Source organism: Streptomyces griseochromogenes, from assembly GCF_001542625.1.
Classification (GTDB): domain Bacteria; phylum Actinomycetota; class Actinomycetes; order Streptomycetales; family Streptomycetaceae; genus Streptomyces; species Streptomyces griseochromogenes.
Genome location: NZ_CP016279.1, coordinates 5598920 through 5828970 on the forward strand (window position 1 = coordinate 5598920; position 230051 = coordinate 5828970).

At 68.6% G+C, this 230051-nt stretch carries 200 protein-coding genes, 26 pseudogenes and 1 riboswitch (2 of these 227 running past the window's edge); of the genes and pseudogenes, 104 read left to right on the plus strand and 122 right to left on the minus strand.

Translation table 11 applies throughout. The annotated features are described in order from the left end of the window. On the minus strand, nucleotides 1–241 hold the 5' portion of the coding sequence (locus tag AVL59_RS23900) for a hypothetical protein (RefSeq protein WP_067307890.1). The gene continues 170 nt to the left of window position 1, outside the view; the window shows 241 of its 411 coding nt (coding positions 1–241); the start codon lies at nucleotides 239–241; its stop codon lies beyond the left edge, outside the window. Nucleotides 242–532: 291 nt separating this feature from the next. Beyond that, nucleotides 533–1429, minus strand: coding sequence for an aminoglycoside phosphotransferase family protein (locus AVL59_RS23905; RefSeq protein WP_067307893.1), 897 nt, complete (start codon nucleotides 1427–1429; stop codon nucleotides 533–535). Nucleotides 1430–1846: 417 nt separating this feature from the next. On the opposite strand from AVL59_RS23905, the gene AVL59_RS52455 reads away from it, so the two are divergent. Further along, nucleotides 1847–2428: a hypothetical protein gene (locus AVL59_RS52455; RefSeq protein WP_067307896.1), complete on the plus strand. Its 582-nt coding sequence runs from the start codon at nucleotides 1847–1849 to the stop codon at nucleotides 2426–2428. A gap of 50 nt (nucleotides 2429–2478) precedes the next feature. Beyond that, nucleotides 2479–2607 (plus strand): TerD family protein, encoded by a 129-nt coding sequence (locus tag AVL59_RS54810; RefSeq protein WP_269466071.1) that lies wholly within the window; start codon nucleotides 2479–2481, stop codon nucleotides 2605–2607. A gap of 95 nt (nucleotides 2608–2702) precedes the next feature. Here AVL59_RS54810 and AVL59_RS23915 read toward each other — a convergent pair. Next, nucleotides 2703–3373 (minus strand): annotated as a pseudogene (locus tag AVL59_RS23915) (SDR family NAD(P)-dependent oxidoreductase). 11 nt (nucleotides 3374–3384) lie between these two features. Then, nucleotides 3385–4611, minus strand: coding sequence for a thiamine pyrophosphate-dependent enzyme (locus AVL59_RS23920; RefSeq protein ID WP_208870437.1), 1227 nt, complete (start codon nucleotides 4609–4611; stop codon nucleotides 3385–3387). A gap of 219 nt (nucleotides 4612–4830) precedes the next feature. On the opposite strand from AVL59_RS23920, the gene AVL59_RS23925 reads away from it, so the two are divergent. Beyond that, nucleotides 4831–5199 carry a VOC family protein gene (locus AVL59_RS23925; protein WP_067307899.1) on the plus strand — a complete coding sequence of 123 codons (369 nt, stop codon included), beginning with the start codon at nucleotides 4831–4833 and terminating at the stop codon, nucleotides 5197–5199. A gap of 46 nt (nucleotides 5200–5245) precedes the next feature. Here the strand turns inward: AVL59_RS23925 and AVL59_RS55695 are convergent, their stop codons facing one another. Next, nucleotides 5246–5368: a hypothetical protein gene (locus AVL59_RS55695; RefSeq protein WP_257785104.1), complete on the minus strand. Its 123-nt coding sequence runs from the start codon at nucleotides 5366–5368 to the stop codon at nucleotides 5246–5248. 937 nt (nucleotides 5369–6305) lie between these two features. Beyond that, nucleotides 6306–6539: a hypothetical protein gene (locus AVL59_RS23930; protein ID WP_067307901.1), complete on the minus strand. Its 234-nt coding sequence runs from the start codon at nucleotides 6537–6539 to the stop codon at nucleotides 6306–6308. Nucleotides 6540–6891: 352 nt separating this feature from the next. On the opposite strand from AVL59_RS23930, the gene AVL59_RS23935 reads away from it, so the two are divergent. Beyond that, nucleotides 6892–9285 (plus strand): discoidin domain-containing protein, encoded by a 2394-nt coding sequence (locus AVL59_RS23935; protein WP_237281643.1) that lies wholly within the window; start codon nucleotides 6892–6894, stop codon nucleotides 9283–9285. Nucleotides 9286–9955: 670 nt separating this feature from the next. Further along, nucleotides 9956–10327 (plus strand): beta/alpha barrel domain-containing protein, encoded by a 372-nt coding sequence (locus AVL59_RS52465; RefSeq protein WP_237281914.1) that lies wholly within the window; start codon nucleotides 9956–9958, stop codon nucleotides 10325–10327. 1070 nt (nucleotides 10328–11397) lie between these two features. On the opposite strand, the gene AVL59_RS23945 is transcribed toward AVL59_RS52465, so the two are convergent. Beyond that, nucleotides 11398–12831 (minus strand): MFS transporter, encoded by a 1434-nt coding sequence (locus AVL59_RS23945; RefSeq protein ID WP_079146931.1) that lies wholly within the window; start codon nucleotides 12829–12831, stop codon nucleotides 11398–11400. A 29-nt stretch (nucleotides 12832–12860) separates the two neighbouring features. On the opposite strand from AVL59_RS23945, the gene AVL59_RS23950 reads away from it, so the two are divergent. Beyond that, complete coding sequence (locus tag AVL59_RS23950; RefSeq protein WP_079146932.1) at nucleotides 12861–13523, plus strand: hypothetical protein; 663 nt, start codon at nucleotides 12861–12863, stop codon at nucleotides 13521–13523. A 78-nt stretch (nucleotides 13524–13601) separates the two neighbouring features. Continuing rightward, nucleotides 13602–13952, plus strand: a complete 351-nt coding sequence (locus tag AVL59_RS23955; RefSeq protein ID WP_237281644.1) for a hypothetical protein — start codon at nucleotides 13602–13604, stop codon at nucleotides 13950–13952. Between the two features lie 21 nt (nucleotides 13953–13973). On the opposite strand, the pseudogene AVL59_RS50790 reads toward AVL59_RS23955, so the two are convergent. Further along, nucleotides 13974–14120 (minus strand): annotated as a pseudogene (locus tag AVL59_RS50790) (ATP-binding protein); the annotation flags it as partial. A 145-nt stretch (nucleotides 14121–14265) separates the two neighbouring features. Here AVL59_RS50790 and AVL59_RS23960 point away from each other — a divergent pair. From AVL59_RS23960 to AVL59_RS23975, 4 genes are all read left to right on the plus strand, one after another. Further along, a complete protein-coding gene (locus tag AVL59_RS23960) occupies nucleotides 14266–15327 on the plus strand; it encodes a tyrosine-type recombinase/integrase (protein WP_067317680.1) in 1062 nt (353 codons plus the stop codon). Further along, nucleotides 15324–15638 carry a helix-turn-helix domain-containing protein gene (locus tag AVL59_RS23965; protein ID WP_067307911.1) on the plus strand — a complete coding sequence of 105 codons (315 nt, stop codon included), beginning with the start codon at nucleotides 15324–15326 and terminating at the stop codon, nucleotides 15636–15638. Before AVL59_RS23960 ends, AVL59_RS23965 begins: the two co-directional genes overlap by 4 nt. 824 nt (nucleotides 15639–16462) lie before the next feature. After that, a complete protein-coding gene (locus AVL59_RS53675) occupies nucleotides 16463–17026 on the plus strand; it encodes a site-specific integrase (protein ID WP_208870438.1) in 564 nt (187 codons plus the stop codon). 33 nt (nucleotides 17027–17059) lie between these two features. After that, entirely contained in the window at nucleotides 17060–17518 is a 459-nt protein-coding gene (locus AVL59_RS23975) for a DUF6228 family protein (protein ID WP_067307914.1), read from the plus strand. Nucleotides 17519–17569: 51 nt separating this feature from the next. Here AVL59_RS23975 and AVL59_RS56130 read toward each other — a convergent pair. After that, nucleotides 17570–17946 (minus strand): annotated as a pseudogene (locus AVL59_RS56130) (ATP-binding protein); the annotation flags it as partial. Nucleotides 17947–18340: 394 nt separating this feature from the next. On the opposite strand from AVL59_RS56130, the gene AVL59_RS23980 reads away from it, so the two are divergent. Together AVL59_RS23980 and AVL59_RS23985 are read left to right on the plus strand one after the other, a co-directional pair. After that, on the plus strand, nucleotides 18341–19111 hold the full coding sequence (locus AVL59_RS23980; RefSeq protein ID WP_208870439.1) for an SDR family oxidoreductase: 771 nt from the start codon (nucleotides 18341–18343) through the stop codon (nucleotides 19109–19111). 62 nt (nucleotides 19112–19173) lie between these two features. Next, nucleotides 19174–20970 carry an acyl-CoA dehydrogenase gene (locus AVL59_RS23985; protein WP_067307917.1) on the plus strand — a complete coding sequence of 599 codons (1797 nt, stop codon included), beginning with the start codon at nucleotides 19174–19176 and terminating at the stop codon, nucleotides 20968–20970. 283 nt (nucleotides 20971–21253) lie between these two features. On the opposite strand, the gene AVL59_RS52470 is transcribed toward AVL59_RS23985, so the two are convergent. The 4 genes from AVL59_RS52470 to AVL59_RS24000 all read right to left on the minus strand — a co-directional run bounded on the left by AVL59_RS52470 (nucleotide 21254) and on the right by AVL59_RS24000 (nucleotide 25102). Next, nucleotides 21254–21403, minus strand: a complete 150-nt coding sequence (locus tag AVL59_RS52470; protein ID WP_159400041.1) for a hypothetical protein — start codon at nucleotides 21401–21403, stop codon at nucleotides 21254–21256. Nucleotides 21404–21551: 148 nt separating this feature from the next. Then, nucleotides 21552–22499, minus strand: coding sequence for a hypothetical protein (locus AVL59_RS23990; protein ID WP_067307920.1), 948 nt, complete (start codon nucleotides 22497–22499; stop codon nucleotides 21552–21554). A gap of 927 nt (nucleotides 22500–23426) precedes the next feature. Continuing rightward, nucleotides 23427–24404: a recombinase family protein gene (locus AVL59_RS23995; protein ID WP_067307922.1), complete on the minus strand. Its 978-nt coding sequence runs from the start codon at nucleotides 24402–24404 to the stop codon at nucleotides 23427–23429. Between the two features lie 209 nt (nucleotides 24405–24613). Continuing rightward, the gene (locus AVL59_RS24000; protein WP_237281915.1) at nucleotides 24614–25102 is read right to left on the minus strand and encodes a MarR family winged helix-turn-helix transcriptional regulator; all 489 of its coding nucleotides are present in this window, start codon (nucleotides 25100–25102) and stop codon (nucleotides 24614–24616) included. A gap of 115 nt (nucleotides 25103–25217) precedes the next feature. On the opposite strand from AVL59_RS24000, the gene AVL59_RS24005 reads away from it, so the two are divergent. From AVL59_RS24005 to AVL59_RS49125, 4 genes and pseudogenes are all read left to right on the plus strand, one after another. Continuing rightward, a complete protein-coding gene (locus tag AVL59_RS24005; RefSeq protein WP_067307928.1) occupies nucleotides 25218–26846 on the plus strand; it encodes a DHA2 family efflux MFS transporter permease subunit in 1629 nt (542 codons plus the stop codon). 196 nt (nucleotides 26847–27042) lie between these two features. Further along, nucleotides 27043–27246, plus strand: coding sequence for a hypothetical protein (locus AVL59_RS52475; RefSeq protein ID WP_067307931.1), 204 nt, complete (start codon nucleotides 27043–27045; stop codon nucleotides 27244–27246). A 447-nt stretch (nucleotides 27247–27693) separates the two neighbouring features. Next, nucleotides 27694–27774: pseudogene (locus tag AVL59_RS55465) on the plus strand (MmyB family transcriptional regulator); the annotation flags it as partial. A 115-nt stretch (nucleotides 27775–27889) separates the two neighbouring features. Continuing rightward, nucleotides 27890–28333 (plus strand): MmyB family transcriptional regulator, encoded by a 444-nt coding sequence (locus tag AVL59_RS49125; RefSeq protein ID WP_067307934.1) that lies wholly within the window; start codon nucleotides 27890–27892, stop codon nucleotides 28331–28333. 141 nt (nucleotides 28334–28474) lie between these two features. Here the strand turns inward: AVL59_RS49125 and AVL59_RS24020 are convergent, their stop codons facing one another. From AVL59_RS24020 to AVL59_RS24040, 4 genes are all read right to left on the minus strand, one after another. Continuing rightward, complete coding sequence (locus AVL59_RS24020) at nucleotides 28475–28849, minus strand: VOC family protein (RefSeq protein ID WP_067307936.1); 375 nt, start codon at nucleotides 28847–28849, stop codon at nucleotides 28475–28477. 87 nt (nucleotides 28850–28936) lie between these two features. Then, nucleotides 28937–29736, minus strand: a protein-coding gene (locus tag AVL59_RS49130; protein ID WP_237281881.1) for an IS5 family transposase whose coding sequence is annotated in 2 segments (ribosomal slippage) — nucleotides 28937–29398 and nucleotides 29401–29736 — 798 coding nt in all. Because the reading frame shifts where the segments join, the coding sequence is not laid out codon by codon here. Between the two features lie 154 nt (nucleotides 29737–29890). Then, a complete protein-coding gene (locus AVL59_RS24035; protein ID WP_067317686.1) occupies nucleotides 29891–30250 on the minus strand; it encodes a winged helix-turn-helix transcriptional regulator in 360 nt (119 codons plus the stop codon). A gap of 330 nt (nucleotides 30251–30580) precedes the next feature. Further along, nucleotides 30581–31441, minus strand: a complete 861-nt coding sequence (locus AVL59_RS24040; RefSeq protein ID WP_067307939.1) for an alpha/beta fold hydrolase — start codon at nucleotides 31439–31441, stop codon at nucleotides 30581–30583. Nucleotides 31442–31542: 101 nt separating this feature from the next. On the opposite strand from AVL59_RS24040, the gene AVL59_RS24045 reads away from it, so the two are divergent. Then, complete coding sequence (locus tag AVL59_RS24045) at nucleotides 31543–31965, plus strand: winged helix-turn-helix transcriptional regulator (RefSeq protein WP_067307942.1); 423 nt, start codon at nucleotides 31543–31545, stop codon at nucleotides 31963–31965. 81 nt (nucleotides 31966–32046) lie between these two features. Here AVL59_RS24045 and AVL59_RS24050 read toward each other — a convergent pair whose 3' ends face one another. Next, nucleotides 32047–32394 (minus strand): MMPL family transporter, encoded by a 348-nt coding sequence (locus AVL59_RS24050; protein WP_067307945.1) that lies wholly within the window; start codon nucleotides 32392–32394, stop codon nucleotides 32047–32049. A gap of 498 nt (nucleotides 32395–32892) precedes the next feature. After that, nucleotides 32893–33489 carry a TetR/AcrR family transcriptional regulator gene (locus AVL59_RS24055; protein ID WP_067317688.1) on the minus strand — a complete coding sequence of 199 codons (597 nt, stop codon included), beginning with the start codon at nucleotides 33487–33489 and terminating at the stop codon, nucleotides 32893–32895. 152 nt (nucleotides 33490–33641) lie between these two features. Here AVL59_RS24055 and AVL59_RS24060 point away from each other — a divergent pair, with 152 nt between their 5' ends. Continuing rightward, nucleotides 33642–35093, plus strand: a complete 1452-nt coding sequence (locus tag AVL59_RS24060) for an amidase (RefSeq protein WP_067307948.1) — start codon at nucleotides 33642–33644, stop codon at nucleotides 35091–35093. 152 nt (nucleotides 35094–35245) lie between these two features. Next, nucleotides 35246–35662 (plus strand): annotated as a pseudogene (locus AVL59_RS56600) (ricin-type beta-trefoil lectin domain protein); the annotation flags it as partial. Between the two features lie 237 nt (nucleotides 35663–35899). On the opposite strand, the gene AVL59_RS24065 reads toward AVL59_RS56600, so the two are convergent. After that, nucleotides 35900–36778, minus strand: a complete 879-nt coding sequence (locus AVL59_RS24065; RefSeq protein WP_067307950.1) for a helix-turn-helix domain-containing protein — start codon at nucleotides 36776–36778, stop codon at nucleotides 35900–35902. A 98-nt stretch (nucleotides 36779–36876) separates the two neighbouring features. Here AVL59_RS24065 and AVL59_RS24070 point away from each other — a divergent pair, with 98 nt between their 5' ends. Then, nucleotides 36877–38319: an amidase gene (locus tag AVL59_RS24070; protein ID WP_067307953.1), complete on the plus strand. Its 1443-nt coding sequence runs from the start codon at nucleotides 36877–36879 to the stop codon at nucleotides 38317–38319. Nucleotides 38320–38351: 32 nt separating this feature from the next. On the opposite strand, the gene AVL59_RS24075 is transcribed toward AVL59_RS24070, so the two are convergent. Continuing rightward, nucleotides 38352–39014, minus strand: a complete 663-nt coding sequence (locus tag AVL59_RS24075) for a TetR/AcrR family transcriptional regulator (protein WP_067317690.1) — start codon at nucleotides 39012–39014, stop codon at nucleotides 38352–38354. A 666-nt stretch (nucleotides 39015–39680) separates the two neighbouring features. Between AVL59_RS24075 and AVL59_RS24080 the strand changes: the two genes are divergently transcribed. Next, entirely contained in the window at nucleotides 39681–40823 is a 1143-nt protein-coding gene (locus tag AVL59_RS24080; RefSeq protein ID WP_208870442.1) for a GH12 family glycosyl hydrolase domain-containing protein, read from the plus strand. A gap of 190 nt (nucleotides 40824–41013) precedes the next feature. On the opposite strand, the gene AVL59_RS24085 is transcribed toward AVL59_RS24080, so the two are convergent. Beyond that, a complete protein-coding gene (locus AVL59_RS24085; RefSeq protein ID WP_079147429.1) occupies nucleotides 41014–42300 on the minus strand; it encodes a Gfo/Idh/MocA family oxidoreductase in 1287 nt (428 codons plus the stop codon). Nucleotides 42301–42688: 388 nt separating this feature from the next. Between AVL59_RS24085 and AVL59_RS49140 the strand changes: the two are divergent. After that, a pseudogene (locus tag AVL59_RS49140) lies at nucleotides 42689–43667 on the plus strand (transposase). Here AVL59_RS49140 and AVL59_RS24095 read toward each other — a convergent pair. After that, entirely contained in the window at nucleotides 43651–44193 is a 543-nt protein-coding gene (locus AVL59_RS24095; protein ID WP_079146934.1) for a GNAT family N-acetyltransferase, read from the minus strand. The pseudogene AVL59_RS49140 and the gene AVL59_RS24095 sit on opposite strands and share 17 nt — an antisense overlap. 258 nt (nucleotides 44194–44451) lie before the next feature. Between AVL59_RS24095 and AVL59_RS24100 the strand changes: the two are divergent. Further along, a pseudogene (locus AVL59_RS24100) lies at nucleotides 44452–45573 on the plus strand (IS1380 family transposase); the annotation flags it as partial. A 670-nt stretch (nucleotides 45574–46243) separates the two neighbouring features. Here AVL59_RS24100 and AVL59_RS24105 read toward each other — a convergent pair. The 6 genes from AVL59_RS24105 to AVL59_RS24130 form a co-directional block, all read right to left on the minus strand. After that, on the minus strand, nucleotides 46244–46636 hold the full coding sequence (locus AVL59_RS24105) for an ArsR/SmtB family transcription factor (RefSeq protein ID WP_067307967.1): 393 nt from the start codon (nucleotides 46634–46636) through the stop codon (nucleotides 46244–46246). A gap of 195 nt (nucleotides 46637–46831) precedes the next feature. Then, nucleotides 46832–47206, minus strand: a complete 375-nt coding sequence (locus AVL59_RS24110) for a hypothetical protein (protein ID WP_067307970.1) — start codon at nucleotides 47204–47206, stop codon at nucleotides 46832–46834. Nucleotides 47207–47627: 421 nt separating this feature from the next. After that, nucleotides 47628–49934 (minus strand): NB-ARC domain-containing protein, encoded by a 2307-nt coding sequence (locus AVL59_RS24115; RefSeq protein WP_067307973.1) that lies wholly within the window; start codon nucleotides 49932–49934, stop codon nucleotides 47628–47630. 47 nt (nucleotides 49935–49981) lie between these two features. After that, complete coding sequence (locus AVL59_RS24120) at nucleotides 49982–50302, minus strand: hypothetical protein (RefSeq protein ID WP_237281645.1); 321 nt, start codon at nucleotides 50300–50302, stop codon at nucleotides 49982–49984. Nucleotides 50303–50960: 658 nt separating this feature from the next. Next, on the minus strand, nucleotides 50961–51245 hold the full coding sequence (locus AVL59_RS24125) for a hypothetical protein (RefSeq protein ID WP_067307977.1): 285 nt from the start codon (nucleotides 51243–51245) through the stop codon (nucleotides 50961–50963). 1316 nt (nucleotides 51246–52561) lie between these two features. Continuing rightward, the gene (locus AVL59_RS24130; protein WP_067307978.1) at nucleotides 52562–52801 is read right to left on the minus strand and encodes a hypothetical protein; all 240 of its coding nucleotides are present in this window, start codon (nucleotides 52799–52801) and stop codon (nucleotides 52562–52564) included. Between the two features lie 581 nt (nucleotides 52802–53382). On the opposite strand from AVL59_RS24130, the gene AVL59_RS54835 reads away from it, so the two are divergent. The 3 genes from AVL59_RS54835 to AVL59_RS24145 all read left to right on the plus strand — a co-directional run bounded on the left by AVL59_RS54835 (nucleotide 53383) and on the right by AVL59_RS24145 (nucleotide 55484). Then, nucleotides 53383–54093: an ISL3 family transposase gene (locus tag AVL59_RS54835; protein WP_237281916.1), complete on the plus strand. Its 711-nt coding sequence runs from the start codon at nucleotides 53383–53385 to the stop codon at nucleotides 54091–54093. Nucleotides 54094–54323: 230 nt separating this feature from the next. Then, nucleotides 54324–54908: a transposase gene (locus AVL59_RS54840; protein WP_067307981.1), complete on the plus strand. Its 585-nt coding sequence runs from the start codon at nucleotides 54324–54326 to the stop codon at nucleotides 54906–54908. 63 nt (nucleotides 54909–54971) lie between these two features. After that, on the plus strand, nucleotides 54972–55484 hold the full coding sequence (locus tag AVL59_RS24145; RefSeq protein ID WP_067307983.1) for a hypothetical protein: 513 nt from the start codon (nucleotides 54972–54974) through the stop codon (nucleotides 55482–55484). Between the two features lie 271 nt (nucleotides 55485–55755). On the opposite strand, the gene AVL59_RS24150 is transcribed toward AVL59_RS24145, so the two are convergent. After that, the gene (locus AVL59_RS24150; protein ID WP_067307986.1) at nucleotides 55756–56346 is read right to left on the minus strand and encodes a snapalysin family zinc-dependent metalloprotease; all 591 of its coding nucleotides are present in this window, start codon (nucleotides 56344–56346) and stop codon (nucleotides 55756–55758) included. Nucleotides 56347–56611: 265 nt separating this feature from the next. Between AVL59_RS24150 and AVL59_RS52480 the strand changes: the two genes are divergently transcribed. After that, a complete protein-coding gene (locus tag AVL59_RS52480) occupies nucleotides 56612–56761 on the plus strand; it encodes a hypothetical protein (protein WP_159400042.1) in 150 nt (49 codons plus the stop codon). A 165-nt stretch (nucleotides 56762–56926) separates the two neighbouring features. Continuing rightward, complete coding sequence (gene argF, locus AVL59_RS24155) at nucleotides 56927–57892, plus strand: ornithine carbamoyltransferase (RefSeq protein WP_067307988.1); 966 nt, start codon at nucleotides 56927–56929, stop codon at nucleotides 57890–57892. A 493-nt stretch (nucleotides 57893–58385) separates the two neighbouring features. On the opposite strand, the pseudogene AVL59_RS49170 reads toward argF, so the two are convergent. The 5 genes and pseudogenes from AVL59_RS49170 to AVL59_RS24180 all read right to left on the minus strand — a co-directional run bounded on the left by AVL59_RS49170 (nucleotide 58386) and on the right by AVL59_RS24180 (nucleotide 63542). Continuing rightward, nucleotides 58386–59203, minus strand: a pseudogene (locus AVL59_RS49170) (IS5 family transposase). 1342 nt (nucleotides 59204–60545) lie between these two features. Continuing rightward, nucleotides 60546–61991 carry a protein kinase domain-containing protein gene (locus AVL59_RS24170; protein WP_159400043.1) on the minus strand — a complete coding sequence of 482 codons (1446 nt, stop codon included), beginning with the start codon at nucleotides 61989–61991 and terminating at the stop codon, nucleotides 60546–60548. Between the two features lie 166 nt (nucleotides 61992–62157). Then, the gene (locus AVL59_RS24175; RefSeq protein WP_067307999.1) at nucleotides 62158–62412 is read right to left on the minus strand and encodes a hypothetical protein; all 255 of its coding nucleotides are present in this window, start codon (nucleotides 62410–62412) and stop codon (nucleotides 62158–62160) included. 377 nt (nucleotides 62413–62789) lie between these two features. Further along, a complete protein-coding gene (locus tag AVL59_RS52485) occupies nucleotides 62790–62939 on the minus strand; it encodes a hypothetical protein (RefSeq protein ID WP_159400044.1) in 150 nt (49 codons plus the stop codon). 132 nt (nucleotides 62940–63071) lie between these two features. Next, on the minus strand, nucleotides 63072–63542 hold the full coding sequence (locus AVL59_RS24180) for a hypothetical protein (protein ID WP_067317691.1): 471 nt from the start codon (nucleotides 63540–63542) through the stop codon (nucleotides 63072–63074). Between the two features lie 335 nt (nucleotides 63543–63877). Here AVL59_RS24180 and AVL59_RS24185 point away from each other — a divergent pair, with 335 nt between their 5' ends. Together AVL59_RS24185 and AVL59_RS24190 are read left to right on the plus strand one after the other, a co-directional pair. Beyond that, nucleotides 63878–64234, plus strand: coding sequence for a hypothetical protein (locus AVL59_RS24185; protein ID WP_067308002.1), 357 nt, complete (start codon nucleotides 63878–63880; stop codon nucleotides 64232–64234). Nucleotides 64235–64543: 309 nt separating this feature from the next. Continuing rightward, nucleotides 64544–65044, plus strand: a complete 501-nt coding sequence (locus AVL59_RS24190; RefSeq protein ID WP_159400045.1) for a hypothetical protein — start codon at nucleotides 64544–64546, stop codon at nucleotides 65042–65044. A gap of 29 nt (nucleotides 65045–65073) precedes the next feature. Here the strand turns inward: AVL59_RS24190 and AVL59_RS24195 are convergent, their stop codons facing one another. Together AVL59_RS24195 and AVL59_RS24200 are read right to left on the minus strand one after the other, a co-directional pair. Beyond that, entirely contained in the window at nucleotides 65074–65937 is an 864-nt protein-coding gene (locus AVL59_RS24195; RefSeq protein WP_067308007.1) for an LLM class flavin-dependent oxidoreductase, read from the minus strand. Between the two features lie 357 nt (nucleotides 65938–66294). Next, a complete protein-coding gene (locus tag AVL59_RS24200; protein WP_067308010.1) occupies nucleotides 66295–67659 on the minus strand; it encodes a hypothetical protein in 1365 nt (454 codons plus the stop codon). Between the two features lie 579 nt (nucleotides 67660–68238). Between AVL59_RS24200 and AVL59_RS24205 the strand changes: the two genes are divergently transcribed. Together AVL59_RS24205 and AVL59_RS24210 are read left to right on the plus strand one after the other, a co-directional pair. Beyond that, nucleotides 68239–68853, plus strand: coding sequence for a helix-turn-helix domain-containing protein (locus AVL59_RS24205; RefSeq protein WP_159400046.1), 615 nt, complete (start codon nucleotides 68239–68241; stop codon nucleotides 68851–68853). A 716-nt stretch (nucleotides 68854–69569) separates the two neighbouring features. Further along, nucleotides 69570–71456: an AMP-dependent synthetase/ligase gene (locus tag AVL59_RS24210; protein ID WP_159400047.1), complete on the plus strand. Its 1887-nt coding sequence runs from the start codon at nucleotides 69570–69572 to the stop codon at nucleotides 71454–71456. A gap of 681 nt (nucleotides 71457–72137) precedes the next feature. Here AVL59_RS24210 and AVL59_RS24215 read toward each other — a convergent pair. Further along, on the minus strand, nucleotides 72138–72479 hold the full coding sequence (locus AVL59_RS24215; RefSeq protein ID WP_067308014.1) for a hypothetical protein: 342 nt from the start codon (nucleotides 72477–72479) through the stop codon (nucleotides 72138–72140). 217 nt (nucleotides 72480–72696) lie between these two features. Further along, nucleotides 72697–73029 carry a hypothetical protein gene (locus tag AVL59_RS24220; RefSeq protein WP_067308016.1) on the minus strand — a complete coding sequence of 111 codons (333 nt, stop codon included), beginning with the start codon at nucleotides 73027–73029 and terminating at the stop codon, nucleotides 72697–72699. A 359-nt stretch (nucleotides 73030–73388) separates the two neighbouring features. Here AVL59_RS24220 and AVL59_RS52490 point away from each other — a divergent pair, with 359 nt between their 5' ends. Both AVL59_RS52490 and AVL59_RS24225 read left to right on the plus strand, forming a co-directional pair. Further along, nucleotides 73389–73721 (plus strand): hypothetical protein, encoded by a 333-nt coding sequence (locus AVL59_RS52490; RefSeq protein WP_159400048.1) that lies wholly within the window; start codon nucleotides 73389–73391, stop codon nucleotides 73719–73721. Further along, the gene (locus AVL59_RS24225) at nucleotides 73718–74122 is read left to right on the plus strand and encodes a hypothetical protein (protein ID WP_159400049.1); all 405 of its coding nucleotides are present in this window, start codon (nucleotides 73718–73720) and stop codon (nucleotides 74120–74122) included. Before AVL59_RS52490 ends, AVL59_RS24225 begins: the two co-directional genes overlap by 4 nt. Before the next feature lie 19 nt (nucleotides 74123–74141). On the opposite strand, the pseudogene AVL59_RS24230 reads toward AVL59_RS24225, so the two are convergent. Then, nucleotides 74142–74387: pseudogene (locus AVL59_RS24230) on the minus strand (transposase); the annotation flags it as partial. Here AVL59_RS24230 and AVL59_RS24235 point away from each other — a divergent pair. Then, a pseudogene (locus tag AVL59_RS24235) lies at nucleotides 74387–75419 on the plus strand (restriction endonuclease); the annotation flags it as partial. The pseudogenes AVL59_RS24230 and AVL59_RS24235 sit on opposite strands and share 1 nt — an antisense overlap. A 215-nt stretch (nucleotides 75420–75634) precedes the next feature. Here the strand turns inward: AVL59_RS24235 and AVL59_RS56605 are convergent. Then, nucleotides 75635–75859: a hypothetical protein gene (locus tag AVL59_RS56605; RefSeq protein ID WP_159400050.1), complete on the minus strand. Its 225-nt coding sequence runs from the start codon at nucleotides 75857–75859 to the stop codon at nucleotides 75635–75637. A 1155-nt stretch (nucleotides 75860–77014) separates the two neighbouring features. On the opposite strand from AVL59_RS56605, the gene AVL59_RS24245 reads away from it, so the two are divergent. Further along, nucleotides 77015–77971: a hypothetical protein gene (locus AVL59_RS24245; RefSeq protein ID WP_067308024.1), complete on the plus strand. Its 957-nt coding sequence runs from the start codon at nucleotides 77015–77017 to the stop codon at nucleotides 77969–77971. Nucleotides 77972–78578: 607 nt separating this feature from the next. On the opposite strand, the gene asnB is transcribed toward AVL59_RS24245, so the two are convergent. The 7 genes from asnB to AVL59_RS24280 form a co-directional block, all read right to left on the minus strand. Then, the gene (asnB, locus tag AVL59_RS24250; RefSeq protein WP_067308026.1) at nucleotides 78579–80423 is read right to left on the minus strand and encodes an asparagine synthase (glutamine-hydrolyzing); all 1845 of its coding nucleotides are present in this window, start codon (nucleotides 80421–80423) and stop codon (nucleotides 78579–78581) included. A gap of 226 nt (nucleotides 80424–80649) precedes the next feature. Next, entirely contained in the window at nucleotides 80650–81072 is a 423-nt protein-coding gene (gene panD, locus AVL59_RS24255) for an aspartate 1-decarboxylase (RefSeq protein ID WP_067308029.1), read from the minus strand. 77 nt (nucleotides 81073–81149) lie between these two features. Continuing rightward, nucleotides 81150–82568, minus strand: coding sequence for an aldehyde dehydrogenase family protein (locus tag AVL59_RS24260; RefSeq protein WP_099053120.1), 1419 nt, complete (start codon nucleotides 82566–82568; stop codon nucleotides 81150–81152). A 37-nt stretch (nucleotides 82569–82605) separates the two neighbouring features. Beyond that, nucleotides 82606–83541: an alpha/beta hydrolase gene (locus tag AVL59_RS24265; RefSeq protein ID WP_067308032.1), complete on the minus strand. Its 936-nt coding sequence runs from the start codon at nucleotides 83539–83541 to the stop codon at nucleotides 82606–82608. Between the two features lie 34 nt (nucleotides 83542–83575). Then, a complete protein-coding gene (locus AVL59_RS24270; RefSeq protein ID WP_067308033.1) occupies nucleotides 83576–85081 on the minus strand; it encodes a flavin-containing monooxygenase in 1506 nt (501 codons plus the stop codon). After that, on the minus strand, nucleotides 85078–86478 hold the full coding sequence (locus AVL59_RS24275) for an FAD-binding oxidoreductase (protein WP_067308036.1): 1401 nt from the start codon (nucleotides 86476–86478) through the stop codon (nucleotides 85078–85080). Before AVL59_RS24275 ends, AVL59_RS24270 begins: the two co-directional genes overlap by 4 nt. Nucleotides 86479–86518: 40 nt before the next feature. Further along, on the minus strand, nucleotides 86519–87004 hold the full coding sequence (locus AVL59_RS24280) for an acyl-CoA thioesterase (protein ID WP_159400051.1): 486 nt from the start codon (nucleotides 87002–87004) through the stop codon (nucleotides 86519–86521). Nucleotides 87005–87379: 375 nt separating this feature from the next. Between AVL59_RS24280 and AVL59_RS24285 the strand changes: the two genes are divergently transcribed. From AVL59_RS24285 to AVL59_RS24340, 13 genes are all read left to right on the plus strand, one after another. Beyond that, nucleotides 87380–87829, plus strand: a complete 450-nt coding sequence (locus tag AVL59_RS24285; RefSeq protein WP_079146941.1) for a 4'-phosphopantetheinyl transferase superfamily protein — start codon at nucleotides 87380–87382, stop codon at nucleotides 87827–87829. Next, nucleotides 87826–88821 carry an ACP S-malonyltransferase gene (locus AVL59_RS24290; RefSeq protein ID WP_067308045.1) on the plus strand — a complete coding sequence of 332 codons (996 nt, stop codon included), beginning with the start codon at nucleotides 87826–87828 and terminating at the stop codon, nucleotides 88819–88821. Before AVL59_RS24285 ends, AVL59_RS24290 begins: the two co-directional genes overlap by 4 nt. Next, on the plus strand, nucleotides 88818–89564 hold the full coding sequence (locus tag AVL59_RS24295; RefSeq protein ID WP_067308048.1) for an SDR family NAD(P)-dependent oxidoreductase: 747 nt from the start codon (nucleotides 88818–88820) through the stop codon (nucleotides 89562–89564). The genes AVL59_RS24290 and AVL59_RS24295 overlap by 4 nt, the downstream gene beginning before the upstream one ends. A gap of 65 nt (nucleotides 89565–89629) precedes the next feature. Then, complete coding sequence (locus tag AVL59_RS24300; protein WP_079146942.1) at nucleotides 89630–89917, plus strand: acyl carrier protein; 288 nt, start codon at nucleotides 89630–89632, stop codon at nucleotides 89915–89917. Next, a complete protein-coding gene (gene fabZ / locus AVL59_RS24305; RefSeq protein ID WP_067308051.1) occupies nucleotides 89914–90411 on the plus strand; it encodes a 3-hydroxyacyl-ACP dehydratase FabZ in 498 nt (165 codons plus the stop codon). Before AVL59_RS24300 ends, fabZ begins: the two co-directional genes overlap by 4 nt. A gap of 90 nt (nucleotides 90412–90501) precedes the next feature. Then, complete coding sequence (locus tag AVL59_RS24310; RefSeq protein ID WP_067308055.1) at nucleotides 90502–91524, plus strand: glycine cleavage T C-terminal barrel domain-containing protein; 1023 nt, start codon at nucleotides 90502–90504, stop codon at nucleotides 91522–91524. A gap of 65 nt (nucleotides 91525–91589) precedes the next feature. Next, on the plus strand, nucleotides 91590–94064 hold the full coding sequence (locus tag AVL59_RS24315) for a beta-ketoacyl-[acyl-carrier-protein] synthase family protein (RefSeq protein ID WP_067308058.1): 2475 nt from the start codon (nucleotides 91590–91592) through the stop codon (nucleotides 94062–94064). Beyond that, on the plus strand, nucleotides 94064–94228 hold the full coding sequence (locus AVL59_RS52495; protein ID WP_159400053.1) for a hypothetical protein: 165 nt from the start codon (nucleotides 94064–94066) through the stop codon (nucleotides 94226–94228). Before AVL59_RS24315 ends, AVL59_RS52495 begins: the two co-directional genes overlap by 1 nt. Further along, nucleotides 94228–94608: a holo-ACP synthase gene (locus tag AVL59_RS24320; RefSeq protein ID WP_067308061.1), complete on the plus strand. Its 381-nt coding sequence runs from the start codon at nucleotides 94228–94230 to the stop codon at nucleotides 94606–94608. Before AVL59_RS52495 ends, AVL59_RS24320 begins: the two co-directional genes overlap by 1 nt. Then, nucleotides 94605–95357, plus strand: coding sequence for an SDR family NAD(P)-dependent oxidoreductase (locus tag AVL59_RS24325; protein WP_067308065.1), 753 nt, complete (start codon nucleotides 94605–94607; stop codon nucleotides 95355–95357). The genes AVL59_RS24320 and AVL59_RS24325 overlap by 4 nt, the downstream gene beginning before the upstream one ends. A 39-nt stretch (nucleotides 95358–95396) precedes the next feature. Beyond that, the gene (locus AVL59_RS24330; protein WP_067308068.1) at nucleotides 95397–97052 is read left to right on the plus strand and encodes an MFS transporter; all 1656 of its coding nucleotides are present in this window, start codon (nucleotides 95397–95399) and stop codon (nucleotides 97050–97052) included. 62 nt (nucleotides 97053–97114) lie between these two features. Further along, complete coding sequence (locus tag AVL59_RS24335; RefSeq protein ID WP_067308071.1) at nucleotides 97115–97615, plus strand: ATP-binding protein; 501 nt, start codon at nucleotides 97115–97117, stop codon at nucleotides 97613–97615. Between the two features lie 99 nt (nucleotides 97616–97714). Further along, complete coding sequence (locus AVL59_RS24340; protein WP_067308073.1) at nucleotides 97715–99892, plus strand: MMPL family transporter; 2178 nt, start codon at nucleotides 97715–97717, stop codon at nucleotides 99890–99892. A gap of 767 nt (nucleotides 99893–100659) precedes the next feature. Here the strand turns inward: AVL59_RS24340 and AVL59_RS24350 are convergent. From AVL59_RS24350 to AVL59_RS24360, 3 genes are all read right to left on the minus strand, one after another. Next, nucleotides 100660–101079: a ribonuclease domain-containing protein gene (locus AVL59_RS24350; RefSeq protein WP_079146943.1), complete on the minus strand. Its 420-nt coding sequence runs from the start codon at nucleotides 101077–101079 to the stop codon at nucleotides 100660–100662. A gap of 1298 nt (nucleotides 101080–102377) precedes the next feature. Then, entirely contained in the window at nucleotides 102378–102986 is a 609-nt protein-coding gene (locus AVL59_RS24355) for an ester cyclase (RefSeq protein ID WP_067308079.1), read from the minus strand. Nucleotides 102987–103033: 47 nt separating this feature from the next. Next, nucleotides 103034–103408: a DoxX family protein gene (locus AVL59_RS24360; RefSeq protein ID WP_067308082.1), complete on the minus strand. Its 375-nt coding sequence runs from the start codon at nucleotides 103406–103408 to the stop codon at nucleotides 103034–103036. 116 nt (nucleotides 103409–103524) lie between these two features. Between AVL59_RS24360 and AVL59_RS24365 the strand changes: the two genes are divergently transcribed. Further along, nucleotides 103525–104007 carry a MarR family winged helix-turn-helix transcriptional regulator gene (locus AVL59_RS24365; RefSeq protein WP_067308084.1) on the plus strand — a complete coding sequence of 161 codons (483 nt, stop codon included), beginning with the start codon at nucleotides 103525–103527 and terminating at the stop codon, nucleotides 104005–104007. Nucleotides 104008–104054: 47 nt separating this feature from the next. Then, a complete protein-coding gene (locus tag AVL59_RS24370) occupies nucleotides 104055–104936 on the plus strand; it encodes a dioxygenase family protein (protein WP_067308087.1) in 882 nt (293 codons plus the stop codon). A 214-nt stretch (nucleotides 104937–105150) separates the two neighbouring features. On the opposite strand, the gene AVL59_RS24375 is transcribed toward AVL59_RS24370, so the two are convergent. The 6 genes and pseudogenes from AVL59_RS24375 to AVL59_RS24405 form a co-directional block, all read right to left on the minus strand. Continuing rightward, nucleotides 105151–105405 (minus strand): PLD nuclease N-terminal domain-containing protein, encoded by a 255-nt coding sequence (locus AVL59_RS24375; protein WP_067308090.1) that lies wholly within the window; start codon nucleotides 105403–105405, stop codon nucleotides 105151–105153. A 114-nt stretch (nucleotides 105406–105519) separates the two neighbouring features. After that, a complete protein-coding gene (locus AVL59_RS24380; RefSeq protein ID WP_067308092.1) occupies nucleotides 105520–106083 on the minus strand; it encodes an HAAS signaling domain-containing protein in 564 nt (187 codons plus the stop codon). 12 nt (nucleotides 106084–106095) lie between these two features. Beyond that, the gene (locus tag AVL59_RS24385) at nucleotides 106096–106449 is read right to left on the minus strand and encodes a PadR family transcriptional regulator (protein ID WP_067308095.1); all 354 of its coding nucleotides are present in this window, start codon (nucleotides 106447–106449) and stop codon (nucleotides 106096–106098) included. Nucleotides 106450–106900: 451 nt separating this feature from the next. Next, on the minus strand, nucleotides 106901–107944 hold the full coding sequence (locus tag AVL59_RS24390; protein WP_159400054.1) for a hypothetical protein: 1044 nt from the start codon (nucleotides 107942–107944) through the stop codon (nucleotides 106901–106903). Between the two features lie 363 nt (nucleotides 107945–108307). After that, nucleotides 108308–108963 (minus strand): annotated as a pseudogene (locus tag AVL59_RS56905) (helix-turn-helix domain-containing protein); the annotation flags it as partial. A gap of 1128 nt (nucleotides 108964–110091) precedes the next feature. Next, complete coding sequence (locus AVL59_RS24405; RefSeq protein WP_067308101.1) at nucleotides 110092–111231, minus strand: hypothetical protein; 1140 nt, start codon at nucleotides 111229–111231, stop codon at nucleotides 110092–110094. Between the two features lie 298 nt (nucleotides 111232–111529). Here AVL59_RS24405 and AVL59_RS50810 point away from each other — a divergent pair. From AVL59_RS50810 to AVL59_RS24415, 3 genes and pseudogenes are all read left to right on the plus strand, one after another. Beyond that, nucleotides 111530–111787, plus strand: a pseudogene (locus tag AVL59_RS50810) (IS1380 family transposase); the annotation flags it as partial. Nucleotides 111788–111841: 54 nt separating this feature from the next. Then, nucleotides 111842–112279: a VOC family protein gene (locus AVL59_RS24410; RefSeq protein ID WP_067317700.1), complete on the plus strand. Its 438-nt coding sequence runs from the start codon at nucleotides 111842–111844 to the stop codon at nucleotides 112277–112279. A gap of 198 nt (nucleotides 112280–112477) precedes the next feature. Then, nucleotides 112478–113772, plus strand: a pseudogene (locus tag AVL59_RS24415) (IS1380 family transposase). Nucleotides 113773–113895: 123 nt separating this feature from the next. On the opposite strand, the gene AVL59_RS54855 reads toward AVL59_RS24415, so the two are convergent. The 4 genes and pseudogenes from AVL59_RS54855 to AVL59_RS24430 all read right to left on the minus strand — a co-directional run bounded on the left by AVL59_RS54855 (nucleotide 113896) and on the right by AVL59_RS24430 (nucleotide 117319). Then, nucleotides 113896–114036, minus strand: coding sequence for a hypothetical protein (locus AVL59_RS54855; protein WP_237281975.1), 141 nt, complete (start codon nucleotides 114034–114036; stop codon nucleotides 113896–113898). Between the two features lie 115 nt (nucleotides 114037–114151). Continuing rightward, nucleotides 114152–114999 (minus strand): annotated as a pseudogene (locus AVL59_RS56610) (LLM class flavin-dependent oxidoreductase); the annotation flags it as partial. 102 nt (nucleotides 115000–115101) lie between these two features. Further along, on the minus strand, nucleotides 115102–116028 hold the full coding sequence (locus AVL59_RS24425; protein ID WP_159400055.1) for an ABC transporter permease: 927 nt from the start codon (nucleotides 116026–116028) through the stop codon (nucleotides 115102–115104). Nucleotides 116029–116542: 514 nt separating this feature from the next. Then, nucleotides 116543–117319, minus strand: a complete 777-nt coding sequence (locus tag AVL59_RS24430) for an SDR family NAD(P)-dependent oxidoreductase (RefSeq protein ID WP_067308106.1) — start codon at nucleotides 117317–117319, stop codon at nucleotides 116543–116545. A gap of 238 nt (nucleotides 117320–117557) precedes the next feature. Here AVL59_RS24430 and AVL59_RS24435 point away from each other — a divergent pair, with 238 nt between their 5' ends. Further along, nucleotides 117558–118253 (plus strand): TetR/AcrR family transcriptional regulator, encoded by a 696-nt coding sequence (locus tag AVL59_RS24435; RefSeq protein ID WP_159400056.1) that lies wholly within the window; start codon nucleotides 117558–117560, stop codon nucleotides 118251–118253. 842 nt (nucleotides 118254–119095) lie between these two features. Here AVL59_RS24435 and AVL59_RS24440 read toward each other — a convergent pair. From AVL59_RS24440 to AVL59_RS24450, 3 genes are read right to left on the minus strand one after another with little or no spacing between them, the layout of a single operon-like run. Further along, nucleotides 119096–120211, minus strand: a complete 1116-nt coding sequence (locus AVL59_RS24440; protein ID WP_067308112.1) for an FAD-dependent oxidoreductase — start codon at nucleotides 120209–120211, stop codon at nucleotides 119096–119098. Further along, nucleotides 120208–120747 carry a hypothetical protein gene (locus AVL59_RS52500; RefSeq protein ID WP_159400057.1) on the minus strand — a complete coding sequence of 180 codons (540 nt, stop codon included), beginning with the start codon at nucleotides 120745–120747 and terminating at the stop codon, nucleotides 120208–120210. Before AVL59_RS52500 ends, AVL59_RS24440 begins: the two co-directional genes overlap by 4 nt. Then, nucleotides 120744–121715 (minus strand): Clp protease N-terminal domain-containing protein, encoded by a 972-nt coding sequence (locus AVL59_RS24450; RefSeq protein WP_067308116.1) that lies wholly within the window; start codon nucleotides 121713–121715, stop codon nucleotides 120744–120746. Before AVL59_RS24450 ends, AVL59_RS52500 begins: the two co-directional genes overlap by 4 nt. Nucleotides 121716–121783: 68 nt before the next feature. On the opposite strand from AVL59_RS24450, the gene AVL59_RS24455 reads away from it, so the two are divergent. Next, entirely contained in the window at nucleotides 121784–122143 is a 360-nt protein-coding gene (locus AVL59_RS24455) for an excisionase (protein WP_067308118.1), read from the plus strand. A gap of 204 nt (nucleotides 122144–122347) precedes the next feature. Here AVL59_RS24455 and AVL59_RS55700 read toward each other — a convergent pair whose 3' ends face one another. Continuing rightward, complete coding sequence (locus AVL59_RS55700; RefSeq protein ID WP_257785105.1) at nucleotides 122348–122476, minus strand: hypothetical protein; 129 nt, start codon at nucleotides 122474–122476, stop codon at nucleotides 122348–122350. 202 nt (nucleotides 122477–122678) lie between these two features. Next, entirely contained in the window at nucleotides 122679–122858 is a 180-nt protein-coding gene (locus tag AVL59_RS49195) for a transposase (RefSeq protein ID WP_257785132.1), read from the minus strand. Between the two features lie 152 nt (nucleotides 122859–123010). Here AVL59_RS49195 and AVL59_RS24460 point away from each other — a divergent pair. Further along, nucleotides 123011–123268 (plus strand): annotated as a pseudogene (locus tag AVL59_RS24460) (transposase family protein); the annotation flags it as partial. Nucleotides 123269–123412: 144 nt separating this feature from the next. Here AVL59_RS24460 and AVL59_RS24465 read toward each other — a convergent pair. From AVL59_RS24465 to AVL59_RS24480, 3 genes and pseudogenes are all read right to left on the minus strand, one after another. After that, on the minus strand, nucleotides 123413–123637 hold the full coding sequence (locus tag AVL59_RS24465) for an antibiotic biosynthesis monooxygenase (protein ID WP_237281648.1): 225 nt from the start codon (nucleotides 123635–123637) through the stop codon (nucleotides 123413–123415). Nucleotides 123638–124636: 999 nt separating this feature from the next. Then, nucleotides 124637–125653, minus strand: coding sequence for a DNA-directed RNA polymerase subunit alpha (locus AVL59_RS24475; protein WP_067308125.1), 1017 nt, complete (start codon nucleotides 125651–125653; stop codon nucleotides 124637–124639). 549 nt (nucleotides 125654–126202) lie between these two features. Beyond that, nucleotides 126203–127114: pseudogene (locus tag AVL59_RS24480) on the minus strand (IS256 family transposase); the annotation flags it as partial. Between the two features lie 337 nt (nucleotides 127115–127451). On the opposite strand from AVL59_RS24480, the gene AVL59_RS24485 reads away from it, so the two are divergent. Then, nucleotides 127452–127673: a CarD family transcriptional regulator gene (locus AVL59_RS24485; RefSeq protein WP_067308128.1), complete on the plus strand. Its 222-nt coding sequence runs from the start codon at nucleotides 127452–127454 to the stop codon at nucleotides 127671–127673. 213 nt (nucleotides 127674–127886) lie between these two features. On the opposite strand, the gene AVL59_RS55705 is transcribed toward AVL59_RS24485, so the two are convergent. Together AVL59_RS55705 and AVL59_RS24490 are read right to left on the minus strand one after the other, a co-directional pair. Beyond that, complete coding sequence (locus tag AVL59_RS55705; protein WP_257785106.1) at nucleotides 127887–128021, minus strand: hypothetical protein; 135 nt, start codon at nucleotides 128019–128021, stop codon at nucleotides 127887–127889. A gap of 56 nt (nucleotides 128022–128077) precedes the next feature. Beyond that, complete coding sequence (locus AVL59_RS24490; RefSeq protein ID WP_067308131.1) at nucleotides 128078–129157, minus strand: hypothetical protein; 1080 nt, start codon at nucleotides 129155–129157, stop codon at nucleotides 128078–128080. Between the two features lie 413 nt (nucleotides 129158–129570). Between AVL59_RS24490 and AVL59_RS52505 the strand changes: the two genes are divergently transcribed. The 4 genes from AVL59_RS52505 (at nucleotide 129571) to AVL59_RS24505 (ending at nucleotide 133668) form a co-directional block, all read left to right on the plus strand. Then, nucleotides 129571–129846, plus strand: a complete 276-nt coding sequence (locus AVL59_RS52505; protein WP_159400058.1) for a hypothetical protein — start codon at nucleotides 129571–129573, stop codon at nucleotides 129844–129846. A 110-nt stretch (nucleotides 129847–129956) separates the two neighbouring features. Then, complete coding sequence (locus AVL59_RS24495) at nucleotides 129957–130631, plus strand: class I SAM-dependent methyltransferase (RefSeq protein WP_067317701.1); 675 nt, start codon at nucleotides 129957–129959, stop codon at nucleotides 130629–130631. Between the two features lie 492 nt (nucleotides 130632–131123). Next, on the plus strand, nucleotides 131124–131678 hold the full coding sequence (locus AVL59_RS24500; RefSeq protein WP_067308134.1) for a hypothetical protein: 555 nt from the start codon (nucleotides 131124–131126) through the stop codon (nucleotides 131676–131678). A gap of 811 nt (nucleotides 131679–132489) precedes the next feature. Next, complete coding sequence (locus AVL59_RS24505) at nucleotides 132490–133668, plus strand: CapA family protein (protein ID WP_079146945.1); 1179 nt, start codon at nucleotides 132490–132492, stop codon at nucleotides 133666–133668. Nucleotides 133669–134384: 716 nt separating this feature from the next. Here AVL59_RS24505 and AVL59_RS24510 read toward each other — a convergent pair. From AVL59_RS24510 to AVL59_RS24520, 3 genes and pseudogenes are all read right to left on the minus strand, one after another. Further along, nucleotides 134385–134753: a nuclear transport factor 2 family protein gene (locus AVL59_RS24510; protein ID WP_067308137.1), complete on the minus strand. Its 369-nt coding sequence runs from the start codon at nucleotides 134751–134753 to the stop codon at nucleotides 134385–134387. 292 nt (nucleotides 134754–135045) lie between these two features. Beyond that, nucleotides 135046–135964: pseudogene (locus tag AVL59_RS53290) on the minus strand (transposase); the annotation flags it as partial. Nucleotides 135965–136584: 620 nt separating this feature from the next. Further along, nucleotides 136585–137310, minus strand: coding sequence for a TetR/AcrR family transcriptional regulator (locus AVL59_RS24520; protein ID WP_067317703.1), 726 nt, complete (start codon nucleotides 137308–137310; stop codon nucleotides 136585–136587). 95 nt (nucleotides 137311–137405) lie between these two features. On the opposite strand from AVL59_RS24520, the gene AVL59_RS24525 reads away from it, so the two are divergent. Beyond that, entirely contained in the window at nucleotides 137406–138530 is a 1125-nt protein-coding gene (locus tag AVL59_RS24525; RefSeq protein WP_067308142.1) for an FAD-dependent oxidoreductase, read from the plus strand. Between the two features lie 31 nt (nucleotides 138531–138561). Here AVL59_RS24525 and AVL59_RS49205 read toward each other — a convergent pair. After that, nucleotides 138562–138917 (minus strand): annotated as a pseudogene (locus AVL59_RS49205) (transposase); the annotation flags it as partial. Nucleotides 138918–139204: 287 nt separating this feature from the next. On the opposite strand from AVL59_RS49205, the gene AVL59_RS24535 reads away from it, so the two are divergent. From AVL59_RS24535 to AVL59_RS49210, 3 genes and pseudogenes are all read left to right on the plus strand, one after another. After that, nucleotides 139205–139510: a hypothetical protein gene (locus AVL59_RS24535; RefSeq protein WP_159400059.1), complete on the plus strand. Its 306-nt coding sequence runs from the start codon at nucleotides 139205–139207 to the stop codon at nucleotides 139508–139510. A gap of 391 nt (nucleotides 139511–139901) precedes the next feature. Next, a complete protein-coding gene (locus tag AVL59_RS24540; RefSeq protein WP_067308148.1) occupies nucleotides 139902–140534 on the plus strand; it encodes a DUF1707 SHOCT-like domain-containing protein in 633 nt (210 codons plus the stop codon). 194 nt (nucleotides 140535–140728) lie between these two features. Next, nucleotides 140729–141732: pseudogene (locus AVL59_RS49210) on the plus strand (IS5 family transposase). An 18-nt stretch (nucleotides 141733–141750) separates the two neighbouring features. Here the strand turns inward: AVL59_RS49210 and AVL59_RS24555 are convergent. Beyond that, on the minus strand, nucleotides 141751–142161 hold the full coding sequence (locus AVL59_RS24555) for a VOC family protein (protein WP_067308153.1): 411 nt from the start codon (nucleotides 142159–142161) through the stop codon (nucleotides 141751–141753). A gap of 289 nt (nucleotides 142162–142450) precedes the next feature. Between AVL59_RS24555 and AVL59_RS54870 the strand changes: the two genes are divergently transcribed. The 4 genes from AVL59_RS54870 to AVL59_RS56615 all read left to right on the plus strand — a co-directional run bounded on the left by AVL59_RS54870 (nucleotide 142451) and on the right by AVL59_RS56615 (nucleotide 145209). Next, on the plus strand, nucleotides 142451–142831 hold the full coding sequence (locus tag AVL59_RS54870; protein WP_237281649.1) for a hypothetical protein: 381 nt from the start codon (nucleotides 142451–142453) through the stop codon (nucleotides 142829–142831). A gap of 257 nt (nucleotides 142832–143088) precedes the next feature. Next, nucleotides 143089–143592 carry an ATP-binding protein gene (locus AVL59_RS56140; RefSeq protein WP_335743753.1) on the plus strand — a complete coding sequence of 168 codons (504 nt, stop codon included), beginning with the start codon at nucleotides 143089–143091 and terminating at the stop codon, nucleotides 143590–143592. A 100-nt stretch (nucleotides 143593–143692) separates the two neighbouring features. Beyond that, nucleotides 143693–144492 (plus strand): IS5 family transposase gene (locus tag AVL59_RS49215; RefSeq protein WP_237281881.1). Its coding sequence is split into 2 segments (ribosomal slippage): nucleotides 143693–144028 and nucleotides 144031–144492, totalling 798 coding nucleotides; the frame shifts between segments, so codons are not numbered across the junction. Nucleotides 144493–145062: 570 nt separating this feature from the next. After that, the gene (locus AVL59_RS56615) at nucleotides 145063–145209 is read left to right on the plus strand and encodes a hypothetical protein (protein WP_418361221.1); all 147 of its coding nucleotides are present in this window, start codon (nucleotides 145063–145065) and stop codon (nucleotides 145207–145209) included. Between the two features lie 72 nt (nucleotides 145210–145281). On the opposite strand, the pseudogene AVL59_RS54875 reads toward AVL59_RS56615, so the two are convergent. From AVL59_RS54875 to AVL59_RS54890, 4 genes and pseudogenes are all read right to left on the minus strand, one after another. Next, nucleotides 145282–145482 (minus strand): annotated as a pseudogene (locus AVL59_RS54875) (family 1 glycosylhydrolase); the annotation flags it as partial. A gap of 70 nt (nucleotides 145483–145552) precedes the next feature. Further along, on the minus strand, nucleotides 145553–145783 hold the full coding sequence (locus AVL59_RS54880) for a carbohydrate-binding protein (protein WP_067308156.1): 231 nt from the start codon (nucleotides 145781–145783) through the stop codon (nucleotides 145553–145555). 13 nt (nucleotides 145784–145796) lie between these two features. After that, entirely contained in the window at nucleotides 145797–146189 is a 393-nt protein-coding gene (locus AVL59_RS54885) for a fibronectin type III-like domain-contianing protein (protein WP_237281650.1), read from the minus strand. Further along, on the minus strand, nucleotides 146156–146833 hold the full coding sequence (locus AVL59_RS54890; protein WP_261340675.1) for a glycoside hydrolase family 3 C-terminal domain-containing protein: 678 nt from the start codon (nucleotides 146831–146833) through the stop codon (nucleotides 146156–146158). Before AVL59_RS54890 ends, AVL59_RS54885 begins: the two co-directional genes overlap by 34 nt. Here AVL59_RS54890 and AVL59_RS53055 point away from each other — a divergent pair. The 5 genes from AVL59_RS53055 to AVL59_RS24615 all read left to right on the plus strand — a co-directional run bounded on the left by AVL59_RS53055 (nucleotide 146728) and on the right by AVL59_RS24615 (nucleotide 151040). After that, nucleotides 146728–146955, plus strand: a complete 228-nt coding sequence (locus AVL59_RS53055) for a hypothetical protein (protein ID WP_067308165.1) — start codon at nucleotides 146728–146730, stop codon at nucleotides 146953–146955. The genes AVL59_RS54890 and AVL59_RS53055 overlap by 106 nt on opposite strands. A gap of 315 nt (nucleotides 146956–147270) precedes the next feature. Then, on the plus strand, nucleotides 147271–148209 hold the full coding sequence (locus tag AVL59_RS24600) for an ABC transporter ATP-binding protein (RefSeq protein ID WP_067308169.1): 939 nt from the start codon (nucleotides 147271–147273) through the stop codon (nucleotides 148207–148209). After that, nucleotides 148206–149057: an ABC transporter permease gene (locus AVL59_RS24605; protein ID WP_067308172.1), complete on the plus strand. Its 852-nt coding sequence runs from the start codon at nucleotides 148206–148208 to the stop codon at nucleotides 149055–149057. The genes AVL59_RS24600 and AVL59_RS24605 overlap by 4 nt, the downstream gene beginning before the upstream one ends. A gap of 34 nt (nucleotides 149058–149091) precedes the next feature. Next, nucleotides 149092–150375 (plus strand): sensor histidine kinase, encoded by a 1284-nt coding sequence (locus tag AVL59_RS24610; protein ID WP_067308175.1) that lies wholly within the window; start codon nucleotides 149092–149094, stop codon nucleotides 150373–150375. Then, nucleotides 150372–151040 carry a response regulator gene (locus tag AVL59_RS24615; RefSeq protein ID WP_067308178.1) on the plus strand — a complete coding sequence of 223 codons (669 nt, stop codon included), beginning with the start codon at nucleotides 150372–150374 and terminating at the stop codon, nucleotides 151038–151040. Before AVL59_RS24610 ends, AVL59_RS24615 begins: the two co-directional genes overlap by 4 nt. Nucleotides 151041–151213: 173 nt before the next feature. On the opposite strand, the gene AVL59_RS24620 is transcribed toward AVL59_RS24615, so the two are convergent. The 4 genes from AVL59_RS24620 to AVL59_RS24635 all read right to left on the minus strand — a co-directional run bounded on the left by AVL59_RS24620 (nucleotide 151214) and on the right by AVL59_RS24635 (nucleotide 156679). Beyond that, entirely contained in the window at nucleotides 151214–152083 is an 870-nt protein-coding gene (locus AVL59_RS24620) for an ABC transporter permease (protein ID WP_079146950.1), read from the minus strand. A 389-nt stretch (nucleotides 152084–152472) separates the two neighbouring features. Further along, nucleotides 152473–153678, minus strand: coding sequence for a COG4705 family protein (locus tag AVL59_RS24625; protein WP_067308181.1), 1206 nt, complete (start codon nucleotides 153676–153678; stop codon nucleotides 152473–152475). 647 nt (nucleotides 153679–154325) lie between these two features. Continuing rightward, complete coding sequence (locus AVL59_RS24630; RefSeq protein WP_067308184.1) at nucleotides 154326–155795, minus strand: aldehyde dehydrogenase family protein; 1470 nt, start codon at nucleotides 155793–155795, stop codon at nucleotides 154326–154328. Between the two features lie 143 nt (nucleotides 155796–155938). Beyond that, nucleotides 155939–156679 (minus strand): MIP/aquaporin family protein, encoded by a 741-nt coding sequence (locus AVL59_RS24635; protein ID WP_079146951.1) that lies wholly within the window; start codon nucleotides 156677–156679, stop codon nucleotides 155939–155941. A gap of 192 nt (nucleotides 156680–156871) precedes the next feature. Between AVL59_RS24635 and AVL59_RS24640 the strand changes: the two genes are divergently transcribed. Then, nucleotides 156872–158551, plus strand: a complete 1680-nt coding sequence (locus AVL59_RS24640) for an IclR family transcriptional regulator domain-containing protein (protein ID WP_067308190.1) — start codon at nucleotides 156872–156874, stop codon at nucleotides 158549–158551. A 423-nt stretch (nucleotides 158552–158974) separates the two neighbouring features. On the opposite strand, the gene AVL59_RS24645 is transcribed toward AVL59_RS24640, so the two are convergent. Beyond that, complete coding sequence (locus AVL59_RS24645; RefSeq protein ID WP_067308193.1) at nucleotides 158975–160021, minus strand: S1 family peptidase; 1047 nt, start codon at nucleotides 160019–160021, stop codon at nucleotides 158975–158977. Nucleotides 160022–160436: 415 nt separating this feature from the next. On the opposite strand from AVL59_RS24645, the pseudogene AVL59_RS49240 reads away from it, so the two are divergent. Next, nucleotides 160437–160901: pseudogene (locus tag AVL59_RS49240) on the plus strand (sigma factor-like helix-turn-helix DNA-binding protein); the annotation flags it as partial. 154 nt (nucleotides 160902–161055) lie between these two features. Here the strand turns inward: AVL59_RS49240 and AVL59_RS52510 are convergent. Continuing rightward, a complete protein-coding gene (locus AVL59_RS52510; protein ID WP_159400060.1) occupies nucleotides 161056–161970 on the minus strand; it encodes a hypothetical protein in 915 nt (304 codons plus the stop codon). Nucleotides 161971–162476: 506 nt separating this feature from the next. Between AVL59_RS52510 and AVL59_RS24655 the strand changes: the two genes are divergently transcribed. After that, nucleotides 162477–165332: an AfsR/SARP family transcriptional regulator gene (locus AVL59_RS24655; RefSeq protein ID WP_159400061.1), complete on the plus strand. Its 2856-nt coding sequence runs from the start codon at nucleotides 162477–162479 to the stop codon at nucleotides 165330–165332. Nucleotides 165333–165354: 22 nt separating this feature from the next. Here the strand turns inward: AVL59_RS24655 and AVL59_RS24660 are convergent. From AVL59_RS24660 to AVL59_RS24690, 7 genes and pseudogenes are all read right to left on the minus strand, one after another. Next, nucleotides 165355–165909: pseudogene (locus tag AVL59_RS24660) on the minus strand (NAD-dependent epimerase/dehydratase family protein); the annotation flags it as partial. Further along, nucleotides 165903–166223: a hypothetical protein gene (locus tag AVL59_RS24665; protein WP_237281651.1), complete on the minus strand. Its 321-nt coding sequence runs from the start codon at nucleotides 166221–166223 to the stop codon at nucleotides 165903–165905. The pseudogene AVL59_RS24660 and the gene AVL59_RS24665, both read right to left, overlap by 7 nt. Before the next feature lie 76 nt (nucleotides 166224–166299). Then, nucleotides 166300–166713: a hypothetical protein gene (locus AVL59_RS24670; RefSeq protein WP_067308202.1), complete on the minus strand. Its 414-nt coding sequence runs from the start codon at nucleotides 166711–166713 to the stop codon at nucleotides 166300–166302. Beyond that, nucleotides 166710–167846 carry a molybdopterin-dependent oxidoreductase gene (locus AVL59_RS24675; protein WP_099053311.1) on the minus strand — a complete coding sequence of 379 codons (1137 nt, stop codon included), beginning with the start codon at nucleotides 167844–167846 and terminating at the stop codon, nucleotides 166710–166712. Before AVL59_RS24675 ends, AVL59_RS24670 begins: the two co-directional genes overlap by 4 nt. A gap of 463 nt (nucleotides 167847–168309) precedes the next feature. After that, a pseudogene (locus AVL59_RS24680) lies at nucleotides 168310–168776 on the minus strand (MarR family winged helix-turn-helix transcriptional regulator). A gap of 72 nt (nucleotides 168777–168848) precedes the next feature. Then, nucleotides 168849–169352 (minus strand): hypothetical protein, encoded by a 504-nt coding sequence (locus tag AVL59_RS24685; protein WP_067308208.1) that lies wholly within the window; start codon nucleotides 169350–169352, stop codon nucleotides 168849–168851. Between the two features lie 2 nt (nucleotides 169353–169354). Beyond that, complete coding sequence (locus tag AVL59_RS24690) at nucleotides 169355–170629, minus strand: molybdopterin-dependent oxidoreductase (protein WP_067308211.1); 1275 nt, start codon at nucleotides 170627–170629, stop codon at nucleotides 169355–169357. 508 nt (nucleotides 170630–171137) lie between these two features. Between AVL59_RS24690 and AVL59_RS54895 the strand changes: the two are divergent. Next, nucleotides 171138–171227 (plus strand): annotated as a pseudogene (locus AVL59_RS54895) (AhpC/TSA family protein); the annotation flags it as partial. Nucleotides 171228–171599: 372 nt separating this feature from the next. Here the strand turns inward: AVL59_RS54895 and AVL59_RS24700 are convergent. After that, nucleotides 171600–172337, minus strand: coding sequence for a flavodoxin family protein (locus AVL59_RS24700; RefSeq protein ID WP_067317706.1), 738 nt, complete (start codon nucleotides 172335–172337; stop codon nucleotides 171600–171602). Between the two features lie 203 nt (nucleotides 172338–172540). Here AVL59_RS24700 and AVL59_RS56145 point away from each other — a divergent pair. Beyond that, nucleotides 172541–172879, plus strand: a pseudogene (locus tag AVL59_RS56145) (thiamine pyrophosphate-binding protein); the annotation flags it as partial. A gap of 1518 nt (nucleotides 172880–174397) precedes the next feature. On the opposite strand, the gene AVL59_RS24710 reads toward AVL59_RS56145, so the two are convergent. Next, nucleotides 174398–174997, minus strand: a complete 600-nt coding sequence (locus tag AVL59_RS24710) for a TetR/AcrR family transcriptional regulator (RefSeq protein ID WP_067308219.1) — start codon at nucleotides 174995–174997, stop codon at nucleotides 174398–174400. A gap of 188 nt (nucleotides 174998–175185) precedes the next feature. On the opposite strand from AVL59_RS24710, the gene AVL59_RS24715 reads away from it, so the two are divergent. Continuing rightward, nucleotides 175186–175746 (plus strand): ATP-binding protein, encoded by a 561-nt coding sequence (locus tag AVL59_RS24715; protein WP_079146956.1) that lies wholly within the window; start codon nucleotides 175186–175188, stop codon nucleotides 175744–175746. Nucleotides 175747–176270: 524 nt separating this feature from the next. Here AVL59_RS24715 and AVL59_RS24720 read toward each other — a convergent pair. Further along, on the minus strand, nucleotides 176271–176654 hold the full coding sequence (locus AVL59_RS24720; RefSeq protein ID WP_067308222.1) for a winged helix-turn-helix transcriptional regulator: 384 nt from the start codon (nucleotides 176652–176654) through the stop codon (nucleotides 176271–176273). 195 nt (nucleotides 176655–176849) lie between these two features. Here AVL59_RS24720 and AVL59_RS24725 point away from each other — a divergent pair, with 195 nt between their 5' ends. The 3 genes from AVL59_RS24725 to AVL59_RS24735 all read left to right on the plus strand — a co-directional run bounded on the left by AVL59_RS24725 (nucleotide 176850) and on the right by AVL59_RS24735 (nucleotide 178651). Then, nucleotides 176850–177338: a luciferase domain-containing protein gene (locus AVL59_RS24725; protein WP_067308225.1), complete on the plus strand. Its 489-nt coding sequence runs from the start codon at nucleotides 176850–176852 to the stop codon at nucleotides 177336–177338. A gap of 199 nt (nucleotides 177339–177537) precedes the next feature. Next, the gene (locus AVL59_RS24730) at nucleotides 177538–178176 is read left to right on the plus strand and encodes an FMN-dependent NADH-azoreductase (RefSeq protein ID WP_067308228.1); all 639 of its coding nucleotides are present in this window, start codon (nucleotides 177538–177540) and stop codon (nucleotides 178174–178176) included. Between the two features lie 61 nt (nucleotides 178177–178237). Next, nucleotides 178238–178651: a DUF6640 family protein gene (locus AVL59_RS24735; RefSeq protein ID WP_067308231.1), complete on the plus strand. Its 414-nt coding sequence runs from the start codon at nucleotides 178238–178240 to the stop codon at nucleotides 178649–178651. 15 nt (nucleotides 178652–178666) lie between these two features. Here AVL59_RS24735 and AVL59_RS50830 read toward each other — a convergent pair. Continuing rightward, nucleotides 178667–179595, minus strand: a pseudogene (locus AVL59_RS50830) (IS5 family transposase). Nucleotides 179596–179825: 230 nt separating this feature from the next. On the opposite strand from AVL59_RS50830, the gene AVL59_RS24740 reads away from it, so the two are divergent. Further along, nucleotides 179826–181475: a purine-cytosine permease family protein gene (locus AVL59_RS24740; protein ID WP_067308234.1), complete on the plus strand. Its 1650-nt coding sequence runs from the start codon at nucleotides 179826–179828 to the stop codon at nucleotides 181473–181475. Between the two features lie 68 nt (nucleotides 181476–181543). Here the strand turns inward: AVL59_RS24740 and AVL59_RS24745 are convergent, their stop codons facing one another. The 3 genes from AVL59_RS24745 to AVL59_RS24755 form a co-directional block, all read right to left on the minus strand. After that, complete coding sequence (locus tag AVL59_RS24745) at nucleotides 181544–182560, minus strand: cytochrome c oxidase assembly protein (RefSeq protein WP_067308237.1); 1017 nt, start codon at nucleotides 182558–182560, stop codon at nucleotides 181544–181546. Nucleotides 182561–182678: 118 nt separating this feature from the next. Next, a complete protein-coding gene (locus AVL59_RS24750) occupies nucleotides 182679–183974 on the minus strand; it encodes an NRAMP family divalent metal transporter (protein WP_237281652.1) in 1296 nt (431 codons plus the stop codon). After that, the gene (locus AVL59_RS24755) at nucleotides 183971–185338 is read right to left on the minus strand and encodes a magnesium transporter MgtE N-terminal domain-containing protein (protein ID WP_067308240.1); all 1368 of its coding nucleotides are present in this window, start codon (nucleotides 185336–185338) and stop codon (nucleotides 183971–183973) included. Before AVL59_RS24755 ends, AVL59_RS24750 begins: the two co-directional genes overlap by 4 nt. A 312-nt stretch (nucleotides 185339–185650) precedes the next feature. Continuing rightward, nucleotides 185651–185825, minus strand: a riboswitch (M-box (ykoK) riboswitch). An 825-nt stretch (nucleotides 185826–186650) separates the two neighbouring features. On the opposite strand from AVL59_RS24755, the gene AVL59_RS24760 reads away from it, so the two are divergent. Both AVL59_RS24760 and AVL59_RS24765 read left to right on the plus strand, forming a co-directional pair. Further along, nucleotides 186651–187373 (plus strand): alpha/beta hydrolase, encoded by a 723-nt coding sequence (locus AVL59_RS24760; RefSeq protein WP_067308243.1) that lies wholly within the window; start codon nucleotides 186651–186653, stop codon nucleotides 187371–187373. 520 nt (nucleotides 187374–187893) lie between these two features. Continuing rightward, a complete protein-coding gene (locus AVL59_RS24765) occupies nucleotides 187894–189135 on the plus strand; it encodes an MFS transporter (RefSeq protein WP_208870615.1) in 1242 nt (413 codons plus the stop codon). A gap of 503 nt (nucleotides 189136–189638) precedes the next feature. Here the strand turns inward: AVL59_RS24765 and AVL59_RS55910 are convergent. From AVL59_RS55910 to AVL59_RS24780, 3 genes are all read right to left on the minus strand, one after another. Next, nucleotides 189639–190277: a LysM peptidoglycan-binding domain-containing protein gene (locus tag AVL59_RS55910; protein WP_067308249.1), complete on the minus strand. Its 639-nt coding sequence runs from the start codon at nucleotides 190275–190277 to the stop codon at nucleotides 189639–189641. 1350 nt (nucleotides 190278–191627) lie between these two features. Continuing rightward, on the minus strand, nucleotides 191628–192752 hold the full coding sequence (locus AVL59_RS24775) for a S8 family peptidase (RefSeq protein ID WP_237281653.1): 1125 nt from the start codon (nucleotides 192750–192752) through the stop codon (nucleotides 191628–191630). A 530-nt stretch (nucleotides 192753–193282) separates the two neighbouring features. After that, the gene (locus AVL59_RS24780) at nucleotides 193283–194059 is read right to left on the minus strand and encodes a hypothetical protein (RefSeq protein ID WP_067308253.1); all 777 of its coding nucleotides are present in this window, start codon (nucleotides 194057–194059) and stop codon (nucleotides 193283–193285) included. Between the two features lie 403 nt (nucleotides 194060–194462). Between AVL59_RS24780 and AVL59_RS24785 the strand changes: the two genes are divergently transcribed. Beyond that, nucleotides 194463–195521: a hypothetical protein gene (locus AVL59_RS24785; protein WP_067308256.1), complete on the plus strand. Its 1059-nt coding sequence runs from the start codon at nucleotides 194463–194465 to the stop codon at nucleotides 195519–195521. Between the two features lie 328 nt (nucleotides 195522–195849). Further along, the gene (locus tag AVL59_RS24790; RefSeq protein WP_067317713.1) at nucleotides 195850–196494 is read left to right on the plus strand and encodes a class I SAM-dependent DNA methyltransferase; all 645 of its coding nucleotides are present in this window, start codon (nucleotides 195850–195852) and stop codon (nucleotides 196492–196494) included. A 607-nt stretch (nucleotides 196495–197101) separates the two neighbouring features. On the opposite strand, the gene AVL59_RS24795 is transcribed toward AVL59_RS24790, so the two are convergent. The 7 genes from AVL59_RS24795 to AVL59_RS24825 form a co-directional block, all read right to left on the minus strand. Further along, nucleotides 197102–197689 (minus strand): DinB family protein, encoded by a 588-nt coding sequence (locus tag AVL59_RS24795; protein WP_067308259.1) that lies wholly within the window; start codon nucleotides 197687–197689, stop codon nucleotides 197102–197104. Beyond that, nucleotides 197686–197877 (minus strand): hypothetical protein, encoded by a 192-nt coding sequence (locus AVL59_RS24800; protein WP_067308262.1) that lies wholly within the window; start codon nucleotides 197875–197877, stop codon nucleotides 197686–197688. Before AVL59_RS24800 ends, AVL59_RS24795 begins: the two co-directional genes overlap by 4 nt. Next, nucleotides 197874–198071 (minus strand): hypothetical protein, encoded by a 198-nt coding sequence (locus AVL59_RS24805; RefSeq protein WP_067308264.1) that lies wholly within the window; start codon nucleotides 198069–198071, stop codon nucleotides 197874–197876. Before AVL59_RS24805 ends, AVL59_RS24800 begins: the two co-directional genes overlap by 4 nt. A gap of 181 nt (nucleotides 198072–198252) precedes the next feature. Continuing rightward, nucleotides 198253–199257 carry a 3,4-dihydroxyphenylacetate 2,3-dioxygenase gene (gene hpaD, locus AVL59_RS24810; protein ID WP_067308266.1) on the minus strand — a complete coding sequence of 335 codons (1005 nt, stop codon included), beginning with the start codon at nucleotides 199255–199257 and terminating at the stop codon, nucleotides 198253–198255. Then, nucleotides 199254–200738 (minus strand): 5-carboxymethyl-2-hydroxymuconate semialdehyde dehydrogenase, encoded by a 1485-nt coding sequence (gene hpaE, locus AVL59_RS24815; protein WP_067308269.1) that lies wholly within the window; start codon nucleotides 200736–200738, stop codon nucleotides 199254–199256. The genes hpaD and hpaE overlap by 4 nt, the downstream gene beginning before the upstream one ends. Before the next feature lie 27 nt (nucleotides 200739–200765). After that, the gene (locus tag AVL59_RS24820; RefSeq protein ID WP_067308272.1) at nucleotides 200766–201440 is read right to left on the minus strand and encodes a VOC family protein; all 675 of its coding nucleotides are present in this window, start codon (nucleotides 201438–201440) and stop codon (nucleotides 200766–200768) included. 214 nt (nucleotides 201441–201654) lie between these two features. Beyond that, the gene (locus AVL59_RS24825; RefSeq protein WP_237281654.1) at nucleotides 201655–203124 is read right to left on the minus strand and encodes an ArnT family glycosyltransferase; all 1470 of its coding nucleotides are present in this window, start codon (nucleotides 203122–203124) and stop codon (nucleotides 201655–201657) included. Nucleotides 203125–203330: 206 nt separating this feature from the next. On the opposite strand from AVL59_RS24825, the gene AVL59_RS56625 reads away from it, so the two are divergent. Further along, a complete protein-coding gene (locus AVL59_RS56625) occupies nucleotides 203331–203834 on the plus strand; it encodes a Tn3 family transposase (RefSeq protein WP_159400065.1) in 504 nt (167 codons plus the stop codon). Nucleotides 203835–204004: 170 nt separating this feature from the next. Continuing rightward, on the plus strand, nucleotides 204005–205801 hold the full coding sequence (locus AVL59_RS24830; RefSeq protein ID WP_159400066.1) for an endonuclease/exonuclease/phosphatase family protein: 1797 nt from the start codon (nucleotides 204005–204007) through the stop codon (nucleotides 205799–205801). A 252-nt stretch (nucleotides 205802–206053) separates the two neighbouring features. Here AVL59_RS24830 and AVL59_RS52520 read toward each other — a convergent pair whose 3' ends face one another. Further along, a complete protein-coding gene (locus tag AVL59_RS52520) occupies nucleotides 206054–206278 on the minus strand; it encodes a LysR substrate-binding domain-containing protein (protein ID WP_159400067.1) in 225 nt (74 codons plus the stop codon). A gap of 440 nt (nucleotides 206279–206718) precedes the next feature. After that, nucleotides 206719–207309: a TetR/AcrR family transcriptional regulator gene (locus AVL59_RS24835; RefSeq protein ID WP_067308281.1), complete on the minus strand. Its 591-nt coding sequence runs from the start codon at nucleotides 207307–207309 to the stop codon at nucleotides 206719–206721. Nucleotides 207310–207454: 145 nt separating this feature from the next. Here AVL59_RS24835 and AVL59_RS24840 point away from each other — a divergent pair, with 145 nt between their 5' ends. The 4 genes from AVL59_RS24840 (at nucleotide 207455) to AVL59_RS24850 (ending at nucleotide 210808) form a co-directional block, all read left to right on the plus strand. Next, nucleotides 207455–208981: an FAD-dependent monooxygenase gene (locus AVL59_RS24840; RefSeq protein WP_067308284.1), complete on the plus strand. Its 1527-nt coding sequence runs from the start codon at nucleotides 207455–207457 to the stop codon at nucleotides 208979–208981. Between the two features lie 138 nt (nucleotides 208982–209119). Further along, nucleotides 209120–209767 carry a CatB-related O-acetyltransferase gene (locus AVL59_RS24845; RefSeq protein WP_079146959.1) on the plus strand — a complete coding sequence of 216 codons (648 nt, stop codon included), beginning with the start codon at nucleotides 209120–209122 and terminating at the stop codon, nucleotides 209765–209767. Next, nucleotides 209764–210006 (plus strand): DUF3224 domain-containing protein, encoded by a 243-nt coding sequence (locus AVL59_RS56630; protein WP_208870443.1) that lies wholly within the window; start codon nucleotides 209764–209766, stop codon nucleotides 210004–210006. Before AVL59_RS24845 ends, AVL59_RS56630 begins: the two co-directional genes overlap by 4 nt. 376 nt (nucleotides 210007–210382) lie before the next feature. Beyond that, nucleotides 210383–210808 carry an SRPBCC family protein gene (locus tag AVL59_RS24850; protein ID WP_067308287.1) on the plus strand — a complete coding sequence of 142 codons (426 nt, stop codon included), beginning with the start codon at nucleotides 210383–210385 and terminating at the stop codon, nucleotides 210806–210808. A 49-nt stretch (nucleotides 210809–210857) separates the two neighbouring features. On the opposite strand, the gene AVL59_RS24855 is transcribed toward AVL59_RS24850, so the two are convergent. Beyond that, on the minus strand, nucleotides 210858–211136 hold the full coding sequence (locus AVL59_RS24855) for a hypothetical protein (protein ID WP_067308289.1): 279 nt from the start codon (nucleotides 211134–211136) through the stop codon (nucleotides 210858–210860). Between the two features lie 1082 nt (nucleotides 211137–212218). Here AVL59_RS24855 and AVL59_RS24860 point away from each other — a divergent pair. Further along, the gene (locus AVL59_RS24860; protein WP_067308292.1) at nucleotides 212219–213928 is read left to right on the plus strand and encodes a S8 family serine peptidase; all 1710 of its coding nucleotides are present in this window, start codon (nucleotides 212219–212221) and stop codon (nucleotides 213926–213928) included. A gap of 228 nt (nucleotides 213929–214156) precedes the next feature. Here AVL59_RS24860 and AVL59_RS49295 read toward each other — a convergent pair whose 3' ends face one another. Together AVL59_RS49295 and AVL59_RS24865 are read right to left on the minus strand one after the other, a co-directional pair. Further along, a complete protein-coding gene (locus AVL59_RS49295) occupies nucleotides 214157–214591 on the minus strand; it encodes a helix-turn-helix domain-containing protein (RefSeq protein WP_079146961.1) in 435 nt (144 codons plus the stop codon). 300 nt (nucleotides 214592–214891) lie between these two features. After that, a complete protein-coding gene (locus AVL59_RS24865; RefSeq protein ID WP_067308295.1) occupies nucleotides 214892–215383 on the minus strand; it encodes a hypothetical protein in 492 nt (163 codons plus the stop codon). A gap of 124 nt (nucleotides 215384–215507) precedes the next feature. Between AVL59_RS24865 and AVL59_RS53680 the strand changes: the two genes are divergently transcribed. Continuing rightward, a complete protein-coding gene (locus AVL59_RS53680; RefSeq protein WP_067308298.1) occupies nucleotides 215508–215780 on the plus strand; it encodes a hypothetical protein in 273 nt (90 codons plus the stop codon). 58 nt (nucleotides 215781–215838) lie between these two features. On the opposite strand, the gene AVL59_RS49300 is transcribed toward AVL59_RS53680, so the two are convergent. Next, nucleotides 215839–216975, minus strand: coding sequence for an LUD domain-containing protein (locus AVL59_RS49300; RefSeq protein ID WP_079146962.1), 1137 nt, complete (start codon nucleotides 216973–216975; stop codon nucleotides 215839–215841). 152 nt (nucleotides 216976–217127) lie between these two features. On the opposite strand from AVL59_RS49300, the gene sigJ reads away from it, so the two are divergent. Beyond that, nucleotides 217128–218081 carry an RNA polymerase sigma factor SigJ gene (gene sigJ / locus AVL59_RS24885; protein WP_067308300.1) on the plus strand — a complete coding sequence of 318 codons (954 nt, stop codon included), beginning with the start codon at nucleotides 217128–217130 and terminating at the stop codon, nucleotides 218079–218081. A gap of 383 nt (nucleotides 218082–218464) precedes the next feature. On the opposite strand, the gene AVL59_RS52525 is transcribed toward sigJ, so the two are convergent. Continuing rightward, a complete protein-coding gene (locus AVL59_RS52525; RefSeq protein ID WP_159400068.1) occupies nucleotides 218465–218611 on the minus strand; it encodes a hypothetical protein in 147 nt (48 codons plus the stop codon). A gap of 163 nt (nucleotides 218612–218774) precedes the next feature. Here AVL59_RS52525 and AVL59_RS24890 point away from each other — a divergent pair, with 163 nt between their 5' ends. The 4 genes from AVL59_RS24890 (at nucleotide 218775) to AVL59_RS24905 (ending at nucleotide 222383) form a co-directional block, all read left to right on the plus strand. Beyond that, entirely contained in the window at nucleotides 218775–219431 is a 657-nt protein-coding gene (locus AVL59_RS24890; protein WP_099053125.1) for an ABC transporter ATP-binding protein, read from the plus strand. Next, a complete protein-coding gene (locus tag AVL59_RS24895; protein WP_067308303.1) occupies nucleotides 219428–220240 on the plus strand; it encodes a hypothetical protein in 813 nt (270 codons plus the stop codon). The genes AVL59_RS24890 and AVL59_RS24895 overlap by 4 nt, the downstream gene beginning before the upstream one ends. A gap of 236 nt (nucleotides 220241–220476) precedes the next feature. Continuing rightward, nucleotides 220477–220995: a hypothetical protein gene (locus AVL59_RS24900; RefSeq protein ID WP_237281656.1), complete on the plus strand. Its 519-nt coding sequence runs from the start codon at nucleotides 220477–220479 to the stop codon at nucleotides 220993–220995. 5 nt (nucleotides 220996–221000) lie between these two features. Continuing rightward, nucleotides 221001–222383 (plus strand): wax ester/triacylglycerol synthase domain-containing protein, encoded by a 1383-nt coding sequence (locus AVL59_RS24905; RefSeq protein WP_067308309.1) that lies wholly within the window; start codon nucleotides 221001–221003, stop codon nucleotides 222381–222383. On the opposite strand, the gene AVL59_RS24910 is transcribed toward AVL59_RS24905, so the two are convergent. Further along, a complete protein-coding gene (locus tag AVL59_RS24910) occupies nucleotides 222334–223404 on the minus strand; it encodes a polyprenyl synthetase family protein (RefSeq protein WP_067308311.1) in 1071 nt (356 codons plus the stop codon). The genes AVL59_RS24905 and AVL59_RS24910 overlap by 50 nt on opposite strands. A gap of 84 nt (nucleotides 223405–223488) precedes the next feature. Then, nucleotides 223489–224565: a polyprenyl synthetase family protein gene (locus AVL59_RS24915; protein WP_067308314.1), complete on the minus strand. Its 1077-nt coding sequence runs from the start codon at nucleotides 224563–224565 to the stop codon at nucleotides 223489–223491. A 982-nt stretch (nucleotides 224566–225547) separates the two neighbouring features. Here AVL59_RS24915 and AVL59_RS49305 point away from each other — a divergent pair. Then, nucleotides 225548–226365, plus strand: a protein-coding gene (locus AVL59_RS49305; protein WP_162494777.1) for an IS5 family transposase whose coding sequence is annotated in 2 segments (ribosomal slippage) — nucleotides 225548–225899 and nucleotides 225899–226365 — 819 coding nt in all. Because the reading frame shifts where the segments join, the coding sequence is not laid out codon by codon here. An 18-nt stretch (nucleotides 226366–226383) separates the two neighbouring features. Here the strand turns inward: AVL59_RS49305 and AVL59_RS49310 are convergent. From AVL59_RS49310 to AVL59_RS24945, 3 genes are all read right to left on the minus strand, one after another. Continuing rightward, nucleotides 226384–227183 (minus strand): IS5 family transposase gene (locus tag AVL59_RS49310; RefSeq protein WP_237281881.1). Its coding sequence is split into 2 segments (ribosomal slippage): nucleotides 226384–226845 and nucleotides 226848–227183, totalling 798 coding nucleotides; the frame shifts between segments, so codons are not numbered across the junction. Nucleotides 227184–227992: 809 nt separating this feature from the next. Next, nucleotides 227993–228553, minus strand: coding sequence for a lactococcin 972 family bacteriocin (locus tag AVL59_RS24940; RefSeq protein ID WP_067308322.1), 561 nt, complete (start codon nucleotides 228551–228553; stop codon nucleotides 227993–227995). A gap of 537 nt (nucleotides 228554–229090) precedes the next feature. Next, nucleotides 229091–230051, minus strand: partial view of an AraC-like ligand-binding domain-containing protein gene (locus tag AVL59_RS24945; RefSeq protein WP_099053126.1) — the 3' portion only. 14 nt of this gene lie beyond the right edge of the window; only the last 961 of its 975 coding nucleotides appear in the window; its start codon lies off the right edge, out of view; its stop codon occupies nucleotides 229091–229093.

A 230051-nucleotide genomic window follows, 5' to 3' on the forward strand; every position in this document is an offset into this window, starting at 1 on the left:
ATTTCACGCCGTCGCGCCCGCCGGGCACCCAGGGCGGAGGACCGTTCGAGAACCGGAGATAGTTGTGACTGGTGGACGGGTACCACTGGCTCAACGCGCTTGCCCGGGCGGCCAGCACCAACTCCTCCTCAACAGGAGGCACCCACGAGTCCGTGCCACGCAGCAACGCATCATGGGCCCGTGCGCATTGCATCTGCCAATCCCAGTCATCGTCCAGCGACCATTGGGCGTCCTCTCCCATGCGCTGAGTCTGACCAAACTCCTGAGCGTAGGTAACCCCCAACGAGCTCGGGCTTGGCACCCTCCACCGCTCTCGCCGCTTGACAAACCGCATTAGGAATCGCTGCGACAGAACATGGGCGCGCCCAGGATGAGGCAGGGAGGTCGGTTGTCCCGTCTCCAGAGATCTGGTCCCTGTCTCTGGTGATCTGGCCCGATTTGCTTGCGGTCTCAGGCGACCTGGGTGTCTCTTGGCAACGAACCTCGGGCGGGGCCTCGGAGAGCTGAGCAACGTGAAAGGTCTGCCAGCCTCCTAGATTGATGCCAGAACACGGTCAAGCGCCGCCCGGCCTGCGGGTCCCCATGTCGGCTTGCCGCCTGGCAGGCCCCGCTCCCCGGCCCGGCCCATGAGGATGAGGAAAAGGCTCTTCGCGGCAGCCAACCCTCGTGCGCGCCGGATCATCGCCTCGTCCGCGTCTGCGTACGCGTCGAAGAACCGTGAAGCCGCCCCCGCGGGAAGAAGCACCCAGGCAGCCGCGAGATCGACCGCCGGATCACCGGCGCACATGTCACCAAAGTCGATCACGCCCGAGAGTGTCCCGTCCGAGACGACGACATTCGCTGGATGAAGGTCGCCGTGCAGCCATACAGGCGGGCCCTCCCAATCGGGAGCCGCAATGGCCTCGTCCCAGACGTCCCGGAAATTCCGGAGGTCAGCGACATCGCTTCCGGAGGCGACTTCCTCGAGTCCCTTTTCGAAACCGTCCGAGAGCGTTTTGAGGGGAACGCCGCGATCCTGACTGACCGGTGCATCCGCGGGCGCCTTCACATGCAGTGCCTTGAGGAAGCCCGCCAAAGTGTCGGCCGCGCCGTCGTGGCTGATTGGGGAGCGGTCGGCTGGTTCGCCCGGAACCCATGTCGCGATGGTCCATGGCCGCGGGAAGCGTGCGGACGGTTTACCGATCCGCATGGGAGTCGGGACCGGTAGTGGAAGGCGCGGGGCCAGGGCGGGCAGCCACTGGTGCTCTTTGCGCAGGAGGGAGGGCGCTCGCTCCGTGCGTGGCATGCGCACGGCGAACTCGTCCCCGAGGCGCCACAGTTGGTTGTCCCAACCGCCGGCCACCTCACGCAGTTCCAAGCCCGCAAGGTCCGGATGCTGCTCTCGCACCAGAGAGCGCACCAAGTTCTCATCGATCTCGAAGCTGTCCATGATCTCACTCAACCATCAGTCGTGGCTGACGACCCAGGCGTGGTGCCAGTTCGAAACAGGGCCGGACCTGATCAGCTGAGACAGCATTCGGGATTCATCCAGCCAGGACCACATCACCCGAGATTCCCGGCATCCCCACGTCTCAAGTGAACTGGTCGCCGCAAGTCAGCGGCCCGACGCCGAACCAGACCCAGGTGCCGGAGATCCGAAACGCGCCTCACCTGGGTTTGCCCTGGGCGCTCGCCGAGGCCCGCGCCTTTCACTTGCACGGTGTCGGAAGACTGGCTCGCGCGGAGCGGTCTGCCGGCAAACAACGAGCGGAACAGGACGCGCTCTTCTACCTGGCTGCGGAAACCGCCCGCCTCCAGGCAGTGCGAGAGCAGTTGGCCGCCGGGTATCACCGCCATCGACCTCGTTGTGCTGACACGTCTGCCCGACACCCAACGCCTCGGCTTCGTGACCTACGGCCGCTGGACCCGCGCGGCGATCGAGTCCACGCTCTGGCGGGAACCCGAGGACGCCCTGCGTTTCATGAACGTCGGCCAGGATGTGGCCTGCTCTGTCACCACCACGGCCTCCGGGAACCTCTCCAGCACCATCAAGCCGCTGGACACCACACACCTGCCCGCATTGCATCACCTGCTGGACCACGCGCAGGACGAATCCGACTCCGGCGAGACAACCCTCGCCGACCTGGACATCAGCCTCGGTGCAAATACCGCGCCCGGTGACGGTGTCCTGGTCACCGATCCTTACCGGATCAAGGCGTTCGCCGAGTGGAAGCAGGAAGCACCGGCAGGCACGCCTCCCATGCCATCCGCACCTCCAGCCGTCCCCACCGCCCTGATCCCCGGACACGCCCTCGTCCTGCCCGAGGAAGCCTGGCAGGGCCTGCACGTGGCCTTCGGCTTCGCAGGCGCGGAGCCGTCAACATGGACGTCGACACCGGACTCACCCGCGGTGCCCTGTCCCACGCCGCCCTGCACATGGACTGCGTGACCGGAGCGGCCCGGACATTCCAGCCGCCAACTGACCTCGACATCCGAGCCATGGTCGTCGCTGAGCTGTATCGGCACACCGTGGAAGGCCGACCCGTCTGGAAACTGCGGGCCATCGGTCAAGGTTGGGCAGAAGGCTTTGACGGTCTCGCCCGTGCCTATGGTGTCGACGTCGAGTGAACTGCTGCGGCCGTGCCTGCCCGGCGCCGGGTTTTTTGAGTGCCCTGGAAACTGGTCCGGGTTCCGCCGTCGATCGTCACCATGGCGCCGGTGACCTAGGACGCGGCGGGCGACAGCAGGAACGCAGCGGTGCGGTCGGCGTCGCCGGTGATCGACTGGAGTTCGAGGGTCCGGTCGGTCCCGATGTGCGCGGGCACCAGGCCGTCCACGCGCACGCCCCTGGGGCCGAGTTCACCGGCGAGGGTGTTCGCGTAACCGGACAGGGCCGGGCGCGGGGCGTTGGAGATGGCGAAGCAGGCGATCGGTTCGTACACCGAGGTGGTCAGGACGAAACCGATCACCCCACCCTCGTCCAGCTGCGCGGCGACAACCCGTGACAACCGCACCGCGCCCAGGAAGCCCGACTCGAAGGAGGCGCGCCACTGGTCGTCGTCGACGGCGTCCGTCGTGCCCGTCGGCGGGCCGCCGACGCTGATGAGCGCGCTGTCCAGCCCCTTGAAGGGCCCGCGCGCCGATGCGATCAGCCGGTCCGACGTCCCGGGGGCGGCGTTGTCGGCGTTGTCGGCATTGTCGGCATTGTCGGCGACAACCCCTACCGCCTGCCCGGGGCCGCCGAGCTCCGCCTCCGCCGCGGCCAGCGAGTGCGTGCTGCAGCCGCTGACCACCACCTTCGCACCGCCGGAGGTCAGCCAGCGGGCAGCGGCCGGACCGAGACCGCGGTGCCGCCGGTGACGATGTAGACACGGTCCTTCAGTCCGAGATCCATCACTGCTCCTGTTACAGCATCGCCTTCTGGGGCTGGGTGGCCACCACGATGACGGTGGTGGTGTCGGCGGTCAGGGCCGCCTTGAACTCGCGCTGCAGGTCCTCGGTCGTGTCGACGTCGACCGCGCGGCAGCCGAAGCCGCGGGCCACGCCGGCAATGTCGAGCCCGGGCAGGTCGAGGCCGGGGACGCCCGGAGCCTCCTCCAACACCGCGAACGACTTGAGGATGGAGTACTCCTGGTTGCGCATGACGACGGGCAGTCGGTGCTGTGCCGCCGTCCAGATCGCCTGCACGGAGTACTGGAAGGAACCGTCGCCGATCAGCCCGACGACCGGCCGGGGGGCACCTCGCTCCCGGTCGGCCAGGGCGACCCCGACGGCCGCCGGCGCACCCCAGCCGATGCCGCCGCTGGCCGTGGCGAAGAAGGAGCCAGTCTTGGTGGTGGGCAGCCACTCAATCTGCTGGGCCATGGTGGAGGTCGACTCGTTGACGATGACAGCGTCGGCCGGCTTGACGCTGCTCAGGGCCGCGTAGACCTCCGGGGGCGTCAGCGGGCTGTTCGGCGACTCCGGAAGCACCCTGGGGCGCGCCATCGGCTCCGGTGGGGTCCGCGAGGTTCCCTCCGCGACTGTCGCCAGAACCTGCTCGATCGCCGTCTTGGGGTCACCGAGCAGGCTGTCGCCCACCCGCGCCGCGGCGGCGACGTCGGGATTGCCGGTGATCTGGAGAAGCTCCGTGCCGTCGGGCAGGTAGGAGCCCGGGACGTAGGGGTAGTACCGGAACACCTCGGCGCCGATCACGACGACCAGGTCGTGCCCGGTCAGCCGGTCGCTGATCGTCTTCACCGACATGCCGAGCGGGCCGCGGAACAGGGGGTGGTCCTCGGGGAAGGACGCACGGTCGAGCAGCGGGGAGCCGTACACGGCCGCGCGCAGCTTCTCCGCGAGGGCAACCGCCGCGTCCCAGCCGCCGGCACGGTCGACCTCCGGCCCGAAGACCAGCGCGGGACTGCGGCTTGCGGAGATACGGTCCGCGAAGCTCCGTAGCCGGTCTGGGTCGGGCAGGACCCGGTCGCTGAAGGTCCGCGTGCGAGTGAAGGCGGACAGGGGCCGCTTCCAGTCGTCCATTGGCACGGAAAGGTAGACGGGACCGGCCGGAGGCTGCAGGGCCATCGCGTACGCCCGCAGGAACGCCTCCGGGACATCCTCGGCGCGCGCGGGCTCGTACGACCACTTCACCCACGGCTTGGGAAGCGTGGTGGCCTCCCCCGGGTTCCTGAGGCTGCGCCATCTTGAAGTGGCTGGTCAGCAGGGGTGGTGTGACCCGGTTTCGGGCTGCTCGTACTGGTCGCGGGCGGCAGTCTGGGATGGAGATCGTCTGGCAGGGCGGTTTTACCGATGAGTTCACCGTCCTCGAACGGTCTACCCAGCGACACGACCGTTCTCGACAGGAGTGCCATGTCCACCATCCAGCCAGTGATCATCACTGCCGACCAGGACGTCCTGCTCGGCTTCTATACGAAATTGTTCGGCGCCGAGGAGATCTTCCGGATACCGGCGGAGGGCCCGGCCTTCTACCTCGGCTTGCGCATCGGCGACACCGACCTCGGGCTGGTGGCCAAGGCGAACCCGGGGACCGGGGCGGCACCGCGGATCCTGCTCAGCATCGGTGTCGACGACGTCGACGAGACGCTCGGCCGGGTGGAGGCGCTGGGCGGCTCGGTCCGCGGCGCCCCCAACGACATGCCGTGGGGACAGCGCGTCGCCCACATCCAGGACCCCGACGGCAACCCGCTGAACCTCACTCAGCCGATCCCGGCCCGGTGACGCTGTTCCGGGGGTATGTGCTGATCGTGGGCTCCTGCGGTAGAGATCAATTGTCGGTAGTGGCCTCGATGTTCGTTACTTCCGACAGCTGGTGGACCAGCTGCTCTTCGAGTCCGTCCAGCTCCGCACGCCGCGCGGCGATCCGCTCCAGCACCTCGGGATCCATCATGGGCCGGAGCGTAGGAGCGGCACTCGCGACGACAGACGGGAATCCGCAAACCCGCCTCTACCCAATGATCAACACCCCAGACTGCCGCCCACGACCAGCACAAGCACCCCGAAACGGCGTCACACCAGCACCCTGACCAGCCACTTCAAGATGGCGCAGAGCGTTCCTGAAAGCCACAAACAACCACTCCTGGAGATGGCCTACGCAGCCAGTGGGTCGACGACGCCGTCACCGCACCCTCCGGCTGATCTCCTTCGGGCTTGGACACCTCGAAGATCAGCCGGTGGCCGTTCGTCTGTGCGGGCCTCACCCCGACGCCGGAACAAACCCCGCATCAGGTCGAACTCGTACACCAATTCCTAGGACGCAACTCCATCGGAAGCCGGAGCAGCCACCCGGCGGGTTCATCATCCTGATGATCACGAGGCGCCCAGGTAGGTTCCGTGGACCAGAGACAAGAGTGGTAATGCGCGGCACTCTCGCGATCATTACGTATCCGTATCTCAGCGGCTCCTGATTGTCCTAGTGATTGGTGGTGGACAAGCTCGTCACGTTGACTCGCACGGCCCGTCAGCGGCACTCCCGTATGCCTCCACCGGAAGGACACCGCCCTATGAGCATCAGGCGCACAGGTGCTGTCGCACTCACCGCCAGCGGGTTGCGTAATCGCCACGAGCGCCGGCCCGACCCTGGCCGACTCCGGCTCAACCCAGGTGCGCCATCACCGATCCGAGGATCCATTCAGGCGGCGCGGACCGGAACCCTGAGCGCAGCATGGCATGCGCCACGGCATCGTGCACAGCCGCGGACCTGGCGACCAGAACGGCGCGGACGACAGCTGCGCCAACGCGAGGTGTCTGCCGCGGAGGCGGGCCACCCCACCAACACGAGTACGGCCAGCTGACATCCATATAGGGCCACGAAAGCCGACACGCGGTCAGCTGTTGAGCTGTCTCCTCCCCCTCGACGCCGAGCCTGCGGCTGCGGCGCCGTTCAACCCAGCGTTCTGCGCCAGAATTTCGTAGACGGCGATGTCAAAGCTGAGGTCGTCGCAGTTGAGGTTGGCGACCGGCACGGACTGGGTGACGCTGAGGTCGACGTGCAGGGCCATGAGTGTGTCGCGGTCGCGGTTCCACCAGGTGGACCGCGAGGCCCGGCAGGTGCCGGACACACTGGACGCCTCCGCTTCGGCCCTCCCAGGGCAAGTGCGGCCGCCGTCCCGGGATGGCCCGTGCCACGCCCAACTCGCCTACCTCCCTTCATTGGCTCAGAACCGTCTGTACGCCCTGCACCACACAGCTGTTGACGGTCATCATCTGGCTGCGCCGAAAGGCTCCTTCTCACCTCCGGAGAACATCACCGTGCCGATACCGCGTGTTCGCAGACCCGGCTCGTCGCGCAAACCGCGGCGTTCCCTGACAAGTTCCCGCACTCTCATCCTGATCGCCGTGCTGGCCGTGGCCACCGCTTTGCTCCCCCTGGCGAGCCTCGGCCAGGGAGACGCAAAGGCGGACAGTTCAGAGGTGCCCGGCCCTACCGGTGCGGGGTTCGCCCCGCACCACGGGGTGGCGCCCGCATCCGCGATGGAACCCGCTGCACCGGTGCTGCCACGGGACGGCTGGACGGTGACCGCCAGCGACCAGGAGAACGCCGCGGAGGACGGACGCGCCGCCAACGTAATGGACGGGGATACCGCCACCATCTGGCACAGCAAGTGGTCGGGGACCCCCACTGCGCTGCCGCACAGCATCACCATCGACATGCATCGCACCGCCGTGGTGTCGGCGATCGTCTACTGGCCGCGGGCCGTCAGCCCCAACGGCCGTATCGGCACGTACGAGATCCGGCTGAGCAACGACGGCCGGACCTGGAGCGAGCCGGTGGCCTCCGGCACTCTCGCGGACGACGCCACGGTCAAGACGCTGTCCTTCGCCGCGCAGGGCACACGGTATGTGCGGCTGACGGCGCTGACCGAAGCGGGCGGACGGGGGCCATGGGCGTCCGCGGCGGAACTCGACCTGCTCGGCGATCCCGGCTCCACCGCCGGTGTCGTCGCCCTGTCGCGCGAGGGATGGACCGCCACCGCAAGCGACGAAGAGAGCTCGGCGGAGGACGGACGCGCCGCCAACGTACTGGACGGGGATGCCGACACCATCTGGCACAGCAAGTGGTCGAGTTCCACTGCTGCGCTGCCGCACAGCATCACCATCGACATGAAGAGGCCCCGCACGGTCTCCGAACTCACCTACCAGCCGCGTCAGGACTCCACGAACGGCCGGATCGGCGCCTTCACCGTCACCACCAGCTCGGACGGCACGTCCTTCGGTGCGCCGGTCGCCTCCGGCACCTGGGCCGACGACGACACGATCAAGGGCGCCTCGTTCATCCGGCCTGTGACGGCCCGGTATGTACGTCTGACCGCCACCACCGAGGCGGGCGGCCGCGGCCCCTGGTCCTCGGCGGCCGAAATCCGGCTGGCCGGGCCCGCGGATCCCGCCCAAGCGGGTGCGTGGGGTCCGGTGAAGGGCTTCCCTCTGGTCCCGGTGACCACGGCCGTCCTGCCGAACAACAAACTGCTCGCCTGGTCGGCGTACGGCGTCGACCGGTTCGGCGGCAGCAATGGCTACACCCAGACCGCAATCATGGACATGACGACTGGTCAGGTCACGCAGCGGCGCATCGACAACACGGGGCACGACATGTTCTGCCCGGGGATCGCCATCCTGTCCGACGGGCGCGTCCTGGTCACCGGCGGCAGCAACGCGGAACGTGCCAGCATCTACGACCCGGCGACGGACGCCTGGACCTCGACCGCGGACATGCACATACCCCGCGGCTACCAGGCGATGACCCTGCTGTCCAACGGCGAGGCCTTCGTCCTGGGCGGTTCCTGGAGCGGCGGCGTGGGCGGAAAGGACGCCGAGGTGTGGTCGCCTGCCACGGGAACCTGGCGCACCCTGCCCGGCGTTCCCGTCGCCCCGACCATGACTGCGGACCCGGCGGGTCCCTACCGGGCGGACAACCATGAGTGGCTGCACGCCACTTCGGACGGCCGGGTACTGCAGCTCGGCCCGAGCAAGCAGATGAACTGGATCACCACGACGGGCGCCGGGACCATCGCGTCGGCCGGGACCCGTGCCGACAGCCAGGACGCGATGAACGGCAACGCGGTCGCGTACGACATCGACAAGTTGCTGACCCTCGGCGGCGCGACCGCTTACGAGAAGGCCAAGGCCACGAACCGTGCCTATACCGTCGACGCGAGCGGCAGTGGACAGCCGGTGAGCACCCGAACCGGGGACATGCGCTTCGCTCGCGCGTTCAGCAACAGCGTGGTCATGCCGGACGGGAAGGTCGCGGTGTTCGGCGGACAGTCGTACCCGGTACCTTTCAGCGACGCGACGTCCGTCATGACCCCGGAGATCTGGGATCCGGCCACCGGGAAGTTCACGTCCGCGGCATCCATGGCCGTGCCGCGCAACTACCACAGCGTCGCCAATCTGCTGCCGGACGGCCGGATCTTCTCCGGCGGCGGAGGCCTGTGCGGGGACTGCGCCACGAACCACCTGGACGGCGCGATCTTCACCCCGCCGTATCTGCTCAACGCGGACGGCAGCGAAAGGCCCCGTCCGGCCATCACCGGTCAGGTGCCCGCCCGGGCAGAAAACGGCACGCAGTTGTCGGTAACCACCGACAAGGCGGTCACCTCCTTCGCCCTCGTACGCGCCAGTGCGGCGACCCACACCACCGACAACGACCAGCGCCGCGTGCCACTGCGGTTCCGTGCCACGGCCGGCACCTCGTACCAGGTCGACATCCCGGCCGACCCGGGCGTCGCCCTGCCAGGGACGTACATGCTGTTCGCGCTCGACGCTCAGGGGGCGCCGAGCAACGCCCGGATGCTCACGATCAGCTGAGGCCGAGGACCCGGCGCGCTTGGCGAGCGTGCACGGGCGCGGCCCGAGGTGCGGCTGCTACGGGGGCTGCATGCGGTGTGCCCGCCTGTCCCGCAGACGCAGGCCCGCCCGTGACCGCTGCCACTCATGAGGTGTTCGACCGCTGCCACGCCTGCTGGGAGGCCCGCGCCCCCCACGCACGCCTGGCCGCCGGGTTCGGCATCGTCATTGCGACCGGAACCAGCAACCGCGCCACCATCACCACAGGACTGCCGCACGCTGCTCGGCCTGCTCCGCGCCCACGAGATCCACGCGGTCGCGCACGCCCCTTGAGCGCGCGTGACCGGGAGTGCGTCGGGGCTTCTCAGGTGTAGGTGGTCCCGGGTGTGCCTCTTACCGCATACCACGGAGTCGGCCAGAGTGATCGGGCACCGAGACATCGATCCGTACAGCCGCGTCTGGGGCTTACAGCCCGGAACCACTGTCTGCCGGTCCGGGCGCGGACCTGTGCCGACGGCGCCGTACCGGCCCGCGCCACCGTCCGTGCCAGGTGGCACTGTCGGTCTGTCACCGCGACCCGCTCCGCCGCCCGCCGACCCACGCACCCACGCACCCACGCACCCACCGAGAAGACCACCATGTTGCCGCCCGACCAGGTACGGCAGACAGCCGCCGTCAGGCACAGCGCGTGGTGTCGCCGCCGCACATCGACGATCCAATTGCGGCCGAGGCCACAGCCCTCGGCCTCGGGACACTGTCCGGGATGTTCAACCCGACCGAGGCTGTGCCTGCCTGGCAGGTCGGCGTGACTGCGGCCATGCTGTTCCCGGCCTCGCTGCTTGGCCCGGACTTCGCCACGGTGATGCATGGCCCGTTGCCCGAGCGGCCATTCGTGGCCACAGGAGGCATAAACCTGGCGGGTGTCGAAGGTTGGCTGGCCGATGGGGCACCCGCAGTCGCCGTGGGCTCGGCTCTGATCGGGGACGCGCTGGACGACGAGGATCACACGGCGCCGTGGCCGCCGGCCCGAAGAGAGTCCGCCAGGTCGCGGCCGATACCGTGACCGAGACCGACCCAGTGGGCGCGGGAGCCTCCTTTTGTGGCCGGCTATCTGAGCGCCGTAATCGACGGAGTCGGCGCCAGAGCCCGGTTGGAGAGAGCCGCCCGCGTGGCAGCCTTCTCCGTCTCCGCCGAAGGCGACTGCGTACTTTCTCTGTGCGGATGTTCGTGGTTCGGATCCCGCCGTAGGTTGCTGTCACGCCCGATCCGCTCGGCATGCGTCGCAGGCGGCTGGTGCAGTGTGGAAGTCTGCCCGTGCTTTCACATCAACTCGCAGGATCCGGTGTGCCTTGAACCGAAGTTACTGACCTCGGTTCCGGGGAGCCAACCCAGAAAGGCAATACGATGAGCGGAACAGGATCTGGTGCAGATGATGCACGATGGCCAGGAGAACGCCCCCTTTGAAGCCCAGCACGGTCACGAGTTGCGTAATGGCGTGCGTGCCCGTCCGCAAACTCGTGCGGTCTGGATGGCTTCGGACTTGACGCTGTCCATTGCCGGCTTTGGGGCGGAGATCGTAGGCCTACCGAGCGCTTTCCCTCAGGGAGGGCACGTCCGTTCTCGGCAGGACCCCGGTTCAACGATCGCGTCGGTGCCAGCTACGCCGACGCCAATCCCTATGGTGCCCCGTTTACCCCCGCCAGGGCCGGCGCAGCACCCGACGATGCCGAGCACGTCCACGCCCAAGTAGCGTGCGCCACTTGTAACTTTGCGGGCTCCTTGCGTGGAAGGACACACTTCCTCCTTACGATCGGGACGTTCCCAGCTCAGACAGTCCCTACCGGAGAGCTACACCCAGCGGACATTACCGATGGGCGTTCACAAGGTTGCGGTTCTGACCCGACGCGCCGCGCCCGATTGCGGTCGTTTCGACCAGCGCGCCGAGCCGTTCGGTGAGAACTGTGGCCTTGTAGCGGCGCACCTATGACTGCCTGAGCAGGTGAAGCGGCCCCACCCGGCGGGGCAATCCGGATGGGGCCGCCTGTCGTGCCGGGCCTCGGGTGGTCGCCCGCCTTCGACTGTTCCGGGAGGCTCCCCGCGCCCAGGGGCATGGGCGCGGGGCCGGCCGCTTTGTCAGGCGCCGGTCTTGGCCCGCACCGGGCTGGCGCCGAGGTCCGCCGTGACCTCGTCAGCGGCGGCCATGGCAGCGGCGCGCGCAGTGTTGGTGGCGGGCTTGACGGTGCGGATCAGGAACGGGACAGCGGCGGCGATCGCGCAGATGACGGTGGTGGTCCAGAAGGCGTGCTTGTAGGCGTCCAGGGTGGGCAGCGCGATGGGGATCGGGAGCTTCATGGTGTCGCCGGTCAGGATGGCGGCCATGACGGCCGTGCCGATGGCGCCGCCGACGGTGCGGAGCACGGCGTTCATGCCGTTGGCGATGCCGGACTGCTCGACCGGGACGGCGCCGTTGATGTAGGCGGGCATGGCGGAGAACGCGAGGCCGATACCCAGGCCGAAGATGGCGGAGGCGGTGTAGATGTCGGCCTCGTGGCTGTGGCGCAGGGCGAGGTAGCCCATCGCGGCGGCGCCGAGCACGCCGCCGAGGACCAGCGGCAGGCGCGGGCCGCGGCGGGCGATCAACAGGGCGCCGAGCGGGGCGGCGATCATCGAGCCGATGGCGGAGGGCAGCAGCATGATGCCGGCGTGCAGGACGGTCGCGGTGAAGCCGTAGTGGGCGAGCTTGGCGGGGGTCTGGGCGAAGTTGCTGATGACCATGAACGAGCCGTACATGCCGAAGCCGATCAGCAGGCCGGCGAGGTTGGTGAAGGCGACGGCGGGGCGGGACATCATGGTGAGGTCGACCAGCGGGTGCTGCACCTTGGCCTCGATGATGATCCAGACGAGGCAGACGACGGCGGCGACGGCGAACAGGCCGAGGGTGCGGTTGGAGGTCCAGCCCCAGTTGTTGCCCTGGCTGACGGCGACGAGGAGGGCGGAGAGCCAGCCGGCGAGGGTGAGAGCGCCCAGCGGGTCGGCGCCGCCGTCCTTGTCGGTGACCGGGTCGGTGGGCACGCGCAGGGCGACCAGGGCGAGGGCGAGCAGGCCGAAGACCAGGCCCATCCAGAAGATCGACTTGTAGCTCCAGTGTTCCAGGAGCAGGCCGGTGGCGACCAGGCCGAGACCGGAGCCGACACCCATGGAGGCACTGATGGCGGCCACGCCGCCGGTCACCTTGTGTGTGGGCAGCTCGTCGCGGACGATGCTGATCGCCAACGGCAGCACGCCACCGCCGGCGCCCTGCAGGATGCGGGCGACGACCAGCCAGGTGAAGGAGTGGGTGCCGACCGCCAGCGCCGAACCGGCGACGAGGCCCGCCAGCGAGATCAGCAGCATCGGCTTGCGGCCCCGAAGGTCGCCGAAGCGGCCCAGCAGGGGGGTCAGCACGGCGGCGGAGAGCAGGTTCGCCGTCATCAGCCACGTGATATCCGAGCCGGAGACGTCCAGCTCCTTGGCCAGCGAGGGCAGGATCGGGACGACCGCGGTCTGCACCACGCTGAACGACAGCATCGCCAGGATGAGGGCCGGCAGGACACCGCTTGCTGGAGACACACTGGACGATCAGTGCCGTCGCCCGCCGTCTGAACCTCGACCGCAAGACCGTGCGCCGCTTCCGCGACACCGATCTCGACGAGTTGCTCGCCTCCGCCCGCGAGCGCCGCCCCAACGGCGTCCTGGAGCCGTTCAAGGCATACCTCAACGCCCGCTTCACCGAAGTCCAAGGCCAGGTAAGCAGCACCCAGCTCTTCTTGGAGATCCACACCCGCGGCTACCATGGCAGCCGCCAGGTGGTCCGCAAACACCTCGCCGCCCTCCGGCCGGGCACCGCCGAACCGGTCCGGGCCGACATCCCGAGCCCCCGCAAGACCACCCCGTGGATCATGCGGCCCCGCCAGACGCTCACCGAAAGTCAGGACGAGCGACTCCTTCAAGTCCGGCTCGCCTGCCCGGACATCACCCGGGCCCGCGACCTCGCTCGGGCCTTCGCCGCTCTGGTCCGTCACCAGCGCGGATACCTGTTGCTGGAGTGGATCCGACAGGCCGAGCAGGACGCACCGAAACCCATGAAGGGCTTCGCCGGCTTCCTCCGCCAGGACCTCGACGCAGTGACTGCCGGCTTGACCCTGCCCTGGAGCTCCGGAGTGTCGGCGTACACGAGAATGTGCTCAATGGAGTACGGACGAACGTGCTCAGCTGGATGACAGGCTGTCCTCTCGGCTCAAGCGGAGTCGTGGCACGATGTCCTTGTGGAGAGTTCTGCTTCTTCAGCCCGTCGTCGCATGCTGATCGAGGCGGTGGTCGTGGTCGCGGCAGATGCCTCGGCTCAGGTGACTTGGCTGGGCAAGTACGACGTGCCGCCGGACGAGATCGCCTTGAGCTTCGATGACGCCTTCCGCCTCGCTGAGCGACTGGTCGAGGACGGTCAGCTCAGACGTGGTGTGCTGCCCTCGCTGCGGATGATCGATGAAGTCTTCAGCGAGATGACCCAGGACACGGACGTGGGTCGGTGGACAAGGGAGGCATTGTCCACCGACCCAGGGTGGGGACGTGCCCGGCAGCTGGCGCGAGAAGTCCTCACCGCAGAAGGTGAGGAGACCTCTCCGCTGCCAGGCCTCCGCATCATTCGATGAGTCCCCAGCCCGGCTCGCAGCCTAGGCTGCGGGCTCGCGCTCGATGGCGGCGAGCCGGTTCTTCAGCCGGTAGCTGGGACCGTTGATGGAGACGACGTCGCAGTGGTGCAGGAGCCGATCGAGAATGGCCGTGGCGAGAACTTCGTCGCCGAAAACCTGTCCCCATTCATCTGGGGCTGGCACTTGTTCCCTCACAAGAGTTGCTGCTGCCACCTGGCCGTATCCCGGTCTGGCGGTCCTCGCTGAATCTCGCGGTGGCACCCCGGTTCTCCAGGTGCTGCCTTGACCGTTCAGGTGCGAGGAAGGTGTGCCGGTGGCCGAGGTGAGACTCCAGGTCATCGCGGGCGGGGCCGTCCCGCAGGAGCCGCTGACGACGGATCCGTGGCGGTTCCATGCAGCGTGTGTGGACGCGTTCGTCGTGTCCTGGAGGGCTCGCGGGTTCAGCCCGGTGACCATCGACAACGACATCGGCCTGCTGGAGCGGACCCTCACCGCTCTGGGGCGGCCCGCGTGGGAGACGCCCCAGGACATCGATCGCGTGATCGGCGACCTTACGATCCAGGGCCGCAAGACGTCGACCCGGCGCGAGTATGTGCAGATCTTCAAGTGCTTCCACCGGTTCTTGCAGGCCCGCAAGGCGGCCGAGATCGAGGCCGCGTTCAGCGTCCGCCTGGTCTGCCCGATCGACGAGTTCAACGCCTCCCGGCATGTCGGCGACGACTCGCCGGCCGTGCTGCCGCCTCCGACGCCAGAGCAGGTGGGCGAGTTCTTCGACTTCATGAAGCAGCGGATCGCGACCGCGCGGAAGTACGGACCCGCGGCCCGAGACCATGCGATGTTCCGGACGCTGTATCACGCCGGACTCCGCTCCGAGGAAGCGTCCCTGCTGGACAAGCCGGGCCTGCACCTCTCCCGTGGGCCATTCGGCAAGCTGCATGTCCGGTTCGGCGAGGGAGCCCATACCTCCGGACCGCGGCCGAGGTGGGTGCCCATGCTCGACGGCCTCGATCTTGTGCTGCGGTGGTTCCTGGAGGACGTGCGACCCAAATTCCCCGACTCGCCCGTGCTGTTCGCCGACGAGTCCGGCGGCAGCCGCCACCGCGGCACCATCCGCAACCGCCTGCGCTATCTGATGGAACTCGAAGGCCGCCCGACGGCCGACCGGTTCAGCCCCCATGCCCTGCGACGAGCCTGCGCGACCCAAAACTACGAACGCGGCGGCGACCTCGTGGCGATCCAACAGTTGCTCGGTCACTGGACCGTCAGCTCGACCATGCGCTATGTCCGCCCCTCCGCGACCTTCATCGAGGACGCCTATCAACGGGCGGTCGCCAGCACTCTGGCCGAGCTGAGTGGGAAGGACACCACGGCATGAAGATCCAATGGCGGCTGCGGATGGCCGCGGGCCAGCGCGAGGTGTGGACCGGGACCGAGCTGCGACGGCTGCTGGCCGAGAAGGCAGGTCTTCAGCTGTCCTCGGCCTCGGTGTCCGCGTTGTTCACCAAGGAGCCCTCGCAGGTGAAGATGACCACGCTGGCCGCGTTGTGCACCGCGCTGGAATGCACCCCCAACGACCTGATCGAGGTCGACACCACCCCCGTCGAACGGCCGATCGCACCCCCTCGCCCGGTCGCCGATCTCCCGCAGGCTGCCTCCGCCCGGGGCCGTTCGATGCCGCCCCTGTGACGGCAGGCCACGATAGGCAAGAAGCAACGGGAATGCGTCACCTGCGGCGGACAGGTCGGATATCTCGACCGCCAGCACTGCTGCCTGTGCTGGCGCCACATGAAGGAGCAGGCCTCCAAGGCCCCTTGCTCTTCCTGCGGTCTCGACCGCGTGCTGCAGGACGACACCGGCCGGTGCATCACCTGCTCACGCGTGTGTACGGAGTGCGGTCATCTGGTCCGCTCACCACAGAACCAGCTGTGCTGGGACTGCCAGCGCCGGGCAGGCCGGCTGGCCGGACAGCGGACATGTCCACGCTGCCAAAAGCCCGGTTATCTGCGCGAGACGACCGGCTGGTGCGGTCATTGCTCACGACCCCGGCGGGGGAAGAACCCGCCGAGGATCTGCCGCGAGTGCGGGCAGCTGCGGCGACATGCCGGGCTGGGACTGTGTTCCGCCTGCTGGCAAAAACACGCCGGTCGCCCTTTCATCCGTGGTGAATACCTCCAGGAACGACTCACCGAACCACCCGTGTGACTCGCCGACTTCGTCGCCCAGATCGCCGCCCGCCACTGCGTCGCCAGAGCCTGCGGCTTCATCACCGACCTGGGACGGCTCCTCAAGGACGAGCACTCCAACTCACCTCAGGCCCTGCTGGAGCGATCCCGCAGGCCCGGACGGTCAATGGGCTCCTTCGCCCGTGCACTCGAGGACTTCTTCACCCTCCGCGGTCAGGCTCTGCCAACCGACCAGGACGAACGACTCGCAACTTGCCGACGCCGTTGCCGAGTTGAAGCCGTTCCGAACCCCTGCGACCGGCAGTCGCCGCATTCGACACCTCCCAGATGCGAGCCCAGGACCGGGCCCGCCGAGCCGGCACCCGCCCCCGCAGCAACCACACCCTGGAAACCGCCCTGGCCACCATGCGGGACCTGGCCGTCTTCCTGATCAACGCGCGGGGCAAGACCGACTGGTCCCTCGTCGACGTGCACGACATCGAATCCTTCCTGGCCGTCCTGCCCAGGGCTCGCAAGCGGCGACTGACCGTGCTGCGGCAGTTCTTCCGCTTCGCGCGGGCCCAGAAGCTGGTGCTGGTCGACCCGACCCGCGGCCTGATCGCCAAGGAGGCGAACGGCTTCCACGTCAGAACCCTCACCCTCGACCAGCAGCGCGACCTGTTCCGGCGCTGGACCACCGACGAGCATGTCCACCCCCATGAGACCCTCCACGTCCATGACGACTGCGGATTCCCATCCCGGATGATCCGCAGCACCCGCCTCATCGACCTGGTGAACGCCATGGACGCCAAACTCGTCGCCGCAGCCTTCGGCATGGACCCGCAGGCCACCCTGATCTATCTCGCCGACCGCGTGGACCCGGGCCGACTGCCACCGCAGGAATCGCGGTGACGGCGAACAGGGAGGACAGCTACCGTTCGGCGCGTGAACTCCCAAGATGCCGCCCCCGACGAGCCACAGACGGTGAGTATCCGCTGCAGCATCAACCGGGCTGTGTGCGTGCGACTGTCCGACCCCGTACGCGATGACCCCGACTGCTTGCACTACACGGTCGAGGCCGACGCACTGGGGCTGAAGGCCCGCGTCGACGGGGTGACCGCCTGGATCTGGGATGCCGACCTCGCGCCGTTCCTTGCTCAACTGGCCGCGGACTTCCGCGGCTGGGACGGCGAGCGCGTCTGGCAGACCAACGACCGCGACCTCACGGTCACGGCAGCCTTCAGGTCGGGCGGCCATGTCGCGTTGACCTGGACGCTCCGTCCTTGGCGGGGACCGACGAACAGCTGGGAAGCCTCGATCACCACGTGGCTTGAGGCCGGTGAGCAGATGGCGGCTCTCGCCTCGGAGGTTCACCGGCTTCTCCGCCCCGAGCATCCGGGCTGAACTTGTTGAATCTCGGCGGTACCTGGCACAGGTTCGCCGGAACATGTGCGCTTTGCTGAAGGTCTTGTTCGACGTGAGGATGATCGAGCCCTTCTCGTAGCGCTTCGAGATCACCTGGAACACCAGGTTCGCCTCGGCCCGTTCCAGCGGCTGGTAGCCGACCTCGTCGACGACGAGAACACCGGGGCGCAGGTAGGTGCGGAGCTTGCTGTTGAGACGTCCGGCTGCCTCGGCGGCCTTGAGCAGGCGGACCATGTCATCGAGCGTGGTGAAGTAGACGGAGAAACCCCTACCCGGCAGGCGGCGACCGAGAGCGCGACGGCGATGTGGGTCTTGCCGGCCCCGGGCGGTCCCAGCAGGGCCGCGTTGGCCTTGGCCTCGACGAAGGCGAGGGTGGCCAGGTCTTTGATCTTGCGGGGGTCGAGGTCAGAGATGACCCGGCCCATGCTGCCGCCAGCGATTACGGTGCCGACGTCCGCCTCTCCGTTGCCAGGGGCGGGCGGGATACGGTGCACCGGCAGCCCGGGGCCACTGTGGGCGGCCCCGGTTGGTGAACGGCGTCGGCACCCGTCGGCTTCGCGTGGGGTGCCGACGCCACCCTCACCCTCGCTCGGCGCATCGGCCGGCCGGTCGCCTCGGGCGTCGGTGAGGCCGACGCCCCTGAGGGATCCGCCGCCGGTCCACTCCCCCACCGTCGAGGCGCGGAGGCACGGACGGGGTTCCATGGACGCAAGGCTTGGACAGCGGCTAAGCGACTGCTTAGTATCTACCCTGGGGCGGGAGCAGCCTGCCCGTGCCGCCCCTCCCCCTCAGGAGTCCACCGTGACCTCACTGTTCTCCCTCACCGGCAAAACCGCCCTCGTGACCGGCGGTTCCCGCGGCATCGGCCTGATGATCGCCCGGGGCCTGATCGAAGCGGGAGCCAAGGTCTACGTCAGCTCCCGCAAGGCGGAAGCCTGCGAGGAGGCCGTGCGCGGGCTTTCCGGTCCCGGCCAGGCGGTCGCGCTGCCCGCCGACCTGTCGCGCGAGGAGGAGTGCCACCGACTCGCCGCAGACATCGGCGAGCGGGAGGAGCGGCTGCACATCCTGGTGAACAACGCCGGCGCCACCTGGGGTGCGCCCCTGGACGAGTTCCCGGTCAGCGGCTGGGACAAGGTGATGGACCTCAACCTGCGCAGCCCCTTCCTGCTCACCCAAGCCCTCCTGCCGAAGCTGCGCGCCGGCGGGTCGACGGAGGACCCTGCGCGGATCATCAACGTCGGATCCATCGACGGCCTGCACGTCAGCCCCGCCTCGGCCTACTCGTACGCGGCCAGCAAGGCGGGCCTGCACCACCTGACCCGCGTGCTGGCCAAGGAGCTCGGGCCACAGGGCATCACGGTGAACGCCATCGCGCCCGGCCCCTTCGAGTCGAAGATGATGGCCGCGACCCTGGACGCCATGGGCGAGGCGATCGCGCAGGCGGCTCCGCTGCGCCGGATCGGGCGGCCGGACGACATGGCCGGCGTCGCCGTCTATCTGGCCAGCCGTGCTGGCGCCTACGTCACCGGCGCCGTCATCCCCGTCGACGGCGGGCTCGGCACCACGGTCTGACCGGCCGGCGACAGCTCCACTCCCCCTCGCACAAGCAACCCGAACCTGAGAAGAAGACAACCATGGCCTCCCTCCTGCTCTCCCGCCGAGACCTCGACTTCCTGCTGCACGAGTGGCTCGACGTCGAATCCCTGACCGCGCGCCCTCGCTTCGCGGACCACTCGCGCGAAACCTTCGACGCGGTACTGGACCTCAGCGAGACGATCGCCGCCCGGCACTTCGCCCCGCACAACAAGAAGAACGACGCCCAGGAGCCGCGCTTCGACGGCGAGCGGGTGCACATCATCCCCGAAGTCGAAGAGGCCCTGAAGGTCTTCGCCGGCGCCGGGCTGATCGGCGGGGGCATGGACCACGAGGTGGGCGGCATGCAGTTGCCCAGCGTGGTGGCCAACGCCTGCTTCGCCTGGTTCCAGGCAGCCAACGTGGGAACGGCCGCCTACCCTTTCCTCACCATCGGCAACGCAAACCTGCTGCTGGCCCACGGCACCCCCGGCCAGATCGACACCTATGTCCGCCCGATGGTCGAGGGCCGCTTCTCCGGGACCATGTGCCTGTCGGAGCCGCAGGCCGGCTCCTCTCTGGCTGATGTGCGCACCCGCGCGGAACAGGCCGACGACGGCACCTACCGCCTGTTCGGTAACAAGATGTGGATCTCGGGTGGCGACCACGAGCTGACGGAGAACATCGTCCACCTGGTCCTGGCCAGGATCCCCGGCGGCCCGCCCGGGGTGAAGGGACTCTCGCTCTTCATCGTCCCCAAGGTCCTGGTGGAGGCCGACGGGACGCTCGGCGAGCGCAACGACGTCGCCCTGGCCGGCCTCAATCACAAGATGGGGTATCGAGGGACGACCAACACGCTGCTGAACTTCGGTGAGGGCGCCTTCCGGCCCGGCGGGACCCCCGGTGCCGTCGGCTTCCTGGTCGGGGAGCCCCACCACGGGCTTTCCTACATGTTCCACATGATGAACGAGGCCCGCATCGGTGTCGGACTCGGTGCCACAGCGCTCGGTTACACCGGCTACCTGCACGCCCTGGACTACGCGCGCACCCGGCCCCAGGGGCGCCCGCTCATGGCCAGGGACGCCACCATCCCCCAGATCCCGATCGTCGGGCATCCCGATGTCCGGCGCATGCTCCTCGCCCAGAAGTCGTACGTCGAAGGCGCGCTGGCTCTCATCCTGTACTGCGGGCGGCTGCTGGACGACGAGCGCACCGCCCCGACGGCCGACGAGCGGGCCAGTGCCGGGCTGCTGCTGGACATGCTCACCCCGATCGCCAAGAGCTGGCCCTCCCAGTGGTGCCTGGAGGCCAACAACCTTGCCATCCAGGTCCACGGCGGCTACGGCTACACCCGCGAGTACAACGTCGAGCAGTTCTACCGGGACAACCGCCTCAACCCCATCCACGAGGGGACGCACGGCGTCCACGGCCTCGACCTGCTGGGCCGAAAGGTCGTCATGGACGGCGGCGCGGGGCTCCGCCTGCTCATCGAGACCGTCTCCATGACTACCGCCCGCGCGGTGGCCGCGGAGGGCCAGGTCGCCGGCTTCGGACGGCAGCTGGACGCCTCCGTCGCCCGCGTCGCCGCCGTGACGCGGCGCCTGTGGGAGGCCGGGGACGCCGAGACCGCCCTCGCCAACGCCTCGGTCTATCTGGAGTCCGTGGGCCACGTCGTGGTTGCCTGGATGTGGCTGGAGCAGATGCTGGCCGCCGGCGGACGCGGCGGCGCCTTCTACGAGGGCAAGCGGCGGGCGGGGCAATACTTCTTCCGGTACGAACTGCCCAGGACGGAGGCGCAGTTCGCGCTGCTGGAAAGCCTCGATCGCACCACCCTCGACATGCCCGCGGACTGCTTCTGAGCTTGTCCTGCCTTCCAAGCGTGGGCCTAGCCGGTCATTCGTAAGATCGGCGGACCCAGGGGTTGTGGGTACGGCGGTGAGCGTGTCGCCGTTGGACGGCTCGGTCGTGGTGTGCGGCAGTGTGGGCACCTCGCCGCGCTGGACGCCCGCACGCACAGCGTGCTCCGGAATCTCTCCGGGACGACCCGTCGCAGTGGCGGCACCGAGACCGTCGGCCGGATCTGCCGTGCCCGGCACCCCTGCGGCCGTCCGTGCCGTTGTGCGTCGCGCGGCCGCGGGTTGTTCAGTCGCCGGTCCTTCGGGCGCGGGCAGTCAGGGCGTCGCGCAGGATGCTGTCGGGCGTGCGGGCCACGCGCAGCAGTTCACGCACCACTTCGGCCTTGTCCCGGCGGATGCCGCTCTGAGCCCGCAGTTCCAGGATCCACCGGTCCATCTCCCATCACCGACCCTCAGGATCTCCGGCTGTAGTTCATGCCGGGCACTCCGACCTGTCCTGGTGAGGTGCCCGGCCCGTCGGCTTCACCGGGCCGGGCACTCGCCCATGTGGTGATACGCGCTCAGGACACGGCGTGGCCGTCGTCCTACCTCGCGAAGGAACTGACGTCCGCTACCGGGAAGGAACCGTCGTCCGACTGACCGAGGGACTCCTCGTCCGACTGACCGAAGGAGCTGTCATCCGACCCCGCCGAGGAACCGTCGTCCGAGCCCGGGAAGGACACCTCCGCTGACTGACCGAATGTCCCGTCTCCCGACTGAGAGAAAGACCCGCCGTCGATCGTCTCCTCCGAGGACAGCTCCGGCGACCCAGGAACCTCAGCCGCCCCCTCGGAGGGCCCGTCACCCGACTGAGACGGGTCCGGGGTCTGTCCCGGGGTCAGATCAGAAGCGTCATCCGACGCGTCCCGCTTCGGGCGGGACTTGTTGTCCGATGTCTGGGACGACACGTTGGCCGAGCCATCGGAGCAGTTGTCGATCGGGGGCAGCCTGTACCAGGCTCGGATTTGGTTCACGTCCTCAAGCGGTGATCCAAAGCAGGGCCCACCGCCCGATGCCTGCTGCGACTTGTCGTCGGACCCCTGGGAGGGCAGGTCGTCCCAGGGCACTCCGTTGGAGGCCCGGAGCGCATCCCAATCCGTAGGGGACATCAGGGGCCCATTATTCGCACCCTGGGAGGACGCACCGCCTGACGCCTGAGGCGACTTGTCGTCGGAATTCTGCCCGCCTACGGTCGTCCCCGAGCCGTTGTGGAGCATCGAGTCGGCCTTCTTTGCACCCTGGGCAACACCCGCGCCGGCGGCCCGGAGGGTGTTGAGGTCCTGTATCGCGGACGGCGCGAACTTGGCCGGGGACGGCAGCAGCGCTCCGACGGCCAAGTCCCTCAGAGCCTTCTCCGTACCTGTCAGCTCCCTGGGCTTGCACAGCGGCTTGGTGCTGAAGCGAGCATTGCCGGCGCTGGTGCACCCCTCTTGCCCTCGGCCGTCGTTGGTGGTGTGGGCGGCCCTGAACAGCTCGGAGACACCGAAGGACATGAAAGCGTTGAAACCTCGGTTGACTGCCTCCTCCGTGGCGCTGGGAGGTGTCGCCGGGCAGATCGGCTTGAAGCTGAAGCGAGCTGCCGCACCGGCCTTGACGCAGTCCTTCGCGGAGGCAGACGTCGTGTTGTCGGCAGCCGATGCCGTCGACGCGGTGGTGAGGCCGTAGCCGGCCAGGCCGGCGGCCAGAGCCGTCACGGCGGTCCCCCGGGCTGCCAGACGCCGGCTCCGGCTCTGGCTGGGTGCGCGATGCTTGCCACGTGCGCGGTTGGACATGTTTGTGGGCTCCTGTTCTTGTGTCATAGACCCGTGAGCTGCGGGCGGCAAAGCCGCACACCCTCGGCCGACCGGTCGGGCCGTCGGTGTGCCCGCAGGTTCCCCCGGCCGGGACAGTGACGAGTCAACGCGCGTCATCACCCTGTTCGGAAGAGCACTCGCTGCTTCCTTCGGAGAAGACCCGGCACAGCGCGGCAAACCGCTGCGGATGCTGTCGCACTTACCTACGGAGCCGACACACAGGCGGAGCGCCAAGGCCGGGGATGCCTGCAAGGCCCTGTCCAAGGCCGAGGCCACGCCGCAGGGCAGCGTGCAGCGCAACGCCGTCGGCACCGCCCCTCCCGCCGAATCCGGCACGAACTCGACGACTGAGCCCACCTGCTGAATACGGGGTATCGCCGAGGTGAGCCCAAAAGGGGCCATGGGGTGATCTTGCTCAATGGGTGATGAGCAGAATTCTGGTGTGGTGGCCCGGTTCCTTGAGCGCTGGCGGAAAGTTCGGCGCCAGCGGGGACCGAGGCTGTTGTCGTGGGACGAGGCAGCGGAACGAGCCGCTGAAGATCTGAGCGGCGTGGGCCGGCGAGAGCGGCCGTCGGCCCGCCGGAGACTGGCCCTTGGGGAGGATCGGACCGGTGAGTAGCGACTCCGCTAGGCGCTGGTGGGCGTAGCTGTCGACCGCTGGCGCAGCGCGGCGAAGTCGGCCTGTGCGGCCTCGACGGCTTCGGGGTACGCCTGGGCCTTCTCGTGTTCGGCCAGGGCGCGGTAGATGCTGGCGACCGAGGGGCTGTGTCCCTTGCGTTTGCCGGTGGGGATGATGAGGTCGGGCTGGATCTGCTCGACGGACTCGCCGGCCGTGCGGCGCCGGAGGACGGTGTGGAGCATGTCGTCGGTGATGACGGGTGGCCGGCCGCCGTGTTTGCCCTTGCGGGCCGCGGTGTCGAGCCCCTCAAGGGTGGACTCCCGGATGTTCTCGCGCTCGGTCTCTGCCATCGCGGCGAAGAACGCGAACAGCAGCCGGCCGGGCCCGCTGGGGTCGTACATGCCGGGCAGGGGTCCGGCGAGCATTTCCAGGACCAGGCCGTGGGCGGTGAGGTGGTCGGCGAGCGCGGTGAGTTCGGCGGCGTCGCGGCCGAGGCGCTTCATCTCGTACACGGTGAGGATGACCCGGCAGTGCGGGGCGTGGGCCTTGATCTCGCGGGCGGCGGCGAGGGCGGCCTCGAACTGGGGGCGGACCCGGATGCGGGTGCTGATCTTCTCGCTGAACACCTTCTCGCGCGGGATGCCGTGCTTGGCCAGGGCGTCGAGCTGGGAGTCGAGTTCCTGGCCGAGGGTGGAGCAGCGGGCGTAGCCGATGTGGATGTCCGCGCCTGGGGTGTCCGGGTCGACGGGGGCGGGCGGTGGGGTGCCGGGCCGCCAGGGCTGGCCGGGCCCGCGGTCGGCGGGGATCTGGACCCGCAGGAGCTTCGCGAGCCGGGGCACCTTGGTGAACCGGCCGGTGTGGTACGTCCCGGCGACCGCGCCGCCGCGCGAGCGGCAGGGCGATCCGGGTTCGGCCGCGCACCGCGGGCAGGGGTGGCGCTCGACGTCGTCGGCGTCGGCCGGGGCGGGGTCGTGAGGGTCCGTCATGACCCCGGATGTTCTCACAATGCAGTTCCCAGAACGGGGTGCGGACCGCTCTTGAGTGAGAACGGGTTGTGAGAACCGATCCGGGCCCTGGAGGGCTTCTCCGGCCTGTCGGTGACCGGGTTCCGGGAAAGGACCGTTTGCGAGAAGGGGGGCATGGACGCCCGACGCGCCAGGTTGCGCCGGCCCTCAAGGCCCCGTACCCCCTGCGGTCAGGCGTCCGGATTCCGCTGGACGAGCTGGGCGTCAATGGCGTCGCGCAGGCTCGACAGCAACTCGTCGAACTGGTCCAGTAGCTCCGATGGGTACTGCTCCAGCAGCGCGTCCAAGCGCTCAGCGAGGGGGCCGAAGAAGACGTCGGCGCGTTCCTGAATGTGAGTGCCGCCGCGCAGCGTGACGACGCGGCGGTCGGTGCTCTCGCGGCTGCGGACGATGTGCCCGGCCTCTTCGAGCCGGTTCAGGAGTGCGGTGGTGGCCCCCGGGGACAGAGAGATCCGGCCGCTGAGGCGTGCGGGGGACAGTGGGGTGCCGCGCTCCTCGGCGGCGAGGATCTCCAGCAGGGCGAGGGCATCGGTGGAGTGCAGGCCGAGCCAAGCAGCGAAGCGGTGGCTGAATTCCTTGTACTGGCCGGCGAAGACCCTGAGTCCTTCCACCAGCCGTTCCCGTTGCACCACGACGCTGCCGGACGCTGGTTTCCCCACCACGTACTGCCGCCTTCCTGTCCGCTCTGCCATACGAGCCGCTGGCTCGCTTTGACAATCTACCGCGACCAGCATAATTCTATGGTCGAACTATTCCACCATGGAAGGAACTGGGATGCGTCATCCGTCCTCCACCAGCCGCTGGCTCGGCCTGATCGCCATTGCACTCGGGGTGTCACTGATCGTGGTGGACACCACGATCGTCAACGTGATCGTCCCCTCGCTCGTCGAAGATCTGGACGCCACCTCGGCCCAAGCGCAGTGGATCCAGGAGTCCTATGCCATCGTCTTCGCTGCTCTGCTGCTGCTGACCGGCCGCCTCGCGGACATCTTCGGTGCCCGCCGGATCTTCATCGCCGGAGCCGTGGTCTTCGGGGCGACCAGCGTGCTCGCCGGACTGGCACCCAGCAGCGGCCTGCTCATCCTGGCCCGATTCCTGCAGGGCGCGGGTGCGGCCATGCTCCTGCCGACCTCGCTGTCCCTGCTGAAAGCGACCTTCACCGGCAAGGCGCGCGAACAGGCGTTCGCAGTCTGGGGCTCGACCATCGGCGCCGCCGCGGCACTCGGTCCGGTGCTCGGCGGCTGGCTCGCCGAGCATGTCTCCTGGCGCTGGGCCTTCGGCATCAACGTGCCCCTCTCGGGGCTCGTCGTGGCCGGCGTGCTGCTGTGCATCACACCTTCGCCCCGCACCCGCGGGCGCATCGACGTGCCCGGTGGGCTGCTGTCCGTCATCAGCCTCGGCCTGCTCGCCTTCGGCCTCGTCGAGGGCCGCGCCTACGGCTGGGTCACCTCCGTTCACCCTCTGGAGCTGTTCGGCTTCACATGGGACAGCGGACCGTCGCCGGTCCTGGTGGCCCTGATGCTGTCGGCCCTCGCCATGGCCGCGTTCATCCGACGCCAGCTGTCCCTCAGCCGGAGCGGTGACACCTCCCGAGTCCTGATGGACGTGAGCCTGTTCTCCATCTCCTCGTTCCGCAGCGGCAACATCGCCACCCTGATCATCGGCATCGGAGAGTTCGGCATCGTCGCGGTGCTCCCGTTGTGGCTGCAGTTCACGCTCGGCTACAGCGCCCTGCAGGCCGGTCTCGCCCTCGTACCCGTCGCCCTCGGCAGCTTCGTCGCCAGCGGTGCCAGCTTCGGCATGGCCGCCAAGGTCTCCCCGCTCAACATGGTGCGCCTTGGCCTGGCCCTGGAGGTCGTGGGACTGGCCGGGATCGGCCTGACCGCCTCGCCGGACAGCTCTTGGTGGTCCGTCTCGCTGGTGCTCTTCCTGTACGGCATCGGCGTCGGCTTCGCCACGGCCCAGGTCACCAACGTCGTCCTCAACGACATCCCCGAACACAGCTCCGGCCAGGCATCCGGCGTCCAAAGCGCTGTCCGCCAGCTGGGCTCCGCCCTGGGCATCGCCGCCCTGACCACGGCGTTCTTCACCACGCTCAGCACCAAGCTGCACGACCGCCTCACCGATGCCGGCCTGTCCACAGCACAGTCCGACAAGCTCACCAGCGCCGTCGCGGACAGCGCGGGCGCCGCCATCAGCCCCCTGGCCGCCCATCCGCAGACTGCCTCCGTGGCCGAGGCCGCTCGCTCCGCGATGACCGACGGCGTCGTACTTGGCGGCTACATCGCGGCAGGGTTCGTCGCCCTCGGACTCCTGGCCTCTTTCCTCATCCCCTCCACCCCCGTCAAGTCCACCGCCGATGCACACCCGTCCCGCACGGAAGCGGAACCCGCGCACCCCTGAGCCCCCCACCCGGCCCGACGACTGCTGCGAGAGTCTCCACGGCACACCTCCCGCAGCAGCCCACGGCCCGCACAGCACCGACCCCCGGACAGAGAAGCGCCATGATCCACGCCCCCAAGACCGTTCTCGTCGCGGGAGCGGGCATCGCCGGGCCCGTGGCCTACTGGTTGAACCAGTTCGGCATGGCCGCCACGAGGTGATCCCGACCAGCACCGAGACGGCGAGGAACATCCCGAAGACCGGGGAGACCGCGGTCAGCAGCAGGGCCGACGCCGTCGCCAGCAGGGTCCGTGTCGCCAGTGCACGGTTCTCGACGAGATCACCGAGCGGCAGCAGGAACAACAGCCCGACGGCGTATCCGGCCTGGGTCAGCGTCACGACGACGGTGGCCGCCCCCTGACCGACCCTGAAGGAGGCGGCGATCAGACCGAGCAGGGGTTGCGCGTCGTAGAGGTTGGCCACGGTCAGCCCGCACGCCACCGCCAGCGCGAGGGTCACGGCACCGCTCACCTCGCGCGGCGGGGCCGACTCGGGCACGCCCGCTGTCCGGTTCATGTCCTTCCTTCCCTGCGTCGTTTCGAGGCCGACGCCTCGTGAGGAGACTGACGCTACGAAGGCCGAGCCGGGCGGAGAAGGGTGTGCCGCACCCCCTCCCGGGCAGGGTGCAGCACACCCAGGTCAGCACGTGGCGCGCCGCTACCGTGGTGCGTACTCCGAGCAGGTCCTGGATGCCGTCGCCCGCGCGCTCCGCCTCGACGGCGACGTCGGCGCGTATCTGTTCCGGTTGGCCCAGCCGACACCGCGGACCGCCGTCTCCGCCCCGGCACAGACGGTCAGCCCGGAGCTGATGCGGCTGTTGGACCACTTCCTGGATCTGCCGGCCTGTGTGGTCAATCCCGCGCTCGACATCCTGGCTGCCAACCCTGCCGGCCGGCAGCTCTACTCCGGCTTCGCCCGCCTGGACAACCTGCTGCGTATGGTCTTCCTGGACTCCCGCCGCGCGGCGGTTCTACCAGGACTGGGACCATGCCGCGTACGGCGTCGTGGGAAACCTGCGCGCGCTGTCCGCGCTCTTCCCGAACGACCCGCGCGTCACGGAGATCGTGGGCCAACTGGCCATGCACAGCCCGGCGTTCGCGACTCTGTGGGCCAGGTACGAGGTCCGGCTCCGCACCAGCGAGGACAAACGCCTGTTCCACCCGCAGGTCGGTGAGATGCGCCTGCACTACGAGGCGTTCACGGTCACCAGCGCTCGCGGCCAGCAGCTGTTCGTCTACTCCGCCGAACCCGGCACTCCCAGCGCCGACGCACTGATCCTGCTGCGCGGTATCGCCGCCGAAGCCCTTGCCGACCGTCCACTTCCGTACGAGCGTCGAACGGTGCCGACCCCTCTGCGGACACCACGACACCCCGTTGACAGTGGCGAGTTCTCCCGCGGCCGACGGACGGTGATCACACGGCCTGCCCGCCTGCCTGTCCGCGTGTGAGTCCTTCGCTCCGCGCGACCAAGGTCCAGCAGCCATCAGACACTTCACGACGGTACAGGCGGCCGCCGAATGGGCCTCGCTGAGCCGGCGAATGCCCCCGCTTACGGGGGCACCGGTGATGCGGTGTCACGTCACGAGGTCTCACATGATGATCTGAGCCTCGAGTTCGGGCTTCCACTGGACGTACTCGACTTCGGAGCCGTCCGCGTGCCGGGCGAACAGGTAGGAGCCCGTGGGCCCCTGTGCGGGGCCGAAGGTGACCTCGGCGCCGTGCGAGGTGAGCACAGTCTGGACTTGGTCGAGGTCGCTGACTATGACGGTCGTGGTCCCCCTGGGAAGCCGGGCGGCCGCGTCCGCGGTGCCCGCGATCACCAGGAAGTCGCCGATGGCACCCACTTCCACATCTTCGAATTCGAACCGCAGATGGGGGTCCGCGCCGACCAGCTCGACGAGCGGAGGCAGCGCCTTGTCCAGGTCCTCGCTCCACAGGCGCGCATAAGTCTTGAGGATGGCCATTCCGAACTCCCATGCTTTCCGACGGTTACTTGCACACCGTATGAAAGCCGTGAATGACCAGCAAGAACGCACTTTTTAGAAGTCATCTCATTTGGTGAGTCTGCGGTAGCAGATGAGGGTGCAGGCGATGCTGGTGAAGGCCAGGAAGTGTTCGGCTTTGCGTTCGTAGCGGCGGTGGAGGCGGCGGCATCCGGCGAGCCAGGCCATGGTGCGTTCGATCGTCCAGCGGTGGCGGCCCAGCCGTGTGGAGGGCTCGATGCCTTTGCGGGCGATGCGATGTCGGATGCCGCGGCTGCGTAACCATCGGCGCAGGTGGTTGTAGTCGTAGCCTTTGTCGCCGTGGAGTTTGGCGGGCCGTCGTCGGCGCGGTCCGCGCCGGGAGCGAATGGGTGGGATGCCTCGCACGAGCGGTTCGAGGGCCTGGCTGTCGTGCAGGTTGGCACCGGATATCCCGACGGACAGGGGCAGCCCGGTACGCTCGGTGATCAAGTGGATCTTTGAACCGTACTTGCCGCGATCCACCGGATTCGGACCTGTCAGGTCCCCTTTTTCAGGGCTCGCATGTTCACCGAGTCGATCGCGCAGCGAGACCAGTCCAGTTCACCGCGAGAGCCGAGTTCGTCGAGGACCAGGCGATGGAGCTTCGCCCACACCCGGGCCTTCGACCACTCGGCGAAGCGCCGGTGAGCCGTGGGCCCTGAAAGCCCGAACGAGGCGGACGGCAGTTGCTGCCACGTGCAGCCCGACGTGGCCACGAACACGATCGCAGCCAACACCTCCCGGTCGCCGTGCCGGCGCCGGCCACCACCCTGAGGCCGACTCGGCGCCTCCGGAACCACTCGCTGGAACAACTCCCACAGCTCATCCGGCACAAGCCGCTCAACGATCCCCACATCTGGAGCCTATCGAGCACCCCAAATGAGATGACCTCTTAGTGAGAGGGGAACCTGCAGGTAACCGTGCGGCGCACCACGTCGTCGACCGAGGACGAAGGGCGCGGGACGACGCCCCGGCTGAGTAGCCGAAAGGGACGTCCAGCTTCTACCCGCCTGCTGAGTCGAAGCGCTGTCGGGCGGCCTCGATGTGGTCCAGGTGGCTCCGGGTCCAGTGACAGATGCCGTGAACGGTCTGCTGTAGTTCTCGCCCGGCTTCGGTCAGGCCATAGTCCACTCGAGGGGGCACGGTGGCATACGGCGTGCGATCCACGATGCCGTCCCGCTCCAGATTGCGCAGAGTCTGGGCGAGCATCTTGTGACTGACACCGTTGATCCGCGCCTTGATCTGGCCGAACCGCAGCGTCTCGGTACCCAGTGTTTCAATGATCAGGAGAGCCCATTTGTTGGCGATGTTCGTGAAAACCGAGTTGGCGACCGCGCCGACGTCTTCAGATACCTCTGGCATGGTGTTTTCGGTGGTCACGTTGGTCCCCCCGTGCAGCAGACAGGTTTTTACGAATCCAGACTAACCCTCCCCGGGTTCCCATGGACTCCTGACAAAATGAGCCGCTTGCGCCTTTGAATGACAAGCTGTCCGTTGGCGTTGTGCGCCGCGAGCCGTGCGAGGTGGGTATACGCCCGGTCATCGTCCGCCGCGGGAGCGAGCATGAACGCGCCGACGGTGAGCCGTTGCGCCCAGGAACGAAGTCGTCTCTATCGGGGGTTCCTCAGTCGCTTGACCGTGGTCGGCTCAAGCACCAGGCCCTGGCCGGCCTTCACGAGGGTCATGCTCCGGTCACCCGCGCACACACGCCTGCCCCGTCTGGTGACCGGCCAGGAAGGGGCGAAGAAGGTCGAGAAGGGCGTCGGGGCGGTGCAGCGGGATGATGTGGCCGCAGTCTTCAAGGAGATGACCGGTGAGGTCGTCAGCGATCGGACGGAGCTGGCGTTCCAACGCCGTGCCGACGGGGTGCGAGCCGATGGCCATCGTGGGCATCGTCAGCCGTGTGGCGGCGACAGCCTGCTCGATCTGTGCGGCGGATTCGGGTAGAGCCCGGTGGTACGCGAACGCGCAGCGCAGGGCTTCACGTCCGGTGTAGGCGGCGACGAACGCATCCCGCGCCTGCGCAGGCAAGCCGGAGCCAAGGGTGCCGGCATTGAGGAACCAATCGATGTAGGCGGCCTCATTGCCTTCCACCACGGTTTCCGCGAAGCCCGGAACGGCGTGGAAGCCGAACCACCACGGAGCGCCGTCGGCGAGGAAGTCCTCGGCGCCGGGCAGGCGGCCGACGAGGGCCTCCATGACGACGAGCCGCCGTACCAGCCCGGGACGGCGCATCGCGAGGAGGAAGGCAGGCGGGGTGCCCGCGTCGATCCCCACCACGGCCGCCGAGCACACACCCAACGCCTCCAGCAGGGTCGCGGCGTCCTCAGCCAGGGTCATCGCGTCGTATCCCGTCTGAGCCCGGGTGCTCGCACCGAACCCGCGCAGGTCCGGGGCGATGACTCGGTACCGGTCGGACAGGTCCGCCATGACGTGGCTCCACAACTCCCAGGTGTGGGGGAAGCCGTGCAGCAGCAGGACGTCCGGCCCCGATCCGGCCAGGGCCACGTTCAACTCGATGCCGTTGACAGGAATGCGGCACGGCTCAGGCATGGAGGACTCCAGGGGATAGTGGGTAACTGATCGTGACCAACGCTAGGGAACCAACCTGGGCGTTCCAAGGCGGCACTTTCCCCTCAGGTGGTGAGCTCCAGGTGACCACGTCGAAGCGCGGCGATCTGTTCAACCCTCTGTGCCCGACCCGGCAGCTGCTCGACCGCATCGGTACCAAATGGACCTCGCTGACGGTGAAGGTCCTGGCCGAATCGACTCCGGGCGAGGTGCGCTTCGCGGAACTGCGGCGCCGCATACCGGGCATCTCGCAGAAAATGCTCTCCGTCACCCTCCAAAGCCTTGTCCACGACGGCTTGGTTGCCCGCCGGGTCGAACCAACAGTGCCACCCCGCGTGCACTACCAGCTCACCGCGCTGGGCCGCTCCCTGGACGGCCCGCTGGGCGCCCTGCGTACATGGGCGGAGCAGCACATGGCAGCAATCGAAAGCGACAACCGCCACGCCGACGGACTGCCGCAGGAGCCCGAACACCTCCGCCAAGAGCCGCTTCGCCCGTCCGAGTAGTCCGGATCTTGGTCGAAAGACGAGTCCGGCGTGCTCGGACTCATAGCGGCCGCCGCCTCGGCCCGAGCACATGTGCACTGCTCAGCGACGTGCCGCCGCCGAACCACCAGCAGACGCCACCAGTTCGCCCGCCCGAGCATATGCATCACCGCGGGGACGAGCAGAGTGCAGGGCGATGCTGCCCAGCGTGGTCACGTGGGAGAACAGGCCGACCGTGAGCAGGCCGACTCCGAGCCCGGCGACGGCGACCAGCAGCGGCACCAGCATGCCGAGCAGCGAGCCGAAGGCGACGAACAGGATGATGCCCGCGGCCGCCACGGCGATCAGCTCGGTGCTCCGGGTCGCGCCTTGGGAAGCGGGTCGGCGACGCAGAGGGGGCAGTTCTGGTTCACCGGCCAGACCGTTGCCGGATCGCAGGGGGCCGGGCACGCCAGCAGGTGGACCTCGTTGCCGAGAAAAAGCCCGTAAGTGTCGATGCCGACGTTGTAGGGCTGCTCCGGTTGGCCGGGTGGACGGCGAATTCCATGCCCTCCGGCACCTGGCGCAGGTGCACCAGATCGTCGTCGCACGCTGCTCAACTCACTCGCCGACACGGACACTCTCGCCCTGAGCACCCACTTCGCACCACCCGCAGTCGGCCATGTCGTCACCCATCAGGACGCCTACCGGCTCTCGCCCGTCCCCACCGACTCGCGCTGCCGCGGCAACTGTCCGGGCCGCGTCAGGACTGTGCTCCCGTGGCGGGCTGAACTTCTCGATCAGGCGCTGGTCCGGGCTTTTGCCGTCATACCCCTCGGTCGCGGTGACGCGCACGCGGCAGCTCGCTCACGGACTCGAAGCACCGGGTGAGCCGAGCAGACGCTCACGCCGTCCGGCTCCTCCGCCGCACCAGGATCACTCCGTGGCGCGTCCCTTCACAGGGGCAGCCTACGGGGCCGAGTGGCGGTCCAGGACGGCCTCGACGATCCTCATGAGCCGCTCACCCGCGTGCTCGATGCATCCGTTCTGGGCGCTTACCTGGGCTCCTTCAAGGACGAAGGTGATCTCCGCGGCCGCCTCGTCGGGTTCGGGCAGCCCGGCACGGGCGCACAGGTCGGTGAGCCGACGCACCTGGCCGGCCTTGTGGGCTTCGATCAGCCGACGCGCCGGGTGTGTGCGGTCGGGCAGTTCCGCGATGGAGTTGTTGAACGGACACCCCCGGTGGGAGATATCGGGAAGTCCGTCGGCGATGAACCGGGCCATCCCCAGGATCTGCGCCCGGGGCTCGTCGGGGTGTGCGGTCTCCAACTGGTCGAACACAGCGGTGTAGTCGGCGGCGACGATGCGGAGCCATTCCTCGACCAGCGCGTCCTTGGTCGCGAAATGGCGGTACAGCGCCATCTTGGTGGTCTCGGCCCGGTTGGCGATCGCCTGGACACCCACCGCCTTGATCCCCTCACGCGAGAAGAGCTCCTCCGCCGCGTCAAGGATCCGCTCCCGGGGCGGCAACTTGGCCACCCTGCTCTGCCTGCTGGCTCTGTCCATGTTCGGCATACGGCCCCTCATCGGTCCGGTGGGGCGGTGCACCACCCTGGCCGCAATGCTACGGTACCGATCAGTCCCGCACGATACCGATCGGTCTCTTGAGGTACCGATCGGTATCGCTGACCGATATCGATTCTCGTGAATGGACGACAATGAAGCTCTCCGAGTACGTGAGCTACGACGGCGTCGGCCTGGCAGACCTGGTGGCTCGCGGCCAGGTGACTCCCGCGGAGCTCGCCTCGACCGCCCAGCTGGCGTCCGATGCGGTGAACCCGCAGATCAACGCCGTCGTCGAGACCTGGCCTGCACAGGACACGCCGGCTCCGGGCAGTACGCCACTGGCAGGGGTGCCCTTCCTGATCAAGGACCTCGCCGTCGCGATGGCCGGCAAGCGGGTGGAGCTGGGCAGCCGTATCGCCGCCGGGAACGTCGCCGGGGCCGACTCAGCGCTCATGGCGCGCTTCCGTCGCGCCGGGCTGGTCACGCTCGGACGCACGGCGACTCCGGAGTTCGCATACAGCACCACCACGGAAGGCGTCCTGTACGGCGCCACCCGTAACCCCTGGGACCCGACCCGTAGCCCTGGCGGCTCCAGCGGCGGCTCGGGAGCCGCCGTCGCCGCGGGCATCATCCCGATCGCGCATGCCACCGACGCAGCGGGCTCCATCCGTGTCCCCGCCGCCAGCAACGGTCTGTTCGGGCTGAAGCCAACCCGCGGCCGGATCTCCATGGGCCCCGACGCGGACGAGGTCTTCAACGGGCTCGCCGTCCACGGCGTCCTCACCCGCTCGGTACGCGACAGCGCCACGCTGCTGGACCTCGTCCATGGCCCCGAGGCCGGTGACCCCTATTTCGCCCAGCAGCCGGAGCGGCCCTACGCGCAGGAGATCACCCGTTCCCCGGGCAGCCTGAGGATCGGCCTCCTTACACGGCCCTGGGGCGGTCGGGCTGTCGACGGCACCGTCGTCGACGCCACACTCCGCTCCGCACAACTCGCCGAGTCCCTGGGGCACCGGGTGGAAGAGGTCCAGGTCGACCTCGGCGTCAGCTGGGAGGAATTCATCCTGGCCAATGCCCGCCTCTGGAGCACCAATCTGGTGACGTGGATCGACGGCTCCGCCGCGTCCTTCGAACGACCCGTCGACTCCACCACTGTCGAAGCCGAGATGCTGGCCAGTTACGCCTATGGACAGCAGGTCAGCGGGGCCGAGTTCGTCCACGCGCTCGCCATGCGCAACAGCGTCGCGCGCGCGATCGGCCAGTACTTCACCGACTACGACCTGCTGCTCACCCCGACCCTGCCCGAACTGCCCGTCCCCTTGGGCACGTACGCCGAGGGCGCCGAGGGCGCCGACGGTCTCGGCTGGCTCAAGCAACTCTTCCACCGCTCGCCCTTCACCGCCGCGTTCAATGTCGCGGGCACCCCCGCCATGTCCGTCCCCCTGGAGACCGACCTCGCCACCGGACTCCCCATCGGCATCCAGTTCGCCGCGGGATACGGACGCGAGGACGTCCTCTTCCGACTCGCCGGACAGCTGGAACAGGCCGCTCCCTGGGCGCAGCGGACCCCCGCCGTGTGGGCGAGCAGTCACCACAGCGCCTGACCGCGCTCCCACTTGTAGGGCCGAAACACCGGTCCCAGGTCGCGTACCAGGGGAACGCACCGGTCGGCTCCGGTCCGCTGCGCCGGATCCAGCGACTCGTCGGCGACCGCGAATCGGTGGTCCAGCGTGCTCGGGAACCACGGCTACAACCGATGGATCGGCCGCTACGCCTCGCCGGGGCACTGGAACGACCCGGACTTGATCTGTGGACCGGGACGCGTTGGACCGTCGCCGACGCGCTGACCGCGACCGTTCCCGCGCACGATACGGCGATCTGGCGGCTCACCCCGGGCCACGGCTGCGACACCGCGGTGCCCACCGGGCAGCTCACCGGCAACGGCGCCAAGTGCGCGGACGTGACCGGCAGCGGCACAGCCGATGGCACCCGGGTGATCCCCTACACCTGCACCGGCAACCCCAACCAACGCTGGACAACCGGTGCCGACCACACATTGCGCTCGCTCGGCAAGTGCCTGACCGCCGACGGTACCACCCCCGGCCGCCCCGTCGTCCTCTCCACCTGCACCGGAGCGCCCACGCAGGTCTGGACGGCCGCGCCGGACGGCACCCTCGTCAACGCAGCCGTCGCTCTGCCTCGACGTGGCAAGCGGCGGCACCGCCGATCTGACGGGGCTCGAAGCGTAGACCTGCGGCCATCGGCAGGCCAACCAGATCTGGGCGATGCCCAACTGATCAACGTCGTGACGGAACGGCTGCCACGAACCGGACGTGCCGGCGCTCCAGGCCCGGACCGGCACAGGGGACGGGGTGAGTCGTACCGGTCTTTGGCCATGCGCGCAGTGCGATCAGCGCGAGCGCCCGGCGTCTTGAGCACATGGCCCGGACAGGTAAGCGGGGGCGGCCCACGCGACATCGTCGACCGCGAGCCACGGCGCGCGGGAAACAGCCTTGGGCGTCACCCCGGCGAAGGCCCTGACGTCCCGATGGAGGTGGGACTGGTCGACGTAGCCGATCTCCGCTGCCACCCGCGCGGCACTGTGACCCGCGGCGAGACGGTGGACCGCTTGGTCGAAACGGACAAGCTGAGCCGCGCGCTTGGGGTTGAGTCCGATCTGGGATCGGAAGCGGGACCACAGACGCTTACGACTCCACCCGACCTCGGCCGCCAGCCGCTCGACCCGGACCCCTCCCAGGTTCGTCACCATGTGCTCCCAGACGAAAGCGACTTCAGGATCGACCGCTCGCCCGGCCTCCTGTCGTCGCGCGAGCGCCGCCTCCGCGATCGCGAACCGCTCGTCCCATGACTCGGCAGCACGCAGTCGTTCTTGGAAGCGGGCGGCGTCGCGGCCCCAGAGGTCATCGAGGGGTACCACCGTGCCGTCCAACTCCGAACAGGCGCCCAGCACCGCGTGCGCGACCACCGGTGACAGCCGTACCTGCAGACACTCGATGTCACGGCCGCGCCCGCGAACGCCGGTGGGCTCGAGTCCGACGACGACACTGCCGTTGCACTGCCGGCCGCTCGTGTCGCCGACAGCGAGCAGCCCGCCGCTGAGATCCACGGCCACCGTGACAGCCGGGTACGGGACCACGCCCAGGTCGACGGGGTCCGTCGTACGAGCGCGGAATCCGGCCATGCCGACGCCCTGCAGCCGAGCGGGCCAGGGCGGGGTGGCGATGTCCCACACCGCGGCGGCGTCATCGCCCGACTCGGCGGTTCGCATGTCGCCAGGCTACGCGACATTCGTCCAAGACACGATGACGCAGACGCGACGACACTGACGGCCACGGCAAGCACCCGGACCGGAAAGGACCGTTCGCCATGCGCAAGTCGATCGACCCGTTCACGCCCGCCGTCGAACTCGCCGCGGCCATACGCCGAAAGGAGGTGAGCCCGGTCGAGATCGTCGATCGCTGTCTCCGGCGGATGGACGAGTTCGACCCCCGGCTGAACGCCTTCTGCCACCGGGCCGACGACGACGTTCGCAAAGCCGCGTCGGCCGCGGCTGACGCGGTGGCACGGGCCGCGACGGCCGACGACCTCCCGCCCTTCCACGGCGTCCCGTTGCCGATCAAGGACCTCCTCGACGTGGCCGGATGGCCCACCACCCATGGCTCCGCCGGCGCGGGGCAGGCACCAGCCGCGGCATCGGACCTGGTCGTGCAACGGTTCGTGGACGCGGGGTTCATCCTGCTCGGCAAGACCACCACCTCCGAGTTCGGCAGCCTGCCCTTCACCGAGAGCGAAGCCCTGGGCATCTCGCGCAACCCGTGGGACCCGAATCGCACGCCAGGCGGGTCGTCCAGTGGAGCCGGCGCTGCCGTGGCCGCCGGGATGGCACCCATCGCCCACGCCGAAGACGGCGGCGGATCGATCCGCATCCCCGCGTCGTGCAACGGTCTCGTCGGCCTCAAACCCACCCGTGGCCTGGTCACGGGCGGGACCGTCGCCGTAGAAGGTCTCGCCACCAGCGGCGTGCTCACCCGCTCGGTGGCGGACACCGCGGCAGCGCTCGACGTGCTCGCGCGCCATGACCCGGCCGCGTGGTGGTCACCTCCGACCCCGCACAGGTCCTTTGCCACCGCCATGAAGACGGACCTGCCGGCCGGACTGCGGATCGGTGCGCTCACCGACTCACCGGTCGACGGGATCAGCGTGGACCCGGCGTGCGCGGAAGCCGTCAGTGTCACGCTCCGGACACTTGAATCGGCCGGCCACCACGTCGTCGACACGCGCCTTCCGCTTCCCCCGACCGACGAGCTGGTCGCGGCGTTCACAACCATCTGGAACGTCGGCGGTGCCGGGATCGAGCTCGCGGAACCGGATCGTGTCGAGCCCCACAATCGCGTCCTGCGTGAGGCGGCACGAGCGATCGACTCGTGGGCGTACGTGGAAGGAGTGAGGAAGACCCAGCAGTTGTCGCGGCGCATCGTCGAAGGCTTCGTCGCCGGCTTCGACCTCCTCGTCACGCCCACGATGGCGTGTCTCCCGCCGCCCGTCGGTGCCTGGCGAGCAGGCACCGACGACGATCCCTTGAGGGCGCTGCTGAACAGCTACCCGATGGGGGTGTTCACCTCCGTGTTCAACGTGACCGGTCAACCGGCGATCTCACTCCCCGTCCACCACGACGCCGCCACCGGCCTGCCCGTCGGCGTCCAGATCGTCGCTGCGCCATGGCGGGAGGATCTCCTGCTCCAGGTGTCCCGCACCCTTGAGTTCGCACACCCCTGGACCGATCGTCGCCCGCCGGTCAGTCGAGGGTGAAGAGTCCTGGCGCCGACGAGCCCGATGCGCGACTACTCGTCGGCGTCAAGCCGTGGCAGGTCCGCCGCCCTGCCGAACAACACCTCGGCGGCGGCCTCCCATTCCCGGATCAGGTCGAACTCCTGCGGCGCGCGCAACCACTGGATCTGCAGGCCGTCCATCATCGCCACGATGTGCCGGGCGAGCACTTCCGGACGGTCGCTGAAGTCCCTGGCCAGGGATGCGAAGGCGGCCACCGCCTGCTCTTGCCGCTTCACGAAGTAGGCGTGCGCGGGATGGCTCGGTGCCAATGACTCGGCCTCCAGCACGGTGAAGAGCCGTACCATCTCCGGCTGCTCCGCATTACGCCGCATCGTCGCCGAACACAACTGCCGCAGACTGACTCCCTCGGGGCCGCCGGCGGACCATTCGTCCGGGATCTCGTCCTCACCGACGCCGAGTCGAGCGCGAAGCGATCGGGCGTCCTCGACATCCCGGTGTTCCAGCACCGCGACGAGCAAGCCGGTCTTGGAGCCGACATGGCGCAGCACACCGGGAACCGTGAGCCCGCACCGGTCGGCCACGTCCTGCATCGACAGGCCCCAGAAACCTCGGTCCGCGATCAGTGCGGAGGAAATCTCGATGATCTGGCGCCGTCGCTCGGCGGCCGGCAGCCGCGGTCGGTCACGCCGATACCCGTGCGCCCCCTCAGGCATCTTCGCCAAGACCCTTCCTCGGGCGTCGTCGTTCCCGAACGGCACGGCACAGACGGTACGTTGCACGCATAGGGGTCAGTATCCCATCACCCCAGCCGTCGCAGGCGGGCAACCACTGACTGTTACTTGAGGACGCATCATCACATCCACCGTCGGCTCATAGGTGGTCGTCGGACACTCTGCCGGTCGCTACCAGGGCGAATTAGTTAGTAGCTACTAGCTAGTGACTTGTCCGGGAGGGCACCCTAGTCCCGCCCAGGCGCTCCGACAAGAGAACTCACTCACATCGAAGCACCCGAGGGCACATGCGTCGCCTTCACAAGATGAACGAACGCAGACCGCTTGACAGCCAGTCAGCCACGCTGGCTTCATGTGTCGCGGCGTGACCGAGCCGGGCGAGTTCGCACGCCGCGTTCTGGTACCCCCTCGGGGGCAGCGCTTCCGCCTCGGGAGCAGCACTGACAGGCCGCCTTGGGCCGAGAACCCCTCTTTTCATTTCCGGAAGGCGCCGACGTCGGCTTCGCCGATCATGGGAGCGCTCCCATGCCTTGCGGAGCCCCCGTGCGAGTGCCGCAGACACCACCCGACCACCCGACCACCGAAAGGATTCCGATGACCAAATCCCGCCCGAAGCCGCACCGTGGAGCCACGGCAGTAGCGGTAGTCGTGGCCATCCTGTCACTGGTCGCCCTTTCCCTGACCGGCGCATCGCCGGCGTCCGCCAACACCACTCTCTGCGGCAGGACCGACAGTGCGAAGGTCTCGGGCGGCAAGTACGTCGTCCAGAACAACGAGTGGGGCGACACGATCCGCCAGTGCATCGACGTGTCGGACGACGGCTTCCGGGTCGCCACCGGCTGGCACGACGTGGGAACCGGCGGCGCACCGGCGGCGTATCCGTCGATCTACGCCGGCTGCCACTACGGCAACTGCTCCAGCGGCAACGGCCTTCCGCTTCAGGTGTCGGCGTTCGGCAACCCGCAGTCCAGCGTCGACTTCTCCACCGCTGACGGGCAGTGGGACGCGGCGTACGACATCTGGTTCGACACCAGCCCCGACCCCTCGGGCCAGAACAACGGTGAGGAGATGATGATCTGGGCGAACCATGCCGGGGCACCCAGGCCGTTCGGCTCCAAGGTTGCCACGGTCTGGATCGAGGGCGCCAACTGGGACGTGTGGTACGGCCGCCAGGGCAACGGCATCACCTGGAACACCGTCTCCTACGTCCGCCAGCAGCCCACCGACTCGATCACGGTGAACATCAAGGACTTCACCAACGACTCGATCAGCCGAGGCCACCTGTCATCGGCCTGGTACATGACCAGCGTGCAGTTCGGCTTTGAACCCTGGGTCGGCGGCCCCGGCCTGGCCGTGAACTCCTTCTCCTACGACTCCGGCGGCTCCGACGGCGGTGACGGCGCGACCGGCACGCTCGTCGGGCAGCAGAGCGGCCGCTGCCTGGACCTGAAGGACCGGGGCACGGCCGACGGCACTCCCGTCCAGTTGTGGGACTGCGGAACCGACTGGAACCAGAAGTGGACGAGGACCGGCGGCACCGTCGTCAATCCGCGGTCGGGCAAGTGCCTCGACGTGGCCGACGGTTCCATGGCCAACGGCGCCAAGGTGCGGCTGTGGTCGTGCAACGGCACCGGTGCCCAGCAATGGCGCTTCGACACCAACGGCACCATCACGAACCCCCAGTCCGGAAAGTGTCTGGATTCCGGCGGCTCCGGCAACGGCGCGCTCCTGCAGATATGGGACTGCTACGGCGGCGGTACACAACCCAACCAGGTCTGGACACAGCGGTAACGCCATCCCGGTGTGGCGAAGCACGGGCATGAAGTCCGGGCTACGCAGGCCGACGCCCCGTGGCCACCCGGTGCGGTGGTCACGGGGCTCGCTCGCACCGCACCTCCTGCACACCAACAAAACCGCAGGTCACCACCCACTCCACATGCGTCACGTCGTTCACTCTTGCGAGCGGCGGCGTCCGACTTCCTCACAGGCGTGCTGTAACCGCTTGGGCACACAGCGCCGGCTGCGGGCCGCCTTCGCTCTGGGCGACAAGGGTGAGCCGAGCATCCATGCTCTCCCAGGCGCCAAGGACCGCCTCGTGGACCCGCCTCGGGGCCCACACGCCTTGCCCTGTGAGTGTGACCTTCCGGCCCACGCGCGCCGCCTCCCGGATCCGCTCCAGCATGCGGTGCCGCCGGACGGCGTGCCGGAAGTCGGGAACGCCGTCCTCGTCCGGCGCAAGGCTCCCGGTGATCCGGTCGCGCAGAAGGGCGTACTCGTGAGCGACGTTGCAGGCAGGTTCGTCGGATCGCTCGGTCCATTGTGTCAGCGACCGCTGGTAGTGGGCGGGAACCGGAAGTTCGGCCAAGGTGCCGTCCTCTCCCCGGGCGCCGTACAGCCGCAACCCCCCGTACCACCACTGGGCCTGGTCGGCCTTGACGACGAGATCGCCCTGGGTGCCGTTGATCTCCCAATGAAACGCGGTGGCGCGGGACGTCCCACCGCGCATGTGCATCGCGGCCACGGCCCCCGACTCCAGCACCCCTGTGACGGCGATCTGGTCCTCTGCGCTCTTGGCCGCGACCGCCCCGCTCGTGACGTGGACAACCTCCGGGCGCAGGTTCTCGATATGAGCCGACACCTCGCGGAACTCCCCGAGCACCATGGTCAGCGCGTCGACCGAGTGTCCGAAGGGGATCGACAGCAGCGTGGCGCCGCTCGTGACGTCCAGCACGTACGCGTAGTTGTCGTCGTAAGTGGCGCCCCCGATCCAGCCCGACCCGAGCATGCTCGTCGACAGCACCCGCCCCGCGTAGCCGTCGGCGACCAGGTCCCGCAGATACCGAAGCGGCGGAGCCGACCGGGCCTGCAGGCCGACAGCCGTGAGCACACCCTTGCGATGCGCGAGGTCGGCCAGCTCTTCGGCCTGCGCGAGGTCGGCACCGAGCGGCCACTCGCTGAACACCATCTTCCCCGCTTCCAGCGCGGGCCGGATGAGCTCCAGGTGGTGCGGAACCTTCACCGTCACCACCACGAGATCGACTTCCTCACTGCGGGCCAGCTCCTCTGCACTGCCGAAGGCCAGCGGCACCGCATACTTCTCGCCGGCCGCACGCGCCGACTCAGCGCCGCTGGCACTCAGCGCCCGCAACTCGTATCCGTCGAGCCCGGCCAGCGCCGGCACATGGGCGGTGGCCGCCCACCCGCCGCTCGCGCTCAGTCCTACGACACCGACGCGGATCGGCTCCCGATGAGGGGAAATGGACGTCATGTGCACCCCAGCGTTCGCGACCGCCTGCTCTCTCACCTCAAAACGGCCGATGACTATGGCGGACACGCTCTGAGCATCACGTTCAGCCACATGCCGATCGGTTCGCCGTTCGTCAAGGGCACCTCAACTCGGCGAGTTCGCTCCGCCGCGCCCCGCCCTGGGGCGCCAGCGCCTCCGAACCGGCCGAGGAACAACCGAACGAACGACCGGCGTCAAACCACGCCGAAGTGCGGACGGCACCAGGCCGTGACGCCATCGGCGTACCGCCAATTCCCGTTCCGATACTTCCCGAGGGCCTACAGCGGTTGACGCTAGGGTCTGTGTGATGTCGTGATCACCGTTTTGGTTCCGTTCCCGTACAGGGGGTGGATCCGGTAGGTCACTGGATGTGACGCGTAGGCAACTCACCGACGAGCAGTGGAAGTTCATCGAGTCCTACCTGCCGATCGGCGGGTTCGGTCCGTACCCCGAGCGGCTGCGGGAGCAGTTCGAGGGGGTGATCTGGCGGTTCCGCACCAGCAGCCAGGGGCGGGAGATGCCCGGCGAGTTCGGCTCGTGGCCGACGGTCTACGGCCGCTTCCGGGTGTGGAGGGATGCCGGCGTCTTCACCGCACTGCCGGAAGGTGTGATCGCCGAGGCCGCCCACCAGGGGAAGACGGACTTGTCCCTGGTCAGCGTGGATTCCACCACCGCCCGCGCCCACCACGACGCCGCCGGGATGCGTATCGGCAAGGAGGTCATGGACGCCCTTGAGGAAGCCGCTGCCGAGCAGGAGCAGGCCCGGCAAAAGGGGGCGGCCCGCTGGAGCAGAACGGGCAGGACGAAAGTGACAGCCCCGGGCGGGAAGCACGGCGGCACATCAGGCGGCGACGCAAGCTCCGCTTGAAGGAAGCCCTGCTCGGCAGATCCCGTGATGGGCTGACGAGCAAGGCTCATCTCGCCGCAGACCGCAAGTGCCGTCCGTTATGCCTCGTACTGACCGCAGGACAGGCCGCAGACAGCCCGCAGTTTCTCCCCGTGCTGGAGAAGGTGCGTGCCCATCTACCCGTCGGTCGACCCCGAACCCGGCCTGGTGCGGTCGCTGCGGACAAGGTGTACGCCTGCCGGAAGAACCGCGCCTACCTGCGCCGCCGGGGAATCCGCTGCACCATTCCGGACAAGGCCGACCAGGTCCGCAACCGCAGGAAGCGCGGGTCCAGCGGTGGCCGACCACCGAAGTTGCCCCACAGGACTACAAGGCCTGGCACACGGTTGAGTGCGGCATCAATCGCCTCAAGAGACATCGAGCCGTGGCCACCAGGTACGACAAACTCACGGTCCGCTACGAGGCTACCGTCCTCGTTGCCACCATCAACGAGTGGTTGTGACGTACTGGCCCGACGACAACTCGAAGACCCGTACTCGCCGACCGCCGGTGGGATTGACGGTCTCACGGACCAGATGCATCCCCAGTTTGGTCATGATCCGCTCGGAGGCGTCGTTGCCCACTTGAGTGATGCTGACGATCCGCTCCAGGCCTCGCTCTTCGAACCCGAACCGTACAGCGGCCGCAGCGGCCTCGGTGGCCAAGCCCTGCCCCCAGTGGGAACGTCCCAGCCGCCAGCCGACCTCAACCGCCGGCAGTACCTCCGGCAAGAAGTCGGGCACCGAAAGGCCGGTGAACCCGGCCAGATCGCCAGTGGACCGGATCTCCACGGCGAACAAGCCGAAGCCCTGTGACTCCCACTCGCTCTCCCATGCCTGGATCCCGCCGCGAGTCTGCTGTTCGTCACGGACACTGCCGTCACGGATCCACCGCATGACCTCAGGGTCGGCATTGATGGCAGCCATGGGCGCAACGTCTTCCTCACGCCAGCGACGCAGGATCAAACGGGGAGTTTCAAGCGTGACCATCCAATCATTCTGGATCACACAATGGGCTCTCCGCCATCCTCACCAGGCACTTTCGACACACGCCCTGATGGAATGTCCGTCCACGATCTGCCCCGAATCTGCCCGTGACAGACCCATCCGAGGGCCGTTGTTAGCCTCGCGCTTTCACGAGGAGAGCTGTCCGGCTGGTGACCAGGAAAGCAGAAAGTGTGCCTCTGACCAGCGAGAATGAGGATTGCTGAGGTCTTGGTTCCCGCCACTGCCGGAGGCACTTTCCAGGTGAAGAAGCGTATCGGGTCCTATCCGCGTGTCCGCGTCGAGGGCGGGGGTGGCGGGGCCGTCTCGTAGGCCGGGGCGGTGTTGCTGGTCGAGACGGTCCGCAAGTCCGGTCTGGATACGGCGATATCGGCGGCGCTGGTGCCGTGGCGCAAGCCGCGGACGGTGCACGATCCGGTCAAGATCCTACTGGATGTCGCGCTCGCGGTGGCTCTGGGCGGGAACTGCCTGGCCGATGTGGGCATACTGCGTGCCGAGCCGGCCGTGTTCGGGCCGCTAGCCTCCAACCCCACGGCGGGCGGACAACGAGTCCTGGCCGCTCTGCGCACCGCTCGTGCTGAAGTGCGCGAACACGTATGGCGGTTGGCCGGTTACGCGGCGCCCAACGCGGGCGGGCAGGTGATCGTGGACATCGACGGCGTCCTTGTCCTGGCGCACTCCGAGAAGCAGGACGCCACCGCGACCTGGAAGAAGACGTTCGGGCACCACCCGCTCAGGGGTTTGTCGACCACGGCCGCGGCGGATCCGGCCAGCCGGTCGTGGACGTGCTCCGGCCCGGCAACGCGGACTCCAACACCGCCGCGGACCACGTCGAGGCCACCATGCTGGCCCTGGCCCAGCTGCCGAAGCGGTTCCGGCGCGGCCGGCAGACACTGATCCGTACCGACTCCGGCGGCGGCACCCACGAGTTCGTCGCCTGGCTCGCCCAGCGCGGAAGATGGCTGTCGTACTCGGTCGGCATGATCATCACCGACGCCATCCACCAGGCCGTTTTGAAGATCCCCGCCTCCGCGTGGACGCCGACCGTGGACGCCGGCCGTCGAGCCGCACGGCGAGATCCGTGACGGCGCCTGGGTCGCCGAACTCGCCGGCGACTGCCTGACGGGCTGGCCGCAAGGGCTGCGGCTGATCGTGCGCAAGGAACGACCGTACCCCGGCGCCCAGTTGCGCTTCACGGACGCCGACGGCCATAGGCTGACCTGCTTCGCCACCAACACGGCGGGCGAGGCGATCGCCACCCTCGAACTGCGCCACCGCCAGCGCGCCCAGGCCGAGGATCGCAGCCGAGCCGCCCGCGTCACCGGCCTGCGCGACCTCCCCTCCACGACGCCGCGCAGAACCAAAACCCGTCAGAGAAGGACCCCGCTCCGGACCGCGAGGCCGCGCAGTTCCGTCGAGGTGGGCCGGGAGACCAGCGGGCTGGAGATGAGTGACTTCGTCGCCGGGCGAGCGTGAGTCTCCTCGGGAGGGCAGTGTTCAGCGGCCAGCAGAGTGCGGACGCAGCCACTGCGACGGCCGATCCGGTCGGTGGGTGACGGCGATGTCGCCGAGGGCGCGGGAGCGGCGTTGAGCCCTTCGTATGGTTGACCCGCCCGGGGGCGTCGAGTGTGGCTTTCACGCTTCTGCCGCTTGTGGCTTTCCCGGATCGGCCGCCCGATGCCCCATGACGACTGGGCTGCCAATGGGGAAATGCGAATGATCGCTCCGTAGGGAATCGACACCGAGGTCGTCCGTCGGGAGGCACGAGCAGCACCACCGGACAGAGGCACCACATGGCCGCGACCTGAGCCGGCCTCGACCCAGGTGGTGCAGAACGCCCAGGTGGTGCAGAACGCCCTCACGAGCGTGCTCGCCCGCAAAGAGCCGCGCGAGGAGCTGCACCCTTGCATCTTCACCGTCATCAAGAACGATGCCGACGTGCTAGCTGGAGGCCGCCGCCGCGTCGGCCCATGCGCCCCACTGCTTCGACCGGCGCTGTCACGCCTGTCATCAGATACAACCTCTTTGATCGGATTTACACTGTTCTGTGTCCAGAGCCGGCTGAAGGGCTGGCTGCTGCTCTTCCCCGCGGCGGGGAGATGTCGGTCTGCTGCAGTTCGGCCAGGAGCTGGTTTCGCCCGGCCAGAAGCTCAGTCAGGATGCGGCGGGCTGAACGAAGGAGTTCGGCTACATCGCCGCCGGCGAGTTCGTATTTGACGGTAGAGCCCTCTCGTGTGGACACGACGATGCCTGCACGGCGCAGAACCGCTAGCTGCTGCGAGAGGCTCGAAGGCTCAATTTCGATATCGGCGAGCAAGTCCCGCACCGGGACCGGGCCGTGCTGCAGCAGCTCCAGGACCCTGATGCGCGCTGGGTGCCCGAGCATGCGGAAGAACTCTGCTTTGGCTTGGTAGAGAGGGACTTGCATAGCGCTCTTCCTGCCTGTCGGGGTGGCTTCCCATATCGCGGCGGCGTCCTGAGAACTCCACCGCGATATGTGTCCTACCTGCTCATTCTTCTCGGTCCGGGCGCCTCTCGTTCGTGAATTGTCATCCTCTCCATGTGATGACTTGAAGAAGTTTTCAATTCATGGGTACGTGTCGACCCGGCCCTTGGGGGCGGGCTAGACCTCGAGTTGCTCTTCGATCCGCTTGAGTTGATGGCGGGCCATGGCCAGGTTCGACCGGGCCTTGTCAATGACGAGATAGACGAACAGGCCGTTGCCCTTCCGGCCGGTCACAAGCCGGATGAGGTGGTACTGCCCCTCCAGCGTGATCAGGATGTCCTCGATCTGGCTCTCAAGGCCCAGATGCTCCATGGTGCGCACCTTGGCACGGATCACGTCCGTGTTCCCGGCTGCGGCGACTGTCAGATCCAGGTCTCTGCCCCCGCCCAGGGTGCCAAGGGCCATGCCACTGGTGTAGTCGACCACGGCCGCCCCCAATGCCCCCTCGATCCCGGTCATCATTTCCTTCAGAGCCACTTCCACACTCGCCATCGGCGCCTCCCCTTGGTTGTCGGCTGCGGCGGGCTCCGGTTCCTCACCCGCCCAATAGCCGCACCGTAGGCGCGTCGGCCCGCCGCGAGGTAGGTCCGCCTAGAAGCGGCGCAAGATGATCGAACCGCCTACGAATACGATCATCTGGTGACTAGAGTTGGCGGGCCGTCCGCCATAGCGGGCCTTCGACCGGTCGAGAACCGCCTCCACCGTTTCGAGCCAAGACCAACGCCGGCTCCCGCACACCAGAACACGGGGGGCGAGGACGCGTTTCCGGTACGACCGTTTCGGTGGTCAAGGGGGCAGTGCCATTTCCCGGGCTGGTACCGGGCGGCGACGACCGGCCGGCACGCGGGCTTCGAGTCGTGGCTGGAGCGGGACCGTCCGTCGCCGCCCGCCGCGGCAGGCCGTGACCGCAGGCTCACCGGTTTCGGATGCGTTCCTCCCAGTGAGCCAGTTCTTCACGTGTGGCCAGGATCCGGGGATCGTCGGAGCCGAGTATCTGTATTTGCTGGTTCAGCAGGTATGTGAGGGAGGTCGTCGCCCCGGCGGCGTCTCCGGCCCGACCGCGCCAGTGCGCGTGGCTGTGGTGCGCGTCAAACACCTTCAACCAGTTGGAGAGCGCCGTCAGGTTTTCCAGGCCGCTCCGGTACGGCCCGGTGCCGCTCTCCTGCGGATGCTGGAGACCGCCGTGCTGGCCCAGCACACGGATCAGATCGGCCAGGAGTGCTTCATACGCCATCGCCGCTCCGTACAGGTCCCCCGACTCACCCTGCCAGCGTGCGAGTTCGGCTCGCGTGTCGAGGACCGCCGTGGAGTCCGGGAACGAGTGCTGTTGCAGCAAGTACAGGAGTTCGGTGTATGCGGCTACCGCACCGGCCGCGTAACCCGCGGCGCCGCGCCAGCGCCCCAGAGCGGCCCGGGTGTCCAGGGTGCGCTTGTGGTGGGGGCCGAAGAAGCGACACTGCTGGTCGAGGATCGCTTCGTACGCCGTCACGGCCCCGGCCGCATCGCCGGACTCGCCCTGCCAGTGGGCCTGACGGAGGCGGGCGAATTCGAGGCCCGGAGAGTAGGGCCCCTGGTGGTGAAGTGCCACACCTGCCAGCCGCTCGAAGTAGGCGACGGCTGCCTGTGCCTGGCCGGTCGTCCCCAGCACCTCACCGACCTGGTAGAGCAGCTCATGGTCGGACGGGCTCGGGCCGTTGCCCGAGAGGCCGGACCACGCCTCGGGTCTGGAGTACGGCATGCCCGACCAGAGAGCCGAATCGGCGTGCCCGCGGAGCACGTCGACAGCGTCGACGAGTACAGGGACGAAACCGGGGTCCACGGTGTTGGTCATCTTCAGATGCCCGTGGAACGGGTCGACGGTGAGTGCCGGGGCGGAACCGGGTTCCCCCTGAGCGTCGGCCGCCAGCACCAGAGCTGACGCGACTTTCGAGGCGAGTTCCCGCACCCGGTCAACGGACAGTGCCTCGCGCGTCGCGCGCTGCAGTACCGGGTGCACGCGCACCGCGCGATACGAGGCACCTGGTGTGTATTCGATGATCCCCAGGCCGTCCATCAAACGGAGCGCACCCTGCACCTCGTCCGCCCGGAGCATCTGCCCGGACCCCGCAGCGACGCGGTGCGTCTGGAGGTACTCCGCGGCGGCGGAGTTGGTGAAGACGGATTCAGGCATCCCCGCGGCAGGGAGCAAAGAGGCCAGCTCCAGCAGGGGACGGGCCAGACCGCCTGCGGGCATCCCGTCGGCCCGCTCCAGCGACGACCGCCACGCCTCGGGCACGGCGACGTTCTGCCCGTCGGGCAACGCGCCCGGCCCGGGCACGAGTTCGGCGAGCGGCTGCCCACGGCGAGGCCGACCCCCGCCCCATTTGTCAGGCCCACTGAGCAAGTCGTACTCGTCCAGCAGGCGGACATACGCCGCCAAGCCGAGTTCCGCGCCGGCCAGATAGGCAGCCGCCTGCGACAGGGCCAACGGGAGGTGTCCCAACATCCCGGCAAGGGTGGCGAGTTCATCGGCCGCAGCCCCCGCACACCCGTACTCGGCCAGCGCCTCGGAGAGGTAAGCCGTCGCCTCGTGGGGCGTGAATCCTGCCACGGGGACGACAAGGCGGTTCAGTCCGGGCTGGGCGATGTCCCGGCGCCGTGTGGTGACCAGGACCCGGCCGTCCGGGTGATCGGGCGGCCACAGGCCCTGCAGATCCCCGGGGTCGGCCACGCCGTCCAGGACGATCAGCCAACGGCGTTCCGAGCCCTCGGCGTCGGGCCGCAGCCAGGCGAGGAACGCCTGTGCCGCCTGTTCGGCCGCGGCCGTGCCCGAGCCGGCGGCCGCGTCCGTCCCGGTGATCTCGGCCATGGCCTGGGCGTATCCGGCTACGACTGTCTCGCGGTCGGTGACTGTGACCCACAGGAGCAGGTCGACCTGTTCATCCCGCCAAGCCCCACGCGCGATGCGGGCGGCCTGCTGCGTCTTGCCCACACCCGCAGTGCCGACGAGTACCGTGCAGCGCGCCGCGGCCAGCCCGCCTTCGGCGTCCGCCGGTCCCGTGAGATGTGTGTCCTCATCGAGTGTGAGGCGCGGCTGAAAGCAACGCGACGCAGCCGGAATGACCCCCACGAGAAGCGGCCAGGACGCGGGGGTACGGGAACTGCCGTAGTACGAGACCTGGTCGGCGTGCCCGACGGCCACGCCGTGGTGACTGGCCTGGACGACGTGAGGCGTCGGCACGTTGGACGAAGTGAACGTGCGTGGGCTGGGGAGGTCAGCCGGTTCGGTCAGCCCTGGGACGAAACCGGCGGCGGAGGGGGGCTCAGATGCACACCTCCGTTGACCACCCCGGCGGCGACCGAATGATTGTCGGCGCTGACGTTCAGGTCCCCGCCGACGGCCAAGCCGCCGTCCCCGACCACGGTCCCGGACGAGCGGTGCGCATCCAACAGCGACTGCAACTCCGCGGCGGCACGGTCGCGTTCGTCCTGCGCGAGGCCCTCAAGAAGGCTCTCGAACCGGGCCTGCCACAGGGCCTCCTGACGGATGCGCATCCGCTCCGCCGACACGCCGTCGCCGGCGTCCAGCGCGGACGCGGTCTGGTCCAAGCGAGTCAGTTCACCAGACTCCCGCTCAGCGTCCCCACGCCCGAACCACACGGCCACCCGCCGACGGAACCCCTCCCAGGCATCCGTACCGGCGGCTTGGACCACTGCGGTTCCCCCAGCGGTCGCCAACACCGCCAAAGCCTCCGGCAACACGCGCCTTCCCCCTTCCGTACTGATCGCCAACGATGTCGTTGATCTTACCTTCGGCGCCTCCTCGGCACTCGGTGGTCTCTCCACAAAGGATTCGCGCGGACAAGCGGACAAGCGGACACGCGGACACGCGGACACGGCGACATCGATGCGGAGCCAGGCGCCCCGTTGGTCGCGGCACCCCCATCAGTCGGTGCGAAACCGGCACGAGTGACGTCAGAAGTTGCTGACCCCGATCACGGCGGTTTGCCCACCGCGACTCCCGCGAAGACCGACATAGCCACCTTGACATCCGATCCAGTCGGCCCAGAACAGCGCACTGCACACAGCCAACTTCGCTGTCGAAGGACAGTGTTCGTCAGCACTCGCGCCGCGCTGGGTTCCGAACGTGAGACCTGCTCGGGGATCTTGGGCCGTGCCTGGAAGGTGAATTCGGTGGCCGGCGCCAGGGCCCGGCGGGCCTCCTCGGTAGTGGTGGAGGGCTGATTGCGCTGCCGGCGTGGCACAATCACCGAGCTCTCTCGGCCCGCTGTTCAGCGGCCACGCGGTCCTCGTATTCGCGGGCGATCTCGGGTGCGCGGCGCTCGCCGGGATCACGGACCTGCTCGGCCTTCAGCCGCCGAGCCTTCTGGTTCGCGCCCTGTTTGGAGGTGACGCACAGCGCCTCGGTGAAGTGGTACCACGGCACGCCGGCGCTCCGGCCGTCCTCGATCGCCTTCAGCTGCCCGACGTCGGCCTGCTCGCGCAGGTACTGCCACAACTTCGCGCGCAACACCGCGACCTCGCCCACCACGCTTACCAGGCCCTCCTTCGGCTTACGCCGTGCGGGCAGGCCGACGCACCCGCCTCTTGGGAGTCGGCCGCCGCGCCGCTGTCCCACGTCGACGCGTCGTGGGACAGCGGGTCTCGTCCAATGGCTCGAACCTCAGCCCCCGCCGCCGGCCATGGTGGCGAGAAGACGCACGGGGGTGGCGATTTGAGTTCCTCGTGCCCGTCCGCGCGCAGGCTGTCCCGCAGCCGCCGCGATGGCGTGTCACATGTAGGCGAACTCGCGCTCGTTGCTTCGCTCACCGTCGCCCACAGCGACGACGCGCACGGTACCCGAGCCTTCGGAGACAGTTGTGCAACGTCATGGCTTCCTCCAGGAGGTCATCTTCTTCTCATGGCTTCGAGGCGGTGCGGACCACAACTCCGGGTGCCGAGACCGCGCCTGAGCCATCGGGCTCTTGGCCACCGGTACGCGAGAGAGCCCGCCCTTCCCTGTCGCCCCGTACACCCACAGGACAGGACCAGGCAGGGGCCACTGTCCGATGGCCGCGTGCAGAAACTGTCTCTGCTCCCAGCGTGGGCAGACACCGGGGAATCCGGCACCCGGCACCCCCCAATAGGTGTCACGCCCGCCGGGACAACCAATGCTTCCAAGGAACCGCTCAAGGAGCGGCCAATGGGCTATCTGCAACCGCGAGGTCACCCTCGCCCAGGCCCAGGAAGCGATCGCCAGCGACTGGTCCTCAGCACTCGCCTCACTCGGCTTGACCTGACCGAACGAACCTCGCGCTGGCCTCCAGGCGCACGTGCCGGACCACAGAGCATCTGTGCGTCCGGTGCTTTCCCGCTCGTCCCCGCCTCCCGGCCAGCCCATTGGCCGGACAGGACCGCGCTGTGCCCACGCAGCACCCTGACGCAGGTCCGACGGACTCCCGATCTCGGGTCGTCCAGGTGCAGCGACGAGGGCGCCGACGCGGTCTCGGATGCAGAGCCACCGTCTGCCCGCGCGACCGACGGCCTCGCCGCTGACCGCCGGGACTGACACGGCGGCACAAGCGAACATCCACCGAACCGGCACTGCCTGACATCGCGTGCCCCCGCGGGCGGGCGCGACGCTACCCCCTCAGCACCTTCGCACCCCACTCCAAAATGGCATGCCTGCGTGGGCTGCGGGCCAGACTGTGTCACGACCTCAGCTCGCTGGACCGGTTCCCGCCGGAGGCCGCCGCGATGGCCCGCCGGGTCGCCGAATACCTCAAAGTCCCGGAGCCAGCCACGACGTAGCGCCGGGGGCGTGCCGTCGTTGGACAGCGCGACTCCATATGCGCGGCCCCGGGGATGTCATGGCTGATCCCCCGGGGCCCATGGCGTGTCCGAGGCGGGGTCAGATCCGCCCCCGGCCGCCGCGGCGGTGAGCCAGTCGGCGGCTTCGGCGCCGGTCAGGGGGACCACCTGCATCTGGTGGGCGGTGCCGTGCTGGACGACGTGGACGCGGCCCGGGTGTGCGTTGTCCTTCGGGGCGGGGCCGGCTATCGGGGCGAGGTGCCGCCAGGTTTCGGTGGTGCACCGCGCCAGGATCACGGTGGCGAACAGCTCGTTGGCGTGCGGTCCGAGGACAACGGGGGGCCGGCAGTCAATAAGGACGTGAGCGTGACCTTCCCGGACGTCTCACAGGGCAGCGGGAGAGCCGTTGCCGCCGGGCAGTTGAGGCTGTTGTCGCAGCGGGCGGGCGGCGGGCCAGGGAGCGGAGGGCAAGACCTGTGCCAACTCGTGGCGTACACGGTCGGCTTCGCCACGAGCCTGGGCCGGGACATCACCGCGCTCTGCGACAAGGCGGTTGAAGATCGGGGTTTCCTGGAACACGCTGAGATCTGCCTTCTGAGGTGGGAGCGGCACGGCAACCGCCGTGCTGCGAGCCGATCATGTGACAGACCGAGTATCCAGTACGCGAGCCGGGACAGTGACCAGCCGCATCCCAAGCGGGCAGTCCTCCGGAAGGCCACCCGGCAGCAACTGGCCTTGTTCATGAGGTGGCTCTGGCTCGCTTTCCGTGATGCGCGGACGCTGAGTGACGCCGGACGCTCCGATCGGGATCCGGGAAGTTGCCTGGAAATGACCAGAGCCGATCTTGATGTGGTCGACAGTGCGGCGTCGTGGAAGAGATGGCGCTCCGCCTGGAGGGCCTGCTGTTACCGTCCATCGCGGACGTGTCGGTGCTGTCGCTGGACGTGAGCCACGAGGCGATACGCATCGACGTCTGCAGTACGGCGGACCGGGCGGCATGCCCGGACTGTGAGAGCGAGTCGACCCGGGTGCACAGCTCTTACCTGCGGTTTCCAGCGGACGTGCCGAGTGAGGGACGTCTGGTGGTCCTGCAACTGCGAGTTCGGCGGTTCTTCTGTCCGGAGCCTTCGTGTGCTCGTCGGACGTTTGCTGAGCAGATGCCGGGACTGACCCGGCGGCACAGCAGGTGGACGGAACGGTTGCGGTCGACTCTCGCCGCGGTGGGTCTCGCCCTCGCCGGCCGGGCCGGCGCCCGAACGGCCCGGGCGTTCGGGGTGTCCACCAGCCGCAGCGCGGTGTTGCGGCTGCTCGATGCATTGCCTGAACCCGCAGTCCCGGCCCCGCGAGTGGTGGGGGTTGATGAGTACGCCACACGCAAAGGACGGGTCTACGGCACGGTGCTCGTCGACGTCGAGACCCGCCGGCCGGTGGATCTGCTGCCCGACCGAGAGGCGTCCAGCCTGGCCGCATGGCTGGCGAAGCGACCCGGGATCGAGATCGTCTGCCGGGACCGCGCGCCGTTCTTCGCGGAAGGCGCCACAGCCGGGGCACCCCAGGCGACGCAGGTCGCCGACCGCTGGCATTTGTAGCACAACTTCGGGGAGGCCGCCGAGCGGGCTGTCGCCCGCCACCGCCAGTGCCTTCGCGTCCTGGTCCCCGATCGCGAGGCGAAGGCCGACGAACCGGCGCCGCCCGAGGAGAAGGCGAACTCTCCATGGCTGAGTGAGCGATTCGCCAACCGCGTCCGAGCCCGGCACGCCACGGTCCACGCGCTGCTGGAGCCGGCCACAGCCGCCGTTCCATCGGGCGTCAGCTCCAGATGACCCACCGCACCGTCAAGAGCCTCGCCGACGCTGAGAAGCCGGAGGACCTCTTTCGCGGCCAGTGGCAGCACAACAGGACCTCCGTCCTCGATGAGTACAAGCCCTACCTGGACGAACGCTGGGACGAGGGCTGCACCAACGCCTGGAAGCTCTGGGAGGAGATCGTTCCCTTGGGCTATCGAGGCAGCTATAGCCGGGTCAGCTCCTACCTGCGAGGGAAGCGCACCTCGCCACGGCCGGTCACCGCGCAACCGCCGACACCCCGCGTGGTGACGAGATGGATCCTCAGCCGACCCGAGACGCTTACCGAGATCGAACAGCTCCGGCTCAAGGCCGTCCTTGCCAACTGCCCTGAACTCGACGCCCTGACCGGTCACGTCCGGTCCTTCGCCCAGATGCTCACGGAGCGGCAGGGGGAACGACTCCCGCAGTGGCTCGACGCCGTCATCGCCGGCCTGACCCTGCCCTGGAACTCCGGCGTCGTCGAAGGACACGTCAACAGGATCAAGATGCTCAAGCGCCAGGTGTTCGGCCGAGCCGGTTTCAGCCTGCTACGCAAGCGCGTATTGCCGGCCACCTGATCAACCACCCGGCTCTCGGTGATAGGACTTCCCTCTACGGAAAGATGATGAGAAGGCGACAGCGTGGACGCAGTAGTAGCGATCAGCCAGATCCGCATGGCCGCTGCCAACTTGGCCATGGAACCCTGGCAGCGCCCCTCGGACGCTTACCTGGTCCAGTTGGGCCTGGACGCCCTGATGGCCGACATCGAGGCTCCCTCGCTTCCCCTGCTGGCCGGCCTCGCGCGTGGTGAGTATCCCCAGGCCCGCGAGCTGTTCGACCTTGTCTTGGAAGAGTTGGATCTGCTGCCGCTGACCTCGGAAGATCTTGCCAAGGCGCGATGGACCGCGGCCCAGTGGTGGGCCGGCCAGATCGTGGCGTGCCGACTCGATCCGGTGCACGGAGCGAAGCTGATCTATGAGGAAGCTGCAGCCGAACTCGACTACCCCGACGCGCTGCAACCCATCGCTGATCTGGCGAGAGGGCTCGACCTGCCGAACGATCAACCTCCGGACCAGCAGCACATTCGCGACCGGGTCACCTCCGCGGCGCGAGACATTCTCGCCACAGAGCGCACCCAGAACCACTGCCTTTGAGCTACGTCGCATGACTCACCGTGACCGGTTCACGGAAAGCGAGCCAGAACCTGAGGTGCGACAGCGGTTGTTCACGGGGTGAGGAGTCACGCGCCGGGGATCGTGTTCGATGTTCACGAAAAGTAGTAGCACTCCGTCAGATCGTCCCGGGTAAACCGGTGACGCATAAGGCAAAGCCCCACCGTCGAGGTACGGCAGTGGGGCAAGAGGCGAGCCAGGCGGACCTGAAGGCAATGTGCAGCCGCAGCCGGTCCGGCGTACTGTTGATCAGTCAGCGCGAGCCGGTGAGAACCCAGCCGGACCAGACGTCGATCACCACTTGGTGGCGATGCGGGCGCACCGCCGACGTGCCGGAGGCGTAGTTCTTGTCGACCTGCGCTGCCTCGGCAGCGTCCGGCTTGGCGTTCGTGCAGGACGTGCCGGGACCGTGGCCGGACATGAGCTCCGAGCACGGGCCGCTGTAATCATCGGGCAGCCCCAGGATGTGCCCGGTTTCGTGCGCCGCGATCCGGGTCGCGTCGTAGCCCTCGTCCACCGCTTGCCGACCCAGCTGCACGTCACCGTTGCCGCCGGGGAAGATCGGCCCCAACGTGGCCTGCGGCCAGCCGCTGGTCGCTTCGTAGACGTAGTCGGCCGACCCGGGGGTGCTCGTCGGCTCCAGGCGCACGTTGTGCAGCGCGTCGTTCCAGTTTTGCACGGCCTGCTCGATCGGGCCCGCCCACTGACCGGCATCGCCGACGTCGTAGGTCAGGGTGACCACAGCCGGGGTCGCGTGTGGCGCGGAGTGCGCCGAAGCGACGCCGACCGTAGTGCTCAGCATGGCCGGGACAAGTGCCGTCAGGACGGCTATTCGCTTGATCATGAGACTGGTGCGCCTCCTTGAGTCTCAGCTGCTGTCCGCAGTAAACGAGCTCGTCGCGAACACGACAACCACGCTCCCGGTCATCTGGGCTCAGCGGCTGTCAAGTTGGCTCAAAGTACACGGCAGTTGACAGCGAATCGGGCGGCAGAAGAATGGAAAACGCCTTTCGTCGGTCGTGAGTTCGATCGGACGACCGGCCAGCGAGTCAAGGATCTCGTCCGCCCACGGCCCTGTCCGCCCCGGTGACCGGTTGACCGCCGGGGTCGTGACGCGGAACCTGGACGCGATCTGGGGCAGTTGCGCCGACCACACGGAACTGTGGGCCCTGAAACGGGACGTCCTGGCCGCCCTGTCGTACGAATTCGAGTTCCCGTCCGGCCGACGGCGCGTCCCAGCCACGGAACTCATGCGCTGACCTGGTGGATCCCAGTGATCACCGACCCTTCATCCAAGCAGCCACGGCTTCCTCACTCGGTCTCACCGTCGTGGCTTCCCCAACCCGGAGGTGCTCCACCCGATCATGCGACAACATGGAGACATCGATGCCCCACCAGCACTCACTCCCAAGGACGATCGCCCGATGGTGAACGGCAAGGTCCCCGAGGACCTCCTCCAAGTCAGCGACCTGAGCCCGCAGACCATGACGGAAGTACTGGACCTCGCTGCCGCGATGAAGCAGCAGCCACTGGGCTGGGACGAGGACCTGCGAGGCGGCGCCATCGGCTGCTTCTTCGACAAGCCGTCCACCCGTACCCGGGTGTCCCTGGCCACGGCCGCCCACCGGCTGGGCATGATCGCCATCACCCTCAATCCGGACGAAATGCAGCTCGGACACGGCGAGACTGCCGCCGATACCGCCCGCGTCCTGTCGTCCTACCTCGACGCCATCACGGTGCGGACTTTCGACCACGCCGCGGTCGAGCAGATGGCCGACGCCGCGACGATCCCGGTCGTCAACGCGCTCACCAACACCCACCACCCGTGCCAGTCGCTGGCCGACCTCCTCGCGCTGCGCGAGCACTTCGGCACCCTGAAGGGAATGGTCGCAGCCTTCCTCGGCGACGGCACCAGCAACACCTGCAATTCCTTCCTCGCCGCCTGCGCAGCGAACGGCATGCACCTCACCATCGCCAGCCCGGCCGCCTACGCGGCCGACCCGCTCAGCCTCGCGCGGGCCCGCGAACTGATGGCACAGACCGGCGGCTCGGTCATGGTCACCACCGAACCGGTGGACGCCGTCCGCACCGCGCAGGCCATCTACGCCGAGGTGTGGGTGCCCATGGACAAGCCCCACGAGCGCGAGGAACGCGCCGCCAGCCTTGCTCCCTACCGGGTGGACGATGTCCTGCTGACCCACGCCCCACGCGATGCAGTGGCCCTGCACTGCCTCCCCGCCGTCCGCGGAGAGGAAATCACCTCCCAAGTACTCGACGGCCCCCGCTCCCTGGCCTGGCGCCAGGCCGCGAACCGCCTCCCCACAGCCCAGGCGGTCCTGCACACCCTCATCACCACCAACCGCCAGAAGACCCCAGGGCAACGCACATAGCCACTACTGATCACCCCATCGGCGCACTGAGCACTGTGCATCCTGAAGTCGCAGGTCACGGGCCTCGTGTGCGTGATGTCCGGGGGGCTCGTGCTGGTCGCGGGTGGATGACTTCGGCGAGGATCGTCGGTCACCGGGAGACTTCGCGGTTCGTCAGGACCAGCAGGGCCCTCCCCAGGGCGGTCGCCCACTTCGGGTCGGTGCGCACCTTGCCGAGGACACGCCAGTCCTTCAGGTGGGCGAGCCATGCTCGACCGGCTGCCCGTACTGCGGTAAAGGCCCTATTGGACAGCTTCTGCCCTCGCGTCAGCGGCCGGTTCGCCTCTGGACTCTCTGTCACGCGCCGAAGAGAGGTGAACAAGCAAGCAGCGGCGGTTCACTCACACTGGCGCGGCAATGTCTCGACACGCCCGGCTTCGCGGAAGCCGGAACGGTCGAGACTGCCTATCAGCTCGCGTTGTCGCGGATCGCGGACGCTGAGCTCTAAGAGGTCCTAACAAAGGCGGCGGACGTGTCGGTAGGTGATGAGACATGTAGCGAGCCCGAGGAAGGCTTCATGGATGTCGTCCCGTCGCTCCCACCGGATGCGCAGGCGGCGGAAGCCGTGCAGCCAGGCGATCGTCCGTTCGACGACGTATCGGAAGATGCCCAGGCCGGAGCCGTGTGGCTCGCCTCGCCTCGCGATCACGGGACGGATGCCGCGCTGCCACAGCAGGCGCCGGTACTTGTCGTGGTCGTAACCGCGGTCGGCGAGAAGTGCGTCGGGCCGGTGCCGGGGCCGGCCGACAACCCCGGCGACAGGGGGGACCTTGTCGAGCAGGGGCAGGAGTTGAGTGACGTCGTTGCGGTTGCCGCCGGTCAGCGACACCGCGAGCGGGATGCCCTGGGCGTCGGTGACGACGTGGTGCTTGCTGCCCGGCCGTGCGCGATCGACCGGGCTGAGACCGCTTTTGGGCCCCTGCGGGCCGCCCGCACATGGGAGGAGTCGATCACCGCCCGGGACCAGTCCAGCTTCTTCGCCGACCGCAGCTTCTTTAACAGCAGCATATGCAACTGGTCCCACATCCCGGCCTCGTTCCACGCGGCCAGCCGCCGCCAGCAGGTCATGCCCGAACCGAAGCCCAGCTCCTGGGGCAGGTACTCCCACTGGATGCCGGTATGCAGCACGAACAGGATTCCGCACAACGCCTGCCGGTCCGGCACCCTCGGCCGTCCCTCGACCAGCTTCGGCCCCGGCTTGGGCAGCAACGGCTCGATCAGGGCCCACAGTTCATCCGACACGATCCACGGCCGCGACTGACGTTTCCCCACGACCAGACCAACGAGCGGGCAGGCCAAAAGTCACATGATCAACCACTTCTGTTAGGACCTCTAACAGGAGCTCTTCTCGGCCCATGAGACAGCGGGGCTTTTGCGGGTCGGGCGCCAGGTCATCATGGTGATGAGTGCGGAGGTCCCGGAAGACGTCGCAGGCGGCGTCACGGTCCTGAAGGTCGACGGGCGTCACCTGATCATCACGGGCAGGCCGAGTGTGTCCACCATGGCGCCCGAAGCACCAGGCAGGTTCCTCTAACCCCTTGCAAAGCAACAGATGTTGGAGATGTCGGCGAGGCGTTCGGCTACGGGGTTTCCGTAACGCCGTTCCGTCACGCCCGCCGTTGGCGGCAGGCCCGAACCCGACAGCGGTCCGAGCAGTACACCGCTGCCCTCGACCGCTCGACCCCCACCGTCCACGACCACCCGCACACTAGGCACTCCGCCTGGTCACCCCGCTGCGTCGCAACCACCCGCTGCCGGGGCCGCTGAAGCCTCCGCCACCGCCATGACCTGCACCGACCCGAGCAGAGAACCGCCTCTGCCGCCATCGTCCGCGGCAGCGAATCACCGCACTCCCGGCAGTACCGCCGAGCCGTCCCGCCAGCCCCCACAACCCAGATCATGCAGGCCAACGCACCTCACGGCCAGGGATCAAAAACACCTACTCCGCCCCGCGGCGGCGCGGAGGCCATCTCGACGCCGAGCTGATCACCTGGCTCGAGGCCACCGGCGCCGAGCTGATCCAGCCGGCCACCGAACGCCGCCAGCGCACCCACCGGCTCCTGGACGCGGTCACCGAGATCATCAGCGAGGACCGCTGCATCCGCGCCGTCTGGTGCCCGGACAGCTTGAAGCCCGGGGTGGAGAAGCCGGACCTCTAAGACCTGCGGATCAGTAAACGGTACGCTGAACTCGCCTCCCACTACGGGAGGTTGGTGGACCCGGCCAGAGCTCGCGTCCGAAGGACAAGCCCAGAGCGGAGCGGCCGATGCCCTATATCCGGGATACATCCGGGACTCGTTCTGGAGCGGCCGCCGGTTCGCCTCCCTGGACCATAGGCAGGCCGATACCCTCGCCCGGGCCCGGGAGACTGGCGGCCGCCGCGCGTGGGGGCCGCTTCACGGGGCGGCACCGCTGACGGTGTTCGAGGCATCCGAAGCCGAGGTCCTCCTCCCGCTGCCCCAGACACCCTTCGTGCCGCTGGACCGGGCGCCCTCCGTGCCGGCGAAGTGGTCGACCGCAACGGCCGGCCCGGACGGTCTCCGGGTCATCCGCCGACCTCGCCATGCCCTGAGGGTTCAGGTCGACGTGCCTGTGAACCGGCGGCGAGGCGGCGTCACGCCGGCGAACGGCCCTTCCCGGGCTGCCTGCCTGTCCCGGCCCGGCGCCGCACGAGTTCGAAGGTCTCCCACGACACGGTGGCGATGGCCACCAGCGACAGCAGCAGGTAGAAGACGAAGAGCTTGTGCAGGTCGTCGAGGACGTACCAGATCGATGCGGTGGCACTGAACCAGAAGGCGACCCATGAGCCGGCGCCGCGTCTTTGGCCGCGTGCCGCGCTGACCAGGCAGCAGGCGGCGGCCAGTGCCAGCAGGGCGGCGATGGCGACGTACGAGTGCTGCCACCCGATATAGGCACGCCGCAGTTCGGAGTTGACCGCCACGGCCTCGGCCACCGGCCCCCAGCCCACCGCGCACGACAGACGTGTCGACCAGGGCAGCGTCACCAGGCCCAGCACGCCGGCCGCGATGGCGACCCGGCCGAAGTGAGCGGTGTCCACCAGTTGGCCACGTGCGCACAGCAGCGAAAGCAGACATCCGAGCAGAGCCAGTGCGCTGTCCGCGCAAGGGCGCAGTGATATACGGAACTTGTCCCTGAGAGCGGTTCGGCCGCCGGTTCGCGTCACCGGGGGCCCGGACGCGGTCGCCTGGACCGTCGGCAGGGACGCCTGAGCCAGGGCGCCGGCGAGGGCTGCGCGCATCTGCGCGGCATCGTCGAACCGTTCCTTCGGGTCCTTGCTCAGGGCGCGCAGGATCACCGCGTCCACCGCCGGTGGTATCTGCGCTCTCAGCCGGGAGACCGGCTCGGGTGTCGCGAACAGGTGCTGATGCATGATGGCGAAGGGCGATTCGCCACGGAACGGGGTCTGCCCGGTCAGCAGTTCGTGCAGCAGACACCCCATCGCGTACAGATCGGCCCGATGGTCGATCTCCGCCCCGTTGATCTGCTCAGGGGAAAGGTATGCGGGAGTACCGATCGCCGCGCCGCTGCCCGTGATGCGGGTGGCGGTCTCGGTGAAAGCCTTGGCGATACCGAAGTCGAGGACCTTCACGGTCTCGGGTCCGGTGACCATGATGTTCGAGGGCTTGATGTCCCTGTGCACGATCCCGCACTCGTGGCTGTGCCGCAGCGCGTCCAGCACCGCGCAGGCCGCGTTGACGGCGTCGACCACAGACAGTGGTCCGCCTCGCAGGACCTCGGCGAGCGTGGCGCCTTGCACGTACTCCATGACCAGGTAGGGCCGTGGGCCATCCGGATGCGGCTCCTCGCCGACGTCGTGGATGGTGGCCACCGCCGGATGGTTCAGCGCGGCAGCCGCGTGCGCCTCGCGCCGGAAACGGGCTCGTGACTGCGGATCGTGGGCCAGCGCCGAGGAGAGCACTTTCACCGCGACCGTGCGGCGCAGCCGCTGGTCCACCCCACGATGGACCGTTCCCATACCACCCTGACCAAGCTTCTCGGCCAGCTCGTACCGGCCGCCGAGGACCATGTCCCGCCCCACTCACGCCTCCCCTGAATTCAGAAACCCGGCGCAGCTTACGGCGCGAACTCCACGGGCCGACCGCCACCCTTCAGCCCGGCGGGTCGCAGGGCAGGCTCACCGGCGCACCGCCGAGCTCACGTGACCGGTCGGCCAGGGCCCGTGACCACCCGATTCCGGGCGATGCTCAGGCCGTCGCCCCGTGCAGCAGGATCGCGTCGACGAAGTCCGGGGCTCGACCGGCACCTATGCAGCCTTCGAGTGTCAGCTCCCACGCGGCCTCGGCCAGGTCGCAGAACGCCGAGGCCGGCCAGGCGGCCTGCATGTCGTTGTGCAGCGGCCCCGAGTTCCGGCCGCGTTCCACGAGCCTGTCGGTCCGGACGACGATCGCCTTGGCCCGCGTGCCGGGCTCGGGCAGACCCGAGACGTCCGGGCTCGACATAGACCAAGTTCCGCAGTTGGGCTAACGACGTGTACTCGGCGACCGGGGCGTTTAGTCGGCGACCGGCGTGGTCAGTACCCGCTCCACGGGTGTGGCGTCCGCCGCCCTGGCCCATCCGACCCACCCGGCCCACCCGGCCCGTCACGCACGTGCTGACGCACTGCGCGGCCATCTACGCACCTGCCAGTGCCGGACGCCGGGCTGCCGGCCGGTGGAACCGGTCAAGCACATGGCCACCCGCTTCCCTCGCCGCGATCTTGATCTGGGCTCGCAGATGACCAGAGGAAGGTGATTGGCCTGAGACCCCCTACAGGAAGCCTCAGGGCCAGAGTCAGCCGTTCTCGCCGTAGGCCGCTTGTCGGCTGGCCGACGCTCTCCTAGGTCTCGCTGCCGAGGATCTGGACGGTCCGGAAGGTGAGGAGGACTACGTCGACCCGGAGCGCGTTGCCCGGGGTAGGCCGCTGGAATCCGCGGGCGGGGTGCCAACTGGAGTTGACGGGGTACCCCGAGACGTACGGCATCCGCATCGGCGCAAGTGGTCAGGTGAGCACCCGCCGCCAGGCGTTCCGACAAGCGCACCAGGTTCTCACGCTCACGAGCAGATTCCGCGAGTGGAGCCAGGAACTTGCCCGTTCATCCGGGCATTCGGAACTCGCTCCTCAAGCGATCCATGCTTCGCTGTGCCGATGCCGGTCCAACCCCACGGCTGAGAACTCGTCCTCACCGGCGCTTGCCACGACGCCCAACCGCCGAAGTGCCTGAGAGATGGGACTGCCAGCAGGCGGAATCGGCTGGCCCTCCCGCACACGGACCGGCCCCAGCACAATGGTGCCGGCATCCCAGACGGCAGCCTGCTGCTCGCCCACACCGCCGAAGTACTCGGCTTCCACGTAGGCCACCGGCCCAGCGGCAGACCAGTCGGCCAGGGTCTTTCCGAACCCTCCCGGCAGCCGCCAGAACCCCAAAGCGCCCACGTCACTGCCGTCTGCGACGGAGTCGAAGAGGGCGTCTGTCACAGGCATCAGCGACAGGCCCTGCCCGATCGATGCCAGCCGCGCAGCAGGCAGGTCACACACCGCGCCACGCAGCACTTCCCCGCCAGCGATCACTGCTTGCAGGTCGTAACCCATACCAGCTCCCCCTCCACCGATCGGAGCCCCCATCTTGTCGCGGACGCCGAAGCCGAACCCGCACGGCACCCCCGACCAGGACCACCACACCCCCAGCGGGTCCTCGCCAGAGCACCGTCCAGATTCATCGAGCCCGCTGGTTTCGGTGTACGACAGCGGCCGGGCACCGGCGTTCCCGCGGACGAAAACCCAGCTGGTCGGGGTGCGACGCAAGCCCGCCGTGGGGCAGCCGCCGGTCACGTACATCTACACCGGTGGTACGGGGCCGGGTGTCCTTGTGAGAGCCGGAGCAGTCGGCGAAGACGCGGCCGCCGTCGGCCCCGGAGCGCCAGCAGATGCAACAGCGGCGCACCCGCACCGGCCGCGGCGAAGTGTTCCCGCGCCTCGTGTCGGGGATGTGCGGCCGGCGCGTGGACCGGCAAGCCCGGCGCCGGGCCGATCCACGCCGTAGAACGCGCCAAGACTGCGGCACCGTCTTCCAGACCCCGGCGCCGGCCAGGAGCTTCAGCGACGGGATGTGCCTGGCCTGCGACGAGCGGATCGAGCGCGGCCGCCGCGTCACTCTGTTCCCGATGGAACGCTCCTGCCAGCGCTGCCTGATGCAGCTGTTCCCGCTCACCGTATGGGCCTCGACGAGCGAACACGAGGACGTGAAGCCAGGATCGACCTGCTGCCGCAGTCGAACACCGTAGGGTTGCGAACCTCGCGCACATCGCCTTGGACGAGCCATGGGCGCCGCGCGGATCCATCGATCTGGAAGGTCGATGGCAGGCCGCCGATCGCTGCCACCGTTGCCTACGCCGCCTACGATGTGGCGGCCGCACCCAGAGGGCCATCCACGACGGTGCCAGCCTGGCGGGCGGCCACGCGGGCGCGGGCTACGGCGCGGAGATCGGCGCGGAGATCGGCTCCTTCGGAGGCCGGTTGGGACCGTGGTCGGCGGCGTCGTGGGCGGTGTGGCCGGCAGCGGGATCGTGGACGGGATCGAGGATTTGTGCTGGATGAGGGATCTGTTCTGGATGAGGAGATGGCTGGAGGGGCTGTTCGGAAAGGGACGGCCCCACACCGCGAATGTGTCCGCCCCGGGTGCCCCGGTGTGGGCCGAGCCGGAGATCCCCGATGAGGAACGGGCCGTCCTGCTTGTCGGCATCCTTGACGACCCCATGGCTCGCGAGGACGAGAAATACGACGCAGCGAGCGCTCTGGAGTTCCTTTCAGGTCCGTTCGTCGAATCGAGCCTGGCCCGGACCATCCGCGCCGAGGACTTCACGAGCGTGCTGGCCCAGCACTGCGCGGAGTCCCTCGGCGGGATCTGGGCCAGGACCGGCCGGGTGAACGCCGACTTCATGGCGGAGCTGCGGGGGCCGGCCAAGGACGAAGCCTTCGGCATCCTCGGCATCCGCGCCCCGCACCTACTCCCCCCCCCGGCGCCCTCTAGACGATCTTCAACCGCCGATGTAATTCCGCACCCGAGCGGTCACGATTCCCCAGGGGGATACTGATCGCGTCCGACACATCCCGGAATGGCTGATCAGAGCACCGGCGGCCCCGCCTCGATGCGGCGCAGCACCGGAGGGAGGCGGTCCAGGTCGGGGCCGGTCTGGATCTGTCGCTCGTCCCACCAGGTGGCGCCGGCGTCGTGCAGCGGACCGATCACGTTCTTGGCCTTCGCCGCGTCCGCGGACGTGGCACCGCCGAGCACGAGCTCGAAGGGCCGCTCAGCCTCGGCCGTACGGTGCTTGCGTACATAGCCGACCAGTTCCCGTACCTCCGCCACATCGGGCACGTGCCCGTGCCGGGCGGTCTCGAAGAGAGGCACCGCGCCGTCCCACCGGGCGGCCCGCCGCATGGGCAGGAGACGCGGCCAGAACCCTCCGATCCACATTGGCGGACCGGGCCGCTGCACGGTGGCAGGCAGCAGCGTCACGTCCCGGACTTCGTAGTGCCGGCCGCGGTGGTTCACCGGCTCGCCGGACCAGAAGCGCCGCAACAACTCCAGTCCCTCGTCAAGCCGCTCGGCGAGGAGGCGTGGCTCGGCGGCGTCGCCGAAGCTGCGGTATTCGTCGTCGATCGGACCGCCCAAGCCCGCGGCGAAGATCACCCGGCCACCGCTGAGGTGGTCCAAGGTGGCCACCTGGCGGGCCAGTTGCTGCGGACGGTATCGAGGGACCGGCGTCAGTAGAGTGCCCAGTCGGATCCGAGAGGTCGCCAGCGCGGCTGCGGTCAGCAGCATCCAGGGGTCTCCGAAGGGACGCCCCTGGTGCCGCCGGTGCAGTACGTGGTCCCAGACGAAGAGTCCGTCCCAGCCGGCCTGCTCGGCGGCAGCCGCAACGGTCGCGACGTTACGAGGGTCGGCGAAGTCACCGAAGTTCGGGATGTTGATGGAGAAGCGCATCCCAGCAGGATGCGCAGCCGGACACGAAGCGGCAACCGGATTCGGATACGGGCGACTTCACAGCAGGGTACGGACCACGCACGATTCATCAGGATCCCCGAACCACAGACGGACGGACAGGACTGACTTGTAGGACTCGGCATCACGAGCGGGCACCGGCAGCTGCCACGTCCACCGCCTGAGGGATTACGTAACCACAGCCCTGGGAAATTACGTGACCGTTGACAGCGTGCACCTCGAGCTTGGGATTTCCGGCGTCCATGCGGCAGGGGCTGTGTCCGGCGGGACCGGCAGCCTGCGCACAGCGCTGCCGACGGGCTCGGCGCTGTCCCGGCCGTGCAGCTACCGGTGTTCCGGTCAGGCCGTGTGGTGGGCGAGGGCGCAGAGTTCTTGCCATGCGTCGGCCTGAGGGTCGGGGAATTCAGTGCGCAGGAGTTCCCACTGCTTCTCGACGCCGAACGAGGGGGATTCCGCGAGGAAGGTGACGGTCTGGCGGGCGTGTTCCAGGGCCATGTCGGCGTCACCGGAGGCGAGGTGTGCCCGTGCGGCGTATCCGTTCCACACGGCGGTGTTGCGGGCTTCGAGGCGGGTGGCCGCCGGGGCCGGGGCGAGCTGGGGCAAGAGATGGCCGAGGGCGTGGTCCATCTTCCCCAGATAGAAGTGGGCGGCGCCGACGAAGACTTCCATGACATCGGCGGTGAGCCAGTTCATGAACGGCGGGTCGTTGTCGTGTGGGGAGGGGGAGTAGAGCGTACGGGCGAAGTGCAATTGGCCGACGGCGGCGGTCGCTTCTCCTTGCATGGCATAGGCGACGGCACGGACGACGCCGAGCAGGGAGGTCAACCGGGGGCTATGACCGGAGCGTTCGCAGGCTCGGTGAGCGGCGTCGAGGAGGGGATGGGCGTTTGCCGGGTCCCCGCAGTACACATGCTGCATGGCGAGCAGCGTCATCGCCCATCCGCCGAGCATGCGATTCTCAGCGGCGGCGGCGGTGCGCATGCCGGCCAGGTAGGCGGACTGAGCGCGTGTCTGGTCACCGAGGTCGAAGGCGAGCCAGCCGCTGTAGCAGGCCGCGCTGGCCGTCAGGGCCAGGAGGTCGGCTCCGGTCTGCCGGTCGCATGAGGCGTTGCGGGACAGGTCGCACAGCAGGAGCAGTTCGGCGTCCACGAGTGTCCGCACGCCGAGGGGGCCAAGCTCGTGGTAAAGCTTTCGGGTCTTCAGGTGGCGTCGTTCCAAGGCGGCCACGCCGGCCGCATCGATGCGCAGGCCGCGGCCGTGCGGCTCGAACGGAGCGGCGGTGTCCAGCCAGGCCGTGGTGAGGCTCGCGATGCTCTGATCGCAGGAGACGATCCCGCGGCCGTGCCCGTCCGTGCGCGGCAGGGTCCGGGCGATGGTCTCCAGGGCGTGCAGTGCCTCGTCGCAGCTCCACGGCAGCTGGAGCAGGGATGCCTGTCCCGTGGCCGCGTACAGCCATTCCGGCCAGCCGTGCCGGAGTACGTCCGAGCGGGGTACGCCGTGGATGTGGGCGATGGCGAGCTGGGCGTTGAGCTCCGGAGTGACCTTGCCCGACTCCCAGCGGGCGATCTTCTCGCGGCGGGCCGCCATGGTTCCGAAGCCGAGTTCGGTGTGAGCCTCGGCGATGCGGCGGGCGTAGGCGGTGTGCGAGAGGCCCTCCTGTTTGCGCAGCAGGGCAAGGGGATGGCGGACGGGGCGATGGGGCATACGGGAGCGTTTCGGTGGGGGGACGGGGCGGAGTGAGTTACTTACCAGTACGAAGGATAGACATAAGGCGCAAACCACATCAATACCCAGTCGAGACTATTGAAATTTCTACCGCTAAGTTGAATCCGTAATTAATAGCTCTCTGGGCGGGACGGCCGCTGGGGGCCGGTCTGTGCGAGGCGAGGTGCACCCGGAGCGGAGCGGGAATGTGCTGCTCATCACGGTCGGGATGCCTGAGGGATGACAGCCCGGTGCGCCTGAAACGCGGCGCCAGGCACCCGCGGGGCACCGCTGAGGCACCCACGCGGCACGGGTCGGAGCACGGTCGAGGCACCCCCACAAGGCACGGGTCGGGGCACGGCCGAGGCACGGCCGGAGCACAACCGAACACACGTCAAAGGCACGCCCGATTCTCTTGGAATATGCAGTTCCGCGAGGGTTCCCTTCTCTTGCGCCGTCTTTCTGACCGCGGCCGCAGAATCTCGCGGCCCTGGGCCCGGCGCGGAACCCGGCATCCCTGTCCATGCGGACCGGCTGGTCCCCTCCCCCACGGAAATGCCTATGTCCTCGCATCCCGCAATGTCACCGCAGTCCGCACTCTCGCCGTCCGCGGTGCCCGGCCAGCCCCCGTCCCTCGCTACAGCGGTCCGGCGCTCCCCGGCCGTTGTGGCACAGCAGTCACGCAGATCCGGCGCCGAGCGTGCGGTGCCCGTGCTGCGCTGGCCCCAGCAGACCGCGGAGGTCGAGCGGTGCCGTGCGCACGGGATTCCGCGGCTGCTCGTCGTGGAACCGGCCACCCCGCCGCCGGTCTGCGTCGACCCACTGGAGGACTGGGTCCGGGCGCCGGCCGGCGAGCGGGACCTGCAGGCGCGCCGGGCCGCTCTGCAGGCACGGGCGGAGCGCCGCAAACCGATGCTCGATGAGCACAACGTCCTTCATCATGCCGGGCGGGCTCTTCCGCTCGCGGCCGGCGAGGCGGACCTTGTGCGGCTGCTGCTCGACAACTACCGGTCGGTGGTCGACCGGATCGAACTGGCCACACGAATGTGGCCGGAGGGCACCGACCGCCGCAACGCGCTTGACGTGCGGGTGCTCCGGGCCCGCCGCCGACTCGCCCCCCTGGACCTGGTGATCAAGACCGTATGGCGCACGGGATACCTGCTCGACACCCGAAGAGACGGAGATTCCCCCTGATGGTGTGCATCCGAAACCGCGATGCCCGGTGTCCGAGTCGTGCCGCTGTGGAAGCAGCCAGAGCTGCGAAGGTCCTGTGGTCGCCTACGCGTTCCCGCCACCGTTTGGACGCGAGCCCCCTTCACCGTTCCCTGGTTCCATCCCAGCGGACCACCGCGCCGGCATGCCCCGACGAGCGATGCGGTTCGCACGCCCCCGTCAGCGGCCCCGTCGTCGCGGATGACACGCCGATCCCACGAGCCACGAAGAAGCGCAAGGGTCCGATGACCACCGAGCGCTACACGACCGCCGCCAAGTGTGCCGGGATCCAGTACTACCGGCTGGGACCGACCGCTGAGCCGGAGCAGAGCGGAAGCGTGCGTCGACCCGTCACCGCTTTCCTGCTGCCACTGCCGGCCGTCCGGCGTACGCATCGTGGTCCGCGACGACAGCCGGGACCTCCCCGTCGTGCGTGAGCCCGATCCGTTCTCGGAGCGTGGTCGCGGCATGTTCCTTCTCGCCCATACAGCCCACGCCTGGGGCGCCACCCCGACAGCCACCGGCAAAGACGTCTGGATCGGGTTCCGGGCGACTTCCGGGGAAGGCGTTGCGGACGCTGTGCGTACCGGTGCCTCGCTCCCTGTACATCGACGCAGTGCGTGACGTTGTCCGGGACCACCCGGGCTTCCCGATCGTACGAACGTATGGATCAACCCGGAGAAAGATGCGGAGACCGCATGAATGACAGGAACAGGATGACCGGCAAGCACGGTGCGGACGGGCGCGCGGACGGCCCGCACACTCTCGCCCACCTGGCCCAACGAGGTGCCGAACGGTGGCCGACGGCGCCGGCCGTCCGATGGCGGGGCGTCGGCGGCGACTGGTGCCGGCTCTCGTACGCCGAGGCACGGGACGCCGCCGAGGAGATCGCCCGCGGGCTGATGGCACTCGGTCTCGGGCCGGGTGACCGAGTGGCGATCCAGAGCACACTGCGCCCGGAGTGGACGTTCGCCCTCCTCGGCGCGGCGGCCTCGGGGCTGGTGCTGGTCTCGTTGCTGCCCACCACGGTGCCGGAGGAGATCGTGCACGTGGTCGGCGATTCCGGCGCGACGGCGGTCATCTGCGAGGACGCCGTTCAGCTGGCCAAGATACGGGCCGCCCGATCCCGGCTGCCGAAGCTGCGGCATGTCATGGTCATCGAGGAACCGCGGCCGAACGGGACCGGCGGCGAATCTGCCGGAGGTGTCGGCGATCCGCTCCCGGACGACGGCACGATGACGCTCGACGGGCTCCGCAGACTCGGGCGAACGGCCGTGCCGGCCGAAGAGCTGATGGCACGTCAGGATGCCGTGCAACCCGACGACTTGCTGGTCATCATCTACACCTCGGGAACGACCGGGCCGAAGAAAGGCTGCGCCCTGTCCCACGGCAACTACGTCAGCGTGCTCCGGGCGCATCCCGCACCCCCGCGCAGGCCCGACGGCGCGGCGACCACGGGCAACGGCACCATCTTCGTGGTCACCGGACCCCACACCATCGCCCTGTTGATGCAGGTGCTGACCTGGTGGTCGGGCTACGCCCTGGCCTACTTCAGCGGCGGCTCCCCCGAACGCATGCTGGCCGAGCTGCGCGAGACCAAGCCCACGATCCTTCCGCTGGTGCCGCTCGCGCTGGAGAAGATTCACGGTGCGGTCCTGGCGCACCGGACAGAGCTGGAGCGGCAGCAGATCGTGGACGCGGCGCGTACCGGACTGCGGGTGCGCGAGATGCACGCCCGGCAAGAACGCGTCCCGGACGGACTCCAGCGCTGGTTCGAGGAGACCGACGCGGGGCTCTTCGCCGAGGTGCGCGACCACTTCGGCGGCGCCGTGCGGCGGGTGACGGTGTCCGGCGCGGCGGTGTCCCAGGACCTCCTTGCGTTCTTCCTCGGCTGCGGGGTCCCGATCGTGGAGTGCTACGGAATGACCGAGACCGCCGCCGCGGTGACCTCCAACACTCCTGACGACTACCGGCTGGGCACGGTCGGCAAACCGCTGCCGGGAGTCGAGGTGGGTATCGCGCCGGACGGCGAGGTGCTGGTGCGCGGCGGCAATGTATTCCGCGGCTACTGGGGGTACGACGAGCGGGAGTTCGGCGCCGTACGGGACGGCTGGCTGCACACCGGCGACCTCGGCGAGATCGATGCCGAGGGCTATCTGCGTCTCACAGGCCGCAAGAAGGAGCTGATCCAGCTCTCGAACGGCATGGCGGTCACACCTCATCCGCTGGAACGTGAGCTGCGCACCAGCCCGCTGATCTCCAACGCGGTGCTCTACGGCGAGGGCAGGCCCCACCTCGTCGCGCTGCTCACCCTCGACGAGTGCCAGGCCCGCGCGTGGGCTGCGCAGCGCGGGCTGCCGGGCGCGCTGCCCAGCCTGGTTCGGGAGCCGGAACTGCTGCGTGAGCTGGACGAGGTGGTCACGCGCGCCAACGCCGGGCTCCAGGAATACTACCGGGCCAAGGCCTTCACGGTTCTGGAACGTGATCTGTCCGTGGACAAGGGCGAGCTGACGATCTCCCTGAAGGTGGCCCGCCCGGTCGTGCACGCACGCTTCCGTGAACGGTACGAGGCGCTCTACGACTGACCAAAGGCCCCGCCGGGCACCTCGCCGCACCAAAGCTCAGCCGGTGAGCAGCTCCGGCCGGACACTCAGACCGAGCAGGGGCCGTCTCGACGGAGCGGCGGGCGAGAGTCCGTCCGACCAAGGTCAGCACGTCGCCGCCCGACGCGGCGAGGATCCCGTGCACCTGGCCGTGGAGCGCGCAGAGGTACCGCGGGTGTAGGTCACCAGCAGGGGCGTCTCGGCGACCACATCACAGTAGCCCTGAGTCACGAACCCCGGTATGTGCACGGCCGCCCGGAGATCGTCGCGCAGACACCCCCGACCCTGCCAGGCGATATCTGGAGCCGCCATGAGCCAGGGGAGCCGACGGCCGCGCTGCCTGCCCGGTCATCCAACCACCAGTAGCGGCCGAACATTTCGAGGGTGTGAGGAGGGCCGCGGGGGCGGCGGTCGGATCTGCGGGGACTTGACGTCCAGGAATTCCTCCAGGCCGGAGACGTCGTACTCCCGGCCGTGCTCGTACCAGCCTGTGTGTGGCTGCTCGGCAGGTACAGCTCATAGAGGCCCAGCCCGGCAGGGCGGAGGAGTCGGTGACGGCGGAAGGGGCGGCGCGGGAGCGGAACTTGCCTTGGCCTCACAAAGAATGCGTCCCGCCGGGTGGGTGCCCGGCGGGACGCATGTGGGCCCTTGGTCCGATGGACCTCAGCCCCAGTTGTTCAGAACGACGACGACCGCGCCGGTCCCCCAGTTCGTGACGTCGACCACAGCTCCGACCTCCAGCTTGCCGATCACCATCGAACCCATGGTGTCCACATTCTTGACCGAACCGTTCACGTCGACATCGATGGAGCCCGCGTGCACGGCCATCACCGTGCCCTGGAAATGCGCCGCCTGCCACCAGCTGCCGGCCTCGGTCGAGCGCGAGACCTGGGTGTCCTGGGATGTCGCCGCCGCCTGCGCCGGCGCGGACGCAGCGAGTACCGCGGCGCCCAAGAGTCCGGCGGCGACCGCCGTCCGCCTTATGGTGTGCGTGCGCTTGTACATGGTTTCTCTCCTTGTTTCGCCGGTTCAGGAATTGTTCCGGAACCGCATTCATGTGGATTCGGATTCCGACCTTTTCAGGGCCGCCTAAAAAACAACAGAGGCCCCTTCAAGCTGCGAATTTTCTTACGCGGCCCGTACAGGGCTGCCCTGATTGCAGGTGCGGAGCCGACGTGTAGTGCAGCAGTGCTCGGGTGCGAAGCGCGGGCGGTGCGGGTGCCTATCGGGCTATGACAGCCACGGCGACGTAAACCCCGTCGACTATCTTGGCCTTGATGTTTGCCGTGGCGCCTATCATCATGTGGCCGAACCAGTCCGCCCCCTTGGTGAGGTCGAACTCCGCGATGGTCCCGTCGACATCGACCTCCAGGAAATCGTCGGTGAAGGCCACGATCGTGCCCTGGTACCACTGGGCGTCGTCCTCGGTGACGGCCATCTGTGGGCTGCGCACATACTGCGACGGAGCTGCCTGAGCCGACCCGACCGCGGTGAAGGCCACGGCGCCGACCAGTCCGGCGGTGACGGCCGCCCGCTTGAAGGTGTTCTTGGACATGAATCTTTCTCCTCGCTGTCAGCTGGCAGAAATGCCGTGCGACCACGCGCAGCCGGCTCATTAATTCCTGGCCGATTCCCCGGCGCGTGAAAAGTAACACCGCCTCTAATCCGCGTCGAATAACGTTTCTCGGTTCTTACACGGCATCTGGATGCACGGCCGGAACCGCTGGGCGCCAGCAGCGGGAACACCTGGGAGCGGACGGAAGTAAGGCAGGCCGCGGCCCGTCCCGAGGGAACCATGTCTAGAGATCTTTAACGGCTGGGATTGCGAAGGTTGGGCGAGTCTGGTCTTGATGACGAGAGCGTGAAGCCAAGATCGGCCTGCTGCCGCAGTCGAGCACAGCAGGGTTGCGAACCTTGAGCACATCACCTTGGACAAGCCGTGGTCGCCGCGCGGAGCCATCGATCTGGAAGATCGACGGCAGGCTGCTGATCGCTGCCACCCGCTGCCTACGACGTCTACGATGTGGCGTCCGCACCGAGCGGACCCAGACGGCCATCCACGACGGCGCCAGCCTGGCGGGCGGCCTCGCCGGCGCGGGCAATGGCGCCGAGACCGGGGCGGAAGTCGGCTTCGTCGGCGGGCCGGTCGGGACCGTGGGCGACGGCGTCGTGGGCGGTGTCCTCGGTGAGGTGGTCGGCATCGGCGAGGGCACATTGTGGACGGGATCGAGGATTTGTTACAGATGAGGACCTGGCTGGAGGGGCTGTTCACAAAGAGACGGCGCCGCACCTCGGATGAGACCGCGCTGGAGAGCCGGGCGGAGATCTCGCCCGAGGAACGGGCGGTTCTGCTCGTCGGAATCCTCGACGACCCCGCGGCGCGCGAGGATGAAAAGGACGACGCGGCGATGTATCTGGAGGACTTCTCCGGCCCGCTCGTCGAGTCGGGCCTGATCCGGACCATTCGCGCCGAGGACTTCACCAGCGTGCTGGCCCAGCAGTGCGCGGAGTCCCTCGGCGGAATCTGGGCCAGGACGGGCCACGTGGACCCCGCCTTCATGGCGGAGTTGCGAGGTCCGGCGAAGGACGAGGTCTTCGGCATCCTCGGCATCCGCGCCCCGCACCTGCTGCCCCCTGGCGCCTTCTAGAAGATCTTTAACGGCTGGGTTAGGGAGGTTCGAGGTCGAGCCTGGTCTTGGCGATGAGGCCCTCGACAAGGCGGGGGCGGTATTGCATCCGTTTGAGCCGTGTCTTCACCAGCGCGGTGAGCTGGTCAAGGCTGTGTTTGGTGAGGTTGGCCAGCGACCTCTTCAGGTGAGACCACACACCCTCGACGGGGTTGAGCTCGGGAGCGTACGGCGGCAGCTGGTAGACGGTCAGCCATAATCGGGCGGCGATCAGCTCGCGCATGGACGCACGGCAGCGACGAGCAACCCGACCTGTACGACATGGACCCCATCGCCTTCGAGAACCTCGTTGCACGATCTCTTCCGCGCCATGGGCATGCAGGCGGTCACCACGCAACGCTCGAACGATGGCGGAGTGGACGTCGACGCACTGGATCCGGCACCGATCCGAGGTGGCAAGATCGTCGTACAGGTGAAGCGCTACCGCAACACGGTGCCGCCCACCGCTGTGCGTGACTTGTACGGGACCGCCCAGGACACCGGCGCCAACAAGGGCGTTCGCGTGACGACCTCGAAGTTCGGTCCTGGCTCACGCACCTTCGCCAACGGCAAGCCGCTGGAACTGGTCTCGGGAACAGAACCGGTCGACCTGCTGCATCGTCATGGACTCCGTGGGCGCTTGGGAGATGGCACGAGTCGTGCGGCAGCGCAGCAGACGCCGACGGTCCCGGATACTCGCTTGCCCGAGGGTCACAACGTCCTGGGCATGTCCTGGACCGGAAGTGTCGCCTTGGACGTGTGCACTCTCGTCTGCCGTGGCAACAACGTCCTGAGCGACGATCACTTCGTCTTCTACAACAACCCGCAGACACCGGACGGCTCTCTCCGCGCCATCCCGGCCACTACCCCCGACAAGGCCGCGATCTACGTCTTCTTCGACGGACTGCCGGATGAGGCTGACCGACTCGTATTCGTGGCCGCCATCGATCCAGAAGTCGACCCGAACGCTGATCTCTCCGGCTTCACGGACGCCTGCATCCGCCTGCTCGACCCGTCGCTGGCAGAGTTGGGACGACTTGAGGTCCCGACGGGCGGCCAGGCGAAACCGCCTTGGTGCTCAGCTCCGAATGGGGACTGGGACTTCGTCCTGGGCGGCAAAGGCTACCCGGGCATCCACGGCGGCATCGAGTTTCGTCATCCCGGCGTCGACACCGACTACTACATCGGTGAGCCGTGGGTGACCGCCATGGATCTTTGGCCACTGTATGACGAGACCGACTACGCGGCCTTCGGCTGTCTCTTCGGAGTGCGCAACTAGGCAGGCTTCCCACCACTTGCACCGGACCGCGGTCTTCCCATCGATCTGTCGAGCGGGATGCGCTCGCAACTCGAGCCCTGCTTCTCAGCGGGCGTCCTGCACGGCGCGAGCTGGGTCAGCTGGGCGGAACTTGCTTCGATGGATCCGGCGACCACGCCTGATCACTTCATCGGCCGGCTGACCTGGCGCACGAAATCGCTGCCGTCGGCCCTGGATCAACAGCTCGACGCTTCGGCGATGGCCGCGAGGAGCCTTTCCCGCATTGCCTGCTGGTAGGGGGAAAACTCCGGCTCAGAGCCTGGCTGTGCGAGGTCACCGAGCCCGCGGTAGCTGATGACGGTGGCGGCGATGCCGACGAAGGCGAGGAAGTGCGCGGACTTGCGCACGTAGCACCGGTGCGAGCGGCGGCATCCGGCGAGCCAGGCCACCGTTCTGTCCACAGTCCAGCGGTGAGGGCCCAGCCGCTGAGGGGATTCGATGCCCTGGCGGGCGATGAGCGGCGTGGTGTTCCGCGAGCGGAGCCATCAACGCAGGTGGTCGTAGTCGTACCCATTGCCGCCCTGACCGCAGAAGGCTCTTCTGCGTGACGACGTTGCGGCCATCGACGAGGTCGCGCACGGAGTCGATGCTGCCGGTGTGCGTGCCGCGAAGGATCTCGGCGAAGCCGCTGGCGGCGGTTGTCGATCACTTCATGCGCTCCCGAACTACGGACGTAGTCGTGGCCCTCGCCTGCTGAGACCGCGATCACGCGCACGTCGCGCCCGGCGACATCGAAACCGAGTGCGTCGGGGAAGGAAGGTCAGCGCTGGTAGGCGCCAGGGCGCCGACAGGTCGATCAGCTGCGGATCTGCCACACCGCCCGTCCGCAGGCCAAGCGAAGCAAACATCAGGCAGCAGTTGATCAATACCTTGACTGTGTCGCCTCCTTCCCGGAACTAAAAATACGTCGAGCGTTCACCTCGATTTAAACTCTGTCGGCGATAAGGCCGGCCTCAGTGAAGCAAAGCGCGACAGTGTCGTCAGGAATCCCTGTGATACGAATGGGGCCAGGCCCGGCCACTTGAATTTTCGGATTCTCGTGTTTGAATTAATCGCCGTCCGACGGTGCGCGATCCATTCATCGCGCCTCGATCGACGAGGGCTGCGATCCACCGTGGAAGAGGGAGGGGAATCACCCCATGACCACCCGCTTCGGCTCCGGGGCACAACATCCGCTGGCGATTCTGCGGAGGACACTGGGGCATTCTCAGTCCTCCTATGCACGGTTGGTGGCTGACACGCATGTCCAGCTCGGCTTCGGACGCATGGCGCAGCGCAGGGAAAAGGTCGCTCGATGGGAATCCGGGCGCACGGAGCCCGAATTGACGGCGCAGTACGCCATAGCCCACCTTCACGGAGTGGCTCGGGGCGACGTCCTGGGCGGGCGCTGGCCCGAGTGGCTGCTTCTGGCCGACGGCATCACGGATCAACGGCGTCCGGTCCCGAAGCTCGGCAACGCCTCGAATGCGTCACTCGGCCCAGCATGGAATGACACGGCGTCACAAAGGGTTCCGCGGACAGCGGAAATCGATGACGCACGAAGCGCCACCGCGACCATGGCCGCCGCTTTCCCTCTCACCCTGAACACCACGCTGCACTCGCCTTCCGGCACCGTCACCCTTCTTTCGCCGACCGTGCTGGAGGCCCTGGAGACCAGGGTGATGGCGCTGCACCAACTGGAAGCGCTGGTGGGCCCGGGCATGCTCGAACAGCTGGCGCGGGCCGAGTACTCCGTACTGGCCACCCTGATGGCCCACGACCGCCAGGGCCTGGCCCACGGGCGCGCTCTCTCCGTCCGGTTGCACACCGCCGCAGCCGACACCGCACGCATCTGCGGCTGGCTGGCCACCTGTGCGGGGGACAACGCGGGTGCCGGGCGCTATCACCTCGCCGCAGTCCGGGCGGCCGCCGCAGTCCGGGCCGCACAGACCGCGGCGTCCTCACTGGGCATTCTGGCGGACCAGCGCCTCGAACGGAGGCAGCCCAGGGAGGCGCTTTCGCTGATCGGCGCGGCATCAGCAACCGCGCGCCACGCAGCGCCCAGCCCCCGTCTCGCCGCCCTGCTGCACGCCCGGGCAGCCAGGGCGCATGCCCAGCTCGGTGACGCCGGCGCCTGCACGCGGGAGATCGAGGCCGGTTACGCCGCACTGAACGGGGCTTCCGGCGACGAGAGCCCCGCCACGCGCTGGGTGACACACGAATGGCTCAAGCTTACCGAAGGAGTCACCCTGCTCGAACTCGGACGGCCCCGCCAGGCCCTGGAGCGGTTCACCATCCTGGGCGACGACAACGTCTCGCGCGGTCTGCTGCCCAGCGTCGTCGCCCGGTACCTCTTCCACGCGGCCCAGGCATGCTTCGACGCCGGGGACGTCGACGCCGCCGCCCGCACGGCTCTGTCGGCTGTCGACGGTCTCCAGGGAATGTCCTCCGCCCACACGCGCCGTTTCCGTAGCCGATTCGAGAACCACCGGATGGTGCGCGAGGTCCACGAATTCCTTGAGCGGACCGCCTGACACACGCCCGCCACCGACTTCATCATGATTGTCCGGTCCCGTCAGCGCCGGATGGATTGCTCCCCTTCGATTCTTTCGGGGCGGAGGCCGTTGTGGTCGGCGGACCCGAGGGTATGCGCGCAGGACCTGAATGGAAGGCCACGCGACGCTCTCCGACAGGCCCGGCCGTACGTCGGCAACCATTTCGTGAGGTCGGCACGTGGTGACAACTACCGCCGGTGACGTCCATTTCCGGTATCGCCCCGCAGTCATAGAGCCTTTTCAGCGTGGCCACTGATCGGACGACGGCGTCGCTGCCCGCACGCACAAGGCTCCCGTGCCGTTGGAGGAGGTGTCCGACAGTCATGTTGCGTCCGGACGACGGTGATGCTGTAGAGGGCCGCGTTGACGGGTACGGTTTCCTCCGCGGTTGAGTCGATGTCGGTCCCCGCGTCCGGATGGGCGGGACGGGAGCGACACCCACGCCCGGATCGCCGCCGGCTTCGGCACAGCCGTCGGCACCGCCACGCCTACGCGAGGGCAGTCATCGATCTGCCGGCCGACCGCGCGCCCGGCTGCTGCGGGTACCGCGGCCGTCCTCACCCTGCAGCGGCAACGCTGAAAAGGCTCACAGCGTCAACCGTGGCCGGTAAAGGTCGAGCCAGGTCTGCAGGTCGAGGAACTTCTCCAGCGCTGCTCGGTGCCCATGAGGGTTCGGGTGGTGGTCGTGATCTGTGTACGCCGCCTTGGTGGCTGCGGCCTTGTCGAACAAGGAGAAGACATCGTGGTCGGGTTGGGACAGGGCCTCGCGCACCTGTTCTTGCAGGGCGGATACGTAGCGGTGATCTCGGGTCATCGGGTACGGGCTCTTGAGGCGTCCGAGTACGGCGTCGGGGACGACGGTACGGCCGGCAGCCCGGAGGATGCTCTTCTCCCGGGCGTCCACGGTGTGGAAGGACCAGGGGGTGTTGAAGGCGTACTCGGCGATGCGGTGGTCGCAGAAAGGCACGCGGACTTCCAGCCCCACGGCCATGCTGAGCCGGTCCTTGCGGTCCAGCATGCCGGCCAGGCTGCGGGTCAGGTGGAGGTAGAGGAGTTCGCGGGAGCGGCGTTGGGTGCTGTCCTCGCCGTCCAGTGAGGGCGTTTCGGCGACGGCTTCGCGGTAGCGCTCAGTGGCGTATGCGGGCAGATCTAGCGCCGTCGACAGGTCGGGGGGCAGGAAGGCGCGTTCCTGGCGGGTTTGTCCGAGGGCCGCGGTGAGCCAGGGGAAGCCGGGGCTTCGGCGCAGTACGGGGTCGTGGAACCACCAGTAGCCGCCGAACATCTCGTCGGCGCCTTCTCCCGACAGGGCGACCGTGGAGTGGTCGCGTATCGCGGTGAACAGCTGGATGAGTGAGTGGTCCATGTCGCCGCGTCCGACCGGCAGGTCGCGGGCCTGGACGACGGCACGGCGTACGGCGGGCTCGGAAAGGCTGGTGGCGTCCAGCATCAGGTCAGAGTGATCGGCGTCGAGGTGCTCCGCGACGATCCGTACATAAGGCGCGTCGGGGCTGACGTTGTGGGAGTCGCGGGCGAAGTGGTCGGTGTGCCCGGGGAAGTCCACGGAGAAGGTGCGTACCCGCCGCCCGTCGGCGCTGAGTTCGTTCGCGGCGAGGCCGGCGATGGTGCTGGAGTCGAGTCCGCCGGACAGGAGCACGCACCGGGGGACGTCTGCGACGAGCTGTTCGCGCACCGAGCCGGTGAGGAGTTCCCGGGTGCGGGCGACGGTGGTGTCCAGGTCGTCGGTGTGATCTCGGGCCGTCAGCCGCCAGTAGGTGGTTTCCCGTACCCCGCCGCGGTCGGCGGTGGCCAGGGATCCCGGCTTCAGTTCCTGCATGCCGTGCCAGATCGCCGTTCCGGGTGTCTTGACGCCCAGCATGATGTCCCGCAGGCCGTCGTGGTCGACGCATGCTTCCACGGCAGGGTGGGCGAGGATGCCCTTGGGCTCGGAGGCGAACAGGACGCCGTCCTCGGTGGGGTGGTAGTAGAGCGGTTTGATGCCGAGCCGGTCGCGGACCATGAGGAGGCGGTCGCAGCGGCCGTCCCAGATCGCGAAGGCGTACATGCCGACGAGGTGGTCGACCATCTCTTCGCCCCATTCGAGGTAGGAGTGGAGCACCACCTCGGTGTCGCTGTCCGTCCGGAAGCGGTGTCCGCGTCCGCGCAGGTGCCGACGCAGGGCGACGAAGTTGTAGACCTCTCCGCTGTAGGTCATGGCGACGGGGCCGTGCGGGGTGTCCACGGTCATCGGCTGGGTGCCGCCGGCAAGGTCGATGATGGCCAGGCGCCGGTGCCCGAGGGCCGCGTGCCGGCTGACCCACACCCCGGATGCGTCGGGGCCCCGCGGTGCCATGGACCATGTCATGGCATCGACGGTCTCTTGGTGGTGTACGAGGTCGTGGTCGAAGGCGATCCAGCCGGTGATGCCGCACATGGGCCCTCCTTGCTTCGTGGGCGGGTGTTGTTCCGGTCACCCGTGGCTGCCCTGGTCCCCGGGGGTGCTCGGTGCAGTTGGGGTTGCGGCCCTCGGTGGTGTTCGGGACGTGGCCGCGGGCCGTCTCGTGACGACTGGGCCGCCCCGGTCCACCGAGGGGCGACGCCACCCGGGACTGCCACGGCAAAGGGGGCCGCGTGGGCGGGGCCGGCAGAGGCGTCGGGGCTCAGTCGACGAAGATGTGGTCACCACGTGTGGTGGTGCCGTCGGGGGTGGCCTCCGCAGGGTCGGACCCCAAAGAGATGATCTTGTTGTCGCGGTCCACATGCACGACCCTGGGGACGAGCCGGGCGGCGTCCGAATTCCAGATATCGGCGTAGGAGATGATGATGACCAGGTCACCGGGGCTGATCAGGCGGGCCGCGGCCCCGTTGATGCCTACGACACCAGAGCCACGGGGGCCTTCGATGAGGTAGGTGGACAGCCGGTTTCCGTTGTCGATGTCGACGATGTCGACCTTCTCTCCGGGAAGCAGGTCGGCCGCCTCCATCAGGTCGGCGTCCAGGGTCAGCGACCCGACGTAGTGCAGGTCGGCCTGGGTGACGGTGGCACGGTGGACCTTGGACTTGAACATGGTGCGGTAGTACATGGGATCGCCCTTCTCGAATGCGGTTGAGGGGTGGGGAGGTTGGGCAGCCAGGGACGGCAGGGCCCGCGGCCGGTGGGTCAGACCTGGATCGCCTTGGTCTCCAGAAACTCCTCCAGACCCGCGAGGCCGCCTTCACGGCCGTTGCCCGACTGCTTGTAGCCGCCGAACGGCGCGTTGGGGTCGAAGGCGGCTCCGTTGATCTGCACCTGTCCTGCCTGGAGCCTGCGGGCCACCGTGAGAGCACGGCTCTCGTCCGCGGACCACACCGCGCCGGCCAGGCCGTAGACGGTGTCGTTGGCGATCCGGACGGCTTCGTCCTCGGTGCTGTAGGACTCGATGGCCAGGACGGGTCCGAACACCTCGTCGTGGTGTACCGCCATGTCGCCGGTCACGCGGGACAGCACGGTAGGGCGGACGAAGAAGCCACGGTCCGGGTCCGGCGGTGGCTCCGCACCGCCGGTGACCAGCTTCGCTCCGTCCGTCAGAGCGTTGCTGATGTGGCGGCGCACCCGGTCGCGCTGGGCGGCGGACACCAGTGGGCCCAGCCGGGTGTCCTCGCGGCCGGGGTCGCCGGGCACCCAGGCCTGCGCGGCACGGCGGGCAAGTTCTTCGACGTCGGCGAGCATGGAGCGCGGCACGATCAGGCGGGTGAGGGCAGAGCAGGTCTGCCCGTTGTTGAGGAAGGCGGCGGCCAGGACCGCCGGGACGACCCGTGACGGATCGGCGTCCGGCAGCATCACCGCGGGACTCTTGCCGCCCAGTTCCAGCGTGATCTTCTTGACGGTCCGGGAGGCGAGGGAGCCCACTCTGCGGCCGGCGCGGGTGGAGCCCGTGAAGGAGACCACGTCGACCCCGGGGTGCCGGGCCAGTGCTTCTCCGATGCCGCGCCCGGTTCCGCTGACGAGGTTGAACACCCCGGGCGGCAGCCCGACGGAGTCGATGATGTCGGTCAGTTCCCAGATACTGAGCGGCGCGAGTTCGCTGGGCTTGAGTACGACGGTATTGCCGGCGGCCAGTGCGTAGGCGACCTTCGCGGCCACCTGGTGCACCGGGTAGTTCCACGGTGTGATGGCCGCGACCACGCCGTACGGCTCACGCACGATCAGCGAGGGGCCTCGACGCTGTTCGAAGGGGTGCGCCAGGGCTGTCTGCGCGGCGTGCCGGAAGCTGTTGACCGGCAAGGTGACCTGAACAGCCCGGGCGAAGGACAGCGGGGTTCCGACATCACGGCTGATCAGCTGGGCAAGGGGACCGGCGCGGCGGGCCAGTTCCTCCGCGATGGCGCGCAGGTGGGCGGCGCGCTCGGCCACCGCGGTGCGTGACCATGGGCCGGCGGCGGCGCGCGCCGCGCTGACGGCGGCATCGGCGTCCTGCGAGGTGCCGTCCGGTACGCGGGCCAGCGGCTGCTCCGTCGTCGGGTCGACGACGGTGAGCATCCTGCTGCTGTGGGACGGCGTCCAGGCGCCGTTCAGATAGATGCGGTCGTAGGCAGGCACAGAGAACTCCTTGACGTGCGAAGCTTCTCGGCGGCGGCTATGCGCCGAAATGGGCGTGCAGGGCGCGGGTGATGTCGTTCCTCGCCTGCCGTGCGGCGGTGAACTCCGTGAGCAGGAAGAAGACGTGCAGTGCGCCGTCGTACCGTCGGGTGGCGACGGGCACACCTGCGGCCCGCAGCCGCCGGCCGTACTCCTCCGCTTCGTCTCTCAACGGATCGCACTCGGCGGTGAGGATCAGCGTGGCCGGAAGTCCGCTGTGGTCCTCGGCGCGCAGGGGACAGGCGTAGGGGCTGGTCGCTGCGCTCGGTCCGGGGAGATAGAGGTCCCAGAAGCGGGCCATCGCGGCACGGGTGTTGAGGAAGCCCGAGGCGTACTGGTCGTAGGAGGCGAACGGGGAGCCGTCGGCGGGGGCGAGGCTGGGACAGATCAGGACAAGCAGGTCGATGTGCGGGCCGCCGCGGTCCCTGGCCATCAGGCCCGTCGCCGCGGCCAGATTTCCGCCCGCGCTCTCCCCCGCGACCGCGAGCCCTTCGTCGGCCCCGAACTCCTCCGACCGGTCCGCCAGGGCAGCGATGGCCGCATAGGCGTCCTCCACGGGTCCCGGGAAGCGGGTCTCCGGGGCGCGCCGGTACGCCACGCTCGCCACCACGGCGCCGCTGGCGTTCGCGAGGCTCCGCAGGGGTCTGTCGAGCAGCTCCACGTCTCCGGCGATCCAGCCTCCGCCGTGGAAGAACACCAGCAGCGGTCGCGGCCCCGGGCGCATGGCGGGCTGGTACACCCGGACGGGCAGCAGACCGGCCGGTCCGGGAACGTGGGTCTCGATGACCGAGTCCACCACCTCGGCCGGTCCCTGGGCCTGCTGCAGGCCGCTCATCAGCTCACGCATCCTCAGTACGCCCACCTGCTCCAGGGGCGGCATGTGCTGGTCCGCCAGACGATCGAGGAAGGCGGCGGATTCCGGATGCAACGACACGGCAACTCCTGAGGGGGCTTGGGAACGGGCCGGTTCATGAGCGGTGGCCGGTGTCACGGCCGTGGGGCATCCCGGGGCCGGCGCGGTCGGGCTGGTAGTGCGCCAGGTTCACCCGCCGGGTACGACGGCGGTACTCCATGGTCTGGCCGGGCCAGTTGGTGGTGACGTACCGGCCGCTTCCGCGGTACCAGTTGCGGCACGTCGACCACACGGTGCCGGGCAGGCGGCGGCGCATCTCCGCGGTGAAGCTCTCCTCGGCCTGGGGCCGGACGTCGAGTCGTCGGCGTTTTCCGCGGGCGAGGATCCGCACGGCGTCGAGGACATAGCGGATCTGGCTCTCGACCATGTAGACGACCGAGCCGGCACCGACGTTGGTGTGCGGGCCGTAGAGCAGGAACATGTTGGGGAAGCCGGGGACGGTCATCCCCAGGTAGGCCCGGGCACCCTCCTTCCAGGTGTCGGCCAGAGAGCGGCCCCCGGTGCCGGTGACCCGCAGCGGTGACAGGAAGTCCGTGGCGGTGAAACCGGTGGCGTAGACGATGGTGTCGACTCGGTGCTCCACGCCGGTCTCCGTGCGGATGCCCCGCTCGGTGATCTCCGCTATCGGGTCGGTGACCAGCTCGACGTGGGGCTCGTTGAAGGCCGGGTAGTACGCGCTGGAGACGCCGATCCGCTTGCACCCCACCTCGTCCCGGGGCGTGAGGCGTTCGCGGGTGACGGGGTCATGGATCTGCCTGGCCAGCTGGGCGGCGCAGCCGTACGAGGTCAGACGGCTGATCGGCCGGCGGCGGGTCAGACCGGGCACGGTCAGCTCGTTGAACGTCCACCACCCGAGCCGGGCCGACGTACGTGCGAGCCGGGCGAGGACGCCCTCTCGGCGGGGGTAGACACGGTCCCAGCGGGGGACCACGTACGGCGCGGATCGCTGAAACACCGTCAACCGACCAGCGTGCCTGGCCACTTCGGGAATGATCTGGATGGCGCTCGCCCCCGTTCCGATCACTGCGACCCTGCGGCCCGTCAGATCGTGGCCGTGATCCCAGCGGGACGAGTGAAAGGTGTGCCCCGAGAAGCGATCGGTGCCTGGTATCCGGGGATAGGCCGGACGGCTCAGCTGCCCGCAGGCCGGGACCAGGATGTCGGCCTCCAGGGTTTCACCCGTCCCTGTCCGCAGCCGCCACCGTCCCGTGCCCTCCTCGAAGTGTGCGGAGCGGACCTCGGTACCCAGCCGCAGGTGCGCCTCCAGGCCGTGCTTGTCCGCACAGCCGCGCAGGTACTCCAGAATCTCCCGCTGCCCGGCATAGCGCTGCGACCAGTCGTGCCGCTCGAACGAATAGGAGTACAGGTGGGCGGGGATGTCACAGGCCGCACCGGGATAGGTGTTGTCCCGCCAGACCCCGCCGAGGGCGTCACCCTTTTCCACGATGGTGAAATCGTGGTGCCCCGAGCGTTTGAGGGCCATGGCCAGTCCGAGGCCGCTCACCCCGGCTCCGATGATCACCACATGCGGGGCCCGCCGTCGAGAAGCCTGCCGGTTCATGACGCGGACTCGTTCGTGGCGGGCGGAATGTTGTGGTTGAACCGCAGCACATTGTCCGGGTCGTACTCCGCCTTGACCTTGGCCAGGCGTGCCAGACGCCGCTCGTCCCAGAAGGCGCGTACCCGGTCCGTCTCGCCGTCTTCGGACGTCGTGTTCAGGTACGTATTGCCAAGGCCGAACCTTCTGAGGAGCGCACCGGCCTCCTTCACCCAGGCTCGACACCGCTCGGAATCGGCCTCGTCCTGCCACTGGCCGATCACATGGATCAGCCAGCTGTCCGTGCGGTGCGCGAACGCGGTGTCGTCGGGCGGGACATCGGTGGCCGCCTTGTCGAAGGGATGCACGTTGATGATGCTGATCCTGGAGGGAAGTTCGCTGCCTATCTCGGCGATGGCGGCGATCTGCTCCGCACCGATGCACGGCACGAACTCACTGGTCCAGTAATGGAGATTGCCGGGCGGGGAGAATCCGTCCTGCATCGACTGCACGGCCACCAGCGGCATCGGGCCCACGCTGTCGTACAGGGGGTCGCCGAAGTCCCGCAGCGGCTGCACGGCCTGCCATGCCTCCTCCATCGGACCGAAATATCGCACCAGCAGGGTGACCAGAGGCATTCCCTGGTACTCCTCGGGGACGAAATCCGCTTCCGGAGCACGAAGGAACATGGCGTCCGCGCTCAGGTGTGCCGGGCTGGTCGCGGTGAAGTCCCGGAGGAACTCGAGGACTTCACCGGCCCGCTCCACCGGGTGCGCCAGGAATCCCGCCAGCATCATCGGCCCGACGGGATGTGCCTGGAACTCGAACGAGGTGACCACACCGAAGTTGCCGCCGCCGCCACGCAGCGCCCAGAACAGCTCCGGACGGCTGTCCGCGCTCGCCGTCACCAGCTCGCCGTCCACCGTGACCATATCGGCGGACAGCAAATTGTCACAGGTCAGGCCGTACTTGTGGAGCATCATGCCCACGCCGCCGTTGAGGGTGAGCCCGGCCATGCCGGTGTCCGACATCTGGCCCGTGGGAATCGCGAGGCCGTGCAGCTGGGTCTCCCGGTCCACATCACCCAGCAGCGCCCCGCCCTGCACCCGGACGGTGCGACGCACCGGATCGACGTGCACGCCCCTCATGAGGGAGAGGTCGATGACGATGCCGTCATCGCACGTGCCGTGGCCCGCGATGCTGTGTCCGCCACCGCGGACGGCGATGAGCAGATCCTCCTCACGGGCGAAGCGGACCGCGCGGACGACGTCCGCGTTTCCCAGACACTTGGCGATGACCGCCGGCCGCTTGTCGATCATGGCGTTGTAGACGCGGCGGGCGGTGCCGTAGCCGGCGTCCTGCGGTCCCAGTACCTCGCCGAGCAGCGTTCCGCGGAGGCGGTCGAGCGCATCAGGCTTCATGAAGTCTCTCCAGGTCTTCGGGTCGGACGAGCGGAGCCGTTCAGTCCCCGGATGTGGTGGGTTCCGGACCGGCGGGATTTCCGGCGGGCTTTCCAGTTTGTTTCCGGCGGCGCTCCAGAAATTCAATGAAAGCCAGGTGCATATCGTCCGGGATTTTGGTCAGTGTGCCGCGCTCGATGTCCACGAATGCATGGACGGTTCGGGCCTCGGCGATGAGTCGGCCGCCGTTCTTCCGGTAGATCTCGTAGTAGTAGGTGAGCGTCCTCGGAGTGGCCGCCCACGTCTTGATGACGAGGTCGTCGAGGTACATGGCCGGATCGTGGTAGCGGACCTGGAGATCGGTGGTCGCGATCTGGTATTTCCGGTAGTCGGCCCCTATGTCGAGCGCATACTTCTCCCGTCCGAGATCGAACCAGGGAATGTAACTGCCGTAGTAGGCGTGCCCCTGCAGATCGCACTCTCCCCAGCGGACCCGGGTGGTGACCTCTACGCTGACGTCACGCACGATGTTCGTCGCGGACTGCACGAGACGTGGCATTGTTCGTCGATCCTCTCGCGATGGCACGGGGGCGGAACCGGCAGGAACTCCGGCACATTCAGCTGATCCGTGCGGGTCACCTGGATGTGCGGAACCCTAGGAATAAGGATCGAGACGGGTCAATCAGGGGAGCCGAATGTTTCGGTCTTCTTGCAGATCTTTCGCCGCCTCCACGGTGTCTTTCATGCGCGCCCTGGACACCTGACCGGTATCTTGCTTTCCCGTTGACGCGGCGGAGGATGCGCTCCTACGTTCTTCTCGACCCAAGGGCACCGCGAAATGTGATGTTCCTTCCGGCCCGGTTTCTGTCGGCTCGGGATTTTCTTTTACTTGCCCTCTCGGTGAAGCGACGGGGAGCTAGCCATGCAGATTGCCAACGCAGCCCGGACATTTCCGGAACATATTCATTCGGCCGGTGTGGACCTGGTGGACCTGTGCCGCTGGGAACGCGCCATGGAACGCTGCGGGGATGCTCTGGCGCAGCGGTATTTCACGGCGGAGGAACGCCGGACCGCACGGGAGCGGGCCACGGAGGGCCGGTCCGCGGCCGACATCCTCGGCCATCTCTTCGGTGTGAAGGAGAGCGTCGTCAAGATGGCGGGCGGCCTGCCGCCCACCGCGCGCCTGGCGGACATCTGCGTGGAGATCCCCGAGGGCACCTGGGATCGCCGGCCCTGGCCGGTACGCCTCAGCGGCGCCCTTGCCGACTGGGCCTGCGCCCGGCGGGTGGACGTCGTCGCCTCCTCCGGCCCGCTCACGGACCGCATGACCCTCGCCTGGGCGGCGGCCCGCACGCTGGACACACCGTCATGACCGCGACCGCCGCATTCGTCTTCCCCGGGCAGGGCAGCCAGTTTCCCGGGATGGGCCATGAGCTGAACCGGCTGGGCCCGCAGGCTCGTGCGCTCGCTCTCCGGGCCGAAGACATCACCGGACTGCCGGTGGCCGACCTGATGACGTGCGCCCCCGCTGCGACCCTCGCCGATCCCGAGATCGCCCAGGTACTCGTCCTGGTCTGGTCGCTGGCCGCGCTGGACCAGCTCCGGCAGAAGGGTTGGCGGCCGTGCGCGGTCGCCGGTCACAGTCTCGGGGAGTACACGGCGCTCGTTGCCTGCGGGAGCCTCGACCAGGACACGGCGCTGTCGCTCGTCGCCTGCCGGGGCAGGGCGATGGCGCACGCGGCCCGCAACCGTCCGGGCGGCATGGCGGCCATCGTCGGTCTCCCGGCGCAGACGGTGCAGGCACTGTGCACGGAGGCATCCACCGGGCCCGATGTCGCTGTCGTCGCCAACTGGAACTCTCCTCGCCAGCTGGTGGTGGCCGGCACCGTGTCCGCCATGGAGCGGGTCATCGCCGCCGCGACCGGCGCCGGGGCGCTGCGTGCCCGCCGACTGGCCGTCGGCGGCGCGTACCACTCACCGCTGATGAACGAGGCCCACGCGCGTCTGAGGGACCGGCTGGGCGGCGTTCCGCTCGACGTTCCCCGCATCCCGTTCGTCTCCAGCGTCACCGGCCGCCATGTCACGGACATCGACGCGTACCGCGGGGACCTGCTGGCACAGGTGATCGCACCGGTGCGGTGGAGCGACACCGTGCGGACCCTGACCGAACGGGGGGTCGGCACTTACATCGAGGCAGGCCCCGGCAGGGTGCTGGGCGGTCTGGGCCGCGAGATGGTCCGCGCCGCCCGGCACCTGACGACCTGGGATGCGCTGCACCGGGCGGCGCCGCCGGAGGCCCTCCCCGGCCCGGACACCGGGACCCACTCGGCCTCGACCGACCTCGAGCAAAGGACGACGACGTGAGCGATCTCCAAGGGCGTATCGCGCTGGTCACCGGTGCCACCAAGGGCATCGGCCTGGCGGTGGCGGCTGAACTGGCCCGCTGCGGCGCCACCGTGCTGATGAACCATCGCGGCAAGCCGGACCGGGCACGCGACGCCCTGTCCCGGGTACAGGAGATCCGGGACGATGCCCGGCTGATCCAGGGTGACGTCGCCGACCCGGCTGACGTGGAACACATGTTCCGGCAGATCAGGGACGACCACGGACGGCTCGACGCCTTCGTCAACAACGCCGGCATCACGGACGACGGTTACGCGCTCATGATGGGCGAGACCAAGTGGCGCAACGTCATCGAGACCAACCTCACCGGCGCCTTCCTGTGCACCCGTGCCGCGGCCCGGCTCATGGCCCGGCGGCGCGGCGGCGCCATCGTCACCGTCAGCTCGACGAGCGCGCTGAACCCGCCGGCTGGCCAGGCCAACTACGCGGCCGCCAAGGCGGGCGGCATCGCGCTGACGAAGGTGCTGGCGAAAGAGCTGGGCTCCTACGGGGTCCGCGTCAACTGCGTGATCCCCGGGTTCATCGACACCTCGATGACCCGTCAGATGCCCTCCGACCGACTGACGGAGTACCTGCGGAACGTGCCGCTCGGCCGTATCGGACAACCCGAAGAGGTCGCCTCCGTCGTGCGGTTCCTGCTCAGCGACGAGGCGGGCTACGTCACCGGCACCTCGGTCGTCGTCGACGGCGGCCTCATCAGCTGATGCTCTCCGGCGGCATCCCGCCACGGACCACCGACCACCTCCCCACACGGAACAGGAGAAACACCATGGTGATGAAACTCGATGAGGCGACCCGCCGGGCGGCGGCCCGACAGGACCTGTGCTCGCAGGTCAAGCAGCTGCTCGTGGACCGCCTTTCACTGGACGTCGCCCCCCGGGCAATCGGGGACGACCAGCCGCTGTTCGGACGCGGGCTGGAGCTGGACTCCATCGACACGCTGGAACTGGCCATGGCGGTGGAGGACACTTTCGGTGTCACCGTCACCGACGACGACACCCAGAGCCTGCTGTCGTTGAACCGGCTGGTCGACCACATCGAGGGCGCCCGAGCATGACCGGACAGCCCTCCTCCACGCCGGCGCGCGCGGTCCTGACCGCCGACGACATCGCCCGGCTCCTGCCGCATCGCCACCCGTTCTTCCTCCTGGACCGGATCACCGACCTCGCACCCGGCGTGAGCGCGGAGGCCATCAAGAACATCACGGCCTCCGACGGCGTGCTGGCCGGTCACTTCCCGGGCCGGATGCTGTACCCCGGTGTCCTGCTCGTCGAATGCGTCGCACAGCTCGCCGCGGTCATCTACGGCAGCGCGGCCGCGCAGTCGTCCACCGGTGAACTGGTCGCGGATGTCGCCGACCGGGTCGGCTATCTCGCCGAGATCCGCCAGGCCAAGTTCATGAAGCCCGTGTTCCCCGGCGACCAGGTCGTCTTCCGGGCCCACAGCGGCTCCCGGCTGGGCGGACTGATCTCGGTCACCGGCCAGGCGTCGGTCGGCCGGGAGCTGGTCATGACCGCCCGCCTGGCCGTCACCGAACTCGAGCAGCCATAGCCCCGGAAGGCCGCCGGCCCACCGCGCCCGGGTCCGTCGTCCCAGCACGGACACGCACCCCAGCGTTCCGCCGAAACCACCCATGGAGGAATGATGAAGAGCAGCTACACCACCACCGATCAGGAGTACGAGGCCCTGCGCCGGCACGTCGGCCTGATCAGCTACGACGGCGCCGGCCTGGTCACCGTGACCGGTCCCCGGGCCACCGAGTACCTCGGCCGGGTCGGGACACGCAGTGTCGACTTCCTTCTCGAAGGCCAGAGCACCTCCGCCCTGCTGCTGCGCGAGGACGGCACCATCGTCGCCGAAGCGCTCATCCACTGCCGCGGCACCGACTACCTCGTGGAGATCTGGCCCGCCCAGGCCGCCGAGGCCGTCGCCCACCTGCTCGCGGCCGCGACCGACTTCCCGGACGTCACGGTCGAGGACGTCGGCTCACAGTGCGCGGTACTCGCCGTGGAGGGCCCTTCCTCCTTCCAGATCGCCCAGAAGTACCTCGACTTCCCCGTCGCCTCCCTCGCCTACCGCAGCTGCACCGCTGTCGAGTGGGGCTCAGGCACGGTGACCCTCTCGCGCACCGGCGTCACCGGCGAGTACGGCTACAAGTTCATCGTCCCGTCGGGCGACGCACCCCGGCTGCGGGCCGAACTCCTGGACCTCGGTGCCGTCGAGTGCGGCAAGGACGCGGTCGATGTCTGCCGGATGGAGGTCCGCTTCGTGAACCTCGAACGCGAGCACACCGGCGGACCGGTCCTCCCGTCCGACGTGGGTCTGCAGTGGATGCTCGACGCCGGTCAGGATTTCGTCGGCCGGCAGGCCCTCGACGAGTCCAGCGGCCAGGTGCACCGCTCCCCGGTGTGCTGGGTCGCTGACGCCGCCCTGGAGACCGCACCCCCCGAGGGAACCGTCATCGGGGTCAGCGACGCCGACGTGGGCATCATGACGCACTGCGTGTGGTCCCCCGCTCTGGGCCGGTTCATCGGTACGGCCGTTGTCGGCAACGGCGTCGCGGCCTCCGGCCAGGGCTTCCGGCTCGCCGGCACCAACACGCCGGTGCGCACGATCTCCGCCCCCTTCCTGACGGCGACCAGTCTCGGCGTGCCGCTCGGCTGAGCGGGACCCACAGGCCGCTCCCCACCATCGTCCACGTCCGCCAAGGCGGCGAACAGGAGAACACCATGCGTCCCAACAAGCGGCGGAACGACAGTGTCGCCGTCACCGGAATCGGCATCAGTTGCGCCCTGGGCAACGGCGTACCGCAGGTATGGCGGGCGGTGTGCGAGGGAGCGAGCGGCATCGGAAAGACCCGGCGGCTCGACGTCTCCACGCTCAGCTGCCGGTACTCCGGTGAAGTGGAATCCGTCCCCGGCACCGTGCGCCGGACGGGGAACCGCCAGGACCGCGCGACGCGCCTCGCGCTGGCGGCCGCGGAAGAGGCCATCGACAGCGCCCGGCTGGCCCGGGCCGAGTACGACCCGTTCCGGCTGGGCGTGGCCGTCGGCACCTCCGTCGGCGGCCTGGATCAGGGCGAGCGCTTCCACTGGGACCTCCTCGAAGGAGGCCCGACGGCAGGCCGGCGCGGTCTCCTGACCAGCTACCCCCTCTACACCTCGGCGGACGCGATCAGCGTGGCGTTCCGGCTCCAGGGACCCAAGGTGGTGATTTCGAACGCCTGCGCGGCCGGGGCCAACTCCATCGGATACGCGGTGGACACCATCCGCGAGGGACGGGCCGACGTCATGATCGCCGGCGGAGTCGATGTGCTGGACATCCTCTCCCTCGCCGGATTCGACAGCCTCAACGCCCTCGACTCCGAGCCCTGCGCGCCCTACTCCCGCAGCACCGGCCTGAACCTCGGAGAGGGAGCGGCATTCCTGGTCCTGGAGGCGGAATCGGCCGCCCGCCGCCGTCGGGCGCCCATCCTCAGCTACCTCCTCGGGTATGCGCTGACCAGCGACGCCTACCATGCCACGGCTCCCGACCCGGCGGGCAGCGGCGCCTCCAGGGCGATGCGGCGCGGGCTCGCACAGGCATCGCTCACACCCGACCAGGTCGACTACGTCAACGGCCACGGGACCGGCACCCCGACCAACGACAAGGCAGAAGCCAGGGCGGTGGCCGACCTCTTCGCCGACGCACCGTCGACGCCGATGAGCAGCACCAAGTCCCAGGTCGGACACATGCTGGGGGCAGCCGGGGCCATGGAGGCCGCGACATGTGTCCTGGCGCTGCGCGACGGCGTGATCCCGCCGACCATCAACGTCGACCGGCCGGCCGACGTGCCATGGGACATCGTGGCCAACCAGGCCCGGCCGCAGGCGCTGGACGTCGTCGTCTCCAACTCCTTCGCCTTCGGCGGCAACAACTGCTCACTGGTGCTGGGCCGCAACCCGGTCCCGTCCGCCGCCGCTCCCGATCATCGCGTGGTCATCACCGGAGCCGGGCCCGTCACCCCGCTGGGGAGCGGACGGCAGACCCTGGTGGACGCGCTGAGAGCGGGAAACAGTGCGGTCGGCCCGGCCCGCCTGACCGACCTCGCCCTCTCCAGGACCGCGCGCGCGGCCGAAATCGACAGCTCCGAATGCCGCCGCCACGTCGACCCGGCCTATGCCCGCCGCCTCGACCAGATCGGCCTGCTCACCCTCGCGGCCAGCCGCCTCGCGCTGCGCGACGCCGGACTGCGCATCACCAAGGCCAACTCCGAACGCGTGGGTATGATCTTCGGAACGTTCAGCGGGCCGATGCAAACGGTCGCCCAGCTCAGCGAGACCATCGGAACCCAAGGCCCGCACCGGGTCAATCCGCGCCTGTTCCCCAACTCGGTGATGAACGCGGCGGCCGGCCACGCCTGTCTCGCTCTGCAGATCCGCGGCCCCCTGTCCACCCTGGCCACCGGCTGCGTCTCCGGTCTCAGCGGCCTGGCGTACGCCGCCGACCTCGTGCGCCGCGGGGAAGCCGATGCCATGCTCGCCGTCAGCGCCGACGAGCTGACCCCGCTGCTCCACTGTGGCTTCGACCGCCTGGGCCTGCTCTCCGACGACACTGTCCGCCCCTACGAATCGACCTCGAGCGGCACCGTGCTGGGCGCGGGCAGCACAGCGCTGGTCGTGGAGTCACTCGAGCACGCTCTCGCCCGCGGTGCCACGATCCTCGCCGAGATCAAGGGCCATGCGACCACCTCGGACGCGTACCGCGTCGCAGGCAACGACCCCTCTGGGCGGGCCTGGGCGGAAAGCTTTCACCGTGCGCTCGACGACGCCGGCATGACGCCGGGTGACATCGGGACCGTCTACGGGGACGCCCGGGGCACGTCCGCCATCGATCTCGCCGAGGCCCGGGCGATCGCCCGGGTCTGGGAGCCGGGAGGCGTACGGCTGAGCAACCTCAGCCCCTACGTCGGTCACGTCCACAGCACCACATCGCTGATGTCCGTGGTCTGCGCCACCGAAACCGTGCACACCGGGTGGAGCCCCGAGACCCCCGCCCCCGCCCATCCCCGGGAGACGGTTGCCGACTACCTGCGCGCACCGCGCGGGAACGGCGGACCGTGCCTGATCACCGCGGCCAACTGGGGCGGGACCTACGCCTCCCTGGTCCTCGCGCCGTACGCAGGCGACCGGCCGCCGGCACAGGCGACGCGGGAGGCAGCGTGATGGACACCCCGTTCCCGGTCCCGGTGACCGGCTCCCCGACGCAGGAGTCCGGCTCCGCCGCCCACCCCTGGGCCGACTGGCCCACCCTCACCGAAATCCTCGCTGCCGTCCTGGCGCCGCGCCGGCTCGCAGCGCACGGACCCCGCACACCGGAGGACCGCTGATGGACACGCCGTCCCAGGCTCTGGCCCTGGTCGTTCCGACCCGGGTGCCGACACCGTACGACCCCCTTTGGGGCCACTGGCTCACCCCTGCGGAGATCTCCTTCAGCCACGGATTCCGGCGTGCCTGCGAGCATCTCGCCGCGCGAAAGGCCGCGAAGGAGGCCGTGGCGCGACTGCTGGGATGTCCGGCGGACCCCCGCACATGGCATGCGATGGAAGTTCACCGTGTGCCCGGCACCGCCCCCACGATGGCGCTCCACGGCGCCCCCGCACAGCGTCTGCAGAACCTGCGCCTTCCCCAGCCCGGGATCTCCCTGACCCACGCCAACGGGTACGCCGCGGCGCTCGCCTGGTTCCCGGCCCGGAGCGCCGAGACATGACAGGAACCGGAACCCAGGTGGCCGTCATCACCGGCGCCCTCGGCGGCATCGGGCGCGCCGTCGCCGATCACTTCCTCGAGCAGGGCATGGGGGTGTTGCTGACCGACCTCGACGGTGCGGCGTGCCACCAGGCCGCCCGCGAGCTCAACGACGGAGGGAAGCCCGGGATTGCGGTGGGATGCGCACTGGACGTCACCGAACCCCGGTCGTGGGAGGACGCGACACGACTGGCCCGCCGCCGCTTCGGACGCCTGACCGTACTGGTCAACAACGCCGGGGTGCTGGGGTACAGCCCGCTGGAGAACGTCGACTCAAAGGAGTGGTCACGTGTCGTGACGGTCTGCCAGGGCGGCACATTCCTCGGCATGAAGGCAGCCGCACCCTGCATGCGTGCGGCAGGCGGCGGCGCCATCGTCAACGTCGCCTCGATCTACGGAATCGTCGGCTCGGGCGTGTCATTCGCCTACCACGCGGCCAAGGGCGCGGTGCGCGCCATGACCACCGCCGCGGCGGTCGAGCTGGCCCCGAGCGGCATCCGTGTGAACGCCGTCTACCCCGGCATGGTCGACACCCCGATGACCGACCGGGCGCCCGGGCCGTTCGTCGACCGGGTCATAGAAGAGACCCCCATGCGCCGGAGCGCCCGGCCCGAAGAGGTCGCCGCCGCCGTGGGCTTCCTTGCGTCGCAGGCCGCCTCCTACATCACCGGCGCCGAACTCGTCGTCGACGGCGGTTACACGGCCCGATAGCACCGACGCCGGCACTGTCACAGGAGAGGAGGCGACCCGATGTCCCGCAGACGTCGCGACCCTGGTCGGCCGTGGCTGGTCCTGGCCGTGCTGTGCAGCGGATTCTTCCTGATCATCCTGGACACCACGATGGTCAACGCGGCCATCCCCGCCATGCTCCGTGATCTCGGCGCCGGCCTCGGCCAGGCACTTTGGGTGGTGAACTCCTACATCCTGGCCTGCGCCGTCTTCTTGATCACAGCTGGACGGCTCGGCGACCGCTTCGGCCCCAAGCGGATGTACCTGACAGGTCTGCTGATCTTCACCGTTGCCTCCGGACTGTGCGGACTCTCCGGCAGCGCCGACGAGTTGACAGCTCTGCGCGCGGTCCAGGGGCTGGGCGCGGCGCTGCTGACGCCGCAGACCAGCGCCTTCATCGCCGTACTTTTTCCCCCGGAGCGGCGCGGCACCGCATTCGGCGTCTGGAGCGGCGTGATCGGACTGTCCGCGGTGGCCGGTCCGCTCGCCGGCGGTGCGTTGGTCGCCGTGGCCGGCTGGGAGTGGATCTTCCTGGTCAATGTGCCGGTGGGGCTCGTCGCGCTCGTCCTCGCGGCAGTGGTGGTGCCCGATCACCGACCCCTCATCCGCCACCGCTGGGATCTCCCGGGCACGCTCCTGGCGACCTGCGGCCTGGCAACCCTCTCCTACGGCCTGCTGGAGTACCGCCGACCGGCGACCGGAGACCTCGCGGGATCCGCCACCCTGCTCTCGCTCGGCGCCGGAACGGCCCTGCTGCTCGCCTTCGTGATCCAGCAACGGACCAACCACGACGAACCCCTCGTGCCGCACGTCCTTTACGGACAACGCGACTTCGTGCCTGCCGCGGCCATCGGCGCCGGCGTCTACTTCGCCGTGACCGGTACGGCACTGCCGCTCCTGCTCTACCTCCAGGACGTCCTGGGCAACACCCCACTCGCCGCCGCACAGGTCACCGCACCCTCCGCGTTCACCGTCGGTCTCGTCGCCGTGGTCGTGGGTCGGCTGAGCAACGGTCCTCGTGCCAGGCCGCTGCTCGTCACCGGGCTGCTCGTCTACGCGGCCGGGCTGGCGTTGACCGCGGCCTGTGCACGGCCCGGGATGAACGCATGGCGGCTGTTGCCTGCCATGCTGGTCACCGACGCGGGCATCGGATGCACCCTGGCCCCCGCGGCGAAGATCGCGCTGGGCGGTATAGCTCCCGCCGTCACCGCCAGCGCCTCCGGAGTGCTCAACACCGCCCGGCAGGTCGGCGGCGTCCTCGGCAGCGCGGTCGTCGGCGCCCTGCTCCGCGCGCGGCTGGCCACCGAGCTGCGCTCCCGCGCCCGAGCCGCCGCACCCGAACTACCCCCGCCGCTGCGCACCTTGTTCACCGACACCGTCACCCACGCTCCTGGCGATGGCATCACCCCGCCACCGACGCCCACCGGTGTGGACCCCGCACAGGCCGACCACTTCCACACCCTCGCCGACGCCGTCTTCCGGCACGCCTTCGTCCATGCGTGGCGCACCACCCTGGTCCTACCCATCGGCGTCCTCCTGCTGTGCTGCCTGCTGAGCCGGAGGTTGTCCGCCGGCGACGCCACACCCTCGACGCCGCCCCGCCGTGGGCGCCATGTCAGACGCCCGGGACGTCACGCCGCCGGACGTCCCGTCAACTGCCCCTGCTCGCACCCCTGACGAATCCTCCCGCTGTCCCTGAAGCACGTCCAGCGGATCGTCATCCACGAAGGAGGCCGGCCATGTACTGCTCTCAACTTCCCGACCATGTCGGCGCGGTCGACGCCACGGCCACCTGGCACCTACCCGCGCACGACACCTCCGCCGGCGTGGCACGCCGCCACGTGCGCTCCTTCGTGCGGGGACGACAGTGTGCCGCGCCGGCCGAAGACTGCACTCTCATCGCGTCCGAGTTGGTCGCCAACGCGATCCACCACGGCGCCGGCCCCGTCTGGCTCACGCTCCGCCACCTCGTGCACGACGACGGCAGCGAGGCCCTCCAGCTCCTCGTGGGCGACCACGGCACGGGCCGGGGACCGATCACGCCCGTCCGCGACCCGGCCGGGGGCGCCCTGCGCACCTCGGGTCGCGGGCTGACCATCGTGGACGCGCTGTCCACCGCCTGGGGATCCACGCGCATCGCGGACGGACACGTCGTGTGGGCCACTGTGCGCCTGGAGAGCCGGCCGGACGCCCGCGGGCGCGCTACACGACACCGTCGAGGGCTCGCCCGACGGGCCTGATCCGCGGCAACCGCACGCCCTCGCGTGCCGCGACTCCGGGAACACCGCACGACCGTCGGGTGCGCACCTGGCGCGCCCCGAACATTTTGGAGGCACTGGATGCTTCGACGACTGGGAACGCTCGTCGCCCGCCGCGCACGCACCGTCCTGGTACTGGCCGGCCTGATCACAGTCGTGGCCGGGACCGTCGGCTCGGGCGTCTTCGGTCATCTCAAGGCCGGAGGCTTCCAGGACCCCGCCGCGCCGTCCAGCAAGGCGGCCCGGCTCCTCGACGAGGAACCAGGCGGGACGACGGGGCTGGTGCTCCTCGTACACCCGCGGCACGGCACCGTCGACTCACCGGCGGCGCAGACCGCGGGCCGGAACCTCACCGGCCGGCTCGGCCATCGTCCGGATGTCAGAGACGTCGTCTCCTACTGGCGCACACCGGACGACCGGCTCAAGGCGCCCGACGGCCGGACCGCACTCGTCCTCGTCCGCTTCACCGGTGACCAGGCGGAGGCCGCGCAGCACGCCGACGCGCTCCTCACCGAGGACGTTGCCGGCAAGGCCGCCGGCCCCGAACTCACGGTACTCGCGGGAGGTCCGCTGGGCATCGGCCACGACGTCACCACACAGGTGGCCAAGGACCTGGGGCTGGCCGAAGGCATCGCCGTGCCGATCACGCTGGTGCTGCTCATCCTCGTGTTCCGCGGTCTCGTCCCCGCACTGATCCCGCTGGCGATCGGCACGGCGGCCATCCTCGTCACCCTCGCCGAACTCCGTCTCCTTGCCGCGGTCACCGACGTGTCGGTCTTCGCGCTCAACCTCACCACGGCGCTGGGGCTCGGCCTCGCGATCGACTACGGACTCCTGATGGTCAGCCGTTTCCGTGAACAGGTGGCCTCCGCCCACGACCTGGGGGAAGCCCTGGCCCATACGGTCGCCACCGCCGGCCGGACCATCGTGTTCTCCGCCGCCACGGTCATCGCCGCGCTGAGCACGCTGCTGGCCTTCCCGCTCTACTTCCTCCGCTCCTTCGCCTATGCCGGGCTCGGAGTCGTGGCAACGGCTGCCCTGTCGGCACTGTTCGTCACGCCCGCCTTGCTGACCGTCTTCGGACACCGCGTGGCACCGGCCACAGCCCGCGGACGCGGCGGCGAGAGAACCTCCCGGGCACGCCCGGCCACCGGCGGCGCCTGGTACAGCGTCGCCCGGACGGTCTTCCGGCGCCCTCTGATGTCCGCCGTGCCCGCCGCCACCCTCTTGGCGCTCGCCACCGCACCGCTGCTCGGCGTCCACTTCGGGATGCCCGACGAACGCGTCCTGCCCCCGACCTCGCCGAGCAGAGCGGCCGCCACCGCCCTGCGCACGGATTTCCCCGACTTCAGCGGTGCCGGCACCCTCGACGTCGTGCTGACCGACGCCGCCGACCCGAAGCGCGTCGCCGCGTACGCACGGAGCCTGTCGGCGCTGCCCGGCGTGACATCCGTCGACTGCGGCACCGGGCCCTGCGTACCCGGTACTCCATCAGCCCCCGCCGACACGCAACCGACCCGCGGCATCGTGCACCTCACCGTACGCACGGCCCACGCCTCCGACTCGGCAGCGGCACAGCGGCTGGTGGCCCGGATCCGAGCGGTGGACGCTCCCCGTCACACCGCCGCGCTCGTCGGTGGGCCGGCCGCACAGGTCGTGGACACCAAGCAGGCGATTCGGCAACGACTGCCGCTGGTGATCGCGATGATCGCCGTCAGCACATTCCTGCTGTTGTTCCTGTTCACCGGCAGTGTCATCCAGCCCCTGCGCGCACTGGCGCTCAACACACTCGGTTTCGGCGCGATCCTCGGCACGCTCGTATGGATCTTCCAGGAGGGCAACCTCTCCTCCCTTCTGGGCTTCACACCGATGCCGATGGACACCGCGATGACCCTGCTGATGTTCTGTCTGGTGTTCGGTCTCTCCACCGACTACGAGGTGTTCGTCCTCGGACGTATCAAGGAACTGCACGACCAGGGACTGCCGGCAGCGCAGGCAGTGCCGCGGGGGCTCGCCCGTACCGGGGGCCTCGTGTCCGTCGCGGCTGCCCTGCTCGCCGTGAGCCTGCTGGCCTTCACGACCAGTTCGGTCACCTTCATGCAGATGTTCGGACTCGGCAGCGGACTGGCGATTCTCGTCGATGCCACGATCGTCCGGGGCGTGCTCCTGCCCGCCTTCCTGAGCCTGCTCGGCGAGCGCGCTTGGTACTGCCCTCGCTGGTTGCGGCGGCTTCACACGAGGTTCGGGCTGACCGGCTGATCACCTCCATCACGACCCTCACGACCAGGCCATCATGCGCACTGCCGGTGATCGTGACGGCCGGGACGGCCGACGAGTGACGGACCGGTGCGTCATGTGCAGTTCCCACTCCGCCGCCGGCGCCGGTGCGGTCACCCCCGTGGCCCGCATCATGCGCCAGGCTGGCTTGGCCTGACCGGGCTGCGGCTGCGGCTGCGGCTGCGCAGGAGGCACCGCACCGCCATCGCGGACAGCGCCGCCGCGAAGGCAGCGGGCCTCATCGGCCGCGACCTCACCGCCGCAGTGGTGAACACGAAGTACGTCGGCAACACACAGGCTCCACGCGTAGGGCCGTCTGGTTTCGAGGTGTGCTGACCTTGGTCGGACGGGCGTGGGGGTGGGCCGTGCGGTACGGCGTAGTGGTGGAGGAATTGGACGCCGAGGTGATGGCGGAGCTTCCGACGGGTGAGGCGCGGCACGAGGGGCTGGGGTTCGTTGAGTTGGTGCGCGCTGATTCCCCGGCGTGGCCGGATGTGCGCGACACCGGGAGCATTGAGGAGATTCGCGAGGCGTTTGGGGCGCGCTGCTGGATTCGGTAGATGCCGCGTGCGGGCACGATCGAGGTGCGCGAGATCGGATGGGCCGGCTGAGGTATTGCACGCTACCGCGTAGGGGGCCGCCTGCCCATGAGCGAGGGGCGGTCCAGGAGGACCGCCCCTGATGGAGCCTCAGCTCACGAACCTCGGCCCCCATCTGAACAGGACGGTGGTTGAAGTCCTGCCGGAGTGTCAGAGCTGGTAGAAGTCGGTGTAGTGGTTGGGCGAATACCAGACCACGCCGGTGTTGGAATCGACGACGATCCGGTAGGCGTCCCGATGGGCGCCGCAGGCGCGCGGATAGACGTCGTACTCGTAGAAGGTGTCACCGGACGGCAACTGCCCGTCGTTGTTGTAGAACTCGCCGCCCGCGTAACTGCACTCGCCGTCCGGCCAGTCGTACCAGCCGCGAGCGGTCGGGTAGCCGAGGTCTGACCAGGTCGAGTTCGCCGAGGCCGCGTCGGAGCAGCCGTTGATGCTGCAGGAGCTGTAGACCGCCGCATTCGCGGCAGGGCTGTTGACGGCGGACACACCGAGCACGGAGGCGATGGTGGCGATCAGCACAGCGGACCGCTTGGCCCAGGACAGCCGGGGACGTCGCAGAGTCAGCAAGGAACCCTCCAATTGAAAGCACGCATGGACATGACACTCTGGTGGCTTCGTGCGACAACAGGGTGTATGGCCGGTTGCGAGGGAGGGGCAATTGCCTTTGACGCAGGCACATTGTGCTCCGCTCCCCCAAGAGTGCTTGTTCGGGCAGTCGGAGTTCCCGTGTGGTCATCTCGGCCAGCAGGCACAGCATGTTCTGGAAGCCCTGCGCGTCATCGCTGAACCTGAACTCGGGGAGCAGTCCGGCGTACGGCCTCCCAGGTGCCGAGGATCACGCGGGGAAGGTACGCGCCCCGACCACTGACGGGACGCGCCACAGGGTCGGCCAAGGATCACAGAGATCCCACAAGAACCGCTCCTACGGCGCCTCGGCGGAAGTCGGCAACGAGGGGGAGCACCCGTGGATCGTTCACGTCGCCTGGGCGGACGCTATCGTCTGGAACAGGTCCTGGGGCAAGGGGGGATGGCCGAGGAGACCTCGCCCGCGTGCTTCCACACTGGCATGCCAAAGCAGCCGAAGCCCCCACGGACGCCGATCGCCGGACCCTCAGCCGTCTCGTCGGCCGTCGCATCGTCCGCACAGGATTGACCCTGTACACAGCCGTGCACGGCGAGAAAGCCCCGCGTCCCTGACGGGCGGCCCACGCCATGACTCGACAGCACTTCACCGACACCTACGTGACGCATCGCCCCAGCTCAACAACGACCCGGACACTCCGGCACTCAGTAAGACCGACGTCGAGGACCTGCACCCGGCGGACAGCGCGGAAAGATCTGCCAAAGGCGGGGCGATCGAGTGGATTCACTGGCAGTCCGGCACCGCCCAGCTGCTGCCCCGCCTGAACGCCCGCCGCACCCGCGGCCCGTTGTTCCTCACCGGCCGCAGAGCCCCGGCCGGGACGCCGACGCTGGACGTCTGTCCGGAGACGGGCCGAGCCCTGCTCTCCTACCGCCGAGCCGAGGAGATCTTCGAGGAAAACACCCGGCTGCGGGTCAACCCGCTCGCCTCACCCGAGGACATCGAGTACCTGGACGGCTGGACCCTGCACCGGCTCCGCCACAGCGCCCTCACCCACGACGCCGAGGACGGCACCTCCACCCCGATGCTCCTCGCACGGTCCCGGCACGCTTCCGTCCGCTCCCTGGAGCAGTACGCCCGCCCCGCTTTGCATCGTGGGGCAGAGGCAGGAGACCGGGGCCTTGCAGGGGAAGCAGTTCGTCGCTCGCCGCGCCCGGTGGCGGCGATGCCGCACGCGCCTGTGCGTGGCTCGGCGGGCGCCGCATCGCCGGCCACGCACGGGTCAGGCGAAGCCGATCTGCTGGTAGAAGGTCCGGTTGTCCCAGAAGAGGAACTCCTCCTCCATCACTCCCTGCTTGTTCCAGATGCCGACCGTGGCCATGTTGATGGAGAACTTCTTGCCCGTCGGCTGGATGAAGCCGCCCATGCCGTCCGGCATGGGACGTGTGAAGGAGCCCTGCATGACACCGGTCACCGAGGTCAGGTTGTCCTTGGCGATGCGGATCGGGTGCTCGGTGATGCGCGTGTCCGGCGCCCAGACGAACTGGCTCTTCATGTCGGCGATATGCCGGTCGATGCCGTCCGTGTAGTGGCCGTCGGGCCAGTGGACGCGGATGTTCTGTGCGTGGCTCTCACCGATCCTGTCCCACTGCTGACCGGAGTAGACGGCGAAGTCCAGCTCGTCGAAGATCTCGAGGTGCTTGCGCTCCGTATCGGTCAGGTGGGTCGGCCAGAACGACTCGGCCTGTGGGGTGGAGGCCGGGTCGCCGAGCAGTTCCCGGTTGCCCGTGGCCGCGGCTGCCAGGTCGGTTCCGCTGGCTACCGCGGTGATGGCGAGGGCGCCCAGGGCGGCGGCACCTCCGCCTCGGAGGACGTTGCGACGGTTGATCATGTCGGTTCCTTGTCTACGAGATCACGCTGGGGAGAGGGGGGTGAGGCTTAGAAGGCGTAGGGGCCGAAGCGGCCCCAGGCCACCAGGGCAGCCAGGAGGAGCAGCACCAGACTGACCGGGATCGCCTTCGCCTCCTTGCGGCGCACGTGCACCGCGGCGGCGCCCAGCATGGTCACCGCGAGTCCGAGGGCGACCCAGGCCGCCAGGGCAGGCGCGATGCCGAGCGCGGCGGGGAGGATCAGCCCCAAGGCTCCGAGCGCCTCGACGGCGCCGATCGCTCTGACCGACCTCGGGGAGAAGTCCTCGACCCAGGCCATGCCCGAGGCGGCCAGCTTCTCGCGTGGCTGGCTGATCTTCATCAGCCCTGCCATCAGGAACAGGAGCGCGAGGATGCTCGCAGCGATCCACAGGGCGGTGTTCATCAGGGGATTCCCTATCCATTGACTTGATGCTTCAAGCCCGAAGCTAGCGCTGGAGACTTGAAGCGTCAAGTGAGGAGGATTGGATTTGACTTGAAGGATCAAGCTAGGATGGGGTCATGGACACGCATGAGCCCCGCTGGCTGAACGCCGAGGAGAGGCAGACCTGGCTCTCCCTGACCGCCATGGTGATCAACCTGTCGAACGCGCTGGACACCCAGTTGCAGCGCGATGCAGGGATCAGCCACTTCGAGTACCAGGTCCTCGCCACCCTGTCCGAGGCCGCCGAACGCACCATGCGCATGAGCGACCTGGCGATCCTCACCAACGGCTCGCTCTCCCGCCTGTCCCACGTGGTCAAGCGCCTGGAGAAGCAAGGCTGGGTGCGCCGCACCCCCGATCCGGACAACGGCCGCTACACCCTGGCCATCCTCACCGAAACGGGCTGGGAAAAAATCGTCGCCACCGCCCCGGGCCATGTCGAGGAGGTCCGCCGCCTCGTCTTCGACCCGCTCACTCAGGCCCAGCAGCGCACCCTGCGGGCCATCGGCCACCGCGTCAATCAGGCTGTCGACCCCACCGACACCTGCCGCCTGGACTGACGATGCGCCTCACACATCGGTCCGGCCCGCCCCGCGGAAGGCTCACCATGTCCTCGACATTCGAGCCCACCGTGCCCGCCGGTGCCTACGACGACTTCCTGCCCGGCGCCCTGCACCGAGCCCGCGCCCAGCGCGACTGGACCCCCGCCGACGGTCCCCTGCCCGCCCTGTACGTCAGCCACGGCGCCCCGCCACTGCTCGACGACGGCCCCTGGATGCGCCAGCTCCTGGACTGGACCCAGAGCCTGCCCAAACCCAAGGCCGTCCTGATCGTCTCCGCCCACTGGGAGCACGCGCCGCTGTCCCTGTCGGCACCCGCCGCGCACACCCCGCTGGTCTACGACTTCGCCGGATTCCACCCCCGATACCATCAGGTGCGCTACGACACCCCCGACGCGAGCGCGCTGGCCCGACGGGTGGCGGCGATGATGCCGCACGACGAGCCCGTCCACCAGCACCCGAGCCGCGGCCTGGACCACGGAGCCTGGCTCCCGCTGATGGCCATGTTCCCGCTCGCGGACATCCCCGTACTCCAGCTGTCCATGCCCACCCACAGCCCCGCCCGACTACTGGAACTCGGCGCCCGGCTGGCCCCCCTGCGCGAGGAAGGAACCCTTGTCATCGGCTCCGGGTTCATGACCCACGGCATCCATGCGGTCACTCCCGACATGCTCTACAAGGGCATCGTCCCCGGGTGGTCCTCCGGCTTCGACACCTGGGCCGCGGGCGCCCTGGCCCGCGGCGACGTCGAGGAACTCGCCGCCTGGCGCGACCGCGCGCCCGGCATGCCCCACGCCCACCCCACTCCCGACCACTACACCCCGCTGTTCATCACCCTCGGCGCCGGTGGCGAGCCCGAACGACCCGTGAGGACCATCATCGACGGCTACGTCCTCGGCTTCGCCAAACGCTCCTTCCAGACCGCCTGATACTCGAGCCGCAGAGCGTGTCTGGAAGATCGTGCAAGTCCGGGAGGTGACCGTCCGGCCGGGGGCTCGGCCTTCGGTGTCGTCCCGTATCCCGATGGGGTTGGTCCGACCGCGAAGCCACGGTCTCGGGCAAGCAAGTACCGTTCGAGGGTGCCAAGCTGTTCACGCGAGGGATGGCGCCACGGGCGAAACCGGGCGGGGACATCCGCTGGAATCAGGCAATGCCTGGCCGGCGCTGGGCGTTGCGGCGACCGATGAGAAACCAGAGCAGGCTCCCGAGGTAGGGGGCCATGACGGCGAAAGCGCCCCAGAGCAGCTTCACGCCTCCGGTGAGGTCGGACCTGACGATGCTGAGCAGAGCGCCGAAGTAAAACGCGAGAGCGCCGACGACCACGGCGGCTCCTGCGCAGGTGATCACGATGTTGCCGGTAGAGGCAAGGGCCATCTGGTGTGCGTGCTGTGCCTGCATCGTTCATTCCTCTTGCTGGTGGGGGGATTCTGAGAGCGGCGCCCGGTCGGACGGTCTCGGTTGCCGGCAGTCGGGCTGTTCCGGGGTGCCGAGTGCGTCATGGGTGAGCCCGTGTCATGAGGGGCGCCGTGCGGACCGCAGCAGGTAGACGGCGGCGGCCACCGGGAGTGCCGGGACGGCCAGGAGGACGGGGGTGAATGCTCCGAGACCGAAATTGAGCGTGCCCGCGGGGACCACCCACTGCGCCGCCGCGAACAGCGGTGGTACGAGGGCGGCCGCCGTTGCGATCGTCTTGTCCCGGTTGCGCCACTGCGGCGCCCTCCACAGCCACCAGATCGCGCCGGTCAGGGCGGGGACGCCCAGCAGGGGTGCGAAGAGCGTCAGGAGGCCGGTCGCCGCCAGCAGTGCCAGCAGGGCGAGGGTGCGTGCGCGGCTCACTTGCGGGGCGGGGAGTTCGTCGCCGAGTGCGGTTGCCGCTATGGTGCGCGGGTCGCCGAGGCGGGTCAGCACGGTGCGGATCTCGTCGTCGCCGGACGCGGACGCTTCCGCAAGGGAGACGGCGATGTGCTCCTCCAGGTCGGCCAGCAGCTCGTTGCGGCGTTCCGGGCTCAGGCCGGCCGTTTCACGCGCCACGGTGGCCAGGTAACTCTTCACCAGCGGGTGCTCGGTGATCGTCACGGTGGTCTCCTGTCAGTCGGTGATGAAGTGGTCGACCGCGTCACGGAAGTGCGGCCAGATGGCGGTGAACTCCTTCAGCGCCGCATGCCCCGACGGCGTCAGCTCGTAGTAGCGCCGCGGGGGCCCGCTGGGGGACTCCTGCCAGCGGGTCTCCACCAGTCCGTCACGCCGCAGCCGCGACAGCAAGGGGTAGATGGTCCCCTGGCTCGTGACCATGACATTCACCGCGCCAAGGGTTTCGAGCAGCTCCACGCCGTAGCGCGGTCCCTCCCGCAGGATCGCGAGCACGCAGTACTCCAGCACCCCCTTGCGGAGCTGGCTCTCCGCCTTGCCCGCGACGGGCTTACCTGCGATGTCAGGTTCCATGCATTGCACAGTACCTGGCCATCTCTTGATGTCCAAAGGTGATGTTGGTGAGGTCCGGTATGCGGCACCCACGCTCAAATCCCGCCGCCTGGGACACCCACAGGGACACCGCCGCCCCTCCCTGACTACCGCCCGGCTGCAACCTGGCCGAACCGTGCGAGAACGCGCGAATTCAAGTTGGTGGAGGCTCACTAAAACGTGCCACCTCGCCTCGCGTGCCCAGCGGACATCGGCTCACCCACGCGGGCAGCTCACGATGCGGGACACGAGGCGACAGCACAGTAAAGCGTCGCAGACGCCGCCGGGTCGGTTTGCCCAGGTCATCCGGCAGCGCGTCGATTAACCGGCCAACGATGTGAGACAAGCCGCTGAAGGGCCGGGCCGCCGTACGTCGGCCCCGCCCTTCACGTATGAGCGCGGATCTCCGGCGCCGCACTCTGGGGGTCGCCCCTTACGCGGCCTTGAGCCGCTTCACCCAGGTGATCGGGCTGCTGCTGCCGGGGGCCTGGATGTAGGCCCGTGCTGGGATGGCTATGAGGTGCTCCTGGTTGTCGCTGGTGTCGAGGTCGCGGATGACGATGTAGCCGCTGTAGGTGGCGCCGTTGGCCCGGCCCTCCAGATAGCCCTTCTTGCCCTGAGGCACGTTGATCTCGATATCCGATTCCCGGGTGCTCTGCACCTTGGTGGTCGAGGTGGTGGAGTAGCTGTAGGCGAAGCCGGCCTCACCGCCGGCCGATACGCCGTCGCCGCTGATGCTGGGCGTGATCTTGCCGCCCACCTGCCAGCCTTCGGTCGTGCTCTGCTCATCGGCTACGGACGCCGTGACCTTGTACGTGAGCTTGCCCTCGCCGGTGAGACCGTCGCTGGCCCCCCGCTGCGGGTACTTCTCCTCGAGCTTCCCGACGAACATGCAGGGTGCCGCCTGCCCGAACGACGAGCTCTGCGAATCTTTGTTGGCCATGTTGCAGTACTGCTCGGCGCTCAGTCCGCCGGACAGCATGCCGTCCTTGGTGTTCTGGCGGACTTCGGTGCCGTTGGGCTTCTCCGTCTGGGACTCGGCCCCGGGGTCGGCCCAGCCGTCGGCCAGGTGCTTGGCGCTCTCCCGCAGCGGCGCGGAGTTCTTCTCGTCGGCCGCGTACTGCCGCGCAGCCTCTTGGGCGTCCTTGACGGCCTGTTCGGGGTCGTAGGTGCCCTTCACGTCCGCCAGGGTGATGGCCTTGACGTTGCCGTCCTTGTCCTTCTCCAGCCCGGCCGGGTAGCCCATCGAGGATTCCGAGGAGTTGACCGGATCCGTCTTGTCCAGCGAGGCGAGGACGTCCTGATCGGACTCGTAGGTCCCGTCGGCGACCGTCGCGGGCTGACCGTCGTCGGCGAAAGCGGGGGTCTGGGTGCCGATCAGGGATATGCCGGTGAGGAACGCGGTGGCCAGTGCCCCGGCCACCACACTGCCGTTGCGTCGACCCGGAGTGGGGTTGGTCTGCAGTTGTGTTGACACACGGTCTCCTTATCGTCGGGTGTCGGACCCTTGGGGCCGCGCCGGTTCGTGGGGGGTGGACTACACCCGCTGGAACTGCGATGCCAGGTACCTTGCGCTGCACAGTACCTGGTTATATCCAGACGGCCAAGGGTGATGTTTGAGCGGTCCGGCATACAGCCGCGCGCGCCGAAGCCCCGCCACCTGGGACGCCTACGAGGACGACGCCCGTCCTCCCCAGTCACCGCCCGTCTGCACCGGGCCGAGCCCATGGGAGAAAGGGGCCACCACCATCGAAGCCGGGGTGGTACTTGTCCGCCGCCAGGTCCCACTCGCGGTCCGCCCGGCGGCAGCCCGACAACGAGGGCTTCTGGTCGGGCGATGTCATGGCGAGGCTGGGATCAGTCCGGTCTCGGCGATGAAGCCGTCGAGCACGTCGGGCCGGTACTGCATGCGTTTCAGGCGAGTACGGGTCAGGGCTGCGAGTTCGTCGATACTGCAGGGGGCGAGGTTGCCCAGGCTGTCCTTCAGATGCGCCCACACGCCCTCGGCCGGATTGAGGTCGGGTACGTAGGTGGGGAAACCGAAGACGGTGAGCCACTGACGGCATCTTTACGGCCGTGGTGCACCAGCATTCGGTAGATCAGCCGCGTGCACCGGCCGACCCGGAGGCACACCAGACCGGCCAGCGAGATGCGTCCCGAACCCGCGGCCCTGACCGTGACCACGGGCGTGTGTCCGCGCCGGGACCTGTACGGTCAGCCCATTTGGCGCAGGATGCGCCAGGTCTGCGCCGGGCTGAACCGTACGTGGAAGCGCCGCGCGATCACCCTGGCCACCCGGGCCAGGATCCACCGCTGGTCCTCCACCCAGCCGTGGACGGCCGGCCCCTTCTCCAACTCGGCGGCCAGCCAGGCCCGCCAGCCGGGCTTCATCCGGGACGGCCGCCCGGACGGCCCTTTGGAACGCAGGGCTTCCACTCCGCCCTACCGCCAGCGGGTGTGCCAGGCATAGGCGGACTTGCGGGAGACGCGTAATCGACTCCCAGTCCTGCCGCACACGCGTACCCCCGACCCACCCGAGATCACTCGTTCAGCTCAACGAGTCGCCCAGCGAGGGGAAACGACGTCCACAGCAGACGCACAGCGCTACATGTCCGTTCGTGTAGGCATCTCAGTAAAGCCGAAGGGCGGCTGGAGCCGCGTCCGCTGGTCGCCACCGTTGCCCGGCTCGAGCCCGGAGACCGCGCACTCGCCGTCGGCCCCGCACAGCGTTCGACCTGGCAGGCCCTCGGCGACGGCAGCTGCATGTACCGAAGCGTAGTTGCCTTCGGCAGTCCGCCGTTCGTACTCGGCAGCATGGCCACCTCGGCCCTCGGCAACTCCGTGCCGCCGCGAACGACGCGCAACCACGCTGGGTGACGGACGGGTCCGGAGAAATCACCGTCACCACACGCAAGGTCTACTTCCCCCCGCCCACCCCCGACTGCTGGAACGCGGCTGGCTTCCAACGGACTTCGAGCAGCGATGCACCGATATCGGCCGCCCCTGCCGCCCGGCAGGACGCCTCCTGCTGAACCGCGGCCACTAGAGAACGCAGGCCGGAGCCCTGGGTGGCCGTACATGGTCTCGGTGCGGCCAGTGGGGAACAGGTACGGTCGGCGGTGCCGGGCCAGCGCCGGTGTCGGTGGGCGAGGTAGCCGGCCAGACGGACCGTCACCGGTTCGGCGTGCGCGATGGTGCCGCCAGCCACCTGCAGGAGGCTCGCCTCGAGGTCACGGGCGTCACCGAGGCGTCCTGATCGTGCCGGGGCCAGACAGGCCCGTGCGACGGGTTCGCGGTGCTGTGGGAGATCTCCCAGCAGACCAACATCAAACTGTCCGACGTCCCACTGGCGGACGGCCGCCTCACCCGCGCGCCTGCCGCGGCAACCGTCCGCGCTGCGCAGGATCCGTGGCCGTGACCGCCCGGCCCGTCGGGCCGCTCACTCCGGGAACGGGCAGTCCTCGCCGTCTTCCTCACCTCGCTGCACCGGCTCTACGGATCGACCTGGTCCGAACTCTCCAGGCGTACAGGCCTGTCGGTTCCACCCTCCAGCGCACCACCCGACCGTCGGGGCCGGTGCCAGGCGGTCGGGCGGGCGCCGACGTCAAACGCCGGCAGCGCATCTCACGTGGGCCTGGGGCTGGGTCCGGGAGTGGGCGGTGCCGGTGTGACGCGCAGGCGTGGAGGCGGCGTCTGCGTCAGATGGGGAGGCGGCCCGTCCCCCGGCTGCCACGGACGCATGGCCTCGTCCAGGAAACTCTGGTGGCTCGCTGCCCACTGGGCCATGTCATTGGCGAAAATGATCTTTCGGCCATGATTGCCGCGAAGGTGTGTCTCCCATGTGGTCAGGTCCTTGGCCGGGCCGCCGCCCTGGTACACGTGGGTGAGCAACGCGACGTTCTCACGGGCGTTGTAGCTCCTGTACGCCGGAACGCGGTCCGTGGTGTCGGCGATGGCGCCCATGATCGCGGCGATATACCTGATCGATCCCTCGTCAGTCGCCAAGATGGCCTCACGCTCCGGCACGCTCGCGCGGGGCAGGTAGCCCTGGGCTTCAACCTGCTCCACGAGAGGCGAATCGATGAAGTGCACCTTGCCCGGACCGACCCATCGCTGGCTTATCCGCACGCCCAAGAGTTTCGTACCGGGTGGCACAGGCCAGGCGGGCTGCACGTTCTCCAGCGCTTCCCACGCGATGGCAGCGGCGATCGCCTTCGGGGAGATCCCCCGTAGTCGCGCTTCGCGGACGATGACGTCCCGGTGTGCTTCGATCCAGCTGAGGACGGCATCCTCACGCGGTGAGTATCTCGAGCCATCGGCATCCACGTACGGGAGGGTGTAGTCGTGCGCATCCTCGAGCTCGTGGGACAGAAGAGACGGCCCGGGCGACTGGCCCGGCCGGGGGTTCGGCGTCCTGCTCGACTGCCCCGTCGGCTGTCCCAGCCGATCGTAGGCCGCCTGGACCGCCTTTTCCTGGGCGAACACCGGCATTGTGGGTGTTCGGACAGTGACGACGTCACGCTGTGTCTCCAGAAATGCCTGGCCGACTCGCCGCACGTTCCGGTCGGTGTAGTACGCGGCAGCGACCTGCTCGGCGACGTCCGTGTCCAACACGCTGCACGTCACAGCGCCCGGGCTCATCTCATACTCCCGCAGCGCAGGTGCCAGCACCATCCGAATCCAGGTCTGGAACTGTTCCGCGCCCTGCGTGCAAGTGCCCGAGTAGCTGAAAAGGTGCTCCGGGATCGCTGATACCGTCTCCATCTTTCCCCTGACGTGCTACTTGTCCTCTCGGTCCGCGCGAGAATCCTCCGGCACGGGAGTACCGACTGTCATTGACCCTCAGCGCACAGAACTTGGCACCCATCTCCCCTGGTCAACCAGCCTCGCGCTTACACAAGGCGGGCTGCCCAACTGGTGGTCAAGAAAGCAGAAAGTTCCTCTGACCAGGGAGAATGAGGATTGCTGAGGTCCTTGTTCCCGCCACCGTCGGAGGCATTTTCCAGACCAAGATGCGTATCGGCCCCACCCGCGTGTCCGCGTCAAGGGCGGCGGTCGCGGAGTGGTTTCGCAAGCCGGTGCGGTACTGCTGGTCGAGACGGTCCGCAAGACAAGGTCCTCCTGGACGTCGCCCTGAGGGTCGCGCTCGGCGGTGACTGCCTCGCGGATGTCGCGATGCCGCGGTGCGAGCCGGCCGTCTTCGGCCCGGTCGCCTCCGACCCGACGGTCTCCCGCCGGATCGACGTCCATACCGCCGGGCAAACACGCTCCGGACGCCGGTGGACAGGTCACGGTCGGCCTCGACGGTGCCCTGGTACTCGGCTGCGTTCTTGCCGGAAGCACCCGATCGGCCCGGCTCGGTAGCATGCAACGCATGGCCATCAAACTTGAGAACGTCGGCATCGCCGTTCGCGACCTCGAAGCAACGATTGCCTTCTTCACCGACCTCGGCCTCACGGTCGTCGGCCGTGACACGGTCAGTGGTGAGTGGACCGACACCGCCGTCGGCCTTGATGGCAATCACGCCAACATTGCGTTGCTCCAGACGCCAGACGGTCACGGTCGCCTTGAGCTCTTCGAGTACATCCATCCCGAAGCGATCGAGTCGAAGCCCACTCGTCCCAACGAGATTGGCATGCATCGCGTCGCCTTCTCAGTCGACGACATCGACAAAGCCCTTGAGACAGCCGCAAAGCACGGATGCCGTCCGCTTCGCGGTGTGGCGACTTATGAGGACGTCTACAAGCTCACGTACGTCCGCGGTCCCAGCGGCATCCTTGTGATGCTCGCCCAGGAGCTGAAGAAGAACTGACGGCCGGTCGGGTCAATTAGCCTCGCGCTTACACAAGGCGGGCTGTCCGACTGGTGGTCAAGAAAGCAGAGAGTCCCTCTGACCAGGGAGAATGAGGATTGCTTAGGTCCTTTTTCCCGCCAGCGCCGGAGCCACTTTCCAGACGAAGAAGCGTATCGGCCCCACCCGCGTGTCGGCGTCGAGGGCGGCGGTCGCGGAGTGGTTTCGCAAGCCGGTGCGGTACTGCTGGTCGAGACGGTTCGCAGGTCCGGTCTGGATGCGGTGCTATCCGCAACTTTGGCCCCGTGGCGGAAGCCCCGGGCCACACACGATCCCGGCAAGGTCCTCCTAGCCGTCGCCCTGGCGGTCGCGCTCGACGGTGGCTGCCTCGCGGATGTCGCGATGCCGCGGTGCGAGCCGGTCGTCTTCGGCCCGGTCGCCTCCGACCCGACGGTCTCCCGCCGGATCGACGTCCTTACCGCCTCCGGCGAGAAGGCCCTGCAGGCCATCCGGCCCGCACGGTCCGAGGTGCGTAACCGGGGCTGGTCGCTGGCGGGCAAACACGCTCCGGACGCCGGTGGACAGGTCACGGTCGACCTCGACGATGCCCTGGTGATCGCGCGCTCCGACAAGGAGGACGCGGCCGCGATCTGGAAGAAGACCTATGGCCATCACCCCCTGACAGCTTTCGTCGACCATGGGCCGGGCGGAACCGGAGAGCCGGTCGCCGCCCTCCTCAGACCGGAAAACGCGGGCTCGAACACGGCCGCCGACCACATCGCCACCGCTCAACTGGCCCTGGCTCGGCTGCCGAAGAAGTACCGACGAGGGCGACAGACCCTGATCCGCACGGACTCCGCCGGCGGCACTCACGACTTCGTGTCCTGGCTCGCCAAGCGAGGACGATGGCTTTCCTACTCGGTCGGCATGGTCATCACCGAACAGATTCACCAGCACTTTGTGAAGATCCCGGCGTCGGCCTGGACACCGGCCGTCGAAGCCGACGGCACGGTCCGCGACGGAGCCTGGGCCGCCGAGGCCGAAGGGCATGCGGTTGATCGTCCGCAACGAACGACCGTATCCCGGAGCCCAGTTGAGGATCACGGACGCGGACGGCAATGCGGATCACCTGCTTCGCGACCAACACCCCTGACCGGCCGATCGCTGAGCTCGAGCTCCGTGACCGGCTGCGCGCCCGAGCGGAAGACCGGAGCCGGGCCGCCAGGACCACCGGACTGCGCAATCTGCCCCTGCACCACACCGCGCAGAACAGGGTCTGGCTGAAGATCCTTCAGATCGCACTCGACCTGCTGGCCTGGATGCCCATGCTCGCCCTGACTGGCACAGCCCGGCTCTGGAAACCCCGCCGACTGCGGTTCCGTCTCTTTTCCGCGGCCGCCCAGCTCGTCACCACCGGCCGGCGCCGCATCCTCCGCTTCACCCGCCACTGGCCCTGGACAGGCGAGATCACAGCCGCCCTCGAACGACTCGCGCTCCTGCCCAACCCGGGCTGACCAGCAGACCTCCCGTACCGACGGCAGCACCACCCCACCCCGGGCAGTGGAACCCGGCGCCCACCCGACGCGACAGCCGGGCCACCGGCCTGCCCACCACCCACCCTGAAAGGCGAAGGGATTTCATGTCTCGGCGAGGGCCAAGCGGGCGGCGGGAACCACCTGTTCGGCGAACAGGCTCAACTGGCGCTCCTGGTCTTGGTCCGGCCAGTACACGAATCCGTTCATGCCGTGGTCGCGTACCAGCATGGTGATCTGCTCCACCCACTGATCGGCCGGACCATGGAAGTCGCCTCGGCGTGATGAGGCCGTTGAGGTTGTAGACCTTGCGAAGGGCGCCGGGGGCGCGCCCAGCGCGGGTCGCGGCGTCGTTGATGCGTTGCACGGCTTCGCCGACGCGGTCCATGTCCAGATACGCCAGCGACGGCAGCCACCCGTCGGCTTTGGCACCCGTCACCTCAAACATGCGTGGACCGTAGGCGCCCAGCCACATTCCCAATGAGGACGAGGGCACGGGACCTGGGTGGACACCGGCCACGTGGTCGTACGTGCCGGGGACCCGCACTGATCTCAGCCCGCTCCACATCGCCCGGATGACATCGATTGCCTCCCCCAAAGCGTCGACGGCCTCCTTCTTGCTTCGACGTGGGCCGCCCATCGCTTCGATCGCCTCCCAGAACGCGCCGGTCCCAGTCCCAGGCGCAAGCGGCCTTTCGAGAGCACATCGAAACTGGCAGCGGCTTTGGCCAGCATCGCCGGCGGACGCAGCGGCAGATTTGCCACCGTGGGAACGAACGTCACCCGCTCGCTCCAGGCCGCCAGAAAGGACATCAGCGTCCAGGTGTCCTGGAACGCCTTCTGGTAGGGGTGGTCCTGGACGGTGACCAAGTCCAGACCGGCCCTGTCAGCCAGCAGCGTGAGCCGCAGCGGCTGGTCCACGTCGCCCCAGACCGGGTCGACGTTGACTCCGAACAGCACGGGTAGATCAATGAGCTTTCTCCTCTTCTCGGATACTTCGCACCTGGAGCACGCGGTGCTCTCCACCGGGCAGGGGCAGGCAGTAGGCGGCCTCGCGTGATCCGCACAGCCAAGTCGGCAGACGCGCAGACATCGGTGAATGACACCGCCTTTGTGGCGCGCGTCGCCACCGCACCCACCTGCTATGGACCGGCGGCCATGTTGATTCCTGCGGTAGGGCCCCGCAGGTCTCGCGGGCCGGGGACGCACTTGCCACCGGGCCGGACTCTGTTCCGGCGCGGAGGCAAGGGCCTGTCCCTCGGGAGCCAGGGTGTGGGTGAACCCTCGCCGGGCCAGCGGTGGTCTGCGCGGTCATGGTGTTGCAGTGACCAGGCGTCGGCTGGCACGGAAGTCCAGGGCGTACTGGATGGCCAAGCATCCGAGGGTCCAGGAGGCGAGTACCACGAGGCCGCCGGCCGAGTGGGCGCCGTGGAAGTAGCTGGCGCCGCGCAGAGCGCGTACAGCGGCAGCCGGCGGCATGATCTGCGACAACGGAAACAGCCACGGCGGCAGGAAGGACGGCGGCAGAATGCCGCCGGAGGTGGCATTGCCGAAGATCAGCAGTACCACGGACGCAACCGGCATGCCGACCGGACCGCACAGCCGCATCAGCACACCGGCCGCGGTGGCCGTGGCCATGGCCAGCAGGCCCACCACCGCGGCCACTGTGGTGAACGAGGCAGGCAATGCGCCCAGGGCCTGATGACCGATCAGCGCCACCATGATTCCCGAGGCTGCTGCGAAGACGGTCATGGACGCCACCCGGGCGGCCAGAGCCAGGCGTGGGGCGATCTGGTAGGAGGCGACCGCGAACAAGAAGCCTGCCAACACCACGCCGAATGAGGCGTAGAAGACCGACAGCCCACGCGCGTCTCCGCTTGCCAGCGGGACGACGTCCTCGATCTGCACAGGATGCCCGGCCGCGCGGCTGGCGGCGGCGTCCAGAGTGGAGATGGTGGAGGGTCCCTGGGCGCCGGCGGCGAGCAGCACCATTTCGTGGCCGTGAGCGACCAGGGCGGCGGGCACCTGGTCGTGGGTGATGGCCTCGCGAGCGGCGGCGGTGCTGGGGTAGCGGTGGAAGGTGTACGCGTCGGGTTGGGCGTCGCTCAGGGCGAGTTCGGTGCGGGCGGCCACCGGGGCGGAGGCGACGATGCCAAACGGCTGGTGGCGGGCGGTGGGTGCGTGGAAGGCCGCCAGGTACACCGCGACGAACACCGTTCCGATCGTCAATGCGGTCACCACCGGGACGATCACGGCTTTGCGGATTCCGGCGGCTGCGGCGAGTACCGGGGCGGGAATGCCGGGCTCGGTGTCCGCCAGCGCGTGACGGCCGTGCCCGCGCCGCCTCTCCCCCGGTGTGTGAGGGGAAGGCAGCTCACTGGTCGAGGCCCGCGCCGACGGGCCGGCAGGCTGCGCAAGGCAAGCCGGCTTGGCAGTGTCAGGATCCGGAGACGGGTATACGGGGGTGCTGTCGTGCATAGGGATCTTTCTGCGGCCTACAAGCGGGGCCTTCTTGAGGAACGTCTGCTGATCGCGTGAGCGGGATCGCGGTACCGCCCGACGAGAGGCTCTGCCTCGACCCCAGCCGAGTCTCGGCTTCATGGTCGTAGGCGGCCGCTCTACCGGCTGAAGTCTGGTCGTGGCTGCGGGCGGAGCCGCCCGCCCACACTGGAGAGCGCGATTCTCCGTGTGGTTCCCGGCACGCTGAGACACGCCGTCTGGCGTGCCGGAACCTGCCGTGGAGCGGGCTGGTCTAGAAGTAGCCGCCGTCGATCTGCAGGGTGCTGCCGGTCATGTACGCAGCGTCATCGGAGGCGAGGAACGCATACCCGGCGGCGATCTCCGCGGGCTCGGCCAGCCGGCCGAGGGCTCCGTGAACCCCAAGCCATTCCGTCAACGAGACCTTCTCCGCCAGCTGGGGATGCTGGTACTTGTCGGCGACGTCGGCGGCCATGTCGGTGGCGGTTCCACCAGGGGCGATGGCGTTGATGGTGATGCCGCGCCGACCGAGCTCGGCGGAGAGGTTGAGGACCATCGACTCCACCGCGGCCTTGGACGAGGCGTAAAGGGTGTGGCCGAACACCGCCCGGGAGGCGCTGACCGAGGAGGTCAGAACGATCCGGCCGCCTTCGCGCATATGAGCTGCGGCGTGCTGGACGGCGAAGAGCTGACCGCGCGTGTTGACGGCGAAGACTCGGTCGAAGTCGGCCGGGGCGATGTCCTCCAAGGCATCGAAGTGCTCGATGCCCGCGCAGGAGGCGAGCACGTCGAGCCGCCCGAACTCAGCCACCGCCTGATCGATCAACGCCTTGGTCTCATCGGGGTCGGCCACATCCGCCCGCACGGCGATCGCCCGGCCGCCGTCGGCCCGCAGTGCGGCGACCAGCTTGTCGGCGGCCCCCTGGTTGCCCCGGTAGCCAATAGCCACGGCGGCCCCTTCACCGGCCAGCCGGGCGGCGACCGCTGCTCCGATTCCCCGACTGCCGCCCGTCACCACCGCGGCCTTGCCCACGAACCGCGCACTTGCCATTGCTGCCATTTCTTCTCGCCTCTTCATCACATCGAAAGCAGTGGGGAGCCGCATGCCGGAGCGATTCCTCACAAGGGGGACCAGCCCTGCGGCGCGAGCACCGCCTCACCGGGAATCTCCCGCTCTGCCGCAAGGGCCGTCGTCTCCACAGTACCCTAAGCGCAGGAAATACTTCAGTTAGTGGTCCAGCTAGTCTCGGCACCAAGACACGCACGCACAGACAAGGAAAGTGACCGCGGTGACCGCCAGCACCCCTCCCGGCAAGAGCCTGCGCCCCCGGTTGCGCGCTGACGCAGCACGCAACCGCGCCCAAGTCCTGGCCGCCGCCCGCACCGCCTTCCGCGAACTGGGCACTGCCGCGCCGCTGGACGAGATCGCCCGCCGCGCCGGCGTGAACATCGCCACCCTCTACCGCCGATTCCCCGACCGCGACGCGCTGATCGCCCAAGTGGTCCTGGACGGCTTCGCCGTGGTGCTCGACGCCGCCCGCACCGCAGCGCAGACCGCTCGGACAGACCCGCTGGGCGCCCTGGAGACGTTCATGCTGAGCCTGGTGGACAACCGGGAAACGCTGGTGCTGCCCCTCATCGGTGGCCCTGTCACCAACGATCCGCAGGCACGTGACCTACAGCGGCAGATCGCAGCCGCCCTCGAAGAGGTCCTGTCCGCCGCGCGGGCTCGCGGCGCGGTACGCCCGGATGTGGCTGCGGTGGACCTGATCACTACCGCCGCGCTCGTCTGCCGTCCCCTACCGCATCTGCCACAGCAGCAGGCCGCCACGCTGGTCACCCGCCACGTCGGCATCTTCCTCGACGGCCTGCGCCCCAACACCACACGCCAACTGCCGACAGCCCCCACCCACGAGGAGGTCGCCGTCCATCTCGCCCCAGGCCCGCCCGAGGAGGCACCCCCAAGCGCAGCATCCGATCGATGATCCATCCGGCGGCCGGCTGGGGGCGATGGACGTCCCGGAACCGTCGCCGAAGCCCCACGAGCGGTCCGGGCTGGCTGACCGTGCGCGGTTGTGGGAGCGCCGTAGGGGCCGGCGGTCAGTTCCCTGTGAGGGCGGCGGCGCCGGGACCGCATCGGACCGATATCCCGTCAGCGACCTGCGGGCGTGCGGTTGCTACGCGGGCATGTACGGCGTTCCGGCGGTGTCGGCATGAAGCAGGTCGAGGACGCGTACGCCGCTCAGGTACGCCCTGATCCCACTCGTCGACCACCTCGACCAACATGGCAGCCCCATCGACTACGCACGCCGCCGTGGCCTGTTCACTCCACGCCCTTGCTTCGTCGCCCCGACGGCTTGGCTGGACCTGCAGCGCCGCCTGCGTGCTCACCACACTCCCGATACCACGCACGCGCAACGACGGGTCTTCCACACCCTGACCGGATCACCCCCGTCTCGCGCATCCGACCATCGCGCCCGCCCCGGTTCCGACGCACCCGGTACACGGCCACCCGCATCGGACGATGGCGTGTCTGGTTCGAGCAACGACCGCCTGTCGCTCCAGGACATCGCGGACCGGAAGGAGCGAGCGTCGCCACCATGCGCCTGGCACTACCCAAGAACGACGTCCCACTCCACCGCACCGGCTTCTATCCCTGCCGCCCGCAAGGGAGATGAAGCATCCCAGCTCCCCCGCGGGCCGGCCTGGCTTCTGTCCAGGCTCTGAGACTCATGTCGCGTGACGTCCCGTGAGACAGCCGAGGGACCTGAACCGCGGGTGACCGCGCTGGCTGGGCGGCCGGTTGCTCGGTCGTATTCGGTTGCCTTCAGCCCGGTTGGAAGAACGCGAGCATTTTGCGGCTGGCGTCCGGCGACGACAGGATTTCCTGGATGCGAGCGGACTGCCGACCGGCGGCGCTGGTGCGTTCGAACATCTCGCGTTCGTACTCCTTGACGGCGGCGGCAAAGTCGTCCGGGTGCGCGGCCAGCGCGAGGCCGAGCAGGGCGCCGTCGAGCAACGCCATGTTGGCGCCCTGCCCCACCGGCGGCATCAGGTGCGCGGCATCGCCGAGCAGTGTGAAACCTGGCTTGGACGGCCAGGTCAGGCCGACCGGGAGAGTAGTGATCGACCGCGGCAGGACCGTGTCGTCGCAGGCCGCGATCAGTGCGGTGAACCGTGAGTCCCAGCCGGTGAACAGGTCGATCAGCCGGACCCGGGCGGCGGCTGGGTCGCCGAAGGGGATCCCACTGGTCGCGAACCAGTCTTCGGCGGTGTTGTAGAAGCTGAGGTAGATACGTACGCGGCCGTCGCCGTTGCGCTGCGCCGACAGGGATTGTCCGTTGCCGAGCACCCAGTAGTTACCGCGCCCAACCATCGCCGCGAGGTCGGGGTGGGTGCGGTCGATGTCGGGAATACCAAGCTCAACGACGTTTTGGCCAGTGTGCGCTGATCGGGCGTCGGTGAGCAGCGTGCGGACCCGGGAGTCCGCGCCGTCGGCGCCGACCAGCAGGTCATACGTCGCGCTGCTGCCGTCGGCGAACTGCAGCAAGCCATTGTCGGCGGACTCGAACGCGTGCCCCCAGCACACCGCGTGTTCGGGGAGAGAGTCCAGCAGCAGGTTGCGCAGATCGGCACGGTCGACCTCGGGTCGCTCGAGCGGGGCGTCGTCGGGCGTATCCTCCTGGAGCAGCAGGGTGCCGTCCGGCTCGAGAAGACGCAGGTCCTGGCCTTGACGACGGGCAATCGCGTGGAACTGGTCGATCAGGCCGGCCTCGCGCATCGCCCGCTGTCCGGTCCCGGAGTGCAGATCAAGCATCCCGCCCTGACCGCGCGCGCCGCGCGACGATTCACGTTCGTACACGACGGCGTCGATGCCGTTCACGTGCAGCACACGGGCAAGGGCCAGGCCGCCCAAGCCGGCTCCGACGATGGTGATGGTCATGGTTGCCTCCGATTCGCCGTATGGCCTGTTCGCGTTCGCCGTATTGCCTGTTCGCGGCAGATCGACCCTTGGTGTGCGCGGGCCACCACCGGCGGGGCGCCGAACGCGATCCCGGACTCACCGATCGCCTCGGCCGGGAACCTGGTCAGCCGGCCGGCCTCGGCCGGCTCGACGACCAGTTCGTTCAGCCGGGTGGTGAGCCGCTCGGCAAGCCGGCGGGAGTTGGCGAACGCGATGGCCGACCGATGTGCGCCGACCAGCGCGAGGATCCGCTGCTCGGCATCCGGCCCGTCGGCAGGACCGCCGCTCCGGTCCTGCCGACGGGCCGGACCCGCCGGTGGCCTCCCCGAGCGTGACCATGTCCGCCACCGAGATTCCACCCGCAGCCGGACCGATCTCCGGTTCGCCGGCCGCACGATCCTGACCGGCTGCCCGCCGGCGAGGAAGGTGCTCAGCTCCTCGACCGGCCGGGCCGTCGTGGACAGGCCGATCGCAGTGCCGGTTTGCCAAGCTGCGCGTCCAGCTGGGCTGTTCACCGTCGGAGCCGGTGCGCGAGCACCGTGCGCACGGCCCTGGCCACCTTGCTCGCGGCGGATCCGTCCTCTTCCTCGGGTTCCGGTTCCAGGACGCGCTGGATCTGCAGCAGCAGTTGGTGGGTCGACCGCCAGAGCGGAACGAACATGCCGGCGACCGGCCCGACGCCCTGGATCGGGCCGTCGGACAGCTCGGTGACCTTCTTGGCGATCGTGACCGTTGTCGGGTCCCGGAGGATCAGGTGTACCTCATCGTCGACCAGCCGGATTTCCATCTTGCGCGCGGCGGCTTCCTCCGGGTTCGCGTCCGTGGTCGTCTCCGGATCCAGTTCGTCGATCTTGGCGGCGACCGCGTCCGGGTCAACCCCGAGTTCGCGCAACACCCTGGCCGCCATGCTGTTCTCCGCCCGCAGCATCGCCTCAAGCAAATGATGGCTGCCGACCGGCGCGCCACCAGCCAGCGCGCTGGCGGTGGACACGGTGTCCTCGGTCGCAGGTGTGCCGGCGGGCCATGGGCTGGCCACGACTTCCTGCGATCCCTCCAGTGATGTCAGCACCGCGGCACGGATCTTGCTGACCGGATTGATCCGCTCGGCGAGCACCCTCGCGCCGACGCCCTCACCTTCCCTGACCAGGGCGAGCAGGATGTGTTCCGTACCGATGTAGTTGTGGTGCAGCTGTTGCGCCTCACGCAGCGCGAGATCCAGCGTCCTCTTCGCACGCGGCGCGAACGGGATATGGCCGCTCAGCTCTTCCGTGCCGGGCTTGACCGCCGCGGCGATATCGACCTGCGCCGTCTCCTTGTCGTACCCGAGCTGGTGCAGAACTCTCGCCGCCGTGCCGTCCGGCACCTCGAGCAGCCCCAACAGGATGTGCTCCGTGCCGATGTGGTCGTGCTTGAGCAGCCTCGCCTGCTCCTGGGCTGTGACGACCACCCGGCGGGCTTTCACCGTGAACCTTTCAAATGTCATGGTTCTATGGTCACAGGCATGTCAATACACTGCTATTGATAGGGTCACCATGCTGAAGGGAGGGTGTGATGGATGCACCGTCGGACTGGGAGGACCGGCTCGCGCGCTGGCAGAATGAGCTGGAGTTGTTCGAGCAGTTGGACGAGGCACCCTGGGTCACGCTGGCCAAGGCGGAAGCCGAGACCGGCGTTTCCCGCTCGGCTCTGCGGTCCTGGTACCGCAACGGCGAGATCCAGTCCCGGCTGGTGGACGGCCCGAACGGGCCGCAGCGCCTGGTCCGGCTGGACGCGGTGACCGAGCGCGCCGCCGCGTCACCGCGCATTCAGCGCAGGGCGGAACGAGAAGTCAGCCTGGAAGCCCAGGTCACCCTGCTACGGCACCGGATTGACCAGCTTGAGCTACGGCTGGCCGCGCTGGAGCGGAAGTGACCGGCGCGAGCAGCACCGCGCCATCAGTCCGGAACGGTGCCACAGTCGCCGGATCCGCCTGCTCATCCACCACCAGGGTGTACGGCCGGTCCAGCGGCACCCAGTAGGGGAACGGGCTGGCACCGAGCTCGGACTGCTCGACCAGCACCACCGCGGTCCGTGCCGCATACAACGTCACGCGTTTCGGCTGCGCCTGCTCCAGCGTCAGCGCACAAAGGCCACGCCGGGCGCGACCAGCCCGTCCGCACCGACGACCCTCCAGACCGACTGGTCGAGTCCGGGCATGGCCAGTATGGGCAGGATCGTGGTCGCCACGGTGATCCGGTAGCTCACGCCCGGGACGCGGCGGGCACGCCCGTGGAAGGCTGCTGATGGGAATCCTTGAAACGGCTTTGTCCGGAGTTTCGTGAAAGGCCAGGCCGTCGGCATAGGGGTACTTGGAAACCAGCGCCACACCGGCGGTCGCTACCGACTTCATTCGCAGTGCCTTGGGCTTCAGACCAAGGGTGAAGCGAATCTTCAGCCTGCTCTGATCTCAGTCATGGGCACGGATCTGCACTGTTACCTTGGCCCAGGATGGCCGGTTCTGCTGCTCGATGTACTGCTTCACGAACGACAGCGGGACACCCCCGACGGAGCCGGCGAAGCAAAAGCCGGACCACAGCCGCTCTGCGCGCCAGTAGTGCCGGACCAGTTCCGGGTACTCCTGGCGCAGCCGTACGGCTTGCGCCTGTAGCCGAACGGTCCTCGGACGCTCACGCCGACGGCAAGCCGTACCCGAGGATTGGGGCCCTGTCCAAGCAGGTCATCACCGAGGCCGAGAAGATCCCCGAGCGCGCATGGCTCGGCGAGGTGTCCGCCGTGATCCTCCGGGTGGCCGCCTACTGGCGCACGAACTTGACGCTACGCCAGCTCGCTCTCCTCTTCGGCGTCTCGAAGTCATCCGCAGACCGGATCATCGACGACCTCAGCCCGCGTCTTGCACTCCAGCCCCGCAAGCGGTTCCGCAAGGACACCGTTCTGATCATGGACGGCACCCTGGTCCCCACCAGCGACCATACAGTCGCCGAGCAGTCGAAGAATTACCGCTGCTCGACCAATCACCAGGTCGTCATCGACGCCGACCGGGCCGCCGGACTGGCGGTGACAGCCTGTTGAGCGCAGATAAGACCGGTACCCCCACCGGCACAGCGCGTTGAAGCAGGAACCCACCGAGACGGTGACCCGACCTTGGTAGGGAACCCCGGCCTCTAGGCCGGGGAGCGGAAGTCAACCAGCAGCAACAACCTGGCCGGCCATCACCTGAGGAGGGTTCGGGAGCAGTGGCGCAAGGTTGTCCCGAACGAAGTCCACCGCCCTCCTGTTCGACTCTTCGGCGCCGGCTTGGTCTTCAAAGACACTGGTGGAGACCATCACTCCATCCCCGGAGTCAACCCAGTAGTAAGCCACGAACCCGGGGACTTGGCGCAGGAGAGGCACGAATCCCTCGTCCACTCGGCGTCCTGCCTCGGCAGGATCAGTCACCCCTTCGTACCGCCGAACTACTGCGTACATAGCTGATCTCCTCACGGATCCCAAAGTCACCTCGCGCGAAACGACATACCCCCCACCGCGCGTCTCTCGCTCGCGGGACGTCCGGAAGGCACTCGGATAGGCGCATCGGTGGCCCGAACTGGGCATCTGCTGTGCCCCGGGATGATGGACCGAGGCTTCACGAAACTCCGGTCAGAACTCGTCCACCGACAGCGCCACGATGTCCTCGACGAGAACGACAGCTCCGGCCCACTGGGATCGCGGGTCGAGGGGGACGGCGAGGGCTATGGGGAGTCGTACATGGGAAGAACACTCCGGGACAACCAACAGCGGGCGACATCCACCGGCCCCAGGGCGACTTCACCAGTGCCATCAAAGCCTTCGAGAACACGCAGGCGGAGGCCGGACAGCACAATGTCGCAGGCGGGCCGGCCATCGCCCAGACCCGCCTCGCCCTGTCTGCCGCCTGGGCCGATCCGGATCGCGCTGGCGACGAACTCGACCTCGCCGGACTCGCCTGGCTGCACCCGATCCTGGAGGCCGCCCTCGCCTGCCACCACGTCGTCTGCGGCGCCAGGACGACCTCACCGTCGCCATGGACCGCCGGCGCGAGGTCACCGTGAACGGCGACTTCGCCTACTGCGTCGGCATCGCCCACTTCATGGCCGACCGCCCGTTTCCCCGTCCCTCCGCCACCTGCTGACCCGACACCACCGACACCGTGCGCGACCAGTGGTAAGCCTCGTCATCGGGCGCGGTCACCGCCTGCACACCCCTCCAGATTGAACCGGGGCGGAGGATACGGCACGCCAGTCTCCACCCGAACTGGACAGATCCACCTGCGGGTGGCGAAGTCGGGTCATCGGTGAGGCGGTTGATGTATTCCGGGAGCAGGAAGGCGGCGACTTCCAGTCGCCGCCTTCCCTGCCTTCCTGGCTCCCCCGCGACCCGGCGCGGCGTTCAGTACTGCTCGGTCTCCATGAAACCCGTGTTCCCGTTGTCGTCCGCGTCGAAGGCGGCGGCGGTCGGGTCGAATCCGGGCGGGCTGTCCTTGAGGGCCAGGCCCATGCCGGCCAGCTTCACCTTGACCTCGTCGATCGACTTCGCACCGAAGTTGCGGATGTCGAGCAGGTCCGCCTCGGAACGGGCCAGGAGTTCACCTACGGAGTGGACGCCCTCACGCTTGAGGCAGTTGTAGGAACGGACCGTGAGCTCCAGCTCCTCGATCGGCAGCGCGAGGTCGGCGGCCAGGGCGGCGTCCGTCGGGGACGGGCCCATGTCGATGCCCTCGGCGTCGATGTTCAGCTCGCGGGCGAGACCGAACAGCTCGACGAGCGTCTTACCGGCCGACGCCATGACATCGCGCGGACGCATCGCCTGCTTGGTCTCGACGTCGACGATCAGCTTGTCGAAGTCCGTGCGCTGCTCGACACGCGTCGCCTCGACCTTGTACGTGACCTTCAGCACCGGGCTGTAGATGGAGTCGACCGGGATACGGCCGATCTCCTGGCCCACCTGCTTGTTCTGCACGGCCGAGACGTAACCGCGACCGCGCTCGACGGTCAGCTCCATCTCCAGCTTGCCCTTGCCGTTCAGCGTGGCCAGGACCAGGTCGGGGTTGTGCACCTCGACACCGGCCGGGGGCGCGATGTCGGCGGCGGTGACCAGACCCGGACCCTGCTTGCGCAGGTACATCACGACCGGCTCGTCGTGCTCCGAGGAGACGACCAGCTGCTTGATGTTGAGGATCAGGTCGGTGACGTCCTCCTTGACGCCCGGCACGGTGGTGAACTCGTGCAGCACGCCGTCGATGCGGATGCCGGTGACAGCGGCACCCGGGATCGAGGACAGGAGCGTACGGCGCAGGGAGTTGCCGAGGGTGTAGCCGAAGCCCGGCTCCAGCGGCTCGATCACGAACCGGGAGCGGAACTCGTCGACGACCTCTTCGGTCAACGAGGGACGCTGAGCGATCAGCACGAGGTATTGCCTCCAGTGTTTGGCGCCCGTTGTGTGGCACCGTAGACACGAAGGGTACGTGTGGCCCGGCCTCCCACAAATCCGAACCGCCCGACCCCACCCGCCCACTGCCCGGTCGGCAGGCTCAGCTCTTGCAGAGTGGAGCCCAACGGTAGTGATAGGGCTCTTTGAAATTTTGCGAATTCGCCCATTCTCATCAACCTGGGCTCACCCAGGTGCGCGCACCACACCGGCTGGTGCGGGGACGGTGGCCTGCGGGTGCGCCCGCGCCGCACCTCGCCGCAGTACTTCGTCTCCGAGGACCGACTCGACACGACGATCGCGGCGGTGGGTGCACGGCGGTGACCGAGCCGACGGGCGGGGCCGCCCACCTGCGCGGGATGGGCGCGGTGGGCGGCCGCACCTCTGGGGGCGGTCCTGACCGCTCCGTGCTAGCTGAGCCGGAATTGCTGGAAGCCTACGTAGGGACCGTTCTTGTCCTGACAGCCGAAGTCACGCAGGCCGTAGTTGCTGTCGTCGACGCACTTGCCCGTGGCAGCTTCTCACCAATGCCTTGATCGCCTTCTCCGCGTGCGCGCGGTCCTCGGCGTTGTAGATCTCCCGCATCGCCTTCGTCGCGCCCGGTTATACGGACTTCGGCAGGCAGTTCGCGAGATTTCGGCCCTTGAGGACCCAGCATCGCTGATGCCGGGCGGCGGGGAACACCTCCCGCAGGGCCTTCCACAGGCTCATCGCGCCGTCGCCGACGACCAGCTCCGGGTCGCGCATGCCCCGGCGACGACAGTCGCGCGGCAGGTCGGCCCATGACCCGGTGCTCTCGCGCAACCCCTCGGACAGGGCGATCAGCTCTTTGGTACCGTCCAGCTGCATTCCGAGCAGGACCAGGACCTAGCTGTGCGCCTGGCCGAGCCGAACCTTGGGGTGCACGCCGTCGGTCCACACGTAGACGAAGTCGCGATCCGACAGGTCGCGCTCCTGGAACGCGGCGCGGTCGTCGCTCCACTGCTTGGTGCGCCGGGTCACTGTCGCCGGGGACAGGCCAGCCGTGCCGCCGAGGAACTGCTCCAGCGCCGACACGAAGTCAACGGAGGACAGCCCGTGCAGGTAGAGCAGCGGCAGTACCTCGGAGATCTTCGGGGACTTACGGCACCACGGCGCCAGGATCTTCGAGGAGAACCGCTTCCGCTCGTCGGTGGTCGCGTCCACGCGGCGATCGTTCACCAGTGGCGCGGTGACCTCGACGGGACCTGGCGCGGTGGCCACGGTGCGGAGCCGGTGACGACCGTTGCGGACGACCAGGCGGCAGCCCCGCTCGTCCGTCCCGGCCGCCGACTCGGCTATGTACTGGTTGACTTCCGCCCCCAGTGCGGCGGCGAGCATACGCTGGGGGCCCTCATTGACGATCTCGTCGATCAGAGAGCCGGACTCCGTGGAACCGCCGGCATTCACTACGCTGAACACGGGCGTGCCTTCCCGACCCGCGCGGCAACGCGGGCCTACTCGATGACCAGATCTTGAGCATTGCTCCGCGCAGCAGTGGACGGGACCCGATGCATCACACCTGCGGGTTCCTCGCCGGCCGCACTCGCTACCGATGACGGAGTCATCCACTGGCGCATCCTCCACGTGGCACAGCGGGAGCCAGCAGTGGCGTACGGGGAGCCGAGGACGGCACGAGCGACCTGAGGCAGCGTCTCCGGAACTCCGGTCAGAGCCGACATCACGAATCCCCATCATCAGTTGCTCCTGCCCCTGAGAGGCAGCCACCAGCACAGTGCGTAGGTGCATACTGGGGGCGATGACAAAGCCTGCTGCACCGAAGCGCCATTTGCCCACCAGCCCCTTCAAGGCCCCGGTCCCGCCTGCCCCCAAGCATTTCGCCGTGGGCGACCAGGTCACACACGATATGTACGGCCTCGGCCGGGTCGTCGGCATCGAGGAAGGAATCGCAGCCCTCGTGGACTTCGGCTCGGCGCAAATGCGGATCTTGAGCCCGTACACCAAGATGACCAAGCTGTAGAACCACTGCACCCTGCCACGGCACGCCAGGCCCCTTCAGGGACCTGAAACGGAAGAGAGACCTCAGGCGAGCACACGAGTCACGCGTCGCTCTCGTTCGCCATGCCCACTGCCCTGAAAGCCCCACGCCTTGTCTCATCGAGCGAGCGTCTGACCAGCACGTATAGGACAACGGCCCGAACAGGCAGAGGTTCGGGCCGCCGTTTAAGGAAGATCAGCCGGCGTTGGGGTGCCGCCCGATCAGATGGGTCAGCAGCTCCATGACCTGCGCCTGAATGCGATCGATCCTCTTCCCGAGGACGCGGACCTCACCAACGAGGTTGCCCACCTTCGCGTCCAGGGTTCCCACCTTCTGATCAAGAGGTAACGACCCCGGATCGACGCTCGGATCGGCGGAAGACTGACTCACGCCGGCGCGAAGACGAACAGGCCTGCCCCCGTGCCGACGTAGCCGTAACCGGTGGCCGTGTTCACGGACGGGATGTTCTCCTCGGGCAGGTTCTTCGCCAGCACCTTCTTCGTCCGGGTGTCCACCGCGATGCCGGTGTTCGTGGCGCTCTTGTCGTCCGTCTCCCCGTACAGCACTGACCCGTCAGCCGTGAAGCGGACCGGGTCGAGGGCATGTTCGCCGTCCTGCTGCTCCCACAGTTGCTTGCCGTCGGCGGTCTGCCACACGGCGGTGCCGGGGAAGTCCTCGAACTTGACCACGTCCCGGGCGGCGAGGTCGCCGGAGGGCGAGAACAGCACCTCCTGCGCGCCCTTGTACGAGGTGAGGAGCGCCCCGCTCTTCAGGTCGTACCAGGCATGGATCCAACTGCCGGAGGAGAGGGAGGAGCCGGCCTTCCAGCCGACGAGGACCTTGCCGTCAGCGATCCGCAGGATGCGCTTCTCCTCGCTCTCGGGGTGGCCCTTGTCGTCCAGTTCCACGCCCTTGGGGATCTTCGCGTCGGCGGTGCTCCACACCTGCTTGCCGGTGGCGAGTTCGTTGAGCGTGATCTGCTCGGGCTCGGTCTGGTAGTCGCTGGCGTTCAGGAAGCCCGGGTAGTAGTCGCCGCTGATGAGCGGGGCGTGGGCCACCGAGGCGTCCGCCGTGCCGGCTTCGGCGTCGTAGGTGCAGCTGGCGACGGTGCCGGTGCAGGTGACCGCGCGGGACGGGCCGCCGTCGACGGGCGTGAGGCGGAGCGTGTCGTCGGCCTTCTCGACGCGGTAGCCGTCCAGCAAGGTGCCCCGCTCGTACGAGGGGACCTTGGCGAGTTCGCCGCCGTCGGCGCCGTACAGGGTGGCCGTGGTGGTGGTCTTCGCCTCGGTGAGGCCGTCGGACTTGCTGGTCGTGGAGGAGGTCACGGCCACGGCGGGGGCGCCGTGGCGCCAGGTGACCGCCTCGACCGTCTTGGCCCGCACTTTCAGCGCCTTGCGGACGGCGCCGGTCTTCACGTCGCGGAACTCCAGCGTGAGGGGCTCGGCCTCCTCGGAGGAGTACAGCATGCCCTCGGTCAGCCCGCTGCTTGCGTAGTCGCCTTGGGCGTCCTTGGCCAGCAGCAGCGTGGAGCCAAGATCGAGGACGCCGGGTGCCGAGGTGCCCTCGGCGGGCAGGCTCCAGGCGGACTGGGCGCTGAAGCCGGGCAGCCCGGGCCCATGATAGGCAGGCCCTTCACGACGTCTTTGGCGGACGGGACGGGTGCCGTCGCCCCACCGCCGCCGGCCGCCCCGTCACCGCCGCCACATCCCGTCAGCAACGCCAAGGACACCGACATCCCGACGACCGCGCCGCACGCCCGCGGACGCATCCCGCTCCTGTGGTTCACAGATCACACTCCCCCGTGTTCATGACATGACCGGGGGTGATCCTAATGGAAAGATGATCTTCCGTTAGAACCGACGATCTCCACTACTTCAGCTTGAGCACCGCACAGTCCGACTCGCAGTCCGCCCTCTACTGGCCCGTCGGCCGGCGTGGGCTGCGCAGCGGCCGCCCGCGGGACTGGGGCGGCCGCAATGACGGCTCTACGCAAAGAGCGTCTCCTGTCGTCTGCGGGCATGCCAGCAGACGTTCACGGGAGGAGAACCCGCGCTGGACCAGCTTCCGTGAGTCCTACCGTTTCGCTCCGTTCTCCTGCGAGCCGGGCCTGCGCGGCGCCCGCGAGAAGGGCGGGGTCGAAGGCCAGGTCGGCTGACCACCTCACACCGGTGCCTTCTCTGAACTACCGATGGCCCAGGCGAACGAGAAGGAGGGAAGATCGCGATTCTTCGCCTCGCCTCAGCGTCAGGGACTACGGTCATGAGCGTGATCGAACACGACGCCCTCAGGTTCACTCGCGAGGCCTACGACGCTGCTGCCCCCCTGTATGCGCGACTGTTCCGCGACGAACTGCGTGACAGGCCTTTGGACCGCGCGATCTTGAGCGCCTTCGCCGAGGCCGTAAGTGCGAGTGGGGACGGTCAGGTCGCAGATCTGGGGTGTGGGCCTGGCCATATCACCGCTTGCCTGGATGAGCTGGGGCTGGCGGCGTTTGGCGTTGATGCCTCTCCTGCGATGATCGAGATAGCTCGACAGACTTACCCGGGCCTGCAGTTCGACGTGGGCTCGATGGCCGCGTTGGACATCGCTGACGGCGTACTGGGAGGCGTACTTTCACGTTGGTCGATCATTCACACTCCGCCGCGAGAACTCCCCGTCATCTTGGCGGAGTTCCACCGTGTGCTGGCACCTGGCGGCCACCTTCTGGTCGGCTTTTCGGCCAGCGATGATCCGTCTCACCCGACGCAGGTCTTCGATCACACAGTCGCGCCGGCCTATCGGTGGTCGCCGGATCATCTCGCCGCGATGTTGCGCACGGCCGGTTTGGCCGAGGTAGCCCGGATGGTTCGCGAACCTCAGCCCACCGACCGGCGGCAGTTCAAGGAGATTCACCTACTCGCCCGCAAATCCGAGGCAGGGCCTGCTCAGTCAAAAGCATGACCGCATCCAGCCTGCCGGACGGGGAACCGTCAGGCTCCGAGCGTCGAGTCATGTGCAAGGCTCACCGGCCCGTTCGGGCGCCATGGATATTCAAGTTGCTGCGGTTCCCTTGTCGCAGAGGCTGGCTTCCACCGCGTAGGCATCCTGCGAAACGCAGGCTTCGTCCGTACCGGCCGGGTCGACCTCGTCCTGTTCTCTCTACTCCCAGACGGCCTCACAACAACGGACCTTGGAGCAGGCACGCTGAGCGATGGCTGACGCTCGCATCGGCCTCCGGGAGGCTGCATTCACTGGAGATGTTCGGTGCGCGGAACGGGCGGGACAAGCCAGACGTGGGTGCCGGAAGTCTGGAGGTGGTGAAGCGGCCGGGGTGGAGTAAGGTCTTTGCCGGGTCGGCCGGGCCCCGGTTCCCATGCAGGTGGACACGGGAGGTCCCCCCAGTGGGGACGTTTCCCGCTTCACGTTGGACCACACCGCATCGAGGATCAGCCTTTGACTCCGCATTCCCTGGCGTTCTACGTGGACGTCGTTACCACCGGCACCTTGCTCGGTGTGGGCCCCGCGGATTCTCCCGACCACGTCACCAAGGTCCTTGGGCCGGATTTCGCTGAGAACACCTTCGGCCACCACAGCATGTGCCGTGACTACGGCCTCGCCGAGTTCTACTGGGACCGCTCTTCCGCCGACCATCCCTGGTCGGGCCACCACTTCACGCTGCAGGTGCACCGGCTCGCGTACCGGAACCGCACCCTCGTCAACGACGCGCTTCGTGCCCGGTACGGGCGGTTCACTCCCAGACTTCGGTTCGAAAAACTGCAACGTCTACTGGTGCGGCGTGGCATCCCCCTGTTGGAGGTCCCGGAGTTCCCGGCGAACGCCCCGTATTACCGTACTTTCTGGCAGCCCGATTCTCATGTGGCCGTCTCCGTCATAGGCACCTACGGCGAGTACAGCACGCCGGACAATCTGCGCGTCGGCGACGTGTACAGCGTCCAGGCCCCGATGGCTCCCCGTGAAGTGGAGTGGCGGAGAGCACGGGTCGGGTAGCACGGGGACGCGCGAGGAGCTTGCCCGTTTCGCGCAACTTCCTGGAGCATTGTCCCGTTGCACCGCTTGAGTCACGACGGCAGGACTCGCTTTCGGAGAGCGCTTCTCGCAGAGTAGGTGCGAACCCGCTGGTAGCCGACCGCACAATCAATTCCCACGCTGTCCAAGCGTTCGTACAGCCCCGATTCCAGCGGTCATCAAAGCAGGGCTTGAACGCGTCGAGCTTGGACGGCCGCCCCTGGCACCGGCCGTGGAAGAGGTTCTTCGGGGGCGGCACCGTAGGCGTAGAGCTTGACGGTGAGAGAGGTGATGTGGAGCCGGTGGCCGATCGCCCTCCGCCTGAGCCCGGCAGCCAGCAGCTCGTGAACGCTCGCGTGCTTGGCACGGGTGCGGTCGGCGAAACGATGTCCGGCAGGCCAGAGCGAGCCGGACGGGACTTCGAAATCCTCCGGCTCGGGGACCGGCTGGGCTGGATCCGGCGCCAGGCCGGTACTGGCCGGACGTCTGCGGAAGCGCGGACGGAGTCCGGCACTGCGACGAAGCGAGGTCACAGTACCGACGGAGCGAGGGACACTGGCCTGGCCGGTGCTGTCGGTGGATTGCCAAAGCGGCCCTGCCCACGCACAGTGGTGACACACCCGCAGCCCAGGTTGGGATGCCGCCCTGCCGGACACTACGCCCGCCCGCTCGGTTCGCGGCCGGTGCCGCGAGGCAGCGCGGACGACGTCGAGCGCGAACGGGAACGGCGCCGGGAACACGCCAGCAGATGACCCTCCGTGATGGATGGACGCCTGATCCGTAACATGAGCGGATGATCACGTCCGGCGAACGGCGCCCCCAGCAGCGGCGCGAGCGGCAGAAGACGGTGCACCGTCACCGCCCGTTCGCCCTCGGCCTGGCCGGGATCGGCGTAGCGGTCGTCGCGGCGTTCGTATTCCGGGCCGGCTCCGAGGACACAGCCTCCACCGGCTCCCCGCAGACCCCCCTACGCACGACCGGGACCACGATGCCCGGTGCGCCGGCACCGCCACGCCCTCCCGGCAACGTGCGGATCGCCGCCGTGGGGGACATCGTGATGGGCTCGCTGCCGGACGATCTGCCGCCGGATGACGGCGCGTCATTCTTCGAACCTGTCGACGACCTGCTCGCCGGGGATGTGGTGCTCGGGAACCTGGAGAGCACACTCGCCACCGGCGGCCCCGGCAAGTGCGACGACAACGACAGCCCGAACTGTTTCGCGTTCCACGCCCCGCCGTCCTACAGCCGCTGGCTCAAGAAGGCCGGGTTCACGGTCATGAACGTGGCGAACAATCACATCGACGACTTCGGGGCACAGGGGCGGCGCGAGACGTTCGCCGCCCTGCGCGCCGTGAACCTGCCGTTCACCGGCCGCCTGGGCCAGATCACCATCCAGCGGGTACACGGCCTCCGGGTCGCGCTGATCGGGTTCGCTCCCGACCGAGGATCGAACGACCTCACGGACATCCCCGCCGCAAAGCGACTCACCGCCCGCGCCGCGACCATGGCGGACATCGTGATCGTCACGATGCACGCCGGCGCGGAGGGCTCGGACCACACCCACGTAGAGCCTGGCACCGAGTACTTCCTCGGCGAGAACCGCGGCGACCCCTACCGCTTCAGCCATGCGGTGATCGACGCCGGCGCCGACCTCGTCGTGGGCAGCGGCCCGCACGTCATGCGGGGAATGGAATTCTACAAAGGACGACTGGTCGCCTACAGCCTGGGCAACTTCGCCGGCTACAAGGTCATGAGCCTCGGCGGCACACTCTCCACGAGCGGCGTGCTCCACGTCACCCTCCACCCCGACGGCACCTATGTCTCCGGGCACCTGCACCCGACCCAGATCGTGGAGCCCGGCACACCGGAACCGGGCGGCGAGGCAATCGACCTCGTCACCAGCTTGTCGGAGGAGGACTTCGGCTCGCACGCCTCCCACATTTCGGCGGACGGGACGATCCAGCGCCCGTAAACGGAGCACCGTCACCGCGTAGCCGGAGACGGTCCCGTTCCGGACGACTGGAGCTGGAAGAATGAACGCCGCTTCCTCCGTCGGCGGCAAAGACCTCAGTCGCTGGATCCCCAAGTTCATTGGCACACGTGCTCCCCGACTGTGCGGGATGGTCCCCCGACGATCGCTGCTGGGCGGATCGCCCAGGGGCGCGACAGGCGCTCAGAGGGGAGCCTTGTCCGCTCGATGGATGGCGAGAACACCGACACCACGCCGTTCGCCTCGCACTCCCCTGCCGGCACGGGAATGCCCAGTGGTGGCCGAAACGGAGGTACATCTCGGCCTTGTGCTCCTCGCGTGTGCGGGGGTGTTCTCCCGCAGTGGACCGACGTTTCGATGACCCGCCTGGCCCCGCTGATCCGGGGCGTACCGGACCAACACACTGGTGGAGGCCCCCACAAGCCGGGGCCCCGCCGCCTCGCGGATACTCCGACTGGGCATGTTCGCTTCTTCGTCCAGCTCACCTGCTCCCCGCCGAGGCTGGGGCGTTCCGCGTCAGACCGAGTAAGAAGGCATCTGATCTGGGTAGTTGGTGTCTTGGGACGTTCTTGTGACTGCTGGTGCCGGCGGTCATAGCCCGGCGTGCGAGTGCTCGCCGTGCGTACCGCAGTGACGTTTCCGATACCCGGTGGGCCCCGATCGAGCAGGCCCCTGCCGATCCTCTCCCGGGTGAAGGTTCATGCCTCGGGGAGCCGGTCGAGGAAGCCGAGCACGGAGGTGATCCGGCCGTCCTCGGCCAGGGTGACCACGTCCGACCCGGCGACCGGCGCGGAGCCGTCGGCGATAGACACGAGTTCCCAGCCGAAGCGGGCGATGTGATGGTTGCCGTCCACGTCACCGGCCAGCCTGAACTCAAAGCCGGGGAACTGCTCATGGGCAGCGTGGATGACCGCGGCGATCTGCTCGTGACCTCGCACGTCGGCCAGCGGATCGGTGTACGTACCGTCCTCGGACCACGCCGCGGCGACCGCCTTGGCGAGCGCGTCGGCATCGGTGGCGTTCCATGCCTCGAAGTAACGGACGACGGCGGCTTCGTAGATCGACATGATGGGACTCCCGTTCGGGTGAAATAGTCTGGCGTTCAGGTCGGTTGGCCCGGGCTCCGAGCCGGAGTGCGCCGGCCTGAAACCCGATGACCTCACCTTGCCGCAGCCCGCCCGACCACGCGATTACCGCCCAGGTAATGAGCTTGCCGTTTATCCAGTCCGTCGGGGCTTGGTGCCGACCTTGTGGTGGGTCGGTGGCTGGTAGGGCTGGCCGGTGGCCAGGGCCAGCAGAGGCGTCGTAGGTCCGTGGCCAGCGAACGGGCAAGGCGGAGTTCGGTGCAGGCCGCGATGATAGCGGGCCGACATGGTCGGCCCAGGCGCAACGGTGCTGCAGTTCGGGATGGAGTCGGTCCCAGCCCTGAGCGTGGGCTGTGCCGTAACAGGTGGTGTCGGTCTTCGTCTCCGCGGCCGGCTCTCCCCAGGTCCGGGCATCCTTGAAGACGAACTCGCCGCCGTGCTTGGGCGGCCGTCCGCCCTGCGGCGGGCAGATCCACGGTGTGGGGACGGGCCTGCGCATGACGCGGTCCGAGCGCAGCCGTCCCAGGACCTCGACGGGCAGGTCGGCCAGCAGCCAGGCCAGGCGCGGCACGTCGTAGCCGGCATCCACCACGATCCAGACCAGCGGGTCGCCTTCGTGCCACTGCCCGGCCGCGATCAGGCACTCGACCAGATCGCGGACCTGGCCGGCGGTCACGGCGGCCAGGTCATCGCCCGGACGCAGCCGGATGGCGTCCAGCGGTGCGGTCCACGAGATCCGCCCGGACTCCAGCGCCACGATCAACGAGTAGGGCCATCCCGGGATCATCAGGTGCTTGTTCTCGCCGCGGCCGTAGGTGTGACAGAAGGAGCGGAGCGCTCGTCGCTGGTGGCGACATCGGGCCGTAGCCAGTGGGAGACGTCCACGGCCAGGACCAGCCGGCTGTCGGCCGCCCGCGGCAGCGACACCCCAGCCAGGGAACGTCGCAGCCGGCCGATTTCGATGAGGCCCCGGTTCAGAGCGCCGTACAGGGCGCCGCGCCCGCGCCGATGCTCGGGCGCCAACGCCAACCCGACCAGCGTCTTACCGGCCCCTCCGAGCACAGCAGCGCGTCCGTGAGCTCGAACAGCTCATCGCCCCGCCCTATCAGCCAGTCGAAGAACTCGCCCCGAAAGCGGCACAGTTCAGCGAACGCGTCCCCACCGGTCCTGTCACACGACGCACTCGTCCCCAACGGCCTTCGCTCCGATCACCCGCCCCTAGCCCGAGTGCATGATCAAGCGGATGCCGCCCCCGTGCCCGGCGAACCCTCATGTGAGTGATCAGGTTCGAGGCGCTGTTCGAGGCCGCTGGATACTGACCTCGGCGCTTGAAGGTGACGCCGGTGGCAGATCTCGGGACCGGATGCGCCGGTCACTGCGACGGTCCGCCGGTAGAACGCGCCGATCCATCACCCCGAAGCGCCGAAGCGCCGAAGTCAGTAAACAGCAAGGCAGCGTGCCAAAACGATCGTTGTCTTGAGCGCCGAACCGGCGTGCGTCTGTGCAGTACTGGTAGGAGCCCAAGAGCCGTCATGGGTTGATCTTGTGTCGAGTTTGGGCTGCTCGGAGCCGCTGACTGGCTGGTGATCGTCTTCCTGGTACGGTCCCGCGCGATCCAAGCGGGTGATCTTGCTGGTTCGGGTGGGTGGCGCTGGTGACGCGTCACGGCGGGACGGGGTGACCACGTACCAGCCGTCGCGGACGAGTTCGGCGACGACACCCGAGAGCCTGCCGGTTCCACCGACGGCCAGCGCGCGTCTCATGATGCGACTTGTGATCGTCTCGGCACCATGTGGCCACCGCACGCCGCAGGTCAACCGGATGCGGGCCGCAGGTTGTTCATGAGCAGGCCGAGGGCGAACTCGAAGCGGTCGTGTCCGGTGCCGGAGATCAGCTCGGCGGCATGGCGTCGAGTCTGCGGGAATTGCTCGGCAGGCAGTGCGGTGAAGCGGTCCAGCAACTCCTCGTGGCTGAGCACCCATTCGTGATCCTGGTGCCGGCGCCGTTGCTGGACCAGCGACTGCTCCAGTGCGTAGGCGCTGACGTAGAGGGACAGCGCGTCGCGGGCCCATCCGGCCGTCCTCGGTTCGATGCCGCCCGCGAGCAGGATCGCCAGGATTCCTTCGCCGACCCGCAGCGTTTCCAGGTTGGTCGGCACCGTGGCCAGCGCGGCGCGCGAGACTCCGGGGTATTTCAGGTACAGGTCGCGGATCTGTGTGTACACCCCGAGCAGCTGCTCGCGCCAGGCAGCCGGGTCCGGTTCGGGGAGCACGACCTCGACATAGAGCCTGCCGATCAGCAGATCGTCGATGTCGTCCTTGTTGACGATGTGCGCGTACAGCGACGACGGACCGGTGCCGAGCACGGCGGCGACCCGGCGGATGGTCAGCGCGTCATACCCCTCGGTGGCGACGACTTCCAGGGCAGCGTCGGTGATCCGTTCTACGGTGATCGGCTTCTTACGTGGTGCCGACGCGGCGACCTCCCCTGCGGGTTGGGCATGGCGAGCTGCGCGGCGCTGGCGGGGATCAGCGGACATGCCGACCACTATAACTTGACACGATCTAAGTTCAGTAAGTAGAACTTAGATCGCCAGAACGAACTAAGTTCGTATCGATGTTCCGGAGGTGTGTGATGCGAGTTTCCGTTGTCGGAGCCGGCCTGGGAGGTCTGGCTCTCGCGCAGGGTCTGCGTGGTGCCGGGATCGAGGCCGACGTGTTCGAGCGCGACCCAGGGATCGTCGCACGGTTCCAGGGCTACCGGCTCGTGCTGAACCTGATCGGTTTCCAGGCGGTGCGCGACTGCCTGCCGGCGCGCTGGCACCCACTGCTGGACGAGATCGTCATGGATGCCTCCGCCGAGCAACTGATCCTGGACCCGCAGCTGAACGAGATCGGCAAGCTCGGCGCGGGCCGGACCGGCATCGTGGTCGACCGGCAGGTGCTGCGACACTTGTTGCTGACCGGCCTCACCGTGCACACCGATGCCGGGCTGACCGGCTACGACGTGCTGGCCGACGGCAAGGTCCAAGCCCAGTTCGCCCGCCGCGACCCGGCCACCGCCGACCTGCTCGTCGGCGCGGACGGCGTCACCTCCGCGGTCCGCGGGGTGTTGTCGCCGCAAACCACCCCGACCGACACCGGCGTCCGGTTCGTCATCGGCCGCACCCCGCTGACCGACGAGTTCGCCAGCCTGTCCAAGGCCTACGGCTCGAAGATCGCGGGCGACGGCGTCAGCCTGCTGCTCGGCGCGATGCGCTTCCGTACCCCGCCGAAGCAGGCCGCCGAGCAACTGGCCCCTGAAGTCACGCTGCCCGACATCTGCGACTACGTGCGCTGGGCCATGATCCTGCCGCCGAACGGCTCACTGGGGGACCTGACCGCGCAGGACGCCGTGCTGTCCAGGATGGAAGGTTGGCACCCGGAGCTGCGCGCGCTGATCGAACAGGCCGACCCGGACAACAGCACGCTGCTGTCCATCCGGGTGGTCAAGCCCGGTGAACGCTGGGCGTCCGGTCCAGTGACGCTGCTCGGCGACGCGATCCACGCCACCTCCCCGACCGGCGGCAACGGCGCGAACACCGCGCTGCGCGACGCCGACCTGCTGCGCCGCTGCCTGATCGAGGCCAACGAAGGCCGCCAGGATCTGCTCAGCGCGGTCGACGACTACGAGCGACAGATGTTCGAGTATGGCGCCGAGGCCGTGCGCAGCAGTCTCGAGAGGCTGCCCGCCTTCGTCCCCGAAGCGAAACTGTCCTGAGGCCGAGATTCACCTTGTACGATCGACCGGACTCGTCGCTGGTGGCGGCATCGGGCCGTAGCCAGTGGGAGACGTCCACGGCCAGGACCAGCCGGCCGTCGGCCGCCCGCTGCAGCGACACCCCAGCCAGGGAACGTCGCAGCCGGCCGATTTCGATGAGGCCCCGGTTCAGAGCGCCGTACAGGGCGCCGCGCCCGCGCCGATGCTCGGGCGCCAACGCCAACCCGACCAGCGTCTTACCGGCCCCTCCGAGCACAGCAGCGCGTCCGTGAGCTCGAACAGCTCATCGCCCCGCCCTATCAGCCAGTCGAAGAACTCGCCCCGAAAGCGGCACAGTTCAGCGAACGCGTCCCCACCGGTCCTGTCACACGACGCACTCGTCCCCAACGGCCTTCGCTCCGATCACCCGCCCCTAGCCCGAGTGCATGATCAAGCGGAGGCCGCCCCCGTGTCCGGCGAACCCTCATGTGAGGGACCGCGTTCGAGACGCCGTTCGAGGTCACTGGATAAACGTCAAGATGAGGCCCTGGCGCACCGAAGCAGCCCGCCGACTGCGTCCTGAACCTGGCAGACCTTCCAGCGGCGGCGTGAGTACGCGCGCACGAGCGTGAGTACGCGACCCGATGCCCCGGGCCCGGCCGCGATGATGGGGTTGCCGCATGCTTCCCGACGACATGCGACCGAACGACGTGCGACCGCGCTCGACCCATCGGACGTGGTGGAAGGCACCTCTCGTGGCCTCCCTGCTCGGCCTTACGTTACTCGTGCTGGAGTACAACTGGTTCCGGTCCCAGGACGGCGTCGGCGCCTTCGGTGGAATCATCTACTGGTCGGTCGGTCTGGTCGCCCTCTCCTGGGCGCTGCCCCACCGCCGGTCCCTGCGAACTCCACGCGCGCTGGTCGCCGGCGCCGGACTCGGGTGCGTGCTGCTTCCGATGTTGTTCGCACTGGCGCTCGACGCGGCCCTGACCGGGAGCTGACGAGGCCGGGCGCGGCCCCCCAGCCGGCACGGCGTTGTTCACCGCGATGGAGTCGACCGCACGGGCGGCGGAACGGATGCCCCGGGATCCGTCCGCACATGGGCTGTGGCGGCAGGATCCTGGGACCCTGCAGCGGGCAGGCGAACTCGTGAACCCTATGGACAGGCTTGGAGGGGGCTGGGCGCTAGGGCTGGCGCCCGGCCCCCTTGGACGCGGTTGTTGTCGCGACCGGGCCTCGGCCTGATGGATGCCGCATGCCGTCAATCGACGCTTCCGATCGTCTCTCCGTGATGGGGCCCAGCCGGGACCCGTGTCGCGATATAGCGTTAGTCTTCTACTCGCGCCGCTGCCCGCGTCGCGCGGAGACGTTCGACAGGACCAGGACGGAAGCATGTCGGGAGAGATCTCGCCCACCGGGAAGGGCTCCGGCCCCGGCTCGTCGCCTGAGCTGCGCGCCTCTCATGCGGACCGGGACCGGGTGGTGGATGTGCTGCGTGTCGCGGCGGGGGACGGCCTGCTGACCGCGGACGAGTTGGACGAGCGCTTGGAAGCCGCCTTGTCGGCGCGAACCGTGAGCGAACTGGCTGCGCTCACCGCTGACCTGCCGCCCGTATCGGCTACGGGTGGCGTGACTGGAGCCGAGGTCAAGGACGTAGTCCGGATCGAACAGGTCCACAGCGGCGCGGTCGAGCGCGTGGGACGCTGGGTGGTGCCGCGGAGGCTGGAGCTCGCGGTGACGTACTGCGGGGTGACGCTTGACTTCACTGATGCCGTGATCACGCACGACACCTTGCGGATCAACGTGAGCATGACGGGGAAGACCCTGACGCTGGTCACCAGGCCGGGCATCGTGGTCGACACTGATGGTCTGCAGCTGGTACACAGCAGGATCAAGCACCGTCAGGCTCCGACGAATCCTGCTACACCGGTCGCTCTGCGAGTGGAGCTGGTCGGTCAGAAGGCCCACGGCCGCGTGGTGGTGCGGCCCCCGCGTCGGACGTTTGTGCAGTGGCTGCTGCGCTAGGTCCAGGCCGGTCCGCGCCCAGCCCACCGCCCCGGGAGCGTCCCCGGTCTGAAGTGAAAGGTGGCTGCTGCTTGCGGCGACGTGCACGGCCAACGGGGAGGTCACCGGAGGTGCGGGCTGGGGCACGTATCGAATCGTGATCAATCTGCGGGATTGGCCCTCGTAATGGAGGCCGACCCAGTAGATCGTCCTGCGTGACGCGAGTGCAACTGACCAACAACGAGTGGGAGTTCATCGGGCCATATCTGCCAATCGGTGAGTACGGCCCGTATCCCGAGCACCTACGCCAGCAGTTCGAGGGCGTGATCTGGCGGTTCAAGACCGGCGCGCAGTGGCGGGAGATGCCGCAGGAGTTCGGCGCATGGTCGACGGTCTCCAACCGCTTCCGGCAGTGGCGTGACGCCGGCGTGTTCGAGGTCCTTCTGGAGAGCCTGATCGCGGAAGCCTCGAAGCGGGGCCAGGTGGATCTGTCGCTGGTCAGCATCGACTCAACCACTGCACGTGCTCACCACGACGCCGCCGGGATGCACATGAGCAAGGACGTGCTCACCGCCCTGGAGAAGGCTGCCGCCGAGGAGGGAAAGGCCAGGTCAAAGGGGGCGGCCCGGAAGAACAAAACGGGCAGGACGCCGAAGCCGATCCCGTGAGGGAGGAACGACGACGCGTCCGGCGTCGCCGAAAGCTCCGTCTGAAGGCTGCCCTCCTGGGACGCTCGCGAGGCGGGCAGACCAGCAAGGTCCACCTCGCCGCTGACCGCAAGTGCCGCCCGCTGGCATTCGTCCTGACCGCCGGACAGGCGGCCGACAGCCCACAGTTCATCCCAGTACTGAAGAAGATCCGGGTCCGTGGGCCCGTCGGCCGCCCCCGCACCAGACCCGACGCCGTCGCCGGGGACAAGGCCTACTCGTCCCGCGGAAACCGCGCCCACCTGCGCAAACGCGGCATCAAACCCGTCATACCAGAGAAGGTGGACCAGGCCGCCAACCGGAAGAAGAAGGGCTCCCGAGGCGGCCGACCCGTCGGCCACGACGCTGACCTCTACAAGGAGAGGAACACCGTCGAGCGCCTGATCAACAAGCTCAAGGCCTGGCGAGGCATCGCCACTAGGTACGACAAGACCCCGGACAGCTACCTCGCCGGCCTCCACTTACGCGCCTCGATGATCTGGATCAAAGACCTCACCCGAGGCGCCCCTTGATCACAGCCCTGTCATGCTCTACGGGCGGGCGTAAGGCCGAGTCATGACCTCCATATTGTGACCGTCCGGGTCGTCGAAGTAGGCGCCGCGACCACCGAACAGATCGTTTACCCGGCCGGGATCGGTGTGGCCAGGGTCCGCATAGTAAGTGACCCCGACCACCTCCAGCCGGGCGATCACGGTGTCGAACTGCTCGTCAGGCACGAGGAAGGCGTAGTGCTGCGACTGGATCGGCTCGTCCCTCTTCTCGCAGTAGTCGAGCGTCACGCCATTGCCGAGGTCAACTGGCAGGAACGGCCCAAACGGTGCGCCGACTTTCAGGCCCAGGATCGCGGCGATGAACTCGGCGGACAAGTAGCGGTCGCTCGCGTAGACAGCCGTGTGGTTCAGCTGGACGCCGGCATGTGGGTACGGATGGTTGTAGGACATCAGTGGTGGGTCTCCGGTCTTGGGATCCGTTTGAAAGGCGCCGTACGCAGGCGCCGGGAGCAAAGACGCGGAGAAGGAGGCGGGCCTCTGGCCCGCCTCGGGCTCACGCCGAGGCCGGGAAACTCACTCGTGCATGGCTCAAGGCCGACCCGGCAGTCACGCTACCGACCCTAGTGATCACCGCAGGCGAGGGCAACACCGTTCCTCGGCCGTGCTCCGGCCGCAGATCGAACCGCTGTCTTTGGTGATCACGACTCAATACGTGCCCTAGGGGGAGCGCTCGGGCGAAGTGCTGCGCGGCGCGCCTGTCGTGGCCGGAGTCGTGGGCCATCCATCCGGCCATCTCGGTCAGCGCGGCTGCTGCGGCGAAGACCTGCGAGCCGCTGCCGAGGTCGACCAGCCGGGGCACCACCCTGCCCGACAGGTGCCGGACGACGGCCCCGTACAACCGGCCGCCGCCGGTCTGCCGGTCAGCGCTGCGGAAGTGGTCCATGGCCACCAGGTCGTCACCGTCCGGCGGCGGATGGTCGGCCCGCTGATGCTCGGCAGTTGCCGGCGCAGGCTCCCACGACTGGCGAGCCAGCCCCAGCAGATGACCGGGGATGTGGAAGGCGTCGGCGATCTGCTCGAACAGCGTCAGCTTCTCTACTGGCTCTTGCCGTTCATGTAGTCGTACAGGCGACCCTGCGTGATGTCGACGGCTGCAGCGATACGCCGCGTACTGACGCCGCGCGCATTGAGCATGCGGAACACCGCGCCCATGTCCCCTGAGTAGCGGTGAGTCGATGCTATGCCCAACGGCCTTGAGGTGACTCCGGGTTGGAGTCACCTTCTGGAGTCTCCCCAGCCCCTGGCGTCGTCGTTGACTGTCTGTCAGCCGCCAAGGGGGTGTACCCGTGAACGCCCCCTCGTGGCCGTCCCGCCAGCGTGCTTCTCCCCCGAGGTATCGCGGACGAGACATCCCCCAACCGCCCCGACCAAGGCGTTGACGATGACCATGACCGACGAGCAGGTGAGACCCGGCCGGCAGCACCCCCACCAAAGCGTCACCCTCGCGAACCTCGCGAACGAGGCCGCAACCGTTCCGGTAGCGCGTCAGATAGTCGTGAGGCATGCGGCACGTGGGGCATGGGCGTCGACGCCGCGGAGACCGGCGCACTCCTGATGTCCGAACTCGTCACCAACGCAGTGCGGCACGGTCACTCTCACAGCGTCCGCGTGATCGCCGAGCAGCGCCGACCCGACCGCCTTCGCGTCGCCGTGGTCGACAAGTCCCGCCGCATGCCCGAGATGCACCACGCCAAGCCGGAGGCCTTCGGCGGCCGGGGCCTGCTCTTGGTCGACCTTATTTCCGACCGATGGGGAACCGACCTCCTTCCGTGGGGGAAACGGGTCTGGGCTGAGATCGTGATCAAGGCGGCCGACCAGTGACCGGCCGCCACCGCCTGCCCGAGCCGGACGGGGTGACCGCCGGTGCGAGCCTCTTAGAGGTCATCTCATTTGGGGTGTTCGATAGGCTCCAGATGTGGGGATCGTTGAGCGGCTTGTGCCGGATGAGCTGTGGGAGTTGTTCCAGCGAGTGGTTCCGGAGGCGCCGAGTCGGCCTCAGGGTGGTGGCCGGCGCCGGCACGGCGACCGGGAGGTGTTGGCTGCGATCGTGTTCGTGGCCACGTCGGGCTGCACGTGGCAGCAACTGCCGTCCGCCTCGTTCGGGCTTTCAGGGCCCACGGCTCACCGGCGCTTCGCCGAGTGGTCGAAGGCCCGGGTGTGGGCGAAGCTCCATCGCCTGGTCCTCGACGAACTCGGCTCTCGCGGTGAACTGGACTGGTCTCGCTGCGCGATCGACTCGGTGAACATGCGAGCCCTGAAAAAGGGGACCTGACAGGTCCGAATCCGGTGGATCGCGGCAAGTACGGTTCAAAGATCCACTTGATCACCGAGCGTACCGGGCTGCCCCTGTCCGTCGGGATATCCGGTGCCAACCTGCACGACAGCCAGGCCCTCGAACCGCTCGTGCGAGGCATCCCACCCATTCGCTCCCGGCGCGGACCGCGCCGACGACGGCCCGCCAAACTCCACGGCGACAAAGGCTACGACTACAACCACCTGCGCCGATGGTTACGCAGCCGCGGCATCCGACATCGCATCGCCCGCAAAGGCATCGAGCCCTCCACACGGCTGGGCCGCCACCGCTGGACGATCGAACGCACCATGGCCTGGCTCGCCGGATGCCGCCGCCTCCACCGCCGCTACGAACGCAAAGCCGAACACTTCCTGGCCTTCACCAGCATCGCCTGCACCCTCATCTGCTACCGCAGACTCACCAAATGAGATGACTTCTTAGGCGCCGTCGTCGTCGGCTTCGGGCTGGTGGCGTCGATCGTGACCAGCGAGGCCCGGACTGCCCCAGCACTCACCGCGTACTCCGTCCCACACGCCGAGCTGCCTGCAACAGTCCTCACCGCGGTCCACGTGGACACGCAGCACACCTGCTGCTGTGGCCCACGGGCCACCTCATGATCCCCGCCCCGGGGCCGGTCGCCACGCCCCGCACCCGGCCACCGGGGTGGAAGCAACCCTCGCGCGGTGCACCCGCCGCACAAGCGCGGGCCTGGTCCCCGCCCCTCGTCGGGGACCACCAAGCCGCCCGCCCAATCCCCTGAGGCGGGGGCCCCCGATGCGCCCGGCCGGGCCCCTCGCCATCTGGAATCACCAGAGGGCGAGGGACACCGTTGGATCACCTGCGAGACGAAGGAGACTCATGCAGCAGCCCTTAACGTCAGCCGAACTCATGACCACCAGCAGCGGCGTGACCCTGGTGGACGTCGCCACCGGATCACAGGCGTGGACCGAACCGGCCGGGGACGGCTGGACCGTTCACCAACACGGCCCCCTCGCTCTGTGGGGTCCGTGGAAGACGCCCTCATCACCTGGCAGAGTGCAGGCTCGCCCGCGCTGTCCGGCCTCGGCCTGACCGTGGACACCGACGGCACACAACGCGTCTGGCTCGGAGACCCCGACGGCCCCTCCTGGAACCTGCCGGTCTGACCCCGAACACACGCAACGCAGCCCCTCCTGGGGCGGGCGCTTCTGCTTCACACTGGCGGCTCCCTTACTGCTGCGTTCCACCCGGTCGCCGTCGCGGTCGGCGGCGAGCGCCGCGAACGCCTCGCCGGTCTCCCGCACGCGCCAACCCCCACAGTCCTCCAGGACCTGCGGGAGGTTCCAGTCGTAGAGGGTGACGGCGGGAGTGACACCGGCGGCCAGCAGGTCGTCGATGAGGCGGTCGTAGTAGTCCAGGCCCTTGGTGCATGGGCGCCCTCGATCTGGCAGGCGGACGTGGCCGCGCCTCAGAGGAAGCCGACGGGCAGCGCCGGGAAGGGGGCGCTGCTCACCGGGCATCGTCCTCGCTCCGCGGGGCAGGCGCGCCGTCTCCCGCGAGTGCGTCATCCGGTGCGGTGAAGCGGAAGGAAGCCAGCCGGAAGTCGCCGTTCAGGGTGAGCCGCAGATCGTGGTGGCCTTCGGCAGGTGGCGCCGTCTCGGCGCTGACGGTCGTCCAGGTGTGGCGGTCGCCGGTGACCGGTACGGCGGTCTCCGCGACGAGGTGGTCTCCTGCCCGCACCTCCAGCCGCGCCTCACCCGGTCCGGCGGTCTCGCGCGACCTCGGCCTCGAAGCGGGCGGCACCGGACAGGTCCGCGGCGCGGAACAGCAGGGTCGCGGGGTGAGCGGGATCCGCCGGGGCGACGGCATCGCCCCGGGCACGGGTGGCGTCGACCAGGCTGACGTCCGTGTAGTCGTCGAAGTCGGCGGCCAGGGTACGCCGGCTCACCAGTGCCCGAGGTGCGGCCTGGGTACCGCTGACGGTGAGCGGCGCGCTGAGGACGATGTCCGCGGCAGAGCGGGCGAGGAGCACCTCATAGCGGCCGGGATCGACGGTGAAGGCGCCCGTGGCGACGTCCCAGTGCGCCATCCGTTCGGATGGCAGACGGAAGGTCACCTCCCCGCTGTGCCCTGGTTCGAGCCGCACCTTGCGGAAGTCCGCGAGCCGGAGCCGGGGGCCTCGTAGCGGGTGCCGACCGCACGGACGTAGAGCTGGACCACCTCGCTCCCGGACCGGGTGCCCGTGTTGGCCAGGGTCACTGAGACGTCCACTGCGCCCTCCTGGACCAAGACCGGGCTGAACAGCCGCAGGTCGCGGTAGGTGAAGTCGGCGTACGACAGGCCGTGTCCGAAGGGGTACAGGGGTGCGGACCGGTGGTACTGGTACGTCCAGCCCGCCTTGATGATGTCGTAGTCGAGCGGGTGCGGCAGTGAGTCCTCGCCCCGGTACCAGGTCTGCGGCAGCCGGCCGGCGGGGTCGGCCGCGCCGAGCAGGACTGCGGCCAGGGCCCGGCCCGTCTCCTGTCCGCCGTGGGAGGTCCACAGCACGGCCGACAGATGGGCGTCGGCCCAGTCGACGGCGTAGGGGTAACTGCTCATGACGACCAGCGCGGTCTCCGGGCGGACCGCGGCGACCGCGCGCAGCAGCGCCTCCTGGGTCTCGGGCAGGCCGATCCCGGTAGGCCGTGGCCGACGAGCAGCTGGTGGGCGGCGGCCGGGGCGCCCCGTCCCTCCCGCACGCCGGGCGCGTGCCGGCCTTCGACGTCCGCTGGTCGACCCCGCCGAGGCCACTCCGCTCCCCGATGTCCCCGTCGTGGTCGGCGACGAGGAGCTCGCGGGCGGCCTCCCACAGCGTGCGGTCGGCGACGGCGCCGGTGAAGAGCGCCTCCACCAGTGCCGAGCGGCGCGCCTGACGTCGCGGGGTCGGCTACGCGGAGCTGGACGAGCGCAGCGCAGCGCCGCCACGCTGCTACGGGCCCGAGGGTGTACGGCCGGGAGACCGGGTCGCTCTGAGCCACGTGCGTGTGCTTGGGCCTGCCGAGGGTCGCGAACGCCGCGGTCGCCTCGATGGTCGCCGTCACTGACCGCCGGCGTCCGTAGTACCCCGGTACTACCCGCCCGGCACTGTTCAGCCCCCGGTACCACCGGATCAGGGAGATCGCGGACTTAGCGTCGAGGAGGAGGCGTCAGGCGTGCCGGACGCCGCACCCCGAGAGAGAGAAACGCGAATGATCGACGCACAGCAGCTCACCAAGAGGTACGGGGAGAAGACCGCCGTCGACGGTCTGGACTTCGCCGTGAAGCCGGGCACGGTGACCGGCTTCCTGGGGCCCAACGGTGCGGGCAAGTCCACGACGATGCGCATGATCGTTGGTCTGGACGCGCCGACGAGCGGCTCCGTCACGGTGAACGGGCAGCGCTATGCCTGGCACCAGGCGCCGTTGCAGGAGGTGGGGGCGCTGCTGGAGGCGAAGTCGATCCACCCGGGCCGCTCGGCCTACAACCACCTGCGGGCGCTCGCGCTGACCCATGGCATTCCGCGTCGTCGGGTCGACGAGGTCATCGAACTGGCCGGTCTCGGCAGCGTCGCGAAGAAGCGGGCCGGTGCCTTCTCCCTCGGCATGGGCCAGCGACTCGGCATAGCGGCCGCGCTGCTCGGCGATCCGCAGACCGTGATGCTGGACGAGCCTGTCAACGGACTGGACCCGGAGGGCGTCCTCTGGATCCGGAACCTGCTCACCTCCCTCGCGGCCGAGGGGCGCACGGTGTTCGTCTCCTCGCATCTGATGAGCGAGGTGGCCCTGGTGGCGGATCACCTGATCGTCGTCGGGCGTGGCCGGCTGCTGGCCGACACGACCGTGCAGGACCTGGTCCGCGAGGCGGGCGGCGACACCGTGAAGGTCGCGACGGACGACCCCGCGCGGCTGCGGGACGCCCTGGCCGGGCCGGACGTGGAGATCACCGGCCGCATCGGCTCCGAGGAACTGCAGGTGACCGGGATGTCCGCCCGCGAGATCGGGCTGAAGGCGGCCGAGCACGGGATCCCTCTGTTCGAACTGACCACGAAGGCGGTGTCGCTGGAGGAGGCCTTCATGGAACTGACCAGGGACGCCGTGGAATACCACGGCTCCACGACCGGCATCGAGACCTCCGGGAGCGCGGCATGACCACCCTCACGGCAACACCCGAGACCCCCGAGACCGCCCCGGCCGCTCCCACCAGGTCCGCCTACCGGGTGACCGGACGGCGCGTGCTGTCCTCGGAATGGGCCAAGCTCTGGTCCCTGCGCTCCACCTGGATCACCCTCGGCCTGGGCCTGCTGTTCCTCGTCGCCTTCGGCGTCATCGCCGCGAGCCACTACAAGTCCAATCTCGACTCCGGTCGGCACATGGACCGCGACTTCGCCACCTCGACGGCCGTGAGCCTGTCCCTCTTCGGCACGAACTTCGCCCAGCTGGCCCTCGGCGTCCTCGGCGTGCTGGTCACGGCCGGCGAGTACTCCACCGGCATGATCCGCTCGACCCTCGCGGCCGTACCGCGCCGGCTGCCCGTGCTGTGGTCCAAGGCGGCCGTCTACGGGCTGGTCGCGCTGGTGATCGCCACCATCGGCGCGTTCATCGCCTTCCTCGTCAGCAGCCAGATCGTCTCCGGCACGCCCGCCGCCATGGGCCTCGGCCACACCGGTGTCATCCGCAGTCTGTTCGGGGCCGGTCTCTACCTGGGCCTGGTCGGCGTGATCGGCGCCGCGCTCGGCGCGCTGCTGCGGTCGGTGGCCGGCGGCATCTCGGTACTCGTCGCCGCCCTCATGCTCGTACCCGGCCTGATCTCGCTGCTGCCCACCTCGTGGCAGAGCCACATCGACCCCTACCTGCCGAGCCACGCGGGCGAGTCGATCTTCGCGCTGACGCACGACTCCACCACCCTGTCGCCCGGTGCGGGACTCCTGGTCTTTCTGGGGTGGACGGTTCTGGCACTGATCGGGGCGGCCTACCGGCTGGTGCGCAGCGACGTCTGAGTACCAGCACCTGCATCATGGTCTGGTGAATTCCATGACCACCGAAGATCTCGGCGGGATGGGGCCGCTGGTCGCCCGGCTCGGCCGGGCCGGCCAGCGGCTCCGGCACGCCGACCAGGCCCGTCCGTGGGTGCTCGACACCGCGGTGGTGGTCCTGGTCTTCCTGATGTTCTGCCTGCCGGACCTGCTCCACGGGATGGATGGGGACGGCGACGGCCCACGCCGCTTCCGGCTGGCATTCACCCACGTGCCCACCACCGGCATGCTGGCTCTGCAAGCGGGGATGGTACTGCCACTGCTGTGGCGACGGCGGGCGCCCGCGATGGCGTTCGGCGCCATCACTGCCGTATTCGTCCTCCAGTGGTCCCTGGGCGCCGCACTCCGTGCGGACGCCGCACTCTTCGTCGCCCTCTACAGCCTGGCCCTCCATGGACGACTGCGACAGCTGCCGTGGGCCTGTGCGGTCACGGCGGGTGCACTGGGCCTGGTCGCGGCGCGGATCTCGGCCGTGGTGTCGGTCTGGGACGTACTGTTCTTCCTGCTCAGCACGGCGACCGCGGCCCTCGCGCTCGGCCTGGTGATCCGTATCCGGCGGGCTCAGCTGGCCGGGCTGCGGGACCGTGCGGCACGGCTGGAGATCGAACGCGACCAGCGCGGCAGGCTCGCCGTCGCGGCAGAGCGAGCGCGGGTGGCTCGAGAGATGCACGACATCGTCGGCCACAACCTGTCCGTCATCATCACGCTCGCCGACGCGGGCGCCTACGCCACGGCCGTGACTCCGGAACGGGGCAAGGAGGCCCTGCACCTCATCGGCGACACCGGCCGTCAGGCCCTGAGCGAACTGCGCCGGGTGCTCGGCGTGCTGCGCGAGGCGGACGGTCCCCCGGCCGAGCCCGAGCTGAGCCCGCAGCCCGGTCTCGCGGACATCGACGCGCTGTGCGAGGGAGTGCGCGCCGCCGGCCTGGAGGTCGTCTACCGTACGGCCGGAGACATCGACGCCCTCAACAGCGGAGTGCAGCTCACGGTCTACCGCATCGTGCAGGAGGCCCTGACGAACACCCTCAAACACGCCGGCGCCGGGGCGCGTGCGAACCTGGCGATCGTCGTGGAGGACACACGGCTGACCATCACCGTCCAGGACACCGGCCCGCCCGATCCGGACGGCCGATCCGGCACGGCGAACGAGGAAGGACACGGCCTGGTGGGCATGCGAGAACGAGCAGCTCTCTACAGCGGACACGTCAGCGCGGGCCCAGCCGGCGCCGGCTGGTCGGTGCGGGCCGCACTCGAGCTCACACCCCATGGCGGTGCCCGGTGACCACCGTGCTCATCGTCGACGACCAGCCGCTGCAGCGGTACGGCTTCCGGATGCTCCTCGACTCCGTGACCGAGACGGAAGTCGTCGGCGAGGCCGCGCACGGCACCGAAGCCGTGCGCAAGGCCGCTCAACTCCGGCCCGACGTCGTCCTCATGGACGTACGTATGCCGGGCATGGACGGCATCGAGGCGACTCGCGGGATCGTCGCCGCCGGCGACCGCTCCCGCGTCCTGGTCCTGACCACTTTCGACCTCGACGAGTACGTGTACGCGGCTCTGCGTGCCGGGGCCAGCGGCTTCCTCCTCAAGGACGCCCGGCCCGAGGAACTCCTGGCAGGCATCCGCGCGGTGGCCGCCGGAGACGCGGTGATCGCCCCTGCGCTCACCCGCCGCCTGTTGCACGAATTCGCGCGGCTCGTGCCGCCCAACGCCAACGGCTCCGCTCAAGACTCGAGGTTGAGTTCCCTCACCGACCGCGAACGCGAGATCCTCGTGGCGATCGGCAAGGGCTGGACGAACGGCGAGATCGCCGAGCGTTTCGTCCTCTCGGAATCCACGGTGAAGACCCACGTCGGTCGCGTTCTGTCCAAGATCGGCGCCCGCGACCGCATCCAGGCAGTGATCTTCGCCTACGACCACGGACTGACCCGGCCCCAAGCGGGCTGAGCAAGCAGAGTCAGCCGTCGGCGGGCAATCCAGAGCAGAGATGGGGTGACATCAGTTCCCCAGGCGGTGGCAAGGTTCCGCCTGCCCGACCTGGCGACCGTCATGACCAGGGGCTCTGTTCCCAGCTGCCGTGAGCAGGTCAGGAACGCCCGACAACAGGGCTGGTCGCCGGGTCACTGCCCGACGTTGCTTGCGCCGGGCCGACTGGCTGTCGGTGCCGGCGCCTTTGGGAGCCTTCTCGACTTGGACGGGGAACTCGCGTGTGTACTCAGCGCGGATCGATACAGGCGGTGCCGCGCCACGAGCTCAAGGGTCACCGCCACGGCTATGGCCTGCACGGCCATGAGCGCGATGAGGACGAACAGCTGCACCGCCCCGGCCAGGACGGGACTGGACCCTCCCAGGAGCATGCCAACGAACGCCCCGGGGAGCGTGACCAGACCGACAGTACGGGTCTGGTCCAGGCCGGGCAGGAGAGCGTCGGAGGCCGCAGGACGCGCGATCTCCATCCGGGCATCCCGATCCGACAATCCCAGTGCCATCGCGGCTTCCACCTCACCGCGTCGCTGGGACAGTTCGTCCAGGGCGCGACGTCCAGCAAGCACAGTCGCGGTGAGTGCGCCACCGATGAGGATGCCCGTGACGGGGATCAGGGTCACGCTTTCCAGTGGGACGAGCCCCGTGCCGAGGAGCGCCACTACGACCGGTAGAACGCCGGCGGCAATCGGCGCGGCCGCCAACCACCACGTGTGATTGCCGGTGATTCTCCGTCCGGCCGTGCGAACGGCCACCGTGAGCATGAGGACGAGGAACACCAGCAGTCCCGGCACCGACTCGACGGCCCAGGTGATGACCACCGAAACCAGGGCGAGTTGGACGACGGCGCGAAGGCCTGCGACAAGGATCTCCCGGGCACGGCTCTTGTGCGGGTGCGGATCGAGATGACACCACCCTGCGATCGCCGTCGCCAGGAACAGCAGAGCGGCGAGCAGAATGCCGAGGGTCGTGTTGACTGGCACCAGAGATGCTGCACTCGACGTCACGTTCCCCACCTCGACGGACTACGGCAGGAGCCGATTCGCTGCTCGACCGTCCCGCCCCGAATGGCTCAGCCGGCCAAATGCGCAGTGCGCATCCGCTTCGGTCTGTGTTCTGGATCCGGAGGCAATCCTGACAGGAGCGGCCACGAAGACCGAACGTGACCGGGCTTGCGTGTGGGATCGACTCGGCTCGTCATCGATGAGATTCCGGAAATGGTGCACCGCTGCCCGACAGCTACACCCGCTTCGGTGGCAGCCAATCGGCAATCATGATCAGCCACTTGGCCGACCTGACGACCCCGGCCAGTTGGCGATCCACGAGCCGAGTGAAGTCCGGGATGTTGACTGCCCCGACGCAGGGGATGTGTCGGGGCAGTCCTCATCGCGATTGGTCAGCCGAGAGAGGTGAGGAGCGTGTTGAGTGCCTTGACCTCGGTGGCCTTGTCGGGGTTCGGGGCGCGTAGTGCCTTCAGGACCTGGTCGATCTCGCTGTCGAGGAAGTGCCACGACTGCTCGCTCTTGGGCTCGAGGGTGGGCTGGTCGTCGTCCCAAGCGGTCTCGAGGTCCGTCACTCGGGTGGTCGCGGCCCGCTGATTGCCCGCATTGAGCTTTGCCCGGGTGTCAGCCGTGATCGTGCGGAACTTCGCGATCTCAGCCGGAGGGAACGGTGACGTCGCCTGCTCCGGGGTGAGATGGGCGGTTACCGGCGCGGGGGCGTCATCCTCGCCGGCCGCGGCCGCGTGAGGCTGGTTGTGTGCCCAGACGAGCAGCGCCGCGGTCGCAACCGCTACAACGGCGTAGTAACCGAGCATGATCCGCTCACGTGCCGGGTTCAGCGCTCGTGGGGTATCGGTCAGGTCCCGGGTTTCGATGACATCACTTCGGCTGAGCGTGAGGTACACGACCGTAGCAAGGATGGCGGCCAGGAAGATCACGCTGGTCACCGCGGTGCCGAGACCCAGGCCCCCGTCGCCGCTGGGCGAGCCGAGCCAGTCGCCGAGGTTGGCGCCGAGCGGGCGAGTGAGGATGTAGGCCAGCCAGAAGGAGAGCACTGCGTTGGCGCCGAGGCGCCATCCAAGGACGATCGCGACAATCAACCCGAGAGGCAGGAACACGGAGACGCCCGGGGTCCAGCCGGTCAGGTCCAGGGTCCAGTCGCCGGTGGCGGTGCCGAGGGCAAAAGTGACCAGCACCGCGAGCCAGTAGAAGAGCTCACGGGGACGGGTGGTGATGCTGTGGACCGACAGGGTCCGCTCGCGGGCGTACCAGATGCCGAAGACAACGGCGAGGACGCCGGCGAACACGCTACTGCTCAGCGCGAGGGGAACGCCCTGACTGTCGGTGAGGATGTCGGTGTAGAGAGTACCCGTCACACTCACTACCACGACGGTGAGCCAGTACACGAACGGGATGTAGCGCTTGGTGGTGAGTTGCCAGCCCATGACGCCCGCCAGAACGACGGTGAAGATCAATGCGGTATTGATCAGGCCGACACCGAGGTTCATGTTGATCCAGTCGGCGAAGCTCTCGCCGACCGTGGTGCACAAGATCTTGATGATCCAAAACCAGATCGTGACCTCGGGAACCTTGTTCAGCATCTGCCTGGCAGGCGTCCGACGACTCTCGGAGGAGAGGCGGTGAGAGGCCGCCCCGGCCGGCTGCTCACCGGCTCGCTGCTGGGTACCTGCCCCTGGAACCACCGGACTCTCAGACGTTTCATAGGTCATGCTGCACGACAGTGCCATCGGGTCCCTGAATGCATCCTGACTGCCACCGTCACTCGCTCCGCCCATGCCGAATGAGCAGCACGGCGCCATGCACATGCACACACGCCTTCTCAGCAGGGCGACCCTCCGTCCCGCCCCTACCCAGATGGCGGGACACCGAGCGTTCGACACCGGCGGCTTTCCCTATCGCGTAGCTCGCCGACAGCGGTACGACCGCCCCCGCCGGGGCGGAGACGCTTGAGCGGGACTTCCACGACGCCGTCCGTATCGCCCACGCCGGCTGCGCCGCCATCCTCGCGCTCCACAAGGATCCCGCGCGGCCGATGACCCACAAGGTCCTCCATGGCGAGCACAACACGCTGCACATCGGGGGCGAGGAGATCCAGGTGATCTATCCGGGCGCCAACCACGAAGCCGGGAAACACTCTCACCTGCTTTCCCGGCAGCGGCCGGTGGCCTCCTCGCCCACGACGCCATCCTCGAACATCGACTTCGACACCTACGTCGGCGGTCGCGGCTCAGATCGGGAAGTGGGCGTGACCGCGGGCCTGGACCGTCACCCAGCGAATGTCGGTGAACGCGTCGACGCCCGCCTGGCCGCCGAAGCGGCCGTAGCCGGAGTCCTTCACCCCGCCGAACGGGGCCTGGGGTTCATCTGCGATCGACTGGTCGTTGATGTGGACGATCCCGGTGCGCAGCCGGGAGGCGACCTCGAGACCTGCGCGCAGGTCCTCCGTGATGACACCGGCGGTCAGCCCGTGGGGGGTGTCGTTGGCGAGGGCGACCGCTTCCTCGGCGCTGTCGACCACGTGCACCACGGTGACCGGGCCGAAGGTCTCGTCGTAGTAGATCTTCATGTCCTTGGTGACACCGGTGAGCACCACCGGGCGGATCAGTGTGTCCGGTCCCTCGGACCGGCCGGTGCCCGCGGCGAGGGCCGCTCCCCGGGCGAGGGCATCCTCGACAAGCGCGGTGATGCGCCGCGCCGCTCGGGAGTTGATGACGGGCCCGACGGCGGTGGCGGAGTGGGAAGGGTCGCCGCAGTCCAGCTGCGCCACCCGGGCGGCGAACTTCTCGGTGAACTCCTCGGCGAGCGAGCGGTGGACGATGATCCGGTCCAGACACATGCAGATCTGGCCGGAGTTCATGAAGGAGCCGAAGACGGCCGCGTCCACGGCGTAGTCGACGTCCGCGTCCTCCAGGACCACCAGGGCGTTCTTACCGCCGAGTTCGAGGACAGCGGGCTTGAGGTGCTGGGCGGCCCGGACTCCGATGGCCCGGCCCACCTCTGTCGAGCCGGTGAAGTTGACCATGCGCACCCGCGGGTCCGCGATGAGCGCGCCGACCACATCGGGGGCGTCCGCACGGTCGTTGGTGACGACGTTGAGCACGCCCGCGGGCAGTCCGGCCTCGTGCAGGACGTCGGCGATGAGCAGGCCGCAGGCGATCGGGGCGTCCTCACTGGGCTTCATCACGACGGTGTTGCCGACGGCGAGCGGCAGCGCGACCGCGCGCACTCCGAGGATCACGGGTGCGTTCCACGGTGAGATGGCGGCGACGACGCCCTTGGGAACACGCGTCTGGGCGGAGATGACTCCGTCGGCGTCGGTCGCGAGCAACTGGCCGGTGGGCTGGCTGACGGCGGCGGCCGCTTCCAGCAGGATGTCGGCAGCGAGCCGGGCGTTGAAGGCCGCCCATGGGGCGGTGCCGCCGACTTCAGCGGCCATGATCCGCACGATGTCGTCGCTGCGGTCGGCCATCAGCCGGGCCGCCTCGAGGAAGATCTGCCGGCGGGTGGCGGGCTTGGTGGCCGACCACTGCGCGAAGGCGGCGTCGGCGGCGTCCACCGCCCGGGTCACGTCCTGGACGGTTGCGGCGGCGACCTCGGCGTAGACCTCTCCGGTCCAGGGATTGGTGTCGGAGGTGGTGCGGGCGGAAGAGGCGGGAACCTCGCGGCCGTTGATGATCAGGCCTCGGGTGGCGGACACGGGCTGCTCCGGTTCAGGTAGATCGGACGGGCGAGTGGTCAGGCGGTTGGTCGGTTGGCTGGTCTGGCGTGTCGGCTGGGTGAGAGCCGGGCCGCCGGACGCGAAAGAGGTCGGTCGGGTCGTGGCCGATCGGGCGCGGGGCGTCAGGTCGTGGCCGGCTGGGCGGTGGCCGGGCCGCTGGTGCGCAGGGCGCGGTGGGCCAGACCCGTGAGGAGACCGGCGACGAGGGGCGAGAGCAGGTAGATCCACAGGTGCGCGTACCGGCCGGAGAGCAGGGCGGGTCCGAAGGCGCGGGCCGGGTTGATGTTCGCGCCGGTGACCGTGCCGAGCGAGGCGATGACGAGGCCCACTCCCACCGCGATGACGGCGGGGATCAGTGCGTGCAGCCGGGGGCGGCCCATCACCACGGCGACGGCCGCGAGGACGGCCACGAGTGCTGCGGTCTCGACGAGGAACAGCGCCGTCGTACCGAGTCCGGGGGCTGGGGCGACCACGGCGTAGTGCATCCGGCCGACGGGAGCGCCCCACACCAGACGGGCGAGGGCGGGACCGCTGACGGAGCCGGCCAGCTGGGCGGCGATGTAGGGCAGGACGGCGCGGGCCGGAAAGAAGCCGTCCGCCCAGAGGAAGACGGTGACGGCGGGGTTGAAGTGGCCGCCGGAGGCGCGGCCGGTCGGGGCATACATGAGTGCGGCGAGCAGCAGGGCCACCACGGATCCGGCCGTGCCGAGCATGAGGTGGGGGTCTTTGATCGCCAGGGGCGAGTCCGGCAGGGCGAGCACACGGACCAGGCTGACCACGCCGAAGAAGAGCACGGTGGTCGACAGGAACTCGTAGCCGCTGCGGCGGGCGAGGTCCACCCGGCTACGGGAGGAAGAACTCATGGCTGTCCTCGGGAGTTGGGGCCGGGCCGGCGGATGCACTCACGACCGGGCGTTGCGAATTTTTCTCTGAGTGAACTTTTGTTCGTTCCTCGTGAGGCTTGAGTCTGCGATGTCTGTGCGGCCCTGTCAACGCTCGGTAGCGTTCTCCTGCGAGAACGATCAGTACGGAGCAGAACGGGAGCGGCGCCGGAGATGGCAGGACGGGCAAGGGCTACCAGCAGCGACACCGGGGAGGCTGGGGCCGGCAGGGAGGCGGAAGGCCCGCTGGCGCGCGGCCTGGCCGTGTTGGAGGCAGTCGCCCGCTCCGCCGAGGCGGTGCGGGCGGCCGACCTGGCCAGGACGACCGGCCTGGCGCGCTCCGCGGTGGACCGGCTGGCCGCGACGGCGATTCACCTCGGTTACCTGCGCGCCGCGGGCCGTGAGCTGGAAGCGGCCCCGCGACTGATGGAGTTCGGCAATGCGTATCTGCGCGCCTCGGGCCTGCCCGAGGCCGCCCAGCCCCACCTGGACGCCCTGGCCCGCACGCTCGACGAATCCGTGTCACTGATCGCGACGGACGGCTGCGACATGCGCATCGTGGCTCGCGCGATCCCCCCGGAGCGGGTGATTCCGCTGGGGTTCCGGGTCGGAGACCTGCTGCCCGCGGACCGCTGCGCCGCCGGCGCCGTCCTCGCCGGCGTCTGGGCACCCGAGCAGCGCGCGGCCTGGCGGGCACACCGCGCCGCCGACCCGCTGGATGACGGCTACCCGGCTCTTCCCCCACGCGCCGCACGCCCCGGCCAGGCGGACGAGGCGGAGTTCGCCGCCTGGATCAGCGAGGCTCACGCGCAGGGCTGGGCCCTGGACGACCAGATCGCCGCCCCGGGTCTGGTGGCCCTGTCCGTTCCCGTCCCCGGCCCCGACGGCAGCCCCCGGTACGCGCTGAGCGTGCTCGCCCACACGAGCCGGTGGAGTGCGCAGGCGCTACGTGACCACGGTCTGGCTCATCTGACCCGCACAGCACGGGAGATGGGCGACGCTCTCGCTGCCGAGCGGCCCGCGGCGCAGGGGCCCGCGCCCTCGGCGTACACCGACGCCAAGACGGAACTCGGTCCCCTGTTCCTACAGGCTCTGGCCCGCGGGCTCGCCGTGCTCACCGCGCTCGGCGGCGCACGTGGCGGCCTCACCCTCAACGATGCGGCGCAGGCCGCCGGGCTTTCGTACCAGAGCACCCGCCGCAACCTGCTGACCCTGCTGCGACTGGGCTACGTCGAACAGCGCGGGCGGCACTACCTCCCGGCCCCGCGCACGCTCGGTCTCGGCTACGCCTCGCTGTCCGGTCTGGGCCTGGCGGACATCGCGCGTCCGCATCTGGCCGCGCTCGCCGGCCGGGTCCAGGAGTCCGCGTCCGTCGCCGTGCTCGACCAGGCGGAGGTGCGCTATCTGGCCCGCTCCGCCACCCAGCAGGTCACGAGCGTCGCCATCCACCCGGGCGTCCGGCTGCCCGCCTACGCCACCTCCATGGGGCGTGTCCTGCTGGCGGACCTGCCCCGCGCGGAGCAGGAGCGGCTGCTCGCCCTGCTGCCTCCGCGCCCGCTGACCCCCTTCACCCGGACCTCGCACCGCGAACTCCTCGGCGTCTTCGAGCAGGTGCGGCAGGGCGGCTACGCGCAGGTCGAGCAGGAACTGGAGACGGGTCTTCGCTCCATGGCGGTCCCGCTGCACGATGCGCGAGGCAGGGCCGTCGCCGCGGTCAACCTCGCCATGCACGCCGGCCCGGAGACCCCCGAGCAGTCCCATGAACGTCTGCTGCCTCCTCTGCTGTCCGCCGCAGGGGCGATCGAGGCGGATCTGGCCGCGGTCTTCGCTTTCTCGCCGGTCCGCAGCGACTGAGACACCTCCCCAGGCGGGGCGGCCGCCGCCCCGGTGTCAGGGGGCGCAACGCAGAAGTCCGGCCGCCTGCCTGGCCGCAAGGACCCGCCGTACGCTCTGCGCGACGTGCGCCCGCAGTGCCGGCTCCTCGCCCAGGGCGGCAAGAACCGCAGAGGTCATGGGGGGATGTGGCCGGCGTTCACGATCAGCACGAGGTCGCCGCCGGCGCGCAGGAAGGCCAGTGCGCGCCGGCCCGGGGGTACGGCCTTGACCGCTGCCGCGTTGCCGAGGTGAGCGGCCCCTGTTCGTCATGTTTCAGGCGACGGACCACTCGCTCTCGGGGACGACCCGGTCATGCGAGAAGCAGGAGCCCCAGGCTTCTGCCGAAGACGTACGCCCTGGCCGCAGACGCACGTCTTCGGCATGCCTCAAGCACCGAGAGGGTCACGAACCGGATTTCGGCGCAACCCCCAGGTGCAAGTCCGGGTTCTGTTCCAGCACCTTGGACAGGGGGTAAAATCTGCCTCCACCACTGAGCACACCCAGGGCTTGATGGGTGTTTTCGTCGTAGAGCAGTCCGCCGCTGTCTCCGGGCAGGGTATCGAGGCCGTCGGTAAAGATGAGGTCGTCGACCGTGGGCTGACTGCCGTCCCCGTTATGGAACGTGAAGGGCTCGCCCACGTCGGTGACCACACCGCACTTGTCTTCTTGCTTGTCTGCGAATGAAGTGGCGCCGCGCGCGCAGACCTCCTCACCGTCGTAAGCCTCGCCGACCTTGGTGAAATCTTCAGGGTTGAGATCAGCGTCGGTCCTCACGACGCTGAAGTCGGCGCCCGGCCCTCCCCGCCTCTCGGTGTGCCCAACGGGTTGCCCATCCTCCGTAAACCAGCCGGGATCTGTGCCGTTCAGGTTCGAATTCTCCTCCCCTACAGAGCCCAGCCCAGAGTTGCAGTGTGCTGCGGTGATGACGAAGTTGTTCTCCCCGTCGGTGGCTGGAACGCCGACCGAGCATCCGCCTAGGGGACTTACTGCGTCGGGGCGGATCCTGTCGCCGGCGGCGATGGGCTGATCCCCCTCTGTGGGCTGCGCCTCGGGGTTGGGTTGTTGGTCGGTGCCGGGCTGTGCATCCGGGGCGCCGGGCTGCCCGGGGCTGGGCTGCTGAGCGTCGGCCGCGGTCTCCTGGTCGGGGCCGGGCTGCTGCGCATCGGTGCTGGCCTGCTGATCCGTGCCGGACTCCTCGCCCGCACTGGGCTGCTGCCCGGTGCTGGGCAGCTGAGCGTCGGTGGCGGGTTGTTGAGCGTCTGCGGCAGGCTGTTGGTCGGTGCCGGGCTGTGCGTCCGATGCACCGGGCTGTGTGTCACTGTCCGGCTGTTGGTCGAGTCCGTTGGATTGCGCGTCGGTGCTCGGCTGTACGTCTTCTGTGCTGGTGGACTGTCCATCGGCAGCCTCAGCCGCCGACGCACTGGAGACGTACAGCGCACTGCCCAGCATCCCTGCCGCCACGGCTGCCAGGAGTCGTGGGCGGCCCGTCGCGGAAGCTCGTCTGTGTTTTCCCATCGCAGAAGCCCTTCTGTATGTGGCGAGTTGGCGTCGCCGAGCTCATCTGACAGCCGAAGACCCGTTGCACCCGTCGTGCCTGCACGGTGCGGTCACGGCCTCTACCGACGGACGAGGGATCACCGGACCCGCACCATGCCAGTGGTGTGCCCCCTTAACCGGGCCCCAGGACGGTTCCATTGACGAGGCACACATGGTGCCGACAGACGCGACCGTGATCGGAATCCTCGGCGCCCACTGACGCGGCCTGTGCCGGCCAGTGGGCGCCAACGACACTAGAAACTGCAACCGGGCACCGGCCATAGGCAGCCCCGAAACACGGATACGTACTCAAGTGCAGGGGCTGTAGCGCCTCTCGCCGGTCGAGCGGGCGGCATACGTCCTGCACGAGGCCTTCTCTCACCCCCACGCCGAGATCGCCGGGATCCTCGACATCACCGAGTCCGCGAATCAACAGCATGTCCACCGGGCCCGACACCGGGTCGCCGCCGAGCGCCGCGGCGGCAACGAGGTGGACCCCGCGTGCGCGCGCCGGATCGTCGAGGAGTTCCTAGCCGCCGCCACGTCGGGTCGCACCGAACGGCTGGTGGCGCTGCTCACCGACGACGCGACCGCGGTCTCGGACGGCTACGGACCGGCCAGGCGGCTGCTGCTGTACAAGACGCGCGAGCGGGTCGTGGGCGCCGTGGCGTTCGAAGTCAGCGACGGCAAGGTCGCGTCCCTGCACGGCATCGCCGCCGCGGACCGGCTCGCGCGCCTCAATGTGGCCTGGCGGCAGCACGAACCCGACGCGCCGGTCATCAGCGCATGGTGACCAGAGCCACCGGAATCCAGTGACCTGAGTCGGAGTGAGAACGGCACGCCCTTCGGCCCCCGCGCTCCACGGCATCGCGGGGGCCGAAGCACGTCGGTCTTCCGAATCGGATTCGGCCATGCAGTTCGGATTCCCGATGGCCAACTACGAATCGTCACGGAGGGCTGACCAGGGTGGACGCCGCGCGCAGTTGGTCGCCAAGTCGCCGCTTGAATTTGGCAAGTTGAGTCGTGTGCGCCTCAATGTATTGACGGTCGTAGGCGATCTCGACGGCTACGGCGACGCCGACCAAGTTGGTAGACAGCTTGCACTCCACATCAGCTGTGGCAGTTGCGATTTCCTCTGATGTGTGAGGGGTCTGTCGAGGGGGTGCCCCAGCCGTAGATGCTCTCCACTTCGGACTGCTGTATGCCGCCCAAGGGTTGGGGTATATGAACCCTTTGCCTTTCATGCAGGCCGCCCAGCGTGCATTGACCGCCTTCATGTGTGGATTGTCCGAGGGAATCTTGGGGCCTCCCTCCGGAAGCGCTTCGGCGGCAGGTATCGGAGGTGGGCCTCCGATAGCGTCGATGCCCTGCTGACGGCATCCGCCGGCGGGGACCTTCTTGTCCTTGAACGTGGCCACAGTGGTTCCGGAGGCGCTCTGTCCGCGGAGCACACCCATCTCCGTCATGGTGTAGGGCACTTCGCTGGACGTGCCGTCAGGACTGCCGAGCTGCGTGTCGTATCCCTTGCTGCGGGCCGTGGAAAGGTCGAAGAAACCGTACAGGACAGTGCGTGCCTTGTTCTGCCGGGCGAAGTCGGCGAACCCCTCCATGATCGGCGGGTGATACGGCAGTCCGTAGCTGTGCATACAACGCGCCGACACCACGTCAGTGGCCTTCTGCAACGCCAGGATCTGAGCCGAGGTGGGTATGTATGCATCGATCGGCAAACGGATGGCGTCGACCGAGGTTATCTCCGGGATCGGCCCCAGTGCCGGCGCCGGGGGCCGGGGTGCCTGGCTCGAGCACCCGGCAGTCAGCAGTAGTGCTACCAGCCCGACGGCTGCTCTACGCGCGTTTCTCATCTTGACTCGTCTCAGCAGGTCCCGAAACACAGCACATCGTGGACATCGCTGCCGCTGTTCCCCGAGCTCGTCGCGTAAACCTCTGAGATGTTCGCCCAGCCGTCACCGACGCCGGCATGGCATTAGTCGTGGGTGTGGCTGTACTCATGCAGGGTGTTGGCGTTGCAACCAACGTTGGCGATCGCACTCGCCGGAGTGGCTGCCGCGACGCCTGCGAGTACTACGGCTCCAGCAAAGGCGCCAGCGAGGAACTTTCTAGGCAAGTTCAAGACACTTCTGCTTCTGGATCCTGCGGGAATATCCCGCCGTTCGGTGAGCCCAACTACGGTGACGCTATGGACGCGGGTCCGTCGGTCGTCCTAGATTCGTCCTAATGCGAGGTCAGCCGGGGGGGTCGGCGTCAATCTTCACGTGCCGGGGGATACATGAGATTCGGCGTGCTGGGTCCGTTATGCGCCCAGATCACCGGACGCGAGGTTCGGTTGAACGGACCGCGGCAGGCCAAGATGCTGGCAGCGCTTCTGATCGACGCCAACAACATCGTCGCCATGGAACGGCTCGTCGCCGTGATGTGGGACGGGGAAGCGCCCGCCACCGCTGTCCGTCAGGTCCAGGACGCCGTCTCCGGGCTGCGCCGCAACCTCGTAGCCTGCGGAGCACCAGGCTCCTTGATCAGCACCCGGCGCGGCGGCTACGAGATCCACCTGGCCCGGGATCAGCTCGACCTGCTGGAGTTTGACCACGAGCGATACCTCGCCGAACGTCACACGGCCCCGTTCGAGACAGCTGCCGCGTTGCGGCGGGCGCTGGCCTGCTGGCGCGGGAACGCCCTGGTCGACATTTCCAGCCGGGTCCTGGAAATCGATGCGGCACGGCTGAACGAGAAACGCGCGGCCACGCTCAAAGAGTGTCTGGCCATCGAACTCGACCTGGGGCGTCATCAGGAGGTCATTACCGAGCTGTCCGCTCTGCTCCGCGAGCACCCCTACGACGAGCATGTCGCCGAACACTTGATAGTCGCTCTCTATCGGTGTCGGCGACAAGGCGAGGCGCTGCAGGTGTACGAGCGGCTGCGCCGGACACTGGCCGACGAACTCGGTGTCGATCCCACCCCTCCGCTCCAGGCGCTGCATCAGCGCATCCTCACCGCGGATCCCGCCCTGACGGCTCCGGTCCCAGCAAGTAGGCCCTTAGACATACCTCCGGAGAGCCCTGACGCGGCGGCCGCCGAGCCGGCCATGGCGATGCCCGTGCGTCAACTTCCCCTCGACGTCTCCGACTTCGTGGGCCGGGCCGAGGCGCTGGCCGAGATCGCTGGACTGCTCGACGGGTCGGCGCCGAACCGGGCCCCGGTGGCCGTCATCGTGGGCGGTCCCGGTGTCGGCAAGTCCTGCCTGGTGACGCACGCTGCGCGACTGGCGAGCGCCGCCTTCCCCGACGGCCAGCTCTACCTCGACCTCGCGGCGACGTCGGACGAGCCGCGGGACCCGGGGCTGATGCTGGCCGAGGCACTGCGCGCGCTCTCGATCGCCGGCAGCGCGATCCCGAACGGCCTGTCCGAGCGGGCCGCGCTCTACCGGTCGTTGCTGGTGGACCGCCGCATGCTGGTGGTGCTGGACGATGCCGGTCACGCCGATCAGGTGCTGCCCTTGCTGCCCGCGGCCGACGGCTGTGCCGTGTTGATCACCAGCCGCACTCTGCTGACGCAACTTCCCGCCGCTCGGCACATCGACCTGGACGTGCTGAGCCCGGCAGAGGCGCGAGAGTTGTTCACCGGAATTGTAGGGCGGCGGCGGGTCGAGCGGGAACCGGAGGAGGCCGACGCGATCCTCGACTGCTGCGGCAACCTGCCGCTGGCGATCCGGATCGCCAGCGGCAAGCTCACGGGCCGCCCGGCTTGGTCGCTGCGGGTGCTGCGGGAACGGATCGAGGATGAGTCCCGGAGGCTGGCCGAGCTGAGAATCGGTGACCTCAGCGTGCGAGCCAGCGTCGAACTGAGCTTACGGCTGCTGTCGGCCGACGCGGTACGCGCGCTGAGCCTGCTGGGTCTGCTCGGTGCCTACACCCTGCCCGGGTGGGTGGTCGGCCCGCTGCTGGACCACTCGGACGCCGAGGAGGTGCTGGACACCCTCGTCGACGCCAGCCTGGTTCGGCTGACCTCCACCGACGCCATCGGCCAGCCGCGCTACCGGCTGCACGACCTGATCAGGACCTGTGCCGTGGAGATCGCCGCCCCGCTGCCGACGGAGGACAAGCGGGACGCGATCATCCGGGTGCTGTCCGCCTGGCTCGAGCTGATCGGGCGCGGCACCGATCGGCTGCCGGCGGCCGGGCTGCTGGCAGCCGCGCCCGGTTCGGCACCGCGCCGGTCGCTGCCCGATGCGGTCGTGGACCGGCTGATGGCCGACCCGGTCGGCTGGTTCGACGCGGAACGCGACAACCTGCTCGGCGCGGTGAAACTGGCCGTGGACTGGGGCCTGGACGAGTTGGCCTGGGAGCTGGCGGCCGGCACGGCGACCTACTACGACCACCGGTGTCTCTATCAGGACTGGCAGCACGGGCACCGGCTCGCGTTGGACGCGACCGAGGCCGCAGGCAACGTGCGCGGCGCAGCGGTGCTCCTACGCGGTCTTGGCCAGCTGCACATCTACCAAGACGAGTTCGATCGGGCCACCCGGGCCCTGGAATCCTCCCTCGGGCTGTGCCAGGACGGTGGGGACAAACGCGGCGAGGCGCTGTCAGTGGCCATGCTGGGTACGGTCAGCCGGGTGCAGGGCCGTGACGACGAAGCCCTCGAACGTGTCGAGCACGCGCTGGCCATCGCGGCCGGTGAGGGCGACCGGCACATCGAAGCGCAGCTGTCCTGCTCCATGGCCGTGATGAAGCTCATGCAGGGCAAACTCGACGAAGCGGAGTCCTGGTTCGACGGGGCCTTGAGTCAGGCCAGGGCGCTGGGCGACGGGCATCGCGTGGCCGTGGTGCTGCGGCGGTTCAGCCGGCTGCACGATCGGCGCGGTGATCCGAACGAGGCGCTGCGCTGTCTGTGGCAGGCGTTGGCCACCTTCGAGGAACTGACCGACGAGCGGTGCGTTGCGTACACGCTGCTGGAAGTCGGCCGCGTGTACGCCGGTCAACACGACCGGGACCGGGCGAGCCCGGCGTTGGAGCGCGCGGCGGGTCTGTTCCACCGGCACGGCGACCGCCAAGACGAAGCCACGTGCTGGCAACTGATCGGCGACCTGGACGCCGCCGCCGGCCTTCACCACCTGGCGCACCAGCACCGAGGGCGGGCGCTGCGGCTCTGGCAGATGATCGGCGACATCAACCAGACGAAAGCTCCGGCCCGACCATCGTCGCCGTGAGGTGGCCATGTCCCTGATCGGGCTGGGCGAGCTCGGTGGCCGCGTGGACGTTGCGCGGGTCGGTCGGCGCTCCCTCCTCCACCAGGCCGGCGGACAGGAGCTCGCCACAGTGTGGGCATGGTGGTTCGAAATGGCTCGCGTCCAGCTCGGCGATCCTTCGCGGCCCCGGCCGTACGACGCCGTGCTCGGCACACTCGTAGCGGCCCTGGCCGTAGACGACCATGGAACTCGCCGGCACGAGCCGGCGTACCCCGGCCGCAGCCATGCCTGCCAGCAGTAGGGACGTGCCGAGGTCGTTGCAGCCGACGTAGTCGGGCGCGTCCGCGAAGTCCTTGCCGAGCCCGGCCGTCGCCGCCTGATGGCATACGGCGTCCACGCCCCGCAGAGCGTCCACCACCGCTCCCCTGTCACGCACATCCGCGTGGCGCCAGTCGACACCGTCAGGGACGGGCGGCGGCGTACGGTGGGCGGCGGGCAGCAGCGCGTCGAACACGCGTGCCGCGTGTCCGGCACTGGTGAAAGCGCTGACGATGTGCGAGCCGATGAAGCCCGCACCTCCGGTGACCAGGATCAACATGCTCCGACGCTAAGCCTGGCTGCGCGTCTGTAGATGCCGGCCACCGCGTCCAGCCCCGAGTAGTAGGCCGCGTACCCGAAACACCCGGCCCAGACCACCACGGTGAGTGCGCCGTCGAGGTCACGCGCCGGTCTGCCCCACAGTGGCACCAGCAGACCGAGCACCAGCAACGGGAAGGCGGGCAGCAGGGCGATGTGCAGCGCCACCCAGTGAGCGGACGTCGACGCGGTGAGATGCCGCGAGTGGACCAGGCCCGCCACAGCCAGAAACACGGGCGGAGCCGTCACGAGGGCCACCGTACGAAGAGTGCGCATGGCGCCGCCGTAGGAATGCCCTGGGCCGGGCGTGGCCCGTGCCGGGAGTGCGTAAGACACCCGTAAGACGCCGTCGTCACGAAGGGGGACGCCGTCGGCCGCGACGGACCTCCTTCGCCACCACCAGCAGAGCCGTGACCGTGGCCACGGCCACCAGGGTCAGCAGCCAGTTGCGCGGGTAGTCGAGCGGCAGCACCGTCGGGTTGGCCCGCGGCCCCGGCCGCAGTAGCACCGGCAGCGCCACCGCGGTCAGGGCGCCCGCCACGAGCAGCGCCCCGCGGATCGGCCCCCGCACCCCGCCACGGACCAGCACCAGTCCGACGAGGAGCACCAACGGCGCAAGCAGCGCGTCGTGCAACACGACCGCCCCGCCGAGCCACTCCAGCACACCCATCAGTTCCTGCTGCCTGTCCAGCAGCAAGGACGCGCCGACACCCATCAGCGCCAGCCCGGCGGCGCCGGCCAGCAGTCGCAGCACCTTGACCCTCATGACAGCACCTCCAGTCGGCCGACCCACTTGGTCTGCAGTACGCCCGGACGGTTCGGAGCGATCAGGCGCACCGGATAACCGTGGTCGGGCGACAGTTCCTCACCGTTCAGCCGCAGTGCGAGCAGGGTCAGCGGGTCCCGGGCGTGCTCGTGACCCATCTCGGAGACCCGGTAACCGCCCCGGGTCTGCAACGACACCACTCGTACCCGCGCATGGACCGGGGCGCCCGCCCGCTCCAGCAGGTCCACGACGCGCACGCCCGTCCAGTGCGCCGACTTGCTCCAGCCCTCCACGCAGGCGATCGGCAGCTCGACCTCGTGCTGGGGCAGTGCGCGCAGCTCGTCCAACGTCAGCGTGTAGGGCCGCGGTCCGTCGATGGTCAGGCGGTAGCGCTCGGCGGGGATCAGGCCGACGCCGGCCGACGCGGCGGTCCGGTTGACCGGCAGGCCCTCGGGACCGTGGTCGGGGTGGCGCGGCGCGAGGAGGGTGAGGTCCTTCAACGGCGTGAAGGACTGCCCCACTGTGGTCACTGTGACCGCGCCGACCGCCGCTGCCACCGCCGCGAGCAGGGAGCGTCGATCGGGGCCGTCCTCGGCCGGCAGGGACAGCGTGCCCGGCGAGCGACGGCTCCAGTGTGCCGCGATCTCGGGTGCCTTGACCGCGATGTGCAGCACCAGCGCTCCTACCAGCAGCCAAGCCACGGCGTAGTGCACTTGCACGAAGGAGAAGGGCCACGGGTACCACTGGGCGGTGTTCAGCAGGCCGGTCGCCAGTTCGAAGAGGGCCGCCGCGACCAGGACGGCCACCGACACCCGTTCCAAGGCGTGCCGCACCGAGCGCACCGGGGGCCACTCGAACAGCCGGGGATACACCGTCCACAGCTTGGCGAGCAGCAGGGGGATCGCCGCGATACCGGAAGCGACGTGGAGCCCCTGCGTGAACCGGTAGCCCCACACCGGGCGGCTCGGCAGCTCGTTGGCGAGCCATCCGGGCGGGTGCTGCATGAAATGACTGATCAAGCCCGTGCAGAAACACACCGCGAACGCCAGGCCGAGCCACCGCCCGATCGAGGTCGCCGTGCGGGCGTCGTGCAGTCTGCCCTTGAACACGGGCGGAAAGAAGCGCGATCTCATGCCGTCCATCCCACCCGGAGGAAGGCCGCCATGGAACGTCCGACCGCCTTACGGAACAGGGACGTCTTGCGGCCATGGCGCACGCGCGGCACCCTCGGGACGCCACCCGTCGCCGTCCAGACCACGTGTGGGTCGGCGCGTTCCCCGTGTTTGGCATTCGACGCGCACGGGACCACCCGCACCCACCTCCAGGGGGCGTCGCCCTGCTCGCTCTCAAAACTCCCCTGGCGCCACACCGGATGCACCGACTCGCATGGACCATGGTGCCGCTCGGCCTCTGGCTGATCCTCTCCCCAGCGGTCGCGACGGCATCCCACGGCGTGTCGCCCAGGATCTTGTGGAGCAACACTTGTACGGGCGTCACCGTGTGCCTGCTCGGCCTGATCGCCGCGAATCGGGCTCCCGACGCATCGGGGTAGGCACCACGGACCCCGACCATGCCATGACCGGCTGCCGTTCCGTGTCAGGCGTCGTGCTCCATCGCTCCGTCCACGGTCCAGCCGAGCGAGTGCGGCTCCGGATCGTCCGCCGCCGGAGCCAAAGGCTCGCCTCCCGCCTCGTTGAAGGCGTTGAGCACCTCGACGAGCGCGAGGCGCTCGGTCGGGCGAAGTCGTTCGACGATGGCGGCGATGTCGGCTCGACGCCGGGCGGTGACTTCCTCGACGGTGCGCCGGCCTTCCGCGATCGGCCGCAGCAGGGTCTCGCGACGGTTGGCGGGATTGGCCTTGCGGTCGGCGAGCCCGGCGACGATGAGCCGGTCGACCATCCGCATGACGGTGGAGGGTGCAACCTGGAGCAGCTCGGCGAGCGCGACCAGCTTGGTCTCCCCCAGGTGGACAGCACGACCAGCATCCGGAACTGCGGGAGGGTCACGCGCTCCTCGACCTCGGCGAGGGAACGGGCGGAGACCGCTATACGAGCTCGCCGCAGCGGCGCAGCAGGCCATGAGGCCGAGCGCGTAGGGGTCGTCGTCGGCGTCGTACAGCTCCTCCTCGTCCATTGTCACGGTGCTGCGCCATGCCCTGCGGCGGGTCCGGTGTCGTCTCCGTGGCCGGCCCGCCTGACGCGGCGCAGTCTGATCGCGAAGGCCACCGCGGAGGCCGCGAAGAGCACGCCGGTGATCGCCAGCCATCGGCCGAGGTAGACGCTGTCGGACAGCCCGGTGTCACCGGGGTAGGGAACCGCCAGACGGAAGACGAGGGGAAACCAGACCAGCAGGAGAAGACCCGACAGGAACGCGGGGACGCGCAGGTGGTTGATCCACGGCACCGTCGGTCCGTCGGCGGCTCGGTGCCGCAGGACGGAGAGGGCGGACAGGTCGGCCAGCGAGTACAGGGGCAGCAGGATGAGGTCATGGAGGATCGCCGCACCGACGAACCAGATCGCCACCTCCCAGGGCTGGACGGCGAACAGGCGCACCAGGGCGTAGCCGGTCAGGGCGAACGAGGCGATCAGGACGAGCAGGTGGAGGGGGCCGGAGCCGTACCAGCGGACGAATCGTGCCATGGTCACGCCCTGAAGGTGAGCCGGTGGACCCACTTGGTGTTGTTCACGCCGGGGTTGGCCGGGACGATGATGCGGGCCGGGTAGCCGTGGTCGAGTGAGAGGGCCGCGCCGTTGACGCGGAGTGCGAGCAGCGCTCGGGGGTCGTGGATCTGGTTGCCGCGCAGCACCACCCGGGTGAAGGGGCCGGGGGGGTGGATGGACTGGACCAGAACGCTTCTGGCGTCGGGCAGTCCGGCCAGCGCGGCGAGGTCGGCCAGCCGTAGGCCGCTCCAGTGCTGGTCTTCGGTGGACCATCCCTCCACGCAGGCGATCGGCAGTGCGGCGGTGTGCTGGGGCATCGCCAGGAGCTGATCGCGGGTGAAGACCCGTGGCGCTCCGCGTCCGTGCGCCTCCAGCCGCCAGGTGGGTCCGACGAGCGCGGGGGTGACGCCCACTTTCGCCGCCGTCTTGTTGATCTGGAAGCTGTTCGGCCCGCTGTCCGGATCGCGGTTGTGCGGCGCGAGCAGGGCTGTGCCGCGCAGCCATCCGCCGATGCTCTGTCCGGCGGTCACGACGAGGAGGAGCAGCGATCCGGCTCCCACCATGCCCACCGCGCCGCGGCGGGTCATCGTGGGCGTGGCGGGAGCGGCTGCCACCAGGCCGTCGGGATCGGGGGGTTCGGGCATGGTGTGGGCGAGGTCGGTGCGCAGTTCGGCGCCCAGGTCGCGTGAGCGCAGGGCCTGGGTCATCCGGCCGAGTCTGAGGCACACGTGGACGACGAAGGCGGCGATGAACACCCAGGCGCCGTAGAAGTGCAGGCGGTAGAACGAGCCCGGGAAGACGTAGTAGAGCTGAATGTTGACGATGCCGGTGACGAACTCGAAGATGACGCCGCCGACCAGCATCAGCAGCGAAAGCCGCTCCAGGCCGTGGGCGACGGAACGCACCGGCAGCCATTCGAACAGCTTCGGGATCACCGACCACAACTTGGCCAGCAACACCGGAACCAGCACCACACCCAGCGTCACGTGCACGCCCTGGAGCAGCCGGTACAACCAGTACGGATGCGTGGGCCAGCTGAAGAGGTAGAAGCCGAGGACGCCCTTGTCGGGGGTCTCGTCGTTGAGGGGGCTCAGGTCGGGGTTGTAGGAAGCGTAGGAGAGCAGTCCGGTGATGAACAGGATCGGAATACCGATCAGGAGAACCAGTCCGAACACCGATGTCAGCCAAGGCCCGCGGATCGGACTGCGCCAGAATCCAGGACGGAACGGCCCCGGGGGCGGGGGCAGCTGTCCCACACGCTGTGCCGCTGCCAGAGTCCGAGCACGGCCCGCAGCAGCGGCAGCAGCCACAGCGCCCAGCACGCGTTTCAGTCGCTTCAGCGCCGGCTTCTCTTCCGGCCTGCGGCGTCGCGACCCACCGGTTGGGGCCGGACCCGGCGGCCGTTCGCCACTTGCCATCGGCCGTCTCCTCCAGTCTTCGAGCCGCGCTCACACAAGGACGGCCGCAATGCCACGACCCATGCCGGACGAACAGGGCACCTACAAGCTGGCACAGGTCAGGTGGGCTGTCCGGGCCTGAAGTGCAAGCGGGTGTCTGTCACCAGCCGAACGGCCCAACCACCGCCTCGGCGATATCCAGGCCCCCGTGCCTCGTGGTCGCGTCACCCTCATCAGAAGTGGCCCGTCCTTCCACGGCCGTTCGGTCGAGCGTGCCGTGGGCGTGGATGCCTGCGCCGGACCCTGCAAGGGCATCGGGCGCCCGGTCACCGGTTCACACCGCCGTCCGGCTGCTGAGTGTCTGCGCGGCCTCGACCTCCAGCGCGTCAACGACGGCCACCCGCTCACCCTGCCGCTGCCCGCCACCTACGTCATCGATCGCGCCGGCCCCATCCGACGACCGCTGAGCGTTGTGACCCGCTGACCTCGACGGACGGACCGCGGAATCGCAAACCAGGGTCGACCTTGTGGACGACCCGCTTCGAGTGCCCGGACGCCGTCCCGGAGACGATGCACGCCGCGTTCACGTCCGTGCAGCAGGAAGTCCACGCCATCGCCGACGCCCACGGCCGCGTCCAGGTCCTGTGCCGCGACACCGTCGACGACCCTTCCGCTGCTTCCCCCGCTCCGCTGCCGTGCCACATGAGCGGTGACGGCGCCAGGGCCTTGCCTGGAGGCACGGTCCGCCCCCTCAGGCCGGGATTGCCGCGACCGGCGCAGGGGCGGGCGCCTGCTCCCGGTGGAGGCGGCCGTCCGGCCCTTGGTGCCCCTACCGGTGTTCGGGGTTTTCGTAGTCGCGGCGGCAGCCGGCGTCCCATGCGGTGCGCTGGTTGCCGTAGGCGGGGATGCCGCCGAGGTCCTTCAAGGCCCGGGCCAGGTGCAGCAGGTTCCAGGTCATGAAGGTGGTGTTGCGGTTGGTGAAGTCGTTCTCCGGGCCGCCCGAGCCGGGATCGAGGTAGGAGGGGCCCGGGCCCGCCTCGCCGATCCATCCGGCGTCCGCCTGGGGCGGGATGGTGTAGCCCAGGTGCTGCAGGCTGTAGAGCACGTTCATGGCGCAGTGCTTGACGCCGTCCTCGTTGCCGGTGATCAGGCAGCCGCCGACGCGACCGTAGTAGGCGTACTGGCCGGCTTCGTTGAGCAGGCTGGAGCAGGCGTAGAGGCGTTCGATCACGCGTTTCATCACGGAGCTGTTGTCGCCGAGCCAGATAGGGCCGGCCAGCACGAGGATGTCGGCTGCCAGGACCTGCTGGTACAGGCCAGGCCAGGCGTCGGTCTCCCAGCCGTGTTTCGTCATGTCGGGCCAGACGCCGGTGGCGATGTCGTGGTCGACGGCCCGGAGGACTTCCACATGCACGCCCTGCGCGTCCAGGATGGCGGTGCTGTGGTCGATCAGGCCCTGGGTGTTGCTTGTCTCCGGCGAGCGCTTGAGTGTGCAGTTGATCACCAAGGCACGCAGGTCGTCGTATCGGGCCGGCGGTGTGTCGGTGGCGGGCGACGAAGCGGTCACACGGTCCTCCCAGAACCCTCTGCGCAGCACGATGCTCGGCGGCGCGCGTCCACATCGGGCTCCAGCTTGCGGGCAGCCCGGGGCGGCCGCCATCACAGTGCCGCCGAACGGCCTCGGCATGCTTGAGGCATCGGTATCCGCACGGCCGCCTCGGTCGGCGGCCGATGAGTGCCGGGGTCGGTGGGCGTGCCTACGTTCGTCTCATGGGTACCGAAGGCGCGAGCGAGTCGCGGAACACGGCAGCAGTGGAGGACGTCGCGCACCTGTTGGTGCGCTGTTTGCGGGCCGAGGGTGTGGAGCACGTGTTCGGGATTCCGGGCGAGGAGAACATCCGGTTCGTCGACGCGCTGAACGACTCCGGGATCCGGTACATCCTGGTGCGCCACGAGCAGACCGCCTCGTTCATGGCGGAGATCTACGGGCGGCTCACCGGCCGCGCCGGGGTGTGCTCGGCGACGCTGGGACCTGGTGCGATCAATCTGCTGCCCGGCACCGCGGATGCCATGACCAACAGCGCACCCATGGTGGCCCTGGCCGCGCAGGGGTCTCGCTGCGCCACCTGCCATTCGGCACGGGCGTGCGCCGGCTCGATGCGGCGCCCCACGGCCAACGTCGCGAAGACGACCGTGGTGAACACGGCCACGTGCCCGCACACCAACAGCGCCGTACCCAGACGCGCTCCGAACAGCCTCGCACCCTCACCGGCCAGGACGAGCCAGCCCAGCAGAGGTGGTCCTACCAGGACGGTGGCGAACAGCCGACGCCCCAGCGCGCCCGTGGTGCCCGCGTTCATCAGCAGTCCGGCCAGACCCTGGTCCGGCCGGGCGAGGAAGGCGGCGATGCCCAGCAGCGCGAGAGCCAGCCCCGTGTACAGGGCCATGCCCTTGTAGGCGCCGAACCGTTCCAGTTCGGGCACGGCGTACGCGAACCCGTACAGGCGCAGCATTCCCAGTGTGAGGACGGCCAGGCCCGGGACCTGACTCGTCCAGGCGGGAAGCCGGCGCGTGCTCGCGCAGAGGGCCGCCACGCCGCCGGCCATCAGTGCCGCAGCCGTGTTCGGCGCCATCCGTCCGGGCACTTCTGTCGCCACCCGCGCCGTGTCGTCCCTGAAGAGGAGTTCATCGATGCCCAGGCCCGCCCCGGTCAGGTACTCCACCATGGTGAGCCCGCCGATCAAAGCGGCCAGGGCTGCGGCTGCACGGGCTGCGGTGATCGCCCACGGAGTGACGCGTCTGCGAGCCACCAGAAACAGGGAGACACCGAGTGCCAGCAGTGCCACGGCGGTGTTCGCCTTCATGGTCGTGTCGGCACCGGGCATGCGCCTCAGGGCGCCGATGCCGAGAATCCAGCCGGAGAGACCCGCTGCGCCCAGCACAGCTGCCGCCAGGGCGGCACCCTGAGCCACAGCGCAAGCAGCGTCCAGGACGGCATGCTGGTACGGCAGGTCCGCGGCCTGCTCTGCTCCAAGCGCGCCAGGCAACTCGGGCGTCTGATGCTCTGTCGTCACTGAACACTCACCTAACACCCTAAATAATGTGGCGGCCTCGTGCCCTGCGCCGAAAACGCATGTCATGCGGCCCCGGTCGCATCCACCAGACAGTGATCAACTAGACAACACATCGCCCACAAAGCGGTTCCGTCAGGGTGCGGCCTTCGAGGCACGAAGTGTCACGGCAATTGCCGGCGCGCAATCAGCAACAGCTGCCGCGCCGACGGCCACCTTTGCCGTCAGGGGGATCGGGAGCGGGGCTTCGGCAAGCCGCGGGATCGTATTGAGTGGGGCTGCGGCCCACTCTTGTCGATTTGGAGCGGTGGCAGGGTCAGCCGTAGCGGCGGTCAGTCACCATGACCAGTCCCGTCGTCAGCCCGGCAAAGCCGATGCCAAGGACGGGAACGCCGGGGCGCCGGGCAGGATGCACAAGGAGGCCCAGACGCCGTGAGCACAGCGCTGACGACTGCGAGAGTGGCGCCGTTGCGTCGTTCGGGTAGGAAGTTCCTCAGCGTTTGGGCGCGCTTCCTGGGGGCGGGGACGGCGCACTGCCTGGTGCACCTGGGCCTCGTCATGCCATTGGATCCCACCCGGGTTCCAGTCTGTCGAGGAGGACGTTGAAGGCCAGGCCGGCCCGCTCCCAGTCGCCGTGGGCAAGGGGGGCCATGAGCAAGCCGAAGGTGGCGTCGGTCAGGACAGTCGCCTCGGTCCAGGCTCGGTCGTGGTCCAGGCCGAGGTCGCGGAAGACGGAGGTGAGCAGGTCCGTCCATGCGGTGATGATGTCGCGCATGACGGGTCCGTAGCGGTCCGGGTGCAGCACTTCGGCACTCATGATCTCGAGGTACAAGGGAAGCGTGGCGCGTACGTCCGGGGCGCTGAACTGCCGCCACAGCTCCTCCATGAAACGGCGCAGGCCCTCAGGGTCGGTGGGCGAGCCGACGGTCTTCAGAATGTCGCGGGTGCGCAGGAGGGGCCGACGTTCGTAGACGGCGAGTGCCTCGGCGACCATGCGTTCCTTGGTGCCGAAGTAGTACAGGAGCATGCGGTCACTGGTACCGAGGGCTCGGGCCAGTGGGCGCAGGGAGAGGTCCGCGAGGCCGTTCTGCAGCAGGTAGTCGCGGATTCGGTCGAGAAGGTCGCGTCGTTTGACCGGGTCGGGCGAGCGGGGCATGCGGGCTCCTAGGGACGGGAGAGGCGACTCCCGTTTGTCCGTTCTAACCACTTTTGGGGGGATCTTTACCGTAGCACCCATTACATGTATATTTTAAGCGTAGCGGATGCTACATGTACGAGCCTGGCGCATGCCCGGCACGTCACCACCGCCCCCGTCCGCCACCAGCCCAGAAGGGACCGATCTCCATGCTCAGGGCCTTTGGCCGTCTCCTCGCCCGCCGCCGGGAAGGTCGACCCTCGCCTGCCACCGCCCCCTCGTGGGCCGCCAGGCAGCAGGCCCTCTGGTCCCGCAGCCTCGCACCGCTGCGGCCGCTGGACGCGCCCCGCGGCCGCGCCACCGCATGGGACGCCTCCTGGCCCCTGCGGCGGGAACTGACCTCAGTGCGCGCGGCCCGCCACCTGACGACCGCACAACTGGGCGACTGGGCTGTGGACGACCTGGCCGACACCGCGGAGCTTCTGGTCAGCGAACTGGTCACCAACGCCCTGCGTCACACGCGGGGCCCGCTCAGGCTCAACCTGCGGCTGCGCAACTCCCGCCTGCTGTGCGAGGTCGAGGACACCGAGTCCTCCGGCCCCGTACGCAACGTCGCCGATCCGGACGCGGAGGGCGGTCGCGGCATCGAACTCCTCGAACTGCTCGCGGACGCCTGGGGCAGCGTCCGGACGGCCACCGGCAAGATCACTTGGTTCGAGCTTCAGTCCAAGGGCCGGTCGGCGAGCAGCGGCGCGGTCGGCCCTGCGTGACTCGCTCGAACGTTCTCACCCGGCTCATGCGCCCTGCGACCACCCCGAACCTTCGCGAGTTGGCGTTGGACAGCGCTGCCGCTCTCCGAGCGATGTGGACCGGCTGTCGGTGCCAGGTGAGTCTTCTGGCATGACCAGCACGACCCTTGCCAGTGGTCCGTCTTCAGCTCACGCAAAAGCAACCGTTCACCCGGACCTGACGGCACGGTCAAACCCGCCGGAGTCCCCCGACGTCGCCTGCCAATCGAACGGCCGCAGGGAACACCCCTACGTCACCACTCCTCAACCGGAAGGCTCCCGCGAGCAGCTTGCTCTCGGGAGCTTCCCCGCACGCGATCGTCGCCGACCCCGAGGCCTGGTCCATATGGACCAGGGCTGTCCGGGCGATCATGCGATTACGCCTTGCCCGATTGTTGATGTGAGCAAGGAGATGGCCCGTTGCGCGGCCACGAACCCACTCTCACCATCCCCGGCAGCTGCACCAGGCACAGGCCGGTTGTGTGACCAACCACCAAGGCTCCTCCTCAGCCCTCCGCCCAGGCTTCTTCCTCCGCGCGTGCCGTGTCGTAGTCCCGACGGGCAGCGGTGACCTGGGGCAGGTGGGCGTCGGACCAGCCCGCGATGGCGTCGAAGACGGGGACGAGGGTGCGGCCCAGCTCACTGATGGCGTACTCGACCCTCGGCGGGATCTCGGCATGGTAGGTGCGGGTGATCAGGCCGTCCCGTTCCAGCTGGCGCAGGCGCTGGGTGAGCACTTTCGGCGTGATCGTCGGCAGGAGCCGCTGTAGTTCGTTGAAACGCGAGCGTCCGTGGTGTTCGAGGGCCCACAGGATCGGGGTGGTCCAGCGGCTGAACACCAGCTCCACCACCGGGTTGATCGGGCACGCCTGCTGCGCCGGATCGGTCACGGCACTGTTCCTTCCGCTTGCGCCCGCACTGCCCGTACTCAGTGGTCGGGGCACTTTCCTAGAGGAAACCACTATCCCGAGGATACTAGCTTGGTGGTGTCAGCGAGCGAGCCGACAGCAAGCCGGACCGCTCGACGATCGGATGGCGACCCGTCGTACCGATGGGCCGTCCGCACTGCCGAAAGAGGCACCACCATGACGTTCCCCGCGCTGCCCGAGCGTGCGGGTGACCGGCCCGAGACCGGGCCCGAGGTCCCGCACCTGCAGCTCACCCAGCCCAGCCCGCCGCAGATCAAGGAGGCATTGCGGCGGTGGATGGCCACCGCGCTTCCCGGCACCGTCCCGGGCCGCAGCGAGATCTCCGTTCCCAGCACGTGGGCGGTGTTCCTCAGCGATGCCGCCCCTGCCCGCGGTGCCCGGCTGTTCCTGCCGCGCGGGAACGCGGAGTTCGTGCACCTGCACGCCGACGGCAGCCTGCACCTGGCCCTGAACCCGGACGACCACGCCGCGTTCCTGGCCTCCGGATGGGGCGAGAGGCACCCGCTCTACGACCGTGGCGCCAATGTCGTCATGCTCTACGCCCCGCGCGATAAGGCCGAACTGGAGGTGGCCAAGAAGGTCATCGCCGCTTCCTACCAGTACGCCACCGGCCACGCACCGACCGCCGGGCCCGCGGCGGCCTGACCGCTCTCCCCACCCCGCGCCGGGACGTCGGCGCAGGTGACCGGCACGGCCGACGTACCCCCCACCGAGGGCTGCGTCGAAGCAGCCGCCAGGACCCCGTACGGCATCGACGCAGTCACCTCACCCACACCACACCAGCCCAGCCTGCGGCTTTGCCCTGCCCATTTCCCGTTCTCCACCGACCAGCAAGGGCTCCTCCATGTCCTACCTGCTCCACATCGACTCCTCCTCGCTCGGCGCCGATTCGGTCTCGTCCCAGGTCGCCCGCTCCTTCCGGGACACCTGGAGCGCGCCGGTCGTCCACCGGGACCTGGCCGCCTCGCCCGTACCCCACCTGGACGCGGCGGGCATAGCGGCCTGGGGCACCGACCCCGCCCGGCACACTCCGGAACAAGCCGCGGCCGCCGCGGTCCAGGACGAACTCATCGAGGAGTTCCTCGGCGCGAGCGCCTACCTGTTCACCGTGCCCATGTACAACCTCACGATGCCTTCGGCGTTCAAGGCATGGCTTGACCAGGTCATCGTCAAGGGCCGCACCTTCGGACTCCCCGACGGTCCCGCGGCGTCCGGCCGTCCGGCCCTGGTGATCTCGGCACGCGGCGGCGGTTACGGCCCCGGCACCCCCAACCACGGCAAGGACTTCGTCGTGCCCGCGCTGGAGACGATCCTGCACGACATGCTCGGCCTCGAAGTCACCTCGCTCACACCCGAGTTGACCATGGCGCCCGTCGTCCCGGCGCTGACCCACCTGATCCCGCTTCACGAGGCGTCCCTGACCGACGCGCACCAGCAGGCTCGTCGGCAGGCCAAGACGTTCCGCGATCAGGTCGCCGCCTGACCCGTTCCGGGACCCGCCACCCCGCCCGTTCACACACCACTCACCCTTGAGGAGAAACCCCATGCCCAAGATCACCACTGGAAGGGTCCTGCTGACCCTCACTTCACTGGTCACCATGACCGGCGCCTACATCGCGGACTGGAACAAGACCCACATCTACAACCCCAACTGGCCGCCGCACGCCAAGTTCCACAACGCCCAGACCATGAGCATGGGCGCCGCACTCGGCCTGATCGGCCTGTACCTGCTGTGGGTGCACCGGGGCGCCTGGACGCGCTCCCTGGTCCAGGTCATCGTCGTTGCCGAGTCGCTGTACTGGATCACTCAGCTGTCGGCGATCCTCTACCCCGGCACCGCCCTCGTCGACGGCGACTGGGTTCCGCCCATCCAGCCGGCCCTCGCCACAACCATGCTGGCCCTCAACGCACTCGCGTACTTCCTCGAGCACCGACGTCTGGAGCACCACACCGCTTAGCACTCGTCCCGGCAGTCATGAATGAAGCCAGATCACCAGGGCTGCCGCAGTAGCGGTGCCGAGGTATGGACATAGCCACGCTTGTCATAGCGAGTCGCCACGGCCCGGGACTGCTTCAGCCTGTTGATCGCCCGCTCAACGGTATTGCGGTTCCTGTACCGCTCCTCGTCGAAGCCAGGCGGCGTCCACCGCGCGAACCCTTGCGCAGGCGGGCTGCCTGGCTGTCGGACTTCTCCGGGATGGTGTGCCGGATACCCCGGCGCCGCAGGCAGGTGCGGCATGGCCCGTTGCTGTACGCCTTGTCCGCTGCCAGACTGCCGGGCTTCGCGCGAGGCCTGCCCGGCCCGATCCGTGGGACGCGGATTTTCCCCAGCACCGCCGTGAACTGGGTGCAGTCCGCCCGTTGTCCGCCGGTGACGAGCAGGGACAGCGGGCGGCAGCGGCCGTCGGCGGTCAGGTGGAGCTTGCTGGTGAGCCCGCCACGCGAGCCACCCAGGCCCTCACTCCCTGCGCCACCTCCACCAAACGGGCGGGCAGGCTCTGCCTCGGCGTCTCGCCCTGATGTTCTCTTCCGTCTGCCCCTTTGAAGCAGGTGCCGGAGGCGGATCGGTACGGGCGCCGGCCGCGTGCTGGTGGGCGCGGACGATAGTGGAGTCGACCGAGATGTCCCAGTCGACATCTCCCGCGGCGTCAGCCGCGGCCTGCACCTGCTGCGGCAGACGCTCCCAGGTGCCGTCTGCCGACCACAGCCGGTGGCGTTCATACACCGTCTTCCACGGCCCGAACCGCTCCGGTAGATCCCGCCACTGCACCCCAGTCCGCACCCGGTGCAGAATCCCGTCAATCACCTGCCGGTGATTTCGCCCCCGGACAAGTCCTAGGCCGCCACGATCGCCGACGACGTGCAGTCCCGCCCCTTCCGCGTGCTGTCGGCCCACCGTCACCGATCCGCGATCGCAAGGCAGCAGGTGAGTTCCCGGAAACGTCGCGTTCACGACAGTGGGAATCGGCGGTAACAGGCGCTTTCTAGCGTGGCTGGCCCTGGGATCAATAGCGCGTTCACGGCCGCATGTGACCCATGACGGTCCGTCGACTCCCCGTCCTGCCGATGACGCGAAGCGGGGGCTCTTCCCAGCATCGAAGCACCCGCACCAGCACCGCCGGGAGGCGCGACATGAGCACCACGGAGTCACGGCCGGCGACGGCAGGCACGACGAAGACCACCGCCGACCAGGCGGTCAAGGAGACACTGGAGGACTACACCCTCCGTTTCGCGCCCCGCAGTTACCGCCGCTGGACACCCATGGTCGTGGCGACCACCGCGCTCGGCGGCATCGCCTACATGGCCGACTTCTCCATCGGCGCCGGCATCGGCCTGGCCCACGGCACCGGCAACGCGCTCGTCGCCATCGCGGTGGCCGCCGTCGTCATCTTCATCACCGGCTTCCCCCTCGCCTACTACGGCGCCCGCTACAACATCGACCTCGACCTGATCACCCGCGGCTCCGGGTTCGGCTACTACGGCTCGGTCCTCACCAGCGTCATCTTCGCCAGCTTCACCTTCATCTTCTTCGCCCTCGAGGGCTCGATCATGGCTCAGGGCCTCAAGCTGGGCCTCGGACTGCCGCTGTGGCTGGGCTACCTGGTCTCCACGCTGATGGTCATCCCGCTGGTGATCTACGGCATGAAGGCGCTCAGCAAACTCCAGGTGTGGACGACCCCGATCTGGCTGCTGCTGATGGTCGGCCCGCTCGTCTACCTGGTCACGAACGACCCCGGCACCGTCGACCGCTTCCTCGCCTACGCCGGCACGGACGGCGACGGCGGTGTGAACACCCCCTCGGTCCTGCTCGGCGCGGGTGTCTGTCTCTCCCTCATCGCACAGATCGGCGAGCAGATCGACTATCTGCGCTTCATGCCGCCCAAGACCGAGACGAACAAGCGCACTTGGTGGACCGCCGTGGTGATGGCCGGCCCCGGCTGGGTGGTGCTCGGCGCGCTGAAGCAGGCCATCGGCGTCTTCCTCGCGGTGTACATCCTCGCGAAGGTCGGTCCGGCCGCCGCGACCGAGCCGATCCAGCAGTTCCGCGGCGCCTTCGACGCGATGATGCCCTCCTGGATGGTCATCCCGCTCGCCGTCGCCCTGGTCGTCATCAGCCAGATCAAGATCAACGTGACTAACGCGTACTCCGGTTCGCTGGCCTGGACGAACTCCTTCACCCGCGTCACCAAGCACTACCCCGGGCGCATGGTCTTCGTCCTGGTCAACCTGGGCTTCGCGCTCTGTCTGATGGAAGCCGACATGTTCAGCTTCCTCAACAGCATCCTGGGCTTCTACTCGAACTGCGCGATCGCCTGGGTGGTCACCGTCGCCACCGACATCGGCATCAACAAGTACCTGCTGAAGCTGTCCCCGCTCCAGCCGGAGTTCCGCCGGGGCATGCTCCATGCCGTCAACCCGGTCGGCGTCGTGGCCTTCGTCGCCGCCTCCGGCCTGTCGATCGCCATGTACTTCCACCTGCTGGGCGACACCCTCCAGCCGTACTCCCCCGTCGCCGCGGCCGTCATCGCCTTCGTCCTCACCCCCCTGACGGCCATCGTCACCAAGGGCAGGTATTACCTCCGCCGCACCGACGACGGCATAGACGAGCCCCTCCTCGACGAGGACGGCAACCCGAGCGCGGCCACCCTCGACTGCCACGTCTGCCACCAGCCTTACGAACGCCCAGACCTCGCCGCCTGTGCCACCCACAACGCGATGGTCTGCTCCCTGTGCCTGAGCACCGACAAGATCGGCGACCACGTGCTGCCGGCCGCTGCCTAGATCACATCAGCAGCCCGTCTCTGCCCATCGCACGAGCCCTGGGAGGCGACCTTGCTTCCGGGTACTGGTCAGTCGTCCGCGTGCTGGCGTCGGATCCTGGCGGCCACGTCGTTCTGCTCCGTCTCCCACCAGGGACGTACCCGTTCGGGGGACGGTGCCGGGCTGTGGTCTCCCGCGGGCGCGGGGACGACGGCGAGTTCGGCGTCCAGGCGGCGGTCCAGCGCCGTGGTCTGGGCCCGTTCGGCGCGCGCCCACTGATACAGGATCGCCAGCAGGAAGGGCAGCGCGACCAGTTCGGCGATGCTGATCATCGCGCCGCCGCCGATCTGCTGGTCGTGCTGGACGTCCGGCGACCAGGACGGCGCGTGGTGCAGATACCAGGAACCCGCGATCAGTGAGCCGTGCGTCATGACGACGACGCCGGGGACCGCGTCGACGATACCGTCCAGGAAGATCAGCGCCGCCCGCACCGGATGCGTGCACCAGGTCGGCAGCGCCTCCTCGTGCGTCAGCACGGGTACGACGACCAGGCAGCCGGCCGCCACCAGGTGCAGATACATCAACTCGTGCAGCCAGCCCACGCGTAGGGCGGTGGCGAAGTACGGCGTGAAGTAGACGGTCAGCTCGGTTCCCAGCACCAGGGCCGTACTCACCAAGGGAAACGTCAGCGTACGCACCACCCGGCTCGTCATCGCCCGTCGGAGCCGCCCGGCGGCCCCCTCCGGCAGCGCTTCGAAAGCCAGCCGCAGCGGATCGCCGAGGGCCAGGCCCAGAGGCACGACCAGATCGAGCAGGATGTTCTGCACGGCGGCGGGCCAGAACAGCACGTGGTCGTACACCGCGAGCCCGGACATCGTGGCCGTCACCAGACCACCGAGCCCGATCAGTACGAAGGCGGCGACACAGGCGGGCGGCCAGGGCTCGCCGCGCCCACGCAGCCGGGCCACGCCCCAGCCGTAGAGCACCCCCAGAGCACTGACCAGCAGCAGCGCGGGAACGTCCAGCTGCCACGAGGACAACAGCCGCCCGGCAGTCAGCTCCGCGAGCCGCCCTGCCGATTGAACGGTCACCGCCTGACCAACCATGCAGATCGCCCTCCTTCGGGTCTCATGGGACGAGTCACCTCAACTCCACAGCGGGACCGTAGTCCCCCAGCGGCCGCGGGCGCCGCAAGGGGTGTCCCACGGTGCGCCGGTGTCGAGGTCACGCAAGGCCGAACCAGCCGAGCACCGTCTGGACGAGCAGAATGGTGGACATGGCGGCGACGCCGACGACCACGGCGGTGGCGATGACGCGGTAGCGCGGTCCGTTGGCGGCATCGCCGAGGACGGACCGGCGGTTGGTCAGGACCAGCAGGTAGACCAGGACGATCGGGCTGATCAGGCCCTGCAGGACCTGGGTGCCGATGAGCAGCTGGATGACGTCGATGGGGGTCATGGCCACTGTGGCGCCCAGCACGATCTGGGCCGTGAACAGGCCCAGGAACAGCGGGGCGTCGCGGAAACTGCGGGACACCGAGCGTTCGACACCGGCGGCTTCCCCTATGGCGTAGCTCGCCGACAGCGGTACGACCGCCCCCGCCAGTGCCGACGCGCCGATCAGGCCCAGAGCGAAGAGAAGTTCGGCGTTCTGTCCGGCGACCGGTTTGAGCGCCTCGGCCGCCTGGGCGGCGGAGTCGAGCGGGCCGGTGCCACCGATGGCCGAGGCAGTGGCGACGATGATGGTCAGGCTGACGACGCAGGCGAAGACGGCGCCGAGGATCGCGTCGGCGCGAATGAGGGGGTAGTCGGCGGGCTTGGCGCCCCGGTCGACGACGCCCGCCGCCGCATAGAACTGCATGTACGGGCTGACCGTCGTACCGATCAGTGCGACCGCCAGCAGAATGAAGTCCTTGCTCGGCTCGACGTGCGGTACGACCAGATGGTGGCCGACGGCGCCCCAGTCCGGATGACCGAGGATCATCGCGATCGGGTACGCGAAGAACGCCAGCGACATGATCAGGAAGATGCGTTCGGCCCAATGGTAGGAGCCGAACAGCACCAGCGCCCAAAGCAGGATCGCAGCGGGCGGGATGACCGCCCACTTGGGTACGCCGAGGAGTTCGAAAGCGGCGCCGATGCCCGCGAACTCACTGACGACCAAGCCCGTGTTGGCCAGCAGCAGGCAGAACACGGCGAGGGCGGTCAGGCGCAGGCTGAACTGTTCACGGATCAGCGCGCCGAGGCCCTTGCCGGTGTGAGCACCGAGACGGACGGCCATCTCCTGCACCATCACCAGGGCGATGGTGACCAGCACCATGAAGAAGAGTGTGCCGTAGGTGAACTGGGAGCCGGCCGAGGCATAGGTGGCGATACCTGCGGCATCGTTGCCGGCATTGGCAGCGACCAGTCCGGGGCCGGCGATCGCCGCGACCATGGTGAGGCGCCGCCAACCTGTACGGCGCACCGGCGCCGCGGCAGGAGGGTTGGTCACGGTGATCGTGTCTTGGTCGCGGGTCACTGCAGGAACCTCCGGAAGTGCAGGCGTCCACGCTCGGGCAGCATCGCATCGAGCAGGTCGTCGGCCAGAATCCGGCCGATCGGGCGGTCGACGTCGTCGACCACCAGGAGTGAGGAGGCGCGGGCGGCGACCAACTGGTCGGCGGCTTCGGCCAGCGGAGTGTCGGCATGGACGGTGACGGGCAGGCCGAACTGGGCCAGCCACGCGATCAGGTCGGCCACACGCGTCGTGTCCTCGGCCACCGCCAGGTCGAACAACGCGATGTCGCACAGCAGGCGGTCCTGGTCGTCCACAACGGCAACTGCGTCGATCTCGGTGCGGTGCTCGGCCTGTTCCGCCAGCCGGGCCCGGACCCCGGCGACGTTCTCGTCCCTGTGGACAGTGACCAGCAGAGTGGTCATGGCGCCGCCCGCGGTGCCCTCCCGATGGGTCAGCAGCCGACGCAGTTCCGCCGCCTCACCGGTCGGCATACGGCGCAGCAAGTTCTCGCGCTCCTCGGGGGTGAGGTCGCGCAGGGCGTCGGTGGCCTCGTCCGGTTCCATCTCGTCGACGAGCCGGGCGGCGTGGTCAGGAGCCGCCTCGCGCAGGAGGTTCTCCAGTTCGGCCGGTTCCATCTCCTCCAGGGCGTCGGCGGCCTGTTCCGGCTCCAGCCACCCGAGCAGTTGCTGGCGCTCGCTGCGGCCGAGGTCTTCGAGGATGTCGGCAAGATCGGACGGGCGCAGCCGGTGCAGCGCGGTCCGGGAGGCGCGCAGCCGTACCTCGGGCGGTCCGTCGGTGGCCTGCTCGGCGAAGGGGGCGACGGCCTGCCAGTCCAGCACCCGCTCCGGGGTCGGGCGGGCCTGCCAGCGGCGGGGGCCGAGCCGCCGCAGGAGGGTGGGAAGCGATACGTCCACGCCGACCAGCACCACCCGGTCCACCAGGGGCGCCAGGTAGAGATCGGCGGCGCGGGTGACCTGAATGCCGTCGACGTCGACCAGCTGGTGGTCGAGGACGTCGCGGGCCAGCAGGGCCTCGCCGGGTCGGCGGACGAAGTCGCGCAGGTCCACCCGGGCGGTGCGCAACCGCACATGCCCGGCGTGCACCTTGCTGATGGCGTCCGCGGCCAGGAAGGTACGCCGTCGCCCGATGCGCAGGATCAGCCCGGTGACCGGCGGATAGGGATCCGGCCCGTACAGACGGGCGACAACGTCCACGACACGGCCGACCTCCTCGCCGGCCTGGTTGGTGACCGGGCCGCCGATCAGTCCGGCCAGCGAGACGAGAGACGTGCGAACCGCCTTGGAGGCGGTGACGCGGCGTTCCAGGGTCACCCGGCGGTCGCGCAGACGGGCCGAGGTGGACATGAGCACAGTGTTGACGGACATGAGGAACACCCCCTTGCCCCGGCGTGACGGGGCAGTAGGCGGCCACGGCAGCGTCTTCGCCCCGTCGATGACGGCATGACACACGTGACCCCGCCCCGCCCGAGCGGGCCGACGACGGCGTGCCGATCAGGTCTGGTCTGGTCAGGTCAGCAGGAGAAGGAAGGCTGCCCCGGGCCGCGGGAAGACAGCGAGGACAACTCGGAAAGGGGCCGACTATGGCCCGGACTACTGTCCAATGTCGCCTCCTCCCGATCCCGGCCGCGCTCGCGACGCCGCGGCCACACGGCACGGGGCACCCGGGTGGCTGGACCCGGCGCACCCCAACTCGTCAGAGCTTTGGCACTCCACGGCGTGTCCCCGCACGTACGGGGAAGCCACTTGGGGTCACCCCTTGGGCCGGGGAGACCTGTCCTGATCCGGAGCGTCTCTCGACGGGTGGGATCAGTGGCCTGTGTCCGTGAAGACGCCTCACCGAACGAGGTGTCCCATCTAAACCGCGTCAACCATACGCCCCCGCCGACCGGCCCTCCCAATCCATGACCACCGCTTGACCTCACGCCTACGCGACCATAAACGTCGGCGTGACCGGGCATCTGGCCCGAGCCGGCCAACGGGTCACCTCCTTCGCCATCGCCGTACCCACCCTCTGTGCAGGAGTTCAACCCGGCCTCGGGCCACACTGGCGCCGCGGTCACATCCAGGGCACATGAGCCCGGGAAACGGCGGCGGCCCGTGAAACTACCCGGAGGTGTCGTCAGGGCGGCCCGGGCACACCGGTTTTCGACGCCACGAACCGGATCGCGTGATGATCCGGTCCGTGGCCGTACGCACTCACAGGGCCGACGAAGTGAGGAGCGGGACCCGCCGAGTCGGAATGCGGCGACCTTACAAGGACATGGCACCACTGCCCCTGTACCACGCCAGGTGCAACGGCAGGAACGGCTGGGTCAATGACAGCCGCCTGCCCAACCACCACAGCGACGAAGGCCCTTTCCTCGCCGTCTTCCGCGACCACCTCTTCTGTGTCCGTGGCACAGAGCGAACGGGGGTAGCCCTGGCAAAATCTCGGCCGCAGCTGGGACGCGCGCGCTGCCCGTTCAAAGGCAGCCTCTCCCTGCTACTTGGTCCTCGGCCTCAGCAAAAACCCGTTGGGCAGACCACGGCGACCACTGCTAATCTCCCGGAGGCCGTGCAAGAGAACGAGGAGGTGGTACCCGTGAACGTATCGACATGGGTGCTCCCCTCCGGGGTCACGGTCGGGCGATAGGTCGTCCGGGAGCGCCGTTCAAGAGCACTCCCGAAAGGCACGACCATGCGATTCACTTCCGAGCAGCGCCTCGACGACGGCGTCCTCGAACGCGAATTCACCCTCGGCGAGATCCCCGGCATCCTGTGGACGTCTGGATCCGCACCGGCCCCGCTCATCCTGATCGGCCACAACGGCGGCTTGCACAAACGGGAATCGCGGCTGGTGGCCCGGGCCCGGCACTCCGCGGCGGAGTACGGCTACGCGGTGGCCGCCATCGACCACCCCGGGCACGGTGAGCGGCCCCGTTCCGCCGTCGACGACCAGGCCCGCGCCGACCTCCGCCGGGCGATGCAGGCTGGCGAGCCGGTCGACGAGATCTTCGAGTCCTTCATCGTCCCGCTGGTCGAAAAGGCGGTCCCGGAATGGCGGACCACCCTGGACGCTCTCCTCTCGCTGCCCGAGATCGGCGGCCCGGTCGGGTACTCGGGGATGACCGCCATCGGCATTCGGCTGGCGGTGGTCGAACCGCGCATCGCGGCCGCCGGCTTCTTCGCCGGAGGTTTCGTGCCCCGCGCCCAGCGCGAGGAGGCCCGGCAGGTCACCATTCCGCTGCAGTTCCTGCTGCAGTGGGACGACGAAGGGAACGACCGGCAGCTGGCCCTGGACCTGTTCGACGCCTTCGGCACCAAGGAGAAGACGCTGCACGCCAATATGGGCGGGCACGCCGGCACCCCGTGGTTCGAGGTGGACGACGGGAACCGGTTCTTCGCCCGGCACCTGAAGTGAGGCCGGGTCGCCAGGCCGGCAGCAGACGCTAGGCGGTGTCGGCCAAGATGCCGCTCATCGAGGACAGGCCCCGGCCCTCCTCGATGAGCGGCGGCCGGCAGCCGCACAACCGCCCCGATCGCGGCCGTACCGGCCATCGGCGGTACCGGCCGGTCGGGGCGGCGCTCGGCCACCAGCGCCTCCATCAGCTGGGCCCACGCCGTGAGGCACTCGGCCGTACCTTGCGGGTCGCCGGGCAGGCGAACGACTCGACCACCAGTGCCCGGGCAGGGCGGGGCCAGGATTGGTGCCCAGCAGTCGGCAGTAGGTACGCATCGCGCTGCCCGTGGTCGCTGTACCTCACCGGCCGTCAAGGACGAGGGTTCGTACCTTCGAGATCCACGCCGATCCACCTCGGTGGACAACGGATGGTTGTGAATCGCTGGCAGAGCAGTTGTTTGACCTGCTGCTGTGCTGCTCGCTTAGCTCTCACTGGTCAATATCGGTTTGTGCAGTGGGGCATCAAGGGGGCGCTGTGAGCTTGGTGGGCAGGAGACGACTGGGCCGGCAGTTCGGCTGGCTGTGGGCGGCTTATGCGGTGAGCGCCTATGGGTCCGGGCTGGGGTTCGGGGCATTCCCTCTGATCGCCGTGCTGGCGTTGCATGCCAGCCCTGCTGAGGTGTCCGCGCTCTCCGCGGTTGGGCCTGCGGTGGGCGCGTTGATCGCGGTGCCACTCGCGCCGTGGGTGGAGTTTCGTCGCAAGCGCCCGGTCATGATCGCGATGGACCTGACCCGGTTTGCGGTCATGGCGACGATCCCGGTGGCCTACGTCTTCGGTTGGCTCAGTTTCGTCCAGCTGCTCGTGATCTCAGCCGTGGTCGCAGCAGCCAAGATCGCCTTCAACGCGGCCAGCGGCGCCTATCTCAAGGCTCTCGTCCGGCCGGATGACCTGCTCGTGGCCAACGCGCGGTTCGAGTCCACGAACTGGAGTTCCATCGCGGTCGGGCCACCGCTGGGCGGAGCGGCGATCGGTCTGTTCGGGCCGGTCACCACCGTGGTGGCCGACGCTCTCAGCTACCTGTTCTCCGCGCTGGGCATCACCGCGATCCGCGGCCGAGAAGAAGCGCCGCAAACAACCGACAAGAGCCCGGCCCGGGCAGGCGCATTGTTTGACGGCTGGCGACACATCATGGGCCATTCCGGTTTGCGGGCGCTCTACCTCAACCAAATGCTCGTCGCCGGGCTGATCATGGCCACCGAGCCGCTGCTGGCCGTGCTCCTCCTTCGTCAGCTCGGGTTCCCACCCTGGCAGTACGGCCTCGCCTTCGCCGCTCCCTGTGTCGGCGGACTCATCGGCTCCCGGCTGGCCCGCCGTGTCGTGACCCGCTACGGCCAGCATGCGGTCTTCCGGACCGTCGGCACCCTGCGCGCCATCTGGCTGATCGGCCTGGCCTTCGTCCGTCCCGGCGTCGTCGGCCTCCTCACCGTGATGGCCGTCGAGCTGGCGATCATCATCAACATGAGCCTGTACACCCCGGTGCTCGCCACCTACCGGCTCGAACACACCCCCAAGCATGTCGTCGCACGCACCCTGTCGGCCTGGTCAATCGGCCAGCAGGCATCCATCGCCATTCTCACCGCGCTCGGCGGCCTGCTCGCCGACGTCACCAGCCCACGCACCGCTCTCACGGTCGCGGGACTGCTCATCCTGACCACGCCGCTCCTGCTTCCCCGACACAACCACGTCGCGTCCGAGCCGGCACCGGCCAGTAGCCACTCATGACACACCACTCGCCGCTGAAACCCGCAGGCAGCAGTCGGCCCGCCGACGCGCGTCCGCTTCGGCCAGGCACACACCGGCAAGGAGAACACCTACGTGAGCACCTCCCCCGCACTTGACCCCACGCACACCGCTCTCCTCGTCATGGACTACCAGTCAGCCATCCTGACCCTCCTACCCGAAGGGGACGGCAAAGCCCTGCGCGGTCGGGTGCCCGTGCGCACGGACGCGAGCACTGGTATGCAAGATCTTCTGACACTTGGGGACGGCAGGGGTCGTTACCCTAGCCGCCTGACGGCCGGGCTTCCCCGGCCACGGCCCTACGGGCCGGACAGCCGAACCGCAGGACCGCAAGACGGCAAGACGGCAAGACCGTAGGACCGCAGGACCGCAGGACCGCAGGACCGCAGGACCCCACCAGAGCCTCACACCTGCCGATGGGGCCGCCGCGACCGCTCCGCCGATGATGGCTAGCAGAGCCGCTTGCTCGTTCCTGACTCACACTCCTAATCGGCGGATGGCAGGGTGAGCCGCTGCCCGGGGTAGATCACATCGGGATCCGGGCCGATGACGCTCCGGTTGGTGTCGTACAGCCGCTGCCAGCCGCCGGGGACGGCAGCCTGCCGCGTGATGCTGGACAATGTGTCCCCGTCGTGCACGGTGTACGACGTGCCGGAGCGTTGGCTGATACTGCCGTGAGAACGGGACTTGGGCGTCGTGTGCCGGGGACGGCTGGGATGCCTGACCGGCTCGCTCTGCCCGCCGTCCCGCGCGAGGTGCGCCCGCACCGAGCAGACCGGCCACGCTCCCGGCCCCTGCCGAGCGAGCACCACTTCCGCCACAGCGATCTGCTCGGCCCGGCTCGCCAGATCGGCTCGCGGCGCGTAGGCCATCCCGCCGTACGCCACCCAGGTCGGCTGGCTCAATTGCAGTCCGCCGTAGTTGCCGTTGCCGGTATTGATGCTCCAGTTCCCCCCGCTTTCGCAGCCGGCGACCCGGTCCCAGGTCGTGCCAGAGGCCGCTTCGCTGGTAACCGGGCCGAGGAGTGGCAGGACGATGCCGAAGCTGCCGACGGTGAGGACGGTGCGGAGCGACGGCAGAAGCCGTGCGGGCGCGTTGCGGCGGTACCGCGGTCGTGCGGTCATAGGCCTTCCCCTCCACTGCGGTTGCCGCCCACCGGTGATCCGGCGGGCTGTAGGCAGTACGGCAGCGACGCCCGGCCGCTCACAAGGCGCGCAGAGCTTGCGGAGCATCGTGCGCCGACGCGCACCACCGCACGCTTTGATGACGATCCGTCAGTTCAGGGGAGGTACGCGCATGCAAGTGGGCACGGGCGCACGAAAGGTGAGCGACCCAGCCCGGGGCGGCATTGCTCCTTGGAGGCAGGCCGGAGGAGCGGCGCACGTCTACGACGGGGACGCGGGCGCGGTCCGCCCAGGAACAGCGTCCGGGATGACACCATCGCAGTACCGGGCACTGCGACGAACGGGCCACCGGGCGCGCACGATCACCGGCCGCGCGATGAACCGCTTCTTGGACAACACGAGTGGATGGATTAACGGGTGCTCGACCGGACGGGTGGCTGACCAGGGCTTCAGTTTTCTGGGCAAGAAGACACATGGAGGCGACCCAGCCGCGGGAGTGGAAAGGACCGGACACGTACCGGCGGCCGACATCGCGGTCAGCGCCCGGTCGTCACCGAAGTCGTTGGCCCAGACCTCCCACTCCCTCGCACTCCACGCGGAGGCGCCCGAGTCCCAGGCCTCCGCCAACGGGACCAGGTGGCCGATGTCCAGGCCCGTGCCCCCTGGATGTAGCGGTCGCCGTAGGGCGAGTACCACTCCCCACCACTCGGCGAGGCCGGCGGTGACGTCGATGCCCTGCCCGCCGCACGCCCGGACGCCCGCTGGGAGCAGGTGCGCAGTGTCGGCAAAGGCCGACGCTCGCCGCCCTGGGCCGCCATGCTCCCGGCCTCGGCTCGAGCGGAGCCGGATCAGAGCCGGCGGGGTCGGCCGCCTGCGGCGTTCACGGACGCGATGCCGCCGACCACGTGCTCGTACCGCTTGCCCCGTTCACATGACGCCGCGCTCCATGGCCAGCCGGGCTGCTTCCGAGATGCCGCCCGTCCAGGGGTTGCCGTGGCCGGGGAGCACGGTCTGCGCGTCCAGCGTGGCGAGGGTTCGCAGTGATGCACGAAGTGATGGACCGACGCGCCCGGAACTCCTGCACCAAACTGGCACCTGCATGCACGGCGGCGCAGCCACTGGACTCAGGAGCCGGGCCGCCGACCATCCAGCGAGGCTGTCCCCGTGCCACCCGACACGCGCCGCGACCCCCAGACCAGAGGCGGCGAACGCGTCCAGAATCTACTCGGCGGCCCTCCGGACGACGACCGCGTCGGCAGGGTGTGGGCATGGTCGCCGCGCGGCTGGCGCCCCCCATCCCGGTGAGGCGCGGCGCTTGGGTGACCGTGCGACCGGGGCGGCCGGGGCAGGTCAGAGGCCGCCGGTGTTGAGCAGCCGGTTAGGAGTGTCGGAGCGGACACCGTGCAGGACACCGCGGGTGGCCGTGTGGTCGAGCCAGACGTGGACCTCGTTGGCCGTGGCGTGGGGGTGTGCCGACAGGTACAGCGCGATCACACCGGTCGCATGCGGCGCGGCCCAGGACGTCGCGCCGTCATTCTCCGTGGTCGTACCGCCGCCGGCGAGGGCGGCGGTCACCTTCTGGCCCGGGGCGTACAGGTCCACGCACGGTCCGTAGCCCGATCCGTAGGAGCCGCCGTCGCTCCATGGGCGGTCGTTCGAGGTGGAGGCCGCCACGACGATCGTGCCGGGGACACCGGCCGGGGAGTGCTTGCAGGCGTCGTCATGGAAGTTACCGGCCGACACCACCGTCGGGATCCCCGCGTCGACCATCTTCTTCACGGCGGACTCCACGGCCGCCGACCGGTGGTCGAAGTTGAGCGACATGTTCACCACCGCAGGCTTCTGCGCATGCGCGGTGACCCACTTGACCGACTTCACCACGGCCGCCTCGGCCGCCGCCGTGGAGCCACCGCCCTCGCTCTCGCACAGGACGCCCTGGACCCGTACGAGCTCCGCCTTGGGCGCCACCCCGTACCTCGCCCCGCCGATGATGCCCGCGACGAACGTGCCATGGCCGAGCCCGTCCTCGCTGAAGCAGTCCCGGGAGTCCTTCGGGCCCACGAAGTCGGCGCCGAGGTGGGCGCGTCCACCGAACTCCTTGTGGGCGATGTCCATCCCGGTGTCGATCACGTAGACGTGAACGCCCTTGCCCGTGGCGGTGGTCGTGAACTTCCCGTTCAGCGGCCGCGACCGCTGGTCCAGAATGTCCAGGTTCCACGGCACGTGCCGGGTGATGGGCGTCGCTCCGGACTGCGCGCCCCCGGACAACTTCCCCACGATACCGAGCGACGTCCGCGCCGAGCCGGACGACACCCCGTCCCCGGAAAGCGCCACGGACTCCCCCTTCCCGTGCGTGGGCAGCTTCCCGCCGCTCCCCCCAGCCGCCGCGCCGGCTTCCCCGCCGCAGGCCGAGGCCCCGAGCACCGTCGCCATGGCCACCGCCATAAGACCGGCCTTCGCCATGTTCCGTCTCATAACGTCCCCCACATCCCCGCTTCGTACACAGTCAGCGCACAAGACGACCACAGGAGGAGGGCGGTTCCAGCGGGGCGCGAGTGGGTCGGCCGCCCGGGGCGGGGTCTTGATGCCGGTGCCCCGGAGCGCTGCCCATCGGGCAAAGAGCCAAAAAGGGGCGCGAGCAGACAGAGCGCAAGGATGCGGCGCAGCCCGGCCCTGCGTGCAGTCGGCCGAGGGCGTCACCGGAGGTGATCAGCCGCAGGAGTAGGCACTGTCCCATCAGACGGAGTCCGGGCAGCACGGCGGTGCGGTGGTCGGGAAGGTGTCACCGGGTAGGACGAGCTGAGCGCGGCGTGAGCGCCCACCACCCGTGTGGGTGACGGCAGCCGCACGATCCGGTGAGACGCTCAGCGGAAGATCGAGAACACCACACACCACGTCAGAGCCAGGTGCGCGCGGCGCGGCCGGGCTCGCGCCCCGCGTCGGCACGGCCGATCATTCTTGGTACGAGACCCGCTGCCAACCCACGTTCGCACGCCTCCGGGTGCCTACCCTTGCTCATGCTCCTCCGCAAGGGCGTCGTCGCAGTAGACCTGGATCTCCCGGAACATGCTGGCCATCAGCATGATGGCGACGATCGAGTGTCCGGCGTGGAGATGGTCCAAGGTCAGACGATGAAAGACCGCATGCCGAGAAAGAGCGGTCGGCAGCGGATCGTTCCGCTCCGGATGGTAGTTGACATAAAGCGTCCTGAGCGGGCCGAGCAAGGCCGCAGACTCCACCCCCCAATGTGGGAGCGCGCCTCGTGCGGCCACCCGCTGCAGACCCGGATACTTCCCGGACCGGCCGGAGTCATCCAAGCGCTTCCGCGACACTCCGGTGACCTGGAAGACGGCTTCCTCAGCACCGGCAAGGGCCAGACAGGCGGCCGCTTCACGGTGGCCCGCGCGCCAGGCTTCCATCACCTTGATGCCGATGGTCCGGAATTCCTCGACGCTCACGCAGGCCAGGACGGCCGCTTCACAGTCGGCCATGACGGTGCTCTCCATCCGCACCAGGACGGCCATACGGGCGTCGTGATCCGCGGCATCGACGAGCGCCTGCGGGACTGAGGCCGACGGCACATGAATCACCGGAACGCCGTCTTTGTAACCCGCACCGGTATCACTGAGCGCGTCGAACAGGCGCCGACGGGTGACTTCGGCGATGACCTGCGATGACTCGGAGGGAGTGTGTTCCTGCCCAGGGCGCCGACAACACGCCCCGAGCAGCATCTCCCCCGCCCACGTGAACAGCCTCACCCGGACCCTGGTCGAGCCGACCATCCGCTCCCCCGCAGACTGCCTTCAGCCAGCCAGAGTTCGCGAACTCAACTTGAAGGCCCCCGATCTCTTCGCCGCCCAGGACTCCTACCACCAGCTTCTCCTCGACCCCGTCGACGACAGGCACCGCAGGCTGAAACCGTGCCACCGACGCCGCCCGGGCTCGCTTCGGAAAGCACGTGATCACGACTGCAGCAGGCCAGTGCCTCCTCCCGTGACGCCGTGCACTCAGCGCCTTCTGGGCTGCGTGACCAACCGCCGGGACCGTCTTCCCCTCTTCGTCTGTGAACGAGAGGGGGACGCCATGAGGGCGACTTGGCAGCGGATGGCAGCCATCGGTGTATGTGGTGCGGTGCTGAGCTGTGGGGGCCTGGCGGGGCCTGCCGCAGCCGGCGAAAACCGTCCGATGATCACCCAGGCGTACGCGGACCCACGCCCGGGAGAGGCCATCGGTATCGATCTGCTCTACTACGAACGGAAACGGGGCGAACACCTGGTGGCCGAATCACCGGTCTTCGCGGCCCCGATCCGGATGGACGACCCTGCGGGAAACACCGATGGGCTCGGCGTCAAGGCGCCTATCCCGGCATCGGCGAAGCCCGGATCGTATCCGCTCGTCGTCAAGGCCGGAGGCAGGGTCGTGGCCCGTGACACCATCAATGTCAAACCGCTGAAGCGTCCGTCCATCGCAATGGACGACGACAGCACGAGGCGGCCGGGCGTCAAGGTGAATCTCTACTTCGACGACCTGTACCCCGGAGAGAGCGGCACCACATTCACGGCCCATTCCACGGCGTTCACCTCACCAGTCCACCTCGCACACGACAAGAAGTCCTGGAACAACACCCGCACTTTCAACGCCCTCGACGTGCAGCTGCGTCGCACCCTCCACGACGGGACGTACGCGGTATGGGTGACCGATGCGGCCGGGAAGCGGAAAGCCGAAGTCCGGCTGAAAATCCGCTCGGCCCGCCCCGGCGACGACGACTATCGGGGCAAGGCCCAGGGCCCCGCGTTCTTCGGAAACGAGGGCTATCTGCTCAGCGCCCGGGCCAAGGGCTTCACGATCGCCGCGGGCAGGACGGTGTACGTCAGGTGGCAGGACGCGCACCCGGACCCCGGGGAGGAAGAGTGGATGACCGCGACATCCCCGGCGTTCCGGGCCCCGGCCAGGCTGAAGTTCGATGTCGTCAAGGGCCATGAGGAGGATGACCCGATCTTCTGGGGCCCGGCGCGGATCAAGTCCGACCTGAAGCGGGGCTCCTATCCCGTCACCATCGTCAGCCACCACGGGCGAGTGAAGAAGACCAGCTACCTCACCATCACCCAGGGCCCTACTCGCGGCGACGGTGAGACCAGACTGCCGATCGCCGTATGGGCGGGTGCGAGCACCGGGGCCATCGCTCTGGTCGCCGCCGCTGCGGTGCTGCTGGCCCGCAGGCGCAAGAGGACGTCCACCTCCTGACCCGGCAACCAGGTTCGCCGCCGATGCCGTCGATCAGCTCCTGCCTCACGGGCTAGGAGACCGAACCCACGTGCCGGCCGTGGGCGCGCTTGCGACGTGATGTGGCTGGTCGACGGCGTGTGACACCGATCGATGGTCGCGGCATCCCGGGAGCCGATGTGAGCGGAACCTCCTCCGGTGTGACGTCCTGGTCATTCTGAGGTACTGGCCTCCATCGGCTCCTGGGGTCGCGCTCCACCAGGTCAGCGCCGAGTGGGAGTTGCTGGTGGAGGCGAAGGTCTTCTGCGTGGAGTGCGGCATCCTGATCACTGAGCTACTGTGCCGGGGCATGAACACGGAAAAGTGGTTGGCAGATACCCGGGCCTCCTACGACACGGTCGCGGTGAGCTATGCCGACCAACTCCGCGAGGTTCTGGCCGGGAAACCGTACCTTCGAGCGGCTCTGGCGTTGTTCGCCGACTTGGTGCACGCCACCGGCGGCGGGCCGGTGGCGGACGTGGGCTGCGGACCTGGACACGTCACCGCTCACCTGCACGAGCTGGGCGTGGACGCGTTAGGCATCGACCTTTCATCCGCGATGATCGACATCGCTCGGCGCGACCACCCCGGCCTGCGATTCGAAGTCGGCTCGATGACGGACCTCCACCTCGCCGACGCTTCGCTCGCCGGCCTGCTCGCCTTCTGGTCGTTGATACATGTCCCCGACCATGCCGTCCCCACAGTCTTCAGCCACTTCTTCCGCGTGCTACGCCCCGGCGGACCACTGCTGCTGGGATTTCACGTCGGCGACGAGTCGAAGCTGAAGACGCAGGGCTACGGCGGTCACCCGATGAACGTCTACGTCCACCGCCGCCGGCCTGACCAAGTGACGACCTGGCTACGCGATGCCGGCTTCACCGTCGAGGCCCACATGCTCCTCGACCTCGACCAGAGCATTCCAGGGGCGGTCCTTTTCGCACACCGTCAGCCCTAGCTCAGCAAGCGGCCTGTGGCTCCCTGAACACGTCAACCACCTGGTGAACAAGTCGGCGACCATGCGGTGCACCGCATGGTCGCGGCTGAAGGCGCAGCCCGAGTTGCGGCGGACGGCGGCTATTGCGGCCAGTCCCATCCGCATCGGGACATCATGGCGTTCACCGGCTCAAACGCCGACGATCGTGGTGGGCGAGCCACTTCTGACGGTGGACGAACGCGCATGGCCGACCGTGGAAACACCCAACCAGGGCCTACGTTTCCAGGGCTCAACGCTCGATCGCCGGTACCGGCGTCACCTCACGGAAATCGCCCAGAATCCGACAGGTCGTTGAGACTCCAGTGCCCGACACATCGTGAGACTGCGGGAGAAGCCCAGGTCTGAGAAGCGGCATCCGACACGGGCCCCGAGACGGGGCTTCGTGCTCAGGCCGCCGCGCGAGCGCCAGAGGGCATTGTCCTCCGGTTCCGCATCCAGACCCGGCCGGGCTGTCCGAGCCGGATGGCCAACCCGTCTTCGGTATCGAAGGTAACAGCGGCCCCGCCCACGCCCCCTGCTCGTCCGTCGGGTCCCCGCGCGCCGCGCTCAGATCGTTCCGTAGCCTTGATCAACGCATGGAATCGGCTGCTCTGGCGGCCCGCTCGATCATCGCGCACTGAGCTTCCCAGTATTCGCTGTCGTGCCCGTGCAAGGCCTTGCTCCCCTGGTCCATCCCGACCGCGCCGTCGAGCTGTTCCCTCAGGATGTCGGCGTGTCCGGCGTGCCGGGTGGTCTCGCTGAGCGAATGGACCATGACATTGAAGAGCTTTACGTGGGGACGCGGCCACCAGGGCACGAATCCGGGCGCGTCAATGGCCAGGGCCTTGATCGTCGCGTCCGTGTGCTCTCCCACGAGCTGGTAAAGGCCGACGATCTGTTCACGCGTCTCGTGTTCCGTGGCCCAGTGTTCGTTCTTCCACGCGTCCTCGTCGTCCCAGCGGGGCACCGTGTCGGGGAAAGGCCGGTCGAAGACCTCGCCGAAGTACCTGGCGTTGGAGAACGCCAGGTGTTTGACCAGACCAAGGAGGTTGGTCCCGGTAGCGGTCAGGGGGCGGCGTATCTCGTACTCGGACAGCCCGTCGAGCTTCCAGACCAACGCCTCACGCACCTCCCGCAGATCGTCGTGAAGGTACTCTTTCGCGAATTCATCGATCACGGGTCGTCAGCCTGCCACGAGGCGTTGGCGGGCTCAACGAGCGGAGCCGCGCGCATGCGGACCCAGCCACCGCCGTCGGCAGCCGACGGCGCCCCGAAGGGCGGTTCCTCTTCGGAACAGGCATCCCAGAAGTCGCCCTCCCCGTTGGTGACGAGGCTGAAGGTGGAAGCGTCGGCGAACAGGCTCATCTCCTCCGCGGGCCCCCATCCTCACCGGGTACGGGGCGGGGCAGGCTGTCGTGGACCTGGACGGTCATCCGCAGGGTGCCACTGTCGGTGGCGGGTAGGACGACGGCGACGGTCTCGGTGACCGGGCCACGACGCCCGCCGAACGGCATCTCGGGTGGGAAGTCGTAGTCGTCGTCGAAGCCTATGTGGGCCACGCGGAGCAGCAGCCGCGCGTACCCCCTTCCATCCGGGCCGATCCTGCTGCGCCTCCTTGATGTCCGCCTCTGTGGCCGAGGACGCAGTCATGCACAGCCGGTCACCGTTCTCCGCGGCCTCGCAGTGACGGCCGCTCGCTCCGGTGAGCTTCGTGATATCGACGGCGCTCCGGCTGCAACCTCAGCCCAGCCCGTCCGCGCCGACCCGGGCTGCCGACTCGTCGAGCACGGCCTCGGTGATGGGCTGCGGGACGCCATCAAGGTCCAGCACCGGCACGGCTTCCTTGTACCAGGAGTCGATGACTGCATGGCCCCAGAAGTCACGGCGGCGGTCGTCGTGGACGTTCCATCGGTACGTCTCGTGGTCGGGGTCGCCCGTGTAGTAGTCGGAGGTGTAGATCTCCACCCGGTGTCCGTCGGGGTCCCGCAGGTAGAGGTAGCAGGCGTTGGAAACACCGTGCCGACCGGGGCCGCGCTCGATGTGGCCCTCCTTGTGCAGGGAGCCCAAGATGTCTGCGATGCGCAGCAGTTGAGGGGACTCGTGGGTGGCGAACCCCACGTGGTGCAGCCGTGGCCCAGCCCCACCCGTGAAGGCCACGTCGTGGACGGTCTGCTTGCGGTACATCCACGCCGCGTACAGCTCGTGCTCGTCGCCCTCGATGGTCTCGGAGCAGCCGAAGCCGAGCGAGGTGTAGTGGACGTACGCGGCCGGTATGTCGGGAGTGCAGAGGTTGAAATGGTCCAGGCGTGCCATCTCGGCGCCGTGCCGCAGGTCGTAGCGCTGGATGTGCCGCTCCGCACGCGCGATCCCGTGGAAGAACTCCACGGGGAAGCCGAGCGGGTCCACGACGCGGACGGCGTCGCCGACACCGTGCGTGCCGTCCCCCGCCGGCACGCGGCGCACCGGTCGGCCCCGTGCGCGGAAGAACTCCTCGGCCCGGTCCACGTCCGAGGGAGTGCGCACGCGGTACGCGAGATGGTCGAGGGCGGCACGGTCGCCCGTGCGGAGCACGAGGGAGTGGTGGGTCAGCTCGTCCGTGCCGCGCAGGCAGAGCACGTGTGCGTCTTCGTACTGGACGTGCAGGCCGAGTACATCGGCCCAGAACCAGCGGGCCCGTGCCAAGTCGGTGACGACGAGCTGGGCGTAGGCGGAGCGGACGACGTCGGGTGCGGGCGGTGCGGTCATGTTGAGCTCCCGAAGCGCGGGATGGGCGTCTCGCCGAGGGCGACATGGACGGTCTTCGACTCGCTGTAGAAGTCGATACTGTGCACTCCGCCCTCCCGGCCGAGACCGGAGTCCTTGACGCCACCGAAGGGGGTGCGCAGATCGCGTACGTTGGGAGAGTTGAGCCAGACCATGCCGGATTCCACGGCGTGCGCGATGCGGTGGCCACGTTGGAGGTCACGCGTCCAGATGTATGCGGCAAGGCCATAGCGGGTGGCATTGGCGAGCCCGATGACCTCGGCCTCGTCATCGAAGGGAGCCACCGCCACCACCGGCCCGAAGATCTCTTTCTGGAAGATCCGGGCGGTGCGCGGGACGTCCGCGAAGACCGTCGGTCTCAGGTAGTTGCCTTCGGGCAGCAGCGCGGGTCGGGCACCGCCCGCGGCGAGACGGGCCTCCTTCGCGCCGGCCTCGACATGAGCCCGCACACGTGCGTAATGCTCGGGATGGACCAGCGCCCCGACCTCGGTGGCCGGGTCGGACGGCGGGCCGACCACGACCCGGTCGGCGCGCTCGGCGAGCCGGTCGGTGAACTCCGCGTACCGCACGCGTTCCACCAGCACCCGGGAACCCGCTGTGCAGCGCTCTCCATTGAGAGAAAACGCTCCGAACACCACGGCGTCCAGGGCTGCTTCGATGTCGGCGTCGGCGAAGACCACCACCGGAGACTTGCCTCCCAACTCCAGCGACAGCCTCTTGAGGTGCCGGGCGGAGCAACGGGCGATGTGGCGGCCGGTTGCGGTGGAGCCTGTGAAGGAGATCAGCGGCACATCGGGGTGGTCGACCAGGGCCTGACCGGCCTGCTCGCCGATGCCGTGCACGATATTCACAACCCCGGCCGGAACCCCTGCCTCGTCGAGGATCTCGGGCCACAGACTCGCGGACAGAGGTGTCCACTCGGCGGGCTTGAGGACGACCGCACACCCGGCAGCGAGCGCCGGGGCGAGCTTCCAACTCTCCAGCATGAAGGGTGTGTTCCACGGGGTGATCAGGCCCGCGACGCCGGCCGGAGTACGCACCACATAGCTGAACTGCTTCCCGCCCTGCCGGAATGCCTCCTCACCCAGCGCGACGACGACCCCCGCGAAGTGACGGAAGTTCTCAGCGGCGCGCCGGGCCTGGCCGCCCGCCTGGGTGATCGGCAGCCCCGAATCATACGACTCGTAGCGCGCGAGCCGGTGCTGTCGTGCCTCGACGGCGTCAGCGATACGGTGCAGGATGCGGGCACGCTCTGGGTTGGCCAGTGCCGCCCAGGCGGGGAAGGCGGACCTGGCGGCGGCCACGGCCAGGGCGACGTCCCGCGCATCTCCAGCGGCGGCCATGGCGTACGGGGTGTTGGAGGCCGGGTCGGTGACATCGAAGGTCGCCGCGCCGACGCTGTCGACGGACTCACCGGCGATCCAGTGGCGGATGACCTTCGGCAGAACGTCGAGCTCGGCCATGGACGTAGTGCCCCTTTCATACGCCGGTCAGTTGGGCCGGCGCCGTCCGGGTGCCGGAGACGGCTCACGGCCGGGCGAACGGGGATGTCCGGGCCGAGGCTCCGGGGGCCTCCAGTGGGCCGGTACGGCAGCAAAGTCAAAGACGGGCTGCTCATCGACGGCGTCGACCGCGGCTGCGATCTGATCGTAGAACCCCTGCCCGGCTTGCCGGGAGAAGGAAATCCTTCCTCCCTCCGCGTCAGGTATCTCCGGCCGTTCGAGATATTCCGGGAAAGTGGATTCTCCAGCATTTCCCGTGCTGTATCCCTTGGCGAACATCTGCTTGAGGGTGCCGAACCCGTCGTTGCGGACTAGCGTTTCCCCGCGGCACCTCCCTCCCATCCGCTCGAGATGCCCGCGGAACTCTTCAAGATCTCGGCACGCGTAAGCCACGTGCTGGCACGCGTGGTCCCCGTGACGCTCCACGAATTGGGTGACTTGCGATTTCTTGAGCCTGTCGATGCCCTCGACCAGCGCGACCCCGAAGTCTCCGTAGTCGATGCACCACAGCTTCATGCTGCTGTCCAGTGCGTCGGGCCGGACATCGTCGATGCGACGAATGAGGGTCCCGCCCTCCACTTCGATGTGGAACCATGCCCACTTTTCGATGGTGTCCCGCGCACATGCGTAAGTGACGTGATCGACCTTCGTCAGCCACGCCATGCGCGTCTCCTGGCCCGTACCGGTGAACTGGTCATGTACTGGCCCTTCTCCGTAGCTGCGAGCAAAAGCCGCGTCGCGGTGAAGCCGTCACCAATTCCGCCGAGAACGATATCGACCTCGGGGTGGAACGACGACCACTGTTCAGGACAGAAATGGAAGATCCGGATGCCGGGATGTGACTGACACCTGGTCACGCAAGATGATCGACGGCGGGTCAGTACTGGCGCAGTGACAGCCAGAGCACGGACCACCGCTGGTGTGTGCCTTCGCACAGCACGACCTCCGCGTGCTGCTCCTGGTTGCTGATTCCGTGGCCGTTGTCGATCCGGCCAGCCGTGTGGCAGTCGGTGAAGGGCCGTTCCAGACGGTGCTGACCGTCGGCCTGTTCGACCAGCAGGACGGGGCCGTCGTCGCTGTCCGGGGGCGGGCCCCAGTCGTAGAGGCTCATGTGACCGGAGTAGGCGATGGGGAGCCGGTAGGCGGGCCCGTAGCGGGCGAGGGCGCCCGCCTCGCCGTAGTTCGAGGTGAGCAGGACTCCGTGGGTGCGCTGTGCTGCGGGGATCGCGGTCCAGGCGGCCGCGGTGGCACGGGCGAATTGGGGCCAGCCGACCTGCTCGCCCTGGTCGGCGTCGATGGCGTTGGTCACGGCGACCGCCGAGACCGGCAGCACTGGCAGTGCGGCCAGGGCGCTGGTGGCCGCCGCCAGGAGAAGGAGGGGTGTGAGGGTTCGCCAGGACCGGCGGGCGCGGCGGACGACGGGTTCGCAGCCGGCCGCTGTCACGGCGAGCAGCAGCGGGAGCGGGTAGTACGGCTTTCCACCGCCGAGAAGCACCAGGACGCAGAGCACCGGGTAGGCGAGCGCCAGCGGCCGGGCCCAGCGCAGGTCGTCATCGCGGAGCAGTCGGCGCAGGCCCACTATCGCGACTGGAACGAGGAGCGGGGAGAACTGGAGCAACTGCAGCGGCAGGAACAGCAGCCGTCCCGACACGCCTTGGACGTGGCCGAGAACCCGGGCCACCTTCACCTCGGGCCAGCCGTGCGTGGCCTGCCACCAGAGCGTGGGTGCGCAGATGAGGAGCGCGAGGAACAGCGCGAGCAGCGGCCCGAGCAGCAGCCCTGCGCTGCTGGGCCGGAGGCGCCGCGCGAGCTCGCGCCAGGGGTGGGCCGCCAGCAGACCCAGCGGCAACGCGAGGAGCAATGCGAGGAGCAGCGACAGGACGAGCTGCTTGTTCAGCAGCGTCACCCCGATCACCACGCCCAGAACCGGCCACCAGCGGCCGTCTCGGGTCCGCAGCAGCCGGAGTGTCACGAGCAGGACGCCCAGCTCGCCGGTCAGATCGAAAGTACTGGTGGACAGCAAGTGGCCAATGGCCAGGACATACCCAGAGCAGGCACAGCACCCAGCCGCGAAGATCTGCCCGCCACGACCGGCTCCCAGCTCCCGGGCCAGCAGGGCGGTCAGCACCACGCTACATGCGGAGAGGAGTGCGGGTATGACCCGCAGACCTGTCGGGCTCGCGCCGAATTCGGCGGCGCCGGCCCGGGCGAGCAAAGGGGTCAGCGGCGGCTCGTCAACGTAGCCCCAGGCTGGATGGTGGCCGGCGAGCAGGAAGTAGAGCTCGTCGCGATGAAACCCGTACCGCCCTGACAGCGCGACCAACACCGCGGCGAGAACAGCAGCCACCAAAGCGACCGGCCGTAACGCGAACGGTTGCGGACCAACCCGCCCATCCCCCGAATGTTCACCGCCGCAGTGTGGCAGCCACGACCGGCGCGGCCAAGGGGGCCACCGCGGATCGCCGAGTGGGGAGGCAGTGTCTCCTCGGTCATCCTGCTACGGCGGCTGAACAACCATTCCCGCAAGAACCAGATCTACCGAGCCTTCCCGAGGTGGGCCGCGCCGTCAGGACCATCGTCCTGCTGCGCTACCTGTCCGCCCCCGTCCTGCGCGAGCGGATCAGCCGGGCGACGAACAAAGCCGAGGCATACAACGGCTTCACCAAGTGGCTGCACTTCGGATCCCACGGCTACCTCCGCAGCCGTGACCCGGAACTCCAGGAGAAGGCCATCAAGTTCCTCGCCCTGGTCGCCAGTTCGGCGACTACGACACCACCGCTCTCCACATCCCACCCGGAACCTACGACGCAGCCTTCGCCCCTCACCAGCCCCGACATCCCCAGTCTCGGCCCACCGGCGGCGGGCGCGGCAGGTGCGGGTGAGGACCGAGGCGGCGTATGCCCCTCCTCAGCCCAGAATCATCGTCCCGCGTCCCAGGGCCATGGTCGCGCCCAACACCCCTGCACGCCGAGGATGTTGGGCGGCTCACCCCACAGACCGATCACGCACGAGCACCAAGTCCGCCAACACTTGCCGAAACCAGGCGAGTCGCTTTGACGCGGACCTGGCGATCGTGAGCGAATCGCTCCCGTGGTTGTTCGTTTCCGAACCGGAGCGAGGAGATACTCGCCATGCGATTACCACCGATACGCCCTTCGGACATGCCCCATTCCGGCGCGTCCCGTCCCAGAACTCACAGATCACGTCTGACGGCGATGCTCGCCTCCGTGCTGCTGACCGCTGGCCTGCTGGTCGGCGCCGTGCCCGGTCCCGTCAGCCAGGCGGCCTGGGCCGACGGCGGGCCGGCGGTGCAGGACCCGGAGCCCGGAGACTCGTGGTCGTTCGCCACGTACAACATGCAGGGCTCACTCAGCGGAAGGCGCTGGACCGAGGAGGTCGGTCCATTGACGATGCGTCACGAAATCGTCGTCCTCCAGGAGGTCGGCAGCGGTCCACCGGACGCACCTCTGCAGTACCACGGCACCGGTGAGTCGATCCCCATCCCCAATTCGTCGCCGCCGAACCTGCCGAACAGTGTGCGCCTCACCCGGTGGGAGTACGAGGGCCAGCACCGCTACGTGTACTTCCTCCAGACCGACCCGCAGCGCAGCTCCACTACGGGCCAGGACCGCTGGAGGGGCGGCCGGGTCAACCTCGCGATGGTCACCCATGCCCGCGCGGACGAGGTACGCGTCATCCGCAACCCGCTGTACCAGGTGAACGGTCCCAACAATGCGTACCGCTACCGGCGCGTTCTGGGCCTGAGGTTCGGCCACACCGTCTACTACAACATCCACGCGCGCCCGGGAGGCAGGGACGTCCCCTTCCTGCTCAACCAGATCCGCGACGCGACCCGCCCCGGGGAGAACTGGGTCGTGACCGGCGACTTCAACACCGACATCGTCGGCCGGAACCAACAGACGGCCCGACAGATGCTCGGAGTGCGTGCCTCCGAGGAACTGGACCGGCCGGACCGCCCCACCCACCAGAGCGGTGGCGAACTGGACTACGCGATCACCCGGGGCGTGCACCGGTTCAACGCGGACATTCCCGAGGGACGTGGCCCGGACCACTACGCCGTCCACTTCGAGCCGGTCCCCACCCCCGTGCCGGCGCCGCCCGACGGCCCGGCCCCCGACTACTCGTCCGCCTTTGTGAACGCCGAGACCGGGAATGTCCTGAGCGTCACGAACAGCACCGTGATCACCGCGCCGGACCATTACGGCGACGGGCAGCGGTTCGACATGTCCACCGTGCAGGGACACTGGTACCGCTTCAGTCAGGGCAACAGCCCCACGAGAGTGGCCGGCGGCGCCGCCACCGGCCGGGCGGCAGCTACCCAGAGGTGCCCCGGCCTGAACCCGGTGGCGCCACTGATGGTCATGCCGCGCCCGTGTGACGCGGCGGACGCCCAGTGGCGTCCCGACGAAGTCCCGGGCTCCGATGGTCCGCTGCGTTGGCACAACTCCGCTCTCCCGAACCTGTGTCTGACCGCCACCAACCGGTCGGACGCCCTTGTCATGGCACTCCCGTGCACCGACAGCCGCTCCCAGCAGTGGTGGGACGAGGCCCGTCACGTGACCTCGTGGCACGACGGTGACGACCAGGTCCGGCTGCGCGCATCCAATGGCCTCTACCTGGCCACCCTGAACGGATGGGGGCTCGACGGAACCCCGCTGACCGGCTATGGACAATCGCTCGGCGGACGATGGGACATCCAGTACGCGAGCCCGGACTCCAACGTCGTGCGGCTCAAGTCGCGTACAGCCGACAAGTGCGCCAACGTTCCGAACACCGGTTCCGGGGCCGGTGTTCGTGTCGTGCTGCACGGCTGCATGTGGGCCGACAGCAAGGACGACGGCTCGGGCGAGCGATGGGTCGCGGAGGTCTACGCCGACGGAACCGTCCGCCTGCGCAACGAGGCCACGCACCGGTGCCTGCTGCCCACGCCTTGGGCGGGCATCCCCTTGTCGGTCGGTGTCTGCAACGACGAGGCATATCAGCGCTGGACCATCGAACGGTGACCTCGGCGCCGGGCGGTGCCCGCCGGGGCGCTGTCCGCGATCGGATTCCCTCCCGGATCCCCTCCCTGATTTGAGGATCTGAGCGAAGGAGTTGTCGAGTCCGGAGGGGTCCCCGGCTTCCCGCCGAAGATCCCAGCCGGCGCGAACAGGAAATGAATGACTCGTGGTGGGCGTCCAGTCGGCATCCGGACACCCACCACGAGTAGCGGCGGCTACCTGATCCGTTGCCGTGTCTGCCGTGTATGCCGCCTGCTACGGCCCCGAGTCCCAGCCCCGGATTCCGGCTGCTCGGAGTGGCCCGGCCTGCAGACCGTTCGGCCCAGGATCGTCGACGGGAAGCCACAGCAGTGCCACGTCGAGGTCGCCCGAGCGCAACCGTTCCAGCGGGGCAGGTGGTGGGACTTCCCGGTGACGTGGCTTCACGTTCGGGTGAGTGGACGCGAAGAGGTCGAGGATGGGCTTGATGGGCTGTGCCATCGGCCCATGGTTCCCAGCGTCAGCGTCCCTGACACGGCGCCTGCTGCGGCGCGTGCCTTCGCGATGCCCTCCGTGATCTGCCGATAGCCGGCCGACAGGTCCTGCCGGAGCTGCTCGCCCAGCACCGTGACCAGACGTTGCGGCTGTTGCGCTCGAACAGCCGCCCGGCCGAAGTGCAGCTCCTTGGCGAGCACACGGCGTGGCCACGTCGCGGCTTCGCCGACAGGGTGACGATCTCATTGAAGGGGATTTCGTGATTGACATGATCGTGGTCGGCTGCGAAGCGACCGGCTTCCGTGTTCACCACTCAGGCCGTGTGTCGCCAACAGTGGTGTCGCCCTGACTCGGCAGCGGGGCAGGGCGTAGTGATGGGAGGCTGACCACGGACGTTCACAGGTCCCGGTTGGCTGACTGTTCAGCTCCGCGCTGGCGGACACCGGCTAGCGCGTTTGTGCTCTGGGGCTCATCCCGGCGAAGACCGCTCGCAGGACCCGGTCGATATAGTCGTGCGTGATCGGCTGCTGCGTGATCAGGAGTCTGTAGTAGAGAGGGCCTGACAGGACATCGAACGCCAGGTCGAGGTCGAAGTCGGGCGCAAGTTCCCCCTGCTCCTTGGCCGCTTTGAGGCGCGCCAGCGTGTCGGCGGTCTGCGGTTCGATGAATCGCCGGTTGAGCGCGGTGGCGACCTCGGGGTCGTGCTGCGCTTCGCCGATGAGGGCCCGGTACAGCGGCCCCCAGGGGGGCTGGTCCAGCAGGTCGACCGCCTTGGTTATCACCTCGCGCAAGTCGGCCACGACGTCGCCGGTGTTGGGGTGGCTCAGGTCCTCGGTGCTCAGAGTGAGGACCGAGTCGAGGAAGAGCAGGCCCCGGGAGGGCCAGCGGCGGTAGACCGTGTGTTTGCCGACGCCGGCCCTGGTCGCGACCGCCTCGATGCTCAGCTTGGCATAGCCGACCTCCAGGGCCAGGTCGAGCGCGGCCCTCATGATCGCTTCGGTTCGGTTGTCGTTACGACTGGCGCGACGATCGGTCATGCCACCACCTTAACGGCACGGCACGTGCCGTATTGACAGGAGGCTGTCCTGTTGATCAGACTCCCGATCGGCATGGCACGGCCCGTGCCGTGCCGATCTGCTTGTTCAGTCAGCCGCCGAAAGACTGTGGGGGAAGTGGCCAGTGATGGACGCCGATGTGATCATTGTGGGTGCCGGCCCGACCGGCCTGATGTTGGCCGGTGAACTGCGTTTGGCCGGTGTGCGGCCGCTGGTGCTGGAGCGGCAGCCGCAGCGCCGGAACACGCCCAAGGCCGGTGGTCTTGGCGGGCAGATCCTTCGACTGCTGGGCTACCGGGGCTTGCTGGAACGCTTCGAAGCAGCATGCACCGACCCCGTCCCGGCTCCCCGGTTCCCGTTCGGCGGTGTGCATCTGGACTTCACGCAGCTCGCAGATCCACCGATGCACGCCCTGCCGCTGCCGCAACCGAGGCTTGAGCGGCTCCTCGAAGAACGCGCCGGCGAACTCGGTGTCGACATCAGCCACGGACACGAGGTGGCCGGGATGAGCCAGGACGATGCCGCGGTGATCGTGGACGTGCGCGGCCCGGACGGGCCGTACCGGGTAACCGCCCGCTACCTGGTGGGGTGCGACGGTGCACGCAGCCGGGTCCGTGACGGAGCCGGCATTCCGTTCCTCGGCACCACCTACCCGGAAGTCAACCGACTGGCCCAGTTCACCTTGCCCGACACGGTGACCGTGCTCGCCAACGGTGATCTCGATGTCCCCGGCTCCGGCACGATCCGCGCCGGTTTCACACGGACGGACCGAGGTCTGTTCGGACTCGGCACGTCGCCGGCCTCCAAGGTTGTCTCGCTCTACACCACTGAAGACGAGGGCATCGAATACGACGACGACACACCCATGACCGTGACCGAACTCCAGGACAGCATCCGCCGCGTACTCGGCGCGGACCTGCCCTTGGAGGAACCGCTTCGGCTGTCGCGGTTCACCTTCAAGGCTCGGCAGGCCGAGCGCTACCGCGACGGGCGGATCCTGCTGGCCGGCGACGCGGCGCATCTGTTTCCCGCCACCGGCGTGGCACTCAACGCCGGCATGCTCGACGCGGTCAACCTGGCCTGGAAGCTGGCCGCCGACATCCACGGCTGGGCACCAGCCGGTCTGCTGGACACCTACCACGACGAACGCAGCCTCGCCGGGGCCCGCACCATGCTGCACACCCAAGCTCAGGTGGCGCTGCGGCGCGGGTACGACCCAGCCGCCGAAGCACTTCGCCAAGTCTTCCAGGAACTGCTCGTCGACGAGCAACCGTTGCACCGCATGGGAGCGCTCGTCGCCGGCACCGACATCCGGTACCCGATGCCCGGCTCCCATCACCACCCGTCGGCCGGCACCTTCGCAGCCGACCTCACCCTGCACACCGACCAGGGCACCACCAGCGTCGCCGAACTCATGCGCACCGCACGGCCCATCTTCTTGGACCTCGCCGACCGTCCAGAGCTCCGCGAGACCGCTGATGACTGGGGGCAACGCGTCGAGGTCCACACCGCCAAGACCGACGATCGACCGGTCGATGCGCTCCTGATCCGTCCGGACGCGCACATCGCCTGGGCCGCGACCACAGACGAACCAGCCGACAGCGCCGTACCCGCGCTACGAGAGGCGCTCAGTGGCTGGTTCGGCACTCCCTGAGCACGACAAACCGATCACCGATGTCTGATGGCGCAGGCAGGGCGCCCACCTGGCTATGCGGATGACTGTCACGTCCCCCACCACGGCCCGACGTCCTCCACGCCCGAACTCATGCCTGCAGAAAGGAAGCAATTCGTGATGTCCCCTGTTCCCGCCGACCCGACCGTGGTGCATCCGATGCCCGAACAGCCGCGGGTGGTGCTGCTGAAGCCGCTGATCACCTCGCCGCTGATCGAGGTCGGAGAGTTCTCCTACTACGACGACCCCGACGATCCGACCGCCTTCGAGACCCGCAACGTGCTGTACCACTACGGTCCGGAAAAGCTGGTCATCGGGAAGTTCTGCGCGCTGGGCGAGGGCGTGCGGTTCATCATGAACGGCGCCAACCACCGCATGGACGGCCCCTCGACGTTCCCCTTCCCCATCATGGGCAACTCATGGGCCGAACACTTCGACCTGATCACGGGCCTGGAGGGGCGGGGTGACACCGTGGTCGGCCATGACGTCTGGTTCGGCTACCGGGCCATGGTGATGCCCGGGGTCCGCATCGGCCACGGAGCGATCATCGCTTCCGGCTCCGTCGTCGTCGATGACGTCCCCGACTACGGCATCGTCGGCGGCAACCCCGCTCGTCTCATCCGCCGCCGCTACAGCGACGCCGACATCGACCGCCTGCTAGCCGTGGCCTGGTGGGACTGGCCGCTCCAGCACATCACCGAACACGTCCGCACGATCATGTCCGGCAGCATCGACGACCTGGTGAACGCGGTGCCCCCGCTTCGGTGATCCCCCGCATTCCAACACTTCACCATTCCCGCACCCCGGAATCGAGCCCTCATGACCGACAAACGCTCGACGGTCGCCAGGGCACCTTCGTCATTCAGCACTGGGGGCTGGCCGATGGAGCCGACCAGAGCAGTGAAGGAAGTATCGTCCCGAACCCCGGGACGGGAGAACTCGTCGGGATCGCCGGTCGCGCGATGGAGAGCGACTTCCAAGAGCTCACGCTGGCCTACACATTGTGAGATTTCGGCGCCCATGATTCTTCTCCTGGTCAACCGCTTGGCTTGGCCGTGCCGAGCAACTGCCGGCACGTGCTGTACGCGAGCAGAGGCACTCCGTGACAGGCCGCCTCGGCGCGACCACTGTCCGGTCATGGTCCACTCCCCGCGACCTGCAGTCGAAGTCCGACCGCTGAGCCGAAACTCTCCGGTCCCGAGCAGTCACCACCCGTAGGTGCGGATCTCTTGACGCTTGAGTGTGTGGACGTCCATCGCAGGGTTCCGGTGGCTGCTGCTGATCATTGCTCAAGGGGAGGCACGGTCGGGAGAGCACCGTCCCGGCCTGGCGCACACTGTAAGGAGAAGGATGTGTGTCATGAGCTGCACGTGGAGGTTAGCCATGAGCACCCTCGAACTTCACGTCGATGTCGGAGTTCCGATCGACACTGCCTGGGAGAATCTTCACCAGGTGGAGAACTATCCGCACTTCGTAGACGGAGTGCGGGGCGCGCGTACGGAGGCGGGGGGCCGAGCGCATCTGGAGGTCGACGCGGGCGGCCGGGCCCGGGACGTCGAGGCCGAGGTTTCCGACCGCGGCGAGCGCGTGATGGAGTGGCTCAGCGTGGGCGCCCCAGAGCTGGCGGGTTCCTTTTCGCTTCAGCCGCTCGACAAGAATCACACCCGCATCCAGGCCCGGCTGGAGTACGACCCCGGCAGCGTCCGGGACACCTTCGGCGGGCCGAAGGGGTTCGCCCAGACGAACGCGATCGAGCGGCTCGTCCGCAGCGATCTGGAGCACTTCAAGGAGTACGTGGAACGAGGGTGAACGGCATGATCGCGGTGGGCACGACTACGTAAGGCAGCCGGTACCGCCGTCAGATTTCGATCACGGCATCGCAGTCCGGGCAGACCACGGATGCATACTCCGCGGGGTACCAGGGCGCCCCAGGCCGTTCGGAGGGCGTCCAGGAGGCCGTCTCCATGGCGAAGGTGTCCTTGCCACAGAGGGTGCGCGGTCCGGCAACGGTGCGCGACCCCGGTGCAGCCGGTGCCACGTGCACCTTGCGGACACGCCGTTCCGCTCCACCCGACGGCACTGGAGAGAAGCGCGCTGCCGTCGGCTTTTCGAGTTCGTAGACGACGATCTCGCTCATATCTCTACCGTAGGCGGTCGCGCGGCCGAACCGCCCACCGTCAGGCGAGAGGGCTGCGAACGGCGGCAGGGGCGGGCTCTCTCCTGAGGTCTCCGGTGATCTCCAAGGGCTGCGCTGTTCCCGTGATCCAGGTGGAACGGAAGCGACGTCGCCCAGCTGCTGCCCCTGCTCGATGCCATCCCGTCGGTCCACAACCGAACGGGGCGTCCGCGCCTCGAGCCCGTCTCGCTCTTCACCACCCGAGGCCACGACCACGACGCGGCCTGCATGCACAGCCGGTCGCCCACCAGCCTCGGGCCGGGCGCCTTCTGCGGCCACGGCGGCAGCAACAGCCCGATCAGCGCCCACAAGTCGCGTCCGCGGTTCCATGGCCCACTCCCCCACAGCTCACGAACGGCGTGATCGTCGTACTGGTCATGGCCGACCAGCACACCGCAGCACGATCGTGTCATGAGCTCTGAGGGCGGGCCCCGCTCTTGAGCTGGTCCGATGCGGTCAGAGCACCACGCAAGGGTTCGAGGGAACTCCTAACACGGCAAGTGGATGTGCAGCATTCCATACGCTTTGACATACTGATTGGTGCGAGCGTAGGCGCCACTCGGCAGGTGGTTGGGCATGAGAACTCGCATCCCAACAGGCCCTTGAAGAAGTGCTCTACACCAATGCCCAGCTCGACTTGAGATACGGTCCTTTCACCGGGCGGGAAAAGAGCAGCGTCGGTGAGTCGAATGCGGTCAACTCAACGTCGACGTACGTCGCTGTCCCATGCTTGGTTGCCAATGCACCGAGATCTGGTGGGGACTTCGCGAACCGCTTTCGGTTCACCACAGAGGGCACCCAGTGCCGGACGAGTCCATTCAGCTCATCGCCGTTATGGAGCGGGAGGAGCTGAGCCTCTGTGCAGAGGACTCCACATTGAAGGTTGCTCTGATAAACCCTCGCGAATGAGTTTGCTGCTCATCCGGCCGGTCACACCCCGTACCGAGGTCAAACTCTGTGACTTGTTCATCTCCAAGAGAGTCAAGTGATCCGGGCCCGACGCCCTGGTGATCCAGCGAGTCCGGCGGCCGGAAGGATGCTTCATGTTTCTGTCACAGCTGTTCCAGGGCGAGCCGATCCTTGAGGCCGTTGCCCAGAACGAGACCAGGATCAACAAACAGCTCAACAATGAGTTCGCCCCCGTCAACACGCTGCAGCGCGCGCTGCTCGTCTGGGACCCCGACAGCCTGCCGCGATTCGGTGCCGACGGCGACTACGGCGACGAGACTGCCTCCGCCGTCACCCGGTTCAAGCAGGACGTCCTCGTCGTGCCCGCCGACGAACTGATCGCCGACGTGGGCCCGCGAACGGTCTGGCGCCTGGACGAGATCTCCTATGGAGCGCAGGACCATCCACAGACACCGTTCGTGCCCAAGGTGATCGTCAAACTCCGCGACGAATCGGCCGCCCAGATCCCCTACGAGGACAACGCTCAGGAGTTCCTCCCACCCGAGGACCGCACAGCGTGGGACATGGCCGCCGGCGCCTTCCCGGACCTGTCCCTCACGCTCAACCGAGCGCTGCCGGGTGTCGACCCTGAGGCAGTACGGCAATGGTTGAGCGAAAACGAGGCAGCGCACGGGACGCCGTCCCAGCAACTGCTTTCCTTCTACGTGATCCCGCTGCCCGCCGATTCGAGTGAGCAGGTCGCCTCAGCCGTGGACGCCCTGCCTTTCGTCGAACACGCCTACGTCGAGCAGGAGGTGATCCCGGCCTCGGTCACGGCGGACGACCCCCTGATCGTGGGGCAGGGTTACCTGGGCGCGGCGCCGTTCGGGGTCGACGGGCTGCACACCTGGGCACTGCCGTTCACGGACGGCAGCCAGGTTCGTTTCGTCGATGTCGAGTGGGGTTGGCAGCTCACCCACGAGGACCTCATCGACACGAACGGGGTCAACCGCGTCGGCATTCTCCCCACCGGGACCGTGTCCACCGACTCGGCTCTGGTGAACCACGGGACGAACACGCTCGGGATCGTGATGGCGACCGACAACGAGAAGGGAATCCTCGGGCTGGCACCGAACGTCAAGGCGTCCGTCGCACCGGTGGAGACCCCGGCCGGTACCGACGCGGTCGCAGCGGCTCTGGCCGTGGTGGGCACGATCCCCGGTATCGGAGCCGGGAGCGTCGTCCTGATCGAGCAGCAGGACGCGCAGCACCTGCCGATCGAGACAGACCTGTTCATCCGCCTGGCCATACAGGAGCTGACAAGGAAACGCATCACGGTCATCGAGCCCGCAGGCAACGGGTTGGGCGCCGGCAACGACCTCGACACCTTCGTGGCGCCGGGACATCTCTTCGATTCGGGCCGGATCTTCGACCGTAACGACACCACCGGCGCCTTCTTCGAGAGCGGTGCCGTCATGGTGGCAGCGGCGACTTCCCAACACCCGCACCAGCGCATGCGCTTTCCCGTTGCCCAACCCCAGGCCTCGAACCACGGCAACCGGATCGACTGCTATGCGTGGGGCGAGAACATCCTGACGACTGCCTCGCTACTGGATCCTGTGTCGAACCAGCCGTACCGTACGAACTTCGGCGGCACATCGGGGGCAGCAGCGATCGTGGCCGGGGTCGCCGTCGTACTGCAGAACATTCGACGCTCGGTTCAGGGCGACTTCCTGGCACCTGAACAGCTTCGTGCGCTGCTGAGCGACCGCAGCCACAACACCGGGCCCGCACCCGCGGACGACGGCCGGATCGGCGTCATGCCCAACCTTGCCGAACTCGAACAGGCCGTTCGGACGCTCTGACAAGTCCGCGGGTCCAGTCACGAAGACCGATCACGGGTCTCGGTTCGTGCTCGGTTCGGTTCTTCGTACAGGTGCAGGAGCAGGATGCCGGCGGAGACCTCGATCAGCCGCCGTGGAGGGGGTGGTCGAGCCTGTCATGGGCCCGAGGACGGCTGTTTGGCGGCATCGGTGACGGTCGATCACTGCTCGGGTGCCGCAGGCGACGAAGGCGACCCAGGAGATCTGCGGCTACGAGCGGCATGGCTCCTGCGGGGGGCTTCGACGTGCGGTCTCTCGGTACACGGGGGCGGCGTCGCATCCATCGAGCCGACTTTCGGCGGGGCGGGACACCGGCCCGTTGGGCGGCGTGTAGTGCGCGACGGCTTGTTGGCTACGGCGCGAGGCGGTCGGTGTCTCGCCGTATCGCTTCCTGCAGGCCCTGATGAAGTGGCTGCTGTCGGTGAAGTGCCGGCGGGCGGCGATCTCCGAGACCGTCCATGTGGTGGAGAGCAGGTCGGCTCGTGCTCGTTCGAGTCGTCGCCGGCGGACATGCTCCATGACCGAGGCTCCGCTGGCGGTGAAGGCGCCGTGAAGGGGGCGGCAACCCGGTCTACACAGCGCTGGAGCCGGTTGCCGCCGAGCTGGATCAGGCCGCCAGTGAAGTCGAGGCGCTGCCCGCCTCATTCTGGCTCCCCCCGGTCCGAGGCTGACTCCTCAGTCGCCATGCCCAGCATCCTGACGATCCCGTGCCGGCAGCCCGAGCACCCGGGGCGATCTGCTGAGTCAGCAGTTCGGTGCTCCGTGCCTGATCGCGATCGATCTTCTCCCCGGGAACCTCACCGGCGAGGTCGTCCACCTCCGCGTCCAGGGTGCCCACCTTCTGGTCCAGGGGCCGCGCCGAGGGGATCTGTCGCCACCGGACCGCCGGCGCCAAGGTCAAGCGCGCCTTGATCGCCTGCGGCCGCTGAAAACAGACTCACTCCTCTACGGGTGGAAGATCTCCTGCATGGCGGTGATCTGGCTGTGGCCGTTGACGCGGTAGTAGAAGTACGGGGTGTTGTCGAGCTGGTGGTTCACCAGCCACTTCGGGGTGACCTTCACGGTTGTGCTGTCCCTGAGGACCTTGACGGAGGCGCCTGACGCGAAGGCGAACGACCGAGCCGCTCCGCTCGGGGTGTAGACGACGTCCTCGTCGTTCTCCGTGTTCACCTTGCACGTCTCCGGCGTGACGCGCACGACGGTCTTGCCCCGGACGTTCTTGGCGGAGTCCAGCTTGAAGAAGTTCTTGTACCCCGCGGGGAGGTAACACGGCTTCCAGGCCGTAGCCCCCGTGGTCCCGGCCGGTTCGGCCTTGGCATGCACGACCAGGGTGCCGGCCGGCGCGTTCGGGCTGGCGCTGGAAGATCCGCACGCGGCGGCGACGAGCGCGGCGGCGGAGGCGAGAACGACAACGCCGGAGAGGTAACGGTGCTTCATGAGCATCCTCTGCTACGAAGATCTGCTGACACCAAGGGAGATACCGGACCGCAGGCATGGGTTTCACCTACCGCAGGCTGTGACGGGACGGTGACAACCGCCGCTCCGCCGCATCCTCGCCGTCGTGCGGCAGGCCGCGCGGCCGGTGATGACCTGGCAGGTCGGCGAGGCGCTCGGGCTGGACGCTGAGGTGCGGGGCGCCCCGGAGCCGCTGCGCGGGAAGCCGGCCAAGCCGGCCGACCGCGGCTGGCTGCGGAAGATCTCCGACGGGGAGTTCACCGCCCGGCTGTCCACGCGCACCTTGACCCACGTCGCCGACCTGCCGCGCCGCCACCTGAAGGCGATACGCCCGCGCCGGCGGGCGCTGCCACCCGGGAACCGCCGGGGCGGACGGTGAGCCCTATACGGCTCGCCGTCCGCCCCGCGGAGTTCTCACGTCCTCATCGCGCGCGATGTCAGAATCCGATGGCCTCGCGCAGCAGCAGGACGATGCCGCGCCCGGGCTGCGGCTCGGCGTTGAGGACGAGCAGTCGGTTGATGGCGCTCGGCTGCCCGTAGACCGCCTGGGCGCGCTCGGTCTCCAGGCGGAGGGCGTGCTCCTCGACCCGGCGAAGTGCGGTACTCAGGTCGGGCACCACCTTCTGCGCCCCGACGACCCAGATCGCCCTGGCGGCGCCGCCGGCGGAGGCGGGCAGTTGGCTGCCGCTGCCCGAGGCGATGACAAGCGAGCCCGTCTCGGTGACGGCCGCGACGCTGGCGACGAAGACATCGGGCGTGGCCACCAGCTGGCGGATCTGGTCGGACTCGGTGGCGCGGTCCATCTTCAGCACGCGCGGCCGAACGGCCTGGTAACGGTCGCCCGCCTCGATGTCCTCCGCAACGCCGGAGAGCCGAAGCGTCTCGCTGGCCCCGGTGAAAACGCCCGCGCCCTCCGGGATCAGGTCCCTGATGCGGGCGCGGGCCGCCGCGGCGTCGTCGAGCAGTTCGGCGGTGAAGCCGTTCGCCCGCAGCGCCGCGATCGCCCGGTCCAGCCGTTCGGCGGACGCCGGTGCGGTGAAGTCGTCAGCCACCCCCGTGGCCGACACGTCCGCCTCACCGGCACCCGGTGCCCGACCAACGTCCCCGGCCTTACCGAAGTCGTGCGCCTTGGCGTCGGGGCCGGGCGCCGAACCCCTCAGCGGGGTGGTGTCGACGTACCTGACCTCGTAGACACGCTCGGCGAACTTCCATCCCTCCGGCGTACGACGGTAAGTGTCGTGGTAGATGGCGAAGTTCAGGCCCGAGCGGCCGTCCAGCACGCGCGCGATCTCCTGTATGTAGGTGCGACCGGTGGCGGTGTCGCCGTCGATCCGGATCGTTCCCGGGTGGCTGTTCTGCACGAAGAAGTCCCACTGGCTCTGCAGGCGTTCGCCTCCGGTCCGGATCTCCTCCCGGCCGATGAGCTCGACCGGGACGTTGGGCATGCGCAGAACGCCGTCGGGGGTGAACAACGCGGCGAGGCGGGCACGGTCGCGCATCATCGCCGCGTCGGTGAACTCGCCGCGCAACGCCTCGATCTCGACGCGGTCGGCGATCTCCTGGAAGTCGTTCATGCTCAGCGTCCTGTCCTGTGGATGGTGTACTCGTCTTCACCAATCCCGACAACGCAGCCCCGCCGAATGTGAGGCGAGCCGCCGACCTCACATTCCGCCGCTCTGATTTGTCGTACTGGAGAGGGCGCGTGAACGAAGGAGCCGAAGAGCGCATGAGTACTCCGTCGGAACAGACACAGCGGCAGGCAGACGAGCAGCGGTACCCGGGCCTGAGCGCGATCACGAGCGAGCGGCGACAGCTGCTCAATCTCGCCTACCGGTTGCTCGGGTCCCTGGCCGACGCGGAGGACGTCGTCCAGGAGACCTACACCCGCTGGTACGCGATGTCCCAGGCGGAGCAGGAGGCCATCGAGTCCTCGGGCGCCTGGCTGTCGAAGGTGGCCAGCCGCATCTGCCTGAACCTGCTCGGTTCGGCGCGCGCTCGGCGGGAGGCCTACGTCGGCGCGTGGATCCCGGAGCCGCTGCCCGACCCGGCCGAGTGGATCGCCGGGGCGGCAGGCGGCGCCGGCGTGGACCCAGCCGACCGGATCACCCTCGACGAGTCGGTGACCATGGCCTTCCTGGTCGTGTTCGAGTCCATGACCCCGGCCGAGCGCGTCGCGTTCGTGCTGCACGACGTCTTCCGCTACCCGTTCGCCGAGGTGGCCGAGATCGTCGGCCGCAGCCCGGCGGCGTGCCGTCAGCTGGCGTCCTCGGCCCGCCGCCGCATCACCGCCGCGCGGGCCGAGGCGAGCCCGAACGCGGCCCGGCAGGCGAGCGTCGTCCGGCGTTTCAAGGCGGCTTGGGAGACGCAGGACATCGAGGCCCTGATCGGCCTCCTCGACCCGGGCGCCACCGCGATCTCCGACGGCGGCGGCCGCGCCATCGCCCACCTGCTGCCGATCGAGGGCGCCGAGCAGATCGCCCACCTCTACCTGACGATCGCCCGGCTCGCGCCGCCCCGGACGATCCTCGAGCGCACGGTCAACGGGCTGCCGGGCCTGGCGATCGAGTCCGGGGGCCGGATCGAGACGGTGTTCTCGTTCAACGTCGCCGACGACGACCGGATCACGCACATCTGGGCGGTACGCAACCCGGACAAGCTCCGCCCATGGGGGCCGTCCTGACGGGCCGGCGGCCGTGGGAGCGCGAAGCGCCCCGGAACCGAGGGGGTTCCGGGGCGCTTTGTTCGCCGGGGCAGCGTCAGTTCGCAGTGAGCGAGGCCGGGACGGCGGCGAAGCCTCGGCGATGGTTCTAGGGAGACAGAGCGCAGGACCGATCTCGGCCGTGGCGTATGACTCGGTCAGGTGGAGGACATCGGTGTCGTACGAGGTGGCGTCGGCGCGCCGCACGGCTTCACATGTGCTGGTTGTCGTGGTCCTGAGAGCGTTCGAGGGCTCGTCCGGTCCGAGATCAAAAGTGAGACCCGAGCCGTACGCGAGTGGTCTGCCGACCATGATGGTGAACGGTTCGACGGCATCCATTCACTTGGTCAACTCGGCTGCAAGGTTCACGGTGTCCGACGAGGGGAGCCGGATCGCTGCCAGGCCGTCCATGCCAGCGCCAGAGTGAAGAAGCGGTCGCCGAAGACGGACACCGTCTCGGCGAGCCACAGGGCCAGGACCGGACGCTGCCGCAGCAGGCTCACGTAACTCACGCGCGCGTCTGTAGGTGGTTGGCGTAGCTGGCGGGTGTGCCCGTCACCGCTGTCGCTTCGTGTCGTTGGTGCTCGCGTGGGGTTGTCGTTCGGCTACAGGCATCGTGACTGCGCTCCAGCAGGTGGTGCGTTCGGGAGGCCGGCCGTGTGAGGAGCGTTTTGCATGGGGGATGCAGTGGTGTCGGCCGGCGAGCCGGTGTTGCGGATTCGGGATGTATGCAAGAGCTACCGGCACCGTCCTGTCCTGCGGGGTGTGTCGCTGGATCTCCGTGCGGGCCAGTTGGCGGGCATCGTCGGCGAGAACGGTGCCGGCAAGAGCACCCTGCTGCGCATTCTGGTCGGGGATCTCGCCGCGGACAGCGGCGTGGTGGAGCGGACGGGCCTGCTGGGCAGCTGCCCGCAGGACGCGGTGCTCCATCAAGCCTTCTCCGTTGACCAGCATCTGAGGTTCTTCCAGGCCGCTTACGGCCTGGGCAGCCTGGACAGAGCTTTCGAGCTGCTGGAGCAGTTGCATTTCAGCAGCTACCGGAACGAGCGGGTGGCAGCGCTCAGCGGCGGCACGCGCCAGAAGCTCAACCTGGTCCTGGCTTTGATGCACGATCCCCAGGTGCTGCTCTTGGACGAGCCGTATCAGGGCTTCGACTGGGAGACCTATCTGCGGTTCTGGGACCTGGCAGCGGCCTTGCGAGACCGGGGCTGCGCGGTGCTGGTGGTCTCGCACCTCGCCTACGACGCCTCCCGCCTGGACACCCTGTACCGCCTTCAGGCAGGAGTGCTGCACGAGACGGAGCAGACGGGATCGGAGGTGGTGTCGGTATGACGCGGTGGTGGTCCTGCTTTCGCACGGCCTTGCGATTCGCGCTGATCGAGCAGGCCCGTAACAGGCTGGCGCTGCTCATCGTGGTCCTGTTCGTTCCGCTGTGGACTACGCTCGCGTTCACGGTGGTAGCCCGCACGCCCTTGCGGTTCCGGATCCGGCCGGTCGGTCGCACGGTGGTCATGGACGGCAACATCCTGGTCCAGATCAACGGCGCACTGCAGGCCCTTACGCTCGTCATCGCGTTCATGATGTTCGTCGCCACCGCCCGCTCCGCGTTGTTCGACCAGCGACTGGTGCGGGCCGGCTATCCCCGCTCGTGCCTCGCGCTCGCGAAATGTACCGCGCTCGTTCTGGTCGCGGTCCTGGTCGCCGCCTACACCACCGCGTGGATGCATCTGTTCTGGCGTCCCGAGCAACCCTTGCTGCTTGCCGCGGGAATGTTCACCGGTGCTCTGATTTATGGCGGTATCGGGATCGTGCTGGCGGCTGTGCTGCGCAGCGAGCTGGCCGGCATGTTCCTCGCCATCATGATCAGTTCCATCGATCTGGTGATGCAGAACCCGCTGATCAACCCGGATGCGGACAGTCCGGTTGTGCGCTTCCTGCCGGCCTACGCGGCGGTGCAGACCTCGGTGGCCGCCGGTGGCCTGCCGGTGGTGCCGTCCAGCTGCCTGCTGGTGGGCGCAGGCTGGGCCGTGGGCATGGCGGCGCTGGGCATGGCCGCCTTCGCCGTGCGTACCCGTACCCACCACCCGGGCACGGCCCAGGGAAGCCTGGCGGGTGTCGAGCCGGCCGCGCCGGTGCCGTGACCGGCCCTTGGAGGGCGTCGTTTCGATGATGGGCGCCGCGCACGGTGGCAGCACGATCATGTGAGGGGCGGAGGCTTTCAGAGGTGCCGGAACAGAAGACCGCGGCTTCGGCTGCTTCACCGGCCGCATCAGCCGCGTCGGCCCGCTGTGCCGGCTCGCCGGTGGGGGATGGGGCGCCGCGTGGTGAGGCGCGCTGGACGTGGCTGCTCAGTGACGGCGGGGAGCCGAGGAACTGGATGCTGGTCCTGGCCCTGTTGGTGGGCTGGCACGACGGTGGATGGGCGGGCGTCGGGTGGGGGCTGCTCGCGGCGGTGTTCACCGCGGTGCTTCCCACGCTGATCCTGGGGTTCGGTGAGCGCCGCCAGTACTGGGGCGACCGGCATGTGCGGCGGCGGCAGGACCGTATCGTGGCCGCCCCCGGGGTGATGGCCTCGGTCATCACCGGCACCGTGCTGCTGTACGGGCTCGAGGCTCCCGCCGAGGTGACGGCCCTGGTGACGGCGATGCTGTCCGTCCTGCTCGCGTTGCTGGTGATCACCTTCTTCTGGAAGGTGTCGGTTCACTCCGCGGTCGCTTCCGGCGCCCTAGCCATCCTCACATCGGTCTTCGGCCCCTGGATGCTCGTGCTGATTCCCTTGGTGGTGCTGATCGGGTGGTCCCGTATCCGGCTGAGTTGTCACACCGTTGGCCAGGTGACCGTCGGGGTGCTGATCGGCGCGGCAGTCAGTGCACCAGTCTTCGACTTTCTGAGGTGATGGGTATGAGCCGGTTCCTGGATCCCAGCCCTGCCGATCTGGTCATGGTCAAGGCTGAACGGCTCGCGGACCATCCGGACGCCAACTCGACGGTCGGGGCGGTGCTGCACCTGACCGGCGCCGTGCCCGCTCTGGCCGCTCTGCGCGAGCACGTAACCGCGCGCCTTGCCGGCCTTCCCTGTTTGAGGCATGTCCTGACCGGCGACGGGCCGACGGCACGGTGGATGCCTGCCGTCCCGGACATGGCCCGGCATGTTCGCGATCAGCAGGTGGCCGGTGAGCCGGAGGCTCTTGAGGCAGCGGTGCGGCTCCTCCTGCGAGAGCCTTGGACCGAGGGGGCCCCGTCCTGGCGCATGATCCTCCTGCACGGTCACGCGCCCGACGGGTTCGCTCTGCTGTATCTCACCCATCATGCCGTCCAGGACGGCGCCAACGTCGTCACGGTCCTGGAGGCGCTGTTCGGGCCGCGGCTGCTGCCGGGACAGTTCTCAGTGCTCACCCGGGACGTCTCCCCAACCCCTCGGCCCCGCCTTCACCAAGCCCTGCGCAGCACCGTGACCCTGCTGCGCCACGCGCGCCAGCACCACTTGTGGCAGTCCGCCTCGCATCCGCTGTCCAGCCGCCGTCACACGCTGTGGGCCCAGGTGCCCTCCGCTGCCTTGCGCACCGCGGCCCGCGTCGGCGGAGCCAGCACCAACGACGTCTATCTCACCGCCGTGGTGCACGCGATCACCCAGTGGGCCGAAGAGGCTTGGCCCCGCGCCGCCGACGTGTCGGTTCCCGTGATGGTTCCCGTCAACCTGCGCACGCCCGACGAAACAGCGGCACCCGGCAACCGGCTGTTCCTCACCCGGATCGACCTGCCCGGCGGCACCATGCCTGTGGGCCGACGGCTGGAGCGCACGCGGGCCGTCACCCCTGCCCTGAAGTCCGCCGGACACAAGGCGGTGCTCCGAGCGGCTCTCACCCGCCTTCCCTGGTGGCTGTTCCAGCGACTTGTGGCCGCGAGTACCGTCCCGGGTCGGCTTACCGTCTGCGCCTCGTATGTCGTGGTGCGTCAGCGTCTGCACTACGGCGAGGCGGCAGTGCACCACATCGCCCCCATCATCTGCTGCCCGCCTGGCGTCCCCATGGCCGCTGTGGCGGTCAGTTACGGGGACACGACCAGCGCATGCTTCCGTATCGACCAAGCCCTCCCTGCCGCCGACAGCCTTCCCGCGCACTGGCGCCAGGCACTGGCGGACCTGGCGGCCACAGCCCCTCCAACCCCGGGTTCCGATCCCGCGCCCGCGGGACGCACACCGGCCGAACCTGCCACGCCTGCCGTGCGCGCGCTGGTCACATGGCTCGCTCGACGCTCCACAGCGGCAGGTGCTCGAAGAAGGTGACCGCCTCCTCACGCCACCGTGACCGCCAGCCGGCGGCCACCGCGGAAGCCTGCTCGGCATAGCGCCGCATGTCCGCCTGCATCCTGACCGTCACACCACGGTTCTCCCCGATCTCCCGGACGGCGGCGACGGTTTCCGGCGTGCAAGACCGGTCACCGAGCGCGGCCCGCACCGCCACACGCTCGGTGTCTGAGACGGCGGACAGCAGGGCGCTGACGGTGTAGCTGTGCTTCCCGTCGCGGATGTCGGTGCCGGTCGGCTTGCCCATGATGGCCGCGTCCCCGAACAGGTCCAGATAGTCATCGCGCATCTGCCCGCAGATCCCCACCAGCCGCGCGTAGTCGCGCAGCTCCTGCATGAAGAGGTCCGGTCGCTCACCCGCGGCCAGGAGTCCGAGCTGCATGGGCGCGAGGATCGAGTAGCGGGCGGACTTGTAGTCGGCCACGCAGTGCAAGATCTCCTCGCCTGCGGTGGCGGTGAAATCGCGTTCCAGGTCGATGATCTGGCCCACGAACGTGTCGGCCGCCGCCCGTGTCTGCACCTCGACCATGGCCTGCCGCACCGCGGCAGGCAGCTGCGCATCCAGCAGTACCCGCAGGGACAGGGCGAGTGCGAGGTCGCCCGCGAGCACGGTGAGCCCAAGTGCCGTCTGCGGGTGGCCGGGGAACCGTTCACGGTAGGCGTAGCAGGTGGAAGGGCCGCCGCGGCGGGTGGGGCTGTCGTCGATGAGGTCGTCGTGCACAAGGCCGTGGGTCTGCAGCAGCTCGATGCTCAGCGCCGCGGCATCCAGTCCTTCGACCGGCTCGGCAGTTACCAGACGAGCTGCCTCATGCAGCAGAACGACCCGCATCCGCTTGCCGCCCCGCAAGGACAATTCCCGCAGCAACTGCACGCACTCCGGCGTGAAACGGCTGAACGACGGCGCATCGACCCCGGCGCTCAACGTGTCGAAATACTCCTCGAAGAGCGTGTTGAACCGGCGCTCGTACCCGGCGACACGATCGAGAACCTGCTGGGTCATGACGAGTACTTCCTGCTCAGGGTTGGGTGACACAGCTGTAGACGCACGTCGGTGAGGACTGGTGCCCAGGCGCCCGGCGCGATGTCAGGAGGTGTACCGGGTTGCGGTGACCGCCAGGCCGCGCAGAGCGTGGTCCGCGGCCTGCGGGAAGCCAGCCCCGTCCAGGACCTGCAGCACTTGATTGTAGCGGGCAGCGATCATCCGCTCAGTGTGCTCCCGTGCCCCGGTGTCCTGCAGGATCGTCCGTACGTCGGCCGCTTCGCGCTCCCCCAGGTCGGGCCGGCCCACGAGGTGATGGAGCCGCTCCCGCTGGACTTCGTCGCCGCGCTGCAGACCCAGCGCCAGCAGAACAGTCCGCTTGCCCTCCCGGAGATCGCTCAGACCCGGCGCGCACGCGCCGCCCGGACTGCCGAACACGTCCAGCAGATCATCCCGCAGTTGGAACGCCTCACCCAGCGGCAGGCCCAGCCGTGTGAAGACATCCATCGTGGCCTCACCGGCCCCGGCCACAGCCGCCCCCAGTTGAAGAGGCCGCTCGATGGTCGCGGTGGCGGTCTTGTAGTGGATGATCCGCAAGGCTGCCTCGACGTCGTCAGCGCCACGGCCGGTACCCATCACATCCAGGTACTGGCCGTACATCACCTCTTCCAGCATCGCGTCAAACAGCCCATGCACCAGCCGCTGCCGCCCCGGCTCCAACCGAGCGGTATGCAGTAACTCCTGTGCCCACATCAACGCGAGGTTCCCCACCAGCAGCGCGCCGCCCGCACCCAGCCGCTCAGCCCGCTCGTCCTCCCCCAGCCGGGCACGCATCACGCGGTGGACCGCGGGACGGCCCCGGCGGCTGGCCGAGTCGTCCATGATGTCGTCGTGGATGAGGGCAAAGGCCACGAACAGCTCCAACGACGCCGCCACACGCACCGCCGACGTCGCATCCCCGTCTCCGCCTGCAGCATGCCAGCCCACCACACACAGCAACGCCCGGATCCGCTTCCCGCCGGCTGCCAAGAAGTCCCGCACGGTCTGCACCACCTCTGGCGGATGCCCCCGGTCCGCCGCCGCGCGGGTCTTTTCGGCAAGGAAATCCTCAAGCGCTGCATCTACCTGGCGCTGCACCGCGCGCAGATCGATCGCTTGCGCGTCGACCACACCCGAAGTCACCGATTCACCACTCCCAACCGGGCAGAGTCAACCCCCACCGGGACGGAGGAAGGTGATCGTAGGGGCTGCGCCCTGCGTCAGGGCTCTGCCTACAACCAGGGCTGTTGGCCAGCCGTGTCACCCACTTGGTCTGCATGATCCATCCAACGACCCAGACCGCTCAAGAACACGCGCCCAGGCCCCCCGGTTACAGACACCATGTGGACTTTCCCGAAGCCCGGGACAAGACGCGAACCAGGCGAGGGGTACATCGCCCCGATCGTCCACCGCCGACTTCGATCACCCCGCGGTCTCGACTACGACCCAGGTGACGTGGTCGACCTACTCGGTCCCAGCTTCGAGGTCGCGGGCCCACTCGGACGGCACACCTGCCCGCGGGTAGCGCAGGGGTTTCGGCGCCAGCCTTTGGCAGTCCTCGCTCCACACCGGCGCGAGCTCCGCCATCATCAGCAACAGATGTTCCCGCTCGATCAAGCTTTTCGAGACTGGTACCTCATCGGGCAACACCAAGAGAATCCCATAACCCGTCGAGTATTTGGTGGTGCGGGCCCAGAACAACGGCCAAACGAGTTGGTCGCGAACGACTCGCCCGTGGTCGACGAGCGAGTCCCTGCGTTCCGCGATCTGAGCCGCCGGCAGTTACGTTCGCCAGTCGGCAGCTGACAGGCCATCGCCGACTTTTCGACACACTTCGGTGGCGATCCGACGTGTGTCGAGCTCGTACCGGAGCAGTGACATGTGTGCAGCCGAAGCGTACAAATTGTGGTCATCGCTGCTGAATGCCAGTGCCATAAGCGCGCCGCCCGGATCGGAGACTGCTGCTCCGATCCGCCGTCGGGATGCCACGTCCCACAGGTATATCGATCCGTCGCCTGTCCCGATGGCCAAGGTCGCGCCGTCATGAGAGATGGCCAGGGCTAAGAGGTCCTAACAGAAGTGGTTGATCATGTGACTTTTGGCCTGCCCGCTCGTTGGTCTGGTCGTGGGGAAACGTCAGTCGCGGCCGTGGATCGTGTCGGATGAACTGTGGGCCCTGATCGAGCCGTTGCTGCCCAAGCCGGGGCCGAAGCCGGTCGAGGGACGGCCGAGGGTGCCGGACCGGCAGGCGTTGTGCGGAATCCTGTTCGTGCTGCATACCGGCATCCAGTGGGAGTACCTGCCCCAGGAGCTGGGCTTCGGTTCGGGCATGACCTGCTGGCGGCGGCTGGCCGCGTGGAACGAGGCCGGGATGTGGGACCAGTTGCATATGCTGCTGTTAAAGAAGCTGCGGTCGGCGAAGAAGCTGGACTGGTCCCGGGCGGTGATCGACTCCTCCCATGTGCGGGCGGCCCGCAGGGGCCCAAAAGCGGTCCCAGCCCGGTCGATCGCGCACGGCCGGGCAGCAAGCACCACGTCGTCACCGACGCCCAGGGCATCCCGCTCGCGGTGTCGCTGACCGGCGGCAACCACAACGACGTCACTCAACTCCTGCCCCTGCTCGACAAGGTCCCCCCTGTCGCCGGGGTTGTCGGCCGGCCCCGGCACCGGCCCGACGCACTTCTCGCCGACCGCGGTTACGACCACGACAAGTACCGGCGCCTGCTGTGGCAGCGCGGCATCCGTCCCGTGATCGCGAGGCGAGGCGAGCCACACGGCTCCGGCCTGGGCATCTTCCGATACGTCGTCGAACGGACGATCGCCTGGCAGCACGGCTTCCGCCGCCTGCGCATCCGGTGGGAGCGACGGGACAACATCCATGAAGCCTTCCTCGGGCTCGCTACATGTCTCATCACCTACCGACACGTCCACCGCCTTTGTTAGGACCTCTAAGAAGTCATCTCATTTGGTGAGTCTGCGGTAGCAGATGAGGGTGCAGGCGATGCTGGTGAAGGCCAGGAAGTGTTCGGCTTTGCGTTCGTAGCGGCGGTGGAGGCGGCGGCATCCGGCGAGCCAGGCCATGGTGCGTTCGATCGTCCAGCGGTGGCGGCCCAGCCGTGTGGAGGGCTCGATGCCTTTGCGGGCGATGCGATGTCGGATGCCGCGGCTGCGTAACCATCGGCGCAGGTGGTTGTAGTCGTAGCCTTTGTCGCCGTGGAGTTTGGCGGGCCGTCGTCGGCGCGGTCCGCGCCGGGAGCGAATGGGTGGGATGCCTCGCACGAGCGGTTCGAGGGCCTGGCTGTCGTGCAGGTTGGCACCGGATATCCCGACGGACAGGGGCAGCCCGGTACGCTCGGTGATCAAGTGGATCTTTGAACCGTACTTGCCACGATCCACCGGATTCGGACCTGTCAGGTCCCCTTTTTCAGGGCTCGCATGTTCACCGAGTCGATCGCGCAGCGAGACCAGTCCAGTTCACCGCGAGAGCCGAGTTCGTCGAGGACCAGGCGATGGAGCTTCGCCCACACCCGGGCCTTCGACCACTCGGCGAAGCGCCGGTGAGCCGTGGGCCCTGAAAGCCCGAACGAGGCGGACGGCAGTTGCTGCCACGTGCAGCCCGACGTGGCCACGAACACGATCGCAGCCAACACCTCCCGGTCGCCGTGCCGGCGCCGGCCACCACCCTGAGGCCGACTCGGCGCCTCCGGAACCACTCGCTGGAACAACTCCCACAGCTCATCCGGCACAAGCCGCTCAACGATCCCCACATCTGGAGCCTATCGAACACCCCAAATGAGATGACCTCTAAGTGCCCGCCTGTCCTGTCGTCGTCTGTCAATAGCGTGTCAGCGGAGTCTACGGGGAGTTCACCCAACCGTCGCCGGGCATGGCCGCCCCAAAGGCCCACCCATCCGGAGCCGTCGCCCGTTGCCGCGAGGTAGCTGCCGTCGGGGCTGAAAGCTACATCAGCGGCCTGATACTGAGCGAGCGGGGTATGCCGTACCTTGCGAGAGGACAGGTCAGCCAATTCACCGTCGTTCGTCACAAGGAGATGGCCATCGTCACGAAGGGCGACCATCCGGGCTGAAGGCAGCGCTGAGTGTGACTGGTCGAGGGCATGGCCCAGCGAGACGGATTCCACCACCGGCTTGGTACCGTCGCCGTACCGGAGTATTCGTTCCTTGAGATCGAGCCGAATGTTCGCGTGGCTCTGGTTGACCAGCGACATCCGAAATACAGGGTCTTCTGGACTGTCCAGCCGCCATAGCAAAGGATATTACTTCCGTCGCCTGCCGCCAGGAATTGCCCATCCTGGCTGAACTCCGGCCAACCCAGGTGGGGATGTTTGATGGCAGCCAGTTCATGTCCCGAATCAATTTCCCAAATGTGCACCATGCCGGATGTGGTGACGGCGTGTTTATGACTATCGGGAGTGAACGTGACAGAGCCTGACGGTCAGAGTTGGAGGTGGCGCCACTCCGAGGCTGCGCAGGCGGCCGAACAGACCCTGAGTGGCGCACCAGCCAACCCCACCTGCCGAGGAGTCACCGCTTGATGCGGGGATCAGAACCTAAAGGATGTCGTAGTAGCTGTAGCAGGTGAAGACCAAGCCCGCCGTGATGTGGGCATTGGAGGCGCTGCCGGGTTTCACCGCACCACTGGAGAGCGAGGAGTGGGCGATCTTCACCGAGGACGAGTGCCACTTCGTCCCATGCAGGTAGTTCGAGTAGCAGTACTTGCCGCTCGTAGTGGTGTACCAGCCGTAACACCACTTTCCGCCACTGGCAGGGACGCAGGCCTCCGAGTCCGGCCTGACGGAGCCCGCCGAAGTGTCCATCTCGATCTTCACCACGCCCCATTCAGAGGGGTTACCCAGCTCTGCGGGCGGCTTCGTCCCGTCACTGCGCTTATGGGTGGCGACCTGACCGACCTCGGAACCGTCCGCGGCGACGACAGTGCCGTCCGCGGCAACGGGCGCAGCCTGAGGGCCGTTTACGGCGGTCGGCGTAGCGAGCCTCCCCATGTAGGTGACCGCCTGGGCGGAGCCCACTCCCGCGGTGAGGGCGAGGCCGGCGGCGGCACCCAGCGCGACAGCCGCCCTGGCGACGGTGCTGTGCGTCGTGCGTTTCATCTTGTATCCCCGTTCTCCTTTGGTGGCTGGTGCTGTCATCCGCGAAGCACCGGCCCTAGTGCGCGTTGCTGTGCGTCAAGGCCGAAGCGGTCCCGCCGTGATCACGTCGCGCAAAGCGGACGCCGCGCTCGACGAAACCTTTCGGTCGAAACTCGCATGAGTGAAGGATTCCAGAATCGCGCCGAGGGGTCATTAGCAATCGGTCCACACTCCCCTTAGCAATGAGTGGACTTCCAACTGCTCATTGCCTGGCGCGGGCGCCCCCTCGACGAACTCATTCCATTTCGGCTGCCGCCCGTTGGCGCGTAGATGACAGCGGCGGAAGTCCTGAATTTCCCCTGGTTATTTGGCGAGAAGTTCTGAAAATGGTGGGAAACCACCGGACGGCACTGTGTGCGCTTCACTCATCTGGAATGTCGATCGCCCGACGCTGTCCGGGCGATATGGCCGACCGCCTCCGGTCGACTGCCCTCCACCAAGCCGGAACGCGGGCGGTGAGTCGTGAGCGCTGAGTACACGACTGCGATGGCAATGAACTCAGGCGCGACCGTGGAGAGCTTGGTGCCGGTGGTCCTTGGGCGTGGTGCCGTAGGCAGCACGGTACGCGCGGCTGAAGTCGGCGGCGCGGGGGAATCCCCAGCGGGCGGCGATGGCGTGGATGGGGATGTCCTGGTGGGCCGGGTCGGCGAGGTCGCAGCGGGCCGCCTCCAGGCGCAGGCGGCGGATCCATGCGGCGACTGTGGCGTCTTCGTCCTGGAAGAGGCGGTGCAGGTAGCTGGTGGAGATGTGGTGTGCGGCGGCGATACTGCTGGGGGTGAGGTGCGGGTCGTGCAGGTGCTCTCGGATGAACGCCTGGAGGCGCAAGGTGAGGGCCCGTCGGCGGGTCTCCGGGGGCAAGCAGTCGTCGGCTTCGAGCAGATGGGCGAAGAGCGCGGCGACCAGAGGGGTCACGACGGTGGCCAGCCGCGGCCGGTCGGAGGGCTGGTACGCGGCCGGGTCCGCGATCAGCCGGGTGAGGAACTGTGCCAGCAGGGCGCCCATGCCGTCCCGGGCCGACACCCGCGCGCCGACGATCCGGCCGGCCATGTCGCGAGGTAGCGGCAGCAGGGCTTTGGGAACCTCCAGCGCCACGGTCTGGACCGGATCCCCGGTGCTGTAGACGTCGTTCGGCAGCGAGGACGAGTTGATGAACACGTCGTACGGCTTGTACTCGGTCTCCCGGTGCCGCCACACGCCCGCCCCGCTCCCGCGTACGACGAGCGACAGGTGGTACGTCTCGGGGTCGGACTGCCGGATCAGCTTCGGCGTGCGCCGGAACACCAGCGGCTGGAACGTGGCAGACCACACGGTGACAGCGCCGAGGCCCAGCACGCGCTGGGAGGCCCGGAAGTCGTCGACGTGGTCGCTGCGCAGCTCCATCGGCGCATGGGTACGGCCCAACAGCTCGGTCCAGTAATCGAACCGATCCGCCGCGGGCACATCCTCGCTCCGGAACACC

Coding starts and splice junctions, on each gene's coding strand:
- AVL59_RS23905 (WP_067307893.1), bottom strand. CDS start 1,429: ATGGACAGCTTCGAGATCGATGAGAACTTGGTGCGCTCTCTGGTGCGA.
- AVL59_RS54810 (WP_269466071.1), top strand. CDS start 2,479: ATGGTCGTCGCTGAGCTGTATCGGCACACCGTGGAAGGCCGACCCGTC.
- AVL59_RS23925 (WP_067307899.1), top strand. CDS start 4,831: ATGTCCACCATCCAGCCAGTGATCATCACTGCCGACCAGGACGTCCTG.
- AVL59_RS55695 (WP_257785104.1), bottom strand. CDS start 5,368: ATGATGGATCCCGAGGTGCTGGAGCGGATCGCCGCGCGGCGTGCGGAG.
- AVL59_RS23945 (WP_079146931.1), bottom strand. CDS start 12,831: ATGCTGTCGTTCAGCGTGGTGCAGACCGCGGTCGTCCCGATCCTGCCC.
- AVL59_RS23955 (WP_237281644.1), top strand. CDS start 13,602: ATGCTGATCGAGGCGGTGGTCGTGGTCGCGGCAGATGCCTCGGCTCAG.
- AVL59_RS23965 (WP_067307911.1), top strand. CDS start 15,324: ATGAAGATCCAATGGCGGCTGCGGATGGCCGCGGGCCAGCGCGAGGTG.
- AVL59_RS53675 (WP_208870438.1), top strand. CDS start 16,463: ATGCGAGCCCAGGACCGGGCCCGCCGAGCCGGCACCCGCCCCCGCAGC.
- AVL59_RS23985 (WP_067307917.1), top strand. CDS start 19,174: ATGGCCTCCCTCCTGCTCTCCCGCCGAGACCTCGACTTCCTGCTGCAC.
- AVL59_RS52470 (WP_159400041.1), bottom strand. CDS start 21,403: ATGGACCGGTGGATCCTGGAACTGCGGGCTCAGAGCGGCATCCGCCGG.
- AVL59_RS23990 (WP_067307920.1), bottom strand. CDS start 22,499: ATGTCCTTCGGTGTCTCCGAGCTGTTCAGGGCCGCCCACACCACCAAC.
- AVL59_RS23995 (WP_067307922.1), bottom strand. CDS start 24,404: ATGACGGACCCTCACGACCCCGCCCCGGCCGACGCCGACGACGTCGAG.
- AVL59_RS24005 (WP_067307928.1), top strand. CDS start 25,218: ATGCGTCATCCGTCCTCCACCAGCCGCTGGCTCGGCCTGATCGCCATT.
- AVL59_RS24020 (WP_067307936.1), bottom strand. CDS start 28,849: ATGGCCATCCTCAAGACTTATGCGCGCCTGTGGAGCGAGGACCTGGAC.
- AVL59_RS24035 (WP_067317686.1), bottom strand. CDS start 30,250: ATGCCAGAGGTATCTGAAGACGTCGGCGCGGTCGCCAACTCGGTTTTC.
- AVL59_RS24040 (WP_067307939.1), bottom strand. CDS start 31,441: ATGCCTGAGCCGTGCCGCATTCCTGTCAACGGCATCGAGTTGAACGTG.
- AVL59_RS24055 (WP_067317688.1), bottom strand. CDS start 33,489: ATGGACAGAGCCAGCAGGCAGAGCAGGGTGGCCAAGTTGCCGCCCCGG.
- AVL59_RS24060 (WP_067307948.1), top strand. CDS start 33,642: ATGAAGCTCTCCGAGTACGTGAGCTACGACGGCGTCGGCCTGGCAGAC.
- AVL59_RS24065 (WP_067307950.1), bottom strand. CDS start 36,778: ATGCGAACCGCCGAGTCGGGCGATGACGCCGCCGCGGTGTGGGACATC.
- AVL59_RS24070 (WP_067307953.1), top strand. CDS start 36,877: ATGCGCAAGTCGATCGACCCGTTCACGCCCGCCGTCGAACTCGCCGCG.
- AVL59_RS24075 (WP_067317690.1), bottom strand. CDS start 39,014: ATGCCTGAGGGGGCGCACGGGTATCGGCGTGACCGACCGCGGCTGCCG.
- AVL59_RS24085 (WP_079147429.1), bottom strand. CDS start 42,300: ATGACGTCCATTTCCCCTCATCGGGAGCCGATCCGCGTCGGTGTCGTA.
- AVL59_RS24095 (WP_079146934.1), bottom strand. CDS start 44,193: ATGGTCACGCTTGAAACTCCCCGTTTGATCCTGCGTCGCTGGCGTGAG.
- AVL59_RS24105 (WP_067307967.1), bottom strand. CDS start 46,636: ATGCAAGTCCCTCTCTACCAAGCCAAAGCAGAGTTCTTCCGCATGCTC.
- AVL59_RS24110 (WP_067307970.1), bottom strand. CDS start 47,206: ATGGCGAGTGTGGAAGTGGCTCTGAAGGAAATGATGACCGGGATCGAG.
- AVL59_RS54835 (WP_237281916.1), top strand. CDS start 53,383: ATGGCGCTCCGCCTGGAGGGCCTGCTGTTACCGTCCATCGCGGACGTG.
- AVL59_RS54840 (WP_067307981.1), top strand. CDS start 54,324: ATGACCCACCGCACCGTCAAGAGCCTCGCCGACGCTGAGAAGCCGGAG.
- AVL59_RS24150 (WP_067307986.1), bottom strand. CDS start 56,346: ATGATCAAGCGAATAGCCGTCCTGACGGCACTTGTCCCGGCCATGCTG.
- argF (WP_067307988.1), top strand. CDS start 56,927: ATGGTGAACGGCAAGGTCCCCGAGGACCTCCTCCAAGTCAGCGACCTG.
- AVL59_RS24175 (WP_067307999.1), bottom strand. CDS start 62,412: ATGTCGAGCCCGGACGTCTCGGGTCTGCCCGAGCCCGGCACGCGGGCC.
- AVL59_RS52485 (WP_159400044.1), bottom strand. CDS start 62,939: ATGCGGATGCCGTACGTCTCGGGGTACCCCGTCAACTCCAGTTGGCAC.
- AVL59_RS24180 (WP_067317691.1), bottom strand. CDS start 63,542: ATGGGTTACGACCTGCAAGCAGTGATCGCTGGCGGGGAAGTGCTGCGT.
- AVL59_RS24185 (WP_067308002.1), top strand. CDS start 63,878: ATGCAACAGCGGCGCACCCGCACCGGCCGCGGCGAAGTGTTCCCGCGC.
- AVL59_RS24190 (WP_159400045.1), top strand. CDS start 64,544: ATGAGGGATCTGTTCTGGATGAGGAGATGGCTGGAGGGGCTGTTCGGA.
- AVL59_RS24195 (WP_067308007.1), bottom strand. CDS start 65,937: ATGCGCTTCTCCATCAACATCCCGAACTTCGGTGACTTCGCCGACCCT.
- AVL59_RS24200 (WP_067308010.1), bottom strand. CDS start 67,659: ATGCCCCATCGCCCCGTCCGCCATCCCCTTGCCCTGCTGCGCAAACAG.
- AVL59_RS24205 (WP_159400046.1), top strand. CDS start 68,239: ATGTCACCGCAGTCCGCACTCTCGCCGTCCGCGGTGCCCGGCCAGCCC.
- AVL59_RS24210 (WP_159400047.1), top strand. CDS start 69,570: ATGAATGACAGGAACAGGATGACCGGCAAGCACGGTGCGGACGGGCGC.
- AVL59_RS24215 (WP_067308014.1), bottom strand. CDS start 72,479: ATGTACAAGCGCACGCACACCATAAGGCGGACGGCGGTCGCCGCCGGA.
- AVL59_RS24220 (WP_067308016.1), bottom strand. CDS start 73,029: ATGTCCAAGAACACCTTCAAGCGGGCGGCCGTCACCGCCGGACTGGTC.
- AVL59_RS24225 (WP_159400049.1), top strand. CDS start 73,718: ATGAGGACCTGGCTGGAGGGGCTGTTCACAAAGAGACGGCGCCGCACC.
- AVL59_RS24245 (WP_067308024.1), top strand. CDS start 77,015: ATGGCCGCCGCTTTCCCTCTCACCCTGAACACCACGCTGCACTCGCCT.
- asnB (WP_067308026.1), bottom strand. CDS start 80,423: ATGTGCGGCATCACCGGCTGGATCGCCTTCGACCACGACCTCGTACAC.
- panD (WP_067308029.1), bottom strand. CDS start 81,072: ATGTACTACCGCACCATGTTCAAGTCCAAGGTCCACCGTGCCACCGTC.
- AVL59_RS24270 (WP_067308033.1), bottom strand. CDS start 85,081: ATGAACCGGCAGGCTTCTCGACGGCGGGCCCCGCATGTGGTGATCATC.
- AVL59_RS24275 (WP_067308036.1), bottom strand. CDS start 86,478: ATGAAGCCTGATGCGCTCGACCGCCTCCGCGGAACGCTGCTCGGCGAG.
- AVL59_RS24285 (WP_079146941.1), top strand. CDS start 87,380: ATGCAGATTGCCAACGCAGCCCGGACATTTCCGGAACATATTCATTCG.
- AVL59_RS24290 (WP_067308045.1), top strand. CDS start 87,826: ATGACCGCGACCGCCGCATTCGTCTTCCCCGGGCAGGGCAGCCAGTTT.
- AVL59_RS24300 (WP_079146942.1), top strand. CDS start 89,630: ATGGTGATGAAACTCGATGAGGCGACCCGCCGGGCGGCGGCCCGACAG.
- fabZ (WP_067308051.1), top strand. CDS start 89,914: ATGACCGGACAGCCCTCCTCCACGCCGGCGCGCGCGGTCCTGACCGCC.
- AVL59_RS24310 (WP_067308055.1), top strand. CDS start 90,502: ATGATGAAGAGCAGCTACACCACCACCGATCAGGAGTACGAGGCCCTG.
- AVL59_RS24315 (WP_067308058.1), top strand. CDS start 91,590: ATGCGTCCCAACAAGCGGCGGAACGACAGTGTCGCCGTCACCGGAATC.
- AVL59_RS52495 (WP_159400053.1), top strand. CDS start 94,064: ATGGACACCCCGTTCCCGGTCCCGGTGACCGGCTCCCCGACGCAGGAG.
- AVL59_RS24320 (WP_067308061.1), top strand. CDS start 94,228: ATGGACACGCCGTCCCAGGCTCTGGCCCTGGTCGTTCCGACCCGGGTG.
- AVL59_RS24325 (WP_067308065.1), top strand. CDS start 94,605: ATGACAGGAACCGGAACCCAGGTGGCCGTCATCACCGGCGCCCTCGGC.
- AVL59_RS24330 (WP_067308068.1), top strand. CDS start 95,397: ATGTCCCGCAGACGTCGCGACCCTGGTCGGCCGTGGCTGGTCCTGGCC.
- AVL59_RS24335 (WP_067308071.1), top strand. CDS start 97,115: ATGTACTGCTCTCAACTTCCCGACCATGTCGGCGCGGTCGACGCCACG.
- AVL59_RS24340 (WP_067308073.1), top strand. CDS start 97,715: ATGCTTCGACGACTGGGAACGCTCGTCGCCCGCCGCGCACGCACCGTC.
- AVL59_RS24355 (WP_067308079.1), bottom strand. CDS start 102,986: ATGATCAACCGTCGCAACGTCCTCCGAGGCGGAGGTGCCGCCGCCCTG.
- AVL59_RS24360 (WP_067308082.1), bottom strand. CDS start 103,408: ATGAACACCGCCCTGTGGATCGCTGCGAGCATCCTCGCGCTCCTGTTC.
- AVL59_RS24365 (WP_067308084.1), top strand. CDS start 103,525: ATGGACACGCATGAGCCCCGCTGGCTGAACGCCGAGGAGAGGCAGACC.
- AVL59_RS24370 (WP_067308087.1), top strand. CDS start 104,055: ATGTCCTCGACATTCGAGCCCACCGTGCCCGCCGGTGCCTACGACGAC.
- AVL59_RS24375 (WP_067308090.1), bottom strand. CDS start 105,405: ATGCAGGCACAGCACGCACACCAGATGGCCCTTGCCTCTACCGGCAAC.
- AVL59_RS24385 (WP_067308095.1), bottom strand. CDS start 106,449: ATGGAACCTGACATCGCAGGTAAGCCCGTCGCGGGCAAGGCGGAGAGC.
- AVL59_RS24405 (WP_067308101.1), bottom strand. CDS start 111,231: ATGGAGACGGTATCAGCGATCCCGGAGCACCTTTTCAGCTACTCGGGC.
- AVL59_RS24410 (WP_067317700.1), top strand. CDS start 111,842: ATGGCCATCAAACTTGAGAACGTCGGCATCGCCGTTCGCGACCTCGAA.
- AVL59_RS24430 (WP_067308106.1), bottom strand. CDS start 117,319: ATGGCAAGTGCGCGGTTCGTGGGCAAGGCCGCGGTGGTGACGGGCGGC.
- AVL59_RS24440 (WP_067308112.1), bottom strand. CDS start 120,211: ATGACCATCACCATCGTCGGAGCCGGCTTGGGCGGCCTGGCCCTTGCC.
- AVL59_RS24450 (WP_067308116.1), bottom strand. CDS start 121,715: ATGACATTTGAAAGGTTCACGGTGAAAGCCCGCCGGGTGGTCGTCACA.
- AVL59_RS24455 (WP_067308118.1), top strand. CDS start 121,784: ATGGATGCACCGTCGGACTGGGAGGACCGGCTCGCGCGCTGGCAGAAT.
- AVL59_RS24485 (WP_067308128.1), top strand. CDS start 127,452: ATGACAAAGCCTGCTGCACCGAAGCGCCATTTGCCCACCAGCCCCTTC.
- AVL59_RS24490 (WP_067308131.1), bottom strand. CDS start 129,157: ATGCTGTACTCCTCCGAGGAGGCCGAGCCCCTCACGCTGGAGTTCCGC.
- AVL59_RS24505 (WP_079146945.1), top strand. CDS start 132,490: ATGATCACGTCCGGCGAACGGCGCCCCCAGCAGCGGCGCGAGCGGCAG.
- AVL59_RS24510 (WP_067308137.1), bottom strand. CDS start 134,753: ATGTCGATCTACGAAGCCGCCGTCGTCCGTTACTTCGAGGCATGGAAC.
- AVL59_RS24520 (WP_067317703.1), bottom strand. CDS start 137,310: ATGTCCGCTGATCCCCGCCAGCGCCGCGCAGCTCGCCATGCCCAACCC.
- AVL59_RS24525 (WP_067308142.1), top strand. CDS start 137,406: ATGCGAGTTTCCGTTGTCGGAGCCGGCCTGGGAGGTCTGGCTCTCGCG.
- AVL59_RS24535 (WP_159400059.1), top strand. CDS start 139,205: ATGCGACCGAACGACGTGCGACCGCGCTCGACCCATCGGACGTGGTGG.
- AVL59_RS24540 (WP_067308148.1), top strand. CDS start 139,902: ATGTCGGGAGAGATCTCGCCCACCGGGAAGGGCTCCGGCCCCGGCTCG.
- AVL59_RS24555 (WP_067308153.1), bottom strand. CDS start 142,161: ATGTCCTACAACCATCCGTACCCACATGCCGGCGTCCAGCTGAACCAC.
- AVL59_RS24600 (WP_067308169.1), top strand. CDS start 147,271: ATGATCGACGCACAGCAGCTCACCAAGAGGTACGGGGAGAAGACCGCC.
- AVL59_RS24605 (WP_067308172.1), top strand. CDS start 148,206: ATGACCACCCTCACGGCAACACCCGAGACCCCCGAGACCGCCCCGGCC.
- AVL59_RS24610 (WP_067308175.1), top strand. CDS start 149,092: ATGACCACCGAAGATCTCGGCGGGATGGGGCCGCTGGTCGCCCGGCTC.
- AVL59_RS24625 (WP_067308181.1), bottom strand. CDS start 153,678: ATGCTGAACAAGGTTCCCGAGGTCACGATCTGGTTTTGGATCATCAAG.
- AVL59_RS24635 (WP_079146951.1), bottom strand. CDS start 156,679: ATGAGTTCTTCCTCCCGTAGCCGGGTGGACCTCGCCCGCCGCAGCGGC.
- AVL59_RS24640 (WP_067308190.1), top strand. CDS start 156,872: ATGGCAGGACGGGCAAGGGCTACCAGCAGCGACACCGGGGAGGCTGGG.
- AVL59_RS24645 (WP_067308193.1), bottom strand. CDS start 160,021: ATGCTGGGCAGTGCGCTGTACGTCTCCAGTGCGTCGGCGGCTGAGGCT.
- AVL59_RS52510 (WP_159400060.1), bottom strand. CDS start 161,970: ATGAGAAACGCGCGTAGAGCAGCCGTCGGGCTGGTAGCACTACTGCTG.
- AVL59_RS24655 (WP_159400061.1), top strand. CDS start 162,477: ATGCTGGCAGCGCTTCTGATCGACGCCAACAACATCGTCGCCATGGAA.
- AVL59_RS24665 (WP_237281651.1), bottom strand. CDS start 166,223: ATGCGCACTCTTCGTACGGTGGCCCTCGTGACGGCTCCGCCCGTGTTT.
- AVL59_RS24670 (WP_067308202.1), bottom strand. CDS start 166,713: ATGAGGGTCAAGGTGCTGCGACTGCTGGCCGGCGCCGCCGGGCTGGCG.
- AVL59_RS24675 (WP_099053311.1), bottom strand. CDS start 167,846: ATGAGATCGCGCTTCTTTCCGCCCGTGTTCAAGGGCAGACTGCACGAC.
- AVL59_RS24685 (WP_067308208.1), bottom strand. CDS start 169,352: ATGGCACGATTCGTCCGCTGGTACGGCTCCGGCCCCCTCCACCTGCTC.
- AVL59_RS24710 (WP_067308219.1), bottom strand. CDS start 174,997: ATGCCCCGCTCGCCCGACCCGGTCAAACGACGCGACCTTCTCGACCGA.
- AVL59_RS24715 (WP_079146956.1), top strand. CDS start 175,186: ATGCTCAGGGCCTTTGGCCGTCTCCTCGCCCGCCGCCGGGAAGGTCGA.
- AVL59_RS24725 (WP_067308225.1), top strand. CDS start 176,850: ATGACGTTCCCCGCGCTGCCCGAGCGTGCGGGTGACCGGCCCGAGACC.
- AVL59_RS24730 (WP_067308228.1), top strand. CDS start 177,538: ATGTCCTACCTGCTCCACATCGACTCCTCCTCGCTCGGCGCCGATTCG.
- AVL59_RS24735 (WP_067308231.1), top strand. CDS start 178,238: ATGCCCAAGATCACCACTGGAAGGGTCCTGCTGACCCTCACTTCACTG.
- AVL59_RS24740 (WP_067308234.1), top strand. CDS start 179,826: ATGAGCACCACGGAGTCACGGCCGGCGACGGCAGGCACGACGAAGACC.
- AVL59_RS24745 (WP_067308237.1), bottom strand. CDS start 182,560: ATGGTTGGTCAGGCGGTGACCGTTCAATCGGCAGGGCGGCTCGCGGAG.
- AVL59_RS24755 (WP_067308240.1), bottom strand. CDS start 185,338: ATGTCCGTCAACACTGTGCTCATGTCCACCTCGGCCCGTCTGCGCGAC.
- AVL59_RS24760 (WP_067308243.1), top strand. CDS start 186,651: ATGCGATTCACTTCCGAGCAGCGCCTCGACGACGGCGTCCTCGAACGC.
- AVL59_RS55910 (WP_067308249.1), bottom strand. CDS start 190,277: ATGACCGCACGACCGCGGTACCGCCGCAACGCGCCCGCACGGCTTCTG.
- AVL59_RS24775 (WP_237281653.1), bottom strand. CDS start 192,752: ATGAGACGGAACATGGCGAAGGCCGGTCTTATGGCGGTGGCCATGGCG.
- AVL59_RS24780 (WP_067308253.1), bottom strand. CDS start 194,059: ATGGTCGGCTCGACCAGGGTCCGGGTGAGGCTGTTCACGTGGGCGGGG.
- AVL59_RS24785 (WP_067308256.1), top strand. CDS start 194,463: ATGATCACCCAGGCGTACGCGGACCCACGCCCGGGAGAGGCCATCGGT.
- AVL59_RS24790 (WP_067317713.1), top strand. CDS start 195,850: ATGAACACGGAAAAGTGGTTGGCAGATACCCGGGCCTCCTACGACACG.
- AVL59_RS24800 (WP_067308262.1), bottom strand. CDS start 197,877: ATGAGCCTGTTCGCCGACGCTTCCACCTTCAGCCTCGTCACCAACGGG.
- hpaD (WP_067308266.1), bottom strand. CDS start 199,257: ATGACCGCACCGCCCGCACCCGACGTCGTCCGCTCCGCCTACGCCCAG.
- hpaE (WP_067308269.1), bottom strand. CDS start 200,738: ATGGCCGAGCTCGACGTTCTGCCGAAGGTCATCCGCCACTGGATCGCC.
- AVL59_RS24820 (WP_067308272.1), bottom strand. CDS start 201,440: ATGGCGTGGCTGACGAAGGTCGATCACGTCACTTACGCATGTGCGCGG.
- AVL59_RS52520 (WP_159400067.1), bottom strand. CDS start 206,278: ATGGCACAGCCCATCAAGCCCATCCTCGACCTCTTCGCGTCCACTCAC.
- AVL59_RS24835 (WP_067308281.1), bottom strand. CDS start 207,309: ATGACCGATCGTCGCGCCAGTCGTAACGACAACCGAACCGAAGCGATC.
- AVL59_RS24840 (WP_067308284.1), top strand. CDS start 207,455: ATGGACGCCGATGTGATCATTGTGGGTGCCGGCCCGACCGGCCTGATG.
- AVL59_RS24845 (WP_079146959.1), top strand. CDS start 209,120: ATGTCCCCTGTTCCCGCCGACCCGACCGTGGTGCATCCGATGCCCGAA.
- AVL59_RS24850 (WP_067308287.1), top strand. CDS start 210,383: ATGAGCACCCTCGAACTTCACGTCGATGTCGGAGTTCCGATCGACACT.
- AVL59_RS24855 (WP_067308289.1), bottom strand. CDS start 211,136: ATGAGCGAGATCGTCGTCTACGAACTCGAAAAGCCGACGGCAGCGCGC.
- AVL59_RS24860 (WP_067308292.1), top strand. CDS start 212,219: ATGTTTCTGTCACAGCTGTTCCAGGGCGAGCCGATCCTTGAGGCCGTT.
- AVL59_RS49295 (WP_079146961.1), bottom strand. CDS start 214,591: ATGAGGCGGGCAGCGCCTCGACTTCACTGGCGGCCTGATCCAGCTCGG.
- AVL59_RS24865 (WP_067308295.1), bottom strand. CDS start 215,383: ATGAAGCACCGTTACCTCTCCGGCGTTGTCGTTCTCGCCTCCGCCGCC.
- AVL59_RS49300 (WP_079146962.1), bottom strand. CDS start 216,975: ATGAACGACTTCCAGGAGATCGCCGACCGCGTCGAGATCGAGGCGTTG.
- sigJ (WP_067308300.1), top strand. CDS start 217,128: ATGAGTACTCCGTCGGAACAGACACAGCGGCAGGCAGACGAGCAGCGG.
- AVL59_RS24890 (WP_099053125.1), top strand. CDS start 218,775: ATGGGGGATGCAGTGGTGTCGGCCGGCGAGCCGGTGTTGCGGATTCGG.
- AVL59_RS24895 (WP_067308303.1), top strand. CDS start 219,428: ATGACGCGGTGGTGGTCCTGCTTTCGCACGGCCTTGCGATTCGCGCTG.
- AVL59_RS24900 (WP_237281656.1), top strand. CDS start 220,477: ATGCTGGTCCTGGCCCTGTTGGTGGGCTGGCACGACGGTGGATGGGCG.
- AVL59_RS24905 (WP_067308309.1), top strand. CDS start 221,001: ATGAGCCGGTTCCTGGATCCCAGCCCTGCCGATCTGGTCATGGTCAAG.
- AVL59_RS24910 (WP_067308311.1), bottom strand. CDS start 223,404: ATGACCCAGCAGGTTCTCGATCGTGTCGCCGGGTACGAGCGCCGGTTC.
- AVL59_RS24940 (WP_067308322.1), bottom strand. CDS start 228,553: ATGAAACGCACGACGCACAGCACCGTCGCCAGGGCGGCTGTCGCGCTG.